Source organism: Exiguobacterium sp. BRG2 (assembly GCF_031844245.1).
In the GTDB taxonomy this organism is placed as follows: Bacteria; Bacillota; Bacilli; order Exiguobacteriales; family Exiguobacteriaceae; genus Exiguobacterium_A.
The window spans coordinates 1-230,686 of sequence record NZ_JAUZUW010000004.1 but is presented as its reverse complement, the minus strand read 5'-3'; the positions used below and the strand labels follow the sequence as shown (position 1 = coordinate 230,686).

General features: G+C 46.0%; 210 protein-coding genes, 2 pseudogenes and 6 riboswitches (1 of these 218 cut by a window edge). Of the genes and pseudogenes, 157 read left to right on the top strand and 55 right to left on the bottom strand.

What is annotated here, in order from left to right:
- A protein-coding gene (locus Q9R23_RS07750; protein ID WP_311246771.1) for a DedA family protein crosses the window boundary here: on the bottom strand, nt 1-644 show its 5' portion. The gene continues 7 nt to the left of window position 1, outside the view; 644 of the gene's 651 nt are visible here — the first part of the coding sequence; the start codon lies at nt 642-644; its stop codon lies off the left edge, out of view.
- A 183-nt stretch (nt 645-827) separates the two neighbouring features.
- On the opposite strand from Q9R23_RS07750, the gene Q9R23_RS07745 reads away from it, so the two are divergent.
- A complete protein-coding gene (locus Q9R23_RS07745; protein WP_035410895.1) occupies nt 828-1,442 on the top strand; it encodes a thymidine kinase in 615 nt (204 codons plus the stop codon).
- 80 nt (nt 1,443-1,522) lie between these two features.
- On the opposite strand, the gene Q9R23_RS07740 is transcribed toward Q9R23_RS07745, so the two are convergent.
- Nucleotides 1,523-2,281: an alpha/beta hydrolase gene (locus Q9R23_RS07740; protein WP_251137616.1), complete on the bottom strand. Its 759-nt coding sequence runs from the start codon at nt 2,279-2,281 to the stop codon at nt 1,523-1,525.
- Between the two features lie 67 nt (nt 2,282-2,348).
- Nucleotides 2,349-2,450: riboswitch (SAM riboswitch) on the bottom strand.
- 249 nt (nt 2,451-2,699) lie between these two features.
- Nucleotides 2,700-2,803, top strand: a riboswitch (SAM riboswitch).
- 86 nt (nt 2,804-2,889) lie between these two features.
- Here Q9R23_RS07740 and Q9R23_RS07735 point away from each other — a divergent pair.
- The 10 genes from Q9R23_RS07735 (at nt 2,890) to Q9R23_RS07690 (ending at nt 13,278) form a co-directional block, all read left to right on the top strand.
- Nucleotides 2,890-3,918, top strand: coding sequence for a methionine ABC transporter ATP-binding protein (locus Q9R23_RS07735; protein ID WP_214728401.1), 1,029 nt, complete (start codon nt 2,890-2,892; stop codon nt 3,916-3,918).
- On the top strand, nt 3,908-4,558 hold the full coding sequence (locus Q9R23_RS07730; RefSeq protein ID WP_023469541.1) for a methionine ABC transporter permease: 651 nt from the start codon (nt 3,908-3,910) through the stop codon (nt 4,556-4,558). Before Q9R23_RS07735 ends, Q9R23_RS07730 begins: the two co-directional genes overlap by 11 nt.
- A gap of 19 nt (nt 4,559-4,577) precedes the next feature.
- On the top strand, nt 4,578-5,396 hold the full coding sequence (locus Q9R23_RS07725) for a MetQ/NlpA family ABC transporter substrate-binding protein (protein ID WP_029342773.1): 819 nt from the start codon (nt 4,578-4,580) through the stop codon (nt 5,394-5,396).
- A gap of 22 nt (nt 5,397-5,418) precedes the next feature.
- Nucleotides 5,419-6,624 carry a M20 family metallopeptidase gene (locus tag Q9R23_RS07720; protein ID WP_311246770.1) on the top strand — a complete coding sequence of 402 codons (1,206 nt, stop codon included), beginning with the start codon at nt 5,419-5,421 and terminating at the stop codon, nt 6,622-6,624.
- Between the two features lie 183 nt (nt 6,625-6,807).
- A riboswitch (FMN riboswitch) is annotated at nt 6,808-6,952 on the top strand.
- 158 nt (nt 6,953-7,110) lie between these two features.
- Nucleotides 7,111-8,151, top strand: a complete 1,041-nt coding sequence (gene ribD, locus Q9R23_RS07715; protein ID WP_311246769.1) for a bifunctional diaminohydroxyphosphoribosylaminopyrimidine deaminase/5-amino-6-(5-phosphoribosylamino)uracil reductase RibD — start codon at nt 7,111-7,113, stop codon at nt 8,149-8,151.
- Nucleotides 8,136-8,762, top strand: coding sequence for a riboflavin synthase (gene ribE / locus Q9R23_RS07710; RefSeq protein ID WP_056064153.1), 627 nt, complete (start codon nt 8,136-8,138; stop codon nt 8,760-8,762). Before ribD ends, ribE begins: the two co-directional genes overlap by 16 nt.
- Nucleotides 8,762-9,952 (top strand): GTP cyclohydrolase II, encoded by a 1,191-nt coding sequence (gene ribA, locus Q9R23_RS07705; protein WP_311246768.1) that lies wholly within the window; start codon nt 8,762-8,764, stop codon nt 9,950-9,952. Before ribE ends, ribA begins: the two co-directional genes overlap by 1 nt.
- Complete coding sequence (gene ribH / locus Q9R23_RS07700) at nt 9,949-10,407, top strand: 6,7-dimethyl-8-ribityllumazine synthase (protein WP_035395821.1); 459 nt, start codon at nt 9,949-9,951, stop codon at nt 10,405-10,407. Before ribA ends, ribH begins: the two co-directional genes overlap by 4 nt.
- 212 nt (nt 10,408-10,619) lie before the next feature.
- Complete coding sequence (locus Q9R23_RS07695; protein WP_311246767.1) at nt 10,620-11,441, top strand: DUF6612 family protein; 822 nt, start codon at nt 10,620-10,622, stop codon at nt 11,439-11,441.
- Nucleotides 11,442-11,919: 478 nt separating this feature from the next.
- On the top strand, nt 11,920-13,278 hold the full coding sequence (locus Q9R23_RS07690) for an alanine/glycine:cation symporter family protein (protein ID WP_311246766.1): 1,359 nt from the start codon (nt 11,920-11,922) through the stop codon (nt 13,276-13,278).
- A gap of 299 nt (nt 13,279-13,577) precedes the next feature.
- Here Q9R23_RS07690 and Q9R23_RS07685 read toward each other — a convergent pair whose 3' ends face one another.
- From Q9R23_RS07685 to Q9R23_RS07655, 7 genes are all read right to left on the bottom strand, one after another.
- Nucleotides 13,578-14,627, bottom strand: coding sequence for an alpha-amylase family glycosyl hydrolase (locus tag Q9R23_RS07685; protein WP_311246765.1), 1,050 nt, complete (start codon nt 14,625-14,627; stop codon nt 13,578-13,580).
- The gene (locus Q9R23_RS07680; protein WP_311246764.1) at nt 14,596-15,201 is read right to left on the bottom strand and encodes a UTRA domain-containing protein; all 606 of its coding nucleotides are present in this window, start codon (nt 15,199-15,201) and stop codon (nt 14,596-14,598) included. Before Q9R23_RS07680 ends, Q9R23_RS07685 begins: the two co-directional genes overlap by 32 nt.
- 128 nt (nt 15,202-15,329) lie before the next feature.
- Complete coding sequence (locus Q9R23_RS07675; protein WP_311246763.1) at nt 15,330-15,977, bottom strand: DUF4352 domain-containing protein; 648 nt, start codon at nt 15,975-15,977, stop codon at nt 15,330-15,332.
- 11 nt (nt 15,978-15,988) lie between these two features.
- On the bottom strand, nt 15,989-17,347 hold the full coding sequence (locus tag Q9R23_RS07670; RefSeq protein WP_311246761.1) for an alkaline phosphatase: 1,359 nt from the start codon (nt 17,345-17,347) through the stop codon (nt 15,989-15,991).
- Nucleotides 17,348-17,516: 169 nt separating this feature from the next.
- Nucleotides 17,517-18,494: a hypothetical protein gene (locus Q9R23_RS07665; protein ID WP_214852092.1), complete on the bottom strand. Its 978-nt coding sequence runs from the start codon at nt 18,492-18,494 to the stop codon at nt 17,517-17,519.
- Nucleotides 18,487-19,353 carry an ABC transporter ATP-binding protein gene (locus Q9R23_RS07660; RefSeq protein WP_035410673.1) on the bottom strand — a complete coding sequence of 289 codons (867 nt, stop codon included), beginning with the start codon at nt 19,351-19,353 and terminating at the stop codon, nt 18,487-18,489. Before Q9R23_RS07660 ends, Q9R23_RS07665 begins: the two co-directional genes overlap by 8 nt.
- Nucleotides 19,347-19,715 (bottom strand): GntR family transcriptional regulator, encoded by a 369-nt coding sequence (locus tag Q9R23_RS07655; protein WP_035410669.1) that lies wholly within the window; start codon nt 19,713-19,715, stop codon nt 19,347-19,349. The genes Q9R23_RS07660 and Q9R23_RS07655 overlap by 7 nt, the downstream gene beginning before the upstream one ends.
- Nucleotides 19,716-19,871: 156 nt before the next feature.
- Here Q9R23_RS07655 and prfA point away from each other — a divergent pair, with 156 nt between their 5' ends.
- From prfA to mreB, 27 genes are all read left to right on the top strand, one after another.
- Nucleotides 19,872-20,930: a peptide chain release factor 1 gene (gene prfA / locus Q9R23_RS07650; RefSeq protein WP_056064179.1), complete on the top strand. Its 1,059-nt coding sequence runs from the start codon at nt 19,872-19,874 to the stop codon at nt 20,928-20,930.
- Entirely contained in the window at nt 20,930-21,778 is an 849-nt protein-coding gene (gene prmC, locus Q9R23_RS07645) for a peptide chain release factor N(5)-glutamine methyltransferase (RefSeq protein ID WP_311246760.1), read from the top strand. Before prfA ends, prmC begins: the two co-directional genes overlap by 1 nt.
- A complete protein-coding gene (locus tag Q9R23_RS07640; protein WP_035410658.1) occupies nt 21,775-22,773 on the top strand; it encodes an L-threonylcarbamoyladenylate synthase in 999 nt (332 codons plus the stop codon). Before prmC ends, Q9R23_RS07640 begins: the two co-directional genes overlap by 4 nt.
- Nucleotides 22,774-22,790: 17 nt before the next feature.
- Nucleotides 22,791-23,306 (top strand): low molecular weight protein arginine phosphatase, encoded by a 516-nt coding sequence (locus Q9R23_RS07635; RefSeq protein ID WP_311246759.1) that lies wholly within the window; start codon nt 22,791-22,793, stop codon nt 23,304-23,306.
- A gap of 5 nt (nt 23,307-23,311) precedes the next feature.
- The gene (gene rpiB / locus Q9R23_RS07630) at nt 23,312-23,752 is read left to right on the top strand and encodes a ribose 5-phosphate isomerase B (protein WP_214728375.1); all 441 of its coding nucleotides are present in this window, start codon (nt 23,312-23,314) and stop codon (nt 23,750-23,752) included.
- Complete coding sequence (locus Q9R23_RS07625) at nt 23,752-24,291, top strand: TIGR01440 family protein (RefSeq protein WP_035410650.1); 540 nt, start codon at nt 23,752-23,754, stop codon at nt 24,289-24,291. Before rpiB ends, Q9R23_RS07625 begins: the two co-directional genes overlap by 1 nt.
- 111 nt (nt 24,292-24,402) lie before the next feature.
- The gene (glyA, locus tag Q9R23_RS07620) at nt 24,403-25,662 is read left to right on the top strand and encodes a serine hydroxymethyltransferase (RefSeq protein WP_311246758.1); all 1,260 of its coding nucleotides are present in this window, start codon (nt 24,403-24,405) and stop codon (nt 25,660-25,662) included.
- A gap of 74 nt (nt 25,663-25,736) precedes the next feature.
- Entirely contained in the window at nt 25,737-26,405 is a 669-nt protein-coding gene (locus tag Q9R23_RS07615; protein ID WP_311246757.1) for a response regulator transcription factor, read from the top strand.
- A complete protein-coding gene (locus tag Q9R23_RS07610; RefSeq protein WP_311246756.1) occupies nt 26,402-27,757 on the top strand; it encodes a sensor histidine kinase in 1,356 nt (451 codons plus the stop codon). Before Q9R23_RS07615 ends, Q9R23_RS07610 begins: the two co-directional genes overlap by 4 nt.
- Before the next feature lie 75 nt (nt 27,758-27,832).
- The gene (locus Q9R23_RS07605; protein ID WP_311246755.1) at nt 27,833-28,861 is read left to right on the top strand and encodes an ABC transporter permease; all 1,029 of its coding nucleotides are present in this window, start codon (nt 27,833-27,835) and stop codon (nt 28,859-28,861) included.
- Complete coding sequence (locus Q9R23_RS07600) at nt 28,858-29,526, top strand: ABC transporter ATP-binding protein (RefSeq protein WP_311246754.1); 669 nt, start codon at nt 28,858-28,860, stop codon at nt 29,524-29,526. Before Q9R23_RS07605 ends, Q9R23_RS07600 begins: the two co-directional genes overlap by 4 nt.
- Nucleotides 29,527-29,679: 153 nt before the next feature.
- Nucleotides 29,680-30,636, top strand: coding sequence for a hypothetical protein (locus Q9R23_RS07595; protein WP_311246753.1), 957 nt, complete (start codon nt 29,680-29,682; stop codon nt 30,634-30,636).
- A gap of 72 nt (nt 30,637-30,708) precedes the next feature.
- Entirely contained in the window at nt 30,709-31,338 is a 630-nt protein-coding gene (gene upp, locus Q9R23_RS07590; protein WP_023469504.1) for a uracil phosphoribosyltransferase, read from the top strand.
- A 126-nt stretch (nt 31,339-31,464) separates the two neighbouring features.
- Nucleotides 31,465-32,598: a non-hydrolyzing UDP-N-acetylglucosamine 2-epimerase gene (wecB, locus tag Q9R23_RS07585; RefSeq protein ID WP_214852105.1), complete on the top strand. Its 1,134-nt coding sequence runs from the start codon at nt 31,465-31,467 to the stop codon at nt 32,596-32,598.
- 764 nt (nt 32,599-33,362) lie between these two features.
- Entirely contained in the window at nt 33,363-33,581 is a 219-nt protein-coding gene (locus Q9R23_RS07580) for an AtpZ/AtpI family protein (protein ID WP_023469502.1), read from the top strand.
- Complete coding sequence (locus Q9R23_RS07575; protein WP_311246752.1) at nt 33,536-33,964, top strand: ATP synthase subunit I; 429 nt, start codon at nt 33,536-33,538, stop codon at nt 33,962-33,964. The genes Q9R23_RS07580 and Q9R23_RS07575 overlap by 46 nt, the downstream gene beginning before the upstream one ends.
- A gap of 8 nt (nt 33,965-33,972) precedes the next feature.
- Nucleotides 33,973-34,716: a F0F1 ATP synthase subunit A gene (gene atpB, locus Q9R23_RS07570; protein ID WP_290756405.1), complete on the top strand. Its 744-nt coding sequence runs from the start codon at nt 33,973-33,975 to the stop codon at nt 34,714-34,716.
- Between the two features lie 75 nt (nt 34,717-34,791).
- A complete protein-coding gene (gene atpE / locus Q9R23_RS07565; protein WP_023469499.1) occupies nt 34,792-35,004 on the top strand; it encodes a F0F1 ATP synthase subunit C in 213 nt (70 codons plus the stop codon).
- A 127-nt stretch (nt 35,005-35,131) separates the two neighbouring features.
- A complete protein-coding gene (atpF, locus tag Q9R23_RS07560) occupies nt 35,132-35,665 on the top strand; it encodes a F0F1 ATP synthase subunit B (RefSeq protein ID WP_023469498.1) in 534 nt (177 codons plus the stop codon).
- Nucleotides 35,665-36,198 carry a F0F1 ATP synthase subunit delta gene (locus tag Q9R23_RS07555; RefSeq protein WP_023469497.1) on the top strand — a complete coding sequence of 178 codons (534 nt, stop codon included), beginning with the start codon at nt 35,665-35,667 and terminating at the stop codon, nt 36,196-36,198. The genes atpF and Q9R23_RS07555 overlap by 1 nt, the downstream gene beginning before the upstream one ends.
- A gap of 19 nt (nt 36,199-36,217) precedes the next feature.
- On the top strand, nt 36,218-37,726 hold the full coding sequence (gene atpA / locus Q9R23_RS07550; RefSeq protein ID WP_035395863.1) for a F0F1 ATP synthase subunit alpha: 1,509 nt from the start codon (nt 36,218-36,220) through the stop codon (nt 37,724-37,726).
- A 42-nt stretch (nt 37,727-37,768) separates the two neighbouring features.
- Nucleotides 37,769-38,620: an ATP synthase F1 subunit gamma gene (gene atpG / locus Q9R23_RS07545; protein ID WP_058704130.1), complete on the top strand. Its 852-nt coding sequence runs from the start codon at nt 37,769-37,771 to the stop codon at nt 38,618-38,620.
- 36 nt (nt 38,621-38,656) lie between these two features.
- The gene (gene atpD / locus Q9R23_RS07540; RefSeq protein ID WP_058704129.1) at nt 38,657-40,075 is read left to right on the top strand and encodes a F0F1 ATP synthase subunit beta; all 1,419 of its coding nucleotides are present in this window, start codon (nt 38,657-38,659) and stop codon (nt 40,073-40,075) included.
- A gap of 26 nt (nt 40,076-40,101) precedes the next feature.
- Entirely contained in the window at nt 40,102-40,515 is a 414-nt protein-coding gene (locus Q9R23_RS07535; RefSeq protein WP_023469493.1) for a F0F1 ATP synthase subunit epsilon, read from the top strand.
- Nucleotides 40,516-40,832: 317 nt separating this feature from the next.
- Nucleotides 40,833-41,066, top strand: a complete 234-nt coding sequence (locus Q9R23_RS07530; protein ID WP_215147020.1) for a DUF1146 domain-containing protein — start codon at nt 40,833-40,835, stop codon at nt 41,064-41,066.
- Nucleotides 41,067-41,317: 251 nt separating this feature from the next.
- Nucleotides 41,318-42,622: a UDP-N-acetylglucosamine 1-carboxyvinyltransferase gene (gene murA, locus Q9R23_RS07525; RefSeq protein WP_311246751.1), complete on the top strand. Its 1,305-nt coding sequence runs from the start codon at nt 41,318-41,320 to the stop codon at nt 42,620-42,622.
- Between the two features lie 217 nt (nt 42,623-42,839).
- Nucleotides 42,840-43,820, top strand: coding sequence for a rod shape-determining protein MreB (mreB, locus tag Q9R23_RS07520; protein ID WP_050676945.1), 981 nt, complete (start codon nt 42,840-42,842; stop codon nt 43,818-43,820).
- Nucleotides 43,821-44,294: 474 nt separating this feature from the next.
- Here the strand turns inward: mreB and Q9R23_RS07515 are convergent, their stop codons facing one another.
- A complete protein-coding gene (locus Q9R23_RS07515; protein WP_311246750.1) occupies nt 44,295-45,164 on the bottom strand; it encodes a hypothetical protein in 870 nt (289 codons plus the stop codon).
- A 234-nt stretch (nt 45,165-45,398) separates the two neighbouring features.
- Nucleotides 45,399-46,571, bottom strand: coding sequence for an IS200/IS605 family element RNA-guided endonuclease TnpB (gene tnpB / locus Q9R23_RS07510; protein WP_311246749.1), 1,173 nt, complete (start codon nt 46,569-46,571; stop codon nt 45,399-45,401).
- 138 nt (nt 46,572-46,709) lie between these two features.
- Here tnpB and Q9R23_RS07505 point away from each other — a divergent pair, with 138 nt between their 5' ends.
- The 3 genes from Q9R23_RS07505 to Q9R23_RS07495 all read left to right on the top strand — a co-directional run bounded on the left by Q9R23_RS07505 (nt 46,710) and on the right by Q9R23_RS07495 (nt 49,771).
- The gene (locus Q9R23_RS07505) at nt 46,710-47,909 is read left to right on the top strand and encodes a multidrug efflux MFS transporter (RefSeq protein WP_311246748.1); all 1,200 of its coding nucleotides are present in this window, start codon (nt 46,710-46,712) and stop codon (nt 47,907-47,909) included.
- A gap of 277 nt (nt 47,910-48,186) precedes the next feature.
- On the top strand, nt 48,187-48,975 hold the full coding sequence (locus Q9R23_RS07500; protein WP_214852125.1) for a flagellar hook-basal body protein: 789 nt from the start codon (nt 48,187-48,189) through the stop codon (nt 48,973-48,975).
- 13 nt (nt 48,976-48,988) lie between these two features.
- A complete protein-coding gene (locus Q9R23_RS07495) occupies nt 48,989-49,771 on the top strand; it encodes a flagellar hook-basal body protein (protein WP_290756433.1) in 783 nt (260 codons plus the stop codon).
- Nucleotides 49,772-49,822: 51 nt separating this feature from the next.
- On the opposite strand, the gene Q9R23_RS07490 is transcribed toward Q9R23_RS07495, so the two are convergent.
- Nucleotides 49,823-50,671 (bottom strand): NAD(P)-dependent oxidoreductase, encoded by an 849-nt coding sequence (locus Q9R23_RS07490; protein ID WP_311246747.1) that lies wholly within the window; start codon nt 50,669-50,671, stop codon nt 49,823-49,825.
- 100 nt (nt 50,672-50,771) lie between these two features.
- Nucleotides 50,772-53,312 carry an ATP-binding protein gene (locus tag Q9R23_RS07485; RefSeq protein ID WP_311246746.1) on the bottom strand — a complete coding sequence of 847 codons (2,541 nt, stop codon included), beginning with the start codon at nt 53,310-53,312 and terminating at the stop codon, nt 50,772-50,774.
- 250 nt (nt 53,313-53,562) lie between these two features.
- Here Q9R23_RS07485 and Q9R23_RS07480 point away from each other — a divergent pair, with 250 nt between their 5' ends.
- Both Q9R23_RS07480 and Q9R23_RS07475 read left to right on the top strand, forming a co-directional pair.
- Nucleotides 53,563-54,720, top strand: a complete 1,158-nt coding sequence (locus tag Q9R23_RS07480; protein WP_290756442.1) for an AI-2E family transporter — start codon at nt 53,563-53,565, stop codon at nt 54,718-54,720.
- 66 nt (nt 54,721-54,786) lie between these two features.
- Nucleotides 54,787-55,110: a winged helix-turn-helix transcriptional regulator gene (locus tag Q9R23_RS07475; protein WP_035410591.1), complete on the top strand. Its 324-nt coding sequence runs from the start codon at nt 54,787-54,789 to the stop codon at nt 55,108-55,110.
- Nucleotides 55,111-55,323: 213 nt separating this feature from the next.
- Here Q9R23_RS07475 and Q9R23_RS07470 read toward each other — a convergent pair whose 3' ends face one another.
- Both Q9R23_RS07470 and Q9R23_RS07465 read right to left on the bottom strand, forming a co-directional pair.
- On the bottom strand, nt 55,324-56,256 hold the full coding sequence (locus tag Q9R23_RS07470) for a class F sortase (protein WP_311246745.1): 933 nt from the start codon (nt 56,254-56,256) through the stop codon (nt 55,324-55,326).
- A 93-nt stretch (nt 56,257-56,349) separates the two neighbouring features.
- Complete coding sequence (locus Q9R23_RS07465) at nt 56,350-57,720, bottom strand: copper amine oxidase (RefSeq protein WP_311246744.1); 1,371 nt, start codon at nt 57,718-57,720, stop codon at nt 56,350-56,352.
- 405 nt (nt 57,721-58,125) lie between these two features.
- Between Q9R23_RS07465 and Q9R23_RS07460 the strand changes: the two genes are divergently transcribed.
- The 6 genes from Q9R23_RS07460 (at nt 58,126) to Q9R23_RS07435 (ending at nt 62,195) form a co-directional block, all read left to right on the top strand.
- On the top strand, nt 58,126-58,422 hold the full coding sequence (locus Q9R23_RS07460) for a DNA-directed RNA polymerase subunit beta (RefSeq protein ID WP_214852135.1): 297 nt from the start codon (nt 58,126-58,128) through the stop codon (nt 58,420-58,422).
- Between the two features lie 28 nt (nt 58,423-58,450).
- A complete protein-coding gene (gene fabZ / locus Q9R23_RS07455) occupies nt 58,451-58,873 on the top strand; it encodes a 3-hydroxyacyl-ACP dehydratase FabZ (protein ID WP_029342716.1) in 423 nt (140 codons plus the stop codon).
- A gap of 7 nt (nt 58,874-58,880) precedes the next feature.
- On the top strand, nt 58,881-59,303 hold the full coding sequence (locus Q9R23_RS07450) for a hypothetical protein (protein ID WP_035410579.1): 423 nt from the start codon (nt 58,881-58,883) through the stop codon (nt 59,301-59,303).
- A 96-nt stretch (nt 59,304-59,399) separates the two neighbouring features.
- Nucleotides 59,400-59,714: a four-helix bundle copper-binding protein gene (locus Q9R23_RS07445; RefSeq protein WP_311246743.1), complete on the top strand. Its 315-nt coding sequence runs from the start codon at nt 59,400-59,402 to the stop codon at nt 59,712-59,714.
- Between the two features lie 354 nt (nt 59,715-60,068).
- Nucleotides 60,069-61,655, top strand: coding sequence for an SdrD B-like domain-containing protein (locus Q9R23_RS07440; protein ID WP_311246742.1), 1,587 nt, complete (start codon nt 60,069-60,071; stop codon nt 61,653-61,655).
- Between the two features lie 114 nt (nt 61,656-61,769).
- Nucleotides 61,770-62,195 carry a helix-turn-helix domain-containing protein gene (locus Q9R23_RS07435; protein WP_311246741.1) on the top strand — a complete coding sequence of 142 codons (426 nt, stop codon included), beginning with the start codon at nt 61,770-61,772 and terminating at the stop codon, nt 62,193-62,195.
- Nucleotides 62,196-62,262: 67 nt separating this feature from the next.
- Here Q9R23_RS07435 and Q9R23_RS07430 read toward each other — a convergent pair whose 3' ends face one another.
- Nucleotides 62,263-62,514: a hypothetical protein gene (locus tag Q9R23_RS07430; protein WP_251137776.1), complete on the bottom strand. Its 252-nt coding sequence runs from the start codon at nt 62,512-62,514 to the stop codon at nt 62,263-62,265.
- A 111-nt stretch (nt 62,515-62,625) separates the two neighbouring features.
- On the opposite strand from Q9R23_RS07430, the gene Q9R23_RS07425 reads away from it, so the two are divergent.
- The 12 genes from Q9R23_RS07425 to Q9R23_RS07370 all read left to right on the top strand — a co-directional run bounded on the left by Q9R23_RS07425 (nt 62,626) and on the right by Q9R23_RS07370 (nt 79,141).
- Entirely contained in the window at nt 62,626-63,867 is a 1,242-nt protein-coding gene (locus tag Q9R23_RS07425; protein WP_311246740.1) for a UDP-glucose dehydrogenase family protein, read from the top strand.
- Between the two features lie 63 nt (nt 63,868-63,930).
- The gene (locus Q9R23_RS07420) at nt 63,931-64,341 is read left to right on the top strand and encodes a hypothetical protein (protein WP_056064263.1); all 411 of its coding nucleotides are present in this window, start codon (nt 63,931-63,933) and stop codon (nt 64,339-64,341) included.
- Nucleotides 64,342-64,838: 497 nt separating this feature from the next.
- Nucleotides 64,839-68,183 carry a hypothetical protein gene (locus tag Q9R23_RS07415; RefSeq protein ID WP_311246739.1) on the top strand — a complete coding sequence of 1,115 codons (3,345 nt, stop codon included), beginning with the start codon at nt 64,839-64,841 and terminating at the stop codon, nt 68,181-68,183.
- A gap of 202 nt (nt 68,184-68,385) precedes the next feature.
- Nucleotides 68,386-71,064: a glycoside hydrolase family 70 protein gene (locus tag Q9R23_RS07410; RefSeq protein WP_311246738.1), complete on the top strand. Its 2,679-nt coding sequence runs from the start codon at nt 68,386-68,388 to the stop codon at nt 71,062-71,064.
- 126 nt (nt 71,065-71,190) lie between these two features.
- A complete protein-coding gene (locus Q9R23_RS07405; protein WP_311246737.1) occupies nt 71,191-72,765 on the top strand; it encodes a S8 family peptidase in 1,575 nt (524 codons plus the stop codon).
- Between the two features lie 136 nt (nt 72,766-72,901).
- Complete coding sequence (locus Q9R23_RS07400; protein WP_311246736.1) at nt 72,902-74,461, top strand: S8 family peptidase; 1,560 nt, start codon at nt 72,902-72,904, stop codon at nt 74,459-74,461.
- 17 nt (nt 74,462-74,478) lie between these two features.
- Nucleotides 74,479-75,162 carry a hypothetical protein gene (locus tag Q9R23_RS07395; RefSeq protein ID WP_311246735.1) on the top strand — a complete coding sequence of 228 codons (684 nt, stop codon included), beginning with the start codon at nt 74,479-74,481 and terminating at the stop codon, nt 75,160-75,162.
- 44 nt (nt 75,163-75,206) lie between these two features.
- Nucleotides 75,207-75,905 (top strand): hypothetical protein, encoded by a 699-nt coding sequence (locus Q9R23_RS07390; RefSeq protein WP_311246734.1) that lies wholly within the window; start codon nt 75,207-75,209, stop codon nt 75,903-75,905.
- Between the two features lie 30 nt (nt 75,906-75,935).
- Nucleotides 75,936-76,634, top strand: a complete 699-nt coding sequence (locus Q9R23_RS07385; RefSeq protein WP_311246733.1) for a hypothetical protein — start codon at nt 75,936-75,938, stop codon at nt 76,632-76,634.
- 30 nt (nt 76,635-76,664) lie between these two features.
- Complete coding sequence (locus Q9R23_RS07380) at nt 76,665-77,357, top strand: hypothetical protein (RefSeq protein ID WP_311246732.1); 693 nt, start codon at nt 76,665-76,667, stop codon at nt 77,355-77,357.
- 16 nt (nt 77,358-77,373) lie between these two features.
- Nucleotides 77,374-78,060 (top strand): hypothetical protein, encoded by a 687-nt coding sequence (locus Q9R23_RS07375; protein ID WP_311246731.1) that lies wholly within the window; start codon nt 77,374-77,376, stop codon nt 78,058-78,060.
- 154 nt (nt 78,061-78,214) lie between these two features.
- Entirely contained in the window at nt 78,215-79,141 is a 927-nt protein-coding gene (locus tag Q9R23_RS07370) for an LCP family glycopolymer transferase (RefSeq protein ID WP_311246730.1), read from the top strand.
- Between the two features lie 39 nt (nt 79,142-79,180).
- Here Q9R23_RS07370 and Q9R23_RS07365 read toward each other — a convergent pair whose 3' ends face one another.
- A complete protein-coding gene (locus Q9R23_RS07365) occupies nt 79,181-80,332 on the bottom strand; it encodes a hypothetical protein (RefSeq protein WP_311246729.1) in 1,152 nt (383 codons plus the stop codon).
- Nucleotides 80,333-80,528: 196 nt separating this feature from the next.
- Between Q9R23_RS07365 and Q9R23_RS07360 the strand changes: the two genes are divergently transcribed.
- The 27 genes and pseudogenes from Q9R23_RS07360 to Q9R23_RS07230 all read left to right on the top strand — a co-directional run bounded on the left by Q9R23_RS07360 (nt 80,529) and on the right by Q9R23_RS07230 (nt 115,006).
- Nucleotides 80,529-81,260: a YveK family protein gene (locus Q9R23_RS07360; protein WP_311246728.1), complete on the top strand. Its 732-nt coding sequence runs from the start codon at nt 80,529-80,531 to the stop codon at nt 81,258-81,260.
- Nucleotides 81,253-81,948: a CpsD/CapB family tyrosine-protein kinase gene (locus Q9R23_RS07355; protein WP_174316649.1), complete on the top strand. Its 696-nt coding sequence runs from the start codon at nt 81,253-81,255 to the stop codon at nt 81,946-81,948. The genes Q9R23_RS07360 and Q9R23_RS07355 overlap by 8 nt, the downstream gene beginning before the upstream one ends.
- A gap of 11 nt (nt 81,949-81,959) precedes the next feature.
- Nucleotides 81,960-82,724, top strand: a complete 765-nt coding sequence (locus Q9R23_RS07350; protein ID WP_311246727.1) for a tyrosine-protein phosphatase — start codon at nt 81,960-81,962, stop codon at nt 82,722-82,724.
- Nucleotides 82,725-82,912: 188 nt separating this feature from the next.
- Entirely contained in the window at nt 82,913-83,806 is an 894-nt protein-coding gene (gene galU / locus Q9R23_RS07345) for a UTP--glucose-1-phosphate uridylyltransferase GalU (RefSeq protein WP_311246792.1), read from the top strand.
- 85 nt (nt 83,807-83,891) lie between these two features.
- A complete protein-coding gene (locus Q9R23_RS07340; protein ID WP_396136361.1) occupies nt 83,892-84,575 on the top strand; it encodes a sugar transferase in 684 nt (227 codons plus the stop codon).
- Nucleotides 84,576-84,577: 2 nt separating this feature from the next.
- On the top strand, nt 84,578-85,522 hold the full coding sequence (gene fcl, locus Q9R23_RS07335; protein WP_311246725.1) for a GDP-L-fucose synthase: 945 nt from the start codon (nt 84,578-84,580) through the stop codon (nt 85,520-85,522).
- Between the two features lie 17 nt (nt 85,523-85,539).
- On the top strand, nt 85,540-86,619 hold the full coding sequence (gene gmd, locus Q9R23_RS07330) for a GDP-mannose 4,6-dehydratase (protein WP_311246724.1): 1,080 nt from the start codon (nt 85,540-85,542) through the stop codon (nt 86,617-86,619).
- A 90-nt stretch (nt 86,620-86,709) separates the two neighbouring features.
- On the top strand, nt 86,710-87,927 hold the full coding sequence (locus tag Q9R23_RS07325; protein WP_311246791.1) for an oligosaccharide flippase family protein: 1,218 nt from the start codon (nt 86,710-86,712) through the stop codon (nt 87,925-87,927).
- Nucleotides 87,920-89,104, top strand: a complete 1,185-nt coding sequence (locus tag Q9R23_RS07320; protein ID WP_311246723.1) for an O-antigen ligase family protein — start codon at nt 87,920-87,922, stop codon at nt 89,102-89,104. Before Q9R23_RS07325 ends, Q9R23_RS07320 begins: the two co-directional genes overlap by 8 nt.
- Before the next feature lie 44 nt (nt 89,105-89,148).
- Nucleotides 89,149-90,273: a glycosyltransferase gene (locus tag Q9R23_RS07315; protein WP_311246722.1), complete on the top strand. Its 1,125-nt coding sequence runs from the start codon at nt 89,149-89,151 to the stop codon at nt 90,271-90,273.
- A 19-nt stretch (nt 90,274-90,292) separates the two neighbouring features.
- Nucleotides 90,293-90,841, top strand: a complete 549-nt coding sequence (locus tag Q9R23_RS07310) for a WcaF family extracellular polysaccharide biosynthesis acetyltransferase (protein WP_311246721.1) — start codon at nt 90,293-90,295, stop codon at nt 90,839-90,841.
- A gap of 4 nt (nt 90,842-90,845) precedes the next feature.
- Nucleotides 90,846-92,093: a glycosyltransferase family 4 protein gene (locus Q9R23_RS07305; RefSeq protein WP_311246720.1), complete on the top strand. Its 1,248-nt coding sequence runs from the start codon at nt 90,846-90,848 to the stop codon at nt 92,091-92,093.
- A gap of 22 nt (nt 92,094-92,115) precedes the next feature.
- Nucleotides 92,116-93,507, top strand: coding sequence for a sugar phosphate nucleotidyltransferase (locus Q9R23_RS07300; protein WP_311246719.1), 1,392 nt, complete (start codon nt 92,116-92,118; stop codon nt 93,505-93,507).
- Nucleotides 93,508-93,564: 57 nt separating this feature from the next.
- Nucleotides 93,565-94,635: a hypothetical protein gene (locus tag Q9R23_RS07295; protein WP_311246718.1), complete on the top strand. Its 1,071-nt coding sequence runs from the start codon at nt 93,565-93,567 to the stop codon at nt 94,633-94,635.
- Nucleotides 94,635-95,606 carry a UDP-glucose 4-epimerase GalE gene (gene galE, locus Q9R23_RS07290; RefSeq protein ID WP_311246717.1) on the top strand — a complete coding sequence of 324 codons (972 nt, stop codon included), beginning with the start codon at nt 94,635-94,637 and terminating at the stop codon, nt 95,604-95,606. The genes Q9R23_RS07295 and galE (Q9R23_RS07290) overlap by 1 nt, the downstream gene beginning before the upstream one ends.
- A gap of 23 nt (nt 95,607-95,629) precedes the next feature.
- Nucleotides 95,630-96,589 (top strand): type I phosphomannose isomerase catalytic subunit, encoded by a 960-nt coding sequence (locus Q9R23_RS07285; RefSeq protein ID WP_311246716.1) that lies wholly within the window; start codon nt 95,630-95,632, stop codon nt 96,587-96,589.
- Between the two features lie 21 nt (nt 96,590-96,610).
- Nucleotides 96,611-98,338, top strand: a complete 1,728-nt coding sequence (locus tag Q9R23_RS07280; RefSeq protein ID WP_311246715.1) for a phospho-sugar mutase — start codon at nt 96,611-96,613, stop codon at nt 98,336-98,338.
- Nucleotides 98,339-98,357: 19 nt separating this feature from the next.
- Nucleotides 98,358-99,525 (top strand): annotated as a pseudogene (locus Q9R23_RS07275) (nucleotide sugar dehydrogenase).
- A gap of 491 nt (nt 99,526-100,016) precedes the next feature.
- Nucleotides 100,017-102,101 carry a dynamin family protein gene (locus Q9R23_RS07270; protein WP_311246714.1) on the top strand — a complete coding sequence of 695 codons (2,085 nt, stop codon included), beginning with the start codon at nt 100,017-100,019 and terminating at the stop codon, nt 102,099-102,101.
- Between the two features lie 11 nt (nt 102,102-102,112).
- On the top strand, nt 102,113-104,350 hold the full coding sequence (locus Q9R23_RS07265) for a dynamin family protein (protein WP_311246713.1): 2,238 nt from the start codon (nt 102,113-102,115) through the stop codon (nt 104,348-104,350).
- Nucleotides 104,351-104,361: 11 nt separating this feature from the next.
- Entirely contained in the window at nt 104,362-106,698 is a 2,337-nt protein-coding gene (locus Q9R23_RS07260; protein WP_311246712.1) for a dynamin family protein, read from the top strand.
- Nucleotides 106,682-107,479, top strand: a complete 798-nt coding sequence (locus Q9R23_RS07255) for a hypothetical protein (protein WP_311246711.1) — start codon at nt 106,682-106,684, stop codon at nt 107,477-107,479. The genes Q9R23_RS07260 and Q9R23_RS07255 overlap by 17 nt, the downstream gene beginning before the upstream one ends.
- On the top strand, nt 107,460-107,753 hold the full coding sequence (locus Q9R23_RS07250; protein ID WP_311246710.1) for a hypothetical protein: 294 nt from the start codon (nt 107,460-107,462) through the stop codon (nt 107,751-107,753). The genes Q9R23_RS07255 and Q9R23_RS07250 overlap by 20 nt, the downstream gene beginning before the upstream one ends.
- A 14-nt stretch (nt 107,754-107,767) precedes the next feature.
- Nucleotides 107,768-108,745 carry a hypothetical protein gene (locus tag Q9R23_RS07245; RefSeq protein WP_311246709.1) on the top strand — a complete coding sequence of 326 codons (978 nt, stop codon included), beginning with the start codon at nt 107,768-107,770 and terminating at the stop codon, nt 108,743-108,745.
- A 387-nt stretch (nt 108,746-109,132) separates the two neighbouring features.
- The gene (locus tag Q9R23_RS07240) at nt 109,133-111,127 is read left to right on the top strand and encodes a dynamin family protein (protein WP_311246708.1); all 1,995 of its coding nucleotides are present in this window, start codon (nt 109,133-109,135) and stop codon (nt 111,125-111,127) included.
- Nucleotides 111,127-112,833: a dynamin family protein gene (locus Q9R23_RS07235; RefSeq protein WP_311246707.1), complete on the top strand. Its 1,707-nt coding sequence runs from the start codon at nt 111,127-111,129 to the stop codon at nt 112,831-112,833. The genes Q9R23_RS07240 and Q9R23_RS07235 overlap by 1 nt, the downstream gene beginning before the upstream one ends.
- Nucleotides 112,814-115,006: a dynamin family protein gene (locus tag Q9R23_RS07230; protein ID WP_311246706.1), complete on the top strand. Its 2,193-nt coding sequence runs from the start codon at nt 112,814-112,816 to the stop codon at nt 115,004-115,006. The genes Q9R23_RS07235 and Q9R23_RS07230 overlap by 20 nt, the downstream gene beginning before the upstream one ends.
- A gap of 127 nt (nt 115,007-115,133) precedes the next feature.
- On the opposite strand, the gene Q9R23_RS07225 is transcribed toward Q9R23_RS07230, so the two are convergent.
- The 4 genes and pseudogenes from Q9R23_RS07225 to Q9R23_RS07210 form a co-directional block, all read right to left on the bottom strand.
- Nucleotides 115,134-115,439 carry a hypothetical protein gene (locus Q9R23_RS07225; RefSeq protein ID WP_311246705.1) on the bottom strand — a complete coding sequence of 102 codons (306 nt, stop codon included), beginning with the start codon at nt 115,437-115,439 and terminating at the stop codon, nt 115,134-115,136.
- A gap of 123 nt (nt 115,440-115,562) precedes the next feature.
- On the bottom strand, nt 115,563-115,835 hold the full coding sequence (locus tag Q9R23_RS07220; RefSeq protein WP_311246704.1) for a hypothetical protein: 273 nt from the start codon (nt 115,833-115,835) through the stop codon (nt 115,563-115,565).
- A gap of 358 nt (nt 115,836-116,193) precedes the next feature.
- Nucleotides 116,194-118,322: pseudogene (locus Q9R23_RS07215) on the bottom strand (putative bifunctional diguanylate cyclase/phosphodiesterase).
- 335 nt (nt 118,323-118,657) lie between these two features.
- Nucleotides 118,658-119,101: a hypothetical protein gene (locus Q9R23_RS07210; protein WP_311246703.1), complete on the bottom strand. Its 444-nt coding sequence runs from the start codon at nt 119,099-119,101 to the stop codon at nt 118,658-118,660.
- 239 nt (nt 119,102-119,340) lie between these two features.
- Between Q9R23_RS07210 and Q9R23_RS07205 the strand changes: the two genes are divergently transcribed.
- Nucleotides 119,341-120,159, top strand: coding sequence for a tyrosine-type recombinase/integrase (locus tag Q9R23_RS07205; protein ID WP_311246702.1), 819 nt, complete (start codon nt 119,341-119,343; stop codon nt 120,157-120,159).
- Here the strand turns inward: Q9R23_RS07205 and Q9R23_RS07200 are convergent.
- Nucleotides 120,140-120,970 carry a tyrosine-type recombinase/integrase gene (locus Q9R23_RS07200; protein WP_311246701.1) on the bottom strand — a complete coding sequence of 277 codons (831 nt, stop codon included), beginning with the start codon at nt 120,968-120,970 and terminating at the stop codon, nt 120,140-120,142. The two genes, Q9R23_RS07205 and Q9R23_RS07200, sit on opposite strands and share 20 nt — an antisense overlap.
- The gene (locus Q9R23_RS07195; protein ID WP_311246700.1) at nt 120,970-121,404 is read right to left on the bottom strand and encodes a sigma factor; all 435 of its coding nucleotides are present in this window, start codon (nt 121,402-121,404) and stop codon (nt 120,970-120,972) included. Before Q9R23_RS07195 ends, Q9R23_RS07200 begins: the two co-directional genes overlap by 1 nt.
- 514 nt (nt 121,405-121,918) lie before the next feature.
- On the opposite strand from Q9R23_RS07195, the gene Q9R23_RS07190 reads away from it, so the two are divergent.
- The gene (locus Q9R23_RS07190) at nt 121,919-122,326 is read left to right on the top strand and encodes a hypothetical protein (RefSeq protein WP_311246699.1); all 408 of its coding nucleotides are present in this window, start codon (nt 121,919-121,921) and stop codon (nt 122,324-122,326) included.
- An 11-nt stretch (nt 122,327-122,337) separates the two neighbouring features.
- Nucleotides 122,338-124,470 (top strand): ATP-binding cassette domain-containing protein, encoded by a 2,133-nt coding sequence (locus Q9R23_RS07185; protein ID WP_311246698.1) that lies wholly within the window; start codon nt 122,338-122,340, stop codon nt 124,468-124,470.
- A 230-nt stretch (nt 124,471-124,700) separates the two neighbouring features.
- Here Q9R23_RS07185 and Q9R23_RS07180 read toward each other — a convergent pair whose 3' ends face one another.
- Entirely contained in the window at nt 124,701-125,726 is a 1,026-nt protein-coding gene (locus tag Q9R23_RS07180) for a GGDEF domain-containing protein (protein WP_311246697.1), read from the bottom strand.
- A 233-nt stretch (nt 125,727-125,959) separates the two neighbouring features.
- The gene (locus Q9R23_RS07175; protein WP_311246696.1) at nt 125,960-126,751 is read right to left on the bottom strand and encodes a glycoside hydrolase family 191 protein; all 792 of its coding nucleotides are present in this window, start codon (nt 126,749-126,751) and stop codon (nt 125,960-125,962) included.
- A 106-nt stretch (nt 126,752-126,857) separates the two neighbouring features.
- Nucleotides 126,858-126,942, bottom strand: a riboswitch (cyclic di-GMP riboswitch).
- 72 nt (nt 126,943-127,014) lie between these two features.
- On the opposite strand from Q9R23_RS07175, the gene Q9R23_RS07170 reads away from it, so the two are divergent.
- From Q9R23_RS07170 to pelG, 5 genes are read left to right on the top strand one after another with little or no spacing between them, the layout of a single operon-like run.
- Complete coding sequence (locus Q9R23_RS07170; RefSeq protein ID WP_311246695.1) at nt 127,015-128,241, top strand: GAF domain-containing protein; 1,227 nt, start codon at nt 127,015-127,017, stop codon at nt 128,239-128,241.
- Nucleotides 128,238-129,146, top strand: a complete 909-nt coding sequence (locus Q9R23_RS07165; RefSeq protein ID WP_311246694.1) for a hypothetical protein — start codon at nt 128,238-128,240, stop codon at nt 129,144-129,146. The genes Q9R23_RS07170 and Q9R23_RS07165 overlap by 4 nt, the downstream gene beginning before the upstream one ends.
- Entirely contained in the window at nt 129,143-130,978 is a 1,836-nt protein-coding gene (locus Q9R23_RS07160; RefSeq protein ID WP_311246693.1) for a DUF2194 domain-containing protein, read from the top strand. The genes Q9R23_RS07165 and Q9R23_RS07160 overlap by 4 nt, the downstream gene beginning before the upstream one ends.
- On the top strand, nt 130,975-132,393 hold the full coding sequence (gene pelF, locus Q9R23_RS07155) for a GT4 family glycosyltransferase PelF (RefSeq protein ID WP_311246692.1): 1,419 nt from the start codon (nt 130,975-130,977) through the stop codon (nt 132,391-132,393). Before Q9R23_RS07160 ends, pelF begins: the two co-directional genes overlap by 4 nt.
- Nucleotides 132,374-133,834, top strand: coding sequence for an exopolysaccharide Pel transporter PelG (gene pelG, locus Q9R23_RS07150; protein WP_311246691.1), 1,461 nt, complete (start codon nt 132,374-132,376; stop codon nt 133,832-133,834). Before pelF ends, pelG begins: the two co-directional genes overlap by 20 nt.
- Before the next feature lie 121 nt (nt 133,835-133,955).
- On the opposite strand, the gene galE (Q9R23_RS07145) is transcribed toward pelG, so the two are convergent.
- Nucleotides 133,956-134,963 (bottom strand): UDP-glucose 4-epimerase GalE, encoded by a 1,008-nt coding sequence (gene galE, locus Q9R23_RS07145; protein ID WP_214807837.1) that lies wholly within the window; start codon nt 134,961-134,963, stop codon nt 133,956-133,958.
- A 444-nt stretch (nt 134,964-135,407) separates the two neighbouring features.
- On the opposite strand from galE (Q9R23_RS07145), the gene Q9R23_RS07140 reads away from it, so the two are divergent.
- Genes Q9R23_RS07140 through Q9R23_RS07130 form a run of 3 tightly spaced genes read left to right on the top strand, consistent with a single transcriptional unit; the run spans nt 135,408 to nt 138,969 of the window.
- Nucleotides 135,408-136,799 carry a TcaA 3rd/4th domain-containing protein gene (locus Q9R23_RS07140; RefSeq protein WP_311246690.1) on the top strand — a complete coding sequence of 464 codons (1,392 nt, stop codon included), beginning with the start codon at nt 135,408-135,410 and terminating at the stop codon, nt 136,797-136,799.
- A gap of 20 nt (nt 136,800-136,819) precedes the next feature.
- Nucleotides 136,820-137,242 carry a zinc ribbon domain-containing protein gene (locus Q9R23_RS07135; RefSeq protein WP_214807832.1) on the top strand — a complete coding sequence of 141 codons (423 nt, stop codon included), beginning with the start codon at nt 136,820-136,822 and terminating at the stop codon, nt 137,240-137,242.
- Entirely contained in the window at nt 137,239-138,969 is a 1,731-nt protein-coding gene (locus tag Q9R23_RS07130; RefSeq protein WP_311246689.1) for a zinc ribbon domain-containing protein, read from the top strand. The genes Q9R23_RS07135 and Q9R23_RS07130 overlap by 4 nt, the downstream gene beginning before the upstream one ends.
- A gap of 44 nt (nt 138,970-139,013) precedes the next feature.
- Here the strand turns inward: Q9R23_RS07130 and Q9R23_RS07125 are convergent, their stop codons facing one another.
- Nucleotides 139,014-139,697, bottom strand: a complete 684-nt coding sequence (locus Q9R23_RS07125) for a hypothetical protein (RefSeq protein WP_311246688.1) — start codon at nt 139,695-139,697, stop codon at nt 139,014-139,016.
- A complete protein-coding gene (locus Q9R23_RS07120; RefSeq protein WP_311246687.1) occupies nt 139,694-140,449 on the bottom strand; it encodes a hypothetical protein in 756 nt (251 codons plus the stop codon). Before Q9R23_RS07120 ends, Q9R23_RS07125 begins: the two co-directional genes overlap by 4 nt.
- A gap of 87 nt (nt 140,450-140,536) precedes the next feature.
- Between Q9R23_RS07120 and Q9R23_RS07115 the strand changes: the two genes are divergently transcribed.
- From Q9R23_RS07115 to uhpT, 7 genes are all read left to right on the top strand, one after another.
- Nucleotides 140,537-141,760: a hypothetical protein gene (locus Q9R23_RS07115; RefSeq protein WP_311246686.1), complete on the top strand. Its 1,224-nt coding sequence runs from the start codon at nt 140,537-140,539 to the stop codon at nt 141,758-141,760.
- Nucleotides 141,761-141,778: 18 nt separating this feature from the next.
- Complete coding sequence (locus tag Q9R23_RS07110) at nt 141,779-142,684, top strand: hypothetical protein (RefSeq protein ID WP_215147103.1); 906 nt, start codon at nt 141,779-141,781, stop codon at nt 142,682-142,684.
- A gap of 122 nt (nt 142,685-142,806) precedes the next feature.
- Nucleotides 142,807-143,478, top strand: a complete 672-nt coding sequence (locus Q9R23_RS07105; RefSeq protein ID WP_311246685.1) for a response regulator transcription factor — start codon at nt 142,807-142,809, stop codon at nt 143,476-143,478.
- Nucleotides 143,475-144,860, top strand: coding sequence for a sensor histidine kinase (locus Q9R23_RS07100; protein WP_311246684.1), 1,386 nt, complete (start codon nt 143,475-143,477; stop codon nt 144,858-144,860). Before Q9R23_RS07105 ends, Q9R23_RS07100 begins: the two co-directional genes overlap by 4 nt.
- A gap of 95 nt (nt 144,861-144,955) precedes the next feature.
- Nucleotides 144,956-145,732, top strand: coding sequence for a DUF3919 family protein (locus Q9R23_RS07095; protein ID WP_311246683.1), 777 nt, complete (start codon nt 144,956-144,958; stop codon nt 145,730-145,732).
- Nucleotides 145,729-146,718: an ABC transporter substrate-binding protein gene (locus Q9R23_RS07090; RefSeq protein ID WP_311246682.1), complete on the top strand. Its 990-nt coding sequence runs from the start codon at nt 145,729-145,731 to the stop codon at nt 146,716-146,718. Before Q9R23_RS07095 ends, Q9R23_RS07090 begins: the two co-directional genes overlap by 4 nt.
- Nucleotides 146,719-146,753: 35 nt before the next feature.
- Entirely contained in the window at nt 146,754-148,163 is a 1,410-nt protein-coding gene (uhpT, locus tag Q9R23_RS07085) for a hexose-6-phosphate:phosphate antiporter (protein ID WP_223040859.1), read from the top strand.
- A 44-nt stretch (nt 148,164-148,207) separates the two neighbouring features.
- Here uhpT and Q9R23_RS07080 read toward each other — a convergent pair whose 3' ends face one another.
- Entirely contained in the window at nt 148,208-148,654 is a 447-nt protein-coding gene (locus Q9R23_RS07080) for a hypothetical protein (RefSeq protein WP_311246681.1), read from the bottom strand.
- A gap of 180 nt (nt 148,655-148,834) precedes the next feature.
- Here Q9R23_RS07080 and Q9R23_RS07075 point away from each other — a divergent pair, with 180 nt between their 5' ends.
- The 3 genes from Q9R23_RS07075 (at nt 148,835) to Q9R23_RS07065 (ending at nt 152,283) form a co-directional block, all read left to right on the top strand.
- Nucleotides 148,835-150,361, top strand: coding sequence for an FAD-dependent oxidoreductase (locus Q9R23_RS07075; RefSeq protein ID WP_311246680.1), 1,527 nt, complete (start codon nt 148,835-148,837; stop codon nt 150,359-150,361).
- Nucleotides 150,362-150,595: 234 nt separating this feature from the next.
- Nucleotides 150,596-151,615 (top strand): Delta(5) desaturase DesA, encoded by a 1,020-nt coding sequence (desA, locus tag Q9R23_RS07070; RefSeq protein ID WP_311246679.1) that lies wholly within the window; start codon nt 150,596-150,598, stop codon nt 151,613-151,615.
- A 155-nt stretch (nt 151,616-151,770) separates the two neighbouring features.
- Complete coding sequence (locus tag Q9R23_RS07065) at nt 151,771-152,283, top strand: VanZ family protein (RefSeq protein ID WP_311246678.1); 513 nt, start codon at nt 151,771-151,773, stop codon at nt 152,281-152,283.
- A gap of 52 nt (nt 152,284-152,335) precedes the next feature.
- Here the strand turns inward: Q9R23_RS07065 and Q9R23_RS07060 are convergent, their stop codons facing one another.
- Nucleotides 152,336-152,545, bottom strand: a complete 210-nt coding sequence (locus Q9R23_RS07060) for a hypothetical protein (RefSeq protein WP_311246677.1) — start codon at nt 152,543-152,545, stop codon at nt 152,336-152,338.
- A 371-nt stretch (nt 152,546-152,916) separates the two neighbouring features.
- Between Q9R23_RS07060 and Q9R23_RS07055 the strand changes: the two genes are divergently transcribed.
- Nucleotides 152,917-154,350 (top strand): ankyrin repeat domain-containing protein, encoded by a 1,434-nt coding sequence (locus Q9R23_RS07055; RefSeq protein ID WP_311246676.1) that lies wholly within the window; start codon nt 152,917-152,919, stop codon nt 154,348-154,350.
- Between the two features lie 61 nt (nt 154,351-154,411).
- On the opposite strand, the gene Q9R23_RS07050 is transcribed toward Q9R23_RS07055, so the two are convergent.
- Nucleotides 154,412-156,508 carry a 5'-nucleotidase C-terminal domain-containing protein gene (locus Q9R23_RS07050; RefSeq protein ID WP_311246675.1) on the bottom strand — a complete coding sequence of 699 codons (2,097 nt, stop codon included), beginning with the start codon at nt 156,506-156,508 and terminating at the stop codon, nt 154,412-154,414.
- A 371-nt stretch (nt 156,509-156,879) separates the two neighbouring features.
- Between Q9R23_RS07050 and Q9R23_RS07045 the strand changes: the two genes are divergently transcribed.
- The 3 genes from Q9R23_RS07045 (at nt 156,880) to Q9R23_RS07035 (ending at nt 159,103) form a co-directional block, all read left to right on the top strand.
- The gene (locus tag Q9R23_RS07045; RefSeq protein ID WP_255359374.1) at nt 156,880-157,002 is read left to right on the top strand and encodes a hypothetical protein; all 123 of its coding nucleotides are present in this window, start codon (nt 156,880-156,882) and stop codon (nt 157,000-157,002) included.
- A gap of 322 nt (nt 157,003-157,324) precedes the next feature.
- The gene (locus Q9R23_RS07040; protein WP_214730036.1) at nt 157,325-158,134 is read left to right on the top strand and encodes an ABC transporter permease; all 810 of its coding nucleotides are present in this window, start codon (nt 157,325-157,327) and stop codon (nt 158,132-158,134) included.
- Nucleotides 158,135-158,149: 15 nt separating this feature from the next.
- Complete coding sequence (locus Q9R23_RS07035; protein ID WP_311246674.1) at nt 158,150-159,103, top strand: ABC transporter ATP-binding protein; 954 nt, start codon at nt 158,150-158,152, stop codon at nt 159,101-159,103.
- A gap of 153 nt (nt 159,104-159,256) precedes the next feature.
- Here the strand turns inward: Q9R23_RS07035 and Q9R23_RS07030 are convergent, their stop codons facing one another.
- Nucleotides 159,257-159,838 (bottom strand): LOG family protein, encoded by a 582-nt coding sequence (locus Q9R23_RS07030; RefSeq protein ID WP_311246673.1) that lies wholly within the window; start codon nt 159,836-159,838, stop codon nt 159,257-159,259.
- A gap of 78 nt (nt 159,839-159,916) precedes the next feature.
- Between Q9R23_RS07030 and Q9R23_RS07025 the strand changes: the two genes are divergently transcribed.
- Together Q9R23_RS07025 and Q9R23_RS07020 are read left to right on the top strand one after the other, a co-directional pair.
- On the top strand, nt 159,917-160,090 hold the full coding sequence (locus Q9R23_RS07025; protein WP_155960186.1) for an LPXTG cell wall anchor domain-containing protein: 174 nt from the start codon (nt 159,917-159,919) through the stop codon (nt 160,088-160,090).
- A gap of 292 nt (nt 160,091-160,382) precedes the next feature.
- Nucleotides 160,383-160,748 (top strand): hypothetical protein, encoded by a 366-nt coding sequence (locus Q9R23_RS07020; RefSeq protein WP_214852246.1) that lies wholly within the window; start codon nt 160,383-160,385, stop codon nt 160,746-160,748.
- 23 nt (nt 160,749-160,771) lie between these two features.
- Here the strand turns inward: Q9R23_RS07020 and Q9R23_RS07015 are convergent, their stop codons facing one another.
- Nucleotides 160,772-161,647 (bottom strand): helix-turn-helix domain-containing protein, encoded by an 876-nt coding sequence (locus Q9R23_RS07015; protein WP_056063302.1) that lies wholly within the window; start codon nt 161,645-161,647, stop codon nt 160,772-160,774.
- 147 nt (nt 161,648-161,794) lie between these two features.
- On the opposite strand from Q9R23_RS07015, the gene Q9R23_RS07010 reads away from it, so the two are divergent.
- The 4 genes from Q9R23_RS07010 to Q9R23_RS06995 all read left to right on the top strand — a co-directional run bounded on the left by Q9R23_RS07010 (nt 161,795) and on the right by Q9R23_RS06995 (nt 164,409).
- The gene (locus Q9R23_RS07010) at nt 161,795-161,941 is read left to right on the top strand and encodes a hypothetical protein (protein ID WP_214729303.1); all 147 of its coding nucleotides are present in this window, start codon (nt 161,795-161,797) and stop codon (nt 161,939-161,941) included.
- A gap of 79 nt (nt 161,942-162,020) precedes the next feature.
- Nucleotides 162,021-163,226: a hypothetical protein gene (locus tag Q9R23_RS07005; RefSeq protein WP_311246672.1), complete on the top strand. Its 1,206-nt coding sequence runs from the start codon at nt 162,021-162,023 to the stop codon at nt 163,224-163,226.
- Entirely contained in the window at nt 163,219-163,956 is a 738-nt protein-coding gene (locus Q9R23_RS07000; RefSeq protein ID WP_311246671.1) for a hypothetical protein, read from the top strand. Before Q9R23_RS07005 ends, Q9R23_RS07000 begins: the two co-directional genes overlap by 8 nt.
- 141 nt (nt 163,957-164,097) lie before the next feature.
- Nucleotides 164,098-164,409, top strand: a complete 312-nt coding sequence (locus Q9R23_RS06995; RefSeq protein WP_311246670.1) for a hypothetical protein — start codon at nt 164,098-164,100, stop codon at nt 164,407-164,409.
- A 39-nt stretch (nt 164,410-164,448) separates the two neighbouring features.
- On the opposite strand, the gene Q9R23_RS06990 is transcribed toward Q9R23_RS06995, so the two are convergent.
- Nucleotides 164,449-164,868, bottom strand: coding sequence for a helix-turn-helix domain-containing protein (locus Q9R23_RS06990; RefSeq protein ID WP_311246669.1), 420 nt, complete (start codon nt 164,866-164,868; stop codon nt 164,449-164,451).
- A 206-nt stretch (nt 164,869-165,074) separates the two neighbouring features.
- Here Q9R23_RS06990 and Q9R23_RS06985 point away from each other — a divergent pair, with 206 nt between their 5' ends.
- The gene (locus Q9R23_RS06985) at nt 165,075-165,599 is read left to right on the top strand and encodes a VanZ family protein (protein ID WP_290756613.1); all 525 of its coding nucleotides are present in this window, start codon (nt 165,075-165,077) and stop codon (nt 165,597-165,599) included.
- Nucleotides 165,600-165,616: 17 nt separating this feature from the next.
- Entirely contained in the window at nt 165,617-166,612 is a 996-nt protein-coding gene (locus Q9R23_RS06980) for an ATP-grasp domain-containing protein (protein WP_311246668.1), read from the top strand.
- 65 nt (nt 166,613-166,677) lie between these two features.
- Here Q9R23_RS06980 and Q9R23_RS06975 read toward each other — a convergent pair whose 3' ends face one another.
- On the bottom strand, nt 166,678-167,436 hold the full coding sequence (locus Q9R23_RS06975; RefSeq protein WP_311246667.1) for a homing endonuclease associated repeat-containing protein: 759 nt from the start codon (nt 167,434-167,436) through the stop codon (nt 166,678-166,680).
- Between the two features lie 4 nt (nt 167,437-167,440).
- Nucleotides 167,441-168,745, bottom strand: coding sequence for an O-antigen ligase family protein (locus Q9R23_RS06970; protein ID WP_311246666.1), 1,305 nt, complete (start codon nt 168,743-168,745; stop codon nt 167,441-167,443).
- Between the two features lie 338 nt (nt 168,746-169,083).
- Here Q9R23_RS06970 and Q9R23_RS06965 point away from each other — a divergent pair, with 338 nt between their 5' ends.
- The 13 genes from Q9R23_RS06965 to Q9R23_RS06905 are packed head-to-tail and all read left to right on the top strand — an operon-like array spanning nt 169,084 to nt 183,517.
- Nucleotides 169,084-169,719 (top strand): YveK family protein, encoded by a 636-nt coding sequence (locus tag Q9R23_RS06965; RefSeq protein WP_311246665.1) that lies wholly within the window; start codon nt 169,084-169,086, stop codon nt 169,717-169,719.
- 21 nt (nt 169,720-169,740) lie between these two features.
- Nucleotides 169,741-171,606 carry a polysaccharide biosynthesis protein gene (locus tag Q9R23_RS06960; RefSeq protein WP_311246664.1) on the top strand — a complete coding sequence of 622 codons (1,866 nt, stop codon included), beginning with the start codon at nt 169,741-169,743 and terminating at the stop codon, nt 171,604-171,606.
- 14 nt (nt 171,607-171,620) lie between these two features.
- A complete protein-coding gene (locus tag Q9R23_RS06955) occupies nt 171,621-172,880 on the top strand; it encodes an oligosaccharide flippase family protein (protein ID WP_311246663.1) in 1,260 nt (419 codons plus the stop codon).
- A 12-nt stretch (nt 172,881-172,892) separates the two neighbouring features.
- Nucleotides 172,893-174,179, top strand: a complete 1,287-nt coding sequence (locus Q9R23_RS06950) for a glycosyltransferase family protein (RefSeq protein ID WP_311246662.1) — start codon at nt 172,893-172,895, stop codon at nt 174,177-174,179.
- Complete coding sequence (locus tag Q9R23_RS06945) at nt 174,169-175,203, top strand: NAD-dependent epimerase (RefSeq protein ID WP_311246661.1); 1,035 nt, start codon at nt 174,169-174,171, stop codon at nt 175,201-175,203. Before Q9R23_RS06950 ends, Q9R23_RS06945 begins: the two co-directional genes overlap by 11 nt.
- Nucleotides 175,193-176,542 (top strand): phenylacetate--CoA ligase family protein, encoded by a 1,350-nt coding sequence (locus tag Q9R23_RS06940; RefSeq protein WP_311246660.1) that lies wholly within the window; start codon nt 175,193-175,195, stop codon nt 176,540-176,542. The genes Q9R23_RS06945 and Q9R23_RS06940 overlap by 11 nt, the downstream gene beginning before the upstream one ends.
- 12 nt (nt 176,543-176,554) lie before the next feature.
- Entirely contained in the window at nt 176,555-177,898 is a 1,344-nt protein-coding gene (locus Q9R23_RS06935; RefSeq protein ID WP_311246659.1) for a nucleotide sugar dehydrogenase, read from the top strand.
- Nucleotides 177,886-178,995: a glycosyltransferase family 4 protein gene (locus Q9R23_RS06930; protein ID WP_311246658.1), complete on the top strand. Its 1,110-nt coding sequence runs from the start codon at nt 177,886-177,888 to the stop codon at nt 178,993-178,995. Before Q9R23_RS06935 ends, Q9R23_RS06930 begins: the two co-directional genes overlap by 13 nt.
- Nucleotides 178,996-179,010: 15 nt before the next feature.
- Complete coding sequence (locus tag Q9R23_RS06925; protein ID WP_290756640.1) at nt 179,011-179,631, top strand: sugar transferase; 621 nt, start codon at nt 179,011-179,013, stop codon at nt 179,629-179,631.
- Complete coding sequence (locus Q9R23_RS06920; protein ID WP_311246657.1) at nt 179,612-180,682, top strand: lipid II:glycine glycyltransferase FemX; 1,071 nt, start codon at nt 179,612-179,614, stop codon at nt 180,680-180,682. The genes Q9R23_RS06925 and Q9R23_RS06920 overlap by 20 nt, the downstream gene beginning before the upstream one ends.
- Nucleotides 180,679-181,830, top strand: coding sequence for an aminotransferase class I/II-fold pyridoxal phosphate-dependent enzyme (locus Q9R23_RS06915; RefSeq protein ID WP_311246656.1), 1,152 nt, complete (start codon nt 180,679-180,681; stop codon nt 181,828-181,830). The genes Q9R23_RS06920 and Q9R23_RS06915 overlap by 4 nt, the downstream gene beginning before the upstream one ends.
- A gap of 23 nt (nt 181,831-181,853) precedes the next feature.
- Nucleotides 181,854-182,597, top strand: a complete 744-nt coding sequence (locus Q9R23_RS06910; RefSeq protein WP_290784508.1) for a hypothetical protein — start codon at nt 181,854-181,856, stop codon at nt 182,595-182,597.
- Between the two features lie 29 nt (nt 182,598-182,626).
- Complete coding sequence (locus Q9R23_RS06905; protein ID WP_290784506.1) at nt 182,627-183,517, top strand: LCP family glycopolymer transferase; 891 nt, start codon at nt 182,627-182,629, stop codon at nt 183,515-183,517.
- Between the two features lie 276 nt (nt 183,518-183,793).
- On the opposite strand, the gene Q9R23_RS06900 is transcribed toward Q9R23_RS06905, so the two are convergent.
- On the bottom strand, nt 183,794-184,399 hold the full coding sequence (locus Q9R23_RS06900) for an AmiS/UreI family transporter (RefSeq protein ID WP_290756657.1): 606 nt from the start codon (nt 184,397-184,399) through the stop codon (nt 183,794-183,796).
- A 144-nt stretch (nt 184,400-184,543) separates the two neighbouring features.
- A complete protein-coding gene (locus Q9R23_RS06895) occupies nt 184,544-185,797 on the bottom strand; it encodes an SH3 domain-containing protein (RefSeq protein WP_311246655.1) in 1,254 nt (417 codons plus the stop codon).
- A gap of 172 nt (nt 185,798-185,969) precedes the next feature.
- Here Q9R23_RS06895 and Q9R23_RS06890 point away from each other — a divergent pair, with 172 nt between their 5' ends.
- Nucleotides 185,970-186,881: a Gfo/Idh/MocA family protein gene (locus Q9R23_RS06890; RefSeq protein WP_311246654.1), complete on the top strand. Its 912-nt coding sequence runs from the start codon at nt 185,970-185,972 to the stop codon at nt 186,879-186,881.
- A 65-nt stretch (nt 186,882-186,946) separates the two neighbouring features.
- On the opposite strand, the gene Q9R23_RS06885 is transcribed toward Q9R23_RS06890, so the two are convergent.
- Nucleotides 186,947-187,567, bottom strand: a complete 621-nt coding sequence (locus tag Q9R23_RS06885) for a hypothetical protein (protein WP_290756666.1) — start codon at nt 187,565-187,567, stop codon at nt 186,947-186,949.
- Nucleotides 187,564-188,253, bottom strand: a complete 690-nt coding sequence (locus Q9R23_RS06880; protein WP_290756669.1) for a hypothetical protein — start codon at nt 188,251-188,253, stop codon at nt 187,564-187,566. The genes Q9R23_RS06885 and Q9R23_RS06880 overlap by 4 nt, the downstream gene beginning before the upstream one ends.
- A gap of 133 nt (nt 188,254-188,386) precedes the next feature.
- Between Q9R23_RS06880 and Q9R23_RS06875 the strand changes: the two genes are divergently transcribed.
- Both Q9R23_RS06875 and Q9R23_RS06870 read left to right on the top strand, forming a co-directional pair.
- The gene (locus tag Q9R23_RS06875) at nt 188,387-189,460 is read left to right on the top strand and encodes a glycerate kinase (protein ID WP_290756672.1); all 1,074 of its coding nucleotides are present in this window, start codon (nt 188,387-188,389) and stop codon (nt 189,458-189,460) included.
- A 63-nt stretch (nt 189,461-189,523) separates the two neighbouring features.
- Nucleotides 189,524-190,093 carry a hypothetical protein gene (locus Q9R23_RS06870; protein WP_290784492.1) on the top strand — a complete coding sequence of 190 codons (570 nt, stop codon included), beginning with the start codon at nt 189,524-189,526 and terminating at the stop codon, nt 190,091-190,093.
- A 46-nt stretch (nt 190,094-190,139) separates the two neighbouring features.
- On the opposite strand, the gene Q9R23_RS06865 is transcribed toward Q9R23_RS06870, so the two are convergent.
- Nucleotides 190,140-190,619 (bottom strand): glutathione peroxidase, encoded by a 480-nt coding sequence (locus tag Q9R23_RS06865; protein WP_290756679.1) that lies wholly within the window; start codon nt 190,617-190,619, stop codon nt 190,140-190,142.
- Nucleotides 190,620-190,789: 170 nt separating this feature from the next.
- Between Q9R23_RS06865 and Q9R23_RS06860 the strand changes: the two genes are divergently transcribed.
- The 5 genes from Q9R23_RS06860 (at nt 190,790) to Q9R23_RS06840 (ending at nt 197,052) form a co-directional block, all read left to right on the top strand.
- Nucleotides 190,790-190,984, top strand: coding sequence for a hypothetical protein (locus Q9R23_RS06860; protein WP_023469379.1), 195 nt, complete (start codon nt 190,790-190,792; stop codon nt 190,982-190,984).
- 240 nt (nt 190,985-191,224) lie between these two features.
- A riboswitch (cyclic di-AMP (ydaO/yuaA leader) is annotated at nt 191,225-191,378 on the top strand.
- Between the two features lie 325 nt (nt 191,379-191,703).
- Entirely contained in the window at nt 191,704-193,344 is a 1,641-nt protein-coding gene (gene kdpA, locus Q9R23_RS06855; protein WP_290756681.1) for a potassium-transporting ATPase subunit KdpA, read from the top strand.
- Nucleotides 193,345-193,361: 17 nt separating this feature from the next.
- The gene (kdpB, locus tag Q9R23_RS06850; RefSeq protein ID WP_396136360.1) at nt 193,362-195,431 is read left to right on the top strand and encodes a potassium-transporting ATPase subunit KdpB; all 2,070 of its coding nucleotides are present in this window, start codon (nt 193,362-193,364) and stop codon (nt 195,429-195,431) included.
- A gap of 14 nt (nt 195,432-195,445) precedes the next feature.
- Entirely contained in the window at nt 195,446-195,967 is a 522-nt protein-coding gene (gene kdpC, locus Q9R23_RS06845; protein ID WP_290784486.1) for a K(+)-transporting ATPase subunit C, read from the top strand.
- Nucleotides 195,964-197,052: a universal stress protein gene (locus Q9R23_RS06840; protein WP_311246653.1), complete on the top strand. Its 1,089-nt coding sequence runs from the start codon at nt 195,964-195,966 to the stop codon at nt 197,050-197,052. Before kdpC ends, Q9R23_RS06840 begins: the two co-directional genes overlap by 4 nt.
- 330 nt (nt 197,053-197,382) lie before the next feature.
- On the opposite strand, the gene Q9R23_RS06835 is transcribed toward Q9R23_RS06840, so the two are convergent.
- On the bottom strand, nt 197,383-200,970 hold the full coding sequence (locus tag Q9R23_RS06835; protein ID WP_311246652.1) for an SH3 domain-containing protein: 3,588 nt from the start codon (nt 200,968-200,970) through the stop codon (nt 197,383-197,385).
- 200 nt (nt 200,971-201,170) lie between these two features.
- Nucleotides 201,171-203,201 carry a thioredoxin domain-containing protein gene (locus Q9R23_RS06830; RefSeq protein ID WP_311246651.1) on the bottom strand — a complete coding sequence of 677 codons (2,031 nt, stop codon included), beginning with the start codon at nt 203,199-203,201 and terminating at the stop codon, nt 201,171-201,173.
- A 600-nt stretch (nt 203,202-203,801) separates the two neighbouring features.
- On the opposite strand from Q9R23_RS06830, the gene Q9R23_RS06825 reads away from it, so the two are divergent.
- A complete protein-coding gene (locus Q9R23_RS06825; protein WP_311246650.1) occupies nt 203,802-203,981 on the top strand; it encodes a DUF2188 domain-containing protein in 180 nt (59 codons plus the stop codon).
- Nucleotides 203,982-204,109: 128 nt separating this feature from the next.
- Nucleotides 204,110-206,860: an FN3 associated domain-containing protein gene (locus Q9R23_RS06820; RefSeq protein WP_311246649.1), complete on the top strand. Its 2,751-nt coding sequence runs from the start codon at nt 204,110-204,112 to the stop codon at nt 206,858-206,860.
- Between the two features lie 17 nt (nt 206,861-206,877).
- Here the strand turns inward: Q9R23_RS06820 and Q9R23_RS06815 are convergent, their stop codons facing one another.
- Nucleotides 206,878-207,234: a hypothetical protein gene (locus Q9R23_RS06815; RefSeq protein ID WP_035410328.1), complete on the bottom strand. Its 357-nt coding sequence runs from the start codon at nt 207,232-207,234 to the stop codon at nt 206,878-206,880.
- Between the two features lie 350 nt (nt 207,235-207,584).
- Here Q9R23_RS06815 and Q9R23_RS06810 point away from each other — a divergent pair, with 350 nt between their 5' ends.
- Entirely contained in the window at nt 207,585-208,463 is an 879-nt protein-coding gene (locus tag Q9R23_RS06810) for a CAP domain-containing protein (RefSeq protein ID WP_214852329.1), read from the top strand.
- A gap of 87 nt (nt 208,464-208,550) precedes the next feature.
- Nucleotides 208,551-209,048, top strand: a complete 498-nt coding sequence (locus Q9R23_RS06805) for a GNAT family N-acetyltransferase (RefSeq protein WP_290756702.1) — start codon at nt 208,551-208,553, stop codon at nt 209,046-209,048.
- A 55-nt stretch (nt 209,049-209,103) separates the two neighbouring features.
- Here Q9R23_RS06805 and Q9R23_RS06800 read toward each other — a convergent pair whose 3' ends face one another.
- The 4 genes from Q9R23_RS06800 to Q9R23_RS06785 form a co-directional block, all read right to left on the bottom strand.
- Complete coding sequence (locus tag Q9R23_RS06800; RefSeq protein ID WP_311246648.1) at nt 209,104-209,919, bottom strand: MetQ/NlpA family ABC transporter substrate-binding protein; 816 nt, start codon at nt 209,917-209,919, stop codon at nt 209,104-209,106.
- Between the two features lie 27 nt (nt 209,920-209,946).
- Nucleotides 209,947-210,612 carry a methionine ABC transporter permease gene (locus tag Q9R23_RS06795; RefSeq protein ID WP_035410311.1) on the bottom strand — a complete coding sequence of 222 codons (666 nt, stop codon included), beginning with the start codon at nt 210,610-210,612 and terminating at the stop codon, nt 209,947-209,949.
- A complete protein-coding gene (locus tag Q9R23_RS06790; RefSeq protein ID WP_035410309.1) occupies nt 210,602-211,615 on the bottom strand; it encodes a methionine ABC transporter ATP-binding protein in 1,014 nt (337 codons plus the stop codon). The genes Q9R23_RS06795 and Q9R23_RS06790 overlap by 11 nt, the downstream gene beginning before the upstream one ends.
- Before the next feature lie 83 nt (nt 211,616-211,698).
- Nucleotides 211,699-211,803: riboswitch (SAM riboswitch) on the bottom strand.
- 62 nt (nt 211,804-211,865) lie between these two features.
- Nucleotides 211,866-213,053 carry an aminotransferase class I/II-fold pyridoxal phosphate-dependent enzyme gene (locus tag Q9R23_RS06785; RefSeq protein ID WP_311246647.1) on the bottom strand — a complete coding sequence of 396 codons (1,188 nt, stop codon included), beginning with the start codon at nt 213,051-213,053 and terminating at the stop codon, nt 211,866-211,868.
- Between the two features lie 148 nt (nt 213,054-213,201).
- Here Q9R23_RS06785 and Q9R23_RS06780 point away from each other — a divergent pair, with 148 nt between their 5' ends.
- Nucleotides 213,202-214,812: an alpha-glucosidase gene (locus Q9R23_RS06780; protein WP_311246646.1), complete on the top strand. Its 1,611-nt coding sequence runs from the start codon at nt 213,202-213,204 to the stop codon at nt 214,810-214,812.
- 61 nt (nt 214,813-214,873) lie between these two features.
- Here the strand turns inward: Q9R23_RS06780 and Q9R23_RS06775 are convergent, their stop codons facing one another.
- The 3 genes from Q9R23_RS06775 to Q9R23_RS06765 form a co-directional block, all read right to left on the bottom strand.
- A complete protein-coding gene (locus Q9R23_RS06775) occupies nt 214,874-215,602 on the bottom strand; it encodes an MBL fold metallo-hydrolase (RefSeq protein ID WP_214852343.1) in 729 nt (242 codons plus the stop codon).
- Between the two features lie 126 nt (nt 215,603-215,728).
- Nucleotides 215,729-216,535, bottom strand: a complete 807-nt coding sequence (locus tag Q9R23_RS06770) for an SMP-30/gluconolactonase/LRE family protein (protein ID WP_056063188.1) — start codon at nt 216,533-216,535, stop codon at nt 215,729-215,731.
- A 178-nt stretch (nt 216,536-216,713) separates the two neighbouring features.
- Nucleotides 216,714-216,977 carry a metal-sensitive transcriptional regulator gene (locus Q9R23_RS06765; RefSeq protein WP_035410294.1) on the bottom strand — a complete coding sequence of 88 codons (264 nt, stop codon included), beginning with the start codon at nt 216,975-216,977 and terminating at the stop codon, nt 216,714-216,716.
- A 226-nt stretch (nt 216,978-217,203) separates the two neighbouring features.
- Between Q9R23_RS06765 and Q9R23_RS06760 the strand changes: the two genes are divergently transcribed.
- From Q9R23_RS06760 to Q9R23_RS06750, 3 genes are all read left to right on the top strand, one after another.
- On the top strand, nt 217,204-217,767 hold the full coding sequence (locus tag Q9R23_RS06760; protein ID WP_311246645.1) for an RNA polymerase sigma factor: 564 nt from the start codon (nt 217,204-217,206) through the stop codon (nt 217,765-217,767).
- The gene (locus Q9R23_RS06755) at nt 217,748-218,485 is read left to right on the top strand and encodes an anti-sigma factor (protein ID WP_311246644.1); all 738 of its coding nucleotides are present in this window, start codon (nt 217,748-217,750) and stop codon (nt 218,483-218,485) included. The genes Q9R23_RS06760 and Q9R23_RS06755 overlap by 20 nt, the downstream gene beginning before the upstream one ends.
- A 180-nt stretch (nt 218,486-218,665) precedes the next feature.
- Nucleotides 218,666-220,708 (top strand): bifunctional diguanylate cyclase/phosphodiesterase, encoded by a 2,043-nt coding sequence (locus Q9R23_RS06750; protein ID WP_214852352.1) that lies wholly within the window; start codon nt 218,666-218,668, stop codon nt 220,706-220,708.
- Nucleotides 220,709-220,941: 233 nt separating this feature from the next.
- Here Q9R23_RS06750 and Q9R23_RS06745 read toward each other — a convergent pair whose 3' ends face one another.
- Genes Q9R23_RS06745 through Q9R23_RS06735 form a run of 3 tightly spaced genes read right to left on the bottom strand, consistent with a single transcriptional unit; the run spans nt 220,942 to nt 222,974 of the window.
- Nucleotides 220,942-221,289: an iron-sulfur cluster biosynthesis family protein gene (locus Q9R23_RS06745; protein ID WP_290756725.1), complete on the bottom strand. Its 348-nt coding sequence runs from the start codon at nt 221,287-221,289 to the stop codon at nt 220,942-220,944.
- A 51-nt stretch (nt 221,290-221,340) separates the two neighbouring features.
- Nucleotides 221,341-222,069 carry a tryptophan-rich sensory protein gene (locus Q9R23_RS06740; protein ID WP_214852355.1) on the bottom strand — a complete coding sequence of 243 codons (729 nt, stop codon included), beginning with the start codon at nt 222,067-222,069 and terminating at the stop codon, nt 221,341-221,343.
- Between the two features lie 59 nt (nt 222,070-222,128).
- Entirely contained in the window at nt 222,129-222,974 is an 846-nt protein-coding gene (locus Q9R23_RS06735; RefSeq protein ID WP_290756728.1) for a DegV family protein, read from the bottom strand.
- Nucleotides 222,975-223,161: 187 nt separating this feature from the next.
- On the opposite strand from Q9R23_RS06735, the gene Q9R23_RS06730 reads away from it, so the two are divergent.
- From Q9R23_RS06730 to Q9R23_RS06705, 6 genes are all read left to right on the top strand, one after another.
- Complete coding sequence (locus tag Q9R23_RS06730; RefSeq protein WP_290784461.1) at nt 223,162-223,707, top strand: helix-turn-helix domain-containing protein; 546 nt, start codon at nt 223,162-223,164, stop codon at nt 223,705-223,707.
- 13 nt (nt 223,708-223,720) lie between these two features.
- Complete coding sequence (locus Q9R23_RS06725; RefSeq protein WP_035410273.1) at nt 223,721-224,815, top strand: ABC transporter ATP-binding protein; 1,095 nt, start codon at nt 223,721-223,723, stop codon at nt 224,813-224,815.
- Entirely contained in the window at nt 224,815-225,621 is an 807-nt protein-coding gene (locus Q9R23_RS06720) for an ABC transporter permease (RefSeq protein ID WP_081780411.1), read from the top strand. The genes Q9R23_RS06725 and Q9R23_RS06720 overlap by 1 nt, the downstream gene beginning before the upstream one ends.
- Nucleotides 225,621-226,421 (top strand): ABC transporter permease, encoded by an 801-nt coding sequence (locus tag Q9R23_RS06715; protein ID WP_035410268.1) that lies wholly within the window; start codon nt 225,621-225,623, stop codon nt 226,419-226,421. The genes Q9R23_RS06720 and Q9R23_RS06715 overlap by 1 nt, the downstream gene beginning before the upstream one ends.
- Nucleotides 226,422-226,424: 3 nt before the next feature.
- Nucleotides 226,425-227,495 (top strand): ABC transporter substrate-binding protein, encoded by a 1,071-nt coding sequence (locus Q9R23_RS06710; protein WP_311246643.1) that lies wholly within the window; start codon nt 226,425-226,427, stop codon nt 227,493-227,495.
- A 162-nt stretch (nt 227,496-227,657) separates the two neighbouring features.
- Nucleotides 227,658-228,170: a hypothetical protein gene (locus Q9R23_RS06705; RefSeq protein WP_035410262.1), complete on the top strand. Its 513-nt coding sequence runs from the start codon at nt 227,658-227,660 to the stop codon at nt 228,168-228,170.
- Between the two features lie 31 nt (nt 228,171-228,201).
- Here the strand turns inward: Q9R23_RS06705 and Q9R23_RS06700 are convergent, their stop codons facing one another.
- Entirely contained in the window at nt 228,202-228,810 is a 609-nt protein-coding gene (locus Q9R23_RS06700; RefSeq protein WP_214852363.1) for a YktB family protein, read from the bottom strand.
- 134 nt (nt 228,811-228,944) lie between these two features.
- Between Q9R23_RS06700 and Q9R23_RS06695 the strand changes: the two genes are divergently transcribed.
- Complete coding sequence (locus Q9R23_RS06695) at nt 228,945-230,642, top strand: GGDEF domain-containing protein (RefSeq protein WP_214852365.1); 1,698 nt, start codon at nt 228,945-228,947, stop codon at nt 230,640-230,642.
- The last annotated feature ends 44 nt before the right edge of the window (nt 230,643-230,686 follow it).

Below are 230,686 nucleotides of genomic sequence, written 5' to 3'. Positions count from 1 at the left end.
AGCAGGCTGTTTTTGTATAGGCTGAATTGCGAACGGTACGTAAGGTACGTCTTTAAGACGAACGAGAAAGCAATCCCGCCGACAATCCCGATCAAGTACGGCATGGCTTCTGGATGTGCCAAGATGTAGTCGACGACTTTGTGGAACGAGATATGACGACCAACAAAGTAGCCGGCGCCCAAGAACACACTGACCCAAATCAAAGCACCTGTATACGCGTAACTCGCAAAAATGCGAAACGGCATTTTTGAAACACCTGCAAAAAAGGCAGAGAGTTGGCGAAGACCAGGTATGTAGTAACCGATGATCAAGACCGATTTGCCGTAACGACGAAATCCGGCTTCAGCGGAGAGAATGTGTTTTTCTGAGATGCGCATCTTTGGTCCGACGCGATGCAACAGGGGCATGCCGAGTTTTAAGCCCAGCACGTAGCTAATCGTCATTCCGATGCAACTGCCAGCGTAAGCGGCAAGAATCGTACCGAACAGCGGTAGATTGCCTTGATGCATCCAAAAACCGGACAGGACGAGCAAGGTCTCATCAGGAACCGGCAATCCCACGATACCACCTGCGAGAAGGACGGAAAGACCAAGGGCGCCATATTGGTGCAGAATGTCATGTAAGAGATGATGAATCGGGGACACCTTCTTTCGCGAGAATCTTCTTCTTTAGTGTACAGGAAATGGATGAAGGTTGGAATGAAAGGACAAAAATTCTAGGTAAAGAAAAAATGAATTTTGATTTCCGGAAGTCAACCCTTTTTCTCAATACCGTTTCGAGCTATACTCGTTAAAGTGACTATTTTTAGAGGACGGTGTCGGACGATGATGCATGTAATAAATCAGTACGGCTGGATCGAAGTAATTTGTGGTAGTATGTTTTCCGGGAAATCGGAAGAGTTGATTCGTCGTGTCAGACGGGCACAGTACGGCAAACTGCCCGTTCAAGTATTCAAGCCGGCAATCGACGACCGGTACCATGAAGAGCATGTCGTCTCTCACATCGGAAATTCCGTCGTGGCGATTCCAATGGCGACGAGTCGTGATCTCTATGCAGCAGTAGCGGAAGAAACACAAATTGTCGGAATTGATGAAGTTCAATTCTTTGATGATGAGATCGTTCAAGTCATCGAAGCACTTGCGCAAGACGGAAAACGCGTCATTTGTGCAGGACTCGATCAGGATTTCCGGGCAGAGCCATTTGGCAAGATGCCGGAATTACTGGCGCGCGCAGAATTTGTGACGAAACTTCAGGCGATCTGTCTCTCATGTGGCGATCCGGCTTCCCGGACACAACGTTTGATTGATGGAAAACCAGCGAACTATGATGATCCGATCATTTTAGTCGGCGCTTCAGAATCGTATGAGCCACGGTGCCGCCACTGCCATGAAGTGCCAGGAAAGCCGAAGCCGCTCCAAACGATGCAACACCAAAAAGGATAAACAAAAAAGACGAACCGATGATGGTCGTCCTTTGATGTAACAGCTGTTCGCTTCTAAGTGAAGACGAATAGCTGTTTTTTTTATCCCGTTTCCTGTGAGAAACGACTCGAGCGTTCGATGAAACGAATCGTCTCACGCACGATCAAATCCTGATCATGATCGAGGGTCGCGACGTGGTACGAGTTGAGGAGACAGTAGATTCGTTTATCATTCGTCCCGATGTGCTGGTGCAGATAATCCGAGCTCGACGGCGGAACGACGTGATCGGTCGCCGAGTAGAGAATCAATGTCGGCAGGAGAATGGATCCGAGGCGTCCTTTTGTCTCATCCATCAAGCGGACGAGTTCGAACGCACAACGGCTCGGAACGAGGTCATAAATGATTTCGAAGGCTGCTCGCTTAATGTCCGGTGCCCCTTCCGGTAAGTACTGTGGACCGTCCTCGAACGAAAGTGCTTCATAGGATGGAACGGAGAGTGCGGCATTGATCGTAATGATGCCGGCAAACGGAATGCCGTCAGCAGCGAGCGACAACGCAAGCGTCGCACCCATCGATTGACCGATGACGAAGACTTGATCGCATGTTTCTTGTAAACGTTCATAGCCGTCTTGCAGGCTTTGCTTCCAACATCGAGCAGTCGATTGTTCAAACTCGCGGACGTTCGTTCCATGTCCACGTAAGCGCGGGGCATAGACGGTAAAACCTTCGGCAGCAAATGCCTCACCGACGTCCCGGACACTCTGCGGAGTGGCGTTAAAACCATGACAGATTAGAATGCCGATCGGTCCACCTTGAAGATAAAATGCTTCAGCACCAGTCAATACAGGATAGTTCATCATTACTATTTTTCCTCCATTCATGAAAAAAACTCGTCGACGTCACTGCTTGGACGCCCACGAGTTTTTCACCGTATCATCCAAAGCCGCGCTTTGCTGGTCGGAGCACCTTACAGATTGCAGGTTGCCGTGAAGTCATAGAGCCAGGTCTCTCGTTCACTCTTGATAAATATCATATTGGAATTGTCGGATTAATCATTGAAACGATGGTAGCACGACCGAAAATGACTTGTCAAATCGTTCTTGACGAATCATGATCCGTTCAGTAAGCTAACTCATAACTTGTTCATCCATCGATATGCGCCAAATGGATTATTTTTGAAAAGTTGGTTGACTTTTAAAGGTTCGACCCGTAATGTAAAAATTAGTTTTACGACATAAGCAACAACACAACAACACACATACGAATTTCATACCGCAATACTTATCCAGAGAGGTGGAGGGACTGGCCCTACGAAACCTCGGCAACAGACTCATTATGAGCACTGTGCCAATTCCATCAGACAGATGTCTGAGAGATGAGTGGAGTGGATTCTGCCACTGTGCGGATCCAGGTCTCTTCTTGTTTCTCAAGAAGGGGCCTTTTTTGTTGAATGAAGGGGGAAAACGGAATGATTGCATTTCATCAAGTCAAAAAAACGTACGTCACGAAAGATCAGACGATTGCAGCGCTCGACGGTGTCGACCTGACGATCGAAAAAGGTGAAATCTTTGGGGTCATCGGTTTTAGCGGTGCCGGAAAAAGTTCACTGCTCCGCTGCGTCAATCTGTTAGAACGACCGACGTCAGGAACGGTGACGGTCGATGGGGAAGATTTAACGCAACTGTCTCCGAAAAAGTTACGCCAAGCAAAACAACGGATCGGGATGATCTTTCAGCACTTCAATCTGTTGAATGCGAACACGGTCTTTACGAATGTCGCGAAACCACTCGTTCTCGCAGGCGTCAAGAAAGACGAAATTCGCCGCCGGGTGACGGAGTTACTCGAATTCGTCGATCTCGCGGACAAAGCAGATCATTATCCGGATCAATTGTCGGGTGGGCAGAAACAGCGCGTTGGTATCGCCCGGGCACTAGCGACGCAACCTTCCGTCCTTTTATGTGACGAAGCGACGTCAGCACTTGATCCCCAAACGACACATCATATTCTTCAGTTATTAAAACGGATCAATGCCGAGTACGGGATCACGATTCTCTTGATCACCCACGAGATGGGCGTCATCCGGGAGATTTGCGACCGGGTCGCCGTCATTGAAGCTGGAAAGTTGATCGAGTCAGGAACGGTCTTTGATGTCTTTTCAAACCCGCAGACTGAGACAGCGAAAAATTTCGTTCGCTCCGTCATGCATGACGAGATTCCAGCGTCGATTCGTCAGTTGATCGAGTCCCGGAATGCGAATCCAATCTATAAGATTCACTTCCTTGGACATCACACCGGACAACCACTCTTATCGCAAGTCGCAAAACGCTTCGACGTCGATGTCAATATCCTGCACGGTAGCATCACGGAGTTGCAGGATACGCCGTTCGGCACATTACTCGTTGAACTGATCGGTGAGACGACAGAAGTGAAACGAGCGTTACACTACATCGATCAGGCGCAGGTAACCGTTGAGGAGGTGCTCGCTGATGCTAGTTAACTACAGTGATATCTGGACAGCATTCTTGCAGACGATGACGATGGTATCCGTTTCGCTCTTGTTCTCGACCTTGATCGGCTTACCACTCGGTATCCTGCTTGTCGTCACGCGAAAAGGAGCGTTACTTGAAAATGTTCCGTTGTTCACGTTCTTCAACAGTATCGTCAATATTTTCCGCTCGATTCCGTTCATCATCTTACTTGTTGCGATCATCCCGTTGACGCGCTTGATCGTTCAGACATCGATCGGAACAGAAGCCGCCATCGTTCCGCTCGTCTTTTATGCCGCCCCGTATATGGCACGGCTGATCGAGAGTTCCTTACTTGAAGTCGACAAAGGTGTCCTTGAGGCAGCAGAAGCGATGGGCGCGACACCGTTCCAAACGATTTTCCGCTTCCTTCTGCCGGAAGCACTCGGTTCACTAATCCTTAACTTAACGATCGCGACGGTCGGCTTGATCGGGGCGTCGGCGATGGCAGGTGCCATTGGTGGTGGTGGACTGGGTGACTTAGCAATTACGTACGGCTATCAACGGTTCGACACGAAAGTCATGATCATCACGGTCGGGATTCTCGTCATCTTAGTCCAAGGCTTACAGACGACAGGCAACATCGTCGCACGAAAAATCAGAAGACATTAATCAAGGGAGCGATTCAGCCATGAAAAAAGCAGTAGCAATTGGAGCAACACTCACGACGATTTTATTTGCCGGGTGCGCAGCATCAGGAGAAGACGAAAAGACGATCAAGCTCGGTGTCAGCGGTTCAGACACACAAGTTTGGGATTATGTCGCGAAAAAAGCAGAGAAGGAAGGCATCAAAATCGAACTCGTCAAGTTCTCCGATTATGTCCAGCCGAACATGGCACTGGCTGAGGGTGAGATCGACGCCAATGCCTTCCAGACGATTTCCTACTTCAACGCTTTCAAGAAAGAACATAACTTGAAGCTGTCGCCGATTGCGACGACTGTCATCGCACCGATGGGGATTTACTCGGATAAATACAAGGACGTCAAAGACATTCCAACTGGCGGAAAAATCGCTGTTCCGAACGAAGCGACGAACATGGGACGCGCCCTCTTGTTACTGCAAGAAGCCGGTCTGATCAAGTTACCGGACGACTTTGATGGTAACGGTTCAGTCGATAAGATCGTCGAGAATCCGAAGAAGCTGAAAATCGTTCCGATCGTCGCCGGGCAAACGCCACGCGTCTTACCGGACGTCGCGGCGTCAATCATCAACAATGGCATCGCCGTTGACGCTGGCTTCAACCCGATCAAGGACTCAATCGTTCATGAGAACGAGACAGCAAAACCATACATCAACATCATCGCAACACGAACAGAAGACAAGAACAAAAAAGAACTGAAAAAAATCGCATCGCTGTATCAACAAAAAGATGTCGCGGCCTTCATCAAAAAAGAATACAAAGGCAGTACGATCCCGACGTTCGTTCCACTGAGCGATATCGGCGAATAATTTCAAAAGGAGAGTGGACAGTATGACGACACCAGTACGCACGACATGGGTAGAGACGATTGAACAGGACATCGAACAAAAACGAGAATCGTATCTTGAGACAAGTCACCGAATTCATGCAACGCCGGAAATCGGTAACGAGGAATTCTTTGCTTCGCGACTACATGCAGAGCGTCTAACGGCGGAAGGTTTTACGGTAGAACTCGGTGTCGCGGGGCACGATACCGCGTTCTTCGCGAAGAAGTCGAGCGACCGACCAGGCGCGACGATTGCCTTTCTTGCTGAGTATGATGCGTTGCCAGGCATCGGTCACGCGTGCGGTCATAATATCATCGGCACGACGAGCGTCGCAGCGGCGATCGCGCTCAGTAAAGTGCTCGATGAAGTCGGCGGGAGTGTCGTTGTCCTTGGAACACCAGCCGAGGAAGGTGGACCGAACGGTAGTGCGAAAGGCAGTTTCGTCAAACATCAGTTACTGGAAGGGATCGATGCGGCCTTGATGGTCCATCCGTCGGGACAAACGCGGATCACGGGATCCTCGCTTGCGGTTGATCCGCTCGATTTTGCCTTTACGGGTCGTCCGGCGCACGCAGCGGCGTCACCGGAAGAAGGCATCAACGCCCTCGACGCTGTCATTCAACTCTTCAACGGAATCAATGCTTTACGTCAGCAGTTACCAGACGATGTCCGGATCCACGGGATCATCACGCATGGTGGCGATGCGCCGAACATCATTCCGGAATACGCAAAAGCACGTTTCTTCATCCGGGCGACGACACGGGAACGACTGAATGCCGTCACGGAAAAAGTCAAAGCCGTTGCCCAAGGCGCGGCACTCGCGACCGGGGCGACGCTTGACGTCATCGCGTTCCAAAATGAAGTCGACAATCTCGTCTTCAACCGGACGTTTGATCGTCTCTTCCAAGAAGAAGCAGAGGCGCTTGGGCAAATCGTGCACCTCGACGAACGACCGGGGCTTGGATCGACGGACGCGGGTAACATCAGTCAAGTCATCCCGACAATCCATCCGTATATCAAGATTGGTCCGGACGATCTCGTCGCCCATACAGAAGCATTCAAAGAAGCAGCCCGTTCGGAAGAGGGGGATGAAGCGTTGATCGCAGGCGCTAAAATCCTCGCACGGACAGCGCTTCGCGTCCTCGCTGATGAACGGACGCGCGGGGCGATCGCTCAAGAATTCCACGACCGGAAGAACGGGTATTTGTAACCGGAACACAATGACTGGACGCACTGATATCAGGTGCTCCAGTCGTTTTTAGTATCCAGTCGATCACGAATTGGGGAGGGGTAACAGAAGTGGAACGAAATCATAAAAGAGCCAAGACCGAAACATTTGCGCTTTGTTTTCTTGAAAAAGATATGCTAGGCTAAAATTGTATAACTCAATAATCCAGTTCTTCGGGGTAGGGTGAAAATCCCAACCGGCGGTGATGCGATCAATCGATTGACGAGCCCGCGACCCGTGATGTACGCATCATGGCTGACTTGGTGAGATTCCAGGGCCGACGGTAAAGTCCGGATGGGAGAAGAACGAAACGACGCGATTCAAGCTGTTTTCTGAAAAAATGTTTTCAGGAGATGGTCTCTTTCTGCATGCGAAAAAGCAGAAGGCGAACCGTGTATTTCGTGAACCCTTCTATACAGACGCCCCTTTTTCAAGGGGCGTCTTTTTTATTTGAAAGGAGTGAACGCGATGTCACAGATGATGAGTTATGCCATGCAATTAGCACAAATGTTACACGGACAAACAAGTCCGAATCCAAGTGTCGGCTGTGTCATCGTCAAACAAGGACGCATCATCGGTTTTGGTGCGCACCGGTTTGCCGGTGGGCCGCACGCAGAAGTCGAAGCCTTACGGATGGCAGGAGAAGCCGCCCATGGTGCCGATCTCTACGTGACGCTCGAGCCATGCAATCATCACGGCAAGACGCCACCATGCACGGAAGCGATTCTACAAGCAGGAATCAAACGAGTTTTCGTCGCAACAGAAGACAAACATGTAATCGTCGCTGGTTCCGGAATTAAACGGCTACAGGACGCGGGAATCGAAGTCGAGGTCGGCTTGTTACGGCATGAGGCAGAAGCCCTTTACACGGCATTCTGGAAGACGATCGAACGAAAACGCCCGACCGTGACCGTCAAAATCGCTCAGACGATGAACGGGATCGCGGCGACAGGTGAACAGCGCTGGATCACGTCAGAAGAAGCACGCGCGAACGGTCGCGCCCTGCGTGGTCGCCACGATGCCATCCTCGTCGGAAGTGAGACGGTGCTCGTCGATGATCCGGCACTGACGTTATGCGCGTCGTCAGGCATCGAGCCGATTCGAGTAATCGTCGATCGCCGTGGTCGGGTGCCAGAGACCGCGCAAGTCTTTTGCGATGGAAAAAATCCAACGTACTGGCTGACGAGTGTTCCTCGGATAAGTCATGATCAGGTGACGGTCCTCGTTGGTGAATATGAGACGCCGGAAGCGATTTTGAAACGCTTATACGAACAAGACATCCGTAGTGTCTTGATTGAAGGTGGACCGACGATTCAAGCCGCTTTTCTTGAGGCAGATCTCGTCGATCGGATTGAAGTCTACCAAGCCCCGTCGATTTTTGAAGGGACTGCCTGGAACGGACGACATGATATCGAAGAACGTTTTCAAATCGATCAGATTGAAATGGTCGGACCGGATCTCCATCTGACGTACATCCGAAAGGAGGAGACGATATGTTCACCGGATTGATTGAAGAAGTCGGGACCTTAAAACGAAAGATTCCGCGACCGAATGGATTAGCACTTGAAATCGAAGCGCACCGGGTGCTCGAAGGAACAAAGATTGGTGACAGCATCGCCGTCGACGGGATTTGTTTGACGGTCACGTCAATGAGCCCAACCGGTTTTACGGCGGATGCCGTCCATGACACGATCCGTTCGACAGCACTCGGCACGTACCGGGTCGGAAACCCGCTGCAACTCGAACGGGCGATGCCGGCAGATGGTCGGTTCGGCGGACATTTCGTCAGTGGGCACATCGACGGGACGGCACGACTAATCAGTCGGCGACCGGACGGAGAAGCGATGGTGTACACGTTTGATGTCGGATCGTGGCAAAAGTATTGCATTCCAAAAGGATCAATCGCGATCAACGGCACGAGCCTGACCTTGCAACGCGTCACCTCGGAAACGATCTCGATTTCATTGATTCCGCATTCCCGTCAAGTGACGACGTTTGATCGATTGGCAAGCGGCGCAGTCGTCAACATCGAGTGTGACATGATGGCGAAACATCTCTATCATTTCACGCAACATGAGAAACAGACGGACTGGGCAGCATTCTTAGGAGGCGACATGTAATGAACGGATTCGACTTGATTGAAGACGCGATAGAAGATTTAAAGAACGGACGACCGATCATCGTCTGTGATGATGAGGATCGTGAGAATGAGGGCGATCTCGTCATGCTCGCAGAACACGCGACACCGGAAAATATCAACTTCATGATTACGTATGGAAAAGGGCTCGTCTGTGTTCCGGTTAGTCCACATGTGGCAGAACGATTACATCTTTCGCCGATGACGGACAATAATACGGACCCGCACGGTACGGCGTTCACGCTCAGCATCGATCATGAAGAGGCAAAGACCGGCATCAGTGCCGAAGAGCGTTCACTGACGATCCAGCGGATGCGGACGGATGGACCGGAGCGCTTCAAACGACCGGGTCACATCTTCCCGTTGATCGCAAAAGAGGGCGGTGTTCGGGAACGACGCGGACATACGGAAGCAGGTGTTGACCTTGCGCGTCTTGCCGGTAGCGATGAGATTGCCGTCATTTGTGAAATCATCAAGGAAGATGGCACGATGGCACGGGTGGATGATTTGCTTCTCTATAAGGAAGAACACGACTTAAAACTGATCACGATCGAGGCACTCGTCGCGTATCTCGAGCGTCCATTGACGCGGGAAGCGGAAGTGTTGCTTCCGACGACATTCGGAGCTTTCCGGATGGTCGGCTATACGACGCAAGATAAGAAAGAACATGTCGCCGTCTTATCCGGTGAAGCGCACGATGGGATGCTCGTCCGTCTGCACTCGGAATGTCTGACGGGCGACGTCTTTGGTTCGAAACGTTGCGATTGTGGTCCACAACTCGATGCGGCACTTGAGCGGATCGAACGAGAAGGTGGAGCCGTCTTGTATCTACGTCAGGAAGGACGCGGCATCGGTCTGATGGCGAAGTTGAAAGCGTACGAGTTGCAGGAACAAGGACTCGATACAGTCGAAGCGAACCATGCACTCGGTTATCCGACAGACATGCGTGATTATACGGTCGCGGCCAACATGTTGCGTGATCTTGGCGTGACGAAGATTCGCTTGATGACGAACAATCCAGACAAACAACGGGTGCTCGAGCAAGAGGGGATTGAAGTCATCGAACGTGTTCCCCATCAAGTACCCATTGAACCGGAAAATCAGCGTTATCTGAAAACAAAACAAACGAAACTCGGGCACTGGCTCGATATCCAAGGAGGACACACATCATGATTTACGAAGGTTTCTTAACAGGAGAAGGACTACGCGTCGCAATCGTCGCAGCACGTTTTAATGAATTGATCACATCAAAACTCGTCGGAGGAGCAAACGACGCGTTCCGTCGTCACGGTGTTGCGGCGGATGCTGTGGATACAGCATGGGTTCCTGGAGCATTTGAAATTCCACTCGTTGCGGAAAAGTTAGCGAAAAGCGGTAAGTATGATGCGGTCATCACACTGGGAGCCGTCATCCGCGGAGCAACATCACATTATGACTATGTCTGTAACGAAGTCGCGAAAGGCGTCGCGAGTGCGTCGCGTGATACAGGCGTACCCATCATCTTCGGTGTCCTGACGACGGATTCGATCGAGCAAGCGGTCGAACGTGCCGGTACGAAAGCTGGAAATAAAGGCTACGAAGCTGCCGTTTCCGCGATTGAGATGGCGAATCTTTTACGCACGATCTAACGAAATAAGGATAGGGTGACGGAAGTTTCCGTCATCCTATTTTTTTGTGGACATTTTGCAGGTGATAAATCAAATTTCAAAAAAAGAATAGTAGATTTGAAATATGAGGATTTGTTTTGAAGAAGAACGGTAATGAGGTAATAAAGAAACTTTGAAACATTTTCCAATGTTTTTCGTAAATCAGGGTAACGCGTATAAAGGAGGAAATGAATATGAAGAAAACAAGGTGGGTAGCAGCTGGGATCGTCGCAGCATCGATTGGATTAGCTGGATGTCAAGATGGGCAGACAGATTCGGGTAGTGGCAGTGGGTCTGGTTCGACGAAGTCGGGGGAACTCTCGAATACGGAATTACTGAATAAAGCGACAGCCGCTCAAAAAGATATTAAATCGTTCCACATGGAAGGGACGGTCAATTCAAAAGCAGGTGAGATGGCAGTAGATCAGAAGGTATCAGCCGATATCATCCAGAAGCCGCTTACGATGCACCAGACGATGACGATGAAAAATCCACAAAACGGTAAGGACATGTCGATCGAGAGCTATATCGTCGACGATAAGATGTATCTATCGCAAAACGGACAATGGCTCGTTCAAGATGTCTCGGAGCTAGGTGATATGGTCGAGGCGATGGAGTCATCGGCATCGACGGATCAAAATCTCAAGCTATTGAAAAAGTACAAAGACAACTGGACCGCCAAAAAAGAGGGTGACGTTTATCAAATCGACGTCAAACTAAAAGGGGACGACCTCAAAGCATTCATGAAGGATTCGCTCGAACAGACAGGACAGATGGCACAGATGAAAGATGCGATGGACAGCATCGATTACAAGAAAATGAATTACACGATGACGTATGATGCGAAAACATTCTATCCGAAATCACTCGATATGGACATGGTGTTTGCGATTGAAAAAGATACCGAGTTCAATATGAAGAACGAGTCGACGTTCTCAAAATTCAATGAGATCAGCGAAATCAAATTACCTGTGGAAGCAAAAGATGCACAACCGCTCACAGGTGCAGCACAATAAACATCGAAGTCCCCTCTCTTCCATGAAGATGAGGGGACTTTTTTGAGACTTGGAACTGACGAAGAACTTCTTTTAGTGCTTCCGTCTGTTTTTGACTGACGAAAATCTGTTCGTGCATATCGCGGAATGCTTGAGCGTCATCCTAGTATTGAATCGAGATAGCTTCGAATAAATCATTGTCATTGACGACTTTCGTATCGATGAAGGACAGCACCCCACCGGACGCGGCATTCAAATGTTCGATCGTCTTGAGTGGCAAGTTCGTAGGTTTTGCCTGCAGTTGGCGAAGAGGACCGAAGATCGATTATAAAATCAAAATAATAAAGATTACACTGAACACTCCGATGACAACGATCGTAGTGAATTATTGAAATGAAGAAGTATCAAAATAGTTTCATAAAAAAATAGTTTGACAATTATCAGTAAATTCTGAAAAAATGGTAAAGAACTACATATTTCATAATGGGAGGTAACACGAATGGGAAATTCATTTAGTGACTGGATCAGTACGGTGTCCAATCTTGTTTGGGGACCACCGTTACTTATTCTGTTGGTCGGTACGGGGATTTATTTGACGATTCGCTTAGGATTCATTCAAATTACCAAACTACCGTATGCGCTGAAGCTCGCGTTTTCAAAGCATCAGGACGATAAGTCGGAAGGCGACATCAGTCACTTTCAAGCATTGATGACGGCACTGGCTGCGACCGTCGGTACGGGGAATATCGTTGGTGTCGCAACCGCCGTCGTCCTCGGAGGACCGGGTGCGATCGTTTGGATGTGGTTGTCCGGTCTATTCGGGATGGCGACGAAGTATGCGGAAGCAATCCTTGCCGTCAAGTACCGTGTCGTTGATGAAAATGGACAGATGGCAGGGGGGCCAATGTATTATCTCGAGCGTGGGCTGAAGCAGAAATGGCTGGGTGTCTTGTTTGCCGCATTCGCTTCAATCGCTGCGTTCGGGATCGGGAACGGGGTCCAGACGAACTCGGTCGCCCTCGCGATGAAATCAACGTTCGATGTGCCACTTTATGTGACGGGGATCGTATTGATGGTACTGACAGGCGTCGTCATTCTTGGTGGGGTCAAATCAATCGGAAAAATTGTTAGTTTGTTTGTTCCGTTTATGATTTTCTTCTATGTTGGAAGTGGATTACTGATTCTCGTCATGAACTATGACTTGATTCCAGGTGCGATTTCGACGATCTTCAGCAGCACGTTCTCAAGCGAAGCAATTACGGGTGGCGCGATCGGGGCGGCGATTCGTTATGGTGTCGCGCGTGGTGTCTTCTCAAATGAAGCGGGTCTTGGTTCAGCACCGATTGCAGCCGCTGCAGCGAAAACGGACTTCCCAGGACGTCAAGCGCTCGTTTCGATGACGCAGGTGTTTTTAGATACATTGGTCGTCTGTTCGATCACAGGTTTGACGCTCGTCATGGGAGGACAACTTGATACGAAGTTACAAGGCGTTGAATTGACGACAGCAAGCTTCGAGGTCTTCCTCGGTCCTGCCGGAAAATACATCGTCACGATTGGACTCGTCATGTTTGCTTATTCGACTGTTCTTGGCTGGTCGTATTATGGCGAAAAATCAATCTATTATCTATTCGGTCAAAAATCGATTCTCCCATACCGTATCCTGTTCGTCTTAGTCGCCGGAGCGGGTGCGATGACGACGAACTTGAACATGGTCTGGGCGATTTCCGATGTCTTCAATGGATTGATGGCGATTCCGAACTTAATCGGTTTGATTGGATTGTCCGGCGTCGTCATTGCTGAGACACGACTGTTCCGCGAACAGTTGAGACGAGAAGAAGCGAATCGGAAAGTTTCGTAGAACATGTGAAAATGAAAGACTCGAAAGGAACTAGTTCTTAAAAATCATTTTTGAAAACGAATGATTCTGCCATCCTCGCTTTCCACAGAAGGGAGGTAAGCCACGGCAATCTGTATTCCATGCGGTTCGCCGGGTCTTTCCTTTCCCTGACGAAAGCGTGTACCCTGCTTTCTTTTCCTGTAGGAGTCGAGGAATAGGCATTCACATTCTATATCTATTCAACAAAAGAGAAGATTGGTTTCTAGGGTATCCCTTGGAAACCAACCTTCTCTTTTTTGCGTGTGCTCCGTCTCATTCAATCACTTTTTACGATAAAGCATCAGTGATTCATAAGGTCGTAACGTTAAAGTGTACCCTTCTGTCTGCATCTGCTGATAATTATGAAGCAACACCGTATAGTCCGATCCGTCATGAGGTAACGTGAACGTCGTGTCCGTTCCGTAGAAATTCGAGACGACGAGTAATTCTTCTTCATTCGTTGCGCGTTCGTACGCCCAAAGTGATGGATCGTCCGGTGTCAACAGCCGGTATGAACCGTCCGTGAGCACGTCATACTGTTTGCGGAGTTGAATCAACCGATTGTAATGATGATAGACTGAATCAGGGTCTGCGACAGCAGCCTCGACATTGATTTGATCGTACGTCGGCGAGATCGGGATCCATGGCTCACTTGTACTAAAGCCACCGTTGACGGCGTCCGACCAAGGCATCGGTGTCCGCGCGTTATCGCGTGATTTTTGACGGATCGCAGCGAGAATTGCTTCTTCCGATACGCCGTTGGTCCGTGCTTCTTGATAGGCATTCAATGTCTCGACATCACGGTAGTCGGACAGATTCGTGAAGTCCGGATTCGGCATTCCGATCTCTTCTCCTTGGTAAATATACGGTGTACCTTGCAAGCCATGAAGCGTTGTCGCGAGCATCTTTGCACTCTCAACACGATACGCGACGTCGTCACCAAACCGGCTGACGACGCGGGGTTGGTCATGGTTACACCAAAAAATCGCGTTCCATGCTTGTCCGTTCATGCCAGTTTGCCAGTCGGAGAAAATTTGTTTCAACTGCTTGAAGTCAAACGGTGCAGCCGTCCATTTCTCACCGTTCGGATAATCGACCTTCAAGTGATGGAAGTTGAACGTCATCTTCAGTTCTTGATTTTCGAGCGAAGAATATTGAAGGCAATGTTCAAGCGACGTCGACGACATCTCACCGACCGTCAAGAGATCGTGTCCGGCAAAAACGGCTGCGTTCATCTCTTGCAAGTAGTCATGAACGTTTGGTCCGTCCGTATAGTACGCACGTCCGTCTCCCTCGGGATCATTGGGAAGCCCTGGCGTCTTCGAGATCAAGTCGTTCTTGGTCTTCCCGTGTCGCAGGGCGCGCTTCAATCTTTCGTTTCGCATAGCTGATCTGCCGTCCGAGTGTCTCTTCGATGTAATGATAGATCGAACCTTGAGCGATGTCAGCGGTTAGGTCGGGCACAAGTGCGGTTACGAAATGATTAATGTCACGGATGACGCGTTCGCCATCAATCTGACGAATCCGCTCAATACGGGTCACGTCTGTTCCTTGTGCCACATGCAATAACGAAGCGAGCTCAGGAGAGGCGGGGAGCACTTCGCATGATAGCACATCCGTCTCGACAGCATGTCGACCCATCCGGCGATGCGCCTCCGAAAAGCTGACGATTCCGTTGAATTGGAACTCGATCGCTTCTTGCGACAGAACGAAGACACCCTTTCCTTGGTGTTTGCGGACAAAGCCTTTCTCTTGCAGCGCATCGATCGCTTTTCGGACCGTTCCACGACTCGCCTCGAATTCATGCATCAATTCTGTCTCAGAAGGTAATTTCATGTCAGCTGGAAGCGTTCCTTCTTGAATCCGTTGTGCGAGTTGATGATAAATGGTTAAGTATTTCGGCATACAATCCGTCCTTTGCACTCAAATAGTACTTTTAGTGTAGCATGGAACGAATACAGGCATCAAAATAGCTCCACCTATGGTCCGGGTACAACCGGAAAACAGATGGAGCGCAAAAGTGTGAAGGGTATTTAACGAAGGGATGTCGAATACGTCGTACCCTTTTTGAGGACCGCTTGTTTTTCATCGAGTACGTCACTCGTCAAGAGTTCGATTGATGTGACCGGGCGTTCCAAGATGAATCCGAAATTACCACTATGCGTTTCGGATGGAGCATATGTCTTTGCCAGGGATTCGAGATAGACATCGTCTTCAAGTGTCTTTTCCGCTTCGTCATTCAGTTTGAAATGAGCAACGGGATTAAAGGTGACGGGTGCGTCACTCGTGTTTGTGATCGTAACACGTGTCTTAATCAGATCAAAGGACTCATCGTGCGTATAACCATGGAAGAAATCGATCATGCCGTAGCTTGGACGTGCGTGAAAGACTTTGATTTCTTCGATCGTCATCTTGATTGGACCAATCTTCCGCGTTTCATTCACTGGTTTGAACTTTTTTAACGTCAGGTCGCCTTTGTCGTCCGTCACGGTTTGATCGATTTTCGTCAGCTGACGATCATCTGGAATTTGCGGGTTCGGGACATAGGCGCTTGTTTTTTCAAGCGATACCGGCTGCTCCTGTTTCGCAGACGCTGGTTCTTTTGGTGTGTCTTGTGATGCTGAAGTGCCACAACCAGCGAGTACCGTCCCGAGCATCAAAGTAGCAAGTATCTGTCTCATGAACATTCTCCTTATTTCTTCGATTTCAAGAGATCGAAGATGATTTTCGCGTGATCCGTGTTGTCGACTTGTCCCGCGAATCGGTCTTTAGCAGGACCGAACGCATAGACGGGTACGTCTTCACCTGTATGTCCACCTGTCGTCCAGCCTGTATGCGAGCGTTCGTTGAAGATTTCTTCAATCGCATTATCGATCTCGAGTAATTTCTTCGATTCAGCAGCGCGGGAGACGCTGTCGATTTCTTTGTCCGTCAAGGCGAGTTTGTCTTGGTCGATGTACTTCATTAACGTTTTCCGTACGTCCGCGCCTTCGACGATTTGCTGCGCCATGAAGTCAGGTGTCTTCTTCGCTGCTTTGATTGGCTCAGCGAACCAGTTGTAAATGCCATCCGCACCAATCGAGTAACCGCCAGTCGAGTGGTCGGCTGTTGCGACGACGAGTGTATGCTTATCCTTCTTCGCGAAAGCGATCGCGGCTTTAAAAGCACGTTCGAAATCTTCCATCTCACTCATCGCACCGACGATATCATTGTCGTGTCCTGCCCAGTCAATTTGACTGCCTTCGACCATCAGGAAGAAGCCTTTTTTATTCGAATCAAGTCGCTTGATTGCGGCGTTCGTCATTTGAGCAAGTGACGGGACTGAGTTTTCGCGATCGATTCGTTTAGGTAATCCACCGTCTGCGAACAATCCGAGCACTTGTTTATTTTTATCCGCTTGCAATTGATCCAGATCCGTGACGTAACTGTAACCGTCTTTTTTGAATGCTTTCGTCAAATCAACATCCGGACGGACGAAGTTCGACTTACCGCCACCGAGCATGACGTCAATTTTATGTTTGCCGTTCACACGTTCTTTGAAATAGTCATCTGCAATCGCATTCATGTTTTTACGACTTTCGTCATGCGCACCGAATGAGGCAGGTGTTGCATGCGTGATTTCCGATGTCGCGACGAGTCCCGTTGACTTGCCACGTTCTTTGGCCGCTTCTAGGACGGTCTTGACTTCCGATTTATCATTATCGACCGCAATCGCTGCATTGTACGTCTTCACACCAGAGGACATCGCTGTCGCGGCAGAGGCGGAATCGGTGATATTCTCCTTCGCATCTTCCGGATACGTCATCTGTTGACCGACGAGATAGGGATCAAAGGCTGTTTTTTCAGCCGTCGTCGTCGAAGGATCGTTCTTTAAGTAACGGTGTGCAGACGTGTATGAGACACCCATGCCGTCACCAATCAGGAAGATGACGTTCCGGATTTCGGGTGAGTGAGTATGTTTGGCTTTCGCTTCGGCTTCCGGCATCGAAATCATCGTACTCAGGGAAAGGGTCGATAAGGCAAAAATCGGGATCAGACGTTTTAGTTTCATAGGGATTCCTCCTCAAAAGGTAATGGGTTATGGCGCTACGACCTACAAACACAACTTTACGCAGAAAATATGAAATCCATATGGACCGTCTGTAAAGGTTTGTGAAGAAACGATGACAAACGAATAGCCCTTCTGAAAAATCATCTCAGAAGGGCTACTTGTGTATAGATTAGCGACTCCATCCGATCATCCGACGGTAGGAACTGAACGTCGGCCATGCGAGAATGACGATCGCGAGCCAGTACAGGAACTGGTTCTCGGACGAAATCAGACCAATGATTCCTGCGAGCAGGATCGTCGTGTAGATCGAGAACGTGATGATCAGTACTGGATGTAGTTTCGGGAAAATAGTGAACCGACCGAGTCGTTCGTTCGCTCCGCGGATATATAGGCGGCTACCAAAGAAGAGTAAGGCAATCGTCAAAGCGAAACAGAACAAGACGGGATACGTTAGATTCAGATCGACATTACTTTCAAAAAAGAGTGCGAAGGGTGTCGTGATCGTCATCAGGAAATTTGTTGGCTTGTCTAACTCCTCGTAGGTCACACCAAAACCGAGCAGGGCGACGGCGTAGATGCTGAAATACGTGAAGTAGTTCAAGAACAAGAAGAACGTACCAAGCAACAGTTGTCCGATGATATCACCAGCAATTGTTCCGGCGAATAAGAAGATCGTCAAAATCGTCACATCAAATAGAAGGAAAAGACCAAAATCTTGGAAGAGTGACGACCACGTGACGTAATCAAACGGATTGATACCGCCGAACGCCTGTAGCAACAACCAGCTGACGAAGAAGCCGATGATCGGAAACACGATCAGTGTTACGACGCCAATCGACCATTTGATCCAGAACAACCAGACCTTCGGAAACGGTAACGCGTGCAAAATCAGGCTGCGACCACTCCCGCGCTCGGAACCGAGCATCAGGATCGCGAAGACAGCAATGAGAATCGCTGCGAATCCGGCGAAAAAGGGACTGACGAGTACGGTGTTGAGTAGAGCAGGTTGCTGAGAGGCCTCGTAATTCTCGAACTCATTGATGACGGTATAACTGCCGAACCCATAGCTGAAGATCGCAAGCAGAATGAAACAAGCGAGCGGCCAGATGCCTTGTTTGATATGATAACGGATCAATTGCTTAACCATGTCGTTTCCCTCCAAATGTCCCTAAGAAGTAATCTTCCATCTGCACTGGCAAAGCATCTTTTAACAAGGGGTTCGTCGTTTCAAGATACTGCGCGCCTGCATCGGATAAGACGAGCAATGTCACGACCCGACCTGTTTGGGATAAGACGTGAAGATCAGCGTGTGACAATTCCGGAACGTCCTCATAGACGACTTGCCATTTCTGCATGCTGGCTTTGGCGTCGTCGAGTGCCTTTGGTTCGCGGACGAGATGTTTTTCAATCGTCATGACACGGTCAGCGAGTGAATCGAGCTCTTCGAGTTGGTGTGAGGCGATCAAGACGGCAGTTTGGCGCTCCGCAAGCAATGAGACGAGCTGTTTCAGATAATCTCGTTTGTTGATTCGATCGAGTCCGTCTGTTGGTTCATCCAGTAAGAGGACCGGAGCATTCGTCGCGAACGCAAGTTGAAGAAGGAATAACTGAGCTTGTCCTTTGGATAATGACGTCACGCGACGTCCGCGATCGAGGTTTGACGAACGACAATAGTTTTCGATGTATGTTTTCTCGAAGTTCGGATAGAACGCATTGTAGAAGTTGATCAGTTCGCCGAGTGTCATTTGGCGATAGACGGAAACAGAATCCGGAACGAGGAAAAGGTGCTCGCGTGTCTTCGGAACGTGGTGGATCGACTCGCCATTCCATTCAACTTTTCCGCGCGTTGGCTCAAGAGCACCGACAAGCGTTTTCAGTAATGTCGTTTTTCCGGCACCATTACGCCCGATCAACGCAGTAATCGTTCCTGCTGGTAGAGTAAAGGATGCATTTTCATAAATCATGGTACGGTCAATTTGTTTCGTTAGATGAGAAACGGTCAACATGAGGAATCCTCCCTAATGTGTAAGATGAGTTGATAGAGTTCTTCGTTTGAAATGGAGAGTTCGTCGGCGACGGAACAAAGGCGGATGAGTGGATCTTGAATGGCGGCTTTCTTGACTTCATGAAGTGGAATATCTGAGATGAAGGATCCTTTGCCGCGCATCGTGACGATGAAGTTGCGGCTCTCGAGTTCCTGATAGGCGCGGGAGACAGTGTTCGGATTGACAAGGAGTGTACCAGCAAGTTCACGGACGGATGGCATCTGTTCGCCAGAGCGGAGTAGACCACGGGCAATCGAGCGGATGATTTGAGCGACCAGTTGTTCATAGATCGGTAACGGACTTTTTGGATCGACGGTGAACATTTCTTCACCTCCTTAAGTGTACTAGTTCAATTAATACACCAATTATAGGAATTCAAAACCTGTCTGTCAATGCCTCTTTTCAAGAAGACGATGACGCCATCGATCGCAATATTTGCTATACTGACGACAGAAGAATCGCAGGAAGGATGACCCGAGATGTTGGATCGATTGAGTGCCTTAGAGGACCGTTATGAAAAACTGAATGATATGTTGGCTGATCCAGCCATCATTAATGATACGAATCAATTGCGTGAGGTCTCAAAAGAGCAGTCGCAACTTGCACCGACCGTCGAGACCTATCGCGTCTATCGCGAGAAGATGGAAGCCTATCAAGAGGCACGCCAAATGTTGACGGATCCGGAGATGCGCGACCTTGCGAAGGAAGAAGTCGCGATGCTTGAGCCGGAGATCAAAGAGCTCGAAGCGAAACTGAAAGCCTTACTGCTACCGAAGGACCCGAATGACGACAAGAACGTCATCGTCGAGATTCGCGGCGCAGCGGGAGGAGACGAGGCAGCTTTATTTGCTGGTGATCTCTTTAAGATGTACTCGAAGTTTGCTGAGAAACAGAACTGGAAGATCGAAATCATCGACGCGAGCTATACGGAACTCGGTGGCTACAAAGAGATCATCTTCATCGTCAAGGGGACGGGAGCCTACTCGAAACTGAAATATGAGAATGGGGCACACCGTGTCCAACGCGTTCCGTCAACGGAATCCGGCGGACGGATCCACACATCGACGGCAACGGTCGCCGTGTTGCCGGAAGCAGAAGACGTTGAAGTCGAAATCCACGATAAGGATGTCCGGGTTGATACATTCACATCGAGTGGACCGGGCGGACAGTCCGTCAATACGACACAGTCGGCTGTCCGTGTGACGCACGTGCCGACCGGAATCGTCGCCAGCTGTCAGGATGAGAAATCGCAGATCAAGAACAAGGAAAAAGCGATGAAGGTTCTGCGCGCGCGTGTCTACGATAAGATTCAACGCGAGCAGCAGGCGGAGTATGATGAAAAACGGAAGTCGGCTGTCGGTACAGGTGACCGTTCAGAACGGATCCGGACATATAATTTCGCGCAAAACCGAGTGACGGACCACCGAATCGGTTTGACGATTCAGAAGCTTGACCGAATCCTGCAGGGAGAGATGGATGAGGTCATCGATACGCTCGTCATGGAGTATCAAGCACGGGCATCGGAGGCGGCAAACTGATGCGGATCGCAAAACGTCTAAATGAAGCAAAAACGATGATGGAACAAGCAGGACGCGAGGGTTCGAGTGCCGAATGGTTACTCATACACGTCTTAGATGTCGACCGGACAGGACTTCTCGTTCGCTTGTCCGATGAATTGACGCCGGAGCAGGATTTACGATTCAGTGAATACTTGCTCGCCCATGTTCACGGCGTACCCGTGCAACATTTAATCGGCTATCAGCCGTTTTACGGACGGGACTTCAGCGTCACACCGGATGTCTTGATTCCACGACCGGAAACGGAAGAGCTGATCGTCTTCGTGACGGAGCGCCTCGAACGTGAGTCGTTCACCGCGGGACAGATCGTCGACATCGGAACTGGTAGTGGGGCGATCGGAATCACACTCGCGCTCGAACTCGAGCAACCGGTCACGACCGTCGATATTTCACCAGCCGCGATCGCGGTCGCGAAGCGAAATCAAGCGACGCTTGGTGGAGACGTGACGTTCCTCGAAGGAGATTTACTGGCACCACTCGCGGACGATTCCGTGCGGGTGCTCGTCTCGAACCCGCCTTATATCGAGGAAGAAGAATTACTCAGTGAGGTCGTATTCGACCATGAACCGCATCTCGCCCTGTTCGGCGGAAAAGACGGTCTCGTCTTTTACCGACGACTCGTCGAGGAGAGCGGACGGGTCCTACGCGACGATTTCCGACTGATTGCGTTTGAAATTGGACACAATCAAGGACCGGAAGTGCAAATGATGTTAAAAGAACGTTATCCAAATGCGGAAACGGGTATTTTAAAAGATATAAACGGTAAAGACCGTATCGTGTATGCGGAACGAAAGGATTGTACAGCGTGAAGACGGAAATGATTGACTTACAGACGATGGATGAAGCAGTTCGGTTATTGCAGGAAGGAGAGGTCGTGGCGATGCCGACCGAGACTGTTTATGGTCTCGCGGGGGACGCGACGAACGAAGCGGCTGTTCGGCGAATTTTCGCCGCGAAGGGTCGACCTTCCGACAATCCACTGATTGTCCATGTCGCATCCGTAGAACAGGCACATCAGTTCGTCACGCACATTCCAGATGTTGCAACACGTTTGATGGAGGCGTTTTGGCCAGGAGCCTTGACGATCATCCTCGAATCGAACGGCACCGCATCCACACTCGTCACAGCAGGACTAGATACGATCGGATTACGGATGCCAGACCATCCGCTTGCGCTTCAATTGATTGAAGCGACAGGGCTGGGTCTCGCAGCACCGAGTGCCAACCGTTCCGGAAAACCTTCACCGACGTCATCTGCGCACGTCGCACATGACCTCTCGGGACGCATCGCTGCGATCGTCGATGGAGGGGAGACGGGCATCGGGGTCGAATCGACTGTCATCGATTGTACGATGACGCCACCGGCGATTTTACGACCGGGCGGCGTGACACGCGAACAAGTCGAGGCAATCATCGGTCCTGTCACACTCGATCCTGCCTTATCGATGAAAGATGTTACACCGAAGGCACCCGGAATGAAATATACCCATTATGCGCCGGAAGCAACACTGTCCGTAGTCGAGGGAGATCTTTCATTCTTACAGCAACTCATCGATGATGCACGACAAACCGGACACAAGACGGGCGTTCTCCTGTTCGACGGGGAGGATGTCGACGCAGATGTTCGCTGCTCCCTTGGTAATTCGATGGAGACAGCGGCACAACGTCTTTACGATTGTTTACGGCGATTTGATCAGACGACGGTGGATCAGATTTTTGTACGAGACCTATCAGAAGAAGGGGTGGGGCTTGCGGTCCGCAACCGCCTCCATAAAGCAGCAGGTGGTCGGGTCATTCGCCCTTGAAGAAGGAGGATACGGAGATGAGCACACGTCGCGTTTTATTCATCTGTACAGGAAATACATGCCGTAGCCCGATGGCGATGGCGTTACTACGCTCGAAAGTCGCTGATCAGGAATTTGACGTCCGTTCAGCAGGACTACGTTCGATGCAAGGATTCGATGCGTCAGAGAACGCACTACAAGTGTTACGCGAACGCGGCATCGAACTCGAACACTATACGCAAGTCTTCGATGATGTACTCGGACGCTGGTCTGACATCATCTTGACGATGACGCGTCAGCACAAGCAGGAAGTCGGTGAACGCTACCCGGAACTGAAGGACCGGACGTTCACTCTATATGAATATGTGACAGGGCTTGAACGGGATATCAACGATCCGTACGGCGGATCGATGAACGTCTATCGTCAAGTACGCAATGAACTCGAACCCCTCGTCAACCGGCTTGTGTTAAAATTGACGCAGAACGGAAACGGAAGAAAAGCTCCGGACACACGGAAACTTCCGAAAAAACAACCTAAACAAACGGGGGAATAGTAAAGATGAAAGTAGCAATCGGCGCGGATCATGGCGGTTTTAAGTTAAAGGCAGAAATCAACGATCTCTTACAAGAGCTCGGCATCGACTATACGGACTTCGGTACGCATTCGTCCGACTCGATCGATTATCCGGATGTCGCGATTCCGGTCGCGGAGGCCGTCGCGAACGGAGAATTTGACCGTGGCATCTTGATTTGTGGCACAGGCATCGGGATCGGTATCGCAGCGAACAAGGTCAAGGGCATCCGAGCAGCGCTCGTCCATGATACGTTCAGCGCGAAAGCGACGCGGCAGCACAACGATTCGAACATCTTGACGATGGGCGAACGCGTCATCGGTCCAGGACTGGCTCGTGAGATCGCACAGCTTTGGCTTGAGACGGAATTCGAAGGTGGACGTCATGAGAACCGCGTTTGCAAAATCTCGGATTATGAGGTGAAGTAATGGACGTGACACGCATCCAGCACGATTTAGAAGAAACACTGAACGCTCTGGATGAACGATTTTCCTTAAAAGGAAAATTGCTCGTGATCGGCTGTTCGACGAGTGAAGTGATTGGCAAACAAATCGGCAAGGCAGGTTCACCGGAAGTAGCGGACGCCTTGTTCGATGTCTTCGATGCCTTTCGTCGATCGCATCAAGTCGATCTTGCCTTCCAAGGCTGTGAGCATATCAACCGGGCGCTGACACTTGAGCGGCAAACGGCCGAACGTCTCGGGCTTGATCCGGTGACGGTCGTTCCCGTTCCGGAAGCCGGTGGATCGATGGCGAGTGCTGCGTACCAGCGCTTCTCGGCACCTGTCGTCGTCGAAGCGATTCAGGCTGATGCCGGAATCGATATCGGTGATACATTCATCGGCATGCACTTGAAAGCTGTCGCGATTCCAGTGCGCTTGCCGCATAAGGAAATTGGTGAGGCACACGTGACGGCAGCCGTGACACGACCAAAATTAATCGGTGGAGCACGTGCTAAATACGAATGATTGATGCAAGGGGTTGCGCACCCCTTGCTTTTTTGATGTTGTTTTTAGGGATGCCGGGAAGGAAACATTCGTGTTAAGATAGGTTTATCGAAATGAAATGGGGGAATTCAGATGGAACAAACACCGCTTACGTATCTGAAACAACAAGATGAGGCACTCTTTTCGGCAATGCGCCAGGAACTAGGTCGTCAACGCGATAACATCGAATTGATCGCATCCGAGAACTTCGTCTCGCAAGCTGTCATGGAAGCACAAGGCAGCGTCTTGACGAACAAGTACGCAGAAGGTTACCCAGGTCGTCGTTATTATGGTGGCTGTGAGTATGTCGATCTCGCTGAGAATTTAGCACGCGACCGCGCGAAGGAAATCTTCGGAGCGGAGCATGCGAACGTGCAACCACACTCAGGTGCACAAGCGAACATGGCGGTCTACTTCACGATTCTCGAACAGGGCGATACGGTCCTCGGGATGAACCTATCGCACGGTGGCCATCTGACGCACGGTAGCCCCGTCAATTTCTCCGGTGTCCAGTACAACTTCGTGGAATACGGTGTCGATCAAGAGACAGAGATGATTGATTACGACGTCGTCGCACAATTAGCTGAAGAGCATAAACCAAAATTGATCGTAGCGGGCGCATCGGCGTATCCGCGCGTCATCGACTTCAAACGTTTCCGTGAAATCGCAGACAGCGTCGGTGCTTACTTGATGGTCGACATGGCACACATCGCTGGACTCGTCGCAGCAGGTCAACATCCAAACCCAGTCGAGCATGCACACTTCGTCACGACGACGACGCATAAGACGTTGCGTGGTCCACGTGGTGGGATGATCCTCTGTAAAGAAGAGCATGCGAAAGCGATCGATAAAGCGATCTTCCCAGGGATCCAAGGTGGTCCACTCATGCACGTCATCGCCGCGAAAGCTGTTGCATTTGGTGAAGCCCTTGCACCAGAGTTCAAGGACTACATCGGTCAAGTCGTCACGAACGCGAAAGTACTCGGTAAGGAATTGACGAAGCGTGGACTCCGGATCGTTTCAGGCGGAACAGACAATCACTTGCTCCTCGTTGACTTGCAACCACTCGGGATCACGGGGAAACTCGCCGAGCATGCGCTTGACGAAGCTGGCATTACGGTCAACAAGAACACGATTCCGTTCGACCCAGCGAGCCCGTTCGTCACGAGCGGTATCCGGATCGGAACGGCAGCGATGACATCTCGCGGATTCAAGGAAGCTGAGATGAAAGAAATTGCCGAATTGATCGAACTCGTCTTGAACCACCCAGAAGAAGCAGACGTTCTCGCACAAGCACGTGAGCGTGTCGTTGCGTTGACAGGTCGTTTCCCACTCTACCCAGAGCGCGGATGACTGTCATCCCCTTCGTCCTTTTCATTATGAGAAGGGGAAGGGGATTTTTGTTTGTCTAACAAAGGAGGAGTACGATGTATATTCTAGTCGCAGAAGATGACCCTCATATCCAAGCCCTTGTCGTGTCAACGTTACAAGCCGACGGGCATTCCATCCGAGCGACAGCAGACGGAAACGAAGCGCTCGCTTGGATCGAGGAGGTGACGTTCGAAGCAGCCGTACTTGATGTCCTGCTCCCCGGACAGACCGGTCTCGTCTTATGCGAGCGATTACGGCAACACGGGGACATCCCGATCTTGATGCTGACGGCACTCGGGGAGCTGACAGATAAACGGGACGGTTTCGCAGCAGGTGCCGATGATTACATCACAAAACCGTTTGATCCGGAAGAATTAGTATTTCGCCTCCACGCTGTGGCTCGGCGCTATCAAAAAGCGGCGCAACCTGTTTTGCATCTTGGAGATGTCACGATCGATAAACGCAGTCAGCTCGTGACGATTCAGTCGACCGAGTGGACACTCCCACGCCGTGAATTCGAATTGTTGCATCAGTTGGCGAGTTTCCCGGGACGGGTCTTCAGCCGCGAGGAGTTGATCGAACACGTTTGGGGACTCGATTTCATGGGGGATGACCGGACGATTGACGTCCACATCAAACGACTCCGTGGACGCCTGAAGGAGACGAATCAGGTGAAGATCGAGACGGTCCGCGGTCTCGGTTACCGGTTGGAGGTCGACGCATGAGATCGCTCTATACGAAAATCGTCGGACTCGTCTGCGTTGTCTTACTCGTGTCGGCACTACTGGCGCTCTTGATTAGTAATATTGCCTATTATTCCTTTTGGCAGGATAGCTACAGCCAAAAAGTCGAGGAAGCGGTCGAGACAGCGATTGATTATTATGAAACGCACGGGGACGGAAAGACGGAGTCGTTTTACCGGATGTTACAAGCGACCGGCTTTCAACTGTATGTGCGCTCGGACGACGGAATCGAGCGTTACGGAAACCCGTTTCGCAATGAAGCGCTCTCGAATCGGGTCGTCGAGCAAGTGAAGAAGGGACAATCGTACTACGGAATGCGTGAATATCCGTTCCATCTCTTCTTGCTCGGTCTGTTCGATAACGAAGTCATCAATACGTACGGCACGTCGGTCAAGACGGCGCAAGGCACGGACGCGATCTTCGTCCGACCGGACTTGAGTCGTCAGATCCGTGAGTTGCATCTGTTCGTCGGTCTGTTCCTTGGACTGCTTGTCGTGATCAGTTTCCTTTTGCTTGTCTTTTCCATCCGCTATCTCGTTCGTCCGATCCAGCGCCTGACAAAAGCGACGGAACAGATGGCAGACGGTGACTACGGAATCCGCGTCGGAACGAAGGCACGCGATGAAATTGGTGAGCTGTCGCGGCGGTTTGACGAAATGGCGACGGCAGTCGAAGCGTCTGATACGGAACGGCGCCGATTCGTTGCGAACGTCTCGCATGAATTCCAGTCGCCGCTGACGACGATTGCTGGTTACGCGGGACAACTCGATGTGACGGGAGAAGACGTCAGGAAACGGACGGCCATCCGCCAAGAGGCGGAGCGAATGTCGGAGCTGACGCGTCAACTGTTGATTTTAGCGAAGCTCGATGAAGGACGACGCTTCAAACGACAAGCACTTAATCTGCGGACGAATCTTGAGACGACACTCGCGACTCTGGCCTTCCAGCTGGATGAGCAAGGAATCGCTGTCGCGCTCGATGTTCCGACGGTGATACAAATACAAGCGGATGTCAGTGCGTTGGAACATGTCTTCCAAAATGTCATCCGAAACGCTGTCTCGGTCTCAAAAGACGGAGCGACGATCCAGATTCAAGCAGAGGAACAAGCGAATCAGGTCATCGTCCGGATCAAGGATGAAGGACCAGGTATGACGGATGAACAAATGGAACATGCCTTCGAACGCTTTTATCAAGGCGATGCGTCTCGGACGTCGCGCGGAACGGGACTTGGGCTTGCGATCGTCAAAGAGACGATGCGTCAACTCGGTGGGGATGCGAGCTTGTCGTCCGCTTCATCGGGTTTGACCGTGACATTAACTTTTTTACGCGTATGACGCGTGCGTTCATGTTCCGTTCATATTGCGGCTGTATCATCAATCCTGTAGCGAACATACAGGAGGGATCACACAATGAAACTAGGATGGAAAGAACTCGTCCGGATGAAAGGGCGATTCAGTTGGATGACGATTGTGACGATGTTGATCGTCTTATTGATCTTGATGATCACCGGTCTTGCAGATGGACTAGCTTATGACAATGGGGCAGCCGTCCGTAATCTGCCGGTCGAACAGTTTGCGCTAAGTAAAGATGCAGAAGGGCAGCTGACCCGTTCATTCTTACAGGCGGATGAGACACCAAAGGGCGCGGAAGCACTCGGTGTCCAGAACATGGTGCTTGAGAAGAAGAATAAAACGAAGGACGACGTGACGGTCTTTGCGTTACCACAGACTACGAAATATGGTCCAAAACAATTACGATCGTTGCAAAAAGGGGAGGTACTTGTTGATGCTGCGTATGCGGAGCAACGCGGAACGCGCGTCGGCGATAGGATCACGGATTTTCGAACGAAGGAGACGTTCCAGATTGCCGGTACAGTGACGGACGGTCGTTATAGTCATGCACCCGTTCTCTGGATGACGGATCAGTCCTGGCAAGCGTGGCAATCGAAAATGGGCACGTCATACGTATCAGCGTACATCGGTCAGTCGTTGCAAACGGATCACTCGGTCTTTTCAAAACAAGAGATTGTTCAAAACGTACCGGGTTATGCGGCAGAACAAAACTCCTTTCAGATGATGCGGGTCGCGCTCGTCGTCATCGGAGCATTGATTCTGACAGCCTTCTTCTATATCTTGACGATGCAGAAGATGAAACAGCTGGGTGTCTTAAAGGCCATCGGCATCCGGACAAGGACGATGGGAGCGAGTCTGCTCGTTCAAGTCGTCATACTGACGAGTCTTGCCTTTGGTGTCAGCGTCGCCATCACCTATCTGACGAGTCGTTTCCTGCCGCCGGATCTTCCCTTCCGATTTGAATGGTCGACGAGTCTGATGTACGGCGGCATTCTACTCGTAACGGCGATCCTCGGTGCGCTTGTTCCGCTACGGATGGTCAAGAAACTCGAGGCGGCAGATGCGATGGGAGGAATGAACGGATGATTCGATTAGAACAGATTGAACAAAGTTATGGTGAGATGACGGTGCTGCATGACATTAACTTACAAGCAGAAGCGGGTGAGTTGATTGCTCTCGTCGGACCGAGCGGTAGTGGGAAAAGTACACTGCTCCAGTTGCTTGGATTGTTACAGACCCCAACGAATGGTGCCGTCTACTTTGATCATACGTGCGTCAGTGAAGCAGCGGACGAAGAACGTCGTCGTTTGCGTCTCGAGGAAGTCGGGTTCATCTTTCAAGAATCGCATCTCGTACCGTTTTTGACAGCAGGAGAGCAACTCGAGCTAGTTGCAAAAGAAGCGGGGCGAACCGTTGACGTGACATCGGCTCTCGCCGTGTTCGGACTCGAGCACCGGAAAGACCATTTGCCGCACGCCTTATCCGGTGGGGAACGTCAACGTGTCGCAATTGCCCGGGCTTTCGTTAATGAACCACGACTTGTACTCGCGGATGAACCGACGGCGAGTCTGGATTACCCAAATGGACGCCGGGTGATGGAGTTGTTGCAACAGCAAGCGCATGATGCGAACAAGACCGTCATCGTCATCACCCATGACGAACGGATGCTAGATGTCTGTGACCGGATTTGGCGAATCGAAGACGGACGGATTACGGAAGCGACAGCATCCCGGTCCTATTCTCATAGTTGAACGAGTTTTTCTTTTGTTTTCGTGCCTCAGTGCATGTGAAACAAAAGGGTTTTTTGTTGATTCATCACGAAGATAGGGGAAACGGACCATTTGCGGAAGCGTTATCTTTGTTATACTTAACCGTAGTAAAAAAAGATAAGGGTGGAAATAAATGTGAATTTAACAACCTTGATTCAAAGCGAATTACAAGCCATTCAGACCGAACGACTAACGGAATGGTTTACACATAAAAGCCACGAACGCCGGGAATATCAACGGATGCTCGAAGATTTCAAAGCAATCGTCATCATGCAACAGGCAGGATTTTATGAGCAAGCGGATGCTCGTTTCGAGCAGTGGAAGACATTGCCGATGCCGGCAGAGGTTTATCGTTACCGCCTAGCGATCGCAGGAAAAGCAGGCGGGAAACGTCTTGCCCAGAAACGATTGGCATCGTTTCCTATGACCGTTCAGAATCATCCACAACTGAAAAACTGGAAGCGACTCGGAAAACTAAACCCGTGGTGGCTCGGTGGAGCTGTAGCTGTCGTTTGTCTCGGTCTAATCTGGACACAGTTGGATAGCGAACCCGCAACACCAGTCACAACGAAACAGACAGAGGTCGAGCAACAACTCGCAGCGCTACAAACAGAAGTCGAACAGTTAAAAGAAAAAAACGAACAATTGGCAAGGGAGCAAGAGAGGGCGAAAGCGATCAAGCCAGAGAAGAAGGAAACAAAAACGGAAACACAGGAGCCGAAAGTGTCTGCGAAAGAAGCGCTCGAGCAAGGGGTCGCTGCCGTTCAGGCGAAGGACTACAAACGAGCAGACAGTGTCTTGAACGGATCCGTCTTGACGAACAAAGAGACAGCAGGCATGGCACGCTTTTATAAGTTGATTGCGGCCGGAAAGTTGAAGAACACGACACAAGCAGATTACATCGCCTATCGGGAAGATTTTCCGAAGTCCGGTTACATAAGTGATGTCCTCTGGATGCAAGCCGTTTATGAACAAAAATATAAAAAAGGCGACTACCGAGCGACCTTACAAGAACTCGCGAAACAACCGGAAAATGAATGGTCTTATGCGGCAAAAGCGATTCTATCGGGTAAGAGTACGCTCGGGAACTGACGAAAAAACAGTTCCCAAGCAGTACGCTTATAGAGTACAATGCGAAAAGAGAATGGAGAGGAGATGCAAACAATGAGTAAAGTACATGTATTTGATCACCCATTGATTCAGCACAAGATGACGATCATGCGTAAAGTCGAAACAGGAACGAAACAATTCCGGGAACTTGTCGACGAGGTGGCTTCATTGATGGCATATGAAATCACACGTGACCTTCCACTCACAGATGTCGCGATCGAGACACCGGTCACGAAGACGACGCAGAAGATGATCGAAGGCAAGAAACTCGGGATCGTCCCGATTCTCCGCGCCGGTCTCGGTATGGTCGACGGCATGCTCCGCATGATGCCGAACGTCAAAGTCGGTCACATCGGTTTGTACCGTGATCCGGAGACACTCGAGCCAACGGAATACTACCTCAAGCTCCCAACAGACGTCGCAGAACGTGATTTCGTCGTCGTTGACCCGATGCTTGCGACAGGTGGTTCAGCGGCAGACGCCATCTCCTCCTTAAAGAAACAAGGGGCGAAGAGCATCAAGCTCGCATGTCTCTGTGCAGCACCTGAAGGCGTTAAACGCGTTCAAGAAGAACACCCAGACGTCGACATCTATCTCGCGGCACTCGACGAGAAGTTGAACGACCACGGATACATCGTCCCAGGGCTCGGTGATGCAGGAGACCGTCTCTTCGGAACGAAGTAAAAAGACAGCAAGATATACGAAAAGACCGCAGACGATGATCTGCGGTCTTTTCGTTGCTATTTCGTAAACTGCGCAAGATTGCTGAAATATGCTTTAATGAAAAAAGGAAAAAAGGAGGAAGTCACCATGCCGATTACAGTCATGCCGATTTTCGGGACACGACCGGAAGCTATCAAGATGGCACCGCTCGTCAACGCCCTGAAGCAACACCCTGCTTTTGATGTTCATGTTACGATCACTGCCCAACACCGCGAGATGCTCGATCAAGTGCTCGATCTGTTTGAGATCGAACCGGATCATGATTTAAATATCATGAAACAACGTCAAACACTCATCGACATCACGACGCGGGGTCTTGAAGGACTTGATGCCATCATGAAGGACATCAAACCGGATCTCGTCCTCGTCCATGGGGATACGACGACGACGTTCGTCGGAAGCCTTGCTGCTTATTACAATCAGATCGCGGTCGGTCACGTCGAGGCGGGATTGCGGACCTATAATAAGTACTCTCCGTTCCCGGAAGAGGTCAATCGTCAGTTGACGTCGACGCTCGCGGACTTACATTTCGCTCCGACAGCGCAAGCGGCAGCGAATCTCGCATCCGAAAATCGTCACGCCGGTGTCTACATCACAGGAAACACGGCGATCGATGCTCTGCAAACGACCGTCCAATCGGATTACGTCCATCCGATGCTCGAGACGGTCGGGGACCGGAAGTTGATCTTGATGACAGCGCACCGTCGTGAGAACCAAGGCGAGAAGATGCACCAAATGTTCCGGGCGATTCGTCGCCTCGTCGATGCGTTCCCGGAGACGCACGTCGTCTATCCGGTCCACCTCAATCCAGTCGTTCAAGAAGCGGCGAAGAAGGTTTTTGAAGGGCATGATCGGATTTCGTTGATCGCTCCACTCGACGTCTTCGATTTCCATAACTTCGCGAGCCGTGCCCATTTGATCTTAACTGACTCGGGTGGCGTACAAGAAGAAGCACCATCACTCGGTGTTCCTGTTCTTGTCTTACGCGATACGACGGAACGTCCGGAAGGGATTACTGCCGGAACGTTGAAGCTTGCCGGAACGGAAGAAGAGACGATCTATCAGATGGCAACAGAACTCTTGACGAACAAAACACTTTATCAGGAGATGGCGCATGCTTCAAACCCGTATGGAGACGGTCACGCCTCAGAACGCATCGTCCAAGCGATTCTGCATCACTTCGGTCAAGGAGAAGCACCGGCACCGTTACTCACACAATGAAGTAGGACAGCACGCGTCATCACCCGACTCCTACAGGAAAAAGCGCGACAAGTCGCGCTGTCAGAGACGAACAAGACCCGAATTCACGGACCGGAAGGAACGTGAATCCTGGCTTGTGTCTCGCCTGAGGAAAGCGGGTGAAGGAAGCGTGGAGAATTCAAAGCGAGATAAAATACTAGTATATGTAGCTTCCTACATGAAGGAGCTATATTATTTTTGTCATTTCCGCTAAATTCAGCCCATTTGTTTAGAAAATGTAAAACCAGATGACCTTGAAACTGGAAAGGAAACGATGACGATTCAAGCTGTGACTTAGCGCACGATTAAAAAATGGAAATCGCTGAAATGTATTGTTACAAACAGATGTCAGAGCTGTTTTTATGTCCTGATTAGGAAGCGTTTTCAATTGTGAACAAAAAATGTTTTTTCACAAAATCGACACAAATCAATTTTAGAGGTCTTGTTTCGGTTTAACGGGCACGATATAACGTTACTGTTCAACGGTTTTGTTCACCATATGAACAATCTCTTTAACCGTTGATAGCACTACATATTTTCTTCACATCTTCGTGAAATGACTTGCATGTAAGACATCTGTGAAAACCTTATCAATCGTTGATATGTATAGGTTTTTCGGCTCTGTTTTTATTGTGAATTCATTTGACTATGAAAGCTGCTTCATTGTATTCTTGACTAGTATGAAAATCCGCAAATTGTGGGAAAGAAAAAGAACTCACAATTGGGAAAAAAGGGGGTCGTCTCTAGTGCGCCAAAGTGGGCTCGCGAAGAGTATGGTCATGGCCTCGCAAATTTCGACGGCACTGGCTGCACCGATCGTCATTGGCTTTTTGGTTGGGAACTATGGGGAACAACAACAATGGTGGGAAAAAATGGGTGCGACGTTCGCCGTGTTCATCGGGATTTTCATCGGCATTCTTTGCATGATCGCCATGATCAGGCACTTGTTAGGGGAGAAGACATGAACATCATCCTTCAAGATGCGTTGTATCGTGCGTACTTACGATGGTTTGGACTCTTTTACGGGATCCTTGCTGTCCTGCTGCTCATCGGACGCCCGAGTGAACCGGTCATCTATGGACTGGCGCTTGGTGGAACTGGCAGCTTTCTGATCTTGACGCTTCAACGACTCAGCGTCGATCGGATGTATCGTGTAATCGAGACGGGGCGTAAGCCGATGTCTCGTGGGACCGTTTCACGCATGGCGGTCGCGGTACTTTGTGTGATGATCGGTTTGAAATATCAAACTGAATTGTCATTAACTGCGGTGGTAATAGGCCTTCTCGCCGGCCACGTCATACAATTTTGTGAGTTCTTGACTCACGAACTCAAGCGGGAAAAGAGGTGAATAGTCAAATGAACCACGAAATGCCACTTTACGAAATCCCACTCTGGGGTGACTTCGTTCTGTACGGTAGCTGGACGAACTTGATCACAGTATTGATTGCTGCTGCTCTCGTCTTCTTGATTGCCGTGGCCGGTACGCGACGTCTTGTGATGAAGCCAACCGGTGCTCAAAACGTGATGGAGATGTTCCTCGAATTCGTTCGCGGTATCATCAGCAGCACGATGGACTGGAAAACAGGGGGTCGCTTCCTTACGTTCGGAATGACATTATTCCTGTTCATCCTTGTATCCAACATCATGGGTCTCCCATTCAACGTCGTGACGGGACACTACATTTGGTTCAACTCACCAACTGCAGATCCTTACGTGACACTGGCACTTTCATCTCTCGTAGTGGTCATGAGCCATTACTACGGTGTGAAGATGCGCGGCTTCGGCGCTTATGCGAAAACATTCATGACGCCGATGTTTATCATTACCATCATCGAGGAGTTTGCAAACACGTTGACGCTCGGTCTTCGTCTTTACGGAAACATCTTCGCTGGTGAGATCATGATCGGAATCATTCTTTCGATCGGTATCGTCTCTGGTACGAACGATTTCCAATTCCTCGGACCAGTCGGCGCGATCATCTCGGGTATCCCGATGTTGATCTGGCAAGGATTCTCACTCTTCATCGGTGGTATCCAAGCGTACATCTTCCTTATCCTGACGATGGTTTACATCGGACATAAGGCAGCGCACGACCATTAATTCGAAGGTAAAGCATCCGCTTTTCCGATAACAGCACGACAAATCAATGAACATACTCTAGGGAGGCAATTTATCATGAATCTTATTGCAACAGCGATCATCATCGGACTCGGCGCACTCGGCGCAGGTATCGGTAACGGTCTTATCGTAAACGGTACAGTATTAGGTCAAGCACGTCAGCCAGAACTCAAAAACGAACTTCGTCAAACAATGTTCATCGGTATCGGTCTCGTCGAGGCACTTCCAATCATCGGTGTAGCGGTCGGTTTCCTTCTTCTCAACTCTTAATCCACGATTAACGAGAACGGACTACATAGGGCGCTATTCGTTCAACGTTTGAGTGAACCGTCACGGGAGCTTAGGCTCCCTTATGTAGATATTGAAGTTGAACCAACCACGAGGGGAGTGTAATCGAATGAATCTAACGTATCTTGCGGCAGAGGCTGGTGGCGAAGGCAACCAACTCTTATTAGCCAACATGATCGTCACGATCGTCGTTTTCCTCTTGCTCCTCATCCTCTTGAAGAAATTCGCATGGGGCCCGCTCGTCAACATGATGAAAGCGCGGGAAGAGCATGTGGCTAGCGAGATCAACTCGGCTGAAAAGAGCCGTAAAGACGCTGAAGTCTACGTAGAACAACAACGCGAAGAATTAAACAAGGCGCGTACGGAAGCACGCGATCTTTTAGAAGCATCACGCCGTCAGGCAGAAGCAGAGCAAGCACGTGCGATGGAGCAGGCACGTCTTGAATCCGAAATGAGTAAGGAAGAAGCTCGCCGTGCGATCGAACGTGAACGCGCTGAAGCACAAGCTGCTTTGAAGAACGATGTCGCTCTTCAAGCAATCGCTGCAGCACGCCACGTCATGAAAACACAGCTTGCGACGGACGAAGCCGCTCAAAAAGCACTCGTCGATCAATTCCTTGCTGATACTAAGGGCACGAACTAATGCGTGATCACGTAGCGGGACGCTACGCAAAAGCGCTCTTCGATCTTGCGCTTGAGCACCATGTGCTCGAGCAAGCAGAAGCTGATGTGCGGACGCTCGGCGAAGTGCTCCACGCAACACCAGAGCTCGCTTCGGTTTTAGATAACCCATCGATTTCTGCTGAAGAGCTCAAGCAAGTTCTTCAAACAAGCTTCACTGGCTTCAACTCGATCGTCTTGAACACGTTGCTCGTCATGGTCGAAAACGACCGGGCGGCAGAAATCGTCACGTTACCGGAACACTTCATTGCATTGTTGAATGAACACCGCAATGTCGCGACGGCAATCGTCACGAGTGCATACAAATTGTCAGACGAGGAACTCACGAAAGTGAAAGAGACGTTTGGCCAAAAATCAGGTAAAACGCTTGAAGTCGAGAACGTCGTCGACACGAGTGTCATCGGAGGACTTCGCGTTCAAATCGGTTACACGACATATGACGGTACGATCGAAACTAAACTAACGCGCCTTGAGCGTGAGCTGTTAAAAGCGTAAGAAAATAGGGGTGAAACGCATGAGCATTAGAGCTGAAGAAATCAGCGCCCTGCTTAAAGCGCGTATCGCGCAGTACGGTTCTACGATGGAAGTGAACGAGACAGGTACGGTCATCCAAATCGGTGATGGTATCGCTCGTGCACACGGACTCGACAACGTCATGTCGGGAGAGCTCGTAGAATTCGCTAACGGCACAATGGGCTTGGCGCAAAACTTAGAAGAAGGCAACGTCGGTATCATCATCCTCGGTGACTACCTTGAAATCAAAGAAGGCGACTCTGTTCGCCGTACGGGCCGCATCATGGAAGTACCAACTGGAGACGCACTCCTCGGACGTGTCGTCAACCCACTCGGTATGCCAATCGATGGTCTTGGTCCAATCGAAACAGAACACTACAACCCGATCGAGCGTAAGGCGTCTGGCGTCATGGCGCGTAAATCGGTACACGAACCACTTCAGACAGGAATCAAGGCGATCGATGCCCTCGTTCCAATCGGTCGTGGACAGCGTGAGTTGATCATCGGTGACCGTCAGACGGGTAAGACGTCGATCGCGATCGATACGATCATCAATCAAAAAGAAGAAAACATGATCTGTATCTACGTCGCAATCGGACAAAAAGAATCAACAGTCCGTGGCGTCGTCGAGACGCTCCGTAAAAACGGTGCCCTCGATTACACGATCGTCGTTTCGGCAGCGGCTTCACAGCCGGCTCCACTTCTTTACCTCGCACCATTCGCAGGTGTCGCGATGGGTGAACACTTCATGGACCAAGGCAAACACGTTCTTGTCATCTATGATGATCTTTCAAAACAAGCAGCTGCTTACCGTGAGCTTTCACTTCTCTTGAAACGCCCACCAGGCCGCGAAGCTTACCCAGGGGATGTCTTCTACCTCCACTCACGCCTTCTTGAGCGTGCGGCGAAGTTGAACGACGAGCTTGGCGCAGGTAGCTTGACTGCCCTTCCGTTCATCGAGACGCAAGCGTCGGATATCTCAGCTTATATCCCGACGAACGTTATCTCGATCACGGATGGTCAAATTTTCCTTCAATCGGATCTCTTCTTCTCAGGTGTCCGTCCCGCGATCAACCCGGGTCTCTCGGTATCGCGTGTAGGTGGTTCGGCTCAAGTAAAAGCGATGAAGAAGGTAGCGGGTACGCTCCGTCTTGACCTCGCATCTTACCGTGAGCTTGAAGCATTCGCTCAGTTCGGATCTGACCTTGATAAAGCGACTCAATCGAAGCTTAACCGTGGTGAGCGGACAGTTGAAGTCTTGAAACAGGACTTGAACCAACCACTTACTGTCGATAAGCAAGTCATCATCATCTATGCCTTGACTCGTGGTCACCTTGATGATGTTGCTGTAACGGATATTCGTCGTTTTGAAAAGGAACTCAACCTCTGGCTCGATCAAAACCGCAAACAACTTTGCGATGAGATCCGTAAGACAGGTAACCTTCCAGCAGACGAAGAGCTCGTAGCAGCAATCTCAGAATTTAAGAAAACGTTCCAAGCGACGGTCTAATCCGGCGGAACGCTCTTGAAACTAACAAGGTGGTGAATCGAAATGGCATCGTTGCGCGAGATACAAACGCGGATCAACTCGACGAAAAGTACGAAACAGATCACGAAAGCGATGAACATGGTTTCGGCGTCGAAACTGAACCGCGCTCAAGCACATAGCGCGAAGTTCCAACCTTACATGCTGAAAATGCAAGAGGTACTCGGAACCATTGCGAATGGCACGACAGGTGCGAGCCATCCGATGCTCGAGAAACGTCCCGTCAAAAAGACAGGATATATCGTCATCACATCGGATCGCGGCTTAGCTGGTGCATATAACGCCAACGTGCTGCGTGAAGTCTACCGGGAAATCAAAGAAAAGCATACTACGGACAGTTACGTTCTCTTCGTGGTCGGTAAAGTCGGTGTCCAGTTCTTCCGTTCACGCGGAATCACGGTCACGGATGCGATCACAGGCTTGAACGATTCTCCTTCGTATGTCGACGTCGCTGAGATCGTGAAGCGCACAGTGAGTGCGTTCACGATCGGCGAAATCGACGAGCTCAAGCTGTGCTACAACCACTTCTTATCTGTCATCAGCCAGGAAGTGAAAGTCGAAACCCTTCTCCCACTCGGAGAAATCGAAGCTTCGTCTTCGACGACTTATGAGTACGAGCCAAGCGAGGAACAAATCCTTGCAGAACTCCTCCCGCGTTATGCGGAGAGCTTGATCTTCGGTGCGCTTCTTGACGCGAAAGTAGCAGAACATGCGTCACGTATGACAGCAATGCAAAGTGCGACAGATAACGCAGATGACTTGATCGGTCGATTGACTCTCGTCTACAACCGAGCTCGACAAGCTGCGATCACGCAAGAAATCACAGAGATCGTCAGTGGGGCTGCTGCGCAGCAGTAATCCCGACTGGCGTAACGATAGGTAGGAGGAAACACGATGAACGAACTCGGTTTAAAAGGCCGCGTCGTCGCGGTCATGGGACCTGTCATCGACGTTAAGTTCGAAGGACACTTACCGAACATCTACAACGCGCTCCGTATTCAATATACGCCGCAAACTGTAGAAGAAGTGGCTATCGACTTGACGCTTGAGGTCGCCCTGCACCTTGGTGACGACGTCGTCCGTACCATTGCGATGGACTCTACGGATGGAGTACGCCGTGGAATGGAAGTACTCGATACGAATGCTCCAATCTCGGTACCCGTCGGAGAAGCGACACTTGGTCGCGTCTTCAACGTACTCGGTAACCCAATTGATGAAAAAGAAATCGCTGCTGACGTGGAACGTCTTCCAATCCACAAAAAAGCACCGACTTTCGATAACCTTTCAACGAAAGTTGAAATCCTCGAGACTGGAATTAAAGTCGTCGACTTGCTCGCTCCTTACATCAAGGGTGGTAAGATCGGTCTCTTCGGTGGTGCCGGTGTAGGTAAGACCGTCCTCATCCAGGAATTGATCAACAACATCGCCCAAGAGCACAGCGGTATCTCGGTATTCGCAGGTGTTGGTGAGCGGACGCGTGAAGGAAATGACTTGTTCCACGAGATGACGGATTCAGGCGTTATCAAACAAACAGCGATGGTCTTCGGTCAGATGAACGAACCACCGGGTGCACGTCTTCGTGTTGCCTTGACTGGTTTGACGATGGCGGAATACTTCCGTGATGAGCAAGGACAAGACGTTCTTCTCTTCGTTGATAACATCTTCCGTTACACACAAGCGGGTTCTGAGGTATCGGCCCTTCTCGGTCGTATGCCATCTGCCGTTGGTTACCAACCGACACTCGCAACAGAGATGGGTATGCTCCAAGAGCGAATCACATCAACAAACAAAGGTTCGGTTACATCGATCCAAGCGGTTTATGTACCAGCCGATGACTATACTGACCCGGCTCCTGCAACGACGTTTGCTCACTTAGATGCAACGACGAACCTTGAGCGCCGTCTCTCTGAGATGGGGATCTATCCTGCCGTGGATCCACTTGCTTCGACATCACGTGCCCTTTCACCGGAAATCGTCGGCGAAGAGCACTACAGTGTCGCTCGTCAAGTTCAGGAAACACTTCAGCGTTATAAAGAACTTCAAGATATCATCGCGATCCTCGGTATGGACGAGTTGTCAGAAGACGACAAATTAACTGTACACCGTGCGCGTCGTATCCAGTTCTTCTTGTCGCAGAACTTCCACGTAGCTGAGCAGTTCACAGGACAAAAAGGATCGTACGTCCCAGTTAAGGATACGATCCGCGGCTTCAAAGAAATCCTCGAAGGTAAACACGATGACTTAACGGAAGAAGCATTCCGTCTCGTCGGTCCGATCGAAGATGCGATTGAAAAAGCGAAGGCGCTTGTCTAAGTGACAAAGCATAAGGGGGACTTGAGATGAACACACTTCATGTCAATATCGTCACCCCGGATGGCGAAGTGTATGATGGCGATATCCGTATGGTCGTTGCGAAGACGATTTCTGGTGAGATCGGGGTTCTCCCGCACCACGTCCCACTCGTGACACCACTCGATATCAGCATCTTGAAGTTGCGCCACGAAGATGGCGGACGCACGTTGATCGCTATCAGCGGTGGCTTTATGGAAGTGCGCCAGGATACTGTAACGGTTCTTGCGGAAACTGCGGAGCAAGCAGACAAGGTCGATTACGACCGGGCTGCAGCTGCGAAGGTTCGCGCAGAACGTCGTCTCCAGGACACGAAATTATCAGAACTCGAATTCAAGCGTGCTGAACTTTCACTGAAACGAGCAGTTAACCGTCTCAGCTTGAAAGACTACGGTCGCGATTGATTCGACCAAAGACCCGAATTCCTTTGCGGAATCGGGTCTTTTTTTGTACGATACGTCAGTGGTTTTTCTAAAGACAAACGTTTTCCCAAGAGGGAGAACGATACAGGTTTAAAACGCCGTAAAAATGTAAAAGTACATTATATGCCTCGTCTTCACAATTTCTTCAACATTTTTTCTTTGGAAGACTAAATTTATCTTCAATAAATATATTTTATACGCTAAAATTAATTCAGCGTGTTCTTTTTTGTTTGCGCAATCATTCATTTTATGAAATCATAGTAAAGTTGGAGAATCTATGAAGAAGAGGTGCAACGAAAGTGACATCTATTGGTATGAGTGCGTTAGTTAGTATGCTGGTCTACATCGTAGCGATTCTACTCGCTTGGTGGTCCTTATTACCAGTCAAATGGGAGAAAATCCTGCAACATCCTAAAGGACCGCATGCGGTAGCCTTGCGAACGATTCTAGCCATTGCACTCGGATCGATCGTCGCTCGCTTTTTATTGGATTATGCCGGTTTTGCACAGCGTCTTCAGTTTTTAATTGGGTGAACTTGTAACTGCATTGTAAACCCTGAAATGGTAATTTGTTTTAACATGGAACAGGACACTGCTCTTTCAATGAAGGAACACAGTCATTTAGCAATCATCTAACACTATAATCGAAACGTCGTATTGGCTTTGGAGTAAGAGATCAACTATAGGGAAGTTTCTTTTCTAACATTCGTTGAATTCCAACTATGATCCTCACCAATCACGAATTGAACATACTAGAACAGAAACGAAGCAGAGGAGTAGGGAGAATGGAAAAAATCGTTGTCCGTGGCGGACGTAAATTAGCTGGAACAGTCAAAGTAGAAGGTGCAAAGAACGCGGTCTTAAAAACACTCGTCGCGACATTGCTTGCATCAGAGGGCCAATCGGTTCTTCAAAACGTACCACGTCTAGCAGACGTCTATACAATCAATAACGTCTTACGCAACTTGAATGCGGAAGTCGAGTTCGACGCTGAAGCAAACACGGTGACAGTCAATGCCGAACCGAATCTTAAAGATGAAGCGCCACTCGAATACGTCCGTAAGATGCGGGCTTCGATCCTCGTCATGGGTCCATTACTTGCACGTCTCGGTCGCGCACGTGTCGCGATGCCAGGTGGCTGTGCGATTGGTTCACGTCCAATCGATCTTCACCTAAAAGGCTTCGAAGCGATGGGCGCGAAGACGATCATCGGAAACGGATTCGTCGAAGCACATGTCGACGGTCGTCTCAAAGGTGCGAAAATTTACCTCGACTTCCCATCAGTCGGTGCGACAGAAAACATCATGATGGCTGCGACACTCGCAGAAGGAACGACAATCATTGAAAACGTCGCAAAAGAACCAGAAATCGTTGATCTTGCGAACTTCTTGAACGCAATGGGCGCAAAAGTCCGCGGTGCAGGTACAGAAACGATCCGCATCGAAGGCGTCGAGAAATTATATGGTGCGACACACTACGTCATTCCGGACCGGATCGAAGCAGGTACGTTCATGATCGCAGCAGCAATCACAGAAGGTGACGTCGAAGTCATCGGTGCTGAGCGCGAACACCTTCGTCCACTCATCTCGAAGATGGAAGAGATGGGCGTTAAGATCACGGATACAGAAGAAGGTCTCCGTGTCGTCGGTCCAGCGAAACTCGAAGCAGTCGACGTCAAGACGATGCCACACCCAGGTTTCCCGACAGACGTTCAGGCACAAATGATGGCACTTGTTCTCAAGGCAGGCGGCACATCGGTCATCACGGAAACAGTCTTCGAGAACCGCTTCATGCACGTCGAAGAATTCCGTCGCATGAACGCGGATATCAAAATCGAAGGTCGTTCATCGATCATCAATGGCGGCGTGCAATTACAAGGCGCAGAAGTGCTTTCAACAGACCTTCGCTCAGGTGCGGCACTCGTCACAGCAGGATTGATCGCTGAAGGCGAAACGCGCGTTGGCGCACTTCACCACATCGACCGTGGATACGTCGACTTCCACTTGAAGTTACAAGCACTTGGTGCAGACGTAGAACGTGTGACAGAAGAAGCGGCAGTCGTTGAAGAAACAGCTGCAACAAAACTTTAAGCACTCATTCAAGAGCATTCTCTCGTTTCCGGGAGGATGCTTTTTTTGTCGTCTTTTCAAAAAGATGACAATGAAATCAGAAAAGCCGAAAAAGAAAGTCGTTTCACGATGGGGCATATGCTAGAATTGAAAGGTATGTATACATAAATGGGTTAGACGTCCAAACGACGTTCTATATTTTGGAAGAATAGCCAGTGGGTAAAGGAGAGCACACGAGATGTTTTCAAGAGATATCGGAATCGACTTAGGGACGGCGAATGTCGTCATTCATGTAAAAGGTAGAGGTATTGTCCTCGATGAGCCATCGGTCGTCGCGATCGATAAGGCGACAGGCAAGATTCACGCGGTAGGGACAGAAGCACACTTGATGGTGGGCCGGACACCGGGAAACATCGTGGCCATTCGACCGCTTCAAGACGGCGTCATTGCTGATTTCGAAATGACAGAAGCGATGCTACGCCATTTCATCGATAAGATTGAGGTCCGTAAGATGTTCGGTGGAGTCCGCATGTTGATTTGTACACCAGCAAGCATCACAACGGTTGAAGCGAAAGCAATTCGTCAAGCCGGTGAAAAGTCAGGCGCGAAGACGGTCTTCCTTGAAGTCGAGCCGAAGGTCGCAGCAGTTGGGGCCGGTATGGACATTTGGATGCCAGCAGGGCACATGGTCATTGATATCGGTGGTGGAACGACGGATGTTGCCGTCCTTTCAATGGGTGATATCGTTTGCGGTGAAACGATCAAAGTCGCAGGTGACCGGTTTGATCACGACATCATCCGCTCGATCAAGGATACGCATAAGTTGATCATCGGGGAACGAACAGCACAAGCCGTCAAGACGACGGTCGCGACGGTCTCAGAAGACGGACGTCGTGAACAGATGGATATTCGCGGACGTAATCTCGTGACGGGCTTACCGCACAACATCACGGTGACATCAGAAGAGATGCATGATGCACTTGCAGAAGCAGCAATGGAGATCGTCGAAGCAACGAAGCGTGTGCTCGAGAAGACACCACCAGAGCTTGCTGCGGACATCATCGACCGTGGCATCATCCTGACGGGTGGGGGCGCACTTCTTGACGGAATCGACCAGTTACTTGCAAAAGAACTCGGCCTACCGGTTCTGATCGCAGAAGATCCGATGTTATGTGTCGCACGCGGTACAGGGATCATGCTCGACAATCTTGGGAAGTAAGAGCGTGTCAGCGTAAAGGATATGATTTTTCGTAAAAATTCATTCCTATAACGACCGTCTTGTCCTTCTCGCTTTCCACAGGCGGGAGGTAAGCCCCGACAGCGCGCATTTCATGCGAGTTGTCGGGGCTTACCTATCCCTGACGAAAGTGCTGCTTGCACTTTCTTTTCCTGCAGGAGTCGAGAATGGACAAGTTCGTTCGATACGAATCAAACCAATAGGGAGTCCGGTTTCCGAAGTACGTATCGGAAACTGGACTCCCCTTGTTTTAAACATAATGCTTAGTCCATAATGTCATGGTACTAAATGATTATGTGCCTCCTTGTGCTTCATCCGACTCCTACAGGAAAAAGCGCAAATTTTTGCGCTGTCAGAGACAAACAAGACCTGGGTTCACTGTTATACGAACAGTGAAGACTGGCTTGTGTCTCGCTTGAGGAAAGCGGATGAAAAGTAAAGGGGCATAAAGATGACTTACTGCGTACTACGCATGAAAGCCTGGTACGCTTCAAAATCATGATAGACGATGGCACTTGGTGGCAACGAACTTGCCATCGTCTGATTGACGAGCTGATTCAGCTGCGTCCGTGTTTTGCCGTAGAACGTAATGTCTGGTGTTTCCGGAAGCTCCGTGAATTCGATCGCATACGATAAACGATATCCGTTACTCGCCGCATACAGTGCATCCGACATCGTGATGGCGCCAAGTCCGTTACTACCACCATAAACGGTCCGGTAACTCATCAACGTGACTTCGTCAGCGAGGTCCATCGCCCACTCGCTAAGGGAACGCCCACCTGCATCCTGTACGGTATGGAACCAGAACGGGAGGAACAGTTGTAGCGGTAATCCTTCAGCAGATGATTTCTCACGGAAGGCGAGTAAGATCCGTTCATAAGAGGCGATGACTCCTGGCTGGTCCGTCTCCCATTCCGGTAAGGCGTACGGTTCGAGATCGACACTGATACCGTCCGGATGACTGATCGTCTCCTGCTGATAGGTCGAGATCCAGGCTAGCGGATCCTCGACGTTCGGTCGAGCTGTCGTTCCTTCGTTTGTAATCCAGCGTGGCTGTCCGAACAGAAAGTAGACTTCGATTCCGACAGCATGCGCTTTTTCAACGAACGTTCGGTAGAGAGTACGGTCACCCTCGACAGCGACATGCAGATAGACACGTTTCATCTGTCTGTTTGCCAGCTGATTGATCTTCGTTGAAATGGATTTGGCCTCTGGGATGGACCAGATGACCGTGTGACGAGTGACGGAAACGGCAGCTGAACTCTTGAGTGGTAGTCCGAATTGAAGCAACGACAGGCAGACTACGCCAATCAAAAAGCGTTTCATTTCAATTTCACTCCTTCGTGTGGATTACCTTACTATCGGTCGTTACGCATTGACTTATATGCATCAAAGGTCCTGTTCTACACTTTGACAGTTCAAATCCTAGACATTTCATAATGTGAAGTGTATATTAAAAGTTGTTGTTTTGAAATGAATTGTCAATTGAACTACCTCCACTTACGCTTTGCTTAGAGGCGGAGGATTCCTGAGTTATCCGACCTAACGGTCGAAACGTTATCAGGCTAACCCCGTCGTCCCGACGGTTGAAGAGGCCAAGATTCGTTCGGCTTCTTGTTTGAGGTTCAGTCCTGCGTTCACATCTCGGTCGTGATGGACCCAGCAACTCGGGCATGTCCATTCACGTAGGGCAAGATGTTTCACGTCTTTGTGTTGATGGCCGCAACTCGAACAGAGCTGGCTCGAGGCAAAGGTCTTCCCGACCTTCACGACGGTCTTGCCGTACCAGTCGGCTTTATACTCGAGCATGCGGAAGAACTCCGACCAGCTGACCTCGGAGATGGACTTGCTCAACTTGCGGTTCTTCTGCATGTTCTTTACTTGCAAGGTCTCGATTCCGATGACGTCGTGGTTTTTGACGATCTCGGTCGATACCTTGTGCAGGAAGTCAGTCCGCTTGTTGGCGATCTTTTCATGGATGTAGGCGACCTTCCGCTTCTGCTTCTGGTAGTTCTTCGCCTCGGAGAGTTTGATCTTTTTGTTCAGGGCGATGAGCTGACGTCGGGACAGCTTCCGTTGTTCGCGCGCCAGCTTCTTCTCTAGCATGCGGAAGTAGCGGTCGTTTTTGTACACCGTGCCGTCCGACAGGATGGCAAAGTGCTTCAGCCCGACGTCGACGCCGACGGACGAGCCGGTCTTGGGTAGTTCGTTGACCTCCTGCTCGACGAGCAGGGAGACGAAGTATTTGCCAGAAACCGTTCGTCGGATCGTGGCGTTCAAGATGCGACCCTCGACCTGTTTCGACTTGGCGAAACGAACCCACTTCATCTTCGGGAGTTTGAGGTTATTCCCGACAATCGAGACTTCAGGTAGTTGGGACCTTCCCTGGATATTTGTCTTATAGGATTGGACAGGGTTTCGCTTCGATTTGAAGCGAGGTCGTTCGTTCTGCTTTTTGAAAAAGCGGTCGTAGGCATCGGCTAGATGCCTGACACTGGTCTGTACAGACGTGCTATCAACTTCTTTTAACCAGTCGAACTCCTGCTTCAACAAAGGGAGTTCTTTCGAACAAGAGCCGTAGGATAGTCCTTTTCCTGTCGCCTTAAAGGTTTCATTCCACTTCGCCAAGAAGTGGTTGAAGACGAATCGTGAACAACCGATCGTCTTGGCGATCAGGATTTCTTGCTCTTTTGTCGGATAGATTCTGAATTTGTAAGCCTTATGTTTCAACATGATTTTTCACCTCCTTGAAGGTGGTATACCCTAAAGGATAGTTGGCGATTCATCTCCCACTTTCACTAGGGCTTCGCCTTCAACGTTTAGAAGTGGGGGTATTCTCGCCTAATTTTGATAAAAGGAAGTGATGCCACAATGCCATTGTGGAAAAGAAATTTAGTAGTCGTCTGGTTCGGTAGTTTTTTGACCGCTGCCGCCCTCAGTCTTGTATTACCGTTTTTGCCTTTATTCATTGAAGAACTCGGTGTCGACAGCCGACAAGATATTACGACGTGGTCCGGGATTGCCTTTGGTGCCACCTTCCTCGTCGCTGCGATCGTCTCACCGATTTGGGGACGTCTTGCCGATCGAAAAGGGCGTAAGCTCATGCTACTCCGAGCAAGTCTTGGTATGTCGATCGTCATGTTCTTAATCAGTTTCGTTCAAGACGTGTATCAACTCGTATTCTTACGTCTTGTCATGGGAGCCGTATCCGGATTCATCTCAGCCGGGATTACAATGGTTGCTTCCCAAACCCCAAAAGAGAAAAGTGGCTGGGCGCTCGGCACCCTGTCGACCGGTGGGATTGCCGGTGGATTGCTAGGACCTCTCATTGGAGGATTCCTCGCCGACGTTGTTGGGCTTCGACCCGTTTTTCTCTTTACGAGCGTTCCGCTCTTCATTACCTTCCTCGTGACCTACTTCTTCGTCAAAGAAGAATTCGTCCCACTGGAAGTCAAAAAGATGGCGTCTGGGAAAGAAATCATCCAGTCACTTCGCCATCCGGAACTCATTTTAAGCCTTTTCTTGACGACGTTCCTGATTCAGTTCGCGGCACAATCGATTAGTCCGATTCTGTCGCTGTATGTCCGGGAACTCAGTCCAGGTACCGAACGACTCGCCTTGTTATCTGGGATTGTTGCCTCGGCACCAGGGATTGCGGCACTGATCGCTGCACAACGGCTGGGTCGTCTATCTGATAAGATTGGCGCTGAGCGTGTCTTATTCTTTGCATTACTCGTCTTTGCAGCTTTCTTGATTCCGCAAGCATTCGTCACGGATACAAGTCAATTGATCGTCTTACGGATGGGAATCGGTTTTGCGACAGCAGCACTGCTGCCATCTGTTCAAACCTTGTTACGGAAGAATACGCCAGCGCATGCATCGGGACGGATCTTTGGATACAACCAGTCTGCGCAGTTCATGGGGAACTTCATGGGACCACTCGCAGGTGGACAGATTGCCGGTCACTTTGGTTTTGAAGCGCTGTTCCTCTTTACTGGCTTGATCGTCATCACGAATGCGGTGCTAGAACGATCACAAACGGCTGTCTTAAAGAAAAATCCGAATAACTAATGAGAAGCTTCCATTTCCTAGACTGTGTTTGGGGAACGGAAGCTTTTTTCATAGGATTCACCTTAAGTATCTTTAAATTAGTATCTAAAGTATAACAATATTTGTAAATTTTTAATATACAAGCTATGGAAAAGCGGATTATGGAATTGAAGTAGGTCTTTCGATGCATCTCTAATGGATATTACCGTTTTGTTCAAAAAAGCTCATAATTCCTCTTCGGTCGACCGATATACTGAAAGGAAAGAATTGAACATGAAGTCAATGAGGAGATGAATGCATGCTACGAGGAATGTATACGGCGTCAAATGCGATGCAGGCATTACAACGTCAACAGGAAATGCTCAGTAACAACTTGGCGAATGCGCGGACGCCGGGCTTCCGCGCTGATCAAGCGTCACTCCGGACGTTTCCGGAGATGCTGATCCAGCAGACAGCAAACAATGAACGGACGGGGGTGCGGGGAGTCGCGACGGTCGGGAAACTCGCGACCGGTGTCTTCATGCAGGCAGCGACCCCGAACTTCACGCAAGGTTCGATCACGGAGACAGGCAATGCGACCGATCTGCAAATCAGTTCACTTGAAGGAGCACCGCTTTTCACGATTCGTCACCGGGATCCGTTGACAGGAGAGGAAGAGACGCTTTATACGACGAACGGACAGTTTGCCGTCGGACAAGACGGTCTACTCCGGACGACAGAGAATGATCTCGTTCTTGATACGAACGGGCAACCACTCGACGTCGTCAATGAGGACTTCAAAGTTGACGCGGACGGAGCCGTCACGGATGGAAATGGTCAAGCGATCGGCAATCTCGGTCTCGTCGTAACGGATCAACCGGAGACGCTCGAACGGACCGGAAATGGTCTATTCCGGTCAACCAATCCATTGAATGCCGGAAACGTTCGAGTCGATCAAGGTGTACTCGAACTCGGAAATGTCGAGATTGAACAGACGATGGCGGAGATGAATGCTGGTCTGCGTCAGTTCGAAGCCAATCAAAAAGTCATTCAAGCGTACGACCGGACAGCAGAAAAAGCTGTTTCCGAAATCGGACGCGTTCGCTAAATAGGAGGATATGATGCAATCAATCTATACATCCGCAAGTACGATGGGACAACTGCAAAAACAGCTTGATACGACCGGGCAAAACCTTGCCAATGTTGATACGAACGGCTATAAACGGCGGGATGCTCAGTTCAATGAACTACTCGTCCGTAACATCAATAACCAAGCGACAGGCTTCACACCAGGTCCCTTGACGACGCCAGAAGGTCTTCGACTCGGCGTCGGTGGTTATGTCGCGAACGAAGCGACACGTTTTGGCGTCGGAACATTCCGGACGACGGATCGAAAACTCGATGCGGCACTCGGAAACCCGCACCATTTCTTCGGTGTCATCGATACGGATGGCGTGACGAAGTTTACGCGGGACGGAAACTTCCAGTTGTCGCCGCAAGCGAACGGACAAGTCCTGTTGACGGACGATGCCGGGCGCTCCGTCATCAACCAGGCGAATGATCCAATCGTCTTACCGGCGAACGCGACCGAGATTGAACTGAACAAGGACGGCAACATCACCGGCATCTTAAACGGGGATCGTCGTGTCCTCGCTCGAGTGGGTGTCGCGAACATCCCGAACTACGGAGAGCTGACGGAAGTCGGGGGTGGCTTGTTCACAGCAACCGGACAATACCAGAATGCGACGGGTAATCCGTTGACGGTCGGTCGGCTTGAGACATCGAACGTCGATATGGCGCTTGAGATGACGAACTTGACGCAGCTCCAGCGAGCGTATCAGTTTAACTCGAAAGCGTTGATGACGAGTGATCAGATGATGGGGATCGTCACGTCACTGAAATAAAACATCACAAAAGGGTGATGCTTCTCACAAGAGAGGTATCACCCCTTTTCATTATTTTTCCTGTAACGCAAGATAGATCGCGGCCATGTCCGCGTCGCCGTAAGCGGGTTTCGCATCAGTGTAGCTAGCGTCCGTTGCTTGCGCAAGGGGTAGCTCAAGCTGTTGTCGTCTCGCTTCTGCCGTGATGAGTCCAAGATCCTTTGCCATCAGACGGAGCGAGAAAGCAGACGGGAAGTCGTTCTTCCGGTACATGTCACGTTTACCGCTGAAGAGGGGAGTGTTCATCCCGGAAGCACTGATCATCTGGATCAGCTTCTCTTTCTCGAGCCCGGCGCCTTCTCCAAGCAGTAATGTTTCCGCGACCCCTTGGCCGACGACTGCGAGCAATAAATTGATGGCGAGCTTCGCCGCACTGCCTGAGCCATGTGGTCCAAAATGAATCGTTTCCTTGCCAAGTAGGTCAAAATACGGCTGACAAGTCGCGACGACGTTCCCGTCACCTCCGGCAAGCAGGACGAGCTGACCGTTTTCTGCGACCGGAACGGAGCCCGAGACAGGCGATTCCAGATACGTCCCGTCATTCTTTTCGACGAGATGAGCCATCTCCTTCGTTTCTTCTGGTGATATTGTACTTAAGTTAACGATCGTCTTACCGGTGAGGTTCTCTTGGATACTTTCGAGAACGGACGCGACGGCAGGTCCGTCCGCTAACATGACGAAGAGAATGTCGCTCTGACGTACCACGTCCTGTACTTCTTTGACAGCTGTTGCTCCTAATTCTGTCAACGGAGCAGTCTTTTCATACGTCCGGTTATAGACGATCAGATCATGACCGCCGTCGAGTAGCCGTTTTGCCATCGGTACACCCATATGTCCTAAACCGATCCATCCGAGTTTCATGTCGATTCCTCCTTAAAATAATGCGCTTTTGACTATACCCCTCGCTTCGCCGAATCTAACGACAAAACAGACCGTCCACATGATGTGAACGGTCGTGTGATTAATCTTCATAGGTGAGGATGGTCGAAATAACGGCGATAGGGAAACGAATCGTAAAGGTTGATCCGACACCGACGACGGATTCGACATCAATCGTTCCGTTGTGGTGCTTGACGATCTCCTTACAAATCGACAGACCAAGACCGGTTCCGCCAATTTTGCGTGTCTCGGAGTTATCGACACGATAGAACTTATCGAACAATTTCGGAAGGGCGTCTTGCGGAATCCCGATGCCTTCATCTTGGATACGGATTTGAGCGAAACCAAGTTCATTTGTAATCCGTATCAAGACTGTACCACCGTTTGGCGAATACTTGACTGCGTTGCTGAGCAGGTTGTTCAGCAACTGTTTCATCTTTTCCGCATCCCCGTCGATCATGATTGGTCCACGAGCCTCGAAATCAATTATATGCGTCTCATGGGAGACATCATAAAACTCAATCAAGTCCTGGGCAAGTTCAACGACATCGAACGTCGTCATCTCATAACGGTGTTCACTCGACTCCATACGCTGGACATCGAGGAAGTCGTTGACGAGTGTCGTCAGGCGACCGGTCTCGGAGTGGATCGTCTGGAGGTACTTCCGTTGCCGTTCCTCCTCGAACCGTTTGTTGAGCATCAGCTCCGTGAAGCCATAGATCGAAGAGAGCGGTGTCCGTAACTCATGCGAGACGGTCGAGACGAACTCCTCTTTCATCCGCTCGGCTTCCGTTTCTTTCGTCACGTCGCGGAGAACGAGCATCGTACCGACCCACAGGCCATCGACCTCGATCTTCTCAGCGTAGATCTGGATGTAAGTACTATGCTTGCGGATCGAGACGATCAAGCTGTCTTTCGGTAAATCGAGTTCGACGATCTGTTCGATGTAACGTTCGAATGCTGCCGGTTCGTCAATGATGTCAGCGAGTGCTTGCATCGCTTGCTCGAAGGCAGAACGTTCTTCGTCTTCGAACGTTGTCGGGACTTCCGGAAACAACGTCATGAGGGGTTCGTTGACGAGCAACTCATCCGTCTCATGTTCGATGTAGACGACAGCTTCGCGAATCGAGTTCAACAGTTGCGTCGTCTTGTTCTTCTCGCGGATCATTTCCTCATAGATCCCCATCCGTAGGAGAGAGAGCGACAATTGATGCGAGAACGACAAGATGTCGCTCATCTGCTCCGTCGTGAAGGCATCACGATAACGAACGAGATAGATGCAGGCGATCATATGCTCTTTTGACGGATCAAGGACCGGAACCGCGACTTCATACATATAGTACGGGTACGGAAGCGGGCTTTCGTGCGCTACCTGTTTCGATGAGTGCACAGGACGCTTCAAGAGACGTGCCCGGTGCAGGAGCGACTGATCGTCAGAGGCGAGACGACCGACCATCTCTTCTGTCATTCCGTAATCGATCGTCGAGCGGACTTCCTGTTGATCGAGGAACAAGAGGGCACCGATTTCAGAATGCGTGATCGAGACGAGTTTCTCGATGATTTCCGGATAAGCCGTCAACGTCTCACGAGAAGCAAGCGTCTCAGTCAGTTCATTGCGATACTTGAGGTGTTGTTCACTCCGAAGTGTGATATCAAGCGCTTCCTCGAGTTCTTCCTGCTGCGCTTGCAATTCTTCTTGCTGCGCGACGAGTTCTTCCTGTTGCGCTTGGAGTTCTTCGTTCTTCGCGAGCATATGGACTTTATTGTCCGCGATCGAAGCCGCCATCTGATTGAACGATGCCGTTAGCGTATGCAGTTCATCCTTACATTTCGGTAACGGAATCGCTTGGATGTCTTCCCCTGATGCAAGTAGAGCACTGTCGTGGGATAGCGTATTGATCTGTTTCGTGACGCGGCTGATGAATGGGCGAACGAGAGATAAGAGGACGAGAATCAAGACGACGAGATTCGACAGCCAGATGAACTGCGCGACACGCATCTCACTTAAAAGATCGTTTTTCGCGTCCATTTCCTTCTTTTCGATCAACGTCAGATAATCTGAAAGCAACGTATCAATCCGTGTCATGTCGACGTCTGCTTCTGATAAGCTGACCGACCCGCGTAACGTCCCATTTTTGGTGAACAAGTCTTTCCCGTTGGAAAGAGCAGCGAGCGTGTCAGGAGTCACAAAGTCTTCATTGATCTTCCCGTCCTTTTTTCCTTCGACGTATTCGTTGAGAAGTGGAAGAGATGTACCGAAATAATCGTTATAAATGCGACGAGTCGCTGTCGCATATTCTTTCCCTTGCTCATAAATTGCATACTTTTCGAACCACGTCGTCAGACGATTGATTTCCTGCTGATTCGTCTTCACCTGATCAAGTGTTTCCTGTGAACCAGTCAATAAGTAAGATTTGACGTTACTTTGCGCGACGGTCCATTCGTTAGCGAGTGCATTCGCATTCGTCCGCCGTTCACGTAAATCATCAAATGTTGCATTGGCTTGATCGATCTTCTGTTCCGTATAGAAATAGACGATCGCAGACGTGATGCTAAGCGCGACGAACACCATATAGAAGGCGAACATCAATTGACGACCGATGGTACGATTAATCCATTTCACTGGGGTATCCTCCGTATTCTGTTTTACATGTATGAAAAAGATTGCTTAAATGCCGAATATATTCATCTTACGTAGTTTTTAAGGTCTCGGCAAATTTGAATCTGCAAAAACCACTAAAACAAATATATCATATATTTGTTAATTAATATTAAATGATACATTTTTTAAGAATAAGGATTAAGAAGCAATGTTTTAAGGAAAAACCATAGAAGATATTGAACTTCATCATTTTAAGTAGGGAAGTGGTCAGATGCAAAAAATGTTTGAAAACAAATGGTATCGATTCGCATGGTGGGTCATGACATTGCTCATCATCGTCTGGATTGGCGATCATGTTACGTTCTTGTTCCGACCGATCGCAATTCTGCTTCAAATGGTCGTACCACCCCTTGCAATCGCTGGGATTCTCTACTATGTCCTGTTGCCAATCGTCGAGTTGCTCGAGAAAAAGATGAAGCGGCGACCTGCTGTCTTAATCGTGCTCGTCGGTTTAATCGGTATTTTAACGACACTCGGCTTCATCTTTGGTCCGATGTTGTCGGAGCAGATCACACAGTTCGTCAATTCGATACCGACGCTTGCGACACAGTTCCAGCGCCAATTGATTGACGTTCGAGACCAACTCGAAAACAGTGCAGCTTTTTCACGTTTCCTATCAGGACCGGATAACTTGTTCAATAAGTTCTCAGGGAATATCTCGGAATACGCATCGACGTTCCTGAAGAACATCGGTACGGGTGTCGGTGGATTCGTCAGCGTCCTGACGACAGCGGTCGTGACGATCATCATCATTCCGATCATGTTGATCTATATGTTACTTGACGGCGATAAGCTTAAAGGTAATCTCGTTAAGCTGATGCCGTATGAGTACCATAAGGAAACGCAAAAAATCCTCGGGGACGTCCACGTGACGATCATGAGCTACATCCGCGGGCAAGTCATCGTCAGTATCGGTGTCGGGATCATCGCCTATATCGGATATCTCATCATCGGGATCGATTATGCGTTGTTACTGGCCTTGTTTGCGACACTGACGAACATCATTCCGTTTCTCGGTCCGGTTCTCGGTGTCATTCCAGCATTGATCGTCGGGTTCATCCAGGATCCAATCCTTGCGATTTATGCGATCATCGTCATGACGGTCGCGCAACAGATCGATTCGCACATCATGTCACCACTCGTACAAGGGAAGACACTCGATGTCCATCCGTTGACGATCATCATCGTCTTGCTCGTCGCGGGGAACATCGCCGGTTTCTTCGGAGTCTTGCTAGGTGTACCGTTCTACGCTGTCATGAAGGTCGTCATCTTAAACATCCGTCGTCTCTATCACCTCCGATCGCAAAAGAAGATGGTCATCACGGAGGAAGAAAAGACGTTCGATACGATCATCACCGAGCGCGATTGAGTTTTGAAATTCATGTAAAAGTGCGTCATACTGAAAAGGTAGCTAAGAGAAGGGGGCAAGAATCAGATGGATTCACGTCATACCGAAGAACAAGCCGATCTACTGGCGTTGCAAAAATTTCAACACAACTTCGAGAACAGTCTCAAATCGAGTATCATTTATCTCTTACGTGATGGAGCGTTGACGATCGGGGAACTCGAGCAACGGATTGATCAGTCACACGGGCAAATCCTCGAGCAACTGCAGGAGCTGATTGAAGACGGACTCGTCATCCAGCAGATGTCTGAGAAAGTGCATGGACTGGCCTATTATTTGACGGCACCGGCAGAAGACCTCGTTCGACAATTCACGGAATCGATCCGGTGGAGTAAACAGCACATCCGATATTAAACAGCAGGATTCTAGACCTCTGAGCAGCTGCTCGGAGGTCTTTTTTACGTTTTTTAAAGCGATACTCCTATAAAAAGGGCATGCGAGGAAAGAACCAGATCAAAACAAGGCGATACATTTTTTTTCAATACTTCTGAACGAGCGAACGAGCTTGAAGAGTAGTAGATAAAAGCAGAGCAGGAACCAAATCATCCGTTGGTTCCTGCTCTGCTATCATTTTTGGACGGCGCTGAATGCGTCTTCGGATTCGATTCCGGCTTTACTGACTGCTGTGACGACGAAACGACCGGTTGCATCTTCAGGGAGCGGGAATGCTTTACGCTCGATCGATTCCGTTGTACCGAGTTTTTTACGTTTTCCGTCCTTCTCTTGATAGATGTTGTATTTGACGACATCCTCATCTGTTGAGGCATACCAGTTGATGAATCCACCACTGACACGGATGTTCGTCGCTGGTTTTGGTGGTGTCTTGACGGGATCCGATGCCTTTTCGTCTAGTTCCGTGAAGACGACGAGGCGGTTATCATACGTTCCTTGATTCTGATCGTACGTTCCGATACATGTAATCAAATTCAAGTTCCGGGTGTCGGCAGGACCGAAGATTTTCTTCAGTGGTGCCTTTAGGTGATTGTACTGGACGAGCTCTTTGACACGAAAGACGAGCTTACGTCCGGAAGCGTCCGTCACTTCGACCGGATCGCCCTTTTTCAGTTCATGCAGTTTATAGAAGATGGCTGGACCAGTCTTCGTATCGGTATGCCCGTCAATGACGGCGTTCCCGACATCACCCGGACGCGGACCGAACTTATACCAACCGGCTTGTTGTTCATTTTTAGGCGTTGCCATCGCGCCGTCTTGGTCGAGTCCGACTTGTTCGACCTTCGTCTTGATGTCGTGTTTCGGGATGAAGAGTTGTTTTGGGAGCTCGACCTCCGTGGTCGAGAGATCCTTGAACTCCTTCTTAAAGATTTCTGACGGCTTGAGCGGATCTTCCTTCGTCTCGGAAGAGGCCACGGATTCTGTTTTAGCATCACCTTGCGTGATGTTCGATGTGTCCGGTTTTGGTTGACCGAACAAGAGGAACAGCAATGTTCCGACCGATGCGACCATCAAAAGAATGCTCGCTGGTAATAGCCATCGTTTCATGTGCGCGTAGCTCCTTTCCGAGAGAAGGGGTTCCCCCTATGTAAAAAAACAGGATAGCGGATCGCTATCCTGTTATGGAGTATACCCAATTTCTTAGGCGTTTTGACGTTTGCGTGCGAGGACAAGACCAACTGCTCCGAGTGCAAGACCGAATACTGCGATCGCACCAGTTGTTGCAGCTGTATTGTTGTTGTCGCTCATACCACCGTTACCTGTGTTCGGCATTGATCCTGGAGTACCATCCATGAATTTCTCTGGTGATTGTTTGACGATGGCATCACCGAGGTTAGCCCCTACGCCGTACATGTAAGCGTAAGACTCACGGAATGTGTCGACAGAACCTTTGTAGTCGCCTTCAACATACTGCATGAATGTGTCTTGGACGTACGTCTCGTGACCTGATACGGCTTCTTGTGCTGCTTTTGTTGGAAGGTTTTCTTCTGTAACTGCACCAAGGAATGCGCCGAAGTCGTTCGAGAACATTTTGAGCATATCTTGCGCGTCACCCATCAATTTCTTGTCGTCGTTGACGGCTGCTGTGACAAGGTTCGCTTGGGCTTCGATGTGATTTTTCGTCCAAACTTGTTCGAATTGATCGGCACCGGCTTGACCGTAGATCGATTTGATGGCTGCTTTGAAGTCAGCTGTGTGCATATCTTCAGCCCAGTTTGCTGCATCGTAATCTTTCGCTTGGTCAACACCAGCTGTCATGCTGAGGTTTGCAAGAGCAACGTGTTCAGCTGCGAGGCTGTTGAGTGTTGAACGAAGATCTGCTGCTTTTGAGTCAGCTTTCGTGTTGTCGAATTTCTCAGGCATCTGTGTTGTGATTGCGACAGAGAGTGCTTTAGAGATATCATACATGCGGCTGTATCCTTCACGGAACGTGTTGTACGATCCTTCGTAGTCACCCGCTGCGTATTGTTGGAAAGTCTTGTAGACGTCTGCTTCGTGAGCACGGAGAACTTCTTCAGCTGCTGCTTTCGGGAGTTTACCTTCCGTTGCTGTATCGAGGAAGCTTGAGAGGTCTTGTACGAACTCTTCTGTTTCTTTCTTCGAAGCGTTGATACCGTCTTGGTCATCCGCTTTTACGGCTTTGACGAGGTCTGTCGTATATTTGTTGTGAGCAACGAAGATCTTCTCGAATTGTTTCGCGCCTTCGTCACCGTAGACAGAAGCGATCGCTGGCGTCATGTCGAGTGCGTTTTGTTTGAGTGCTGCTTCGTAATACTGTGCGTCTTTTGAACCGTCATATTGTTTCTTCATGTCCATGACAGCAAGAACGAAGTGCTCAGAGAGTAATTGATCGAGTGTGGCACGAAGGTCAGCGGCTTTCGTTTTGACCGTGACGTTTTTCGGTGCATCTTGTTTCATGTCTTCTCCGCCACCGGAAGCGACTGCTGCCGTTCCTGGTAGTACGAGTGCTGCTGCCATTGCTGATGCTGCGAATTTTTTCGTGTGTTTCATCTGAAATCATTCCTCTCATTTTTTGGTTTATTTGGTAGGTGTTTCTTGCCTGTTCTGAATAGCTTACGCATCACTGGTCGATTTGGATTGCATGAAGTTTTATTTTTTTGAATAGACTGTTGAAGTGATGTTTCATGCCATCCGGTGGCCCGTTGCTGCGTCGTTCTGGAAAGCTTACGCCGAGCCGTTCATTTTGGATTTAAAAAAATCGCCAAAAACCGCAGATCGTGGGAAACTGTTTTTCTGCTTCCTTATATACACAAACTAAAATTTTTTAGAGAAATTGCCTGTCTGGTCGTGTTACACTAGTTGCGGAACACGTTTTGTAGCGAATTTGGAACTATTTAATACCAGGTACTAATATGCTATACTGTTCTCAGACTGAATCAATGAAAGGTGATCAAGATGGTACAAAACCAAACAGGCACGGATCAGCCAACGCGTGAACGCCTGAAGAAGAAGCAACAGCCTTCGAACCAGGAAACCGGCAATCCGGAGCACAAATCAGAGCGACGTCTTCGTGCGTACTCGACACGCCGAGTTCCGATCGTCGTACGTGTACTGATCGTTCTCGTTCTCATCGTCGTAGCACTGATCGTCGGCGCAATGGTGGGTTATGCGACGTTTGGTGGTGGCGAGGCAATGGATGTGTTAAAGCTCGACACATGGACCCGCATCACCGATTTTTGGATGAAATCTTAATTTTAATCAGTGATGGGAGCTGTCGAATATGTATACAATCGAACAAATCAAGGAAGTCATTCCGCACCGGTATCCGTTTTTACTCGTTGACCGCATTTTAGAAGTCGAAGAGGGCAAACGTGCCGTTGGAATCAAGAACGTGACGGCGAACGAAGAATTCTTCAATGGTCATTTTCCGGAATACAATGTCATGCCTGGCGTCTTGATCGTCGAAGCACTCGCACAAGTCGGTGCCTTCGCTGTGCTGAAGATGGAAGAAAACCAAGGGAAGCTCGCCTTCTTCGCAGGAATTGAAGGATGCCGCTTCAAACGTCAAGTCGTTCCCGGGGATCAGCTCCGCCTCGAAGTCGAATTGACGAAGGTCCGTGGACCAATCGGTAAAGGTCGTGCCACAGCCACAGTCGATGGGGAAGTCGCCTGTGTCGCTGAACTGACGTTTGCTATGAAGTGAAGCCAACATGAAACGCTGGCTGATCCCTCTCGCGATTTCCTTACTTGTCATTCCGGGTTGTCAGCGCGCGGAACAAGCGAAGACCGCTTCCCCGACGGTCATCGTGGATCCCGTCAAGCGTGCCGGGCAGACCGAGAACATTTCCGCACAGGTCACGCTGACGGAAAATGACCGGATGCGTCTCGTCATCCGGACAGCGAATGATATTCGGCTCGATGACCAACAGGTCGATATCCGCCTCGATGTCGCCAATCAATCAATTCCGTTTCCGTTCGTCTCCTTCCAAGCGAAGAAGATGGGGGAAATCCGGACCTATACGTCCGATACGACGATTGAAAAAGAAGTCTTCGATGACCAGCGTCTTCCGGTCCTCATCATTGATGCAGGAGCAGGGCGTGGGATCGAGATTCCGCTTGAGATCGTTAAATAAGACAGCAGGGTGAGCATTTTGCTCCAAATGCTGTCTTATTTTTGTTTTGTTTCAAGTCATCAGGGTAATCAAAACCTATACAAAGGAGGAATCAATATGGATCACGCAATACAGCAACGACTGACGGATTGTATTCTCGCCTGTAATCATTGTTTTGATGCCTGCTTGAACGAGGAACATGTCGGACATATGTCAGATTGTATTCGACTCGACCGAGATTGTGCCGATATTTGCAACTTATTACTACAAGCGATCGCTCGAAACAGCGCAAATGTCGCGGTCCTTGCGAAGGCATGCGAAGAAATCTGTGAGGCATGTGCGACTGAATGTAGCAAACATGATCATGACCATTGCCAAGCTTGTGCGAAAGCATGTACAGAATGCGCGCAAGCATGTAGTCAGCTTGTGTAAAGAGACCGACTCAAAAAAGAATGACGCGTCTTTTCACGCCCTTTCCTCAGGAGAGACACAAGCCCGTTTTCCTGCTTCATTCAAGCAGGAAAGCGGGTCTTATTTGCCTCTGACAGCGCATAATGCGCTTTTTCCTGTAGAGCAGCGTGTGACGCGTCATTCTTTTTTTACGTGATAAGGGTGGCGGATCATCATTCTGCCACCCTTATCTTTGTAGAGGACGACATATGAGTCAGCCCTTTTTTTAATATAAAAAAATAGAATAAATTCAAGATTTTTTCTGGTTATTTTTGGCTGATTTGTTTACTATTTAGGGAGGTAATATTAAAACACGATAGGAGCATACATACCCTTATGAAAAAATTAAGCTTACTTTTGATGGCACTCGTCGTTGCATTTGGTCTGAAGTTACCGGTCTACGCGGAAACTGTCGAGTGGGATGTCACAGGAACGGGCACGGGTCCGTATACGTTAACGTTTAAGGGCGCAGGAATCGTCGATATCACGTCGGAGACAGCACTTGTCTTTGAAGAGGGCGTGACAGGAAAAGACGTCAACATCCAAGAAACACCGGTCGTGACGTTCACGGCGGAGACGGCACCTGTCGTCAAAGTCGTCTCAGCAGATGGCCAGCGGACGGTTCTCGTCCAGTTCGGTAAAGTCGTTACACCAGATGAGCCGACGACAGACGAACCGACGACAGAGACACCAAAGACGGATGAGCCAGTCACAGAAGACCCAGCGACTGACGAACCAGTCAAGGAAGAACCAACACCGGAAGAGCCTGTGAAGGAAGATCCAGTCAAAGAAGAGCCGACATCGGAAGAACCAGCGACTGAAAAACCGGAGACTGGTGATGACGCGACACCGACACCAGTCGAAACACCGACGACGGCAACGATCGAAGGAACGATCTGGTACGATGAGAACGAGGACGGGATCCGTCAAGAGAAGGAAACACGTCTCGATGATATCCGCGTCTCTTTGATGAATCGGAACGAAGATGTCATTGATGAAGCCTACACGAAGAACGGCGCATACAGCTTCAAGAATTTGAAGCCAGGAACGTATGAAGTGAAAGTCGACGGATATGATATGGGTTACTACTTCTATTCCGAGCAAAACGTCGGTGACGACCGGGCGATCGATTCCGATGTCGACGAAGACATGGGAACGAAAAAAGTCCGTCTCGTCGCAGGACAAACGGAAGTGATCGACGCTGGTCTCTACGGCGACGAAGAGCTTGACGGTATGTTCGAGCATTGGTTAGCTGTCGTCAACTTCTTGGATGCGAACGGGAACCAAAAACCGGATTACGATGAAGAAACGGTTCCTGCAACGTATACGGTGACCGATGCCATCACAGGCAAAGATGTCTATCAAGAGAAGATTTCAAAAGATGACTTGATGATGATCCAACTCGATCCAGGTACGTACACAGTCAAGACGGAAGTCGCAGAAGGCTATACGATCAAAGCGATGCATCATCTGGACATGGATGCTTTGATGGAAGATATGGATGAAGAGATGTATGAAGACTATGAGTCATTCGCCCAGCAAGCAAAAAAGATGAAATTGATGGCGCACGATGAAGAAGCCTTGACGCCAGAAGAACAAGAAATGGTGGATGAGTTGTTGAAGTACTTTGAGCGGAAATCACCGGAAGCGGGTGTGACGATCGAAGAAGGTAGCTTCGGTACGATCTTGCTCGCAGAAATTGCGAAAGTAGAACCGGTCGCGAAGCCGACGCCAAAACCAACACCAAGACCAACGTCAACAAAAACGCCAGTCAAAGCAGTCGATGCTGCGGCAAAACAGTCGACGACAACAGCAACGGGAACATTACCACAAGCTGGGGAAGACAAGCCATTCCCATACGCAGCAACAGGAGCAGGTCTTGCTGTCGTAGGTCTTTGGTTACTCGTTCGTCGTGGAGCTTAATCATTACAGGGGGACCTTCTACAAGGAGGTCTTTTTTTTGATGTGTGTATTCTTTGACACACACGCACACATGTGTGTATAGTAAAGGTACTACTAAAGGAAAGAGGGATGACGATGTTAACGACAAGACAGATTAGTGAATTGTTGCGCGTCTCAGAAGAAACGGTCCGTCGCTGGATCCGGACAGGTGAATTACATGCCGAACAGGACGGAAAAGGGTATCTCGTCGATGAGTTGGCACTGAAACGTCTCGTTGATCAGAAGTCACAAATTCCAGGTACGGCGATGAATAAGATTCTCCCACTCATCCAAGACATGTTCGGACCGGAAGCAGCGCAGTTCGCAAAATCGAACCTGTTCGATCCACTCCGTCAATCGATGGAACAGGCACCATCGAAACCGGAAGCGTCGACAGAGTCACTCGCAGAAGAACTCGATCGCCTGAAACGGAAAAAACGTCGTCTTGAACTCGAGCATGAACTGAAGTTACTAGAGATTGAAGAAAAAATCGCAGCGATTGAACGGAAAGCCCAGTCGTAAAGACAAAAGTGATGTCCCCGATATAGGAGACATCGCTTTTTTCGTTTTGCTACAAGAAAAACCCACTTCACGAGGCGGAAGGGGTTTTGTCGTTTGCGTGTTTCTTTTTACGTTTCCAGTACCAGTAGGCAAGTCCCAGTCCAATCGGGATTGCGACCAGGTACGGATTGGCTTCGATGAAGCCGATCATCTCAAAGAGCGCGAACCATCCACTGAGTAAACCGAGGATGAGTAAAATCGTCCGTAGTGCTTCGGGAAGCTTGCGGATCCGATACGCAATGAGACAGACGAGGCAAAAGATAATGATAGCCACGAGCATTCCTCCCATTCCCGTAATCCAGTATAGCGTATTCGGAAAGCTTTTTCGATGCACAAATCTTCTGCTCTCCCGTATAGTGGAGACAGAGAAACTATCGAAGGACGTGATGGAATGCAACTGACAGTGATTGGAACAGGATATGTCGGTCTTGTGACGGCCATTGGACTGGCTGAAAATGGACATAACGTGACATGTGTCGACTTGAACGCTGATCGGATGGCCCAACTAACACGAGGAATCCCACCGATTAAGGAAGAGGGAATCGAAGAAGCGTTAATCGCAAATCAACAACGAATGACGTTCACGACGGAATATCCAGTCGCAAAGACATATCTTGTCGCTGTCGGAACACCAGAGAAAGCGGACGGCAGTTGCGACTTATCGGCGGTAGAAGCTGTTGCCGCCCATATTGAACGAATCGCGCCAAGTGCGGCTGTCGTCATTAAATCGACAGTGCCACCTGGTACGACGATGCAACTGGCGATGCAGTATCCAACGTTACGCTTTGCAATGGTGCCTGAATTTTTACGGGAGGGTACAGCACTCGCTGATATGCGACATCCTCACCGTGTGGTCATTGGAACGAATGATGAAGACTTATCAAACGAGCTTGCGACACTATTTGCGACGACCGCTCCTCTTGTCGCAGTCGATCCGACGACGGCAGAGTTGACGAAGTATGCAGCGAATAGTTTTTTAGCAGTGAAAATCAGTTTTATCAATGAAATCGCGCGACTAGCAGATGCAGTTGGTGCTGATGTCTCTGATGTCGCAAAAGGCATCGGTCTTGATCCGCGGATTGGCTCCTCGTTCTTACGAGCTGGAGCTGGATATGGCGGCTCCTGTTTCCCGAAAGACATCGCAGCACTCACGACGCTCGCTCGTCAGCATGATCAGCAACTTCACGTCATCGAAGCAGCTGATAAGACGAATGAAGCACAACTGGACTATGTGTTACAAAAAATCCAACCGCGGACAGGAATGCGCGTGGCGCTACTCGGTCTCGCCTTTAAACCAGGAACGGATGACTTACGTGATGCGCCGGCATTACGACTAGCGACACGTCTTGAGCAATTCGGCGTCATCGTAACCGGATATGACCCTGTTGCGCGGACGCTACTCGATCAAAAGCAAACGGTCGAAGAGGCGTTACAGGACGCAGATGTTGCCGTCATCATGACGGAGTGGGAAGAACTCCGTCTTATCACACCAGAGCAGTTCATTCGTCAGATGCGTCAGCCACGTGTCGTCGATGGACGTAACTGTTGGTCGTTTATGGATCATCCGGGTGGTGTTCAATACGAAAGTATTGGACGCCCTTCTAAATCATTTTCGAACAATCGTACCATTTGACCTGTCATGATAGGTGAGACCCACGCGGACTCACCTATTTTTTTGATGAAAAGGAGCAGACGAATGGTCATTGATTATTTCGCAGTCTTACCGAGTGGTAAAAAAGGAGCGCTAGAGCCGCACTGTCTGACGCAAGGCACCTGGTATCAGCGTATCAATGAGGAGTTGTTCCGGGCAATTCATTACGGGGCGGGCATCATCCGGATACGAGACAAGGGAGCGGAGCTGCGGATTCCGATTGAGTTTGGGTTCGGTTATGTCCTCCAGTACTTGCGCCAGTTTACGGAAGCCGAGCGACAGGACGGACGAAAGCGTCATGTCTTGCAACGTCAACTTGATTGGATTGGTCGTGGATTACCGATTGAACTCAAACGACGTGGATCAAAAATCGAGATGTGGGCCGATGATGTACATCGTCTACATCGTGAATCATTTCTTCGAGCGATCGAAAAAGCGGATCATTTCATTTCATGAAACCAAACTTTATTTTAATAAAACGAAAACAAGACAAAAATTTAATGTAATGTAAGCGTTTTCTTTAAGGAGGTAAATCCAAAAATTAATTTCCATGTACAGCCTATATAAATATATTTTACCTTACTACTATTCACCTATTTTTTACAAAAAATCTATTGTGGCGTCTTTCCTAGTTTTGTATATTTGACGTGTAGCATTCTTACCGATTCTCAAAAACGAAATGGTGGAATGCACGAATCTACAATAAAAATGGCTTTTTGAAGCGATTTTGGCAGTGTCTTTAGTTCATCCCAATCGGATACATATGAATCACGGATAGATCGTCTTGATGATAGACGAATGATCGCACGTGAAACAGAACGTACTCCTCCTAAGACGACTAAAGAATTTTTTGACTGCTCTAAAGTAAAATATTTCTATATTTTACTTATATTGTAGATTTAAAATTGGGATTTTCGCTTTTGATTTGTTAGAAAAGAGGAGGAATAGTAAACATGGGTTATTCGAAGAAAACGAACAAATTGTACGCTGCTGCAGCTGCGCTTGCAGTCACGGCGTCTGTCGTAGCTCCGGTTGCTGCTGATGCAGCATCGAAGGTCTCGGTTAAATACATCTCTCCAATCTTGATGAAACATGCAGGTGGTTCGAAATACGCAGTCAAGAAATTGACGCTTCCGACGAAAGTCAAAGTCAAACTTTCAAACGGTAAGTATGAGATGCGCTCAGTCAAGTGGAGCGGTTCTGTCAAATTCGAAAAGAAATACATCAACAAATACCAAGTTCTCTACGGTAAGGTAGCCGGTACGACGAAAAAAGCAGTTCTTAAAGTCGAACTTCAAAACTACGTCGTAGATATCATCGAACCAGTCCTAGAACCAGTTGCTGTTGGCGGAAAAGTTCAATTGCCAAGCACAATCAACGTTCAATACAAATCAGGTATCATCGTCAAGCGCCTAATTAGCAAGTTCAACCTCAAAACTCCATCGACTTCAAAAGCAGGCAAATATAAATTAGCTTACACGTATAAAGGTGCTAACTCTGTCGTAACAGGTTACATCAACTACGAAGTTAAGGCAGCAAACATCTCGAACGTCATGGGAAGCGTTGATGATCAGAAGCTTTCAGTCAAAGCAGACGTTATGTACCCAGCAGTGGGCGCGAAGGCAGAACTCTTGATCTACCCAGGCAAAAACATGTCATCTACACCAATCGTAGCAAAAGGAACGCTCTCGAAAGGGAAGTTCATGGCATCGCAAGGTGGTATTCCAGAAGGAACACACAGCTATGTCGTCAAAGTCGGCGCTGTCAAATCAGCTGCGATGGACTTCACGATTGCAAGCACAGTCCTCGCTTCAGCAAAAGCAATCGGCAAAGAGAGAGTCGAAGTTTCATTCTCGCGTGCCGTTGACTCTGTCACAGCAGACAACTTCAAAATCGCAGGTGCGACAGTTAAATCCGCGACACTTAGCCCAGACAAGAAGTCAGCAGTTCTTGAAGTGGAAGGACTCGAGTATGGCAAAGACTACTCAGTTGACGCGAAAGGGATCATGGTCGGTGGCGTTGCGAAAGACCTCGGTTCACTCAGCTTCATGACGCAAAGCGTCGAAAACATCTGGATGCTTGAAGTGACTCCAAAAGCTTTTTCGATCCTCGCGAACGGATCAGACAACACGGAAGTCACATTCCAGTTGAAAAACAAAGCGACAGGTGAAGTCGACACGAAAGCGGACGATATCGTCTTAAAATTGTCGACATCGTTCGGTTCACTCGCGAAAGAACGCGTCACGATTCAAGACGGTAAAGCGACTGTTCTTTTGACGTCTGAGTTCAGCAACACAGACATCGAAGCAACAATCGACGCGCAAATCATCGAGACGGTCAATGGCGAGTACAAAGACCTGATCGGTAAAATCGATGGACAAGCGAAAGTCAAATTCAGCACGGTCATGGTTACGCCAGCACCAGTTGAATTGATCAACGTTCTTGCAGCAGAATCGAATCAAGCAGATCGTGTGACGATCTTCCTCGATAAAGCTGTCTCACGTGATCTTCTCTTGAAATCGTTCGGTCTCGATAAGAAGTTACCGACTGTTGACGAGAGCGAATACCTCGCAAACGACAACATCCAAATCGAGCAGTTCGATGGTTCGAAACGCGTCATCGGTATCAAATCGATTCCTTCGAATCCAAAGGCATTCGAATTGATTCTTGATAAAGAAACACCACTCCAAGACAACGCGACTGTTAAAGTGCTTGCGAAAATCACAAGCAGCACGGATACAGAAGTGAAGTCAAAAGCAAGCTTCAAGTTGACGGATGCACGTCAGCCGGAAGTCACTTCGGTCAAACCAGTCGGTCTGAACCAACTTGAAGTGAAATTCTCTGAAGCAATTGCGGACGCGAAGTTCAAAATCGATGGTCAATACGGCGAGAAGTACTTCAAAGTCGAATACCTCGGATTTGATAACAAAACTGGCGTTGATCGCCGCGACACAGTCATCATCACATTGAACGATGAGCAGATGTTGATGGGTGCGAAAGCAAAAGAAGCTTACCCAGGACCGAAGAAAGGCTACTTCACGCCTGGTAAACACTCACTCCAGATCTGGAATGCGATGGACTTCGCAGCACTTTCGGATGAGTCGAACATCGGAACAACACAAAACCTCGACTTCACAGTCGCTGCTGACACAGTGAAACCGACTGCAGCAGTTGTTGTTGAGTCACCAGAGCAATTCCGTATCATGTTCAGCAAACAGCTGAAAGGTCTTGACCTTGACGCAGTCAAAGCATTGTTGGCTTCAGGCAAGCTCAAGTTCGAAAGCTATAACGCTGGAACGAAAATGTACGAAGATTACAGCCAGTATGTTGATGTGACATACTACAACGATGAAACAGGCGAAGTTCTCGTCGAACTCAAAAAAGACTGGACGGATATCTACGATACAGTCAACACGAAAGAGAACTACTACAACGGTAAGTTCAAAATCACGCTCGCGAAAGATGCTGTCAAAGCAGAAGCGAACGGCGAGAAGAACGATGCGTTGACACTTGACCTCAACTACTCTGGTTCACCGCTTAACTCTCCAGATCTGAAGAGTGCGGAAATCACTGCGATCGACCGTGTCCTCCTCTCGAATGACTTTAACGTCATGATGAGCGAACCGGTCAAATTGAAAGGTCTTGACCAGTACGATACGCCGTTGAAAGGTAAAGATGGATTGGTTGATCTTCCTGAAACGACTGTTGAATTCATCGGTAAAGACAAAAACGGTAAGACGGTTACAATCGACGGATCAGTCGTTGGTTACACGAACAGTTCGGATTCGAACTTCCGCGTTAAAGCGAACGATAGCCTTCAGTACCTCGTCGACAAAGAAGGATACGGCGAAGAATGGAAAGTCGTCGTCAAGTCACTCTCTGACGATGTCGGTAACACAGTCGCTACAGCGACACATGACTTCAAAGTTTCGAAAACGCCAGTCGTTCCAGTGGCTTCGCCATTCGAAATCGTTAAAGTCACGGCAAACGCAAAAGATGAAAAAGACGTTATCCGTATTAAGTTCACAGAAGGTGTTCAATACACTGGAATGTACGATGCGACGAACACTGCTCAGTACACGTTGAACGGAAAAAATCTCCCGGTCGGCACAAGCATCTCGCTTGCTGATTCGGATGATGATATCACGAACGGTCTCGACATCGTTAAGATCAAAGTTCCAGCTGGAACGCTCAAAACATTGTCGAACGTCATCACGGTCAACAAAGAGCTTCAGTCTTATGACAACTCTGTCTTGACTGGTGGTTACGAGAAAGCAGTTCTTCTTGGACTGAACTAAGTAATGCGAACCTCTTCCTACTTCGGTAGGAGGAGGTTTTTTCGAAGTGAAAGCGCAATCGATTGCATTTTAAAAAATCTATTTACTTATTTTGAAAAAACGGGCGTATATTCATCATCATAAAATGTTAAATTATGTGATGTTATTTGGAAATTCAGGTGTAAATATTTAAAAACATACAGAGTTAAGGGAGATTTAATCCATGAGCAAAACAAAAAAAGTATCTGCTGGATTGTTAGCAGCCGTCGTTGCAACAAGTGGGCTCACGTATGCACCAGAACGTGCGCAAGCATTCACAGCAGGTGAAAAACTCGACAACCGTGTCATTTTCCAAAGCTTTAGCCTTTTCCAACCGTATGAAAGTAACATGTACCGGACGCTTGCGAAAAAAGGAGATTTACTGAACGCGTGGGGCGTGACAGATGTCTGGCTTCCACCAGCGTATCGTTCATTTGATATGGCTCGTTATTTAGAAGGATATGCGATTGCCGATCGATATGATCTCGGTGAATTCCCGCAAGGACCGGGTGGTACGATTCCGACGAAGTACGGAAAAGCCTCACAACTCGAGATGATGGTCGATATGTTGCATGACGATCACATCAAAGTCCAAATGGATCTCGTACCGAACCAAATGCTTGGTCTAAGTCAACGGGAAGCAGTTTACGTTCGTCGTGCGACGGGTTCAGGTAAACCGTTCGCGAATCCATTCACAGGTGGCGAAACGACGAAAACCCTTGCGAGTCCTTACCTCGCTTATACAAAAGGTGGCGGTATGGGACAAGCGAAATACGGCTACATCAAAGAATGGAACAAATCATATCTCAACGGAACCTCTCTTCAAGGGCAGGGACTTGGACGGATCATGACGGACCAAGACGGGAAAGCATACCGTTTCTTTGGTGTCGATCACGCAGATAACTACTTGCCAGAATGGTTGCTTGAAGCGGCAAAAACGGGAAACATCAACACGGTCGATTCGTATCTCGCGACAGATGGCTGGTATGAAGTATCAGAGGGCAACTGGAAACCGATGTTGACGCAATATACAAAAGACGCAGGCTATCTGCCGTTCATGCTGAAGAATGGCTTTGCATCAAAAGAAGATTTGTTGACGTCTAGTGAAGATAAGAAAATTGCGGAATTAACAAAACAATACATGAGTACAAAAGCGGAGTACGGGTATGGTTCAGAAGAACGTTCGTTCCAAAACGATAACTCTGGAATCGATACAGAAGATCAGTTCCTCTTCGTCGACGAAAAGGGCATGCCGACGCAGACGATCAACAACACGATGGCAAGAAATGGTGAATTTCTAGTGGGTGTTGACCTCGCGAACTCGAACCCGGAAGTCATCAAGGAACAGAAAAACTGGATGAAGTGGATGCTTGAAACGTATAAGTTCGACGGATTCCGAATCGATGCGGCGTCGCACTATGATAAAGCGATTCTAAAAGCAGAAGCAGAGATCTCGAAAGCGCATTTCGGAAAACAAGATTACTTGAGCTATATCGAAAGCTATAAAGCGTCTCAACGTTCGTACATGAAGGCAAACAATAACGAACAACTCGTCATGGACTCTGATTTGTACTTCACATTACGTTCAGCGCTAAAAGCTTCGCAAAAACGTCCACTTCGTGATCTTGCGAAACTCTCAGTCGTAGACCGTGAAGGGTATGGAGCGACAGACGTTCAACCGAACTGGTCGTTCGTCAATAACCATGACCAAGAGAAAAACCGTGTCAACCAAATCATGCTCGATATGTTCGGCATCAAGGCTGGTGCTCAGTACAGTAAAACGGATCAGCCGAAGTCGTTTGAGAAGCTGTACACGAAAGAAAAAGAGGCAGAAGCACTGGCAATCTACAACAAAGAGCTTGCTAGTCCGACGAAGAAATACTCGACGGAAAACATCGTTGCGCAATATGCATACCTCTTATCGAACAAAAACACGGTTCCGACGGTCTATTACGGTGATCTCTACCAGACCGATGCATCGTACATGTCAAAAACGACACCGTACTATGATGAGATCACGAATCTCTTAAAAGTACGTAAAAAATACGCGTACGGTAAACAGCACGTCGCGTACCACACATCGAACACGTCAAAAGAAGCGGGTAAAGACTTGATCTCAAGCGTCCGTTTCGGAAAAGACCGTAACACAGGTGTCGCGACCGTCATCGGGAAAAATGCAGGTCTAAATACGACGATTCCAGTCAACATGGGTAAAACACACGCGAACCAAGTCTTCGTCGATGCTAGTGGCGTTACGAAAACGAAACTCGTCACAGATAAGAACGGTATCTTGACGGTTCCAGTCAAAGGGATCAAAACAGCTGAAGTCAACGGTTACGTCGGCGTCTTCGTCCCACAAACAACAAAAGCACCAGTCGCAACGATCAAAGCCGGTGCAGTCTATCAAGGGAAAGCGTTGAACTTGAAAACGACGATCGCAAACTCAAAATCAGCAATCGCTTCGACTCGCTACCGTGTCCTCGATACGAAAAAAGCGACAGTTGATTCAAAAGGTCGCCTGACAGGTAAAGCAACAGGTAAGACGACGGTTGAAGCAACGGTTACGTTGAAAGACGGTTTTGTCTTGAAAACAGTCTTACCGATCGAAACAAAAGCGAACAGTGTCACGCTGAAAGCAACAAAAGCAACACTGAAGAAGAACCAGACGACACGTATCTCTTATACGTCAGCAACGGATAAAATCAAAGCCGTTCAGTATACGTCAGCAAACAAAAAAGTCGCACAAGTCTCGTCACGCGGTAACGTCAGAGGCATTAAAGCAGGCAAAACGACGATTCGTGTCACGTACACGACAGCGGGTAACTACAAAGTCGTTAAAACATTCACAGTTACAGTCAAGTAACATCAAGCGCCACTCTCAACACGAGAGTGGTGTTTTTTTTATGATTTGCGTCAATGTTTCACTATATTCCACATAATTCCATCTAATCAGGGTATTGGTAAGAAAGACCTAGAGGGAGGAACGATGATGCGCACATGGATAGCAGGGAGTCTAGCACTTGGTTTGATTTTTAGTACGGTACCGGTCAATGCGATCGAGAAAAAAGAGACGATTCGTCCTGCGACATTGGCGAAAGCGAAAGAAGTACCAGCCTTCTCGAAACAAGCGGGGAGTGCCTTAACAGGACGATTCGATTCAAAAGGATTAGCAGTCTGGTATTTTGACGCGAAGGATTTTGTCGCGAAAGGTACACACTTCGAGTTCGAGCTTGATTACAACACGTACGGGACGATGTTCGCGAGCAAAGCGGACGCTGAAGCGGGACGGGTCTACAATCGCTATTACCAAGTCACGGATGATACGCTCTACTTCCCGCTCAGTTGGAGTGGACGACAGTACTTAGTGCTCGAAGGGTACCCGGGCGACCGCTACTCCGTTCCTGCCTATATCTCACGTTACGAACCCATCGAGGAATCGATGACGGCAGCCGTTCAATCGGTCAAACCGGCACTGCTCGTGCAGACGCGCCCTGGTGCGATGCGAGCGCAAGCCTTCGGCGCCTTAAAAGTAGAGTCGGTCGCGTCAGAGCTTCGAATCGAGCGACTCGTCTATGCTTCCTATGCGGAAGCGAAAGCAGCGCAACAGAAATTCGAACGCTCATCAGCTGTCGCGTTCGCGGAGTTCGATGCACCAATTCAAGCATTCGGAGTCGATGCCTATCAGAAATATCAATGGTCGCTGCAGAATACGGGGCAAAAGAAAGGTCTCAAAGGGGCGGATATCGGTTTCGTCGCCATGCAAAAACGGATCAAAGGTAAAAAGTTATCTGCAACCAAAGTCGCAGTCCTTGATTCTGGTATCAATCCGAGTTACGCCGACTTCGCAGGGAAAGTCCGCATGGATCTTGGCTATGATTTCATCAATGGCGATAAGAGCGCCTGGGATGATAACGGACATGGTTCACATGTGGCGGGAATCATTGCGGCGGGTGGAAATAACACATATGGGATGACTGGCATCAATCCGATGGCGACGTTGATTCCGATTAAGGTCCTCGATGACTCAGGCGCTGGTTCAGTGTCAGGACTCGTCAAAGGCATTCAGCATGCGACGAAACAAGGTGCCCGAGTCATCAACATGAGTCTCGGCGGTAGTTCTTCTTCGAAATCGATCGAGTCGGCATTAGCAGCGGCGGTCAAGAAGAATATCCTGATCGTTGCAGCTTCCGGGAACGAAGGACGTGGAACGATTGCTTATCCGGCTCGTTCGAAATATGTCTTGTCGGTCGGGGCGACAGGACGAAAAGATACGAAAGCCTCGTTCTCGAACTACGGGACGGGACTCGACCTTGTCGCACCGGGTGTCTCGATTCCAAGCTACCTCGCAGATGGGGAGTTGCTGTACGGTAGCGGAACCTCGATGGCGACGCCACACGTCGCTGGTGTCGCGAGTCTCTTGATCAGTTTAAAGCCGTCTTTGAAGGCAAGCAGTGTCGAAAGCATCCTCAAGAAATCGGCAAAAGATCTTGGGAAAAAAGGCTATGATACGAGCTATGGTGCTGGTCGGTTGAACGCCGATAGCGCCGTCAAACTGATTCCTTAAATCATTAAAGAGGTCCTGTGCTGACAGGGCTTCTTTTTTCGGTCCATTCATTGATTGATGGAGGTGAAAAGAACTAGAAAAATCAATTTTTTCCATTATAATGAAAAAGGATACATGAATGAAGGAGTGAAATCATATGAAAAAGATCATCGTCAGCGCTCTTCTCGTGAGTGCGTTTAGTACATATACGTTGGATACGACAGAAGCGGCGACAACGGCTAAAAAAGTGCCAGCCATCGAAGCAAAAACGAAAAAAGGCTATATCAAAGGAAAGTTCGATGCAAGTGGGAAAGCGTTGTTCTATTTCGATACCAAAACCTATCTTGCCGGTGGAACACACTTGAAGTTCGCCTTCGATGCTTCAAAGAAAGCGACCGTCTATACGTCGCAGACGGAGTACAAACAAAAAGACCCGTATGCGCGGTATGCGAACAGTAAAAAGACACTCTTTTTCCCACTGACGTGGAGTGGGCGACAATACATCGAAGTGACGGGAGCGAAGAATAAGGCGTTCACGATTCCCTATAAACTCGAACGGCTCGAACCAATCCGGGAATACGCAACCAAATCAACGGCAACCGGACAAGCGACGAGTCTCGTCGTCCGTCTAAACGGCGCGACGAAAGCGAGTACGTTATCACAGACGTCGCGCGCCGCTCATCATGAAACGATCGACAGTACGCTACGACTCGAGAAGTTCTCCTACAACAGCTTCATTCAAGCCGTAGCAGCCAAACGCCAACTTGAACAAACGAAGGGCGTTCGGTACGTCGAACTCGATCAACCGATGAGGTTACTCAGTACCGATCCCTTCCAGTCCGTCCAGTGGGCATTAAAAAACACCGGACAGCGTGGAGGCGTTAAGGGAGCGGACATCGGTTATCACGCGATGGTCAAGCGGATCGCCAACAAATCACGTTCGACCGTTCGCGTGGCGGTCGTCGACACGGGCATCAATCCGACCTATGCGGATTTCGCTGGACGCGTCCGGATGGATCTCGGCTACGATTTTGTTCATAAACGTCAGCTCGCTTATGACGATCACGGTCACGGGACACATGTTGCCGGTGTGATTGCCGCAGCATCAAACAATGGTTACGGGATGACGGGGATCAACGACCGGGCGAGCATCATTCCGATTAAAGTCATCTCGCGCAATAACTATGCGTCGAACTCGAATATCGCCAAAGGCATCCTGTTCGCTGTGAAACAAAAGGCGAAAGTCATCAACTTGAGTCTTGGTGGTGGCGGTGTTTCCCTCGCGATTGAAGATGCCTTGGCGGAAGCGCGCAAGAAAGGGATCTTCGTCGCGGCGGCGACCGGAAACGAAGGGGCGTCGAAACTGTCCTATCCGGCACGATCGAAATATGCCTTTTCGGTCGGGGCGACAAACCGATCGGATAAACGGGCTTCGTTCTCGAACTATGGTGAGGGGCTTGATCTCGTCGCACCGGGGCAAGACATCGCGAGTTACCTACAAGACGGCGAGTCGATCTTCTGGAGTGGCACGTCGATGGCGACACCGCATGTCGCAGGCGTCGCGAGTGTCCTCTATAGCTTGAAGCCGAGCATCAAGGTGACGGACGTCGAATCGATCCTCCGCAAGTCAGCGAAGGACCTCGGCAAAAAAGGTCGTGACACGACGTACGGATACGGTCGCTTGAATGCCGATCGTGCCGTTCAGCTCGTGAAATAAGGAAAGTAGGTGAAACGATGAAACGTATTCTATGTGTCTTCCTCATCGGTGTCCTCTGTTTCAGTGGGACACTCGAAGGACAAGCAGCGTCAAAAGAAGCACTGCAAATCAAGCAAGCGTACAAAACACTCAAATTCGGCATGACGCTGACGGAAGTCGCGAAGACGATGTACGGAAAAGAGTACCGAAAGTACATCAAGAAAAAAGATGGGAGAGTCGTCTTTACGAAAAAACCGGGCACGACCGGTAACGAACAAGGTTATCGGTCCCTCGGATACGTACTGGATCGTCCCTCTAAAAACCTTCCAACCACAACACTTCTTGAATTTAGTACGAAACAGTATCAGAAGACATATTACCTGACACAAAAAGCGCTGTACTACCAAGGTGATACGGAGAATGGGTTGTATGAAAATAGCCGGACACTCATGAAGCCGGCGTCATTACGCCACGGGATGACGGAGAAACAACTCGACCAACTGGTGTCCGGCAAAAAGCTTGGACAGGTGTCAATGTATTGGAGTTGGAACGTTTCGTACGTCATCAAAAAAAGTCCGATGAAAACGGGACGCTATAAGATTTATCAATTCCATCGATCGCATTCGAAAAAGATGCAGGTCGTCGCCTTGTGCTATAACAAGCAGAAAAAGCGATATGAGGTTGATACAGAAATCGGGATTTCATTGAAATACGAAAAATGAATAAGGATGATTCATGGAGTCATCGAGGAGAGTAGGAAACAGATATGAAACGCATTATGATATTGTCACTTTGTTTGGTATTACTGCTTGGTTTGTTTGTTCCAGGAACAGTATTCGCAGCAACGAAAACAGAAGCCCTTGCAACGAAACGATATAAAGGCTTAAAGACAGGGATGACAGTCGAACAAGTAGCAAAAATACTTTACGGTAAATCGTACAAGCAACAACTCAAGACAAGAAAAGGCTCGACCGTCTTGAAACTGCCGATCAACGTCGAAGATAACAGTGACGGGCACAAGCAATTGATCCAAACGATGGAAGACGAAACCAAACAATCTTCGCCGGTCCGATTGATGTTGCAGTTCATGACGAAGCAAAAGAGTACAAGTTATCGATTAACGACGAAAGTATTGTTCATCGAGCGAAAAACTCAGACGACTTACCGAGAGAGTACACGGACGCTCGTCAAAGGTGCGACACTCAAGAAGGGGATGACCGAAAAACAGCTGGATGCGAAATTGACGGGAAAAGGTCTTGGTAACTGGACGATGCTCGGTCGATTCGATACGACGAGCGCGTATACGAAAGCAGAGCAAAAAAATGGCTATTCTGTAGACTTTCAAGTGAAACAGTACGTCTTTAAAGTGATGAATAACAAATGGAAATATGTCGAGTTGATGTATGACGAACAAGCGAAAATTTACAAGATTAGTGATATGCGGACGATTAAGACAAAAGACTAAAGCAAGTACAACAGAAAGTGAGTGAAATGGATGCAGAAGTGGATCAAGTCGAGTCTCATTTGTCTGATGGCAATCGTATTGCTTGGCAGTGGAACGGTCTCGGCAGCAACGAAAGCAGAAACGCTTGCGACGTCACAGTACAAGGGCTTGAAAAATGGAATGACGATGCAACAAGTGGCGCAAGTTCTGTATGGCAAGTCGTATCAGAAACACTTTAAGAAAAGAAACGGATCGACTGTTCTTAAACTTCCAATCAACTTCGAAGGGGATGAAGAAGGACATAAGCAATTAATCCACGTCCTCTCCGATTCGACAACAACACATCCCCCGACTGAACTAGTCTTACAATTCATGACGAAACAGAAGAGTACGAAGTATCGCTTGGTGACGAAAGGCTTGTTCATCGAACGGAAGACGAAGACAGGGTATCGCGAAAGTACACGATTGCTCGTCAAAGGTGCCACGCTTCAGAACGGGATGACGGAAAAAGAGATGGATGCGAAATTGACGGGTAAGGGTCTTGGCAACTGGACGATGCTCGGTCATATGGATACAGCGTCTGCTTATACGCTAGATGAACAAAAACGAGGATTTGCTGAAGTGTCTCGGATCAAGGAATACGTCTTTAAATCGACGACGAACAAGTGGAAACATGTCAAGTTGACGTATAACGAACAAGCGAAAACCTACGAAATCAGTGACATGCGGACGATTAAGACGAAGAACTAAAGCACGTGCAACAGAAAGTGAGTGAAATGGATGCAGAAGTGGAACGTCAAACGATGGCTTCTCATAGTACTGATCGCAATAGTTTGCCTCAATCCAGTAACGGCGGGTGCGGCAACGAAAGCTGAGACGATCGCGACAAAACAATATCGTGCTTTAAAACCGGGGATGACAGTGGAACAAGTCGCCAAAATCCTCTATGGCAAGGCGTACAAAAAGCAGTTGAAGGTGAAAAACGGTTCACAAGTCTTACGATTGAACACAGAAATCGAGATGGAGGAATGGGATCGGAACGTCCTTCTCTATGATCTTGTGAATCGAAAAGTGGAATTCCCGTCAGCAATCGGTGTCCTGATGTTCATGACAGAGACAGGTGGGACAAAGTATCGGCTGACGATGAAACAAATGGAGTTCAAGCGTGACACGGCAGCCGGATTCCGGACGAGTGATCACAAACTGATCAAGGGCGCGAAGATCAAAAACGGAATGACGGAACAACAAGTCGATCGAATATTGACAGGGAAAGGGCTCGGGGCATTTGGAACACTTGGTCACGTCGATACGACATCCGTCCTTCGAAAAAAAGAAGTCAAAGCAGGAAAAGCAACGATCATTCATACGAAATCATACGTTTTTCCGACAGCGACAAACAAATGGCAATACATCTTTTTCATCTATGACACGAAAAAGAAAACCTACGTTATTGAAAATCACGAGACATTCTAAAAAAGGGGATAGGAAGATGAAAATGACATTTACGAAAGTTACAGTAGCAACAGTAATCGCAGGAACGACTTTATTTGGAGGAGCAGCCTCTGCAGCGACGAAAGACGAAACGAAAGTCACTGACCGTTACACAGCATTAAAAGCGGGGATGACAATCGAGCAAGCAGCAAAAGTCATCTATGGAAAAGACTATAAGAAACAACTGACGAAAAAAAGTGGTTCGACGGTACTAAAGAAAAAAGCAGAGTATACAACCGTTTCACAAGGTCGAAAAACAACGGCATACACGTTCTCTGATGAAAAGAACTTCACGAATATGTCTATTTTCCAGTTCATGACGAAAAAGAACAGTTCGGTTTATCGTCTGACAGGAAAGTCGTTAGATCTGTTTCGTGTTGACAGTTACTCAGGTGCGCGTGAAAGTAAGATGAAACTGCTAAAAGGAAAGAAAATCAAGACGGGAATGACGGAGAAACAATTGGATGCAGTATTATCTGGAACTGGTCTTGGTGAGTGGACAGGAGTGGACTCTATTGACTGGACATCGATTCAATCGAAACAAGAACTGGATTATGGACTCGGAATCAAAGCGCTCTCGAAAACGTACGTATTTCCGACTTCGACAACACAACGTAAACTCGTCATTCTGAACTATGATTATGAGAAGAAAACCTATAAAGTAGCTAGTCAAACGTCACTCTAATGAACGAGAGAGCTTATCTGAACGATAGGCTCTTTTTTTCATCTTTTCCCGTTATTGACAAATCACTCTCGAATTTCGTTATACTCGGACTATAAGTTTTTTCATGCATAACCGATACTAATGAGAAGCAAAACACAGAAGGGAATGGACGCAGTTGGAACGAGTAAAGAAAAAACGTAAGGTGAAAAAACGCTGGACGCCACTGAAGATCATGCTATTGATTGCACTTGTCCTCGTCGTCGGTGTCGGTGGATTCATCGGCTATACATACTATCAAGTCGACCAGACGGTCAAAAAAATTCAGTCGCCAGTCAAGAACACGGGAGATAAAGTCGTCGAAGATCAAAAGCCGGTCTCGGTTCTATTACTCGGTGTCGATCAACGACCAGGAGAACGAGGACGCAGTGACTCAATCATGGTCATGACACTGAATCCGACACGAAATGAAAGTCGTTTGATCAGTATTCCTCGGGATACGAAGGTTGATATCGTTGGTAAGGGAACAAACGATAAGATCAATCATGCCTATTCATTCGGCGGACCAGAGATGGCAATCAAGACAGTCGAGAAATTCCTCGATATCCCGATTAACTATTACGCAGAAATCAACATGGAAGGATTCACGTCGCTAGTTGACGCAGTCGGCGGTGTAACGGTTTATAATGATTTAGACTTTACGAGTGCTGGTACACATTTTTCTGTTGGGAAAATCAATTTAACAGGAGCAGATGCTCTTAAATACACGCGGATGCGTTACGAAGATCCACGTGGTGACTTCGGTCGTCAAATGCGTCAACGTCAAGTCATCGAGCAAGTAGTAGGTAAATTATCTTCAGATGTGTCGATTAGTAACTTCAATGCGATCATGGACGTCGTCGGGAAGAACGCACAAACGAACGTTTCGTTCAAACCGATGCGGACGCTTGCCTTTGATTATATGGATGCCTTCCGTAACCAAAAGAATTTGAAGCTTGAGGGAACGGGTGGAAAAGAGAGTGATGGAATTTATTACTGGCATCCCACAGACGATTCACTAAAAGAAACACAGACAGCATTGCGCTATTCACTTGATATGGAATGATAAAAAGCACCGAATCCACGAGGATTTGGTGCTTTTCGTTTAGAACGATTGTTCAGCTAAACGAATGCGACTAACCGTACCTTCTTTTTCAAAGCGTTGCAGTCGATACGAGTTACTCGTGATGAGTCCCGTTGTTTCCGTTTCGAGTTGAAGCGGAGCAAGCGAAGCGAGTTGAGCGTTTGTGATATCTGTGTTCGTCCAATCAATTGCAACGACGCGGTCATCTTTTAAAACGAAGAAATGATCACCATAAAATACATAATCGTGTAATTCATCTTCGAATGTCCGATCAGCTGGTCCATAAAGATTATTCAACTCTGTACTTGTTTTACCGATAAGGTCAATGAGTGTACCTGTAACGAAGCTTGTATCGAGTTGATCGTTCACCCAAGTTAGGAGTGTTTCGTCAGCGAGTGGTTCACCTTCCAAACGTTTCGTTGTATCAGATGTTTTAATGAATCCTGTTAAGTCATCGGATAGTTCCACTTCTGTGATTCCGTCTTTCTTCTCAACAATTCGGTATCCGTCTCCAAAGTCAGCTTCGTAGAGTAACGTCGTCATCGATTCTTCTTGATAGATATTGCTCGAACGTGTTTTGACATACAGTACATCATCGACAGGAGAAGCAGTTTCTGTTGCTTTGAGTTTTTGTTCCTTTGCTTTCTCGACGGTAACCGGTTTTTCGACTGTTGCTTTAGGTGTCGTATCTGCCGAATGAGCGAAGTATGTCGAGTAGACGTATGTTCCACCGGCACCAAGTAAGAAGCAAAGAATCAATAGTACAATCCAGCCCCATGGAACTGGTTTTTTAGCACCAGCATGTGGAATATCCTTCTCTTTTTTACGACGTTTTGATTCGGGCTCCCGATGACTTCGTGAGAGTGTCGGAATTACTTCTTCCTCTTCATCTGGAAGCGGACCATCTTCGTCCAGCAGCGGACGGGCAACGAGCGTGCCGTAAAAATCAGCGAGAACGGGATGATGTTTTCCACTGAGAAATGCTTCCCATTCCGCCGCAGTCACCGTATCTTCTTCATAGGGAATGAGTGGCGGTTGACCTGTGATGCGAATCATCGTATCGGTCAGGGATTCCGTCGAAGCGAGACTTGAACGGATCCGTTCGTGCAGCCGAGAAATATCCTCAGCAGAGTGAGAGGTATAAAATTGTAAGGCCTGAAGCGAGCGGTGCATAAAAAATCCTCCTATGTCTGATTGCAGGAATGAATGTAAAATTGGAACAATTCATATTTTATTATACGCAATGTTTTTCAAAAAACGTATGACATTTCCTAAAAAAACATCAACCATTTCCCAAAAATTTGTTATACTAACTTTTAGTTGTGTTAGAAAACGTTGAATTAGACAAATAAAGGAGAATAATTAAACTATGAATGAAACGATTAGCTTGCAGGAATTATTTTCAATTTTACGTAAATCGTTTTGGCGTATCTTGGCATTGACGATTGTAGCAGCCTTAATTTCGTTTGCCGTCAGTAGTTTCGTAATTAAACCGACTTACCAGGCTGATACGCAAATATTAGTTACACCGAAGAAACAAGAAAACAACATCATTGATGCACAACAAGTCCAGTCATCGGTGACGCTCGTAAATACATATCGTGTCATCATTAAAAGTCCAGCGATCTTAGAAAAGGTTCAAAAAGAAGTCTCGAATGCTCCGTCAAGTGTATCTGCACTTAATAATATGATCACGGTCGAAAGTGAACAGAACTCGCAGGTCATTAACGTGTCTGTTCAAAGTAAAGATGCAGCACTCGCTTCAGACATTGCAAACTCTGTTGCAAACGTATTTAGTGAAGATATTCCGAAGTTGATGAACGTCGATAACGTCAAAGTGTTATCGGTTTCGGGTATTCCAACATCACCGGTAAGTCCGAACATCATCTTAAATACAGCGATTGCTGCAGTGGTAGGTTTCTTATTAGGTGTCGGTCTCGCCTTCTTACGTGAGGTACTCGATCGCCGAATTCGCACAGAAGAACAAGTCCAACAAATCCTTGACCTACCGGTTCTTGGTAGCATTCCAGATATCGATAGTAAAGTATTCAAATCTTCATCAAAAGCAGCCAAACGAGAGGCGGTCAAACAATATGGCTAAGAAAAGTAAAATGAATAAAGACGCACGGAAGTTGATTACGGTAACACAACCGAAATCGCCTGTAGCTGAACAATATCGGACGATTCGAACGAATATTGAATTCATGGCTGTCGATCGTGAGATTCAGGCAATTCTTGTTACATCTGCTACGCAAGGTGAGGGAAAGTCAACGACTTCATCGAATCTTGCAGTTGCTTACGCGCAACAAGGAAAAAAAGTCTTGATTATCGATACGGATATGCGTCGCCCAACGGTACACTATACGTTTAAAGTTGCGAATGGTTTAGGTCTATCGAGTCTTTTGACACGTCAAGCAGAAAAAGAAAAAGCCATTTTACCGACAAAAGTCGATAACTTATCGATTTTAACAGCAGGTCCAATTCCACCGAATCCAGCAGAGTTATTATCGTCACGCGCGATGGAGCACCTTGTATCACAACTACGAGCAGACTTTGATGTGATTATCTTTGATGCACCACCATTGCTGCAAGTGGCAGATAGTCGGATTACATCTAAGCTCACAGATGGTGTCGTACTCGTCGTCGGCTGTACGACGTCCGATCGTCAACGTGTCTTAAAAGCGAAAGAACAACTCGATCTCGCTGAGGCAAAAATCCTTGGCGTCGTCTTGAACCGTCGTGAACTGACAGATGATTCAGCATATCAATACTACTATTCTTATGAGTGAGGGACATTCACATGGTTGATATTCATTGTCATATTTTGCCGCTCGTCGATGACGGTCCGTCTAGTGTCGAGCACGCGTTACAGTTAGCAGAACAAGCTGCTGCCGAGGGGGTGTCACGGATCATCGCGACACCACATCTCTATCATCCGCAATTCGAGACAGAAGACGTCGACGTACAATTGACAGTGAATGAATTCAACGTGTTATTGAAACAACGTGATATTCCAATCACTGTCTATCCAGGACATGAGATTCGTTTGATTGGTGAGTTGATGGAAGCTATAGAAGCAGGGCAAGCGTTAACGTTGAATGAGTCGCGCTACATCTTGATTGAGTTTCCGTCGAGTGGGATTCCATCATACGCGCGCCAAGTATTCGCTGAATTGATTTCAGATGGCTACATTCCGATTGTTGCGCATCCAGAAAAGAACAAGGCAATTATTCAAAATCCGTCCCTATTATTTGAATTGATTTCGAATGGTGCGATCAGTCAAGTCACATGTGCTAGTTTAGTTGGAAAGTACGGTAAGGATGTACAGCGCTTCGCCATTGCGTTACTAGAAAATGCACAAGCACATCTCATCGCTAGTGATGCACACCATATAGAAAAGCGTCCTTTTTATTGGAAGCAATGTGAACGAGTGTTGGAAAAGAAATTAGAAGACTGGTTGATTGATGAAATTTATGAAAACAATGAAGCAGTTTTATTGAATCAGCTAATTACGATTAACCCTCCAAACCCAATTGAAAAGAATTGGAAAGGTCAATGGGTATAACATTTTTTGTTAAGGTAAGGGAAAGAGAGTGAAATAGCACTCTCTTTTTTCTGTGGTAACGCTTACATTATGAAATTATGGAAAACAATATAGAAAAACCCATCTTTTATGTGTTATCTTAATTTACATAAAGAATGGAACTTTAGTTATATATTTCATTAAAAATTATTGAATGGAGAATGATGATGATAAAAGTAAAAAAAGCTGTTATCCCGGCAGCGGGACTTGGAACACGATTTTTACCAGCTACTAAAGCGATGCCTAAAGAAATGTTACCAATAGTTGATAAACCGACTATTCAATACATTATTGAAGAAGCAATTGAGTCTGGAATTGAAGATATCTTGATTATTACAGGTAAAGGAAAACGTGCAATTGAAGATCATTTTGATTCAGTACCTGAACTTGAAGCAAATTTAATTTCAAAAAACAAATCAGAATTGCTCTATTTAGTCGAAGAAACCACAAAAATTAATATCCATTTTATTCGTCAATCAAAACCTAAAGGGTTAGGTGATGCGATTTTACAAGCAAAAGCCTTTATTGGTAACGAACCATTCGTTGTTATGTTAGGAGATGATATCGTTCAAGCTGATATCCCATGTACACGACAATTGATTGAGCAATATGAAATTACAAATAGTTCAATTATAGGTGTACAACCAGTACCTGAAAAAGATACTAATCGTTATGGCATCGTTGATCCAAGCACAAGCATTTCACCACAGTTACATAAAGTAAAATCGTTCGTTGAAAAGCCCGCTTCAGGAACTGCGCCTTCTAACTTAGCGATTTTAGGAAGATATCTTCTTACTCCAGAAATTTTTAAGTATTTAGAAACACAGAATGTTGGATCTGGTGGAGAAATTCAATTAACTGATGCTATTACGAGACTAAATGAGATGCAACGTGTATTTGCTTATGAATTCGATGGCAAAAGATATGACGTTGGAGAAAAGCTAGGATTTATTCGTACAACTCTTGAATTTGCATTAAATAGAGACGACTTAAAAGATGAAGTATACGAAATTTTATTAGATGTTATTAAAGAGTTTGAATCGGAAAGTATGACAATAAAATAAAGTAAAGTAAGGAGGAAGCTCTTTGAATAATGAAAAATTGAATAGTAGTGAAGAAGAGGTTGGGGTAACTTTACTAGCTTCTGAAATAAATGATGCTGCTGTGATTAATCAAGTCACGATTGAGAAGCCGGATGTTTCCTCGACGAAAAGTATTTTATATAGAGTTGCAAAAAGAACATTGGATATCATATTATCATTAATATTTTTAGTATTATGTTCTCCTATATTTTTAGTGTTATTCGTATTAATAAAAACGAAAGAACCTAATCATAATGTATTTTTTGGTCAGTATAGATATGGGTTTAAAGGAAGAAGATTTAAAATGTATAAATTTAGATCTATGGTTGCAAATGCAGAACAAAAATTAAAAGATAATGAAGTTCTTTACAAAAAATACGTAGATAATAATTACAAACTAGAGTCTCATGAAGATCCCAGAATTACTAAGCTTGGTGCATTAATAAGAAAATACAGTATTGATGAAATTCCGCAGTTTTATAATGTTTTAAAAGGTGACATGTCAATAGTAGGTCCAAGACCTATAGTTGACGAAGAGCTAGAAATTGAGTATGGATTAGATAAAATTAAATTTTTATCTACAAAGCCTGGTATAACAGGATATTGGCAAGCAAACGGAAGAAGTAATGTGGGTTACCCAGAAAGAAAGAGTATGGAACTTTACTATATAGATAATTGTTCATTTTTATTAGATGTAAAAATTATATTATTGACGATAAAAAGTGTGATTTTTAAGACGGGAGCATATTAACTGTGGATTTAAAATCAAAAATTTATATAGCAGGACATCGTGGTTTAGTTGGTTCTGCTATTCACCGGAAATTGATAAAAGATGGTTATACGAACTTAGTCGTACGGACTAGCAAAGAGCTTGATTTACGCGATAAAGAACAAGTGGACCGTTTCTTTAAAGAAGAAAAACCTGAATTTGTCTTCGTTGCAGCTGCTAAAGTAGGAGGAATCGTTGCAAATAATGAATTCCCAGCGGACTTCATCCGCGACAATTTAATGATTCAAACGAACGTGATTGACGCTTCGTATCGAAATCAGGTTGAAAAACTATTGTTCCTAGGTAGTACTTGTATCTATCCTAAATTAGCACCGCAACCATTAAAAGAAGAGTATTTATTGACTGGTCCACTTGAACCGACAAATGATGCTTACGCATTAGCGAAGATTGCTGGAATCAAAATGTGTCAATCCTACAATAAACAGTATGGAACAAATTACATTTCAGCGATGCCGACAAACCTGTACGGTGAAAACGATAATTTTGATCTTCAATCTTCTCACGTTATGCCAGCTTTGATTCGGAAGTTCCATGAAGCAAAATTATCGAACCAATCGTCAGTTGAAGTATGGGGAACAGGTACGCCTAAGCGTGAATTCCTCTATTCAGATGACTTAGCAGATGCCTGCGTATATTTAATGAACCAATATAATGAAGATGAAATCATAAACATTGGAGTAGGACAAGACGTATCAATTAAAGAACTTGCTGAAACGGTGCAACGTGTGGTTGGCTTCGAAGGTGAGTTGAAATTTGATGCGACAAAGCCAGATGGAACACCTCGTAAATTAGTTGATACGACGAAAATTAATCAACTGGGCTGGAAAGCAAAGGTAGAGTTAGAAGATGGAATTCGCAAAGCATATGATTGGTTCTTAAATAACACAGATAAACTAGAAAAAGTTTAATTCGAGGAGCGAGAAACATGAAAAAAGCATTAATTACAGGTGTTACAGGTCAAGACGGATCGTACTTAGCAGAATTTTTACTCGGAATGGACTATGAAGTGCACGGTGTTATTCGTCGTAGCTCGTCTTATAACCAAGAACGATTGGAAGACGTCATGAGCGAGAATGAGGCGGAATCAATGTATAACAATGAGAACTTCCACCTTCATTATGGAGATATTACAGATACATCGAACGTCATACGATTGATCAGTGAAATTAAACCAGATGAAATTTACAACCTAGCAGCACAATCGCATGTCCGTGTATCATTTGATGTACCAGAATATACAGCTGACGTTGATGCTGTGGGAACATTACGGATTTTAGAAGCTGTTAAAATCCTTGGTCTCACTGAAAAGACACGAATCTATCAAGCATCAACTTCAGAACTTTACGGAAAAGTTCAAGAAGTTCCACAATCGGAGACAACACCATTCTATCCACGTTCGCCATACGGTGTCGCTAAGATGTATGGTTTCTGGATCACAAAAAACTACCGTGAATCGTATAACATGTTTGCTGTAAACGGTATTCTCTTCAATCACGAATCAGAACGCCGTGGTGAAACATTTGTTACTCGTAAAATTTCACTAGCAGCCGCACGCATTGCGCAAGGGAAACAAAAAGAGTTGAAACTGGGTAACCTCGATTCATTACGTGACTGGGGATATGCGAAAGACTACGTTGAATGTATGTGGTTAATGTTACAACATGATAAACCAGAAGACTTCGTTATTGCGACCGGTGAAATGCATACGGTTCGCGAGTTTGTTGAGCTTGCATTTAAGCATACAGGTATTGACGTAGAGTGGGCTGGAACGGGCGTAGAGGAAAAAGGATATAATAAAGCAACGAAAGAATTAATCGTATCTGTAGATCCTAAGTTCTTCCGTCCTGCAGAAGTAGAACAACTTTTAGGTACACCAGAAAAAGCAAAGCGTGTTTTAGGATGGAATCCAACTAAAACATCTTTTGAGCAATTAGTAAAAATTATGGTAGATTATGATACAGAAAAAGTTAAAAATGAGCAACATAAAGTTAAGATGTTCGATTAAATAAATGAGAGTATTTGAAAAATCAAATACTCTCATTCTAACCAATATTTTCTACGTATATAGAAGGAGAGTTAGACTCTAGTGAAAAAAATGCTCACTTGGTCATTTATGGGTAACATAATATATACAATGTCACAATTTGTTATTTTAATGTTGCTAAGTTATGGTGGAGATTATGACGATGTAGGAAAATATGGATTTGCGCTTGCCGTAACTGCACCTATAATTAAAATTACAAATATGCAACTAAATTTAATAATTTCAAGTGATCAAAAACACGAACTAAACTTTTCTTCATTATTTAAAATAAGGATTGTTTTTTTGGTAGGATCATTATTATTTTTAATAATATCACTTTTCTTATTAAATTTTAACAGAGAAACATATTTGATTATAGTTTTGATATTTTTCTCTAAAATAATTGAGAGCTTAAACGATTTAATTTATGGTTACTTTCAAAGAGATCATAATATTAATTTAGTTGGTAAGTCAAAAATACTAAAAGGTATTTTTTCGTCGATTACTTTTGCTATATCTTATATCATTTCTAATAGTGTTATTATTGCTCTATTTGTTTTAAATATCACTTGGTTGACTATATTAGCAATCGATTTAAATAAAACAGTGTTATATAAAAGTGATATCAAAAAAAATATTGATAAGTACAAAAAGATTATTATAATTAGTTTTCCTCTAGGTATTGCTGGAACTTTCGATTTAATAAATGTAAACATTCCAAGATATTTATCACAATATTTTTTAACCAATACTGAATTAGGTTTTTACACTATAATTTCTTATCTAATGATTGCAGGAGGAGTATTAATTGATTCTATATGTATAACTTTTTTACCAAGATTAAGTAGATATATAGAAAGTAAAGAATTTGATAATTTTTATAAAATGATCAAAAAAATTAATATTTTTGCAAGCATTTTAAGTATTTTGGGAATAATAATTTCATACTTCTTTGGATCATTTGTATTATCAATATTGTTCAATATTTCGAATTTAAAAGTTGAAAAATTATTGGTAATAATTATGTTTGGATGTTCATTTTGGTATTTTTCTAGTTTTTACAATACATATCTATACGCTATGAAAATATATAAAAATCAATTAAAGATAATGATTGTATGTTTTGCTGTCACAGTTTTATCTGGTTTTTATCTTGTTGAAAATGCAGGATTGTTAGGCGCTGGATGGGTTTTTGTTATTTATATGTTTACCAGATTCTCTTTAACATTTGCTCAGTTCTACCTTAATAAGATTAATGTTTATAAAATTATGGGAGAATATTATGAATAAAATGACTTATAAAATTGTATTGTTTTTATTCTATTTTTTATTTGTAATTTCTTATTACGAATTAGAGTGGATTAATAAAATTCGATATCTAGGAATAGCGTTAATTGTAATAATTGGGATAATTTCATATCTAATTGATAAAAAAAACATGAAAGAGAAGAATACTTCTTTCAATAAAGTAAGTGTTATATTGTACTATTTAATGTTTATAACTTTAACAGTCACTACACTGTTCTCGAACTATCAAATCAACTCATTATTTAAAATTATCTCATTGTTTGTATTATTTATAATTGTTTTTTTTATATTACCTCATATCATAAACAAGATAGGATTAATTACTCACAATTTTTTGTTAATATACTCAATATTGTTAGGAATTGGTATTGCTTTTCTTATAAGTCCAGATGGACATATTGTTAGCTACGGAGCAAGAGTAACTACCTTTGAAACGAGATTAAAATTATTTTTTTATCATCCTAATATTTTAGGTAGCATGTGTTTTATTGCAATTGCGTTTTTTCAACTAAATTATGTTTTAAGAACAAAGAAAATATCAATTACAAATAAATTATTACATTTATTTATAATTGTAATATTAATCTACATATTGTATTTAACAAACTCTAGAACACCACTTTACAGTCTAATTATTTTACAAGTAATAATTTTTTATAGAAAGTATCTAAATACCTTTTATAAAAAATTAACTATATATGCTCTTTGTATTGCTGCTATTCCTCTCTATATAAATCAAGTACTAAATATGTCCTATGAAGAATTAAACATACTATTAAGTGATAGACTTTATCTCTGGAATCAAGCTCTAAATCAGCTACTATTTGAAAATAAAATATTAACTGGTGTGGGATCATATTTAAATTCGCAACTAGATTCACTGGATCTTGTTTTAATTGATAATGGATATATTTACATTATGTATCAAAATGGAGTAGTAGCTCTAATTATTTTATTAATATTGAGTGTAAATACTTTATGGTCAACTTTTCGAATTAAAGTAGCTGATAAAATAAAAAATTATTTTTTATCACTATTTACTGTGTATTTATTTATAGGTTTTTTTGAAAATTCCTTGTTTAATATTAGTAATTTAGTTTGTATTACAATTTTATCGACAACATATTATGTTAATAAATATCATGCAATTAATATTTGATTTAAAATCATATAATATTTTATTAAAAGTAAAGGAAGATAAAATTGAAAAAAATTTTTGTTAATGCCACTTCATGTACCGTTGGAGGAAGTAAAACAATATTATTACAATTTATAAATAACATGAAAAAAAGTAATGTTAATAATATTTGTTATTATTTATTTGTTGCTGATAAAAAGGAAATTCAAGATATCAACGATATTAATGATGAAAATTTAGTAGTAATAGAAGTTAAAGCAAAAAAGTGGAAAGATAGATTATACTGGGATTTTTTCGGTATGAAATCATGGTCTGAAAAAAATAAAATTAATCCAGATAAAATTATATCGTTACAAAATACCGGTGTTAACTATAACAAAGAAGTTAAGCAAATTATATATTTGCACACGCCGATTCCATTTGTCACTTATAAATGGAATATAATTAATAAGGAAGAGCGAAAGTTATGGTTTTATAAATATGTTTATCCATTTTTTATTAAAAAATGGATAAACAGTAATACAGAATTTGTTGTTCAAAGTGAATGGCTAAAAAAGTCTGTTTCAAAAAAACTAAAAGTTAATAAAAACAAAATTCATGTTTTTTTCCCGGATCTTCCTCAAGTAAAATTGAATTCCATTGAAGTAGAAAAAAATGATCATGAAACTAGTAATTTTTTATTCTATCCAGCAATGAACTATGTATATAAAAATCACAATGTAATTATACAAGCTTTAAAAAAAATAAAAGTAACAAATTATTCGATATATAAACGAATTAAAATTGTATTTACTTTGGATGACAATTCAAATGTGGCGAAAAAATCAAAAGAATCAGGAGTACAATCTAGAATTAAATTTACAGGAATGCTAAATAAAGAAGAAGTTGATTATTATTATAATAATTCAAAAGCAGTATTATTTCCAAGTTATATAGAAACATTTGGTTTGCCACTTCTAGAAGCAAAAATGTACAAGAAACAAATTTTAGCTTCAAATGAGTTGTTCTCTCAGGAAATTCTCAATGATTATGAAGGAGTAAAATTCATTGACAAATTCTCATCAGAAGACTGGGCAAATCATATAATAGAAATATATTCAAAAAAAATAGTTAATAAGAATATTGATAAAAAAGAGAACGTTAACATTAAAACATGGTCAGATTTTTTTATATATGTAAACAATTTCTAAAAATAGAAGGGGAGATTTTATGAATTTAGAACAGTATAATCAAGAAAATTATCAAATCGGAAGGGCGAAAATAATTGTATTGATTTGGTGGTTAATACAATCAACATTGTTTAGATTATCTATTCATAATATGTATAGATATAGAAGAATGATTCTTATTCTTTTTGGTGCAAAAATAGGAAAGAATGTAAAAATAAGATCTTCAGCGAGATTTCATTATCCTTGGAAAGTGGAAATTGATGATAATTCATGGGTAGGAGATGACACTTATTTTTACAGCTTAGATAATATTTATATTGGGAAAAATTCAGTGATTTCACAAAAAACTTATCTTTGTACAGGTAGTCATGATATTAGAAAACAAAGTTTTGATTTAATTACTAAACCAATTGTTATAAAAGATAATGTATGGATTGCAGCTGATTGTTTTATTCATCCCGGTACTATTATTGAAAATAACGTAATTGTAAGTGCTAGAAGTAATGTTGTTGATAGTTTGAAATCTGATTATATCTATGCCGGCAATCCAGCCGAAGTAATTAAATCTATTCCTGAAAAGAGAAGATAATAGTATGAAGAAAAATTTGGTTTTTGTCATTAATTATTTTTATCCCGATTACGCATCAACAGGGCAGCTTATGACTGAACTTTGTATGCATTTAAAAAATGATTTTAATATTACAGTTATCGCAGCACAGCCTGGATATAGTAATGAAACTTACAAGGGAAGATCAAAAAATATATTCGAAGAAGAGCAATGGAATGGGTTAAAAATTATTCGAATTCGTTTGCCCAAAGTTAATAAGAACTCTAAAATCAGTAGAGCAAAGTATATTATAAATTATTTTATTTTAGCTAACTTTGTTCTTTTAAAAGAAAAAAATGTTGATTTAATTTATACGATTTCACAGCCTCCAATAATAGGTGGTTTGATAGGAACAATTGGAAAAAAAATAAAATCTTCTAAACATGTTTATAATATTCAAGATTTCAATCCAGAACAAGCAGCTGCTGTTAATTACACAGATGGAATTTCACATAATATTGCGAAAATATTAGATAAAATAAATTGTTCTTACTCAGACCATGTGATAATTGTAGGCAACGACATGAAGAAAACATTAGAAAAGCGCTTTGGAGTTAACCATAAAATTAGTCATAGCGTAATTAATAACTGGACAGATGAAAATCAAATAATACCATTATCAAAAGAGAATATAGAAGTAAGTAAATTTTTAAGAAAATATAATTTGGAAAATAAATTTATTATTATGTATTCAGGTAATTTAGGTTTGTTTTATGATTTAGAAAATTTAATCAAAATTGCGACAAAGATGAAATCTATTCCTGATATTCATTTTTTATATATCGGTGAAGGTGCTTCTAAAATGAAGATGCAAGAGTATGTATCTAAGCAAGAATTAAAAAATGTTACTTTTTTACCATATCAACCAAAAGATTTTATAAAATACTCACTAAATGTAGCAGATGCACATCTCGTCGTGAATCAAAAAGGAATCAAAGGTGTATCTGTTCCTAGTAAAATTTATGGTGTTATGGCGGCTGGAAAACCTATATTAGGTGTGCTCGAGCAAGGTAGTGAAGCTGAACTTTTAATTTCAAACAGTAATGCTGGTTTTGTATCTGAACCGCAAGACTATGATCATTTTATTGAAAATATAATGTTGATGTATAATTTGACAGATCAAGAGCGCATTGAAATGGGAATGCGTGGACGCTCTTATCTTGATAAAAATCTAAAAAAAGAAATCTCACTCAATAAATATAAAGATACACTCAATATGATTTTGAATAAATAATTTTGAAAGTAGGAAACACTAAATGAAACTTGTTCTACTGTCGGGAGGGTCTGGTAAACGACTGTGGCCTCTTTCGAACGATACTCGATCAAAACAATTTTTGAAAGTACTTGGAAGCCAAAAATTACAGGAACAGTCAATGGTTCAGCGTGTCTGGGGACAACTTGAATCTACAGGCTTATCAAATGATGTGATGGTTGCGACTTCTAAAATGCAACGGGATATGATTCATGCTCAAATTGGTGAGAATGTTCCATTAATCATTGAACCCGAGCGTCGTGATACATATCCTGCAATCGCCCTTGCCGCAAGTTATTTATACTCTGTACAAAATGTAGATAAAAATGAAGTAGTAGTTGTTTTACCAGTCGATCCTTATGTAGATGATCAATTTTTTGAAAAGGTTAAAGTATTAGAGAAGATGTTAATTGCAACTGATGCTGATTTAGCATTGATGGGTGTAAAACCAACTTATCCTTCTTCAAAATACGGTTATATGGTGCCTATGAAGGGTTCAACTATATCTAATAATCATATCCAAGTTCAAAAGTTCACAGAAAAACCTTCTGAAGAAGAGGCAGCTGAGTTGATTGAATCTGGAGCTCTTTGGAATTGTGGCGTATTTGCTTTTCGTTTAGGCTATTTACTGAAAACACTTGAAGAAAATAACCTACCTTTAAGTTATCAAGAACTACTAGACATGTATGTAACACTACCTAAAATTAGTTTTGATTACGCTGTAGTCGAAAAAACTACTAATATTATCGCAGTTCCTTACGATGGCTACTGGAAAGATCTTGGGACTTGGAATACGCTAACGGAAGAGATGGCAACATCTCAAATCGGTAAAGGTATTATTTCAGAAGATAGTACAAATACTCACCTTATAAATGAACTAGATATTCCTGTAACCGTGATTGGAGTAAAAAATCTAGTTATTGCAGCTAGCCCGGATGGGATTTTAGTGTCTGAAAAAGAAGCTAGTCCGAAAATCAAAGATTACATCGGACAATATGATCACCCACCAATGTATGAAGAGCGTATGTGGGGGTGGACGCGCACTCTAGATTATGCAAAATACGATGAACAAAAGGAAATGGTCACGAAACGTATTTGTATCTATGCTGGACGTAATTCTTCGTATCATCGACATATCTTGAGAGATGAAGTATGGACGATTGTACGAGGCGAAGGAGATTTAGCAGTAGACGGGCGTATTACTCGAGTTAAGGCAGGAGATATCGTTCACTTACCAGCCGGTAAAGAGCACGGTATTTATGCACTTTCTGAATTAGAGTTTATTGAGGTGCAGACAGGTCTTGAGATTACAGAAGAGGACTTTGTACGTATCCATTATAAATGGTCAGATGTTCTTTCTTGCTTCAATCAATCCGAGTCTCGCGTTATTTATTAACCGCTTGTTTGTGGAGAGAATATACACTTCTCTCCTGTTTTTATTTGGAGGAAATAAATGAAGATTGCCTATTATATTTCAGATTATGGATACGGGCATGCTACACGTAGCATTGCAATCATTCGAGAATTATTGAAAAGGAATTCGGAGATAATGATTACCATCTGCCATAGCTTTGCTACTGAGTTATTAATAAATTCCTTCGATGACAATCGGGTGACTCTCCGCGTTATACCGACAGATGTTGGATACATCTTGAATTTAGATACTCTAGAATTAGATTCTGAAAAAATGAAGAAAATGTATGAAGAATATTTATATTTTCGCCCTCAAAAAATAAAAAAAGAAATAAATTTTTTAAAACATAATCAAATTTCATGTGTTATAACAGATATCTATTCAATTGCCATCGAAGCTGCTAATGAATTAAATATTGTAAGCATAGGAATATCAAACTTCTTATGGAGTGAAGTCTATGGAAATATAATTGAAGAATCAAAACTTGAAGTAATGAAAGATGCGTATAAGAAAATGACGTATTACTTCCAACTAGAAGGTAGCGTTAACGCAAGTAAAACATATAATTTTTTCTCACGAAAAATTAATGTGAGAGAAGTAGAAAGAATTAGAGCAGATCTAAACATATCGTCTAAAGATACCGTTATTTTCTACGGGCTTGGTATGAGAGTAGATCACAGTCATCAATTAAGTAATAAATCACCTTTATGGTCTACCGAAAATTGTAAATTTATTGTATCTTCGCACGTAGATATCAGTCATCCAAACGTACATAAAATACCAAAAGACTATATTGAAACACAAAATTATGTGGCAGTTTCTGATTTTACTATTACTAAACCGGGGTGGAGTACAGTTGGTGAAGCCTTATGTGGGGAAAGTAGAATAATTCTAGTAAATAGAGCATCTTTTAATGAGGATCAAGCTACTATCAATAAACTAAAAAAATCAAATCATTGCAAAGTGTTAACAATAAATGAACTTTTATTATTAAATATTAGTAAAGAGACTATAAATCAATTGAATGAATTAATTCAACTTAGGTCCATTGGTAATGAAATTGATAGTTTAATGAATGATTTACAAAAAAAACTTGATGAGGTGAAATGATGATACTTGTAGTTGGTGGTGCAGGTTATATTGGAAGTCATGTAGTAAAGGAACTTTTAAACAAAAATAAAAAAGTAATCGTGTTAGATAATTTATCAACAGGATTTCGTTTTGCTGTGGATTCACGGGCAATTTTTATTAAAGGTGAACTAGGAGATACAAATACTTTAAAAGAAATTTTTAATGAGTATACTGTTTCGGCAGTCATGCATTTTGCAGCAAATAGTCTCGTCGGAGAATCAGTTGTTAATCCAATCAAATACTATTTAAATAACGTGAGCGCTACCTTGAATTTATTATCTACAATGGATGCTTATCAAATTAAAAAATTCGTGTTTTCCTCTACAGCAGCGACGTACGGACTAGTCGAAGAATCAATTATTACGGAAAGCACATCTGTTCAACCCATTAACCCTTACGGTCATTCAAAATTGATGGTTGAGCAAATACTAGCTGATTTACATAAAGCAAATGGATTGAACTATGTAACCTTAAGGTATTTCAATGCCGCAGGATCTCATCCCGATCAGACAATTGGAGAAAATCATAATCCTGAAACACATCTTATTCCAATCGTATTACAACATTTGAATGGAAGAAGAGATCAAATAACTGTCTATGGTCAAGATTATGATACACCTGACGGAACCTGTATTCGAGACTATATTCACGTTTGTGATTTGACTGATGCTCATATTTTAGCGTTAGAAGCGCTTTTAGATACTACAGTCACAAATGAAACGTATAACTTAGGCAACGGTCAAGGTTATTCCGTCAAAGAAATCATTCAAACTGCTGAAAAAATAACGGGCAACCTAGCTCACGTTGAAATAGGTCTTCGACGTGAAGGTGATCCGGCGAGATTAATAGCTAGCTCTAAAAAGATACAAGAGGCGCTAGGCTGGACCCCTAAATATTCATTAGATGATATTATACAGCACGCTTGGAACTACGAAGTAAAAACTCACTAATTTATTGCACATAAGGAGAAGTCATGATATTAAAATTAGAACCCATTTTTCAAGAACGTATTTGGGGAAGTCAACGACTTAAAGAAGAGTTTGATTATGAAATTCCTCACGGTACGATTGGTGAATGCTGGGGAATTTCGGCGCATCAAAATGGCGAAAATACAATTAACAATGGTCCCTATTCGGGTCATACCTTATCTGAACTTTGGGCAAACCATCGTCAAGAACTGTTTGGTGATTTTAATCATGAAACATTCCCTCTACTCGTTAAAATACTGGATGCTACAGATGATTTGTCTGTACAAGTTCATCCGAATGACGAACAGGCGTACAGTTTAGAAGGAGAACGATTTGGTAAGACGGAGTGCTGGTATGTACTTGATGCCACTCCAGGATCTGAACTCATTCTTGGACACACTGCTCAGACTAAAGCAGAACTAGAAGTTGCCGTTGCCAACGAAAAATGGTCTGATTTGCTAAAAAGACAACCTGTTAAGAAAGGTGATTTTGTTTTTGTTGAAAGTGGAACGATTCACGCAATTGGCAAAGGAATCATGATTCTTGAGACGCAACAATCTTGTGACACTACGTATCGTGTATACGACTTTGATCGAACAGATGATAAGGGGAACAAGCGAGAACTTCATTTAGAGAAAGCACTTGCTGTTACAACGGTTCCTGATGTTCCTGTACTTGCACAGCCATCTGAACAGTTAGTTCATGCGGGAATGATTCGTACGCTTGTTCAATCACCCGAGTTTGATGTTTATCATCATCGCGTAAATCCAGGATATGTGTACCCAAAAAGAGCTCACTTTTCATTAATGACGATTATCGAAGGGGGAGGAATTCTTCAAACTGATGATGAGTCACTAGAAGTAACTAAAGGTGATCATTTAATCATTACTAAAGAGACGAGTAACATCGTTGTTGCTTCAGGGCAAATGGAATGGATTACAAGTGAAATCGGTCATGAAAAGTGATCAAATGTCGTGGAGGACAATATGAATTATCTTGAAAAGGCACAACAATGGAATACATATGACCATCTTGATTCTGAATTGAAAGTAGAATTGGAATCTATTTTAAATCAGACATCAGAATTAGAAGAGCGCTTTTATAAATCGTTAGAGTTCGGAACAGGTGGGATGCGTGGTGAGCTAGGAGTCGGTACAAATCGCTTGAACATCTACACTGTTCGTAAAGCAATCGACGGACTTGCCCGTTATATTGTTGAACAAGGCGAAGAAGCAATGAAACGTGGAGTGGTCGTTGCGTATGATTCGCGTTACAAATCAGCAGAGTTTGCGATGGAAATTGCTCAAGTGCTAGGACATTACAACGTTAAATCGTATGTCTTCGACGCGCTACGTCCGACGCCAGAGTTATCCTTCTCAATTCGCTATCTGAATACATTTGCAGGGATCGTTATCACGGCAAGTCATAATCCGCCTGAATACAATGGAATTAAGATTTATGCAGAAGATGGTGGTCAAATGCCGCTTGAGATGGCGGATGTTATTACTTCGTACATCAACCAAGTTGAAAACGAATTAACGATTCCGTTTGTGGAATACGAAACGCTTTTGAAAACCGGTTTGTTGCAAATGATTGGTGAAGAGTTTGATCGAGCATATCTAGCTGCACTGGACACACTTCAATTGCGAAAAGTTACAAAGGCAGATATGAAAATCGTATTTACGCCACTTCATGGGACGGCGCATCATCTTGTTCCAGAAGGTCTAAAACGATTTGGTTTTGAGAATGTCATTCTGGTAACAGAGCAAATGACTCCGGATCCAGAATTCTCTACTGTCGATTCGCCGAATCCAGAAGAACATGCGGCTTTTGAGTATGCGATTCGTTATGGAAAAGAGCACGACGCGGATTTATTACTCGCAACTGATCCAGATGCAGATCGACTTGGTGTTGCTGTTAAGAATGCTAAAGGACAATATGAAGTCTTAACAGGAAATCAAACGGGCGCATTGATGTTACATTATATATTGGAACAGAAAAAGCGAGCAGGAAGTCTTCCTGTGGATGGTGCGGTCTTAAAAACAATCGTTACTTCTGAGATTGGTCGTACGATTGCTACCGATTATGGTATGGAGACAATTGATACATTAACTGGATTCAAATTCATCGGAGAACAGATTAAACAATTTGAAGAGCACTCTTCAAATACGTTCTTGTTTGGTTATGAAGAAAGCTATGGCTATCTGATTAAAGAGTTTGTTCGTGATAAAGATGCTGTTCAAGCAGCTGTATTTATTGCAGAAGTCGCATCATATTATCATGAACAAGGAATGACATTGTACGATGCCTTACTTAACTTAATGGAGCAATATGGGTACTATCAAGAAGATCTTATCTCATTGACGTTAAAAGGTAAAGATGGTGCAACGCAAATTCAAGAAATGATGGAACAAGTCCGACAAGCACCTATGAACGAAATTGCAGGTAAACGAGTCGTGATGATCGAGGACTATCTATTAAGTCAAAGCATTAATCTTAAAGCGAACGAAATCACTCGTATCAACTTGCCGACATCAAACGTATTGAAGATACATCTAGAAGGTGAGTCATGGATTACACTTCGTCCATCCGGTACAGAGCCTAAAATTAAGTTCTATTTTAGCGTAAAAGAACAGGACCTTGTATCAAGTGTCGAGACACTTGATACACTAAAAAAAGAATTCATGAGTATCGTGAATGGTGTGACGATATAAATAAAGGAGTGCTAAGTACATGAAAATCACGGTAGCAGGAACAGGATACGTTGGTCTATCGATGGCCGTATTACTCGCCCAGCATAATGAAGTCACATCGATTGATATCGTTAAAGAACGGGTCGAAATGGTTAACAACCGTAAGTCACCAATTGTTGACGCAGAAATCGAAAACTTCCTTCAACATAAGGAATTAAATTTACACGCGACAACAGATAACTTCGAAGCCTACAAAGAAGCAGAGTTTGTCGTCATCGCGACACCGACAGATTTATGATCCAGTACGCAATTATTTCAATACACGGACAGTCGAAAGCGTCGTCGCAACGGTACTTGCGATTAATCCGGATGCGACGATGGTCATCAAGTCGACGGTACCAGTAGGTTATACAGAAGAATTAAAAGAAAAATTTGATACACCGAACATCGTCTTCTCACCAGAGTTCTTACGTGAAGGACAGGCGTTACATGACAACCTCTATCCATCGCGTATCGTCGTTGGTGAACGGTCAGAGCGTGCGCAACAGTTCGCTGATTTATTACTGCAAGGGGCAGTGAAGAAAGACGTTCCTGTCTTATTGACAGACTCGACGGAAGCAGAAGCAATTAAACTCTTCTCGAACACCTATCTTGCGATGCGTGTCGCGTTCTTCAATGAACTTGATACGTATGCGGAAGTACGGAACTTAGATACGAAACAAATCATCGAAGGTGTTGGTCTCGATAGCCGGATTGGGAACCACTATAACAACCCGTCATTCGGCTATGGTGGGTACTGTTTACCGAAAGATACAAAGCAGCTACTGGCAAACTATGAAGATGTTCCGAACAACATTATCGGTGCAATCGTGGAAGCGAACCGGACACGGAAAGACTACATCGCAGATACGATCATCAAACAAAATCCAAAAGTCGTAGGTGTCTATCGCTTAACGATGAAGACGGATTCGGATAACTTCCGTGCCTCATCGATCCAAGGTATCATGAAACGAATCAAGGCAAAAGGAATTGAAGTGACAGTCTTCGAACCAGTCTTGACGGAAGATACGTTCTACAACTCACGTGTCATTCGTGATCTTGAAGCGTTCAAGCAAGAATCGGATATCATTATTTCGAATCGGATGCATCCAGAGTTGAGTGATGTGGAAGAGAAGGTTTATACGCGGGATTTGTATAGTAGAGACTAACTAGTTTTAACATGTATAGAATTCAAAAAACAGGAGTACAGAATAACGTGCGTTTTTAACGTATGATTCTGCACTCCTGTTTTTTATGATGCAGATTAACAAAGCGAATCACCTAATGATTGTAAGAGTACAAATGCAATGCAAAGTTGCTCAAAACTAATTTTTTGAAGTGACAAATAAACAAAAAATCTGCTGAGAATAAAATAACCTATACAAAAAAGTAAAGGGGTGACGTAAAAAACCTAAAAATCTTCTAAAAATATAAAATAACTATTTATTTCTGTAAAATCTATAACCCTTTTGTATATGAACATAGAAAAAAATATTTTTTTGTGGATTATAATGAAAAAAATGGATTTAATAATTTCCAATCTTTTTATATAAGGATATGTATATTCTGATAAATTGAATTACTATTTTTAAATCAATTTCAAATACGATATGAATTGTAAAAGAGTAGAAATTGCAAGAAATAAAAAGGATGCGATGATATGAAACAGAAACAATCTCTTTTTGAAAAAAATCAGTTACTTCTTGAAGTGAATCAATCTCTTTCTCATTATGGTGAAGATCCTTTTTGGGGTGAAGAATTAGTATTGATTCAAAAACGCCTAATGGAAATTGAGAGCAGCATCGCCGTTGTTGGTCAATTCTCAGTCGGGAAGTCGGCGTTGTTGAATGCTTTACTCGGAGAAGAGATTTTATCGAATCGTGTCGTTGAATCGACTAAAGTTCTGACCCGGATTCGTTATTGTGCAACTCAGACAGAAACAAGAGTTATCTTAACCAAACGAGATGGATCACAACAAGTCATAAAGATGTCCCACATCGATGATTTACAAAAGTATACGACATTCCAAGGGGAAAATATCACAAACGAACTCCAATACGTTGATCTCTACTGGCCAGTACAATTTCTAAATCAAGATCTTGTGTTGATTGATACTCCGGGTGCAAATTCGTTAACGGCAAGTGCGTTTCAGACGACGCGGAAGCAATTAAAAACCTCTTCTGCCATCATGTATCTATTTTTAGGAACAAAGGGACTGGACGCTGCTGATTATCCACTCATTGAAGAATTTATCAATCAGAAGAAAAAGGTATTTTTGGTCGGAACACATATCGATCAATTGACGTCGGAACAGTGGCAAGAAGTTATCAGCGACGTGCATGAAAAGTTAAATCCCCTTCTTTTAGGAGAAAAAATTAATATCGTAGGTGTGTCTTCTAAAGAGGCTTTATGCGGAAAGCAGACGAATGATATAAATCTTATTACAGCTTCGAATATTTTAAGTCTTGAAAAGACATTACAGGATTACATGAAAAATAAGGAGTACGAGCAAGCGGAACTTCGATCAGTAGCATATGACTATAAACAGATCGTAGAAGAAATCGAAGCACAAAAAAAAGAAGAGGAAGCGGATGAATCAGCAAATCTGCAGGAACGGAAGAGACGATTAGAACGTTTAATCCTTCTGACTGAACTTGATTATGACAAAGTGAAAGAAGAAGGACTGTCGCTAATTAAAGAACGTAAGAGTCATTTAAAATCGCTCAATCTGATGTATGAAAAAGAGTGGAAACAAGAAGGTAAAGTTGTTTTTGACATTGTAAAGAAAAAGTATGCAGTGTATGCAAAAACGCTAAAAGATAACATTGCAACTACTAGTTACATACAAATGGACGGCTTAAAAGAACGATATATTCAACATCTAAACGATATTGAACAATCTTATTATCTTTGGCATCAAGAAATGGAAAGGTTTGCTGATCGGTTTGTTGTATCTTTTGAAAAAAGTATTCAGCAGGATGACCAATCCTTCTTTGAAGCGCTTCAACAACTGGGAACAAATATTGATATCCGCTGGGATGATTTTGAGAGCATCATTAAAGAAATAAAACTGACACCTTACCGAATAGATGATACATTCGAAGTTTTTGAAGAGTATAACAGTGAAAATGCTGACTATGTTTCATTTGAAGAAAAAGTACAGCAAAAAAATAATAATCTTCACCGTATGGAACAAGAGCTACAGATTCAACAAAATGCAGCCAAACAAGAAGTTGATAGCCAAAAGAAAGAAGAAGAGCGGGATCTAGGGGTAAAACCAGAGCCGAGGGAACGTTATCGAACAAAAGGTATCCTATTTTGGAAACGACAAGAATTCATCGGATATGATTATTCAAACCAAGAACGCTGGGACGAAAAATTTCAAGCGATTCATAATACCTACCAAAAGAAGAAACGTCTCATCGAACAGGAATTTAAAGAGAAATTTAATGAAGTCGAGCGCGATAAAGAGATGCTTGAAAAAGAATATGAAGTGCTAGAAGACATGAAGCAAGCGCACGCACAAGAATTAATGATGGCGTTGTATACAACTGTACTAAATAAATCAAAAATTGTTAAACAGGGACATGCTTCCAAAATTGATGAGATGCAAAAAGAATGGAATGAACTTTTAGAGCTACAGTACGAACGATACGATGAGCACACTCAACGAATCGAAAAAGCGTTTAAAAAATTCATACAGATATCTAAAGAAACAGCTATTCAAAAAATCAAAGTACTTTGAGGAGTGAGTTTATGATTCGGCAACAATTCATGGAAAAAAAGCGTGAACTGCAAGGTCGTTTTACGGATGCTTATGAAATTGGGAAAAAAATTGAAGAAACCTATCAGAATGTCTTGCCAGTTGGACAATTGATGGAAAACCTGCAGACACTTCAAAAAAACTGGGAAGGAGAAAGATTTGAAATCGTAGTAGTTGGAGAGTTTTCTACAGGAAAGTCTACTTTCATTAATGCGTTGCTACAACGAGAAATCCTTCCATCCAAAGTTACACCGACGACAGCGACGGTCAACTTCATTCGTCACTTAAATGAATTACCAAATCACACAGGAGAACCAGTTGCGAAAGTTGTTTTTAAGGATGGCAATGAAATGGACGTACCTTACTTGGAGCTGACGGAATATGTTACCGAGATGAGTGAAAAGCTTAATGTTAGTGAACAAATTCATCATGTTGATTTGTATGTTGAATCTCCTTATCTCGAAAATGGAGTCGTTCTCGTCGATACTCCAGGACTGCAAGCCTTGAATCCAGAGCACGAAAAAATTACGAAAACACAAATAAAAAAATCAAATGCCAGTATTCTGTTGTTTAATATGGAACAACCCGGAAAATTGACTGAAATAAAATTTTTGCGTGATTTGTCAGATTCGATTGATCGGATTTTCTTTGTTGCCAATCGATTAGATGGTGTACCAGTAGATCAAGTTCAAGAAGTAAAAGATCAGTTAGAAAATGCTCTACGTTCAAATGATTATCAAAAAATTGATGCGTCCAAAGCAGTCATATATCCTGTTAGTGCTTTGCAAGCTTTAAAATCGCGCGATACATCCGTTAAGACGAAACATTGGGAAACCACTTCAGCTAATCAGTTATTAAACGACTCAAGGTTCTTAGAATTTGAACAGAGACTTGAAACATACTTATTCGATGGTGAAAAAACAAAAGATTTCTTAGATGTTCCATATGCGGCGATTGAACATTTTTATGATTATCTAGTTGAGGAACTTGAACAGTATCAGGCTACGCTTGAAAGTGAGGAAGATCTGGATAGCCTGGAAAAAATGCATCAGTTGGCACGTGAGGAAGCACAACTGAGGAACTTACAATTGAAAAAAGAAGTGATTCGTCTAAAGAATGTATTTATGTCTACGATTCGAGAAAATGAAAAACAATTTTCTGTTGAATTCGAAGACTTGGTTAACGAAGTTAAAGAGGCAATTGAAGAAATTGAAGAACTAGAGGGGTTATCAGACGAAGTAAATGAGGAACTCGGACGTTTCAATAAAGGCTACCAGGGATTATTTGAAACTCAAGTTAAACAATTGGCGAGTGATCTTAATCTAGCCATGCGTAAAGAATTAAATGATTTCGAAGTAAAAATGGACACGACATCTGAAGCAAAAGGTATTCAACTTGAAGTACGAAAGAAGCATCTGAAACAAAAAACGTACCAAGAAATATATGAAGAAGTATCACGTCAATTCATGGAAAAGGAAACAGAATTAAAGGAGGAGAGCGAAGCACTGCGCAAAAAAATTCAGATTGAGACGGAACTACGTCTAAAACGTGAAGATAAAGAACAACAAGAACGAATGTTCCAAGAAGAACGACGTTTCCAAGAGCAACTGATTCAAGGAACACCTCAAACCATTGAAAAGTATGGAACGATAAAAGAACGGCGGTTTTGGTTTGATAAAAAAGGTGTTGTTGAAAAAGACAATGCAAAATATGAGCAGTTGGTCAATCAAAAAAAAGAATTACTAAAAGAACAAAATCGTTTGAGTGAAGAACAGAAACAACAACAACATGCACTCGAAATCGAATTATCTAAGCAAGAAACGGCTTATACGAATATGGAGGATATTCGAGACGAAAAACGCGAATTGCGTGAACAGAGAAATCTCATGCTTATGGATCAAATGAAATCACAATTTAAAGACGCGGAACGCCAATTAAAAAAAGAAAAACGAAATGTCATCCGGAGTTTCGAATCATTGATCAGACAGACTCGTCGTGAATACAAAGATTTCTTAAGAACACTTGATGCCTTGAAAATCGCTGAGTCTCAAATCGAAACGTATATCAATTCCCAAGATGAGCTACTTGCTTCTGCCACGCAACGCGAAGCGCAGTTGTCCGAGCAACTATCAAATTCGCAGGAAAAACGCCAGCGTCTTGCTAAGGAAATCAGTACATTAAAAGACAAAGTGGAAGAAGAAAAAATGTCACTTATGATGACACGAATCTAGGAGGGAAATGCATGTTAACTCAAATCAAACAACTCCCGCTACGCGAGGAAGATCAACGTTTTTTACAGCTGATTGAACAACAAGCCAAAGAAAAAGCAATGACATTGGGTATTTTTGGATCATTTAGTGTAGGGAAATCAGCATTGATCAATGCTTTGTTTGAACAACCGGACTTTCTACCAACTCACACGAACGAAACGACGGCTCTACCGACACATATTCTTTATGGGGAGGCAGATAGTATCGAAGTTCTAAAAATCGATGGAACATACGAATCTGTTGATGCAGCACAGATGCAAAGCCTAAAGGCGGGCGGAGACGTTGAAGAAATCGAACGTGTAGTCATTCGAAAGTCGCAACCGGACTGGTTGAAAGAGATCACGCTCATCGACACACCAGGACGCAATACAAAGTTTCAAGCCCACGTTGAAGCATCAGAAGAAGCGCTGATTACTTCAGATGCTGTTTTATATGTTATGTCGTGGCAGGGATTGACGTTGGAAGATGTCGTGTATATCAAACATATTTTACGTTATCAGCCGAACTTGTACTTCGTCGTCAATAAGGTTGATCATATTGATGAATCGCAAGGTGTGACGATTGAAGAGATGAAACAGCGTGTGCAAAAAGAATTGGAAGAACAACTGGGAAAAGTGTACCCAGTGTATGCCGTCAGTGCACTTACGGGATATCAGATTGAGCATCTGAAAAGTGAGTTTTTACAATCACTCAAACAAAAGATTAAGCAGGTGAAGACCACTCGTTTTCAGCATGCGCTTGAACAATTTTTAAATCGTGAGCAAGAACGAATTATCCAACAGATTCGTTTGTTCGAACAGGCGACGAGTGATGACATGACAGAAGTCGATGTTCAAAAACGAGACATTCAACTTCAGTTCGAACAAGCTCAACTCCAGGTCGAACAAAAATTAGAAAGTTTACACGATAAGATAAATAATCTTGAGGCTGTATTAAGTGAGTACGTAAGAACGCAGTATCGAACATTAGAAGTGCAACTTAAAAAGTTAGCATCAACTGGTCAGTCTCTTGAAGTACTGACACTACAGGTAGAATCAGTAATCATTTCAACACGAAATGAAGTTTTTGAACATATCGAACGACAAGTGAGAGAAGTCATGGGTCAAGAGATTGAAATTACCATCCAACCAATCGAGCAGACAGGTGTTCAGTTACAAATTAAACAACCGGATTTGTCACAATTACAACTTCAATATGATGAAGAACGGCAAAAACAACTTGCTAAAATTGAGACAGCAACAAAGAAACTAGAAGAATTACCAGAAGATGAAGAGAATGAGTTCGAACGGGTACGCCTGAAGGAAGAGATCGAATCCTTGACGGAGCGTACTATCGAACAATTTGTACCGCGATACATCCTTGATGAATCATTTGATGCGAATCAAGCGACCAAAATTGCCTCAGCCATTGGATTCGTTGGTGACATGGCTTTAACAGTCGGTCTTGCGGTTGCGACGGCAGGCGGATCCGCAGCAGTTCAAGTAGGGGGAAAGGTTGCAGCACAGACGGCCGCTAAAACAGCAGCTAAAACGGCAGCGAAAGAAGCAACAAAAGAAGCGATGAAAATTGCTGCCAAGAAAGCAGCATTTGAAGCTGCAGAGAAGGCAGTCGTGACGGGTCTTAAAACAATTGCCGAGACAAATGAAAACATCGTACGAAAGGGACCAGGTGAGAATGAGAACGGCTTATTGAAAGCTGCAAAAGCACTTGATCAATTTACAAGTCCGGTGCAATCGATTGCTAAAAAAATCGGAGAAAATATTGATAGTACCCGTCAACAACCGAAGCGAGAAGATTTAAATCATCGCCAAGCGTTTTACGCTCAAAAATATGTTTTAGAATCAGAGCGTGATGAGAAAATGAGACAGTTGCAGTCGATGGAAGAGAAAGCGAAATCTAATATGCGTCTTCGTCAAGAGTTGGAGCAACGCCGGATGCAAGTCGAAAAAATGACGGAGCAGAAATTAGGACAACTTGAAACAGATTATGAGAACAAAAAACAGCAAGCAGCGCAGGAACATTTTGAATCAGAAATTGATTTACAGTTAAAGCAGCTGCTACAGGAAGAAGAACGTCAATTGACAGAATGGTTCAAGACAGAATTTGGACACGTTTTACATGTGCTTGATCATATGCTTCCACAACAATTACACCAAGAAATTGCACATTGGGAAGAAAAATTTCAGCAAGTGGAAGCACTAAAACAAGAAGGGACGGATAAGCTGAATCAAGAAATATCAATGTTGAAACAGCATTTAAATGTAATTGATTCAATGCTTTCTGGTGGAGCTTATGTTGTACCGGTCTGAATTAGTGTGGCTCGCACATCAACTCGATCAACAAGAACATTCTCCTGATATTCCGTCCGTGTGGAAAGCGATTCGAGAAACAGACTTAGTAAAGTCAGTACCGCTTGCTGCTGAAAAACGACAAGTATATCTTACTGGTGAACCGGAAGTCGTTTATTCGATGACTGATTTGTTTGATTCATTACCTGACGAGAAACAGATTCATATTGTAACGGAAGAACAGCATACTCATCCAGCATTAAACTGGATGAGTATTACTTATTATCCTCCTCATGAACTGAAGCAGTTACCAGACGGAGAAAATGTTACTTTGTTTACGACAGTGAAACTTCCGCTATGGTCGCGAACTTATTTCTCTAAGAATCGAATCAGCCAAGTCGTAAGCGCAGAAGAGATTATGACACTACACCGTTTCTCTGGTGTTCGTCAAACGAACATCGTCGAATTTTCCTATGCTGATTTACTGGATGATACAAGAGTTATATTAGACGAAAGAAGTAAGAGACCGGACCATCAGTTATTCCCAGAAATCCCTAAACAATTTTCATTTAAATTATCTCAACTGCACGAGGAGTTGAACTGGGATCAAGAACTGGATGAAGTAGCAGCTCATATGTTAAATACGTATTGGCTTCAAAATCGCCCGCCTTTTCCGGATTGGATGCCGATTTTATTAAGAGAGATTCAACAGTTCTTACGACTAAAGCAGAACCAACATGGTAGAACGAATATACTAGAACAATTGGAAGAGTGGGGATTGCGTGACAAACGAATTGATTGAAGTTGAAAATCATTATCTTATGCTGAGTCACTTACTGCTTCGTCACATGGCAAGTGAGCACCCTGAACTTGTCGAAGAACTGAAACAAGTACTACAACAAATCGAATTGCTTTCAGTATTTGAAAAGACAGCGTTCATTGGTAGCTTTTTGATGGCACTGGAAAATCAAGATGGCATTAAACGGAGGCATCAAATAGAACTGATATTGAAAGAGGAAAATATCAGTGAGAATACGTTTGGCGTACTCAAAAAATACAATCAGTGGATTAAATAAGGCGGGACTCATTCATGAAAAACATACATATCTATATTTTGCCGATTGCAATCGGTCTACTAGGATTACTTGCTTCACCTATAGCTGACGTAACTGGTATAGCTTACGGTTTAGTCGTCGTGAGCATGGTTTTGGGTATCGTGGGGCTTCGTTCCATTGCTCAATCGAATATGACGCAAACACAGCTATCTCAAAAATCAAATGAAATTCTTCATCAGAAATTAGAGACATTAATAATCACTAATCAACAAATCATAGAAGAAGAAAAAAAATCAAGAATAGCATTAGAAGAGACAATAACGCGAAGTCAAGGTATTTTAGGGGAAATGCATGACACAGCAAAAAACGGACAGCTTACACTTTCTAAGCAATTACTTGAGATTGAAGAAAAATTAGAAGATAGTCGTGTCGTCATGACCAGTCTCGGAAAATTAATGATTCAGGAAATAACTGAAGCAATCAAGACAGCATCATCAGAGTTGGCAGAAGAGATTGATAAAGTATTACAGGAGCAAGATAGCTTATCAAAAGAATTGATGGAACAACAGAATGATCTGTCTGATGTAATAGAAGAACGTTTTGGAGAAATGAATAACGAACTAGAGACTCAGAAAAAGCATGCGGAAGATACAACGGAGAAAATCAATCAAACTATTGCAACTGGGATAGAAAGTTCGACACAAGTCATTGATGATAAGACTAATGAGTTCATGATGAGAACAAATCAATTTGAAGAGTTCACAAAAGAACAATACTTTAAAATTGAACAGATTTTTAAAGAGGTAGAGCAATTAAGTCAAAGTGTTAAAATTCAAAACGAGCAACAAAACCGGATTGTTGAGGAACAACTTAAACAGCTTTCTGAAATCAGTCCTGCTCTTGTAGAGGGAGTCGCTCAATTAACAGACTCAAAAAGTCCAGAGCGTAAGCATCTATTGAAAATCCAAAAAAATATGATTGCTAAATTTGCAGATTTAACTTCGTCTTCATGACTTAATCTACAAAACTTGTTCTGATACTTAGGGCGTTTGGACAGTATCATAGGTTAGATTTACTTAGATATGAAATCATTCGGACGGTAAATATCTATAAGACTATCTATCACTCCTTAAAATAATTCATTCGTCAGTGGATGTATCGTTTCTTCTTTGAATTTATCGACCGTATCTTCGCTTCATAAAGATATTTTTTCAGTCGATTAGTCGATTAAAGGTAAATTAGTAGGTCGAAATGCTCTTTAAAAAAGGGATTTTTCGACTTTTTTAGATTTTAAAAAGAAAAAGATGAATAAAATGGAATAAATTATCTGGAAGTTGTTTCGAAATAAGAAGTAATTGATTATTATTAATTTAATAATAACGAGTTAATGGGGGAAAATAATGAAAGATTTAAAAGAATATAAAGTGAAATTAGATAAACTGCACCGATTAGGAAGTGAATTACGACAAGTTGCATTAGTTGAAGAAGATGATTCTATTGATCGACACATCCAAAAAATACAATACTGGATAAAGGAACATGACTTATTAATTGCTACAGTCGGAGAAGTATCGGTGGGTAAATCGACTTTCATGAATTCTATTTTAAGAGAAGATGTTCTGCCAACGGCTGTAAAAGAATCAACAGCACTTGTAACGTACGTTAAGCGTGGTGAGAAAAAAAGAGCAACATTTTATTTAGATGGTAAGAAAATGCATGAAAGTGACGACATAGCATCATTTAATGAACATTACATCGTAAAGCCCAAAGCAAAAAAAGAATCTACTTTCAGTCTGTTAATACCAAAAGAGTTTAAAAAATTGAAAGATGGTAGTTCGGAAAAAGAAGCACGAATTGTCATTGAAATCGATAATCCTCTCTTACAAAATCAAGTACAAATTATTGATACTCCAGGATTAAATGATGCACAAGGAATCCGTTCTCTAATTACAAAACGATTCATTACTAAGGCGGATGCAGTTATTGTGTTACTACGAGCCGATAAACTGTTATCTCAATCAGAAATCGAGTTTTTTACTAGCCATATTTTAAAAAAACATCTACACCATATATTTGTACTGATCAATCGAATCGATCACTTAAAAACATCAGAAGAAGCTATAAAAGTTAAAAAGGAAGCAGTCAAAAAATTAACGGGATTTGGAATATTGGAACAGAATATCCATTTTATTTCGGCAAAGCAAGCTGTTCTAGCTGAAAGACTAGATTACTACTTATCGCATCCGAGTGAAGATTTTCTTCAGGATATCCCTTCAATTAGTATCAGAAAAATGATTGAACCATATCAAGATAACTTATCAGTGATGGTTGAAAAAACACAAAAACATGCTAAAGAACTTAAGCAAATAAGTGGTATTCCAGCTTTTTTTGAAGAATTAGAGTCTTATCTAGTAAATCAAAAAGGTGAAGCAAGAATCTATAAAATTAAACACGAGTTTCAAAAAATCTCTCAAGAACTAAATGATTTGCTTCAGGAAGAGTTAATTAATCTCTCTTTAAATGAAATAGAAATCACTCAAAAGCATGAACAACTCGTAAGTGAAGTAGAACATGTTGAGACAGCGATGCATAAATCTCGAGAGACCTTAAAAGATATCCTTTTAGTAAATACACGATTAATTCTTGAGAAATTTGATGAAGAATTCAATAAAAATCAAGCTTTCTATATTAATGAAATTAATACCACTTCGTCATTTACCAGTGAAGGACAAGCTGAACGGATGCTGAAGCGGATTACAGGCGAACTAGGTTTGATGATGGAAGAATGGACAAGAGAAGCGTTTCCTGCATTCGAAGAACAGACCAAAAAAAAATATATTGAAGAGTTACAAGGATATGTCAGTAAATCCTTCGATGAGAAAAAGTTGATTCATATGGACTCTGTCTTCGGTAATGTGGAGAAAAGCTTTGAACATGTAAAAGAAAGTGGAATATCGTCTGAAGTGGCTGCAATAGGTGGTGGATTAACCGGAATAGGTTTGGCTGCTACTATCGGTGCAGGTGTCATAGGGGCAGCGATATTGGCACCTTTAGCTGCAATTAGTGCAGTCTTTCTTTTGGGGGGCAGGAGGGAAAGTTCTTCCGGTCAATTAAAATCAGTTGTACGAGATGAATTCCAAAAAGCTAGTTTGAAAATTTCGAGTTTAATGAAAAGAGAAATTAGTAAGGCATTAGAAGCTTCATTTAATCAATTAGGAACTTCCGTTCAAAGAAAAATGCGACGTAAAATAACAGTTCTAAAAAAACAAATAGATGTTTCTGTGCTTCAAACTGTCGAAGTGAAAGAAGTCAGTCTAGAGAAAAAGATTTTGATAGAAGAACGAATGAAGGTATTAGAACGAATAAAGCACTCGTTACATGAAGAGGTGGACTGATGTTAAAAGAAGCTCAAAAAATGATTCAGGAACTACAAAATACTATCGAACGAGAAGAGTGTTTCATTGTTGTATTAGGAGAATTCAATCATGGGAAATCCACCTTCATTAACAGTCTGATGGGGAAAGATATCCTTCCTTCGGATATTTTACCAACAACTGCAACGATTAATTTAGTTGGACAAGGTGAGAATAAAGCAGAAATTCATTATATAGATGGACGTATTGAGAGTATCAATCCTAAGGAATTGAATCGATATGTAGGAAATAAAGACGTCCAGTCGATTGACTTCCTTGCACTGAACGATGTAGATTTTCCGATCAAACCTCCTTACTATGTCGTGGATACACCAGGACTTAATGATGCCAATCTTAATCGTAATAAAGTGGCTTATCATTTTATTCCAAATGCAGATATCATTTTCTTTATATTGAAAGCGAGTCAGCCAATCAGTGGAACAGAAATGATATTTTTAAAAGAGACTCTTTTAAAAGAAGGGTTAAAGCAAATTATATTTATCTTAAACTTTGCAGATGAATTTGAAGATGATGAAGAGGAACTTGAGGAAGTTATCGAGGATCTTAAAGAAAAACTGGAATCGATTGATGGAATTGTAGATCCTGTAATTCTTCCATACGACGCATTGCGCATCTTACGATATGGAGGTGATGAGCGCAAAAATGTTCAAGTGGCTATCGAGCAATACCTTGTGAAAGGTACAATTGCGTTGCGAAGAGGACGCCAACATGTCATTATCAAGCAAATTAAAGAAGCTCTTGGTCAGGAAGAAGCTCAGTTCATGATATTCCTAGAAGGAAAGCGTGAAGAAAAAGAGCACCTCCTCGAACTGTTTAAATACTTGGAGGAAGATACAGTACGAATAAATAAAGATGTTCATCTGTACTATGAGGCTAGAAGAACGGAATTGTCGTTAATGATTGAAAAATCAATTCAATACGCGATAGACGATTGGACGAAAGAAGCCGAGTACATGATACGACGTTATCAAGGATCAGTTACACACTTTGCTGAAGTATTTGAATCGGACGTCAGTCGAATGCTCGAACGAGAGCGAAAGAAATGGATAGAACAATACATTCCCCAAATTGATCATTTTTTAGTATCCGTTAAACAAGAAACATTACGATCGTTACGTGAACTAACAAAACAACAAAAATTGGAAATTCAAGAGCATCTACCAGTATTGTTTCAGCAACAAAAAGATATCGTGTTCCGTTTACCGTTTGAGACATATGATCCGACTATCAAAGCTGGTATATTTGCTGGTGGTGCGGCTGCCGTCATGCTTGGAGTTGGTGGGAGCATTTTGATGCCGTTTATCGGACTAGCGGCTTACCCTTTGATTCGTAAAAGATTGGAAGAAAATGCGCTAGATGAGGTAAAAACAATTATAGCAGGTGAACTAAAAATTGTTCTTGACGAATTACAAGAAGCACTTCGTACTTCGATTCAAGAGTATGCAAGTTTACAAATACAAAACCATCAAAGAATACTGTCGAATTATTTACGTGCGTATTATACAACCCAAAAACAGAATCTTCAAAAGACATTAGAAGTATCTGAGGAAGAAAAAGAACAGATGAGTGAAAAATTCGTGACTGTCAAAAATAGATTACTGGAGCAGTTAGAACAATTGACTACGTTACTGAATAGGAGACAATCGATTGAACACAAACGAACTTAAGGATATACTGGGACGTCTTGAATTGGATAGTCTTAAGAACACGATAGATTTTATAGACTTATACGAGGAAGCAAGTCGACGTCCCAGCTTTACATTTACAGGAGAATTCAGTTCAGGAAAAACGAGTCTGATTGAAGAATTACTAGGAGAAGCAGTTGGGAAAGTGGATATCTTAGAAGCAACACGTCGTCCAATCTTGTTTGTATATGGCATGGAAAAGAAAATGTATGGTTTTAAAAATACAAATCAAGTAGAAATGATTAGTTTCAACGAGCTTGATGTGGTTTCAAGTCAATTGACTTCGCCATATGAATGGCTGTTTGTATGCTTGCCAAATGAAACATTAAAAAATTTTAATATCGTTGACACACCAGGGACTAATGCTTCATCAACACATCAAGTTTTATTTATTCCCAACCTTCAATATGTTTTTTGTTCTCCATATGGAGAAGTAATGACTGAAACTAAAAAACACACACTTGAGAAACTAAAAAATCACGATATTTACTTTGTGGCGACGAAAGCAGATTTAGTTGATCTTGATGAAGAAGAAGAGATCGAAGAAGTACATGAAGAAATATTGGAAGACTATTCTTTTCGAGATCAAGTTATTTATTCAATTTTAGATGCAGAGATTATTGAAGAACAAAGAGATTTAAAAATGTATTTGAATGAATGGTCTAATGCTATACAAGTACAATATGATAAAACAATTACCTTTACACAAATTGCCGATACTTTGAATGGTGAGTTAGTAAGCAGGGTGATTGAATTAATAGAAATAGATAACAAACTGATGAGTCCTTCTGTAAATCTATCAGAAAAACAACATAAAAATGAATTTGAACTACTAGAACGTCATGATTCATTTCAATCTAATTTGTTAGACGAGTGGCGCTTCTTTGAAAAATTGGAATATGATATTAGTGAAACAATGAGTAAAATCAGAAATTTTTTTGATTTTTATGAAAACCAGCAGTATAAACCATGGGTTTTAAGTATGAATGAGGAAGAAGTTCTTGAATCATCTGAAAAAAATATAATTCGATTAAAATCAGATATAGTCAAACTCGTATCAAAGGGTATGAATATGAAAGAATCTTGGATGTATAATCGAGATCGAACAGAAGAAATGGAAGGATATCAAGTAAGAATTGATGATAAATACAATTTTATTCAAAAGCTAAGAGCACATTCCTCATATTCAAAGAATCAACTTCAATTAATGAAGTTTGAAGAAAAAGAAGTCGAACGGTTTATGACAATTTTTCTAACTAAAAAATGGTATGAAAATTTAAAAAGCGTAGGAAATCTTACCTACAATTCAAATTCTCAAGAACAGTATCAAATTTCCCCGAAAATAAATGTTCAAGATGCTAAATCTCTAAATACGTATATAGTAAATATAGTAGAAGTAGAACAGTACTCTAAAAATATTAAGCGTTCTCGTATGTTAACTACATTAGGAAATGGGATTTATAATAGTGAGAAATCTAACTTGCGAAGATTTGGATTTAATACTTTCGTAGGCGAACAAGATACCTCTCCATGGCGAGCAAATCGTTTAGTATTAAAGCAATTGAGGGACGAAAAACGAAAATATTTAAATTCAGAAACTGAATGGTTTTTGACTCAAGATAATCACAAACAGATAATCTATAAAAGTTATGAGGAAATTAAACATGTTACGTCGATGTTGCAAAAAATACTGAATAAGCATATTCAATCTGACGTTTATACAGAAACATTAAATAAAATATTAAATGAAATGAATGTATTATCTGATTGTGTAAAAGCATCATTATATATGGAAGAGTATACGTACAAAACTACTTCAAAAGATATGCATAGCTCTCCCAACATAACAAGATTAGACTATTTTATACATCAAACTATGTATCCGACATTTTTTGCTCAGTCTATTTGGTTTTTCACGCTTTTCTATGTAATTTTTTTGTCGGATTTAATATCAAATAAATTTAATATATCTTTCCCGACTTATGTAAAAGAGTCTTGGTTTTGGATTCCGTTGCTTGGAGCCTCTCTTATCATCACATTTGTTCAGCATCGCTTAGAAGATCGAAAGCATACTGTAATACCAGTTACAGTGAATACGTTATGTGGAATTGCAACTCTATTTGTTATCCTGATTTTGTTATCTGAAAACTTTTAGGCTAAAGAACTTTTTTCACGTTTCATTTATAGAAGTTTCACTTAATAGTGTCACTAATAAATTAAATATATTTAATACCATAATCAAAAAGACAGTTCGAACAATTTATTCAAACTGTCTTTTTACTTTATTTGTTTCTAAAATAGCCATCTCCGTCAAATTTAGTTGTATCACCATCACCATCTCGGTAGTATCCTTGAACGTGTGTACCATCTGATCGAACATATCCATCTACCCAGTGTGGTTTAACGTATTCAAGATGCAAAGGAGCCACTTTGATTTTGTGTATATGAGCAAGTGGATCGTCTGTTAATAAACAATGGTTAATTGAAAAATGATGAGAATCTGAAACTATAAAATGTTCATTAGTGTCAAATGAATTTGTTGTATTCAAGTCATTAGAATTTAAAGCATTTAAGAAATGATTATCCATTCAATTCACTCCAATCCTTTATCTTCGTCGTTTAGGCTTCTTCTTTGAGGTTTTTGTTGGTATTTTTTTCGGAAGTTCAAAAGAGTCAAACCATTCACGATAGCCGAATAATGAATCATGTGTCTACCAAATCGTACAATCGGGAATCATCTGTAAAGCATAGGTGTAATACGTGTGTGCCCAATCCATATCTTGACGATCCAATAATACGGCTAAATAATCGATGCCGCCAAAGTCTTCTTTTCGATGAGTTAACCACAATTGAGCAAGTTCGTGAGCTAATCGTAAATCTCCACCAGCGAGTACGGTTTGATGAAGTTGATCGGATAAACGTTTTCGTTCTTCAAATGCACTGTCCAAGAGTATCAATTCTTTCGTCCAATTCAATATACGCATTCGATTGAACTCAAGTGGAGAAGTCTCCTCTTGTTTGTTTGAAGGTAGTAAATCCGGAAAATCATGTTTTAGTGCTATTAGGAATTTAGACTCGATGTGTTCAATCGTTTCAGAGATAACCGGCTGATCTGGCGTTACGATTACAGATTCATTTCGCTCCAAGGTTTATAGTGATTTTTAGGTTGCAAGGTCATCGCTACTTTCTAAAGAAGTGCACTTATTGATTCAGTATAATTCTTTCAAAAGAAGCTTTCTACAAAATGATGTATTTATTTTCATTTATTGACTATAAATGTAAATAAAAGACGTGAAGAATGAATACAAGTTTAACGAAATCAATCGAGGAAAGATAATGAATTTAAGCACTGTCAATCGATAAAGGTGTATTTAGATAGAGAAACAGATCCTCTTCTTTCAACGGTCGGCTGAAATAATAGCCCTGGAAATAATCACAGCCTTCTTGCGCGAGCCAGTCTGCTTGCTCGGATGTCTCCACTCCTTCAATCAAGACTTCCATCTCTAAATTATGACCGAGCTGAATCATCGATTGGACGATGGCCTGTTGATTCTTACCGTCGAATAACGAACTAATGAACGAGCGATCAATCTTTAACAACTGAATTGGTAATGAACGAAGCAGCTTGAAGGACGAGTAACCGGTACCGAAGTCGTCGAGTGAGACACGAATACCGAGTTCCTGCAGTCGTGCTAATTTTTCATAGGCCGCTGTCTCATAGGATAAAGCGGCGGACTCCGTGATTTCGAGCTCGAGGTATGCCGGATTCATGCCTGTCTCCTCGAGAATTGTTTCGACGCGACGTAAGAACTTTTGACTTGCGAACTGAAGCGGCGAGACGTTAACGGCAATCGAAAACGGTTCCGGTGTCAGGTCTTGCCACGCGACCCAGCGTAGGCAGGCAGTACGAAGCACCCACCTAAGGCATGAATTGCTCCCGTATTTTCAGCGACGGGAATGAACTCTGCTGGTGAGACGAAGCCAAGCTCATCGTGCGTCCAGCGCGTTAAGACTTCAACACCGGTCATTCGTTCTGAGAGTACTGCAATCTTTGGTTGATAGATGAGTTCAAACGCTTCTGCTTCGAGCGCCTCCGTCATGAATTTTTCGATCTGGACGGTCCGTAAAATATCGTTTCGATTCTCGACCTTGAATTCTTTGATTGTATTTTGTGCTTCCGTAAACGAAGCGTGTAGTGCCAGTTTCGCATACTCGATCAGTTCTTCTGCTGTTTCTGCGTCTTCCGGGTAATGACTAATCCCTGCTCGCATCGCCAGCGTAATGACCGTTCCATCGATATCGAATGGTTGCGATAAAGCAGCGTAACACTTCTCGGCTTTTTGTTTCGCCAGCTGACTCCGTTCATCACTAAGAAGGACGAGGAACTCAGACGAATCAAGGCGTGATAGGACATCACGCGCGTGAATCGTTACTTGGAGACGTTCTGCAATTTGCAGCAACAGACTCTCGACGCCTTTATGTCCGAGCATATCACTCAGAGAACGCCAACGGTCCATACTGAGCGAAAGGCAGGATACCGGAATTCCTTGTCTAATCTGATCCTCGATATACAGCGTGATTTTGTCTCGATTCGGTAAATCCGTTAACCGGTCATGAAAGGCAAGGTGTTCAAGTTGCTGCTGGGACGAGACTTGATCGGTGACGTTGCGGAAGAACCACAGTGTTTGATTCAAGTTTTCACCTTTTAGCGGATGATTGACGACTTCAAGGATGCGTTCGTCAACGTGTAGCATCTGTTTCGTATGGTCTGGAACATCGAGACGTAACGTCGCGTCATGTTCCGTTAAGTAGTGTTGACGTTCCGGGAAAAAATCATGGAACAGCGAGTTTGCATATTGGATCAAACCATCAGGATTCGTCGTGACGACACCATCTTCGGTTGACTCAAGAATCGTCGCTTGGATGAAGTCACGTTTACGTAACTGGAGGTCAAACAAGACGGAAGCGAAGAAGACGATGAATAAAAAGAGCGTGACGATCGAGACAAGCGTCAACAGCATTGCTGGTTCGATGACTTGATCACTCGTAAACGATGGAATCATCTGAAACTCTAAACCGAGCATACCGACGTGATGCATCCCTGAGATCGCAATGCCCATGATGAGAGCAAAGAAGACTTTCGTTTGCACTAGCATCTGTTGCTTTGCGTAACGCGAAAAGAAGCCGATCCAGAGTGCGGTCCAAGAAGCAGCAATCGCAATCAAGATCGAGAGTAAGACGTACCCAGCATGATACTGCAGGGTCATCCCCTGTAAAGCGGCGATTCCAACATAATGCATGCCGGCAATCGCACTTCTCATCAAGAAACCGCCGAGAACGAACGATTCACGGGACATCTGGCGGGCGACGAGATAAAAGCTAAGGATACATCCCGTCATCGCGATGATGACCGACAGAAAGACGAGCGGGAACGAGTAGGTCGCATCCTTCAAGGTACCGTGACCAAGCATCGCGACGAAATGCATCGACCAGATGCCAAGACCTAAAATCGATCCACCGGCAATCAACCAAAGATGTTTCGAACGATCGGTCGCCGTCTTGAGGCGTCCCGCGAGTTCGATTGCGATATAGGCGGATGTTGCGGCAATCAGATAGGAGAGCGTGACGAGTAAAAAGTCAGTATGAGCATGCATCGTATGGGTTGGCATAATGGAAGAAGTCACCTCGGCAGATTGGAATGTTTAATCGAATGGTAAAGGTGTAATCTAGATACCCTTTTTCATTCAATCATATACATTTTTTTCAAATAACGTCTGACGGGTGAGGAAAAATCAAAGCGTATCGACTAGAGGTGGAGACCGACGAGGATTTTATGATTCATTAATTTCGTATACTGGAGCGTATGAAAAAATGGATTTCCGAAGTCGCATGGTTGGAGATGGACATGAATCATGTGATAGCTGTATGACAAGTTCGGGCTTGCCTTTAGCAGGTTCAAAATCGTCTGTTCTTGGGATGCTGGGCTGATGTCATAGATGTGAAACGAGATGATGTTATGACGGATGCGAAACGGGGCAATCGTGAGGGTGAACGGTTTATGATGGGCGAAACGATGTTCTGTTGAGACGGTCGATCCGGTAATCACGAGCTCGTGTGGCGTGATGCGAAGTTTCGGGTGCCAGAAGTCTTTGAATTCGATAGCGATGACGTCACGTAAGTCTTCTTCCGTCACATACGTAGTGACGAGAATATCTGATGGATTGCCAAGATAGTCGTTATCCGTATTCATATGTAAGCTCCTTTACCGATTAGTGGAGGGAATCAATGCGCTGTCGTTCAGGGTAAAGAAAGATATGCTTTCTCTTCTGGTCTAAAGAACATAGATTCAATATGATTGTAACTTTTTTCCTTATTTTTGTTTTTCGTTCATTGATTGTTTAGGGAAAGCGATTCTTGATATTTCATCGAAAATCAATCATGTACTCCATCGGCTGTCAAGTCAGTCCCTATAAGAAGGAGGAACCAGCTATGACCCACTATGACTATCTCGATCAGTATTTATTGAACGATTTCTCGCGGTCAGCCCATACGATCAAGGCATACCGGAGTGATCTTCGGCAAATGCGTTTGCATCAAATCGATTGGTCAGTCGCGTCCTTACGACGCTACTTTCACTGGATGAAAGCACATTATAAGCCGTCGACGATCCTGCGACGGTATCACGTCTTACACCGGCTCGGAAATGTCCTCGTCGAGCGACGACGGATCAAGAAGAATCCGATGGTCGAAATCCGTCCGATCGTCCATCAACGTCTCCAAGATGAGACGTATCATGATAGTGAAGAGTTGATCCCCGTGATTCGACAGATTCAAGATCCAACCTATCGCCTCTTCTTCGAGGTGCTCAGCCAAACGGGCCTCCGCTTCATGGAGGCCCGTTTGTTGACGGTACAGGATTTTGATTTAGCGAAGAATGAACTGTATGTTCGTCACGGCAAAGGTGGGCGGACACGGACCGTTCCAATCGGGGAAGCTCTTCGCGAAAAGATCGTTCTGTTTCTTACAGGTCGCACGACCGGCTATTTGTTTCAATCCGTCACGGGACGGATGATCAATGAACATGCGGCAAGGAAGGCGCTTCGCGAGGTCGGATTTACGTCCTTGAAGCGTCACATCCGTCCGCATATGTTACGGATCGCCTATGCGACCTATCTCTATCAGCAGGCAGGGTTGAAGTTGCTCGATATAAAGCGTCTGCTTGGTCACGCCAGCATCTCGACGACGGAAGGATACATCCGTAGCCAGACGAATCACGTCCGGGACGTTCTTAATCGTCTGTCCGCTTGAGGCGATTGACTGATGTATGGGCAATGTCGTGCAACGGTAGGACGTAGTGCTGAGTCGTCCGAACATCGCTGTGACCGAGTAAGCGCATGATCGTTAGAATGTCCGTCTGATACACGTGATAGAGCGTCGTCGCGAACGTGACTCGGATGTCATGGGGTCGCAGAATCCGTCCGAGACATCGTTCACTTGCTTCTCTTAAGACACGGCGAAACTTTGCCGGGTTGACCGGTCGTCCGCTGTCTTCGCAAAACAGCGGCAGGACATCAGGACGAATCGTCTCGATATAACGCGTCAGTACATCACGTAATGTATGATGCAGCGGAACTTGACGTGATTGATCGCCTTTACCACTCCGGACGAATAACTGATCGCGTGTAAAATCGACATCTGCGAGCTGTAAGTCACGGGCTTCCGAAAACCGCAGACCCGTATGCAAGAGAAGGAAGCTAAAGGCATAGACAGTCTCGTCGCAAATCGTCTCAAGGACACGATGGACGTCGTCGTACGTGAAGGCAAGTCGTCGGTAGGGTGCGGGAACCGGTTTTTTGACGCGTGCCAACGGATTCGTCTGGAGCGAACGCTCAGCGACGAGTTGATTGAATAAAATGGAGAGAGCATGTAGTCGCCGAGCCGCAGTTGCTGGGGCGTAAGTATCGCGTAGGAACTTACCATAGCGTTGGAGCGACGGAACGTCGATCCGTTCGACATGACGACAGAGATGCCGTACGTCCGAGCGATAGGCTTTTTTCGTCAAGGGACGATAGTCCGCCTGTTCGATGATCGCGAGTAAGCGTTCTTGATAATAGGTCATCATCCGAGGAGGAATTGGACTTTCTGCCGGAGTTCCGACTTCAATGAGCGGAGTCGCGCCGGGGAGTAACCGAGCGTCTCTTCCGTGCCGTGCATCAAGGCTTCGAGAAACGTGTACTCTTTATTCGACAGATCCCGTTTGAGTTCACTGAGGAGATAATGAAAGGAGATGTTCGGTGTCCGAGGAAGCTCCGGCATCGTCTCGACCGCGACTTCAGTCGCAAGCGTCCGGTTACGGGTCGCTAAGTAGTCGAGCATCGCTCCTTTTGCCCGGATTCGAGCGAAGGTGACGGTCATGACCTTTCCTTCTTCGATTGATTTCCAAAGTCGGAGGAGGGCTGCTTGCCGGCATTCATCATGTTCATTCGGGTGGATCGAGAGGCGGGACAGGAGGGAGTTGACGAGGGGAATCCAGTTACGTAGTAAGTCGTTCATGAGTATCCGTTTCTTCAGATATGCATATCTGTTATGTATTCCGCGGTAGTTTTAGTATAAGTAGAGTTATCCTGAAAGCGATCGCGCTAGAATGCGGGTTTATCTGAAGCGAATGGACGGAAGAATGGAAAATCACACGGCTTACGCTCATCGAAAGTTAAAGAAACCGTTGGCATGATTGAAGAAATGGAACGTTGCGCTCGGCGGATAACTCTACTTATCCGCTGGGGTGTTCGGAAAAAAAGAAATCAGTATCGTTCTACCAATCGAAAGATAGGGAGTAAGTCATGGGAAAAAAGAAAATTAAAGAAGCGATCTTCCTAATTCGCTTATAGTTCTTAGATTCCTAGTCGCAAAAGAGAAGCGAAGCTGCTGATTTTAAGGAAGAGATAGCTATTGTTTTTAAAAGACGTGTTTTGTCGGATTGATTGATAAAATTACATCTTTTGGTTATTCATGTTTCAAGGTAATCTGAACGTATTACTAAAAGATGGGAGGAAACCGGATAAAGCGCTTGAAATTGATGATCCTGACTGTGATGGTGTTTACGAGTTTGTTCATCATCGGAGAAAGTCGGATGCTGACACTTGAAGGATTCGCAGAACCATTCGTGTCGACGACGATCTATCCGAATCCGAAGATTTCGGACCAACAGATGCTAGCAGATATCGAGCGAGCCGCGACGAAACATCAGGTCGATGTCTTCACTTATGAAGAGACGCCTAATCGGACGCTCTCCAGTATGAAGACGATTTACGGGACAGCTGGTACTAAAGCAATGTTTGCTACTCGCTCGATTGAAGAACAGGTCTATCAAAGTGTCTTTCTCGGTGATATCACGTTCCAGTTCAAGCCGTTATCCGAACATCCTGCCGTTTCCTATACGCCGAACTTCTACGGAATCGGTTCAGCCGCGCCATAAAAGCGTTTAAGATGGAATTGATTGATACATACGCGGGGAATCATCCGCAACCTGGTTATAATGAGTCAGCAGAACTATACCGTATCTTAGGCGTATTCGCACTTGTTGCGATCAGCACCGTGTTACTGACCTTCTATGAGCTGGCTGTCGTCAGAAAGGAATTGCTCGTTCGTCTATCGATGGGCGAATCGTTAGCCCGATGGATAGCGCCTTCGATTCTGATGGACTCCGGCATTTTATTGCTTGCGTTCATCGTCAGCTTTTTGACACTCCGTTTGTTCACACCAATTGATCCGTACTTGATGCTGTTCAGTGGCTTGATGGTTGGATTGATTGTCGTAAACGGACTGGTCTATCTCCGCTTACGACGTTTGACGATTAAAGAAGCATTTTCGAACGGTCAGCGGTCGAATAAGTTACTTGTCTTTACATATGGCATGAAATTCGCAACAGCGTTCTTGACGATTTTGATGCTCTCGAGCAGTATCACGGTCATCGCCGAAGCGGTGACGATCTATAAACAACGCCCGTTCTTTGAAGCGAAGAAAAATTATTCGTACACTTACATCGGTCATAAAGTAACGTCTCCGCACTTTTCGGATGAAAAAAGTTCCGACATCTCGGAACGAATCCAGACGGAACTGTACACACGCTTTTACGATGACTTTAAAGTGACATTGAGTACCCCGGTTAATAGCTTCACGGTAGATCAACCGACCGTCTTGATGAACCGGACGGCATTTAATGAAGTTGCCGGGCAATTTGCGAATAGTTCGTCCGTTTTAGAGCATGAGCTGACGTTCTTTGCGCCAAAGGGGGTTGCGATTCCAGCGAAGTCGACCATTGATAGTGGTCTTCGTGAACTCGGACTCGTAGCGTATCTTGCAGACTCCTATCCAGTCGTCCGTTATCAGGAAGATTTCGAGACCGTCGCGATTGATCAAAATCTTACTAGCGGCAGTACACTCATCGATGATCCGTTACTCATCGTCGTCAATGAAGCAAAGCAACCGAAAGCACCGAAACAACTGTCCAATGTCTTACTGGCTGACGTCATGTATGACCTGGATCAAGGAGCCTTTCAAGACTATGTAGCGGAGAAACAGATGACGAACGAACTCATCTTACAGACGAATGCGTGGGAGAAGTATCTTGGCATCTGGGAAGCAGCGAAACGATTGATGAACATGAACCTGATTTTTGTCGTACTGATTCTTAGTCTCGAGTTACTCGTCATCTGGACGGTGCTACGACTCGAGTATCAAGTGAATGCGATCGAGTTATCGGTTCAAAAGGTGATGGGGTACAACATCTGGCAGCAAAACCGACGCCTGGTTGTGTCGACGATGGGGATTACGCTTGTCAGTACACTGGCTGTAGCGCTTACTGCCTATATCCTTGAGTTTTCTTCACCTGGGCTACTATTAGCTGGCGGAGGACTCTTACTAGTGGCAGAAGGCGTCTTGCTAATTTGGCTGATTCGAAAGATTGAACGGGCAAATGTCCAACGCATTTTAAAGGGGGGGGGATCTATGATTAAAATCCGACAACTAACTAAGTCGTTTCAAGGAAAAACCTTATTCGAAAGCCTATTGTTAACGATTTCTCAGGGCGACTTCGTCATCTTTTCTGGTCCGAGTGGGTGCGGGAAGACGACGCTACTCAATATGATTGGGGCGCTAGAGCCAATTGATACCGGAACGATCATCGTCGATGGAAAGGATATCACGAACAAGCCTAATCAACTGGTCTACTTTCGGACGAAGCTGGGTTTCTTATTTCAGAACTTCGCACTCGTCGATCAAAAAACGGTCCGGCAGAATCTCGAAATCGTTCAAAAACGCTATCGCTCGGGCAAGACGATCGAAGAAGTGCTGATTTCTGTTGGATTGAGCGACAAAATCAATCAAAAAATCTTCATGTTGTCAGGTGGGGAACAGCAACGGGTCGCATTAGCCCGATTGATGCTGAAGCAATGTGACATCATCTTAGCGGATGAACCGACGGGCTCGCTTGATCAAGCGAACGCGGAGCGCGTGATGGCGCTCTTACAAGAGTTGAACGATCAAGGAAAGACGATTATTCTCGTCACGCATGATGAAGCGATTAAACAACAACGAAAAAGGCTGGTGGAGATTGGGTGACGAAACGAACGATTCGTTGTTGTTTTCGAGATAATTCTTCATCATGTTAATAAGAAACTTGGTTGTGCTTAGATAATGATTGAATATCGATGAAGAACACTGAAATACGTATGTGTATCAAAAAGAGAGTCCCCATTTTTTCGTAAATCGTAAATCACAACAAAAACTCCATCTTACACGCTAGACGAATTTCTCAACGTAAGATGGAGTTCGTATATGAGTCGAAGTCTTCATGACAGCTGATTAGCATTTTGAACGATATTTCGTCCCGATCGTTTCGCTTGATAGAGAGCTTGATCGGATAGTTCTAGCGACTGCTGAACAGGAATGTCTCGCTTTCCAGAAGAAAGACCGATTGATGTCGTGACATGAATCGAGGAGCCGTCGAGTAAATGAAAGGTATTTCGCTCGACTTCCTGGCGGATTCGTTCGGCGATGGTGGTTGCTTGTTCGACTGTCAGGTTGATTAGGAGAACAAGGAATTCTTCGCCACCCATCCGAACGACTAAATCTTCCGGACGTGTATTGCGCTTCAGTATTTTCGCGAACTGCTCCAACACAGCATCGCCGTTGGAGTGACCATATTGGTCGTTCACTTGTTTGAACTGATCTAAATCAAGCGTGATCAAATGATAGGTCGAAGATTGACCAGCAAGTATTTTGGCGCGTAATTCCCACACTCGTCGATTGGCGAGACCCGTCAGCGCATCATATTCCGCTAACTGTTGATAGGTCTCAAGTTGCTTTCGATAGCGATACTGTAGCGGCAATAGATAAAGAAATATACTGTACATCAATAACGTGAGACTTCCGTTAAAAATAATCGTGGATAGCGTGTGATCCGATTGAAAGAATATTATGACGCTTCCGATGAGAAGGTGAAGCACGGCAAAGCGCAAAGCGAGATGTGTCTTCTTTTGTAAGAGAAACGAGAGAAAAGCAATACCCTCTACCGAGAGGAGTATTTGTTCAGTATCTGCTGTCACCGACGTATTGATGAGAGCGATAAGTGCTACACTGATGAATGCTCTTTTTTCTCGATGGTAGGCTAGTAAAACAAAAGGGATGACCTGCCAGATTAATTCATATGATAAAAATAAGACATCGATGATCAACAGGTAGCTACCAAACCATAGGATGATGATGAAAGTACCTACAATTTTACTATTTTTGCTACGAATTAATTGGTATGTGGCTAAAAGGAGATACGTCAACCCAAACATCATCGACCCTTGAAGTATCCAAATTTGAATCATATTTAAGACGTCCAATCTATACAAATAGTTTTCTAAAATATATAATTAAAAACAATCAGTGTCAAATACTGTATATTAGCATTTGAGATGATGGTTTTTTGTGGAGATAAAAAGGACCAATTTCCTCGTGCTGTAGAGGAAATTGGTCCTTCATTTTCGAAATAAGATATATGCCATGTGCTTGACAGGTAGTGGGATTTGCTGTCACTTTATAAAGTGGTATATGAAAATGTTTAGAATTTATTGTAATTTAAATCAATGTTTGACTTCATATGAAGGAATCCGTTCTTTTGAGCAAGTGTTTCACTTTTTGTGCCTTGTACGGAAGAAATCGTCAGTGTTTTGATGTCTTGAGATTGATTTAATTTTTGGAGGTCTGTCATCCGATCCTTTGACCACTGATCATTGGCGACTGTTGAATAATTGAAGTTCTCCCACATGATACCGTCGACATAAGGATACGTGTGGTACTTCAACGTTCCAAATCCCCAGTTTTGGATCAGTGATAAAGAGGCGTGTTTTGTTTTCAGTGACTTTAGGAAGTTCGTCATTCCTACTCGTTGTTGTTCGAGAACGACAGGTTGGTCGGCATGCTCGTTATCGATGTTACCGACTGTATCGAGGAAAACACCATCTAGTCCTTTTTGGACGATTTGTTTTTCAACTTCTTTCATTAAAACAGCTTGATAGTGTTTCGATGTGATATCCGTTAAGTACGAATCCCATTCAGCGTAATGAATACGTTGACCGTTCCGGTGGAAAAAGTCAGATTCCACGAGTTGCCCCATCAAATCTGTATTCCAATTATCTGCTTCCATCGTATTGATGTAGCCGTATACTTTTGTTCCATTTTGTTGAATCTGTTTGATTTGTGCAGCTGAATAAAAGACGGGTTCGATGATCATGACATCATACTGTTGCATCTTCTTGATTTTCGCTGCTGACGGTGCGTCGTAGTAAACTTTATACGACTTCGCATTGTCTAGTGGATTTGACTTTTCTGCTTTCGCGTCTAGTGACGACATGAAGAACACTCCCAGTAAAAGAATGCACAAAATAGACGTCATGCGCTTGAGTGAGATAATACCCATGTTGATAGCCTCCTGATTGATTATCAGAGAGCGGCCGCGGCATTGCAGACTGGCGATCGGTATCCGAAGATCGACGACCCATGTCTTTGCGCCCTTACTTTTCAGTAAGTTTGCCCTTCTCGATATGAAATTGTAGTGATTTAACGATACATTTCTTCCGTTATCATACCGATAAAAAATAAAAGGAGTGAATAGAAATGATATATACTCAGAACCGACAAGGCATTAAATGGATTGAAATGATCGTTAGTATCCTTATTATCGGCATTTTGGACTATATGTTTAATCTTTCGATCTTAAAATGGACGATTGATCCACTTATTTTTTATATTTTACTTTTTTCGCTTCGTTACGGACTACTAGGAGCCTTCGCGAGCTTCCTGTTTACGATGATCTACCATCTGAGTTCGCTCGCATGGGGGGGAGAAGACGTCTTACTCTTTGTCTATGATCGGGGTGAGATGTCATGGATTATCCTGCATTTTCTAGTCGCGATCTCTTGCGGCATATTCAGTACGTCGTTTCAAGAGCGCTATCTATCTTTGCGTCTGCGTCAAGAAGAAGTTGTGGTGGAGAACGAACAGTTGCGTGATACGCTCGAAAAGTTACGTGTCGCTCAAGAAGCAATGCGAAATAAGGTACTTGAATCCAATCATACGTTGACGAACATTTACCGGATCGGTACAGAACTCGATCAATCTGTCACGGACATCGTACGCGATAAACTCGTACAGATCTTACAAGCCTCTTTTGATGCGAAGGAGATTGCGATTTATCACGTCGATACGTCACGACGTACATTACGATTACACATTCGTTTCGGTGATAAAGAACAGTTACCACAAACGATGTTCATTGATCCAGAACAAGGAATCTATCAACAGATGTTCCAAAAGCAAGCAATCGCCATCCGGACGATCGATGAGACGGATGTGCCGTTACTGATTGCACCGATTCGTTATGATGGTCGTATCCAAGAAGTCGTCGTCATTCAATCGATCGCCTTCGAGCGATTGACAAACTATGAGATGCACGTCATGCAACTGATCGTCGATTGGACAGGATCACGAATTGAAAAAGCGATGTTGATGGAATGGATCGAGACGCGTCATGAATTGATTGAAGGCACGCGCATCTGTAAACGAGAGCACTTTGAGGAAAAAGTGAAATATCAAGAATATAGACGCGAGCATTACGGTCAACCATACAGTCTCGTTCAGCTTGATATTCGTGATACGCCGTTCTCGCTGATCGAACTAGAACTGATCTTACGGCAATCGATGCGTGAAATTGACTTGATCGGTTTTGACGAAAGTACGGAACAACTACAATTTTTACTACCGGGAACACCTCAAGAACATGCGAACCGATTCCTCGAACGAATAAAAGCTGTGTATGTACAAAAGGGAGGACGTGTCCAATGATGACACTTCTATCCGTTCTATATGTACTCCATCTTCTGCTCGTCGTGTTTACCTATCGTTTACTCGTCTTGCGGTTGCCAGAGCATGAGCGGGGAATCTTGACGTTCATCTGCCTGTTCAGTGCTCTCCTGCCACTTTTTGGTGAAGTGCTTGGGGGTATCGCTTACTTGATTTCGAGACGATTTGCGTCATCAGATACGTTACTGGATTACGATGAATATGTGCAATTTGATGTCATGAATCTTGAAGGACTGCAGCAACAGGCAGCCGATAACATGGAAATGGTTCCAATCAAGGAGGCGTTGAATATGGATGCGAAGCGCCGGAAACAGTCAATGATCCACTTAACGACATCGTCTCTGAAAAATAGTGGAAAATATCTGCAATACGGACTCGATCATGATGATTCAGAAACCGTCCATTATGCAGCGACAGTCCGAAATTCCTTGTTTGATCGATATGAAGCCAATCTTCGTTTACGGGAACAACAACTCAATCCCGTCGACGTGACGACGTATCATCTGTTCATTCAAGAATGTAAAACTTTTCTTGAGAGTGGTCTATTAGATGAAGGTGGCATTGGCCGACTCGATGAACGACTTCACCGAGTACTTGAGCAAATGCGCGTCCTCTATCCGACGGATCTCACACGGATCGAAGCGGAAGCAGAAATGGCGATACGTCAAGATAATGATGAGAAAGCGATTGCGTCGTATGAAGAGATGATTCAGATTCACCCGACTTTACCAGACGGGTACCTCGCTTTGGTTCGCTATTACTTTCAACGAAATAACTGGTCTTCGATTGGACCGGTGCTTCATCAGTTAAGAACAGCGGTGGTAGAGGAAGACATACCAGAAGAACATCGCTTTATTTTGAAACGTTTGGAAGGAGGAGACCGATGAATAAGAAAACTTACGGCTATCTCATTGGGGTGTTTGCCGTTCTATTCGTAGCAATGGGCATCGTGCAACTGTTTCGTCTCGATTATCCACATCGACTGATTCCTTCTGAAAAAACGAAGGTTCGTTCATTCGAGACGACAAATACGAAAACAACCGAAGCTAAAGGAGAGGCACTGCGCGTCTACCTGCTCCAAAATGATAGTGATCTGTCAAAAGGCGTCATTCAAAACTTTTCGTATGCGCTGAAATACGCGAAAATCGATTATCAGCGTATTCGTACATCTGACATCAAGACACTTGATCCAAGCGAGCGAACAGTCCTTGTTTTATCGGGTGAACATACGAAGGAATGGCCGTACAAAACCATTCGAAAGTTCGTCCGAAAAGGAGGGAAACTCTATGTTGCGGGTCGATTCATCGATCCGAAGTGGGGGGACTTGGTTGGTGTGAAACGTTTTGGTGACTTCAAGGAAAATGTCAAAGGTATGACGTTTAAAAAAGATTTATTTCCCGGGTACATCGATTTATCGAAGGCGTCTACACTGTTCGTTCACAGTATTGCGGATGTGACATTGCAGAATGCTGATGTCAAAATCGAAGCAGAAGGAAACCCGATTCTATGGACACATGAGTATGGAAAAGGAGAGGTCTTGTTTTGGAATACTTCTTCGTTGCTTGAAAAAAACTCACGCGGCTTACTCGTCCAGTCACTTTCTTTACTGTTTCCGACGTTCGTTAGCCAACAAGTCGCTGTTAAGTTAGCGCACTTCGATGATTTCCCGGCGCCTGTACCAGATGCCTCCAATCCATCAATTCAAAAGAACTATGATTTGACGGTTAAAGATTTCTTTGCGGATGTTTGGTGGAGAGACATGCAACGAATCGCAAAAGAACAAGACGTTATCTATTCCGGATTCATCATCGGAAGTTACAGAAATGCAATCGATGACACGGAAGAGCAGTTGATTGAAAATATTCGTTTTCCAATGTTGAACTTTGGACGTAGATTATTAAAAATGGGCGGAGAACTAGGACTGCATGGATATAACCACCAACCGCTCGTCATTAACGGGGAAACAATGGATCCAAGTCTCGGCTATACCACATGGGACGATCGTTCTCAAATGATGAAAGGGATTGAAGAAGTCAAAGTGGCACATCAGTATTTCTTCCCGAAAGAACAAATACGTAGTTATGTCCCACCTTCGAACATCATCGGACCGACCGGTTTATCCGTTTTGAATGAAGCTTTCCCGGATGGTCTAATCATCGCATCACTCTATAACGGGGATGCTTCAAAAGGAAGCTACATTCAAGAATTCGAGCCAGACGCGACCTATAAGAATTTATACAACTTCCCACGGATCACAAGCGGATATAATGAATCGCCTGAAGACATGTTCGTCTTAGCTGACGCTGTAGCCAACTTCGGACTAGTCTCGCATTTCATCCACCCAGATGACGTCCTTGACGAACAACGTTCGAAAGGACAAGGATGGCCGAAGATGGAACGTTCGATTGAAAAGATGTTCCAAACGATCCATACGGATTATCCGTATCTCGAGAGCATGACACAGTATGATGGCTACAAAAAAATGAAGCTATACCAAGAATCGAAGATCGATGTCCGGTATTCTAAAACGGCGATTGAGATTTCAGGAAGTCAGATGCTTCTTCCTTCTAAAATGATGGTTCGTGTCAATGATGGGAAAATTGCGACGGGCTCCTTTGCGTATGGTGAGGTACGAAAATTGGGAAATGCGGACGATTTATACGAAGTAGAACTCAAGAAGAATTTCGCACGCATACCGGTACTGGAGGTGTCTCAATGAAGATTGGCTTAGTGTTAGAAGGAAGTTATCCTTATGTTAGTGGTGGAGTCGCCAGTTGGGCACACATGCTGATTCAACAAATGCCAGAGCATGAGTTCGAGCTGATCACGATTACACCTACACGGATGACAGAAGCAGAATTTCGGTATACCCTTCCGGTGAACGTCGTTGGTGTGACGAACCTTCCACTCGATCAAACCCATGAGATGCGTCCGTTGAAACAGACATTGACACCGGAGCAGGAAGAGGATATCAAACGTTGGATGCGATTTCAAGCGACGAACACATCGATTTTCCCACTCTTCGGTCAAGCCATCGGAACATCGACACAATTTTTTACGAGCCGGCTCTTTTTTGATCTCGTCAAGACGAGCTATCGGGAAGAACAACAAGCTGGCTCCTTCATCGACTACCTCTGGATGTGGCGTAGCATGTATGCGCCTGTTCTGGAACTACTTCAAGCAGAATTGCCGACCGTCGACCTGATCCATTCTGCGTCGACGGGATATGCGGGACTTGTCGCGGCAGCGATTAAACAGCGCCAACAAGTTCCGTTCGTCCTAACGGAACACGGGATCTACTCCCGTGAACGAGAGGAAGAACTCGTTCAAGCGATGTGGATTCCGCAAGAATACCGCATGCATTGGGTTCAGTTCTTCCATCACTTATCACGCGAAGCCTACGAAGGGGCAGACAATATCATCACGCTCTTTGACCGAAATGGTGAATTGCAGCGTGAACTCGGTGCACCTGCCGAAAAAATTCGTGTCATCCCGAACGGAATTGATGCGACGGGACTTGCTGCGTTAGGTCATCTTCCAAAGCAAGATGTTCTCCGGATTGGTGCCATCGTCCGGATTGTTCCGATTAAAGATATCAAGACAATGATTCATGCTGCGAAGGTCTTACAGGAAATGCATGTTCCATTCGAAATGACGATCATGGGTCCGCTCGAAGAAGATCCGGAATACGCCCGTGAATGTCAGGAACAAATCGATCTGTTTGAATTATCCGCGAGTGTGAAACTCGTCGGAAAGGTTGATATTCGGAGCTATCTGCCATCATTTGATGTTTGTTTATTGACGAGTATTTCAGAAGGTCAACCGCTTGCTGTCCTAGAAGGGATGGCTGCAGGCATTCCGTGGGTCGTCACTGATGTCGGTGCATGCTCCGAACTGATCAACGGACGTGAGGATGATCCATACGGACCGGCGGGATTCGTCGTACCTCCAGTCAATCCGCGACGAATTGCGGAGCGTTGTGCCTGGTTCCAGTCATATCCAGAAGAAGCGATTCGTTTTGGACAAAATGGGAAAGAACGTGCACTTGCGTATTATCAGACACGACGTTTCATCTCGGAATATCAGACATTGTATCAAGAGAGGGGGGTGACATATGGCGGGCATCGGGTTTAAACTTCAAAAGTTATTTCAAGAAGATTATTTTTCATCACGACTAAAAGCATATGCCTTTGCCGGACTTGTCACGTCCGGTCCCTGGTTGATCGTTATCTTAACGATCGCCGTGACCCAGTGGTTGACGACGTTCCTGTCAATTGCTTCTTTTGAAGAACGGACGACGTTCAATCTGGTTGTCTCGTACAGTTTCATTTTTTCACAAGTACTGCTTGGCATTCAGCAGCTCGTCGTCACCCGGTATTTGGCGGATTGTTTCTACGAGAAACGATATGAAGACTTGTTTCCTGCCTTTCTAGGCATGACGAAGATGACGATGGCGTTAGGTAGTATTGTCTTTCTCATCTTTCTCAGTTTTTCGAAGCTCCCGTTCTTATTGAATGGACTGATCTTCATTCTATTCATGACGATCAATTTGATTTGGGTGCATTTCTTATTCTTAAGTGCCGCGAAGTTCTATCAGTCCGTCGCATATAGCTTTTTGATTGGTGGCACCGTAGCCGTCGGATCGGTTTTATTGATTGATCGGTATCTGATGAACTATCTGACTGGTCTCTTCACACCAAGCGTTGCGTTGACGGCAGGCTTCACATTCGGCATGATTATCACGTTGTTCGGTCTATTTACCTCGATGTTGCTGACGTTTCCGCATCGCGGAACGAAAAACCAATTTACCTATTTGAGTTACTTTGATCGTCACCCGGCACTCTTTTGGACGAGTTTTCTCTACAATATTGGTGTTTGGGTCGGGAACTGGATCATCTGGTTCGCGGACGGAGGTGCCGTGCATCTCGGAACATTCCGCTATCATCCGTTGTATGATACGGCAATCTTTTTGTCGTATTTGACGGTCATCCCGACGATGACGATCTTCGTCGTTTCCGTCGAGACACGTTTCTATGAACGGTATCGTATTTTTTATGGATACGCGAATGAAGGCGGAACGCTAGATCAGGTCGAAAAAGCGCGAGATGCGATGTTACTCGTCTTACGTCAGGAATTACAACGACTGTTTCGGAATCAAGGATTGTTCACGTTGTTCATCTTGTTGTTCGCCTCGACGTTACTCGGTTATCTCGCATTACCTGAAGCAACAATCAGTATCTTCCAGATGACGACAATTGGTGCTTTTTCGAACGCGATGGTCCTTGTCATAACCTTACTGTTACTATATTTTGAAGACCAAAAAGGAGCGGCGTGGAGTTCGTTCATCTTTTTCTTTGCTAACGGAATCTTAGCCTTATTGATTGCACCGTTCGGCGCTTCTGGATACGGTCTTAGCTTTGCGATCGGATCGACCTTGACGTTCGCGTTTGCATTGATACGACTCATCCAGTATGTCTCGGATATTGATTATCATACGTTTTGTCGAATGACGTTACCGTCACGATCGATGCGCTTCACCCGCTGGAGTGAACGATTGAACCGCTCTTGGATGTGAAGTTAGTCTAAAAAAAGTTTTCTAACATTTGTTTTATTTATTTAAAAAGGAGATCAATTTCCGACATGGATTCGGAAATTGATCTCCTTTTATGTTTGTAGAGCAAAATCTTTTGTCGTATTTATTTTTGATAACCGTCTGGATTATTTGACTGCCAGCGCCAAGCGTCCTCACACATCTCAAATAAGTTTTTCTCCGCTTTCCATCCAAGTAAGCGTTCTGCTTTTGAAGCATCCGCATAACATGAACTAACATCTCCCGGTCGTCTGGTCGTAATCTTTCGATCGATTTGCAGGGAAGTCGCGTCTTCGAACGTCGCAACAAGTTCAAGGACACTTGTGCCTTGACCCGTTCCTAAATTGAATGCCTCAATACCAGAATGATCATGATATAGTGCCTTGATATGCCCTTTTGCCAAATCGACGACATGAATATAATCTCGGACACCTGTGCCATCTTCCGTATCGTAATCATTTCCAAATATTTGAAGGGTATCTAATTTACCTGCAGCGACTTGCGTCACGTAAGGCATTAGATTGTTCGGAATACCATTTGGATCTTCACCAATGAGACCACTCACATCCGCACCAATTGGATTGAAATAGCGGAGTAACGTAATGTCCCACGTTGGATCAGCCTGAGCGATATCTTCAAGAATCTGCTCAATCATGAGTTTTGTCGCACCATAAGGATTTGTTGCAGATCGCGGAGCAGATTCTGTAATCGGTGTCGTCTCAGGCACACCATAGACTGTTGCAGACGAACTGAAGACGAGCTTCTTAACGTCGTGACGACTCATCACTTCTAGTAAGACAAGTGAACTGATCAGATTATTTTGATAGTAGAATAACGGCTGTGATACGGACTCACCAACTGCTTTTAAACCAGCAAAATGAATGACGGCATCAATCGAATGCTTTTGGAAGATGTTTTCTAATGATGATTCATCGCGAACGTCTATCTCATAAAATGTGACAGATCGTTCCGCAAGCTGTTCGACACGTTCAAGGGCATTCCGATGACTGTTACTTAGATTGTCAGCGACAATGACTTCATGACCCTCTCGTAAAAGTTCGAGACATGTATGGCTGCCGATATAACCAGCGCCTCCAGTTACTAAAATATTCATATTTTGTCCTCCGTTTAATTCCATAATTTCTATAATAATAACATAGAAGTAAGAATTTTTTTATTGATTTTTCTCTTTATCCGTTTTGTTGAATGAGTCATTTGTAAGTAAGACCGCCAATCTAATACCTGTAAAAAGGATATTTAATAGTCATTTAGATGCATTTATTCACTAAGAAGCTATACTCCTTGAAGTTTCGAGTAGAGGTTCACATCACTGAATCCATTGAATTAAAGAACTTTAATGAAAGTTTTTTAATGATGAATCCATTTTTGGCTTCAGAATAAAACGAGAAATATTCTAGTGAATACTAATTATGGTCAACAAGCATTCAGAAAACACAATTATTTTTACATAAATAGTAAATTGTAGAATATTATGTTATCTTTTTAATGGATATTTTTCGCTTAAATGAAATTAAAAAACAAAAGGAGAGTAGAAGAGATGGCATGTATGAATTGTTCGGATGCTGCAAAGCGTGGATTGAAATTCTGTCCGAGTTGCGGTGATGCCTTAGAACAGCATGTAGAACATGCAGAACCTGTAGAGAGAGAACGCGACGTCAGATCAATTCGTCCTAAGAAAATGAGTAAATCTGCAAAAGCGATTCTGTTGACCGTCGGATTATTGGTCGTAGCTGGTGGTGCCTATTATGGACTCGCGACACAATGGTTCACGGTCGAAGCGACGACGAATCAGGTCCGCGATGCGATTCGATCTGGTGACGCTACACTACTCGCTGAGCATACAGAGTTCAACGGAAAACCGATTGATCAGAAGATGGCGCAACGCTTTTTAGATGCCTTGAAAGAGACACCGGAGCAAAAGGAATCATTCATGGATTATTTATTGATGGCCGGTGCATCGATTCAAGCAGAAAACGATAGTGATGTTCCTGGTCAAATCGTAGCAAGTGGTCGTCAACTCGGAATCTTCAAAGATTATCGTTTACGCCTCGATAGCGTCAAAACGGAAGTCATCAGTAATTTTAAAGGAACGAAGGTCACGCTCGTGAATCCGGTCGGAACGGAGAGTAGTAAGGCATCGGCGGAAGGTATCATGATGGACGGTGTCTATCCGGGATTAACGGATGCGAAGATTGCCTACGATGGCGAATACGGTAAAGAGTCGAGTGATGTCACGATCAATCCGTTGACGCTCGACGCTGCGGACCGAAAATTCGAAATCACGTTAAAAGGAAATGCGATCGAGCTCGATCAAACGTATCCGGATGCCTTTTTAATCGTCGACGGAAAATCGACCTCGAAACAAGTATCCGATTTGAAGAACTACGGACCAATTCCGAAGAACGGCATCAAACTGTCGATTGAGAATTCATTCCCATGGGGAGAGGAAACGTCGGATGAGATCGTCGTCAAACCAGATACGGAAAAAGCGACATTCACGTTTGAACCGTCTGAAGCTGTTTTGAATCAACTTCAAGGAGTCGTTGAACAGCATGCTGCTCAGTGGGTAGAGGCCGCAAAATTCCAAGATACTTCTAACTTCTATTTGATTGATGATGCTTCATATATTGCGAAGCAACAAAAAAACTATGACGATTGGAGCCGAAAGGACTTGGAGTGGGATGGAGAGTTCATGAATGCGTCGATTGATCGTTCTTCAGCGAAATTCGTCGAGTATGGGGATACGATCGGTATTGAAGTCATGGCGACGACCTATATTCGTGGAGAACTCTACACCTATGGAAGTGAGTATCCAGGTAAAACAACCTCCAAATCACTTTTCCGTTATCTCTTCACATATGGTAGTACACCAGATTCTGATAGCTACGAGGAAAGTTTCCGGATTCAACAGGCAACGAGTATTAAATAAGAACAAGGGAGGCTACACAGATGATGGATTGGCAATCAGTCAAATCACGTTTTCAAGGGATGACAGCAAAAGAATTACAGGAGCAGGCGGAGCAAGCACGACGTGAAAAAGGACGCTTGCTGTACGAAATCGGAGAGCGTCATTACATGAAGCTGCGGAGCGAAGGGCGTCGTCAAGAAATCGAGGATATTCTTGCACAAGAAGTACTCGTATTCGGTGCCTTGTCACGGATTGATGAGATGGAAGTCGAAGCTGCGCAAAAGCAATGTAAGTCATGCCGGACGCCACTTGAGCCAGGCGCGAAGTTTTGTGGGAAATGTGGCACGTCCGTTCCACGCGAGAACGAACAAGCAAAAGTCGCCTGTACGACATGCCATACGCCACAACGTAATGATCAGCATTTTTGTACATGCTGTGGATCAGAAATGGGGCAACGCGTATGAAGTATTGTTCGACCTGTGGTCAAGTACATGCTCCGCACGCCCAGTATTGCGAAGTAGACGGAACGTCACTCGATAAGCAAGCCCGTCCGATCCGCTTCGAACAAGCTGCGCATTTTTGTGTCGGGTGTGGTACACAGATGGATGGTCGTGCGTCGTACTGTCCGAATTGTGGACATTCGCGCCTCGTCGCAGCGACGTCAGAAGGCTCACTTGTAGACCGTCTTCCGGGTATGGACGACATTCGTAAGAAGTGGAAGTCACAGGATTGGAACGTGAATCTCCCGTTGAAAGAGCGTGGACGCGCATTTATATCACGATTCGATTTCTCGCTTGGGAATCCGAGCCTTGCGATCGGTAGTATTGCTGCCGTCATCTGTTTTGCTGCAATTATCGTTTTATTGTTCGTCATGCTTGGTCTACTCAGTGATAACCCGGCATTAGAAGGAATCAAAACTGTTCAACAAAACATGGGGGATGATTTTAGTACGTTCGGTATGTTCTTCTTCCTTGCTTTCGTCGCTCTTGCTGGTCTAAATCTCACATCCAGTGAAGACTTGAAATCACGTTTCCTGACCGAAGTGGTAGGCAACGATGCGGAACAGTTCTCTGATATTCAAAAAGCAATCGATCAACTTGATTTTCATATTTTCTCAGGACACTTCTTGCTGTCTTTACCAGGGTTAATTCTATTAATCGGTAGTGCCTGGTTACTGGAACGAGGTGGTGTCATCGGAATCAAGGCGATATCGTGGAATGAACGGATCGAACGTGCTGTTGTCTTTGCCCTGACGTTATCGGTGATCACACTGGTCGTCGGATTGTTTGCGACGGATTTTGGCATTTTCAATCTACATCTGATCACGGGGATGCTTCGAATTTTCCTTCTAGCGCTCGCTGGTGTTCTGTTATTCCAATTCATCGGTCAAACGAATCTAAGCGGTTCTTGGCAAGTCGGACGGGTCGCTGCGACAACATTGATGAGCGTTTATTTGTTCGGCGTCCTACTGACGTCATTTGGACAAGTGTATTATCTAAACGAGCTCGATGAAATGGACGAAGTCGAATTTGGTGAATCGGCCAGTCTCGTTCTCTTAAGCGGTGCATCTCCGCTTTACGCGATGTCACAAGCAGGACAAGTCGATTTCAAGATGACCGTTTTGACGGAAGACTTCCGTTTAGGTGCGGCTTTATATGGTGAAGATCGTTTGAATGATCTACAACGACCAGTCGAAGAAGCGGGAGAAGCTTCGAATCTGAGTCGGATTCAAGGAATCATCGGGAACCAGATTGAAAACGGAGAAGATCCAATACTTGATCCGAAAGTAACGCGTTTTGATGAGACGGTGGATATTGGACTCTTGACACGCTTCGCGCAAATCGCGAATGCCTCCACTTCATTTGAAGAAGAACAATTGCTTAGTTCAAGTGTTGCTCCGTACGGCTTGATTGCTCTTATTTTGATGTTCGTCATCCATGTCGGAATCGGATTCCGCTGGATTCGGACGTTACCGAATGTCGCGATCTATGCTGGAGTCTTCATGATTGGTGGACTCATTTTAGCGTACTTCACACAAACGCGGTTTGAACTGCAATGGGATAACGATGTCCTAGCCGGTGTCGTCGTTTCTACTTTGACATGGTGGAATGCGTTCATGCTGTTCCTCTTCCCGTTCCTCGGTGGATTAGTGGGATACGGATTGAACCGCTTTAAAGATACAAAAGGATGATTCCGAAAAAACGCTTGTCTCCGGTTTCGAAGACAAGCGTTTTATCATAAGGACTGTTTGGTCGTCTGTTCAAAGTCGACCGTCGAATCTTTTTCAACGCCGGAATTGCGGAATGTCAGACCGCCGTCGTCATTAAATTGGATTTCTAAAGAAGACTCATAAAAGTAAAGCATCAAGCTATTGTCGGAATTAAAGCGTCCACTATACGTAAAGTCATCAAGTGGTTGTCCTTCATAATCTCGAGCATCATGGATTGTCAGTGTCGCCTCACGATTCGGATGCGTCACGACATCAATCGTCGCATCGCTATAATCTTGCTCGTACTCGCCTTGATCACTCGTCGAGTATGTATAGGTACCCGCCACGTCACGAAATGCTTTTTCGACCTTACCAAGGGTGCGGTGGTAACGAGCCGCTTCGTTCGCGAGCGCTTTGTCACCGAACGTTTGATTCATAACTCGTTCCGCATGACGAAGGGCGTCCGTCGTCTGATTCATGAACAAGGCAGCTTTCAAATCGTGAAACGCCTCTTGTTGTTGCGCCAGCGCGATCAGGCGTTTGTCTGTCGCACCTTCTGTCCGAGCTTTTTCGCGCCATTGTTGTTCTTCGAACAGGTCTCCAGCGAGCGAGCTTTGAGCACTTTGCTTCAAGTAGAGATCCGCTGAGTCGTTACTACAGCCACCTAGTATGAGAGCTGTCAAAAGAAAAGGCAATATGCGTCGCATCATGATGTCATCTCCTTCTTGAAGGTTCGTTTCACAGAGGTGATGCTGTATCGGTCGTCATCGAACGTCACCTCATATTCGACGATGGCGCGATAAAGTCGTTTCTTTTCTTCATCATTACTGAAATGAACGCGAGCGTATGTCTCGGTCGTTTCGACTCTGAATTCACTTTCGCTGATAGCTTCCATACGATCGAAGGTCATATCCTTTAATGTGAGGTAACTATATGGATATTCTTCAGACACCTTCAGTCGATCACCGAAACGATCTCGCTCATCTTCAGATAAATCGTCTTCACCGTAGAATAGATCAGCATAGGAACTATAATCCTCAATCGTGGAGTCATAATAATCCCAACCATTATCTTCTCCATTGTTGAGCAAGGGGAGGCGCTGGGCATAACTATTTAGGAATTCGTACAAGGAATCGGGTGAGGCAGCATCAAAAATGAGGTAATCCTCAAGGTCCTCATCAGCTAGTTGATTAAGTTGTGTCGCTGAAGCACCTTCTGGCAAGACTTGATCGATGTCAGCCGCTGCATGCGTCAGTTGACTCGTCTTAAATAATGGTTGTGCCGCTTGATATTTGAGATAACCGAACGTACCTCCACCAATGCAAAGCATCACGATCACCAATCCGATGAACCAGGATTTTTTGACGGAACGGGATTGCGATGAACGATTTTTTTGACCGCAGACCGGACAATAAATCATCTGGTCATTCATCGGGGTTCGACAATTCGAACAATGTGACATTAAAAAGCACTCCTTTCTTAACTTCGCTATTATAATGTAAAATAAAGATAAAAAATAACAAATTTTTGAACAAAAGGAGAGGGAATCATGGATCCATATGAACGATTAGGGATATCGCGGACCTCATCGATGAAAGAGCTCGAGCGAGCGTATGCTGAGAAGCTAGAAGCACATCCGGAGGAATCCGAGGAGCGGACAGAAATCGAACGAGCATACGTCGTCATCAAGTACGAAAAGAAACAAAAGAACAAACGCAATAAGCGAACGGTCGGGATTAGCGCAATTGTTCTCTTACTCGCTGCTGGCGGTGGAACGTATTTCTTTTTGAATCAGGAAGAGACGCCTCAAGCGGTCGAACAAAAGAAGCAGAATGCTTCATTCGTCATTGGTGAAGAAGAGAAGACGAGTCAGGACAAATCGGAATCGAAACCAACGGAAGCGACGAAAAAGTCAGATTCAAAGGAAGTGTCCCATCAGGATTATAAGAATATCCAGGATATTTCGACGCTCTTTTTCCGAGAACTCGAAGATGCTCTGACGGAGCGGAGCGTCAAAGGGCTGTCTGTCAGTACGAACACTTATAATCAAAACTTCCAAAGCAGTTTGAACGATCTTGTCACAGGGGGTTATATCTTTGACGGTGAGCTGACGGTCAACGATATTCCTCAAAACGATATTACGATTAAAGGAGATAAGGCGACGGTCAAAGTAAAGGTCGACTACTCCTCACGGTCTTATCAGCCGTATCTACACGAACGTCCGGATGGCAGCACGATTGTCTGGGAACTAAATCTTGTGAAATCGGGACAAGACTGGCTCGTCGATCAACGGAAGTCGCTCTCAGATTCAGCGACAGGCAGAGGCATGGAAGTCCGAGAATCGGTTAAAGAAGATATCGTTAATACCGTATATCAACATGCAAAAGAATGGGAGCAAGCATATATCGATAAGGATACATCTGCTTTCACGTTGTTCACATCTTCTGCTTATTTAAGTAAGCAACAAAGTTATTACGCAAGCATGGACAAGAAAGGTGTTTATTGGGAAGGATACTTGGATGATGTCGAATATTCACCTTCATCAATTAATGTCAGTGAAATAGCAACTGATTTGACGGCGACCGTAGAAGCCATTTGCTACTATGAAGGTGACTATTACAAAGAAGATGACGGTTCACTCGATGAGCGTGATCCTGGAGATGACGTTCCCTTCAAATATTACCTGAAGTACAACTTAGATGATGAACGATGGTACATCGTTGATTCTGAACAACTGAAAAGCTTTAGTCATAACGATACGACGATGTATTAATCATAAGGAGGAATTCAAATGAAAAAAGTAGTTGTAGCAACAGCACTCGGTCTCATCATCAGCACACTACCAGTAGCTAGTGACTCGGTAGCAGCACTCAGTAAAACAGAGAAATCAATCGTTGATCGCCAAATCGCTGCGTTAAAGAAAAGTAAACTATCTGGTGGTTATAAACCAATCGATGTTCGGTCCGTCTATCTACTTGGTGGCAAGTACCCTGAGACGTTTACGCTGTATGAACGATTCAACACGAAGACATATATGAACGATGTCATCGGTAAAGCGCAGAAGTATGATGCGAAGAAGAAAAAATGGACGACGATCTATACGTATACGGATCGAGATACGGACTACTATGATGTTCGGGCGAAAGGAAAACTCCTTGATACGAAAAAAGAACAACTCGTCATCGGACCCGCTGGTGGGAGTGGTGGTTATGTAACTCCGATTCTTATCGGATCAACGGATGGTAAGGTAATCAAAAAAATGTTTGAAGCAAAAGAAGCGTATCCGTTCGGTCGCGCGTTGATTAAAGACAAAAAACTCTATCTTGGTTCGATGACAATTGTCCATGATGTTTACTCCTACAAAGGGAAGACATTAAAGTATCGTGTCGGTACGGGAGCGGATGATCGGACGGTCGCTGGGAAAGTATCGAAATACATGACGCTCGATTATTATGGTGGCCGTACACATCTGACGAGCAGCAAGTCGATGACACTCAAAAAAGGACAACGTTTTGGAATCGTTCGTAAGTCGACGAAGGATACGAATCCATATGTCTACCGTGCACTCTCATCAGGAGAAGGGAAGTTACAACTTGATGGGTACGGATTTAAAGCGGTGAAGACAGGTGTCGAAAAATGGATGTTCGAACCAGACGCTTATGACAACTCTGTCACGGTGAAATTTACGGTGAAATAATTAAAAGCCAGTTCCTGATTATTTTAGGAACTGGCTTTTTCATTTGTCCTGATGGTGTGATTGCAAACGATTTCATGATACGCTAGAGGACAGAAAAACCTGCCTAGAAAGAAGGAATTCCTATGCATATTCTTGTCATCGATGATGAGGCGAGCATCCGGCATCTCGTCAAACTGCAACTCGAACTCGATGGTCAGACGGTCGAGACTGCAGCCGATGGAGCAGCAGCACTCGCCTTGCAGGCAAGACAGACCTTTGATTTGATCGTCCTCGATTTGATGCTACCGGATACGACCGGTTTCGATTTGATTCCAAAACTGAGACAGACGACGCCTGACTTACCAATCTTGATGCTGACAGCACGTGATCAGATGAACGATAAAATCATCGGTCTGCAGCTCGGAGCAGATGACTATATGACGAAGCCGTTCAATGGAACGGAGCTTGTCTTGCGTGTCAAAAATCTATTGAAACGCACGAAGACGGTTGCGCCACCCGTACCTGTCGCGGCTGATCCATTCTTATCTGTTGATCCCGAAGAACGGGTCATTCGACTCAACGGTCAACCATTGCCACTGACGTACCGGGAATATGCATTGCTCGCACTTTTCCTAACGCATCCGAAACGGGTCTTTGAGCGAGATGAACTGCTCGAACAAGTCTGGGGCTTTGACTTCTCCGGTCAGACCCGCGCCGTCGATATCATGGTCCAGCGCTTACGGAAGAAACTCGGAGCACAAGGCGAACGGATCAAGACGATTTACGGTGTTGGCTACAAGTGGGTCGACGCATGAAGCTACGCCAGGTCATCACGGAAAACTTCGTCTTGCTCCTCGCTCCGGCATTGCTCGTCCTCTTCTTGATTCTCTATGCCTTCATCCAATCGAACCTATACGAGAACGCCGTCGAGTCCGTCCAAAAATTGAGTCGGGAAGCGGAGCTCTACACGATGAACTACCTCGCAAGTGAAGAGACGGACTCGCTCGCCGATACGGCAGTCCCGATCGCTTCCTATCTCGCGGACCGCTTCGATGCGCGCGTCCAGCTGTTTGGACCAAATGCAGAACTACTCGCTGATTCGGAACGGGATCAATTGCCGCTCCTCGCGGGAGACATCGATCAAGCGTTAAAAGGGAAGTCGAGTTATCTCTTTCTGAAAGAAACCGATGTTCCCGTGCTGTTCTTCTCGAGTCCGCTGTATGGCAAAACGGACGTCATCGGCTCGGTCCGTTTTCTTGTTGATCTGCGGACGGAAGCCGAACTGCTGCGGCAATTTACCTATGTCTTCACGGGCGTCTTTCTGATCTTGATTGTAATTGCCGTTTGGACAGCGCGTCGGATGGCAAAGACGTTAATTGGACCGATCGATGATTTACGGAGTGTCTCGCACGCCTTGACGAAAGGACACTATGCGCATGTGCTACCGGCATATCCGTATGAGGAATTGAACCGACTGGCAGCGGACTTCTCGACGCTTGCTGACGCGATCCAGCACAACATCGGACAGCTCGAACAACAACGAAGCGACCAACAAACGTTCATCGATCACATCACCCATGAACTCCGAACACCGATGACGGCGATCATGGGCTATGTCGAGTTGATTCCGAAGCTGCCGCCAGACGAAGCGGCACATTGTTACCACTACATCGAGGTCGAGAGCCAGCGCTTATTGCGACTCGTCTCACATAATCTCGAACAGGCGAAACAACAACGGAACGAACGCCACGTGACGTCGACGATGTTCGCGCTCGATGCCCTGCTCGAAGATACCTTATTCATCATGCAGTTGCGCCTCGATGGACAAGGGATTCGAGTCGAACAAGACGTTCCGCCGATCTACGTGCTCGGGCAACCGGACCAGACGAAACAAGTCTTGTTGAATCTTCTCGAGAATGCCGTCAAATACAGTGACGCGATGACGGTGACGTTTTCGACCGTCAGTACGGACACGACCCTCCGACTCCTCATGACGGATGACGGGATTGGTCTTGATCCAGCAGTGCTTGACGAATGGACTAAGGAGCAACATAGTCTGACAACGGCAAGTGGAAATGGATTCGGTCTACCGCTCTGTCGACGTTTGATGCAGGAACAGGGAGGCGATTTCGCGCTCGAGAGCGATGCGAGTGGCACGCGTATCACATTGACCTTCCGATTAGCGAACCAGACTTAATGTAATCGCTTACAAATGATACATTTACGAAACAATTCGACCGGATTTACGAAACAATTGCTCCGTAATCTAAGAATCAAGCAAGGAGAGGAATCATGAAAGCATCGACTATCGCTTATCTCTTCCTGATGGGTATCTTGTTTGCCCTCGGTCTTCTTTTGCTTCAGCAGACGGTCTTCGGACGCTTGCACGTCCTCGATGGACCGAAACGGCTGAATGCTTCCGATGACTCACTTCCGACCGAGTTGACGTTACGTCACCGGGCATGGGGTGAGCAGACGGTAGAAGATGGAACGGAAGTCCAGCGCATCACGACGCTATTGAAGCAAATGAAGACAGTGACAAACGGGACCTGTCCGGTGGGAACGGCGACATTTAACGGGACGCTCCGTTTCTTAAACGGAACGACATGGACGTTCTCGCTCGGGGAAAGCATGACGCTAAATGGAAAATGTGTCGCGCAACGTCCTAGCACTCAGACGACGACATTAAAAGCACGCTTCTTGAACGCCTATCACGAACCAGAACAGCTCGCGCGTCAGTTCGCTGAGGCGGAAGTCGTGACCGTGTATGCAGCAGGACGATCTCGTTCTTTGACTACACGTGAGCGAGAAGACGTCAAGCGTCGCCTGGCGCAGGCAGAGCCGATGACGGACTATGAAGAAGTCGGTCAAGCACTCGATGCCAGTCAGGGACAGCCGCGCATTCTCAAGCTTCAGCGGTTCAAGAATGAGCAGAATACGCGTGCCAACTTAATGAATATTACTGTGTATGAGACATTGTTCAGCGTCCAGTACATGGATGATGACAATGGAAACACCTTCTATTTAAAAGGACAACTCCTGCCGACCGGGAAGGAGGCAGATCGATGAGAAAAGGAATGCTCTTCTTGCTGAGTATCATTTGTCTCATGAGCATTTGGATCGTCCGCAACAATGAACAGACGAAGCAGGGAACAGCTGCGCGGGAAACCGTTCCGCATTTGACGGCGTATGTCTCTGCGAAAGAGGATATCGGTCGCGCCTTGCTGTCATCATATTGTGAACAAGCAGGCTGTACGTATGAGTTCGTCCGCCTGTCGACGGAAGAACTCGTCCGGCGTGTGACGAAGGAAGCGGATCATCCGCGCGCTGACGTCATCATCGGGGGGACGTGGGACGCCCACCAGACGCTCAAGCAACGCGGGTTGTCGACACCGTTCCCGAGCGACATGGATCAAGCGGAACTACAGGATCCGGATCGCTACTGGATCGGCTACGAAGTCGAACGCCTCGCAATCGTCATCAATACGGACGTCTGGAACAACCGATTCGGGGCGGCACCGTATCCGAAGACGCTCGCTGACTTGACAGCGAAACGGTATCAGGACGAGTTAATTTTGCCGGATCCGAACCATTCCGGTACCGGTGCGACGATCCTGCAAGCGATCTTTGACGGATACGGAGCGAAGTCGGAAGGTGTCTTACGCGAGCTAATCGAGCGAACGCGACTATTCACGGCGAACGGTTTTGCACCGACGTCGTACGTCGCCAGTGGGGAAGCGATGCTTGGGGTCAATTTCATCGGGGATCAACAATCGCTACACGAAAAGTATTATCCGGTCAAAAGCATCCCACTCGATACGTACTCGATCAACGCGATCTCAAAGTTGAAAGGACGGACGCAACAAAAGCAGGCGAATGCCTTCATGCGTTTCGTGCTCTCGGCGGACGGTCAGGCGATCCTGCGGAAAGTCTCGTTCGGCACGCCGACCTATGCGATCGCGAAGACACAACCGATCCAGCAGAACGTCGGGCAGGACATCGTCGCCGATTACCGGGACTACCTCCGTCGATTCAATCAGCTCCAGGACAAATGATGCGAAGACTCTGATTCAGATAGGGGAAATGGAAGATGGGCTTCTTCAGCATCAAAAAATTGCCGAATGCCGGCATACCAATCGAAGTACAACGGAAACAATGGTTACAGCAATTCTTAAAGGCATTTTTAGTCGTCTTCTTCTCATATATGGCAATGTATCTCATCCGAAACAACTTCAAGGCAGCGCAACCGCTCTTGAAAGAGGAACTAGGTTTTACGACGACGGAACTCGGTTATATCGGCTTCGCCTTCTCGATTACATACGGAATCGGGAAAACATTGCTCGGCTACTTCGTTGACGGGAAAAATACGAAACGCGTCATCTCGTTCTTATTGATTCTCTCGTCCTTAATCGTCACCGCGATGGGGCTATTGATGAGTGCCGGCGGAAGTCCGGTCGGTTTATTGATGGTTTTATGGGGACTCAGTGGGTTCTTCCAATCGGTCGGGGGACCGTCGTCGTATTCGACGATCGCCCGCTGGACACCGTTTGAAAAACGTGGACGCTACCTCGGCTTCTGGAATGTTTCGCATAACATCGGTGGAGCAATTGCCGGTGGTCTCGCACTTTGGGGAGCGAACGTCTTCTTCAACGGAAGTGTCGTCGGGATGTTCATCTTCCCAGCTGCGATCGCGCTCGTTATCGGAATCGTCGGTCTGTTCATCGGGAAGGATGATCCGGAGGAACTCGGGTGGAATCGGAGTGAAGAAATCTTCGAGGAACCGATCGAACCGGAAAACATCGCTGCTGAAAGTATGACAAAATGGCAAATCTTCAAAACGTACGTCATCTCGAACCCATGGATCTGGACGCTCTGTATCGCGAACGTCTTCGTTTACATCGTCCGGATCGGGATTGATAACTGGGCGCCGCTCTACGTCACGGAACACTTACACTTCAGCACGGAGAGCGCCGTCAATACGATTTTCTTCTTTGAGATTGGTGCGTTGTGCGGCAGTATGATCTGGGGGTATGTATCCGACTTGCTCAAAGGACGCCGGGCGCTCGTCGCAGCGATCTGTCTCTTACTAACGGCCGTCGCGGTCCTCGGTTATCGTTACGGGACGAGTGAACTTATGATTTACGCGTCACTATTTGCACTCGGTGCGCTCATCTACGGACCGCAGCTCTTGATCGGTGTCTCGGTCATCAGCTTCGCACCGAAACAAGCGACAACGGTCACGAACGGGATGGTCGGGACATTCGGTTACTTGTTCGGTGATTCGATCGCAAAAGTCGGTCTAGCAAAAATCGCTGACCCGGAAACGAACGGTCTAACGATTGGTTCGGTTACGTTACATGGCTGGAGCGATACGTTCATCATCTTTAATGCCGCGTTATTGTTCGGGTTGATTGCTCTTGCGATCGTCGCTGTCGTCGAGGAGAAAAAGATTCGTCGCCTCGGACTGCTAGAGCGTCAAGCGGATAAGTTAAGTTCGTAACAGACACGAGCACCCTCGCCTTATTTAGGAGAGGGTGCCCTTTTTTAATGAGACAAATAAGCAAGCAGAAAACCTTCTTCCAGTTTAACGTGACGAATCGAACGGTAACGGGCATGACGGAAAGGAAAATAGAAGGAAAGATCGACGGTCAGAAGTCGATTTGCATAACGCAGATAAGGTGGACGAATAAGGTAGGTTTCATTAAAGGATTCGGTGTCATGAGGACAGACGTCAAAGACTTCGAACGTGATGGTGCGTTTATCGACTGCTCGCAATTGGAGCGTTAATTTGACCGGTAAGTCACGCTCTAGACCATAACGTGTCAACGGTACAGCGGCTTGAAGGTGAAGGTGCGTCGGTCGAATCGTGATGCAGATATCTGTCAGTTCTGGAATTTCCTTTGTTAGAACGCTTGCAAAGTCATACTCATCCATACTTGCTGCAAGGGTAAAACGACGAAAGGTTTCGATGATATGGCGGCTCAGTTTCATAAAATGGACTCCTCTCTTAGGATTATCAACCTAATTATCCTCTTTTATTTTTCACTAAAGTAATTTAATTCCTTTAAATTAGAGCTTCTTTTTAAAACGATACGATTCACGCATGTTTTCGTATCGTTCAGGGAACTTTTAACATGTCGACCTATCGTGTTTTCCGAAAGGAGTTTTATGATGTCTTACTTATCCGGATTTCCGTCATCTTATTGGAAGGAAAGTACACCTGCCACTTCTTATCCCCCTTTGGATCAAGATGCGAAGCATGATGTCGTCATCATCGGGGCTGGTATTGCTGGGCTCGTCACGGCCATGCAACTGACTGAACGGGGATATGATGTCGCTGTGATCGAAGCCGGTGACGTCGCTGCTGGTACGACGGGTTATACGACGGCAAAAGTTTCCTCACAGCACGGTTTGATTTACGATACGTTAATCAAAACGGTCGGTGAAGAATCGGCGCGACTATATTATGAAGCAAATGAAGAAGCCATCACGTTTTTACGTCATCAGGTGGAACGACTCGACATAGCTTGTGAACTTGAAACGCAGGACGCGTATCTCTACGCTGCGACATCAAAAGAGCAAGCGATGGAACGAGAAGTAAAAGCCTATGAACGTTTGGGATTGAACGGTGGAGAAGCGACGCAAGAAGTTCGGAGTAAGTTGCCGTACGATGTAAAAAAAGCTGTCGTCTTGCGCGATCAAGCACAGTTCCACCCAGTCAAATATCTTCAAGGACTCGCCCGACAAATCGTCCACCAAGGGGGGGCCTTATACGAACAGACCCGTGCTGTATCGCTCGAATCGAACCGGACGCCGACAGTCATCCTTGAGAACGGTCACCGGATTGAGGCGAAGAAGGTCGTCATCGCGACCCATTTTCCGTTCCATGATTTTAAAGGGTTGTATTTTTCAAAGCTTGAAGTCCATCGCTCGTATATCGTATCGGGTCAGGTCGATGAGACGTTTCCGGACGGGATGTTCATGAGTGCCGATCAACCGAGTCGTTCTCTGCGTCACACGCGGACAGAAGACGGTCGTCTGCTTGGTCTGTTTGGGGGGGAGAATCATCTATCTGGTCACGAGACAGAGACGATGCAGCGGTATCAGCACCTTGCAGATTTTGCAAAGCATGAATTCCATGTCGAGTCGTTCGGACAGTTCTGGTCAGCGCAAGATTTAATCACGCTCGACAAGATCCCGTACATCGGACAGATGACGCCAAATGATCCGAACGTGTTCGTCGCGACCGGTTTTGCGAAGTGGGGGATGACGAACGGTATCGCAGCAGGGCTGTTACTTAGTGATTTGTTGACGGGAACACCAAACCGTTTTCGGCATCTGTTTGACCCGAACCGTTCAAAGCTAAAAACGAAGGATGCGACGCAGTTCGTCAAGAACAATGCGGATGTTGCAATCGAACTGGTTAAAGGAAAGCTGACGAAAGCGCGTCGCAGTGCCGACGAGTTACAACCGGACGAAGGTGGACTCGTGACGCATCACGGAAAAACGGTCGGTGGTTACCGGGATCCGGAAGGGAAGCTTCATCTCGTCTCGACGACCTGTACCCATATGGGATGCGATACGAAATGGAATGAGGCGGAACGGTCGTGGGATTGTCCGTGTCATGGTTCACGATTCGGTCCGACAGGAGAGGTGCTAGAAGGCCCAGCCGTCAACCCACTCAAATCGATCGAGTAAGCAGAGACGCCTGTCTCTGCTTTTTTAATTTTAAAAATAAACCGTGGACGAATTATGATATGTGATATAATTACCTGGTAATAAAAATATTTTAGCGCTAAACAATTAGAGTGCCGCTTTTGAATCGTGTTGTAGAGGCACCGTCACGACCACCGCTCACTGGTTTCATATTTTAGTTTCACTATTTTACTTAGCGTCGTGAACGCTGAAACAACCCGAGGAGGAAGCACCACTATGAGTAAAGAAAAGATTGCCCAGCTGCGCAAACATGTGTCGCCGTTTGAGAAGGCAGACATCAAAGCCAGCGTCCGGCAGATGATCAACACGATCCTGCCATTTCTCGTCCTATGGTTTCTGGCATATGAGGCCCTGAAGCTATCTGTGTTTCTCGCGATCCCGTTGGCGATCCTCGCTGCAGGATTCGTCGTTCGGATGTTCATCATCTTCCATGATTGTACCCATGGTTCATTCTTCAAAAATAAGAAGGCGAACGCCATCGTCGGGACGATCACGGGGATTTTGACGTTATTCCCGTATGAGAAATGGAAACGGGAGCACTCGATCCACCATGCATCAAGTGGGAATCTCGACAAACGCGGTGTCGGCGACATCTGGGTCATGACGATTGAGGAGTATATCGAAGCATCACGCTTCACACGTCTCAAGTATCGTCTGTACCGGAATCCACTCGTCATGTTTGGTCTTGGACCACTCTTGTTGATTCTTGTCTCGAGCCGCTTCAACCGGAAGGATGCTCGGAAAAAAGAACGCATCAACACACATGTCATCAATGCGTCGCTCGTCGTCTTGTACGGAATCCTGATCTACTTCATCGGCTGGCAAGCCTTCCTGATCATCCAAGGCACGACGATGTTTACAGCAGGTGTCCTCGGAATCTGGTTATTTTACGTCCAGCATACGTTCGAAGATTCGTACTTTGAAGATGAGAGCGAATGGGATTACGTCAAGGCAGCAATCGAAGGTAGTTCGTATTACGAATTACCGAAGGTCTTACAATGGGTAACAGGAAACATTGGATTCCATCATGTTCACCATCTCAGTCCACGTGTTCCGAACTATCATCTCGAAAAAGCACATGTCTCGACGCCACCGCTTCAGAAGGCGACGAAGATCGGTCTCTTCTCAAGTTTGAAATCGCTTCGGTATAAGCTATACGATGCGAAAAACAGAACGTTCGTGACGTTCCAAGATATCAAACACCTCTTACGCGATCCGAAACCGTCATCGTTGTAAGCTTTTCACCTCATCCATCTGGATGGGGTGTTTTTGTTGTACGAGTTGTAAAAGAGGGAAAGCACATTATATGAGAGCATTGCATGTCCGTCTTTTGGCGTATGTTCACGATAAGCATCCATGGTAGGATGTACAAAGAGAAAGGAGCGTGCATGATGCGCCGTATACCCATTGCTGCTTACGTAGGAGGAGCCACCTTACTTTCCTTATTCGTTTTCAGTTCGATGACCTATCAGCAACAATCCCTGATTCCATTTTTGACGCAACATATGCCGCTCGACTGGGTCTATGCGTTTTCCTTCGTGTCGTTCCATTATGAAGTCCCGATCAGCGTCGCGTCTCTTGGACCTGCTGCCTTCCTTGAATTCTTCATTCGGAAAGGCATGCATGCCAGTCTGTTCTTCGTTCTTGGGATTAGTCTCGTTCATTTTTTGCGCGGTCGAGGATACGCAGCGTTCCCAGCTGCCTTCTTTGCTTTCACGACGGCGATGACGATCGGTGTGTTGGATGAGTTTCACCAATTGTTGACGGGCGGACGTACACCACTCGTTGGAGACGTACTAATCGATGGTAGTGGTGCACTCGTCGGCATCGTCTTATACACTGTCATCCGTCTCTATTTAAAAGCCGATCGGATCGTTCGCGAACAAGAACAACAGCACGCATGAAAATAACCCATCGTCCCAATCCTAGGATTGAGGCGATGGGTTATTTTAGCGATTAGAACCGTTGTACCCACTCGATTTTGTACTGAGTGCGTCCGTATTCTCTTCTTAACATGTTGTCGGCTTTTTTTCGTGCTGTCGTGTGATCGCCTGCTCGAACATTCAATCGATCCGTATCGATGATCTCATCTCCGCGTAATACGTGATACTGGACGGTGTAGTCCTTTTTCATTAAATTAAATAGTCCCAAATTCATCACTCCCATATTCTTCTTCCTGTTAGTTATTATATGGGATTCCAAATTTTTCTGCAATATAAAAGAGTGACTATTGTCCCACCTGCTAATAAAAAGTTAGTGGTTCGAATGGCAGGTTGCTTTATTGTGAGAATTGCGTATAAATGCTGAAAAATCAACAAAAAACGTTCTAAAATAGAATTTTAGAAATTTTATTACATATATAATGAATATTCAGGAAAAAAAGTTACGTTATCAAAATGTGTTTGAAAATATAATTTGTCTGAATATTCTTTTGGTATGTCAGGAAAGGATTCCCTTGGAACTTTGATGGAATAACCGTTAAGATAAGAAGGGATGAGAAAGACAATGAACTAAGCGATAGATGAAGGAGATGGCGTATGGAGCAGGAGACGAATGAACGAATCGATCCCGCACAACGGATCAGGCAAGCAGTGACACGAAAAGAGACCGCTTATTTTAGTTTGTTATTAGGCGTTGCCATTTTGACAGTGGGTGGCATCATCGGATTAGTATTTGAAACAGGCGAGAGCGGTATTTATGCGATGTTCGCGCTAGTGATCCTGCTGTTATTACTTTGGTTACGTCAATGGCGACGAGTATCGCGGATTCGAAGTGAAGGGGTTCGCTTGAGTGCGGAGCAGTTCCCAGCGTTATTCGAGCAAATCGGCATATATACAGAACAATTGCAGCTGTGGCGGATTCCGGAAATCTACTTCCAGAACGATGTGAAACGACCACATGTCATCGGATTATTTCAAAAGTATTTGATCGTCCTTCCGACGTCATATTTGGAATTGACAGAGGTACGACGGTTCCAGTTACTGCTTGAACTTGCACGCATTAAACGAAATCATCAAGAAAAGCAGGTGTTGCTTTGGATCGGAAGCTGGGTTCCATTTTTACGTCCGGCATACACGCGAGCATGCGAACGGACTCGTTATCAGATGGTTCTACCGCTTGTATCCAACGAGTGTGCTCGGCAAGCGATCTTTGAGGATATTCTCGGGCCAACACTTCTTGCGACGACGGATATCGTTTCCTATACAGCGGAGAAGCGTCAGCAACGGACGTTTTCTGTCTTATTGTATGAGAAGCTACAGACCAATCTCTCCATGCTGGAACGGCTTCGCTTGACGGGTGAACCGCTCCATCAACCCCGTCCTTTCCTACGTTATAGTCAAGGAATCATCATCACGCTTAGTGTTCTGACGGTCATGTTCTTCGTCAGTGCAGGGGCAGGGATCTTGCTGAACGAAGCGGGAACGCAAACGGCAGCTAGTAACGACACGGCGACGGCAAAAACGAACGATCAGGATTTAAATGAGACGGAATTAATGGCAGCGATTCAAAAAGGAAAGCTTGAAGATATCCATCGCTTGATCCCGGAAAGTGATATGAAAGCAGTCGATGCAGATGGGGATACGGCGTTGCATTACCTCGGATATCGTAAATCCAGCACGGGACTCGAATCGGTCTTTAAGGAATTACTTGCAGCAGGCAGTGATGTCGATGCTGTCAATGAGTTCGGCGAGCGACCGTTCATTACGGCAGTCTTCAGTAACAACGATGAACTCGTCGACCTATACTTGAAGCGAGGCGAGAAAATCAACCAACAAGATGCCGATCAGTTCACGCCTCTTCATCATGCTGTTGAGGGTGAGGGGAAACAGACAGTCAAGCTATTGCTCGAGCGCGGTGCCGACCCGTCGATCAAAAATGCGGATGGCTTCACGCCGCTGATGATGGCACAGGAGTATGAACTCGATGAAATCATTGATCTGTTGAAACAGCACTCCGCGCAAACGTTATAAAACAACAACCGCAGGCTCTCTCGAATGGATCGAGAAGACCTGCGGTTGTTTTTTGTTCGTATTAGTTTGGAAGTTTTGATGTATCGACGATGCGACCTTCAATCTTGTAGTCGACTTGACCGAGTGATTTCGTGAAATCACGTAGGTTTTCCCAGTCAGAGAGACCGAGGTCCGTGACGCGACCAGCTTTGTAAGCCGTCTCGAATGGTGTGAGACCATCGCCACCTTTAGCTGTGAAGGCATTCGTTGCGATGACATATGTCTTCGCTGGATCGATGACTTCGAATGTACCGTTATTGTTCACTTCCATCTTCGTGACGCGTTCACCGGCCGCTTTTGTGCTATCGTATTCGAATTTCATACCAGAGACATGGAGGAAACCACCGTTTTCTTTCGGCGCAATACCTACGCTGATTTCAAGTAGTTCTTTAATTTCTGCACCTGATAGCTTGACAGTCGCAAGTGTATTACCAAATGGAAGCGTCGTTAAGACTTCACCGACAGTGAGTGGACCAGCATCAATGGCAGCACGGATCCCTCCACCGTTTTGCATCGCGATGACTGTATCCTTATTGTATTCTTTCGCTTTTTTGAGCATACCATCCGTGATCAAGTTTCCGAGAGCCGTTTCACTGTTGCGGACACTGATTTCGCCGCGTGGGTTTGGAAGGGCATTAACGATATTCGCACCGACTTCTTCGTTTTTCAACTCAGCGATTTGATCTGCATATGGCTTAAGGATTTCAGCCGCACGCACATCTTCTTTTGCTGTAGAAACATCAATCAATGAACCGTTATACTCAGTCAATTTTCCTTTGTAGTCGAACGTCAAATCAAGATTTCCGAGGAAATCACCGTATTGGTAGGCTTGAGCGATGATTGTCGGTTCTGCTTTGCCTGGAACGACCGTCTCATCAACGACGACCGGTTTTTCAAGTTTCGTGTGCGAGTGACCGCCGACGATGACATCAATCCCGTCGACATTACGTGCAAGCAATTGATCGTTATCGATTGCTTCGTTGTCATCAAAACCGATGTGTGTCAACGCTACGATTTTATTGACGCCACGATCTTCAAGCTTTTTGACAGCAGCTTTAGCGCTAGCAATATAGTTTGCAAACGCAACCGTACCTGGGCTTGCGATATCTTTCGTCTCTTCTGTCGTCAGACCGAAGAAACCGATTTTTTGACCTTTGTATTCCTTGATGATGCCTTGATAGATCTTGCCGCGCTCCGGCCCTGCAGTGATTGTTTTCTTTTGTAGACCCTTGAACGACTTATTTTTGCTGAAATCGACGTTCGCCGTGATGAACGGGAATTTCGCCTTAGTGACGAAGTTCTTCAAGGCGATGTTATTGTCTGTATCCCCAAGATCGAACTCGTGGTTACCGAATGTCATCATGTCGTATTTCATGTAGTTCATCAGTTCAAGATCTGCTTGACCGAGGAACTTGTTGAAGTAGAGTGTTCCAGAGAAGACGTCACCTGCATCTAAGAGAAGCGATGGTTTACCTTCTGCACGGTAAGCTGCGCGAAGTTCTTTGATGACTGTCGCACGTTTTGGTGTCTTATCGAGGTTCGCGTGCGTATCGTTAGTGTGCATCAAACCGATCGAGAAGTCATCCGTGTTGACGTCGAGAACTGTGATTTTTGCTTTTAATGTAATTGTCTTTCCGAGGCGTGTATAACTTGCGACCGCGTATTTCACACCTGCTTCGCTCGTATCGACCTTCGACCAGCGGACTGGCTTGTCATAGATGCGACCTGTCGCATAAAGAACAGCTAGTGTTTTCGGCAATTCTGGTTTTTGATCGACATAGATTGTCTGATCCGCGACCTTCTCGACGAACTTCACTGCGTAGTTCTGAATGTAGATTTTGACTTCAATCGGATTTTTTTTCTTACCGTATGTGCCTTTGACCGTTTGATAACGGTTGAACACATGGCGATCGTAAGATTTCCATGTGATCTTCTCACCTTTATATGTAGCAGGGAGTTTGACCGGAGCACCTTTCGTGAAGACGAGTGACTTGAGTTTGACCGTTTTGACTTTGACATGTGTTGCAGCCGAAACTGTCGTTTGGGCAACCGGCACGATTGCCGATGTCGTCAGGGCGACAGCCACAGCTGCTGCGTAAAGCGGTTTTGATTTGTACATACGTAAAAATCCTCCTTCAAGAGTGGGGTATGAATGCAAGGTCGAGCTGCGATCGTTGACCTCTTCTTCTACTATAAAGGGTTTGGAAAGCTTCGTGGGATGAACCTTTTGTAAATAACGTAAATTCTTAGGTCCGACAACATGACAACCCACGGGAGTCGTTCGTTCGATGTAATTTAAATCCGAACGTTCGCTTTCTTGTTTGAATGATAGCGCTTTCATTATATCTTGTCTTGGATAAAAATGAAACGAAAGAATATGAACAATCGTTAAACATTTCCATTAAATGTCGATTTTTTAGTGGTCGAAAATTGCTAAATATTGTATGATGTCAGTATACAAGCAGTTCAGATGAAAAGGGGCAACGCTGGATGAATGATACGATTCGAGGAGGCGTTCTTGTCGGCATTATTTGTGTGATTACGGTCCTCCTCGTATGGGGGCTTGCTTCGCCACCGACGACGATCGAATTTCCACATTTTAATCACGCATGAAGGAAGCAAACTAGGAGATGACCGGTGGTTACCCGCCGGTTTTTTCGTGCCTGAAAAACTACAGTTTGGTGTCGGTTCGTCCAATACATTGACACGCTTTTTCCCGATGGCTAGAATTGATTAAGTGTATATAGGAAGTATTGCTTCTATCATGCACGAGTAAACGAAGAAGGAGGCGAGTCAGAATCGACCGGGCATGGTCCCGTTCACGCGGAGGGAGCGTTCGTTTGAGCAATCGCGGACGGCATCCGTCTTTTTTGAGTGGAATCAACGAATATGAAAATAAAATACATGTATCATGAATCGGAAGGAACTTACACTTATGCTGAAAGAAATGAGAAGTATCATCCGGGAACAGGTCGATAATTTCCCCCTGATTCGCCGGTTGGCGCGATATGAAATCAAATCAGCGCATGCAGAGCAGCGCCTTGGCCTTTTATGGGAGCTCCTCAATCCGGGTCTCCAAATCTTCATCTACTGGTTCGTCTTCGGAGTCGGTCTGCGCGGAAATAAAGACGTCGATGGAAACATTCCATTCATCGTCTGGCTCCTTTGCGGGATCGTCGTCTGGTTCTTCATCAACGATGCCTTGCTTCGTGGCTCGAATTCGATTAACAGCCGTCTCGCGATGGTAACGAAGATGCGTTTCCCGATGAGTGCGATTCCATCGTATGTCATCTTGTCACGGATGTATCAGCATTTTGCGATGCTTGCCATCGTCATCGTCGTCATCATTGCGAACGGTATTCCGATCACGTGGAAACTGCTTCAATTGCCGTACTATATGATTGCCACCTACATTTTCGTCTATGCCTTTTCGCTTTGTTTTTCAACGCTTGTCACACTCGTCAAGGACATCCAGCTCTTCTTACAATCAATGATGCGGATGCTCTTTTATATGACACCGATCCTGTGGAACATCGAGCGGTTCCCGGACGTCTTGCATGGTGTCCTACGCTTGAATCCGGTCTACTATCTCGTCGAGGGATACCGGGCGAGCTTGCTCGGCGGACATTGGGTCTGGCAAGAATGGCCAACGGGTCTGTACTTCTGGAGTGTCACGCTCCTCTTATTCTCAGCCGGAACGTTCTTGCACATCAAGTTCCGTAAATCATTCACTGAGCTCGTTTAAGGGAAGGAAATCGCCATGTCTATGATTAAACTCGACCATGTCACGAAACGCTTCGACATGGTCACGACTACGAAAGAAAAATTCAAGCTCTTGTTCAAAAATCAAAGCAAGAGCGTTAAAACATTTACAGCTTTACGCGATATCTCACTTGAGATCGGAAAAGGAGAAGTCGTCGGTCTCGTCGGGATCAACGGTTCGGGTAAATCGACGCTCTCGAATCTGATTTCAGGGATCATCTACGCGAACGAAGGAAACGTCGCGATCAACGGAGAAGTCGCGATCATCGCCGTGTCCCAAGGATTGAAGAACGTGCTGACAGGACGCGAGAACATTCGCTTGAAATGTCTCCTGCTTGGGATGGACGATGCGGAAATCGAACGTCGGATGCCTGGAATCATCGATTTCGCGGATATCGGTGACTTCATTGATCAGCCAATCAAGAAATACTCGAGTGGGATGAAGTCACGACTTGGCTTCGCAATCGCCGTCAATGTCGATGCCGACATCTTGATCGTCGATGAAGCATTATCGGTCGGTGACCAAACCTTCTATAATCGTTGTATCGATAAGATGAACGAATTCAAGGACGAAGGCAAGACCATCATCTTCGTCAGTCACTCGCTCTCGCAAATCAAGAGTTTCTGTGAGCGTGTCGTCTGGCTCGAATACGGTCAAGTTCGACTCGACGGGACGACGAAGGATGTCTTACCGGAATATAAGAAGTTCCTCGCAGAATATAAGAAATGGTCAAAAGAGGAACAACATCAGTACCGTCGCGATCGCTTGAAGGAACAAGCAGCGAATGCGCGGTCCGGAAAAGAAAACGTTGATGCTGACGTCAACGTAAAACATCCTGGCTGGATTTTATCGGGTCTCGGATTACTCGCGATTGCGACAGGTAGTTTGATGGTCATTGACGAGACACCGTCTTTGACGAATCTTAGTGACGCAATCATGAAGTTCTTCTAACGTTTTACCAGATGCCTCTGCGCATCTGGTTTTTTTTGTGCCTAAAGAGTAGGAATCCTGAAACGAAATGGAGAAAACTAGTAAATGAGAGAAGAAATATCGGAAGAGGATGCGAATTCATCAAAAAAAACGGAGTCGAGGACTCCGTTTTCATCAGGTTTGTGAGCGATCCATATACGTTTTGACGCGTGGCGCTTCATATGTGGCGAAGCGTTCTAAGAGACGATCCGGATCCGATTCGACGATCAGCATCGCTCGGTGTTCGGGAATCAAGAATCCTTGACGTTCCATCGTGTCGAACAGGGTAATTAAGGAGTCATAATACCCGTCAATGTTAAGTACACCACACGGTTTTTCATGCAGACCGAGTTGAGCCCATGTGAAGACTTCGAAAAACTCTTCCATCGTTCCGGGTCCGCCAGGAAGAATAATGAAGCCATCGGCAAGCTCTGACATCTTCGCTTTCCGCTCGTGCATTGAGTAGACGAGATGCAATTCAGTCAGTCCCGGGTGTGCTAACTCCTTCTCTTGTAGAAAGTGGGGGAGGACACCGATCGCTTGACCTTGAGCCGCAAGCGTAGCGTCCGCGATAGCTCCCATCGTTCCAACGCGGGAACCGCCGTATACGAGTCCGATGTCGCGTGCGGCGAGCGCTTGACCAAGCGTACCTGCTGCCTCGCGAAAGACAGGATGCGCGCCATCTTTAGAACCACAAAATACTGCAAGTCTATTCATGAACAGAACCTCCTTTGTTATTGTCACCATAGCACATTCGGTGAGCGGACGGCAGAGGAGACCAGGAAGGAGATCGGTATGCGACCACGTACGATCGTTTGGCTCGTCCTAATTATCGCAGCAATCAATTTGGGACTTGGGATATGGATGCCGGATACATCGACTCGGACAACAATTAGTTCGATACTACTAGGTGTGATTCTCATACTCGGTATATTTTATGTCATCGCGTTACGACGATCATCAAAATAAAGAGAGCTGGTTCGACTCGTGTGAGTTGGACTAGCTCTCTTTTTGTCTGTTACGAAATTTCATCATGATGGAATATTCAAAAAAATCTATTTTCATACACAAGTTCGACATATTGATGGATGATTTGTAAAAAAAATGCAGTATTCGGGACATATGACCCGATCCAAAAGTAATAGAAAATGAAAAAAATGTGTAAAATACCATAATTATTCGTATTCGAATATTCAGAGGGGGTCTAAGGTTATATGATGTTGTTACGAAGCCATACGAAAAATAATAGGAGGTTATTTAAATGAACTTGAAAAAGAAATTAGGTTTAGCGATTGCAGCTTTATCATTGTCTGTTACTGTTGGTGCTGGCGTTGCTAGTCAGCTTGAAACTAATGTAGCGATCAAAGGATTGCCACTCGAGTACTCAGAAAGAACAGACCTAGCGATCAAAGGATTGCCACTCGAGTACTCAGAAAGAACAGACTTAGCGATCAAAGGATTACCACTTGAGTATTCAGAAAGAACAGACTTAGCGATCAAAGGATTACCACTTGAGTATGCTCCAGCTTTCGATGTAGCGATCAAAGGATTGCCTTTAGAGTATTCACAAAAAACAGATGTGGCTATTGATGGAATTCCACTTGAGTACGCAGTAAAACGAGCTTAATTGAGATTCGTACATTGATACAGCTATTTGGCTAGATATTCTTCTTTCATCGTTTTAATAATTTTTTGATACTCTTTCATTCCTAATAATTCAAACAAAAAATATGATTTATCAAAAGTTCTAATAATTTCTTGTGATGGAGCACCTAATTTATCTAAACAAGCAGCTCTTTGAGAGTACAATTGTCCGAGTAACGACATATCTTTAAATTTTAAGCTTGTTTCAATTGCTTCATCAATTATAGTAAGTGCTCGATTATGTTTTTGAAATTCTAAAAGAATCTTTGAAAAATTATACGAAATTCTAATTCGATCGACGATTAAATCATCATTGTCAAAGTTGAGATTTAATATTTCTTCATAAACATTGATACTGTATTGAAAACTTCTATTTTCAGAATACAGATTCGCAATCGCAGATTTAATTCGAATTAGCATATTTGGTGAATAATATGAAGTGGAGTATTCATTAGATAGATTTTGGAGCTCTACTATACATGTACGGTAATCGATTTTTCCTAGTCGATACGAGCAAATGAAGAAATAATATTTATATAATAATGAATGTTCAAATGAAGTATTAGCGTTAGATAGTGCGACTTTACTTTGTTTATAAATGCCTTCAAAGTCCTGATTTCTAAATTTATAAAGTAATTCTTCGTCAATCGTTCGTAAATTCGTTTGTTGATTTGTAGGGTCTAAGAACGCTGACAATGGAACTTGTAATCGCTTTGATAAAGCGTATAATAATTCGACTGTCGGTGAATGGGTACCACTCTCGATCTTGCTGATCTCTGCTTGACTGCAAATTCCGTTTGCTAAATCTTTTTGTGTCAGATTATGTTTCTTTCGCAGTCGGCGTAATGCTAAGCCGATTTGCGGTGACATGAATTGATCCATCGGCTCCTCGTCCTTTCGTGAAGATTGAACTGGTACAGGGTACCAATTTCTATTATAGAAGCGAATGGAATGGGATACCACTGATTTACTTGATTTCGTATCAATGTTTCAACGACCATCTCACTTGATTCAGAAAGGGGTACAACCATGACACTCATCTTAAAAGAAACGCGGCGTAACATGACTTCATGCGCTTGGTGTCTTAATCCTGCTACCGTCTCCGTCGCCCCCCTCGCTCATCGGGAAATGGACCGGACTAATACGAAACCAAAAGCAAATGTTAAATCGGCTTAATACACACAAAAAGGACTTCATTCGGATCGTAGAGAATGAAGCCCTTTTTTCAATCACTTGACGAGAAAGGAGAGAGGACATGATCGGATTATCACTTTTATCGGAACAAGACGGCTGGTTACAACGTTCCTTGCCATCTACCGCGATGCAGACTTTTTGTGAGAGACATCGTATTTCAATCGATGCCTTTGATTATGATACGCATACGTTTCATGATTTACTCGATTACATGGATTTTCAGGAATATGAGCACTACGTCTTCGTCCTCCAAGGAGAAGGGGAGCGTACGTTGCGTCTCGTTGCCTATTTGCAACACGAGATGCTACACGTCCAGTTTCATTTGATCCGGCAGAACGGGGAGGTTCTGTTCGGTCAACCGGATTTCCTGAACGGTGTCTTCTTACCGCAGGAAGAGATACCGGTTTCGGCATCCGTTCCGGCTGTTCATCATGCTCTCCTTTCGTTGATGACGGGTGTCTATCCCGCATCCGTGCCGCACCATCCACAACCGCTGCGTCATGTCTATATCGAGGACAGCTCATTGTTGGACCGGATTCCAGTAGACAGTTTTCAATTGATGACGATCAATAGTGTCATCTATTTTGACCATCCGATGCGGCACGATCTGCCGATCATCGAACTGATGAGCAGGACCCCGATTTTGTTGACGTTCTCAGATCGTTTATCTCCGTCACTTGCGTCACAGCTGACGGTGTTATCTCGCGACGCACTTGCCGAGCGGTTACAAGACTGGCAGCAAACGGGGTGCATTCAAAACGATCAATCGATGGGGATTCTCGATTATGCGACAGTAAGCGGATTACGCGTCTCACACCGCCTGTTCTTTTTTGCGGATGGGATTTACGCTGATCGACAAAAAACGATTCAGTTGAGTGCGGATATTTCAAGCGATATTGAATGTCTTCGAGAACAGCAACCGCAACCAGAGGCGCTCGCGTCGCAAACGGAACTGGAGTTGTTTCCGTTGTTGTATCAACTGGCAGGGTCGTTTCAAGGGACGAGCCGTTTCATCACCCCTTACTCGGATCTTGAATTACCCCGGACGTCTGGACGGATTGGACCGTTAACATTGATCGGCATTCAAAATGAGGAAGGGTGTTTTGCGTTCGATCGAACGACGTTACGCCTGTTCGAGACGAACGAAGCATTCCTCTGGATTTTAGAAGCGGATCAAAAGGAACAATTCGACGTGTTGCCAGAGCGACTCGGCGCAGACTATGCGGAAGCGATTCAGCATTACAAGGAGTTGATGTATCATGGGTGAGGTCTTATTTGGTCCGTTTTTGCGTAAAGGTAGCTACTCCCGCGTCCAAGTGCTCGATCATGTCCAGGGAGATGATCGATTTGGTCGATTGTACCAAGAAGCACAACAGTTAAATGAAGTCGATGAGTTGATGCTCTATCGACGTTATATACAAAAAGGAGAGCGGATCCTGTTTCATGGAACGTTTGATCCATCCCTGTTTAATCTTTTATCGGACGAGGGGTATGACCTTTATCTGATCGAACCGGAAGCTTCGCGGACGAAGCAAATCGCGGAGGCGTATCAGCATAAGGTTTATGGATGGAGTCATGACGTGACGGACGTCGTCGGACCTGAGTATTTCGATCGAATCATCTTACCGGGAACGACGATTTTACGTTATACGCGCGGGGAATTACTGTTGTTCTTCCGAAACATCCGTCAGTTGCTACGACAGGGTGGACGCTTGCTCGTGTCCTTGCATCACATCGACCACCTAAAATCAATTGTCCATCCGATTGCGACACGACGCTTTCAAAAGACATTACTTTTCTATGGCTATCATATCGATGGGGAACGTCTCTTGTTCAACGCTTATCTCAAATCCGGACAAGAGGAAAAAGTCAGTTATGCGGTCGAATATCTATACGAACCAAAAACGCTGTTTGAATTTGCAACATTATCGCGTTATCATGGACAATTTCTATATGAAGGAAAGACAATGATGGTATTAGAGTTTGAAAAACAATAAATGCAAAATATAATGTAATAATAAAATAAAAAATATATGTAATATATTGGTTTGAATAGGTCTAAAGACCGGGTAATGAGATACAATAGTTTCCTTTGCATGATTCAAAGTACATCATAAGAAAGAGGAGCCGGATGTATCATGGAAAATCAGAGCGGAAGTACCTTTCAACAAAGTTGTCTATCGTTCATTGAGACCTTATTTCCAGACGAACCTTTTCATTTCTTAGAAGAATCGAAAGCGATGGACGCCTTTGGTTATCCCGGTCGTCAATTGTTTTTCGCTTCATCTGCCCGTACTTTGAAATTCACTGTACTCGAGCAGGCGCATAAGCATTACACACGTGTATTCGTATCCGAGAAAACAAGCGAAAATACATTTTTTCGTCAGTTATTAGAAGCAACATATGACGACAATCAATTATACATCGATCATATCGTCCAAACAGAATAAAAAAAAGAGATCAAAATCAACTGATTTTGATCTCTTTTTTTACGCTTCGATAGAAGAAAGACCCCGCTTTAATGCTTGATCAATGGACGTTGCCATCTCATCCCGGACAGGTGATGAGAGGAGTCGACCATCAAAATAGATTTCCTTCGATAGGCTGAGATGAACCAGTAAATCTTCAAGAATGAGCTTTAGATCAAGCGGTTGCGATGGTTCAAGCGCTTGTTGCATGAATTCACTCAATGAAGGATGCTGTACATACTTCGGATCGATGAGATCAATGATCGTCGTGTCTAAAGCAAGAGCCAATCGTTCCAAAACTTGAGCAGAGGGAATGCGCTGACCACGTTCGTAAGCGGAAATGTCCGTTGCTGATTCACCACACCGTTCACCTAAAAATTTTTGAGTATACTTGTGTTGTTTGCGCAATTGCATGATTTTTTTACCTAGTGCACGATTCATGGCACTCCACTCCTATTCTTCAGCTCATTCTTTATAGTACTAATTAACCACTTTCATTATAAAAGAAACCTGATAAATGTAAAATATAGTTTTTCAAGGAAACTAAAAAATGAAATGGGTTAAAATAGAAATTGATTTTTGGAGAAAATCGCCTATCGTTTCTGTCCATGCTATTCTAAAGTGATATCAAATAAGGGAGTGTCTTCATGAAAAAAATCACCTGGTCCGGCTATGTCGTCTTTACCGTCCTATTGATTCTCTTCATCTCAAGTTCGATGCCCTATCAGGCACAATCGATCAAACCTGATCTATCTCGCTATATCCCATTAGGATTCGTCGATCATCTACGATTCATCTCCTTCTCGTATCATGGAGAAGTCAGTGTAGCGGCGCTCGGACGCAGTGGATTCATTGAATTTTTCATTCGTAAAGCAGCCCATGTCTCGACGTTTCTCGTATTAGGTATCGGCTTGATTGATTTGACGCGTCGTCGTTTGACACCGGGTCTTGCCGTCTTGTTCGCTTACTCATTAGCAATCACCATCGCTGTGTTTGATGAGTTTCATCAAATTTTAACGGGTGACCGGACTGGTCTTGTCCAAGATGTACTACTCGATGGAACCGGAGCATTGATCGGAATCGGATGTTATCTGCTCGTTCGTAGGAAAAAAGTACAGCGCCAAGCAGGAAGTCTTTCTTTCTGGCACGAAAAGAAAAGGCATCACTTTTAACGAAGGAGATTGCCACTATGAAGACTTCTCATTTGTTGATGACAAGCGTCGGTCGCCGGACGAAACTGGTCGAGTACTTCGTTCGTGAGATGTCGGACGGTCACGTCAGTACTGCGGATTGTAATCCACTCGCACCGGGTCTTTATATGACGGAACGTCATCATCTTGTCCCGCGCATCGACGCACCGGGGTATATCGATCACCTACTAGAGTTGTGTCAGCGGGAAGGCGTAACGGCGCTGTTGTCATTGATCGATCCCGAACTGGAGTTGCTCGCAGCGGCAACGGAACGATTTGAAGCGATCGGTGTCACGGTCCTTGTCTCACCGATGGATGCGTGCCAGTTATGCTTTGATAAATACGCTATGTATACGTATTGTGTTACGGAAGGGATTGCCCATGCACGGACATACACGATGCTCGACGCATTCAAAAATGCGCTTGCGCAAGGGGAAGTCGCATTTCCAGTCTTCGTAAAACCACGTAACGGCAGTGCTAGTCTCCATGTCCAGGTTGTCTCCTCCCTTCAGGTCGTCGAAGGATTGTTCGCTGTCCATCCGAATTTATTGATTCAGGAATACTTAAGAGGACAAGAGCTTGGCGTTGATGTGTATGTCGATTGGCTGACGCATGAAGTGACGGATATCTTCATTAAGGAGAAACTCGTCATGCGCGCAGGAGAAACGGATAAGAGTCGCTCCGTCAAACGCGACGACGTCTTTGAATTGATTGAGCAGATCTTAGCGGGAACTCGTCTCGTCGGGCCACTAGATTTTGATCTGTTTGATGTGGACGGCACGCTCTATTTATCAGAAATCAATCCACGATTTGGTGGGGGGTATCTTCATGCCTATGAGTGTGGTGTCAATTTTCCGAAAGCGATCCGAAACAATCTCCACGGGCAACGCAATCCTCGACGAATCGGGGCGTATACGGAAGACATCTATTTGTTGAAGCACGATACGGTGACACTATTGCCAGCATCTCTACTTGAGCAGATCGAAAAATCATGATACGCACGAAAAGGGAGTGATCCGGTAACGTACCGGGTCACTCCTTTTTAGATGGAAGAGAAGGATTAGGAAAGAGAAACGCGTGCACGCTTGAGGCATTGCACGGCGGAGGTCCAGTTGCCGAAGAGGGCGTTGATCGTCGAGGTGCTCGGAACCGAGCGACCTTCTGCCCATTTCCGATAATGGATGATGCTGAGAGAAGGTAATTCTTCTTGTGCCTGTCGCAGTGCTTCAAGGACGTCTTCTTCGACCCATTTCCGGCGAGGTGGAGCGATGTCAAGGCAAGCGAGAGCATCTGCCCACGAACCATATTTACGGGCAATCGTCGCGACTGTCGGATGTCCATTTTCCTGTGCCCAAATCGCATACGTCTGTGTTGTCAGACGCGGAAGGACATCGGAAGCTTCAAGTAAAGCAGTGATGATCCGTTCTTCCGTCATCGAGATGGAGCGTGTCATTTCGATCTGTGCTTCTTCAAGCGCACGTGACCAAGAACCGAAACGTAAGTTGATCAGCGTCAAGGATGGACCGTGTTTGGCCTTTGCCCACTCCCGGTAGCTATTACTATGGAAAGGATGTAAACGTGTCGATGCTTCCTTGAGGAAAGCAAGAATCTCTTCGTCTGAAAAATATGGACGGATCGATGAGAGACCAGCGGCTTGGAGTGCTTCACGCCAAGAGCCGAATACATTAATGATCGTCGTGATCGATGGAATGTCTTTTCCGACCGACCAGCGCGCATATGTCTTTGCGTCGAGAGAGGGATATTCGATACTAGCTTCGATCAGGCTGTCGATGACTTGTTGTTCTGTCCATTTCTTCATGATGTCATACCCCTTTCGTGTAGGTGCGTCTAGGTGTGGGTACTGTCGTGATACTGTCGTGAGGTGGAAGTCGACGAAGCGACGCATAAGCGAGAAGGCTGAGCCAAATGAAATAAAATCCACTCGGTCTGACGAGAACACTTTCCGTGAATTGGAGTAACCCGAGCCAGCTGGCTAGCAAGAGCGCGAGGAAAGCGAGATCCGTCGTCTGAATGCGAAGCAGTCGATAAAACAGATACAGAAAGACTGCACCATACAGCAGACAGCCGATGAGACCGAATTCGTAGAGAAACGTGATCGGTGTGCTGTGAAATGTATAAAGAATCCGTTCACCGAGTTGTTCCTGCAGTCCGCGCGGGGCACTTCCAATACCGTGACCGAACCAGAGTGCGTCAGCAGAAGCGTGCCATCCTGCTTGCCAAAGCGTAAATCGTCCGTTAAGACTGAGCAAACGGGGAAGCAGACCTTGAAATGCGAAGACGGCACATAAGATCAGGCTTCCTGTCACATAACAGGCAGCGACCTGCATCCGGCGTCTCGTTCCCGGAACCATTCGAATACTCGTCAAGAGTGCCAAGAGGACGAAGGAGTAGATTCCTGTCTGCGAACCGCTCCTTAGCAAGGCAATGACGATCAGCAGTAAGAAAACAGCGTGCAGAAGACTTTGCCCACGTGGAAACTGTCGCAGTAGATAGAACCAAGCAAGCAGTCCTCCCGGAACGAGCCACGCTGCGAACGTATTCGGATTGTTCATCAGTCCAGCGAGGCGAAGGAATGAACCCTGCTCTCCGACATACAGCTGAGGAAACGACAAAGGACCGATCCGAAGCCATTGTAGGTTTTCGACCGGAACATACGTTGTGCCAAACGAGACGATAAGTGCGTAGGAAGCGAGAAAGACAGCTTGTCCGTAAAGGAAGTAATACAGAAGACGATGCCATTGGTCGATCGATGTACGGGAGAGCAAAGAGACGATGCCGACGAAAAGCCAAGTCGAAATGAGGTAAAGCGAAGCAAGGACACGATCCGTATTCGCGTTAAAAAAGAAAAATACGATATGAAATGTCAGGTAAATCAGAAAAATAAATCCGATTTGATGTCCAGTTGTGCGATTGACGCGATAGAACGGTCGTAAGATGAACCAACAGACGCTGAACAGAACGATGTAGGCAGGAAGCAACCAAAGTGACCACTGTTTCGGTAACACTTCGTCCGTAAAGGATAGAGGACGAATCCAAGAATCGAGCATGATCCAAATGACTAGGATGGATAAGGCAAACGATGTGGGTATATTGGCTGATTTTAACATGATTTCTAAAGACTATCCACCCTTCATATAGGACTTATTACCGATTCAAATACTTTTTAATCGTCAAATTTGTATTTACCCTCATCTTTTAAAAAATCATGCAGACCAATGAAAAAATATTAAAAAAAACGCAATCATTTTTTCGTGAATCGCGTTTTTTTTGTGACATGAATTCCTGCTGTGAACTTGCGTCACGCAAGCGAGATAGCTACCGAAAAAAATATAATCATTTTCACCAAGCTCTAATTGTTTTGGAATTCGATTGGAAATAAGGTGTAGACATAACCAATGTCCATCCATTCGGTCAAGCTAGAAAGAGGTGAACAACAGTGAGCTCGATGCATCAAAGAAAAACCTTCGGAGATCATCTGACGACACTCCGACGCGGCTGGTGGCTACTGGCACTCTTCATGATTCTCTTCGCAGGTGCCGGATATGCACTCAGCACGTATGTCATTCCGAAGACATATGAAGCGACGGCCTACATTCTCGTCGTTCCTCAAGCAAACGCAGAGGCGACATCGACGCCGACACTCGTCAGTACCTATCAAGATATCTTGCGAAGCCCAGAGGTCGTCGATCAGGTCGCCCAAAAGATGAACGTCACCGACAAGCGATTATTCGATTTGACGGATCGTCTGACGGTCTCGAGCAATCTCGATTCGCAAGTCATCGCCTTATCCATCACGGATCGTTCAGCGGAGCAGGCAGCCATTCAGGCAAATACGATGACGGAAGTCTTCCAGGATTATCTCCCGCAACTGATTAACACGAGTAAGACGGAAGTCTTCTCCAGTGCACGAATTCCAACGAAGCCCGTATCCCCGAACATTTTGATGAATACGGGAATCGGTGGTGTCCTTGGTTTAATGCTCGGACTCCTGATCGTCTATTCGCGCTCGTTAAGCAAAAAAGAAGTGACACGTGAAGCGACCGACAGTTATCCGAAAGTCATTCCCCGGACGCACTCATGAGAGAGGAGAGGAGACACCATCATGCAGCATTCCCCGCTTACCCCGTATCGTCGGCAGTTGAAGATTGGACTCCTTCGCCTGATCGACGCCGGAGTCATCGCACTCGCAACCGTAGTAACGTTCTACTTCTTTAATCCGCTCCATCTCACCGTCAATTTCGAGTTACAGGATGCGCTCGAAATCGCCCTCATCCAGTGGATTGCCCTCACCTTCGTCGCTCATTGGATGCGTTTCTATCAAATCATCTGGCGCTACGCGAGTTTACGTGATCTCGCCGTTCTCCTCGTCGTCGTCCTTGCCAGCAGTTTCGTTTTACTTGGTCTTGAATATGCGTTGTTCGACTTTGCGGTCGAACGGGCGATCTTCTTGCAGACAGGACTTGTCTTGAACGGTATCTTATTCGTCCGGTTGTTGATTCGTGGCCGTAGTCTCAGACTCGTTCCGGAGCATAAGACGCTCGGCAAACGGACGCTAATCATCGGTGCCGGAGCTTCCGGGCAGATGATCACGAAAGAACTGAAACAAAAGAAATCGCATATCTTAAACGTCGTCGGATTACTCGATGACTCGCTTGAACTACGCGGGATGCGAATTCACGGTGTTCCTGTCATCGGAGCGATCGAGCAACTTGAATGCATCATCGAGGAACAAAAGATTGAAGCGGTCGTCCTCGCAATCCCGTCCTTACCGTATCCGCGACGAATCGAACTGTTGAATCGAATTAAACAGACGCAAGTCGAGGCGCATACGTTACCGATGCTCGTCGAACTCGCTTCCGGTAAGGTCTCGATTCAACAAATCCGTGAAGTCTCAATCGCTGATTTACTCGGACGGGAACCAGTCGAGCTTGATATCACGGAAATCGAACGAAGTGTGCATGGAGCGACGGTCCTCGTCACCGGTGCCGGTGGATCAATCGGTTCCGAGATTTGCCGGCAACTGATTCGTTTTCGTCCTGAACGACTTGTTCTTCTTGGACACGGTGAAAACAGTATCTACCTGATTCGCCGGGAACTCGAGTGTCTCAGCCAGGACATCCAGTTCGAATCTGTCATCGCCGATGTACAGGACAGTGACCGGATGCTTGAAGTCATGCGACGCTTCGAACCGGACCTCGTCTATCATGCGGCAGCCCATAAGCACGTCCCACTGATGGAGGATAATCCGAGCGAAGCCGTCAAGAATAATATCTACGGAACACGTAACGTCGCCCGAGCAGCAGAAGCGGCTGGAGTCAAACGCTTCGTCATGATCTCGACCGATAAGGCAGTCAACCCGACGAGCGTGATGGGCGCGACGAAACGAATCGCTGAAATGGTCATCCAACAGATGGCAAGAAATAGCGAAACGACGTTCGCCGTCGTCCGGTTCGGCAACGTCCTCGGAAGCCGCGGTTCCGTCATCCCACTCTTCAAGGAACAAATCGCGAAAGGTGGACCGATCACGATCACCGATCCCCGGATGACACGTTACTTCATGACGATTCCGGAAGCGAGTCGTCTCGTCATTCAAGCGAGTGTTCTCGCAAAAGGTGGCGAAGTGTTCGTCCTCGATATGGGTGAACCGGTCCACATCACGACACTTGCGAAAAACTTGATTCACTTGAGTGGATTTACGGAAGAACAGATCCCGATCGTCTACAGCGGGATTCGAAAAGGGGAGAAACTCTACGAGGAACTGCTCGCTCGTGATGAGGTGCATGACGAACTCGTCTTCGATAAGATCCTCGTCGGAAAGACACGCCCCTTCGGCTCCGTCGATCCGTACTTGCGTGAGATCGCCCAAACGCTCGATCGGGATGATACACTTCGCCAGTATTTATTAGAAGCGACGAACGAGACCGATGCCGATCCAGTCGCACCAACGATGCGGATCGCTCGTAAATAGAGAGGGGGAGAACGATGAAAACGGTCCGGCTGTCTCGCTTCAATCTCATCTTCATTGCGGATACAGCATATTCGTTGCATCAATGGATGATTTTGACGCTCCTGATCAAATGGAGTACGCCGCTCAATATCGGCTACTTCAATTACGCCCTTGCCATCACCGCACCAATCGTCATGTTCTGTTGGCTGAATGCCAGTACGATCCTGACGGCAGAACGGGCTGGACTGACGAACTTCTGGCTCTTCATCAAGACCCGTTTTTCGCTCCTCTCGGCAGGTGTGTTCGTCCTCCTTGGTGTCTATTATTTCTTCGGTGAAGCGAACATCTTACTACTGACGTTACTCGTCTATCTCAATAAATACATGGAGTCGTTCGCTGATCTCGGATACGGCTTCTTACAGGGACACACTGCCTTCAAGGAAGTCGCCATCTCGAAGATTTTTCGCAGTCTCCTGAATGTCTCAGGCGCAGCACTCGTCCTCTTTACGACCCATTCGATCCAGGGATTCGTCATCGCCTTGATCACTGGTAACTTGATCATGTTACTCGTCTACGATCTCCCGACGATTCGCCGGGTCGGTCGTGGTTTTGACAATCAAGCGCTCGACTTACGATATCGATCCGGTAAGGAGTTGTTCCTTAAAGCGATGCCACTCGGGTTCGTCGCTCTACTGATCGCCTTGAACGCGAACATCCCACGGTTATTCGTTGGACATGCGATCGGAACCGAAGAGCTCGGATATTATGCAAGTATTGCCTATCTACTCGTACTCGGTAGTCTGTTCATCCACTCCTTGATTGCTGTCTTATTGCCGAACTTCTCGTCAGAGACTGGAGAACGCCAAAGTTTACCGGAACTGCGCAAGCTGACACGGTCGATGTTACTGATGACGAACGTCGTCGGGATCCTCCTGATTCTTGGAGCAATCTTCTTCGGAAAGTGGGGTTTGACGATTTTCTACAATGCGTCGTTCGTCAAATATCATCTGATTTTCGTCTTGATGATGGTCGCGTCGTTGTTCTTCTATAATTCGACCGTCATTCAGGCACTACTGACCGGCTTCCAGCAGTTTCGAATCCAGACACTCTCGATCTTCGGCAGTGTCGTCGTCAATCTCGTCGCTTGTAGCCTCTTGATTCCGTTGTACGGACTATACGGGGCGACGATTGCATACACACTTTGCGCAGTCACTCAGATCGTCTTACTGTTACCCGCACTCTATCGCTCCTTGTATCCACGAAATGTCGTCCTCGTCGTCGAACAAAGCAGTTAAGGAGGGAAGAAGATGCGACCAATTCTCTTACTCATCGTCATTGAAGCGCTCGTTTGTCAATTCGCCCGGTCGCTCTTCCCGGACACGTACGTGACCGCTTTGCTGCTCATCAACTCGGTGTTGTTTCTCTATTACCTACTCCGCCAAGCCGAGACGCCGCCGCTCTATCTCATCTTCATCACCGCTTTCTTCGTCCGATTGGTTTTGATGTTCATCGATCTCGAACTGTTCCGCTTACCGCCGCACAGTGGGGACGATACGGAAGCCTTTCATCTCGAGGGTGTCCAAATCTTCACCGACCCGTCGACCTTTAACGATGTCGTCCGCGGCACCTACTCCAAGTTTCTCGGAATCTTCTATCTGATGTTCGGACCGGAACGGATCCTAGCTCAGTTCTTCAACGTCATCCTTGGCGTCGTCGCCGTCGTCATTCTAGCAAAGACATTGCAGCGGTTGCGCTTACCGGAACGATACGTCTTCGGTGCCACACTCATCTTCGCGTTCTTCCCGCAAGGATTGTTGCTCTCACCGATTCTCTTACGGGATCAGATCGTCGCCCTTGGAATCGTCTACACGCTTTATTACATGGTCCGCTGGACGGAAGAGAAGTCCGGCAGGTACATGATTCTCGCGTATCTCGGCTACTTCGTCAGTACGATGTTCCACTCCGGTCTTGCCGTCGGAATCGTCGTCTTACTCGTCTACTTCTCGTTTTATAGCCATGAGACACGACGCATGGACTTTGAACCGACGAAGGTACAGCGACTGATCTTCCAAGTACTCGTCGTCGGCTTCATCGTCTACAGCTTCCAGGACGTCTTGTTCGCGAAGTTCACCCACGTCTCGGAAAACGGACAGCTGTTCAGCGGGATGAGTTACGATCGTGGCGGCTCCGCTTACTTGAACGGATTGACGGTGACAGGTCCAGGCGACATGATTCTCTACTCACCGATCCGGATGATCTACTTCCTGTTCTCACCATTCCCGTGGCAGTGGTCGAGTGTCATGAACATCCTGATTTTCTTCCTCGACGCCGTCTTCTATTTCATCGGTTGTTTTGCCATCATTCGGTCGTTCAAACTGATTCGTCAGCATCCGTTCGGCAGCGTCCTCTTCTTCTTTTTCCTTCTTTTTGCACTCAACGCGTTGATCTTCGGTCTTGGAACCGGCAACGTCGGAACGGCCATTCGACACCGGTATAAGTTGTTCCCGATGTTACTCATCGTCTATACATCCGTTCACTACATGCGCCTGCAAGCGCGCCACTACTTCGAGGAGGTCGAACACCGTGCCGAATAAAACGATCTTAATCACTGGTATCGCTGGCTTCATTGGATTTCATGCCGCACGTCGTTTCATCCGGGAGGGTTACCGGGTCATCGGACTCGATGAAGTGAACGACTATTACGACCCGACGTTAAAGGAAGCCCGGCTCGCTGAACTCGGCACGAACTACACGTTTTACCGGGTCTCACTCGAAGAGACGGGAGCCGTCGCGCGAATCTTTGAACAGGAATCAATTGATCTCGTTCTCCACTTGGCAGCACAGGCAGGCGTACGCTACAGCATCGACCGACCAGACGTCTACATGACATCAAACATCGTCGGTTTTCTCTCGATTCTAGAAGCGTGTCGCCATCATCCCGTCGAGCAGTTGATCTACGCTTCATCGAGTTCCGTCTATGGATCGAATACGAAGATGCCGTTTGCGACGACGGATGCCGTCGATCATCCGCTAAGTCTTTATGCCGCTTCAAAGAAAGCGAACGAACTGATGGCGCATACGTATAGCAGCCTTTACGGCATCAAGACGACAGGGCTTCGCTTCTTCAGCGTCTACGGTCCATGGGGGCGCCCGGATATGGCACTGTTCAAATTCACGGAGGCAATTGCGAAGGGCGAACCAATCGATCTCTACAACTACGGCGAGATGGGACGGGACTTCACCTACGTCGACGATATCATCGAAAGCATCTATCGTCTGTTCCAGACTGAACCGGAAGTCGACGCGACGTTTGACGCGTCAAATCCCTTACCGGATCGTAGTAACGTCCCGTATCGCGTCTACAACATCGGTAGTCATAGCCCGATTCGCTTAAGTGAATTCGTCGCCTTGATTGAACGACGGCTCGGTAAGACGGCGATCAAGAACGGGATGCCGTTACAGCCGGGTGACGTCCCGGAAAGTTTCGCCGATGTCTCCTCACTATTTGAGACAATCGGCTACCGACCACAGACGACGGTCGAAGCTGGTGTCAATGCATTCATCGACTGGTACGAGAGCCATTACTTGATGAAGGAGGAAATCCAAGATGGCGCTTAAAGAGAATATCTACTATCGCTCTCCAATTTTCATCCAAAATTGGCTGACCTCGTTATACGGTCGGAAGTTGATGCAAGAACGCTACGGTCACTTCTATGAGCAAAAGATGAAGGAGCTCCGGATGAAGGACCGGACGCGGGATTACCAAGCGGAACAACTCGAACGTCTGAATGCCTTTCTCGCGTTTGTTGTGGCGCATACACCGTATTACAGACAACTCTTTCACGAACATGACATGCAGTTACCGTTTACGTCACTCGAGCAGCTGAAGACGATTCCGATCCTTGAAAAAGAGACGCTTCGCCAAAACAATGATGCGTTCATGTCCCGTGTCGATGCGCCGGTCCGCGGACGGACAGGAGGAACGAGCGGAAAGTCGCTCCAAGTCGCGTTCATGCGCGAGGATGTCCAGGAACGGATGGCCCATCTTGATTACTTCAAGGAACTCCACGGTTTCAAGGCCGGAATGCGCCGGGCAAGCTTCACCGGTCGGACGCTGACAGCCGTCGATCAAACGAAACCGATCTTCTGGCGGATGAACCGGCCACTCAATCAGTTGCTCGTCTCGATCTTTCACATGAAGGAAGAGAACTTCCCAGCTTATATCGAGGAGCTGAATCGTTTTCAACCACGCGCACTCGACGGAACACCGACGGCGATGGTCGAAATCGCCCGTTATATGCTGAAACACCACATTAAACTGGATATCCCGCTGATTGCCATCTTCCCGACATCAGAAACGGTGACGGAGGAGATGCGCTCCATCCTTGAGGAAGCGTTCGGCGTCCCGGTCTTTGATCAATACGGTTCCTCGGAAGGGGCACCAATCATCTCAGAGTGTCGCCATCATAAACTGCATCTGCACCACGAAACTGGCATCATCGAACCGTATGGAGAGGACGGAGAAGTCGTCGTCACCTGTTTTACGACACGCGGCACACCGCTGATTCGTTACCGGATCGGTGACCGGATGACACTTAGTGACGAGACATGCAATTGCGGTTTGAATGGTCCTGTCATCGCCTCGATCGATGGTCGGGGAACGAGCTACATCGTCAGTGAGAAGCGCGGCAAAGTCTTCGAAGGAGACATCACGACGATTGCCCGGGAACTGCCGAACTCAGTCTTACGGCTCCAAGTCGAGCAGCATGCGCTCAATCACGTGACACTCCGCTATATTCCGGATGCGAAACGTTTCCAACCGAAGCACGAACAGATTCTCTTGAACGAGATGCGCAAGTTACTCGGCTCCGAGATGAAAATCGTCCTCGAACCCGTCGAACACGTCAAACAAGAACCGAACGGAAAAACATTGATCGTCAAACAGTCGATGAAATAGGAGGAACCCAACATGAACAAGGCAGTCAAACACATCGTAGATACGACAGCAGCCCATACGGGTGCACTTCCCATTGCCAACCGTTCGATTGCCGTCGTCGGACTCGGCTACGTCGGACTTCCCGTCGCCGTCGCCTTTGGCGAAAAAACAGACGTCGTCGGCTTTGACATCAAGGAACAACGCGTTCAAGAACTCCAAGAAGGGATTGACGCGACACTCGAACTGAGTCCCTTCACGTTGAAGAACGCGACCGTTGATTATGTCTCAGAGCCATCGGCACTGCAGGAGAGCGACTTCATCATCATCGCCGTTCCGACACCAATCAATGCACAGAACCAGCCGGACCTGACACCACTCTTACGGGCGTCGCACCTCGTGGGTCGCCAGCTCAATAAAGGCGACATCGTCGTCTACGAGTCGACCGTCTACCCTGGAGCTACGGAAGAAGATTGTATCCCGGTCCTTGAAGAAGCGTCCGGCTTATGCGCTGGTGTCGACTTCTTCGTCGGCTACTCACCGGAGCGGATCAACCCGGGTGACCATGAGCATACGTTCAAGACGATTAAAAAAATCGTCTCCGCCCAAGATGAACAGACACTGGATATCGTCGCGGAAGTTTATGAAGCCGTCGTCGAAGCCGGTGTCCACCGTGCCTCATCGATCAAGGTCGCGGAAGCAGCAAAAATCATCGAAAACACACAACGCGACCTCAACATCGCCTTGATGAACGAACTCGCAATCATCTTCGACCGAATGAACATCGATACGCTCGAAGTCCTCGAAGCAGCCGGTACGAAATGGAACTTCCTCCCGTTCCGTCCGGGTCTCGTCGGCGGTCACTGTATCGGTGTCGATCCGTTCTATCTGACGATGAAGGCGGAGTCACTTGGCTACCATCCGGAAGTCATCCTTGCCGGTCGCCGGATCAACGATACGATGGGGCGTTTCATCGCAACAGCGCTCGTTAAGAACTTGATCAAACAGAACATGCCGGTGCTCGGCGCCCGGGTCACCATTCTTGGATTATCGTTCAAAGAAAACGTCAGCGACATCCGCAACTCGAAAGTTGCGAACCTCGTTCATGAAATCGAAGAGTTCGGAATCGACGTCCAAGTGACGGACCGACTCGTCGAAAAGAGTGAGGCAAAACGTGAGTACGGGATCGACTTACTCGAGATGAGTGAACTCAAACCAGCCGACGTCGTCATCTTTGCCGTCTCACACGAAGAATACGTTGAAGGTGGTTGGAATTTGGCACAACACTTACTGAAGGTCGGTCGCGGCATCGTCGTCGACATCAAAGGCATGTTGCCACGAGCAGAACAACCGGAGGGGGTCCACGTATGGCGCCTCTAAAAATCCTTCAAGTCTGTGCTCTCGATACGACGGCAGAGACGATGTTGCAGCCGCTCTTACTCGCTTTGCAAAATGCGGGGCACGACGTCGGCATCGCCTGTGCCGACACGGGTGCCTCGGTGAAACTGGCAGCAAAGGGATTCCGGATGCATGACATTCCGATCGAGCGGCGAATCGACTGGACGAGTAACTGGCGGACGATCCGTGAAATCACACGAATCTTGAAAGAGGATGGTTACAACGCCGTCCATGTCCACACACCAGTCGCCGCTGCCCTTGGGCGGGTCGCCGCCAAACGTGCCGGGACGAAGCATATCGTCTATACGGCACACGGTTTTTACTTCCACGAGAAGATGGGGCGGATGACGTATCAGCTAACGTATTCAGTCGAAAAGTGGTTGGCACGTCTCGCGACCGATTATCTGCTCCTTCAAAGCGAGGAAGATTATCAACTCGCCCAGCGCAAACGCTTTAAAGCGAATACCCGGCTGATGCATCTCGGAAATGGCATCGACTTGACCCGCTTCTACCCACGACCACGTGAAGCCGGAGCGCCGTTTACGTTCTTATTCATCGGTCGGATCGTCGAAGAGAAAGGAATTCTCGAACTGCTCGATGCATTCGAGGATGTCGTCTATCGTCACCCGGAAGCCCGTCTCGTCATTGCCGGTGAGATGATGGCAAGCGAGCGCGATCAGAAGACGAAACACTTATTCTTACGGCGGATCCGCGAGATTCCAAACGTCGACTACCTTGGATTCGTCGAAGACGTACCGGGTTTGTTCCAACAAGTCGATGCCTTCGTCTTACCGTCACATCGCGAAGGCGTACCGCGATCAATCATCGAAGCGATGGCGAGCGCAAAACCAGTCATCGCGACAAACATCCGCGGCTGTCGTGAGGAAGTCGTCGAGGGGAAGACAGGCTATCTCATCGAAGTCCGCGATATCACGAAGCTTGCCAAACGGATGAACACACTCGTCGAACATCCTGACCGTGCCAACGAGATGGGACGGAACGGATTTGACCGTGCCATGAAACATTTCAACGAAGCCGACGTCATCAAACGACAACTTGATCTCTTTTCAGCCATGTAAAAGGAGGACGTCATCATGAAACGCACATTCGACTTCACGGTTAGTCTTATCGCTATCTTGATCCTGATTCCCGTCTACGCCCTCGTCGCCTTAGTCATCTATACGAAGCTCGGTCGTCCGATTTTCTTCAATCAAGTCCGCCCGGGTTACAAGGGGGAGTTGTTCAAAATCTACAAATTCCGCACGATGACGAACGAAACGGATGCTGAGGGAAAACTTCTCCCGGATGCAGACCGGATTCCCGCATCACTCGAGTGGATTCGTCGCTTAAGCCTTGATGAGATTCCGCAGTTCTTTAACATTCTTCGCGGACAGATGAGCTTCGTCGGGCCGCGTCCGTTACTCGTCAGTTATTTGAACCACTATACGAAGGAGCAGATGACACGGCATGATGTCCTTCCTGGTCTGACGGGCTGGGCGCAGATTCATGGACGAAACGCGACGACGTGGCAACAACGCCTCGAGCAAGATCAATGGTACGCAGCACACCAGACGTTCCGACTCGATCTCTATATCCTGTTCAAGACGTTCAAGATGGTCATCTCGTCAGAAGGGAACTCGACAGCTCATCAGACTGGGATGGGTGAGTTCAAGGGTCTCGACGGAGGTGTTCCCCATGATGTCGTTAAGCGATGAACGGTTGATCCGGGATCCGCGCGAATGGGATGCACTCGTCGCGACCTATCAGCTCGATTGTTATTACGAACATGCTTACTTCGAACTCGCGAAGGAACACGACGAGATTCCTGAGTTATTTTATTATCCGACGGAGTTTGGGACGTTGATCTATCCGTACTTGCGGCGACGGATTCCAGGCACACTCTTTGAGGACATCACGACACCTTACGGCTATGGGGGTCCTTCCTTCAAAGGCATCTGGTCACTCGATCAGATTCGCGAAGCGCGCGAGCGATTCGAACGCTATTGCAATGAGACGGGAATCGTCACAGAGACGGTTCGCTTCCATCCACTCTTGCACAATCAAGAACTGGGTCAATACTGGTGCCATCAAACGGAGATCCTGCAGCCGACCGTGACACTCGAACTAACGGACCCGTTCGAGATGATCGAAAGCGACTTTTCGCAAATGACGCGACGCAACATCCGGAAGGCACGTCGAGAAGGCGTGACGATTCGTCTGGGACGCCCGGAAGAATACCGGGACTTCGCGCATCTCTATCAGATGACGATGGACAAACATCAAGCGGATGCCCGGTATTACTTTGATCAGACCTACTTCGATCACTTCGCGGACGGACGGATTAACAACGTGCTGTTGCTAGCTGAACATGACGGGCGCATCATCGCCGGGTGCATCGTCTTGACCGGTCGCCAGTTCGCGCATTATCATCTCGGTGCGTCTGATCCCGTGTCGTTAGTCCTTCGACCCAATCATCTGTTATTCGCTGAGATGATTCGTTGGGCAAAACAAGCCGGTTTTCAAGCGCTTCATCTCGGTGGAGGCACGACACGATCGAATACGGATAGCTTGCTTGCCTACAAACGATCCTTTAGTGCGAATCAAACGTTTTTTGGACTCGGTACGTCGATTCTGGATGCCACGATCTATGAGCGTCTAACGCGACAATTCGAACGACAACATCCGGAAACTCAAATGGGTCACTGGTTCCCGCTCTACCGGACACCGATTCGTCATCTGTCACCTCGAAGGGAGGAAACATCATGAAACACATCCCACTCTCCATCCCGCATTTAAGTGGTCAAGAAGCCCGTTATGTCACCGAGGCACTCGAGACGAACTGGGTCGCCCCTCTTGGACCAAATGTCGATGCCTTTGAACGAGATATGCAAGCGTACACAGGAGCTGGTGCAACGCTTGCGACGAGCAGTGGGACAGCAGCGATCCATCTGGCGCTCGCGACAATCGGTGTCACGACGGGGGATGATGTCTTCTGTCAGTCCTTGACGTTCATTGCCTCGACGAATCCGATTCGGTATGTCGGAGCGCGACCTGTATTGATCGACTCGGAAGAAGAGACCTGGAACATGTCGCCTGTCGCACTCCGGCGGGCGTTGATCCAGGCGGCAACACGTGGTCGACTTCCGAAGGCTGTCATCGTCGTTCATCTGTACGGTGTCGCCGCGCAAATCGAGGAGATTGCTGCGATCTGTGAAGAGTACGATGTTCCGTTGATCGAGGATGCTGCAGAATCACTCGGGACTCGTGTCAACGGGCGGATGACCGGAACGTTCGGAACGTTCGGAATCTATTCATTCAATGGCAACAAAATCATCACGACGTCAGGCGGCGGGATGCTTGTCGCCAATGATCCGGCTCTGATCGAGCGTGCCTTTTATCTTGGAACACAAGCGCGACAGCAGGTCTTGCATTATGAGCATACGGAAGTCGGCTACAATTACCGAATGAGTAATGTCGCTGCCGGGATCGGACGGGGACAGCTCGAAGTCCTCGATCAACGCGTCGACGCACGGCGGAAAATCTTTGATCGCTACGACCGTGCCTTTGCCCCGGACGGCGTCACGTCGCAAGCCGAGCAGCCTGGAACATTCGCCAACCGCTGGCTCAGTGCCTTTCTTTTACCGGGTGGTCAAGCGCAACGCGATGCGATGATTCAGACACTGCAACAAGCGAATGCCGAGTCTCGCCCGGTCTGGAAACCGATGCACTTACAACCCGTCTATCGCGACGTACCATTCGTCACAGCAGAAGGGGTTGACGTCAGCCGTCGTTTGTTTGAAGACGGTATCTGCCTTCCGTCTGCTTCACAAATGACGTTCACTGAACAAGCCGTCGTCATCCGAAACGTTCGTCATGCTTTGCAGACGACCGTACGCCGGAACGTCCAGTCATGAATATATGGGAAGGGGACATCGTCATGCGCGATATGGAGGAAGCGATCCACGCACTCCGTCTCGCTGCGGACGGGAAGAATGAATTGACGGCCAATACCTATTTCCGCTGGCAACTCCACACTACTCATCCAAGCGTCGCGGAAATCCTGATGCTGTTTGGATCGTGGCAAATCGCTTTGGAACGAGCAGGCATCGGGCATGCCCGCTTGACGTTCACGAAATCGGAAATCATTGACGCCTTGCGTCAGGCACGTGAGGAACTCCATCCTTTCACGAGTGCGACGTACCGCGAATGGGCACAACAGAAACAAGCACCAAGCCTGACGGATATCGTCCATCAATTCAACTCGTGGCAGCAGGCATTGTCAGAAGCGGATATCTTAAAGGAACGCGTCCAGGAAATGGAACAACGGATCATCGAGTCATTACTGGAAGCGCAAGGGGTCTTGCCGGTCTTGACGAGTCAGACCTACACGAAGTGGGCGGCTGGTCAAAATCGTCCGACCGTCGCAACGATTGCCCGCCGGTACGGCTCTTGGTCAAACGCACTTGAAATCATTGGGATCGAATTCCCGCGCAAACGCTGGCGGGAAGAAGAAGTGCTCGACGTACTTGCTGAAGCCGCTCGGGAAACGGAGCATCTGACGATCGCAAGTTATCAACGGTTCAGTATCGGACGTGATGCGCCAAGCATCGGAGTCATCACTGCCTTGTTCGGTAGCTGGCGCAATGCTTTGCTGGTACTCGAAGCACAACGACCGTCTTGAATTCAAATTGAAGAAAAGGAGAATGGGTGATGAAGAAATGGAAATGGATCGTACTGACACTTACGGGGATTTGCCTGCTCCTTCTCTTTCGTTCAGGCGGATATGTGTATCATAAAGCGAGTCAGACGCTCAAAGAAGTCCAGGTACCGGTCAAAGCAAGCGTTGAGACGGAAAAAACCGTCGAGCAGAAAAAAGGATTCTCGTTTCTCTTACTCGGCGTCGATCAACGAAAAAATGAGACAGGACGGAGTGATACGATCATCGTCGTGACGATTGATCCGAAAACGAATACCAGTCAGATGATCAGCATCCCGCGCGACTTAAAGACAGACATCATCGGCAATGGTTCAAATGATAAGATCAACCATGCCTATGCCTTCGGTGGTCCACAGATGGCGCTTGATACGGTCAGTCATCTGTTAAAGATTCGAATCGACTATTTCGCTGAGATCAATCTAGCGGGCTTTACGGATCTCGTCAATGCGGTGGATGGGGTCAGAGTCAAGAACGATATCAATTTTTCGTACTATGAGATGCAGTTCCCAAAAGGAGAACTATTACTGAACGGGAAGGAAGCACTCGCCTATGCTCGTATGCGGCACGATGATCCACGTGGGGACTTCGGACGACAAATCCGCCAACGGCAAGTCGTTCAGGCAGTCGCCGATAAAATGACAGAGGACTTCTCGATTCGTCGCTTCAATGCTGTCCTCGACGCCCTCGGGAAAAACGTCAAGACGAACGTACCATTTTCCGTTGCCCGGACGGTCGTGACGGACTACCGGGATGCCTTACGAAATGTCGAGACCTTATCACTCGACGGAAAAGGTGGCATCGAATCGGACGGCATCTATTACTGGCATCCGACGAACAAGTCGTTGAAAGAGGTTCAAGCACAGCTGCAGAATGCATTGAAGTGATTGGCATGGAGAGAAAAAATGCGCTAGCAGGACTGATTGATAACGAAACGAACGCTCCTCTCATCCGCGCTTTCCTCAGGCGGGAAATCAGCCGCGGCAACCAACATTTCATGCAGTTTGCCGGGTCTGATTCATCCCTGACGAAAGTACCTATGGCACTTTCTTTTCCTGTAGGAGTCGCGGATGAACAATAGCGTTTTCTATCAAGTAAAAAGATGTCCATCTCCGATTCATGACCGGAAATAGACATCTTTTTTTGATGAATCGATTAGCATGTCACGACGAGCGGATCGTCCGAAGCATCGAGAATTTCATCATCGTATAGAGGAAATAGACGACAGTCAGAATGGCAGCACCGCTCCATAACCATTGGTATGCCGTACTGAAGTAGCCAAACCGAAGACCGATCAGTGCCGGGACGATCAACGTCAACCAGCTTAATACGAGGGCGACGCGGGCAGTGATCGCGTCAATCGGACGATTCATTCCCATCCCAAGGAAAAACAGGCTCCAGAGCAATACCCAGAACAACCATGTCATCCCACCGATGATGTCTGCTGTCGTGAAGCTGACAAATGCATAAAACAAAGCGGCGATCGCAACGAACAAGGAAAACCAACCGACACCGCTTCCGTCAAGATTGAACAGAAATGTGATGCCGACATACACATACGTAAAGGCAAACAAGTAAATGCTCGCGTAACCGAACGTTAACGCCGGATCACCGACAGCACCGATGACAAGATACGTTGCGATGAACGTTTGCAGTAGACCCGTGATGAGACTGAAGACACCAGCACTACGGAGATCGACTTTTCCAAACAAGGTCAAACTATTTAAAAAGAGCGCAACGCCCCCAAATAACAAACTGACATTTCCCACGTAAAAACTCTCCTTCATTAAGACGTCAGACGTCTGATTCTAAAGTAACTCTAAGATGAATTCGCTTTCAGCGCAAGTATAATTTGAAGGAAAAAGAAAACAGTCTGGATCCCGACACGGCAAACCAGACTGTTGATGAGTCGATTATTGATTTAAGACGGAGCGAAGTGTCGTCTCGGTTTGGGACAACGTTCCTTTCAGTGTGACGAGACCATATCGTGTCGATCCTTTTTTGATGAAGAAGACGCGTGTGTAGCCAGATTCCGGTGTGTAACCAGTCTTGCTCGCATAAACACGTGTATCTCCTGGAAGCGACGTATTCGTATGATACCACGTCAATGTCCGTGCATACGGTCCTTTAACGGTCGTCTGATACGACTTGCGTCCACTGATCGTCATGAGCGTGCTGTACTTCGCATATGTATTCGCGAGTTTTTGCATATCAGCAGCTGTCGTGTAATGACTTGGATGATAGAAACCGTGTGGGTTCATGAAATGACTCGCACTCATTCCGATTGAACGGGCGCGGTTATTCATGTACGAGACGAACTTCGATTCAGAACCAGCTGTCCGGACAGCGATCGCTTTTGCTGCATCATTACCAGAGCGGATCAGCATCCCGTTCAAGAGTTGACGCATCGTGACTTTATCGCCAGCACGGAAGCCAGCGACACTGCTACCTGCAGGAACGGATAACATCGAAGACGTCAGGGTGAACGTTTGATCAAGCGTGCCTTTACGTGCTGCTTCGTCATACGCGACGATTCCCGTCAACAGTTTCGTCGTACTCGCTGGATAACGGCGGACGAAGCTTTCTTTCGTCAATTGATAACTTGACGATCCAAGCTTAAAATACCGCATCGATGCAACCGGATAACTGCCACTCGATGGTTTAGGGCTGCTCGTCGTCACTTTTCGGGCAACTTGGCTAGAGACGTAATAATAATTGACTTTCCCTTTGACCTTATACCAACCGTTCGAGTACGAGACTGCATTGAACTTCGAGTTGTAGGATGCGAGTCGTTTGATGTTCTTTGATGAGGCCGTGCTTGGTGATGTCCGGACGTTCGCTCCAGCTTTCGAGTAGACGACGATTTTGTACGTCTTTACGGAGCTACTCGACACTTTTTGAGCGACTTGGTTCGATAGATAACGATATGTACCTCCGTCCTTGATCTTATACCAGCCATTCGTATACGAAACGGCTGTGAATTTTGCCTTGTACGCGGCACGTCGGACGATCGTCGCAGACGAGGCTGTACTCGGCTTCGAGCGGATGTTCGCTCCAATCGTCGAAGTGACGACGACTTGGTAACTAGCTGCCTGAGCCGGAATGGCGGGAAGACACAAAGCGAACAATAATAAGAGCGTAAGACTAGTACGGAGCAAGCGCTTCATAAAAACTCATTCCCTCCTTGTTCAAATATGGTTTTATCATAAAACAAAAAAAGGAAATTCACTTCTTTTCAAAAAAAGGAATTTGATGCCTGTAAAGGGCTGTTTCTCATCTTTTCGTGTCAATTAACGTATCATAGGGAATGTAAGCAACAGTGGAAAAGGAGGAGTTCATATGAAATTAGCCGTCATTGGTCTAGGTGATATCGCTCAAAAAGCCTATTTACCGGTCTATGCTGAACGATCTGATATCGAGGTGTATCTGATCTCGCGAGATGAAGAGAAAGCAAAACGATTGCGAGCAAACTATCGCTTTGCAGGAACATACGCGACGTTTGCTGACGCCGTAAAGGAGGGGATCGATGCGGTCATGATCCATTCAGCGACTGTCGTCCATGCCGAGCAGGCACGGCAAGCGCTTGAAGCAGGAATCGCCGTCTACGTTGATAAGCCGGTCTCGATGGAAATCGAAGAGATTCGTGAACTGACACGTCTGTCAGAGGAGAAACAGTTACCGTTCATCACCGGATTCAACCGTCGCTTCGCTTCAGCGCATCAGCGCTTGCTTGAGGTCAACGATCCGAATCTCGTCCTCATGCAAAAGAATCGGACGTCGTTCATCGAGGACGCTAAGCCGTTTCTGTTCGACGACTTCATTCATGTCGCGGATACGCTGCGTTTCTTGACAGGACGCGGTGAGATTGAAGACTTACACGTCAAGAGTAAGCAGGACGCAAGCGGGCTGCATCACGTGACGATTCAGTTCGTCTCAAACGGCATCACGGCAATCGGTGTCATGAACCGCAATAACGGCATCACGGAAGAACGCGTCGAAGTGATGGGACCGGAAGAAAAACGAATCGCAACGGACGTGACGACACTCGATCAATTGACGAAACAAGGCACGCTTCGGTATCCGCTCGATAACTGGGAAGCGACGCTAAAGCGCCGTGGATTCGTCGATATGCTGGATGCGTTCCTTCGGACGGTCAAAGGGGAACCGTCCGAGTCAGTCGTAGCTTCTGATAGCCTGGCGACACATGAATTATGTCAGCAGGTGTATGAGAACGTTCAAGCAACACGTTAAATTAAAATCATAAAAAAACGCCGCTTCACTCGGGAATCGTCTCAAGTAAAGCGGCGTTTTACTGGTTATTTATCTGACAGTTGTTTAAGTTGATAGATTCGCTTACCGCCTGGTCCTTCGAACGTCACGCGGAGCGTCGAACGGACGAAACGGTAGCTGACTTGTCCTCCGGATAAACTGACACGAGCGGAGAAATCGGGTTCGAAACGGACGATCTCTTCATCGTTTCGGAGCGCGTCCGGGAGACCGAACTGATCAAAGCGAAGCGTCGCGATGAACGTATCTTGCTCGTCAAAAGAGACATGGATGCGTCCGGTTCCGTCGAACGGCTCATCTTCAAGTGTGCTTCGTTCGACTTCGTATGTTCCTTCAAACTGTTTGACTTGTTGCAACGTCTCTCTTGCACTGAAGGCAATGGCTTCTGCTCGTTTTCGGACAGGATGATCCGTTGCGAGTTGAAGACGTTCGATCGCCTCCGCCGTTTTTAAGACGTCACGCAGTTGATAACCGGCAAGCTGTCGCTCAAGCTGAACCATCAGCCGAGCAGCCGGTTCGTCAATGTCTTGTTTCGATTGTTCGACAGCGCGGGTGTAGGTCTGTTGCTCGAGTTGTTCTTGAATCTTGGATGTTTCGGGCGAACACGCCATCAGGAGACAAAGGGGCAGACAGAGGAGCACTCGTTTCATGAGATCACCTCCGTTCGATTGACATCAATGATTTGCAGATGATCCGTATGCACTTTCAAACGATAATGGACACGGTAGGTCACAGGCTCTGAACCGTTTGCTGTCGCGATTTGGTACGTTTCCTGTGTACGCAAGTGATATGTGGTACCTTTTGACGTGAATTTTTGGAATGTCACGGCAAGAACACTTGGAGCGACAGGAGCATCAACGGCATTCGTCAACTGCTCGAGATGGTCGAACTCGGATTCGAACACCTTCAAGGTCGTAAACTGGATGGCGGAAAACGTTTCGATGGAATCGTATTTCTTTGAATACGTCGCAAGCTCTGGAATCGTCCGAGTGTATTGGCGGACGAAACGAAGGACATCATAGGACGTTGGAGGACGGTCTTTCGAATACGTTTGATTGTACGCTGTTTGGTCATCGGACCATTCCGAAAGCGCGAGTGCTTCGACACTAGGCGTTTGACCGGCTTCAGGGGAAACGGGATCTTGTAGCGAATACCACAGGAAACCGGCTCCTCCGACGAGAAAAAGCAAAAGACAGGTGCTGATGAGCCAAGTCCGTGAAGAAGACGGAACAGGTGGTTCAGCTGGTTGTTCTTTTTTGATAACAGGATGTTGGCAATGCGAACAAGTCGTATCGAATTGACGAAGTGGTGTTCCACATAACGAACAGCGTTCCATGAAATAAGACCTCCTGTGTATGTAAAATGAAATGTCAGATAAGGTAATGGTAATTTGAAATTAGTATCATCGTAACATTAATTGGAAACGCAATCAAAACTTGATATGAGATTTTTGAAGGGGGAACTTACAGATGGCACGTCACTTGATTTTAATGGATGCGTTCAAAGGTAGTATTTCTTCGAAGGAGGCAGCAGAAGCCGTCGCCTCCGGGGTTCGAGCGTATGATCCGACAGCGATCATCGATTCCTCACCTGTCGCGGACGGTGGGGAAGGAACGCTTGAAGTCTACCTCGCGCTTGGATATGAGGAAAAGACGGCCGTGACGATTGATCTAGCAGGTCGTCCGTGTGAAGTACAGTATGCCGTAAAAGATTCAGACGCCGTCATCGAAGTCGCGCGTATTTGTGGACTGTCGATGCGTCAAAGCGGAGATGATCCTGTTCGAGTGAATACGCGTGGCGTCGGACGTTTGATGGAACAGTTACGCGATCAAGGAATAACACGTATCCGACTGGCGTTAGGGGGAACAGGTACGACGGATGGGGGACTTGGATTACTCGCGGAAGTCGGTTGTCGTCTTCAAGATGCCTCGGGTAAGCCGATTTTGTTCCATACGAATCCGTTACTTGAGACGCAGACCATTCATTGTTCAACGTATCCGGTTCAGCTGGAAGCCCTCGTAGATGTGACAGCTCCCTATCATGGTCTAGATGGTCCAGCTTATCTGTTTGGTCCACAAAAAGGACTACTATCGGATGCCATCACAAATCTCGATCAACGACTCGAACAGATCGGAAAGTTACTTGGATTAGACAGCGTCAAAGGAGCGGGGGCAGCCGGCGGACTCGGTGGAGCTGTGTATGCGCTTGGTGGACGGATCGTTCCGGGCGCATCGACGATCCTGCAACACCTTCGTGTAGCAAAGCGGATGCAACAAGCGGATTATGTCTGGACAGGGGAAGGACGGGTCGACCGTCAAAGCCAAATCGGTAAATTGCCAGGTGAGGTCACGCGGATGGCGAGAACAGCTGGCGTCCCTTGTCTGATCCTTGCAGGAATCGTCGAAGAAAACATCCCGCAGGCACTTGATTGTCGATCGATTCATGTCGATCAGAAGATCACCCTCGATCCGGAACAGACGAAAACGCGCCTACAGGAGCAAACACGTAAGTGGCTCGAGGAACTTTCGCTGAAACAGGGATGAAGTCGGAAAAGTTTGGGTAAATAACTGTATATTGCCATACTTTTAGAGAAAGTAGGTCATCCTATGATCAATCAATCGATCCAATTATCGTTTCGCCAAGTTCGAGCGCTTGTCGAACATACTTTGCTGTTATTTAAAGAGCTCGATCAACAATTAGCGAATCGTGGATACGAACCGGTCCTACCGGATGTCGTCCAAACGGAACATGGTTTGAGCATCCATCAGACGAAAGAGAGTGCGGAGTCACTCGTTCCACATTTCCTAACGCGGACGTATGTCCGACAACAAGAAAAAACGAATCAACATGGATTATTGATCTCTGTTCAATATACGCATCCTCTCCATGAACGATTCGATCCCGTCGTCCTCGTCGGCGATGTGACGTTCAAGCAGGTGAAGCATGCCCACAAAATCTTGAGTGAGAAACCGTGGCTCCTGAAGTATGCTGCCTTTGAATCGACGATTGCGCAAGAGTTCGTTGCCGATGGTACACGATACACGACGCAACCGATTGAAGAAATCGAAGAGCTGATCGTCTGGGGGCATCCGTTCACGGAAATGCGCGATATCGATGATGTCAAACGATTGGCGGAAGAAATGATCAGTCGTCACCTTGAGCCGGGGACAACATAAAAATAAGCTTCCGTTCCTTCAAGGGAGAAGGAGGGAAGCTTATTTTTTAGACTTGAACGAGCAATCGTTCGATCGCTGCCGTCAAATCCGTTGGATTCGTTTTTGGAGAGAACCGCGTCACTTCTCCATCACGAGTCACGAGGAATTTCGTGAAATTCCACTCGATGTCTGTTATACCGTCCGTCGTTGGTGCTTGTGCTTTCAGTTCTTCGAATAAAGGATGTGCTTGTTCACCGTTGACATCGATTTTTGAGAAGACGGGGAACGTCACGCCGTAGTTGACTTGGCAGAACGACTGAATCTCCTCGTCCGTTCCCGGGTCTTGGTTCGCGAACTGATTACATGGGAAACCAAGTACGGTCAATCCTTGCGAACGATAGTCTTGATGCAATTGCTCGAGTCCTTCGAACTGTGGCGTCAAGCCGCATTTGCTGGCTGTATTGACGATCAGCCATGCTTGAGCTGGGTAGTCACTTAAGGATGCCGACGTTCCGTCGACGCGTTGAAATGAATGATCTTGTAACATATCAATTCCCCCTTTTTAAGTACTTCTCTAGTGTAACAAATCCGTTTTCTCGTCGTCTGCTATCGTTACTTGCGAGATGACAGAAACATCACAATCGGGTGTCAGCGACGTTTTTTCGACGAATTTTTGTTACGATTACAAGGAATATGGAAGGAAAGGAGAGATGCCACATGAGAAAAATGTTGAAACAATCGCGGTTCGTCATGATCGCGACGCTTTGTCTCGTCCTCGTCGGAAGTTGTATTACCTTATTGACGCTTGGATTCGAACGCGATATTGTGATTCTTGTTTCTGGAGTGGTTGCCCTATGGGTGACGATGCTAGCTCCTTTGACGGTCCATGCCAAAATGAATCAGCAATCATAATTCTGATTTGCTTATGAAACCGCAGAGCGATTCGATCTAAAAAGGAGCTCCTCCATTTTAGATGAAAGAATCGATTTCTGCGGTTTTTTTTCTTCTATAGCATAGAGTTAAAAAACACTATTTTTCGAAAGTAAGTCATTAAAAAATCAGACTATTTTTTTTCATTTTTTCTATTTACAACCTTAAAAAAACGGAGTAATATCCATCTCATCAACGAACACTAACATGTTAATGCTTCGATCTCAAAGTACGCCGAATTCATGATTGAAGCGGGGGACCCAATCGTCACGACACGTGACACGGGGTGAATCCTTTCCGAACGGGAAAGGTAGGGCGAAATCCTAGGTATGCCCGAATCCGACAGCTAACCTCGCAGGCGTTTTTAGGAGGGAACGACTCTTTTTCAGTATGCCAAGTTATAAAGGCGATGCTGGGGCCGTTTTTCGCCTCACATCGTCTTTTTGTCGTGCTTAATTGTAAAAATATTGAATAATATGGGGGTAATTTCATAATGGGAGAACTATGGAGTATCGTACTGCTCGTCTTCTTCTTCGGTACGACGTTCGGAATGATTCGACTGATCGAACGTGTCCAGTGGAAAGCGGGTGACCGGAAATGACGTGGTTTTTACTAACGACGGGTTGTCTCGTCTTTTTGTATCTCGGTTATTGTCTGATGTATCCAGAAAAATTCTAATCGCATAGGGAGAAAAGAAAAACATGTGGACTCAATTCCTAATCCAATTTTGGATCCTACTCGTCATTGCACTTTGTGCAGCGGTCTTGCTCGGTCGCTACATCGGGATGTACTTCGCACCGATCGCAGAGCGTCGGGTCGATACAATCGGTAAGGTCGAACGACGCCTTCTATCGTTACTTGGTGTCGATGAAAAGAAACAAGATCAATCCTGGGTCGGCTATTCAAAAAGTCTATTAGTCGTCAATCTACTGTTTTTCATCGGTGGGTATTTGTTGCTTCGCTTTCAAGGAAGTCTACCGCTCAATCCGAACGGCGCCGCTAATCTTGACTGGTCGACAGCGCTTCATACGACGATCAGCTTCATGACGAACACCGATCAACAGCATTATTCGGGTGAAGCGTTATCGTATCTCTCACAAACGTTCGTCCTCGGAACGATGTTATTCGTCGCACCGACGATGGCATTCACGGTCTGTATCGCTGTCATCCGTGGTCTTGCGAATAAACCGCTCGGTAACTTTTATGCCGACTTCGTTCGCTTCATCACACGTATCCTGCTTCCGATCTCATTCTTCTTCGGGATGTTGATGATTTTACTCGGCGTACCACAGACGTTTGGTGGCGCAATCAGCGTCACGACGCTTGAAGGGGCGAAGCAGTTGATTTACCGTGGACCGGTCGCCGCGTTTGAAGTCATCAAACAGCTTGGTAACAACGGCGGTGGTTCCTTCGGAGCAAACGGTGCCCATCCGTTTGAGAATCCGAATCAGTTCGTTAACTTCATCCAGATGTTCTTGATGTTATTGATTCCAATGTCACTTCCTGTCGCGTATGGAAAAATCATCGGTTCTGCGAAACAGGGGCGGCTTTTCCTTGGTGTCATGACGATTTTATTTATCATGATGACGTTCGGCATGGCAGGTAGCCTATTTGCGAACCCGACTGCACACGGTCAGGAATTACGCTTCGGTCAAGTCGGTACAGCGCTCTATAGCTCGATTACGACAGCAGCTGAAACCGGTGCGGTCAATGCGATGCATGACTCACTCCATCCGCTTGCTGGATTGATTCAGCTCGGAAACATGATGCTCAACGTCGTGTACGGCGGTGCCGGAGCTGGATTCTTGAATGTCTTGCTTTATGCTTTCGTCGCAGTTTTCCTGACAGGTCTCTTGATCGGTCGGACACCAACGTTCCTCGGTAAGAAAATCGAGACGTTCGAAGTGAAGATGATCGCGATCGCACTTCTTGTGCCACCATTCTTGATTCTCGTCGGAACGGCAATCTCCATGTACGTCGCACCAGGCGTCGCTGGCATCTCGAATCCAGGCTATCACGGGCTATCACAAGTCTTGTACGAATTCACGTCAGCGACAGCCAATAATGGTTCCGGATTCGAAGGGCTCGGGGACGCGAATGTCTACTGGAACGTCTCGACATCGTTTGCGTTATTTTTCGGACGTTACATCCCATTGATTTTAATGCTTGCGATCGTTGGTTCGCTGAAAGCGAAGCCATCCGTGCCGCAAGATGAGTTTTCATTCAAAACAGACACACCACTCTTCGGAACAGTCTTCCTCGGTACGGTCGTACTCGTCGGTGCATTGACATTCTTGCCAGTGCTCGTACTTGGACCGGTCGCGGACTGGCTGACGATGTGAACAGGAGATAAAAGCATATGATGGAACGTATCATGCATCCGACGTCCGACGAACACCAACCGAATGGGCAGCCGGATCAGCAATCCAAATCAGCAATCAATGGCTCGATTGTCCGCCAGGCGACAATCGACGCCTTTAAAAAAATGAATCCCGTCAACATGATCAAACAACCAATCATGTTCGTCGTCTGGATCGGTTGTTTGCTCGCAATCGGCTATACGATCTTCATTGATCAGATGCGTGGTTTTAACTTGACGGTCAGCATCATCCTCTTCTTGACGGTCTTGTTCGCGAACTTCGCAGAATCAATCGCCGAAGGACGCGGGAAAGCACAAGCAGACTCGCTAAAAGCATCGAAAGCGGACGTCATGGCTCGTAAACGTGTCGGACAATTGATTGAGAGCGTCTCGTCCGCGACACTCCGGAAAGGCGACATCGTCTTCGTCCGGGCCGGTGAATATGTACCAGGTGACGGTGAGATCATCAAAGGTCTTGCTTCAATTGATGAATCGGCGATCACAGGGGAATCGGCACCAGTCATCAAGGAAGCGGGGGGTGATTTCTCGTCGGTCATCGGTGGAACACTCGTCGTTAGTGATGAGATTGAAGTCCGGATCACGAGTAATCCAGGGGAATCGTTCCTCGATCAGATGATTGCGCTTGTCGAAGGCGCAAGCCGTCAAAAGACACCGAACGAGCTCGCTTTATCAACACTGTTGACGAGCTTGACATTGATTTTCTTACTCGTCGTCATGACGTTACCCGTCTTTACGAACTATCTTGGATTCAATCTTTCTGGTCCAATCTTGATCGCTTTGCTCGTCTGTTTGATTCCGACGACGATCGGTGGTTTGCTGTCCGCGATCGGCATCGCCGGGATGGACCGTGTCACCCGTTTTAACGTCATCGCGATGAGCGGGAAGGCGGTCGAAGCAGCAGGGGATATCCAAACAATCATCTTAGATAAAACGGGAACGATCACGTTCGGAAACCGGATGGCGTCAGAGATCACGCCGGTCGGTGGACGCTCTGTCGAGCAAGCATTCGAAGGGGCGATCATCGCTTCTTTAGCCGATGAGACACCGGAAGGACGTTCTGTCCTAGAACTCGCAGAACTACGAGACATGCCAGTCGAACGCGAGTGGTTAGATGGAGCAGAAATCATTCCGTTCCGTGCGGAAACACGGATGTCAGGTCTGGATTTGACGGATGGTCGTCGTGTACGGAAAGGGGCGGGTCAAGCAATTCAAGAATGGGTGACAGAACAAGGCGGAACGATTCCGAATGATTTGCAAGAAACGATCGATTCAGTCTCACGCTTAGGTGGAACCCCACTTGTCGTTGCGATAGATGCGACGATTCTTGGAGTCATTTACTTGAAAGACACCGTCAAACCAGGAATGCGGGAACGGTTTGATCGGTTGCGTGAGATGGGGATCAAAACGATCATGTGTACCGGCGACAACCCGTTGACGGCAGCAACGATCGCTCGCGAAGCAGGCGTTGATGACTTCGTCGCCGAATGTAAACCGGAAGATAAAATCCGTGTCATCCAGCAAGAACAAGCAGCCGGTCACCTCGTCGCGATGACAGGAGACGGTACGAATGATGCACCAGCGCTCGCGCAAGCGGACGTGGGTCTAGCGATGAACAGTGGGACACAAGCCGCGAAAGAAGCAGCGAACATGATCGATCTTGATTCGAACCCAACGAAGATCATCGAAGTCGTCGAAATCGGGAAGCAGCTCTTGATGACACGGGGAGCGTTGACGACATTCTCGATTGCCAACGATGTTGCAAAATATTTTGCGATCATCCCGGCGATGTTCATGGTCGCGATTCCACAAATGGAAGTACTCAACATCATGCGACTCGATTCCCCGACGACAGCAATTTTGTCGGCCCTAATCTTCAACGCGATCATCATTCCGATGCTGATCCCGCTCGCGATGAAAGGTGTCTCGTATAAACCGATGACAGCCGATCAATTGCTCGGGCGTAACTTACTCATCTACGGTCTTGGCGGTGTCATCGTACCGTTCATTGGGATTAAAATCATCGATGTCTTGCTTGCAAGCATCCTTTAAGGAGAAAACGAATCATGAAACAAGCCATTCGTGTGACGATCTTCATCACAGCATTATGCGGGATCGTCTTTCCCGCCTTGCTGACGCTGTTCGGTCAGATTCTCGTGCCGGATAAAGCAGCCGGCTCACTCGTACAGGAAAACGGAAAATTCATTGGATCGGAATTGATCGCGCAACCGTTCACGTCGAAACAGTATTTTCACGGACGCCCCTCAGCGGTCGATCAATTAGCGGGGTCATCTGCTGGGGATAACCTAGCAGCATCGAACCCGGAGCTTGGTACGAAGATAGCGGCATTGCAGAAACAGAACCGAGAGGACGGCGCTTCGCTTCCGGACGATGCCCTCGTGACATCCGGTTCTGGTTTCGATCCGCACATCTCAGTCGCTTATGCTTTGGATCAAGCGAAGCGTATCGCAACCGCACGCGACCTATCGCGTGACGAGGTACGCAAGCTAATCACGAAAGAAGCCGGGACGCATGATTACGTCAATGTCCTCCTTTTGAACCTGGCACTTGATCGGAGCAAATCATGACACGGGGAAAGCTGAAGCTTTATATCGGCTCAGCTCCTGGTGTCGGAAAGACGTATAAGATGCTTGCCGATGCACGAACCTTGACGCTTGAAGGCAAGGATGTCGTCATCGGTCTGATCGAGACGCACGGTCGAAAAGAGACGGCGGAGATGGTCGGACAGCTCGAACAAGTCCCGTTACTTGAAGTCGTCTATAAAGAGAAAGTGTTTCCTGAGGTGAACGTGGACGCGATCATTGCCCGTCACCCGGATATTGTCTTGATCGATGAACTGGCGCATACGAATGCTCCCGGATCAGAACGGAAAAAACGCTATCAAGATGTCGCGGCACTCCTTGACGCCGGGATCAACGTTTACTCGGCCGTCAACATCCAGCACTTCGAAAGCTTACTCTTTAAAGTCAAAGAAGTGACGGGTGTCGAGGTCCGGGAGCGAATCCCGGATCCATTTCTCGGAGAGGCCGATGAGATCTTACTCGTCGACGTGACGCCGCAAACGTTACGGGAGAGACTCGAGCAAGGGAAAATCTACAAGAAAGAAAAGATTGAACAGAGTCTGAATTCGTTCTTCTCGCTTCAGAATCTCGCTAGCTTACGGGAGTTATCGTTACGACAAGTCGCGGACGAAGTCGACGATCAAGTCTATCAATCACGTTTGTTGATTGAAAAAGACCCAGCGACATTACAAGAACGGATTCTCGTCTGCATCCAGCTTAATGATAACGCGCGAAAGTTGATCTATCGCGGATTTCGCATGGCAAGTCGATTAAAGGCGGAACTGTATGTTCTGACGATTTTACCGACAGCGGAAAATCAATTGAATGCGAAACAGAAGGAAGTGCTTGCGATGGTGCGGGAGAGTGGTGCCTTGTTCGGAGCAAAAGTGCTGATCCGGATTCAAGGCGAACGTTCGATTGCTCAAGCGATTACCGCCGCTGCCAAACATCATCGCATCACGCAAATCGTTCTCGGTCAATCCGCGCGGACCCGCTGGCAGGAAATCCGACGTGGATCGATCATTAATGAAATCATGCGTCATGTCCGCGGCATCGATATCCAAATCGTCGCCGATGACTTAGAACGCTAGGGGAGCCCTTCCGCGTAAATGCAGGGGTTTTCTTCACAAGATCATCAGTCTATCGTTTCATAAGACGAACGAGTCAGTTGGTCATCCTCCCTTTCCGCAGGCGGGAGGTAAGCTGCGACATCCTCGCATTTCATACCGTCTACCGGGTCTTACCTATCCCTGTCGAAAGCGTCGAGCGCGCTTTCTTTTCCTGCAGGAGTTGAGGATGATCCTGCTCGTTCGCTACTAATGAAAAAGGAAAGACCGTTCCGGTGGGATCACCAGAACGGTCTTTCCTTTTTTGATGTTGGAACACATTCATTGATTTAAAGACGTTGGTTCATCGTCTCCTTAACGAGCGAAGACTGGAATATCAAAGACAGCTGTGTAGCTATCCATCTGTTGATAGAGTGAATAGATCCGAGACGTTTGCTTAACGGCCCATCCCATGTCTGTTGCGTATTGATGGCTACCAGGACGCATCGGACTCCAACGCATCTTGTAGAGCGTGTTTTGTCCGTATTCATTATGGATGTACTTCGTGCTGATGAATTCAGCACCACCGACGATTGCCGCTTCTGGTGTGAACCAGCCCATTTTATAGGCATAAGCAGCGCCGGTGTTGATCGCATCATAATCATACGCACCGATTCCATACATGTTATAGACTTTACGTCCATTCCATGTCACACCCATTGCCAGTTTTGATTGACCATTACCTGTCTCAAGTAAAGCGTGTGAGATCAAGTAAGCTTCGTTGACGCTGTATTTTTGACCAGCATCGATGAACGCTTGTCCACAACTACCGTTGCTACACTTGTTGAAGATCCCGAGTCCTTTCGTTACGTTCGCTAACATCTTATCAAGTGTCGCAGCCGATGCTCCTGTCGTTTTCGAGAGATCGAGGAACTGATAGAACGCCGAAGAGTTGCGGTCGACTTTCAGTGGATCGGCAACATCACGGACGTCCGTTTCGAGGGCATTCAACCATTGGATCGTTGAGTAACCACTTGTCGCACTCGTGTAGACACGTGGCTTTGTCGTATAGAAGCCACTGACTGATTGATAGACGCGAATCATTCGACCGGGTTGGAACTGACCGTAGACGTGACTCGCCGTCGAAGCACCAGAGCGGATGTTAAGTGGTGTCGTCGCTGTGACAGTCGCAATGGTTCCATTGACTGGATCAAGTGCGCCGCCGAGACGGACGTAACCCGTACTGACATACATCAATTTATCTTTATAGATATCCGTTTGTGGTGGTGGGTTCAGTTTCATCTGGGCGCTGATGAAGGTATCGAACGTATACGGTGTCGCGACAGAATTATAGACGTTTAATTTCGAAGAAGTCGTCACGAACGCCCCCTTATACGCGTACCCACTTTTTCCATCATACGAAATCTTATACCAATCACCGATTTGACCGGAGACAGTAACGACGAGGTTTTTCGGAATCGTCTTGATGACATTATAGGAGCTACCAACGTAAGACCGTAAGGCAGCGTCTGATGTTGCCCGTACATACATTTTGTCCTTTGATTCATATTTGATCGATGACGTATTTTGTCCGGTACGGATATAACCCGTTTTCCCGTCGATCGTTACTTTATGCCACGACGTGTTCGTGTACGACGTGATCAAAGCAGAAGTGTAATAGACATTTCCGAACGCGAGTGTCGTGACATTCGATGCTTGATCGTCCGGTGCTTGTTTGACGACGAGCGATTCATTCGCCAAGAAGCGTGCACCTGTGATCTTTTTCGTTTCGGTATACGGTGTCAGTGTTGATTTTAAGACATAGCCATTTTTCCCAGCGTAGCTGATCTTTAACCACTGATCGAGACTGCCTGTTACTTGAACGACGGCTGCTTTTGGCAGCTTCGTCACTGTCGCATAAGCGGAACCGGCATCCGATTGGAGTGTCGTATCCGTCGTTGCTTGATAGCGGTGATTATTAACGCTCTCATAGGTGACCGGTGAACCTTGATTGATTTGAACGTAGCCGGTCTTCCCATCGACTGTCAGGCGATGCCATTGCTCGGAATGACCATTCGTGACGACTTGATTCGTCGTGTAGACGTCTCCAGAAGAAAGGCGAACGACGGTTTCTGCTGTCGCATGGTGCGATGCTTTCACTTCGACGGTACGTTCAAGGCGATAATAAGAAGAAGGAATCGATTGCGTCATGACTTTTTCCTTGGCGTAACGTGAAGCGATATAACCCGTCTTCCCGCTGTACGTCACGCGATACCAGTCATCGATCATTCCAGTGACGGTAATGCTTGTACCAGAAGGAATCGTTTTAACGGTCGCGTAAGTGTTTCCGGCATACGAGCGAAGTGGAGTCGAAGCCGTCGTCTGCATGACGATCCGGTCCGATTGGTACTGCACACTCTTGCCTTGGTTGACTGGGATGTAGCCCGTCTTTCCATCTTTGCTTACACGATGCCATTGCTGTCCGTTTGACGTGACGAGCTGTGTCGTGTAATAGATGTCACCGCTCTGCAGTGTTGCAAGTGTCGATGCTTGTGCGTCGGGTGAAGATTTGATGGAAACTGCTTTTTCAAGCTCAAAGCGTGCACCTGCAATTTTCTGCTTCGTTGCAAGTGTCGTAAACGTGTTTGATGCGGCATATCCCGTTTTACCGTTATAACTGACCCGGTACCAATTCCCGATTCGTCCAGAAATTTTGATGACGGTATTGCTCGGGATCGTTTGCACTGTTGCATACGATGGACCCGCATAGGAACGAATCGCCGTCGATGCCGTCGTTTTTAAAGAGAGCTTTGATTCAGTTTCGTACGTAATCGGTGTTACTTGATTGGCTGGTACGAATCCGATTTTGCCTTCCTTCGATACTTGATGCCATGTTTCGCCGAGCGGATTCGTCACACGTGTTTTCGTATAATAGACGTTTCCGGCACTCAGTGTCGCAAGTGTTTTTGCATTCGCGGCAGGTGTCGTTTTGATGACGAGTGGTGATGTCAACAAGAAGCGTGAAGACGGAAGCTTTGTTTTTTCTGTGTACTCTGCCAACGTAGCGGATAAGACATACCCTGTCTTTCCGGCATATGTGACTTGATGATAAATTGCCGTCTTAGCATTCGAAGTGACGACCGTACCTTTTGGTAGACTCGCTAGACTTTGTTTTGCCTCGGCTTGACTGTAAAGTGGTGTCACACTTTTCGTCTGATACCGTGTTTGTGGAATCAGTGTCACATTTTGCTTTTCAGAAGAGGCGAACGCATCTTGATGCATGTAGCCTGTCTCCCCGTCGTACTGGATACTGACCCATTTTTCGATCCGGCCGACGACTTTGACGTCTTTTCCAGATGGAATGGTCTGAACTTTGGGATAACCTGTTCCGGCGTACTGACGCAAGATGAAAGCATCGATCGTTTTTAACGTCGTGTTCGTCACCTTTTTATACGCGACCGCTTTTGCGCCAGCAACGACATAGCCTGTCTTGCCGTCATATTTGACGCGGTACCATGTCTCGCCATATGGATTCGTCACACGTTGTGACGTGTAGTACACATCCTCTTCGTTCAACGTGCCGATCGTCGTTGCAGTATCCACTGCTGTCTTTTTGATCGGTGTCTTTTTGAGGACAAGGTAGCGCTGTCCTGAAACGGATTGTTTCTTTTCGTACAGCGTGAGGTATTTCGACGCAACATATCCCGTTTTTCCAGCATATGTGACCCTTCTGAACGAGCCAGAAGCATACGTGGATGAAACGACAGTTCCGGTCTTGATCGTCAACAAGCGTTTCCGAGAAGATGCCGTCTTATCGTACAGATAACTATCGGTAGACAGACGATAGGTCGTCGCTTTCGTCGTTGCTGCTTCAGCCATCGGGAGAGATGTCAATACGATGCTGAAAACGATGAGAAAGCTTGCGAACACCTTCAAGGTCTTCGAGAATGATGTCGTGTTCAAAGTATCTTTCCTCCTAGTAGATATTCGTCTGGATGGACGGAATCGGCTTCTAGGATGTCTAAGTCTAAGTTGTTAAATCTATTGCCTGTCCTTACTATCGACAATATCGGATTTTTATGAATAAGATGTTGGATATTTTTGAAAAAAGGGGACTGGTTTTTTGAAAAACCCTCCTGTTTTTTAAACAAGAGGGAATATGGTCAGATATTGAGACGTGCGAGGATTTCTGTTAAATTCGTCGTCGGGCGTTCACAAGCAAAATCATGACAGAGGTAAGCCATTGGCTCGTCTGGTTCTGGATAATCCGCGAGGAGTGGGACGTGCGGAAGAAGATCGCGCTTCGTACCGATCAACAAAGCAACTTCCGGTAAGCGTAACTGTTGCAGTTGCTTGATTTCGAGCGGGATGTCTACTTCTTCCGGAAGCAAGATAATCAATTCCTTCGGTTCCATCTGCCGGTAGGTGAAGGTACTGACAAGTGAGGCGAATCCGGTCGGTTGTTGCTCGACTTCCTCTATTAAGGTTGCGAGAGCCCGTTCAGCACTCTCTTGATAAACGAGACGACCAGTAAGACGACTGAGCGTGAAAAGGGCGTTCAAGGCAACGCTATTTCCGGCAGGTGTGACGCCATCATACAGATCGAGTGGACGAACAAGTAGTTTGTCGGAGCGTGACGACGTCAGATAAAAATAACCATCTACTGTCTGGAATTGATCCTGCAGCACATCTGCGAAAGCTAAAGCTTCCTTTAGATGGAGAGCATGGTGTGTAGACTGGAATAGTTCAAGATGTGCATCAATCATGTACGCATAGTCATCGAGGAAACCGTGACCGGTCACTTGGCCATCGCGGTAATGGACAGCAAGGTGCTGTTCGGTACGAACGAATCGTTCGAGTGACGTCATGGCACGCGTTGCGACATGCGTATAATGCGGTTCGCCAAACACACGACCGGCTTTAGCGAACGTCGAGATCATCATCGCATTCCACGATGTCAACCGTTTATCATCACGGAACGGTCGCATGCGTTCATTTCGCGCACGAAGAAGAATTTGGCGCTCGTGTTCGAGTTGCGACGCTGTTTCAGCAAGCGACAAGTGAATAAAACGTGCGAATGCCTCGAGTGTTCGTCCTGTCCGGTAAAAGACGTTCCGTCCCTCAAAGTTTCCCGATGATGAAGCATGATAGAAGCGGGGGAACAGCGCGTTTGGTCCGAGTAAATCGGTCAGCTCACGCTCCGTGAACGTATAAAAATGTCCTTCGCCCCCTTCGCTATCTGCATCCAGTGCAGCATAAAAGGTGCCGTCCGGTGCGGTCAGCTCCTGTTCTACAAACGTCAGCACTTCTTCTGCATAGCGACGGAAGCGAATTTGACCCGATGCTTGATACGTTTCGATGCATACTGTCGCAAACCAGGCATTGTCATAGAGCATCTTCTCGAAATGAGGAATTTCCCACTTGGCATCGACCGTGTAGCGGAATAGACCGTAGCCGACTTGATCCGTCATCCCGCCGTCACGCATCGCGATCAGCGATCGCATGACCATATGAAGTGCCGTCTCGTCTTCCGCGAACTGATAATAATCGAGCAAGAAACGGAGCAGGGCAGGCGACGGGAACTTCGGTGCCTCTCCGAATCCGCCATGTTGACGATCAAATCGTCGCATCGCTTGATCGAAAGTGTCATGAATGATCGATTCATTCCAAGTACGGGTAGACGTCGCAGGCTGCAATACGTCGCGAAGCGTCTGCGACATATTCTGACCGACTTGTGCGATTTTCTCTGGTGAACGGCGGAATTGTTCGCTGAGCTGGAGTGTCACTTGACGAAAACTCGGACGATTGAACTGAGGCGTTTTTGGAAAATACGTGCCGATATAAAATGGTTGTTGATCCGCTGTCATGAAGACGCTCAGCGGCCAGCCGCCTTGTCCATTCATGACTTGAGCAGCCGTCATGTACAAATGATCGATGTCGGGACGTTCTTCTCGGTCGACTTTGATCGAGATATAGCGTTCATTTAAGAGTCGTGCCGTTTCTTCATCTTCGAAACTTTCGCGAGACAGCACATGGCACCAGTGGCACGTCGAATACCCGATCGATAAAAAGATTGGCTTACCAGTCTCGCGTGCGGCAGTGAAGGCATCCTCACCCCAGGGATACCAATCGACAGGGTGGTGGGCATGTTGCAATAGATAGGGACTCGTTTCATGGATAAGTCGATTCGACATGATGGATTTCCCTCGTTTCTTCTATAGTAATGAGTCCTCTTCACGATACTCGGCTTTTGTAGCAGGTGCAACTCTGATTCCAAGACGAGGGAAAACGATTTCCCAAAAGAAAGATTGACTTTATAAAAGAAAGTATGATAAATTAATATAAGTCATGAATCGGGGATGATCACTCATGTGAGAATCTTCAATCCATATCATACAATTAAATCGACAGGTCAGGATTTTTAGACCGCTACTGACAAATGAGTCAGACATAAGTCATCGCTTTTATTTTGTCCTTCTTCATACTACGGGAAGAAGTCGACCCAGCAAGATAAACCTTCCAATCGATACTTTTCCGCTCATTCCCGAGCTATTTCTAAAAATCCCAGTATCATGCGTCCGTTGCAGACGCATCACGATTCTTGCTAAAATGCTTGATTCAGCTGGCGCGGCCAAGGAGCCGTAACAACGAAAGAGAGGTAGGGCTTTCGTCGTTTCAGGTGTTTTGATCACCTGTAATCCTCGATTCTCATGACAACCAAAAACAACGACACGCTGATGAGGCGTTTTTTTTATGCCTTTTTTCGGGTAAAGCGGAAAGAAGGGGGTGACGACATGCCATGGAATGAGAACAACTATCCGGATTCATTCAAGAACTTTGATCCACCGCTTCGAAAAAAAGCGATTGAGATCGCGAACACTTTGTTAGAAGAAGGGTATGAAGAGGGACGCGCTATTCCGATTGCGACATCACAAGCTGAAAAATGGTACGAAAGTCACAAAAACGAACAATAAAATATTGTAATCGGTACCATTTCTTTCTTTTACGAAGGATGGTATCTTTTTTACGAAAAATATACACTCTTTTGAATATAATCTGATATTATAAAGAAGTGTCAGAAAATTCAATAGGGGGTCACATCATGAAATACGGCAGTACGTTTGGAAAGTGGGCATTGGCCGGAGTATTGACTGCAGGAATCCTTCCACAAGCGGGTCTTGTCGGGGCAGAAGGCGAAGGCGTCATCTTGTCTGAATACATAGAAGGAACAAGTAACAACAAGGCAATCGAGCTATACAATGGATCGGGGCAAATCATTGATTTAGCAGACTATACACTCGTTCAATACACGAACGGTGGACCATCTGAGTCCAAAATCACATTATCGGGGAAAGTAGATCCAGGTAAAACATTCGTTATCGCGAATGCAAGTGCGAATGCAGACATCAAAGCAAAAGCGCAAATGACGACGGGTTCGTTGAACTTCAACGGAAATGATCCAGTTGCATTAAAAAAGGGCGACGTCGTTCTTGATATCATCGGACCGATCGGTTCATCAGTTGATTTCGCAAAAGACACGACACTTGTTCGGAAATCAGGTGTTACATCAGGTGTTAAGACGTATGAACCATCACAGTGGACGAGCTTTCCTGTCGATACACTGACGAATCTCGGTAGCCATCAGACGGAAGGCGGCGATATTCTCGTTGCACCAACGGCTACTCCAGTTGGTGAGGTCGAGCGTGGGGACCAAGTGACACTGTCAGGTGAAGGAACGATTCATTATACAGTTGATGGTACGACACCGACTGTTGACAGTCCGGTTTACACATCACCGATTACGATCAATGACGAAGTGACGATTCAAGCGGTTGCTGTCAAGGATGGGAAAACGTCAGCTGTCTCGACATTCAAGTACTACATCGCACCACCAATCACTAAAATCAGCAGTATCCAAGGCGTCGCGCACACATCACCATACGCAGATCAACTCGTCCGGACGACGGGCGTCGTCACGTATGTCGTTGATGCGAACAACTTCTATATGCAGGATCCAAATCCGGATAACGACAGCCGGACATCAGAAGGTATTCTCGTCTACGCGAAAAACCACGGTGCTGCCGTTGGACAAAAGGTCGCGACGACAGGTTACGTCAAGGAATGGATCCTTGGCGGATACAGCGATAAATTCGATACGGATCTAGCCGTTACGGAAATCAGTACGGTCAATCTCGTAAAGGGTGCGCTCAACGAAGGGTTACCAGCGAGTATCGTCCTTGGTGATAAAGGCGTCTTGATTCCGACTCAAGTCGTCGATAACGATTCCTTCGCTCAGTTTGACCCGGAAGAAGATGCGATCGATTTATACGAAAGCTTAGAAGGCATGCGTGTTGCTTTACCGAACGCGATCGTCACAGGACCACAAGCGAACCGGACGATCCCAGTTCGTACACAAACAGACGCAAATAAGGTCTATACGAAACGTGGCACACCGATTCTGACGAAGGACAACGTCAATCCGGAGCGCTTGTTCGTCGAGATGGGAAGTTCATCGTATCGTGCGAAAGCCGGAGACACATTCGATGGAACGATTGAGGGTGTCATGAGCTACAACTATTCGGCTTACAAAGTACTCGCAAAAGCAGCAGACCTTCCGAAACTCGTTACGAGCGAAGTGGAACGTCAACCGACGAACATCGAAACGGGTGAATCACGCCTGACTGTCGCTTCATACAATGTCGAGAACTTCGCGTCGACAGCGGATGCTGGAAAAGTTGATCGTGTCTCGGAAGGCATCGCGACATTCCTGAAGACACCAGACATCGTTGGTTTGACAGAGATGCAGGATAACGACGGCGCAACGGATAGCGGCACAGTCGACGCTTCGAAATCATTTGAGACATTGATCGCAGCGATTGAAGCAAAAACAGGTGTCCGGTATGCGTATACGGACATCGCACCAGAAGATAAAAAGGACGGCGGGCAACCAGGCGGAAACATCCGTGTCGGGTTCCTCTACAATCCAGCACGTGTATCACTCGCACCAGGAGAAAAAGGTGGAGCGACGGAAGCCGTGGCAGTTGAAAATGGCAAGCTGACGAAAAACCCGGGTCGCATTCAGCCGACGGATCCGAACTTCGCGAGTTCGCGGAAACCGCTCGTCGCGGAATTCCTCTTCAATGGTGATTCATATCATGTCATCGTCAACCACTTCAACTCAAAAGGTGGCGATGGAGCTGACTTCGGTAAAAACCAACCGGTCGTTCGTAAGAGTGAGGTCCAGCGTCATGCGATTGCGAACATCGTCCAAAACTTCGTCTCTGAATTGAAGACGGAAGTCAAAGATTCGAATGTCGTCGTTCTTGGTGACCTCAACGACTTCCAGTTCTCAGAAACGTTAGACATCCTGAAAGGGAAAAATCTCTGGAATACAGTCGATGATCTTCCGAAATCTGAGCGTTACTCATACGTCTACAACGGAAATGCGCAAGTGCTCGACCATATCTTAATTTCGAATAACTTGAAGTCGTATACATCGTCAGATATCGTCAACATCAACTCGGATTACATGGAAGCAGACGGTAGCGCGAGTGACCACGATCCAGCGATCATCTCGATTCAAGGTGCACAAACGGCAGTACCGGTCAAAGGAAAAGCAGAAATCGGCATCTGGCGTGCTGTTCAAAAAGGGAAGCATATCTTCATTGAACGTAAATTGGGTCGCAACTGGGATAAAGCCAGTGAAACACACGCCGATCAACAAGGTGAATTGCTCGCACTTCGCGTGTCTCAAGGGCGTCCATATATTCAAGTGAAGACAATCAAAGGCAAAACGATCTGGCTTGAATTGTCGAACAAATACAAACTAGCTGAAACAACGAAATACCAATAAAATCAAAAAAAGCGGACTTAACGGTCCGCTTTTTTGCGTGCTGGGATAAAGAGTAAAAGAAGTGAGAGTGTACTGATCGAGAGTGTGGAAATTAAGGCAACGGGTAACGGGATGGCACGGAACATATACGTGAAGTGAATGATGATCAATAATAGAATGATAGCGAGACCAGGAATGAATTGTTTTGAGAGCAACATACCGGAACCTGGAACGAGTATTTCAAATCCAAGTCGTTGATTGAGACGAACATCTTCGTGGGCATTGGCTAAGCTAAAGGATACAGTCAAGGCGACAAGGATCATCCAGCCGGAGAATAAGTATTGTTGAATGGGTAAAAAGGCAATGGATTCATAAATGAAATACAGTAAAACCATAGGTCAGCTCCTTCATATCATTATGTTATTTGGAAAAGCATTGAAAGTTTGGCTTACGAATTTTAATGATACCGAGTCAAGATTAGGAGAGCAACCAAAATTCGCTGAGAATGAAATAAAAGAATGTTCACACATTTTAAGAAAAGGGGAATATACTTTAGTCTCTGTACTAAATGTTTTCAAGAATCGTTTAAAAGAAAGCATTTCACTAAAGGAAGAGCGTTCTCATGAAATGTGTCAGGTTTGTGGACGGAAGATGTGATTTAGACAAATGAGAGCCGATGACTGTTCGGGGGGAACAATTTCTTTTAAAATAAAGGTAATGAGATTAAAGGAGGCGAAACGACGACATGAAAAAATGGTTGATCATCGGAGTAGCAGCGGTAGCCTTTTTCGGCTACGAAAACATTCCAATGGAACAGGCAGAAGCCGATTACCCGAAAAGTGGCGGCAAGCTGATTGATCGATATAGCAGTGAGTATCCCGGATATGACTGGGAAGTCAGACGGACTTCAACGGAAGAATTCGTCGCCTTAACGAAGGATGGTAAGGACTACGGCAAATATCGTTTCAAAAACGGTGTGACGACACAAGGTGCAGTATTGAATAAGGATACGGAATCCTCCTTGAAGAAAAAGGGGTGGTCCGCAGTGAAGTCCTATCGTAAAGGCAACACAAACTACATGTTGAATCTGGACCATGCCGCCGTTTATGAGAAGAAAGGCAACTATGTGACGTACTTTTTCGATCAACATGACGGCAATAAAGTCAAAGCGACACTTGCGATTCCGAAAGACGTCGAAGCGAAGAAAAAAGGCTTCTACGGTACATCGTCAAATGCGCTACGGACGACGGATGAGAAACTGATGCTTCGCTTGATGAACTGGGAACGCGCTGATTATAAGTTGAATCCGTTAGCACCGTACACAGCATTGAAGCCGGTCACCCGTGGTCACAGCGAAAACATGGCGAAACATAATTTCTTCTCGCATACAGATCCACAAGGTCGTGATCCGTTCGACCGGATGAAACGCGGAGGAATCACGTTCAGCTATGCTGGCGAAAACCTCTCGATGGGGTATCCGAACGTCTTTGCGGCGCATTGGGGCCTAATGAATTCACAAGGACACCGAGAAAATATTTTGAAAAAAGAGTACAAACAAGCGGATGTTGGTGTGGCATTTCGTGACAACGCACCGTACTTCACGATTAATTTCCGAACACCCTGAATAGATGAAAAAGAGGACATATCATGCGATATCGTCCTCTTTTTCATGAGATTGTTTGTTCTATACTAAAGGTAGGGGGTGGGGAGTTTGGAAATCCGTCGATTGAATCCAGAAGATGCAGTAATTTATAAAGCGTTACGATTAGAAGCGTTGCAGAATCATCCGGAAGCATTCGGTTCTGATTATGATGCAGAAAAAGATCGGCCGGTCGACCAGTACGCTATGCGTTTTCAAAGTGAACAAGCAGCGACGTTCGGTGCGTTTCATGAAGGAGAGCTCGTCGGTGTCGTCACGATTGTCTGCTCCGATCCGGTCAAGATGCGACATCGAGCGAATTTATTCGCGATGTACGTCACACCACGCGCCCGAAAACAACAGGTCGGACGGCAACTCGTAGAAGAGGCATTACGTACATTAAAGCAGCATCCTGTGATCGAGCAAGTCCATCTCTCGGTCGTCCGGACGAATGAAGCTGCTAAAGCGTTGTATCGATCACTTGGTTTTGAATCATACGCGATCGAACCACGGGCGCTGAAAGTCGATGATACCTATCATGATGAAGAGCTGATGTGGTATCGGTTCTAACACAAAACAACCGGATTTCAAAGAGATTGTCTCTTTGGAATCCGGTTGTTTTTTATCAGTTTGCCCATTCAGGCTTGCTGAAACCTTTGAATGATTTTTCGATGACTGTGTTGAATGCATCGGATTCGACAGCTGTCTTCAGGTCTTTTGCGACTTGTGAGTCTGCATCTTTCGTTTGGACAGCAATGAGGTTCCGGTATTGTTCGTCCATCGTCTCAAGTGCTAACGCATCGAGTAAATCGAATTTCGCAGCCAAAGCGAAGTTCCCTGGAACGGCTGAGATATCGACGCTTTCGACGGCGCGTGGTAGTTGAGCCGCCTCGAGTGGTTTAATGACGAGTTTCTTCGGATTCTTAACGATATCTTTCTCTGAAACAGTCAGTGGATCGACATCTGGCTTCAGTTCGATCCAGCCTTGTTCTGCCAAGAGGTTCAGCGCGCGTGCCTGGTTCGTCGGATCATTCGGCGTCGCGACTTCAGCACCCGTCTTGACGTCGTCAAGTGTCTTCGCCGTCTTACTATATAGTCCCATCGGTGCCGTCGGGACAGTGATGAGTCCTTTAAGGTCGAGCTTCTTTTCTTTAGAGAACGTCTTCAGGTAAATCGAGTGTTGGAATAAGTTAGCATCGATATTGCCGCTACCGAGTGCGATGTTCGGTTGGATATAATCGCTGAATTCGACGATTTCGACTTTATAGCCTTTCTTTTCGAGTTGCGGTTGAATCGCTTGTTTGACCATGTCGCTATAAGGGCCGCTTGTCGCCCCAATCTTGATCGTCTTGTCTTTTTCATCAGCACTGCTGTCTCCGCATCCTGCGAGGATTCCTGCACCAAGTAAGGCTGTCGCTAAAAAGGCATATCGTTTTTTCATGATTCAACTCTCCCTTTATATGTATGATTAGCGCTTGTCTGTTTTTCGCGCCAGTTGATTGCCAAGTGCTTGAATGCTCTGGACGATGACGATGAGGACGACGATCGTCACGATCATGATGAGATTATCATAGCGATAATAGCCGAAGCGGATCGCGAGGTCACCGACACCTCCGCCGCCGACGATCCCAGCCATTGCCGAGAAGCCGATCAAACTGATCGTCGTTAGCGTGATGCCCTGAATGATGCCAGGGAGTGCTTCTGGTAAAAGGATACTGACGATGATCCGTAATGGTTTCGCACCGCACGCTTCCGCTGCTTCGATCAAACCAGGTGGAATCTCACGCAGTGATGTTTCGACGAGTCGTGCGAGAAACGGAATCGCTGCGACACTGAGGCTGACGGATGCTGCTGTCGGACCAATCGTATTATCAAGCAAAAATTTCGTTAATGGAATGAGGGCAACAAGCAAGATGATGAACGGCAAGGACCGGACGATGTTGACGACGAAGTCAAGGACACGTCGGATGGCAATGTTTTGAAAGAATAAACCGCGGTCGGTGACGAACAGGAGAATCCCGAGTGGAATCCCGACGACCAATGCGAAGGCAAGCGAAATGCCAACCATCCACGCCGTCTCACCAAGTGCCTTCAACAACTCTGGTAACATCGTTTGTATACGATCAAGCCACATCCTGAATCACCTCGAGCGTATGAAGTTCCGCCGCAAGCCAGTCGAGAGCAGGTGCGATTTGATCGGAGGATCCCGTCAAGCTGACGATTAGGACACCAAAAGCGACGTCTTGGATGTAATCGACTTTTCCGTGCAGGATGCTGACCGAGATATCGTATCGACGGATGGCTTCCGACAACGTACTTTCACCGGTCTTCTCGCCCGTGAACTGTAGGCGGATGATCTTTCCCGGTGTCGCTTGCAAGATGCGTTCCGGTAGCTCGATCTGGAGTGCCGTGTCGACGTAATGTTGTGTCACCGGATGTTTGGCTTGACTGAACAAATCGTATGTAGAGGCAACTTCGACGACTTCCCCTTGAGACATGACCGCGACACGATGGCAAATCTGTTTGACGACATCGATCTCATGCGTGATGAGGACGATCGTCAATCCGAGTCGTTCATTCAAATCTTTCAACAAATCTAAAATCTGCAGCGTCGTGACCGGATCAAGGGCAGAGGTCGCTTCGTCACATAACAAGACGGTTGGATCATTCGCGAGTGCCCGGGCAATCCCAACGCGCTGTTTCTGTCCGCCGCTCAACTGACTCGGGAAGTTCGTCTCGAATCCTTCGAGTCCGACGAGCGAGACGAGTTCACGGATCCGTTCCGGAAAATCTGCTCGTTTGACGCCGGCAGCCTTCAGTGCAAAAGCAATGTTATCTGCGACATTACGCGACTGGATCAATTGGAAATGCTGAAAGATCATTCCTGTCCGCAAGCGAAGTTGACGCAAATCTGCTTTTGACATCCCGCCGAGCGAGACACCGTCGACCTTTACCGTTCCTTGTGTCGGATGCTCGAGACCGTTGATCAGACGAAGCAACGTACTCTTACCGGCACCGGATTCACCGATGATCCCAAAAATTTCTCCTTTTTGAATCGTCAAATCGACATCTCGTAATGCAAAAATCGGGGTCCGGTCTCGGACGAACCGTTTCGTAATCTGTTTGAATTCAATCATCTGCTCATCTCCTCATACAAAAAAAGTCGCTTTTTCCTAGTAGCAGAGCAACCAGAAAAAGCGACGAAAGTGTAAGATTTCGTAACTTATCTCTCAGAATGAATCCATTCTGTAGGATGTGGCACCGTTCCTGATAGGTGGTTGCCGGACGTCGTTGGGCCTAATCCCTCGGTCGCTCTCGATAAGTAGTTATGCTGTTGGGATTTACTTTAACGGAAATGATTCCCATCTGTCAAATGTTTTTTCAGAATTATTCTGCAACAGGTGTCCGGAACAGGTTGAGCGTTCCGATTCGATCGACGGCTTCTTCTAGACGTTCGACGTCAGCAATCAAGCTGATCCGGACGTAGCCTTCGCCGTATTCGCCGAAGAAGGATCCAGGGGTTACAGCGACGTGTGCTTCGTCAAGCAGGTGATCGGTGAAGCTTTGGGACGTGTAACCTTCAGGAACAGGAAGCCAGACGAAGAAGGAACCGCCCGGACGTGGTCCACTCCAGCCAATCGCATCGAGTTTCGCGAACAACGCATCGCGTCGTGTTTCGTACAGACTACTTAACTCGCGGACACATGTCTGGTCACTCGTCAGAGCGACGGTCGCTGCATGTTGGATCGGTGTGAAGGCACTGACGTAGAGATGTTCCTGATACGTCTCGATGCTTGAGATGACGGACGGATTTCCGATCGCGAAAGCGATTCGGAAGCCAGACATGTTGAAGCGTTTCGAGAGTGAGAACAACTCGATTCCGACCTCCTTCGCCCCTTCCGTCTGCAAGAAGCTTCGTGTGGGACCATCAAAGCTGATGCCACCGTAGGCTAAATCATGGACGACACAAATATCATGGGCATCCGCGAAGGTAACGGTCTGTTCGAAGGCTTCTGCTGTCGCTGTCGCACCTGTCGGATTACTCGGGTAATTGAGGAACAACATCCGGGCGCGCTCGACATCTGTCGTATCAAGTAAATCGTAATCCGGCAGGAAGTTATTTTTCTCAAGCAATGGAAGCGTAATCGGGTAAGCGCCAGCAAGTGCTGCTCCAGACAGGTAATCCGGGTACCCCGGATCCGGGACGATGACACCTTCTCCAGGATTGACGATCGTTTGTGGTAAGGCGACGATTCCGGCTTTACTACCGAGAAGAATTGCGACCTCGGTTGCCGGATCGATCGTGACGCCGAATTCGTTCGCATAAAAGCTCGCGACGGCTTGCTTTAGAAAATCATGTCCACGAAATGGTGGATATTGAAGGTTTGTTGGCTCATCGATCGCCTGTTTCAAGGCGTCGAGAATATGTACGGGCGTCGTTTGATCGGGTGTTCCTTGACCAAGGGTAATGACATCATGCCCGGCAGCTTTCACAGCACCGATCCGGTTCGCAAGTTCAGCGAAAACGGGAGCAGGAAGCCGATCGATGGCGATGGATGGAGCGAAATGTTTCATGGATGTGTGCCTCCTTCGTAGTATTGTCGTCAAGGATAACGAATATTCAGTCAAAAGAAAAGAACTTTTTTGAAATTCAAAAAAATCGTCCAATAAACAGGTACAGATATGTGGAGCGGGAATAGAGAGTAGGGAGAGGAGTGAGGAGATGAAGCGAGCTAGCTGGAAAGAAGCAGTCGTCTATCAAGTCTATTGGCGCAGTTTTAAGGATTCGAATGGGGACGGCATCGGTGATTTGCGAGGTGTCATCGACAAGCTAGATTACATCGCATCGCTTGGTGTCGATATCGTCTGGTTAAATCCATGTTACCGTTCTCCAGACATCGATAATGGCTATGATATTGCCGATTATTACACGATCATGGACAAGGCGGGGACGATGGGCGATCTACAAGAGTTGATCACAGCGGCTCATGCACGCGGCTTAAAGATAATTCTTGATTTGGTCGTCAATCATACGAGTGACCAGCATGACTGGTTCCGTCAGTCGCGGGACCGAATCCACGACAAGGATGATTGGTACATCTGGAAAGATGGAACGAAAGAGACGCCCCCGAACAATTGGCGGTCTTACTTTGCGCCGAGCCCGTGGACGTGGAGTGAAGAGCGCGAACAATATTATTTCCATTCCTTTGCGAAAGAACAACCGGACTTAAACTGGGAACAACCGGCTGTCCGGCAAGCGATCTACGACATGATGAACTGGTGGATCGCTCAAGGGATTGACGGTTTCCGGATGGACGTCATCAACTTGATCAAAAAACGTTCGCTTGAGGATGTCGTCAATCCGTTTAATCTATCGTATCTCGGGAATCAACCAGGTGTGCACGACTTCCTTCAGGAAATGCATGCGAACGTCCTTGCCGGGAAAGATTTGTTCACGGTCGGTGAGATTCCGTTCGTCGGTCCAGAAGACGGTCTGTTATATGTCAGTGAAGAACGTGAAGAACTTCGAACGCTGTTTCACTTCGAAATCGCGGACGACATGGAGGCAATGGACCTTTTACGATTCAAGGAAATTCAGAAACGATGGTATGACGTCTTATACCCATTAGGTGTCAATTCACAGTTTCTCAACAATCACGATCATACGCGACAAGTGACCCGCTTCGGCAGTGAACGATACCGAGTCGAGAGTGCGAAACTACTCGGTTTGATGTTGCATACATTACCTGGCATTCCATACGTGTATCAAGGAGAAGAGATTGGGATGACGGGGATTCGCTTCTCGGATCCGTCGCTCTATCAAGACGTCGCCTTTCGCAATCGATACGCGGAGCGCGTCGCTGGCGGCGAGGATCCGGAGGTCGTACTCTCGTCAATGCAGTTACTCGCACGCGATAACTCCCGCACGCCGATGCAGTGGGACGGTACGCACGCGGCAGGCTTTACGAGTGGGAAACCGTGGTTAGCGGTCAATCCGAATTACACGGACATCAATGTCGCGCAAGCAGAAGCCGATCCATCATCAGTCCTTGCCTTTTACCGAGCATTGATTCAGATGCGAAAGGATCATCCAATCATGGTCTATGGTACGTATCGCGACTTAGCTCTTCATGATCCGTATCTCTACATCTATGAGCGGGAACTAGAGGGAGAAGTGTGGCGGATCGTTCTCAACGTGCATGACGAACCGATGCAAACTGCCTTCGTTTTATCGCAAGATAAGTTGCTTGTGTCGAACTATCCAGATGTCTCGGATGAACTACGTCCTTATGAAGCACGTGTATATCGATATGCTGTTACAGAACAGAATTGAACTACTGGACGAAAAAACATCCGCGACGTGTCAGGAACGCGTACGGATGTTTTTTCGTGTGTTATTTGAAAGGTGACGATTTTTTCGTCTGTAAGACGTGCGTGAATCGATCGACGGCTTGGCGCATCTCGTAACTTGGTCCAAGGATGAGGGGACCATGTCCGACGGCAAGAATATCCGGAGACAGTTCCGTTAATTGATCAGCGGAGCGAAGAGCAACGTCTGGATCCCATGTCGCAAGTGCTGGGAACGGAAATTGCCAACGGACGTCACCGGAGACAGCGAGTCCCCCTTGTGTCTGAAAGGCATCTCCGGCGATCAGCATCCGACTACCTTCATGCCAAAGAGAAATCGAACCAGGTGTATGACCTGGCGAAGCGATGACGCTGAGGCTACCGACTTGTTGACCACTTTCGAGCAATCGATCTGGACGTGTTTTGATGTTTTTCGGAATACCGCCTTTTAAAGGGGTCGTTTCGCCTTCGCGTAGCGTCTCGTCCCCACTGAGCAATGCGGCATCACGGTAACTGATGCAGACTTGAGCGAGAGGAAAGGCATTCGCAAGGAAATCGAGCGAGCCGACATGATCGGCATGTGCGTGTGTCAGGATAATTGCGCCGAGCGGTTTTTCTTGCTTTCGAATATAGTGATAAAGCGCCTTTGCGTTGATTCCGAGTCCGGCGTCAATCAATGTCAAACTGTCTGCTTCTTCAAACAGGTAGCAATTGACCGGGAAAAAGGATGGGGTCGTCTGCAATTGGTGTAAACGTTCGATGATCGTGACACGCATCGGCTTCACTCCTTCAAAAAATAAATAGACTTCTTCTTTAGTATCGTCTGTTTTTGAATAGGCGTCTAGACGGATTATGTGTAAAAAGAGGCACCATCTATTACTAGATGATCCCTCCCTTGCTAATTATTCAAATGTCACCGCGAAGACAGCACCGGCATGTGGTGCATCATCTCCGTTGGCAGCTGTCGTGACGAGTAAGCGATCTTCGTAAAAAATCGGACATGTCGGATTCGAGACAGGGAAGTCGACATGATCCAGTTTTTCGCCCGTCGTGAGATTCCAACGTGTAATACATGATCCGGCGTAATGTGCGATCCAAGCATGACCTTCAGCATCCTTCGTCATACCATCCGGGAATCCTTCTTCCTCTTCGAGATCAACGGCGACGCGTTTATTCGAAAGTGGGGCATCGGGAGCGTAGTCGAAGGCATAGACTTTTTTCGTTGGTGTATCGATATGATAGAGCGTCTTGCCATCTTCTGACCAGACGAGTCCATTGGAGTTCGTCAAGTCTTCGTGTAAAACATCGATGGAACCGTCATGACGCAGACGGAACAGCCCAGCTGTTTTACCGTCTTCTTCATTAATGCTACCAGCGACATATTGTCCGGTCGGATCGAGCTTGCCATCGTTCATCCGATCAGAATCCGGTAATGACAATTGATGTTCGAGAGACAGATGTCCTTCCTTGAGATCGAACGTGCCAAAGCCATGTGCTGATGTGACACGCAATAAGTCCGGAGCGTCCGTCAAGGCAATCGATGTAATAGCGCTTGGCAACGTATATGGTTTAAGTGCTTCTGTAACAAGATCATATGAAAAGAGCAGTTGATTCGGAATATCGACGAAATAAAAGCGTTTTGTTTTTGCGTCGTAAACAGGGGATTCACCTGTCTTGCAGGTGATATCAATGAATAGGGAAACGGTCATGAGTACTCTTCCTCCTAAGCGGACGGCTCTACATGCTGTCCAAGTAATAACAATTTAGTATACCTGTTTTGATACGCAATCAAACCTAAGTCAAGGTGTACACTCGCAACGACTTTGGGAAAAGAAACGTTAAAAAAATAGCCTGCTTCCGAAGCAGACTATCGGTATGAACGTGACGTCAGCGGCTTTTCACCAGCAGGTTGACCGCTTCCTTCACGAGTTCTTCTGTTTGTCCATCGCCGTTTTGTTCTGCTTCCTTGACACACTCGATCAAATTCGAGCTAACGACGACGCCGATCGTCCGGTCAATCGCAGAACGGGCAGCGGAGAGCTGGGTGATGACATCGCGGCAATCTTGCCCTTCTTCCATCATCCGTAAAATACCTCGTAACTGTCCTTCAATCCGACTAACACGGTTTTTCATCTTCCGATCATAATCCATCTTTATTCCTCCGATTCCCGTTGACCTGACGTCATGTAGTATCTTTATGCTATGCCCATTACGGTATTGCTGTCAATTCAGCAGAATTTTAAGCTATACTTTTAATAGAATGAGGGAATATGGACGTGGTGAAGTTTTTTACTTAGAAAATGGGTGAAATCGAAAACGATTTGGTGTCAGCTTGCGTATACTATATGATAGGGCTGACGTCAGAAGGAGGAGAAGGATGCACACTCAATCCGATGAATCGCTTTATCATCTGATGCGTAGCGGTGACGAGCAAGCTCTCGAGACATTATACGATAAGTACGAGAGGTTATTGTTTTCATTCGCCCATCGCTTTACGAATAATGACCGGTTGTCCGAAGAAGTCATACAGGAAGTATGGATGAAGATTTGGAACGGTCGTGTTGATTTTGATACACAAAAAGGAAAGTTTTCATCGTGGATTTTAACGATTACACGTAACGCGGCACTCGATTGTCTCCGTCGTGAAAAACGACAACCGACGATCGAAGTCGAAGAGCGGGATGGTGAATACGACGAGCCGGTCGAGCGGACGGTCATGCAGCGTGAAACGGCTGCTGAAGTACGCGGCGCGGTCAGTGAATTGAAGCCAGAACAGCAAGAGCTGATTGAACTCGTTTACTTCCAGGGGATGACACAACAACAGATTTCAGAGCAGCTCGATTTACCTCTTGGAACGGTCAAGACGCGAATCAGGAGCGCGATTCAAGCATTACGAAAACGAATGGATGGGAGGGAACGAGATGGAAGAACGTTGTCATGACTTAATCGATTATTTTAATGGAACATTATCCGCAGCTGATCGCGACGCGTTCGAAGCGCATCTTTCGACGTGCGAAGAATGTCGTGAAGCGCTTTTAGAAATGGAAGAACTCATGCTTCCCATCGCTGAATCGCTTCCGGAGCGACCCGTTCCTGCAGGTATGAAAGCACGAATTCTTGGAGAAGTCCTTGGTTCATCAGAGGCAGTGTCTCCGAAGGAAGCACCGATGACTACTCCGGTAGACATTAAAAAAGCACGTCAGCAACAAACGAAGAAGAAGAGTGTGCCACTCGGTTGGTTGATGAGTATCGCCGCTGCCTTGATTCTCTCGCTTGGTGCGAATGCCTACTTCCTGTCACAGGAAGAGAGCACAGATACACCAGAGACGTTAGCCATGGATGAGATCAAAGGGATGGGGAACTTTGAAAGTACCGAGTCCATTAAAGGATCGAGCATGATTTTCACGCAAAACGATAAATCGTATATGCTCGTTCAACTGAAAGATTTACCACCGCTTCAAAAAGGTCAGCTCTATCAATTGTGGACGCTCGAAGGAGAGACACCTACTGCGAACGGTGTCATCGAAAAAGATGGAGAGGCAGCAGCTGTCTTCCCGCTTAAAGGAGACGGAAAAGTTGATGCCGTCGCCATCACGGTCGAACCCGAACCGGATTTAGAAAAACCGACGGGTGAAATCGTCGCATCGGTAGCACTCTAAAAATGATGTTTAACGGATCCGTCTCGAGCGGATCCGTTTTTGTGTAAGATGTCGAGTGGATTAGGTAAAAAAGTGATGGAATGATAAGAAATCAAACGAATTTCTAAATTTCACTGAAAAAAAGAGTCAGAGCAGACGATAGTTAGGAGAATGACATTTCATAAGGAGAGACCTCATACAATGAATGAATGGATCATCTTAACGAAACACTACGAAGTGACATTGGTCGTGTTATCGGTGCTCGTTGCCATCCTCGGCTCATATGGTTCACTGGAGTTAAATCGTCGTCTAGCGAAAGCGACTTCCTTAAAGAAGCGTGCCTTGTTCCTCTCGTCGTTGACGATGGGGTTATCGATCTGGGGAATGCATTTCGTCGGGATGGGGGCATTCTCTCTGTCCGTCACGGTTCGCTATGATTGGTTTTTAATGTTCTTATCCGTCATTCCCGCTATTTTGGCTGCTTTCATTGCCTTTCATTTGTTGTACTCGTCGACGATTACGCGAAAGAAGGTCATTTTAGCAGGATCCCTGATGGGGTGCGGAATCGCTACGATGCATTACCTTGGAATGATGGCGATGGAGTTCGGTGGAGCCGTTCGGTATGAGAAGAGTTTATTTTTTTTATCCGTCCTGATTGCAGTCACTGTCGCCTATATCGCCTTGCTACTGCTTCATCGCTTGAGACATGTCGATAAGAAACGAATCTTGATTCCCATCGCAGTCGTGATGGGGTTTGCCATCTCTTCGATGCATTATGTCGGAATGCTCGGCACATCGTTCTGTATTCCAGCCTCAGATGCCGGACTTATCGGTGATGCTCCAATCACGTCGAACATCTTAAACGAAGTCGCGATACCGGTCTTCTTGATTCTCGTGTTGATTGCAGGTCTCTACATTCACCTCGAACGTCGTGCACTGCAGATGATGGCGTATACCGATCATCTGACGGGATTACACAACCGACGATGGCTCGATCATCACATGACAAGAGTCGATGCCCAGTATGGTCGTGCTAAGCAGGAAATGGCGATGGCGTTACTTGATCTTGATGGATACAAATGGGTCAATGACACCTTCGGATTCGATAAGGGAGATGCGGTCATCCGCCAATTCGCAGAACGGATGTTACAGACGTTGAAGGAAGATGAAGCGTGTATTCGTTATAACGGGACGCAGTTCTTCCTCATCAAACGTGTCTCACAAGAAGACATGACGGATGTCTTCGAACAAATTTTAGACGATGTACGTCTTCCGATTGATCTCGAAGATCAACCGGTTCATTTGACAGCAACGATGGGCGTCATCCTCCCGAATGCGAAGGAATCACTTGAGATGCGGATCGGTCAGATGGAGAGTGCGCTTCGGGCTGGCAAAAATGAGGGGCGTGATCGCTTCATCGTGTATGATGACTCACTACACTCGGATCGTAGAGAGCAATTGATTGTCGGATCCTTACGCCGGGCGATGACGGATTTCAAGGAGTTCACCCTCGTCTATCAACCGAAGATCGCCCTTGCGACGGGAAAAGTTGATCAAGCGGAAGTCTTGATCCGCTGGAATCATCCGAAGTTTGGATTCATCTCACCGGCGGAGTTCATCCCGCTTGCAGAAAAATACAGTTTGATTCACCGTTTAACTGAGTGGGTACTCAAAGAAACCGTCGCCCAGATGGAGATTTGGAAGAAGGAAGATTATTTCATTCGCCAAGTCTCGGTGAACTTATCAGCGATGCATTTCCGGTCCGAGTCACACAACTTAATGATTAAGGAAATCGTCCACCATTCATTGAAGAATGGGAGCGAACTACAGCTACAGCTTGAAATCACGGAAACATCCGTCATGGAGAACCTCGACCGGGCAATGATGATGCTCGGTGAACTGAAACAACTCAGTCTGACGATCGCACTTGATGATTTCGGAACGGGTCTATCATCATTGACACACCTGAAGCATCTCCCGATTGATATCCTGAAGATCGATAAATCGTTCATCGATGAAGTCCCGCATGACGAACGCGGAACGGCAATCACGGAAATGATCATCCAGCTTGCGAAGAGTCTCGGGATCGAAGTCGTCGCGGAAGGCGTCGAGACACTCGAACAGCATCTTTTCCTGAAACGTCTCGGTTGTGATTATGGACAAGGTTATTATTACAGTAAGCCGATGCATGTGAAGGATCTGAATCAGCGGATGATTGAAGAGACCGTTCTAAATGTCGGATAAAGCAATCCAAACACGACTTTCGTTCGTATACTAGATAAGCATGCGAGGATGATGCATGCGACGTCTGGGGGGACGCAAAGCGCTGGATTTTCTCACCAGCTTGTGCACGACGCAGACAGACATCTAGTACATTCAATCATACTCAGACCATCCAAGCTTTTAACGTAGCACCTGTCTGTTCGAACACAAACAAAGGCAACTTCCATTGCGGAAGTTGCCTTTTTCGTCTGTGCTTATGAACGAACCGTGAGGACACAGCCTGTCTGATCCGTAACGAGCACGTTCGTATTGAAGTATTGTCCATCGCTTTTAAGGATCAACGCTTTTTTCTCCGCGTTGTAATCGAGCGTCATGTTTTGATCGAGGAAATGACTCGACCATCGTTTGACAAGAACGGGTCCGACATTCGAGTCGATCGTCATGTCTTCCGGGGTCGCTTCATCGACGAGACGAATACTGAAGATACCAGAGTTTCCGCAACCGCAACCTTCTGTATCGTAGTAGAGGTGTAGTTGACCGGATACTTCACCGCGTAATTGATTGATTCGTTCCTGAGCAGATGGTGTAAATGTGATGTTCATGGTCATTCACTCCTTTTCTCTAGTATACGCCGTTCGAATGAGAAAGGAACGTCACTTGCTCACGCTGACTCGACGGCGCATCCGTACAAGAAGGAAGATATACCCGGCTAACAATAAGACGACGCTACCGAGAACCGCCGTATCGACGAGACCGTTATCCGACTCGAAATTGATTGCGATGTACGCCCAGACGAAGACGAGCGGATAAATCGGATCGCGGTTTGCGAACATGAAGAGAAGGGCGACGATGACACCGACGACAAGCATAATCATCGTCCAACCGGCATCTCCGATTCCAAGCCACGATGTCACGCCCTCTGCGTTGATCGTTAGGAAGATGTCGGCGATCGTTGCGACCGATACCCAGCCGAGATAAAGCGAGAAAGGTAGCTTGAAGCGTAAGCCTTTCGTCTCGCGGTCGATTTTCGAGTAGATGACGATCAATGACAGCAAGAGACCAACGATGACGACGACAGATACGACGAACAATTCGAAGGTGAATGAGACAATCCAGCCAGCATTGAATAAACAGCTGATCAGGAACCATGGTCCGATTTTTTTCGCCAGTTCATGTTCCTTGAATTTTGGGATCGTTTGGAGAATCAACCAAATGAGTAAAATCGTATAGATCAATCCCCAAATCGAGAACGCATAACCAGCCGGTTTGAATAACGTAAAGATGGAGTCAGAAATCCGTCCTGTCTTTCCACCATCGAGGGCGTTCACAGCAATCGTAAAGATGAAGCCGACCCAGTTAAGCCAAATCCATTTATTTTTCAAACAAAAAACCTCCTTTATTCTCTAAAGAAGGTTTACCCAAAAATCATTTTCATTAGTCATCATGGTCGACGCGTCGGGTTCAAAAAGGACATGCCGATGGCGGGGTTTCCGGTATGTGAACCGAGAACCGGCGTTAAATCATCGATTCGGACCCGGACGTCGAACTGTGCTTCGAGTCGATTTTTCCAATCGAGCGCCAGTTCATACGCTGTCGCGTGGAACAACGAGATGTCCGTCACTTGACCGCGCTCGAGAATCAAAACAAGGTGATCAAAAATCTTCGAATGGGCTTTTTTGAACGTCCGAACGGTTTGGTATGGAACGATCTTTCCTTCTTCGAAGTGGAACAACGGACGCAGTTGCAACAAGTTACCGACGAATGCCTTCGTCGAGGAGATCCGTCCACCGGCTTGCAATTGATCGAGGTTCGCGACAGTGAATTCGATATGGTGGTCGAAGCGACGCTCCAGAATGATCTGTTCGACGGATTCAATCGAGTGTCCCGCTTCGACGAGCTCCATTGCCTCTGCTAAGAGCTGACCAGCCGGATAAATCCCACAACGAGAATCAATCGCGATCAAGCGGAAGCCGGCAATTTCTGCGCCTTGGACGGAAGCGTTGTACGTTCCACTCAGTTCACTCGACAGGTGGACAGCAAAACCGATGTCGTAATCTTCTTTTAGTCGTTCGTAGTGTTCGGTAAAACTACCGATGGAAGGTTGACTCGTCGTCACTTTATGTTTTGCATCAATCCAGCTATAGACGGTTTCCGCATTTACATCGACCCCATCGATGAAACTTTCGCCATCCTTCATGACGAGTAAAGGGACAACCGAGAGATCGTCGCGCTTTGCGATCGTATCCGGTAAAATCGTCGTACTATCAGTGATCCAAGCAATCCGCATTACAAGTTCCTCCTAAAATTAGTACCTGATAATAATTGTAGGTATAAGCGTTCTCGCTGTCAAATGAACATTAAAAAATATCGAACGTTTTAGTTGATTAAATAATGAAATACGCTATAATCGGTACGTGATTAGTAAACTTTTAGTCATCTTATACTAAACTGAGCCGATGAGAGGAGGACGTCGATTGTACTCAATCGGACAAAAAATCAAGAACCTCCGTCTTCAAAAGGGATTGACGCAAGAGGAACTCGGGGAAAGAACAGACCTGAGTAAAGGGTACATCTCGCAACTCGAACGGGAAATCAGTTCCCCATCGATCGAGACACTGTTTCATCTCCTTGAAGTCCTTGGCATCTCACCGAAGGATTTCTTTGATGAGGACGCACTCAATCAAAAAGTCGTCTATGGAGAAGAAGATGTCACAACATATGCGGACGAAGAACAAGGGTATCATGTCACATGGCTCATTCCGGAATCGAATGAAAAAGAGATGGAACCGGTCCTGCTGACACTTGCGCCAGGGGGAGCCTTCAAGACGTATGAACCGTCGGGGGCGGAAACATTTGTCTATGTGCTCGCGGGGAACGTCACATTGATGCTCGGACGTCAGTCTTTTTTAGCGAAGCAAGGGGAGACACTTTACTATAAGGCTTCAGAAATTCATCAATTACGCAATGAGTCAATGCAAGAGACAAAGGTCCTCGTGACCGCAACCGACTCATACCTATAAAGGAGGAACTAGATTGGCAGATACTACGATCATTCAATTCAAGGACGTAACGAAACGTTATGACGATCAGACCGTTCTTGATCAAGTCAGCTTTGAAATCGAACGCGGAAAGTTTTATACGTTACTCGGACCGTCGGGGTGCGGAAAAACGACGATCTTACGACTTATCGCCGGTTTTTCGGAAGCGACAGAGGGAGACATTATCTTCGACGGGAAACGGATCAATGATGTGCCGGCGAACAAACGTCAAGTTAATACCGTTTTCCAAGATTACGCACTGTTCCCACACTTAAATGTCTTCGAAAACATTGCTTTTGGTCTTCGGATCAAGAAGGTGAAGGAAGCGGAAATCGCACAACGTGTGACCGATGCATTGAAGTTCGTCAACTTGTCCGGTTATGAGAAACGGGAAATCACCGAGATGTCGGGTGGACAACGGCAGCGTGTCGCGATTGCCCGGGCAATCGTCAATGAACCGGAAGTCATCTTGCTTGATGAGCCGCTCTCGGCACTCGACTTGAAATTGCGGACAGAGATGCAATATGAGCTCCGCGACTTACAACGTCGCCTTGGAATCACGTTCATCTTCGTCACACACGACCAAGAAGAGGCACTCGCGATGTCAGATGAAATCTTCGTTCTCAATCACGGCGTCATTCAACAATCGGGAACGCCGACAGATATTTATGATGAACCGATCAACCGCTTCGTCGCGGACTTCATCGGCGAGTCGAATATCATTCCTGGACGTATGATCGAAGATTATCGAGTTTGGTTCGCAGAAAAAGAATTCGAATGTGTTGACCGCGGTCTTGAGCTGAACGAACCGGTCGAAATCGTCATTCGTCCCGAGGATCTTGAAATCACAAACGTGACACAAGGAAAACTAAAGGTTACGGTCGACTCACAGTTGTTCCGTGGGGTGCACTATGAAATCGCCTGTATGGATGAAGTCGGAAACGAATGGCTCGTCCACAGTACGAAAAAAGCAACGGTTGGTGAACAAATCGGTCTGACGTTTGATCCGGAAGCGATCCACGTCATGCGATTGAATGAGACGGAAGAAGAATTTGATAAGCGTCTGGAATCCTACGACGGGGTGTTATGATGCAGAAATCACGTAACTGGTATCTCATCCCGTATCTATTCTGGATCGCCTTATTCGTCATCGCACCAATTGTGCTCGTCGTCTATTATTCATTCCTTGATCTTGATGGCAATTTCTCATTTGAGAACTACCGGAACTTCTTCACATCGACGTATCTAACGATGACGCTTAGTTCGTTCTGGTATGCCTTTTTGATCACCTTGTTTTCACTCTTGATTGGTTATCCGACGGCTTATTTGCTGACGAAGACGAAACATAAACAACTTTGGCTGTTGCTCGTCATCTTGCCGACGTGGATCAACTTATTGTTGAAGACCTACGCCTTCATCGGATTGTTCAGTACGTATGGTCTCGCAAATCAAACGCTTGAAGCGATCGGAATCGGACGGAAGCAAATCCTGTTTACCGATTTCAGTTTTGTCTTCGTCTCGGTTTACATTTTCATTCCGTTCATGATCCTACCGATCTTTAACGCGATAGAAAAACTGAGCCCATCGCTCGTCTTCGCGGCACGTGATCTCGGAGCTTCAAATTTCACGACATTCCGTCGTGTCGTCTTTCCGTTGACACTTGACGGTGTGAAATCAGGCTGTCAGCTTGTCTTCATTCCGGCATTGTCACTGTTCATGATCACGCGTTTGATTGCCGGGAACCGCGTCATTACGCTCGGTACGGCGATTGAACAGCAATTTCTCGTGACACAGAACTGGGGCATGGGCGCTACGATTGCCGTCTTCCTCATCATCGCGATGGCAATCATCCTTGCCTTGACAAGTACGAAACGGAAGAAAGGAGCGACGACTTGATGAAACGTCTGAAACTAGCAAATCTTTATTTGATCGGTGTCTTCATCATTTTGTATGCTCCGATTTTCTATCTCGCATTCTATTCGTTCAACAGCGCTGATAACATGACGAACTTCGATTCGTTCACGTGGGATTGGTACAAGGAAGTCTTCCAAGATTCACGCTTGTTGATCATCGTCTTGAACACACTCGTCATCGCGTTGTTGTCAGCTGCAATCTCGACGATTCTCGGAGTATTCGGAGCGATCGGGATCCAGGCGGTCCGCAAGAAACGTGTCGAGACGTCGTTGTTGACACTCAACAGTATCTTGATCGTCAGCCCTGATGTCATCATCGGAGCATCGTTTTTGATCTTCTTTACGATGCTTGGAATCCAGCTTGGCTTTACGTCAGTCTTACTCTCTCATATCGCATTTTCGGTACCGATCGTCGTCATTCTCGTCTTGCCGAAATTACAGGAGATGAGTCCAACGCTCGTCGATGCGGCGCGTGACTTAGGCGCGAGTCGCTGGGATGTCTTAACGAAGGTCGTCCTGCCGTACATCACACCCGGTATCTTTGCTGGATTCTTTACGGCATTGACGTATTCACTTGACGATTTTGCGGTGACATTCTTCGTGACAGGAAACGGCTTTACGACGTTATCTGTCGAAATCTACTCACTTGCCCGCCAAGGGATTTCGATGAAGATCAATGCGTTGTCGACCGTCATCTTCTTGTTTACATTCCTGCTCGTCATCGGCTACTACTTCTTGAACCAACGAGCTGCTACGAAGCTTTCGCGACCGGAGGTGAAATGACCGTTGAAAAAATTGATTCAATTATTCGTCGCGATTTTCTTGATCTCGGGTGTCATCCTATTCACCTTGAATCAGTTAAACGAGACACAAGGGTATTCAGGTAAGAATGTCCTGAACATTTATAACTGGGGCGATTATATCGATCCGGCACTGATCAAACAGTTCGAAAAAGAGAGCGGCATCAAGGTCGTCTATCAGACATTCGACTCGAACGAAGCGATGTTGACGAAAATCGAACAGGGAGGAACGACGTATGATATCGCCGTTCCATCCGACTATGCGATCGCAAAGATGATCGATGAGAAGCTCGTCCTGCCGATTGATCATCAAAAAATCCCGAATCTCAAAAATATCGATTCACGTTTCTTGAATCTATCCTTTGATCCGAAAAATAAGTATTCGATTCCGTATTTCTGGGGAACGGTCGGTATCGTCTACAACAAAGACTTGATCGGAAAAAAACCGACGAGCTGGAAAGATCTATGGGATCCGAAGCTGAAGAACCAGATTCTACTTGCCGATGGTGCGCGTGAAGTGATAGGTATGAGTTTGAACAGTCTCGGTTATTCCTTGAATGAGACGAATGAGTCGAAGCTACAGGAAGCAAAAGCGAACCTGATGCGTTTGACGCCAAATGTCAAAGCGATCGTCGGGGACGAAATCAAGTTATTGCTTGCAAACGAAGAAGCAGGACTTGGTGTCGTCTGGTCTGGAGATGCGAACGAGATCATGAGTGAGAACGACAAACTTGACTACGTCATTCCAAAAGAAGGCTCAAACGTGTGGTTCGATAATATCGTCATTCCAAAGACAGCTAAAAACGTCAAGGGAGCACATCAGTTCATCAACTTCATGTTACGCCCAGATATTTCAGCGAAAAATGCGGACTACGTCGGTTATTCGACACCGAACAAAGAAGGCTTAAAGTTACTCGACAAGTCGGTTCGGACGGATAAACGATTCTATCCTGATAAACAAGTCACTGATACGCTTGAAGTCTATGAGAACCTCGGGAAGAAGATGCTCGCGCATTACAATGAGTTGTTCTTAGAGTTTAAGATGCATAAGAAATGAGGAAAGACCTAGTGCTAGGGGCACTAGGTTCTTTTTTTATTTCTCTTCATAAAAATAAATATAAGTTCCCAAAAAAAAACTGTAAAAACTGAATAATTTTTTGAAATAGGGGAATGAATTTATTATCAACGCCTTTTTACAGGCACCGGGGAGGACATCATCATGAAACAAGTTTTAGGAATCATCTTAACTGCCGCTCTCACTGTCAGCATCGTGTCAGGAACTTCATATAAACAGCAACCGGTCGAGGCATCAAAGCAATCAGACGTCAAATGGCTTCAAGAAATTCAAACACAAGCGAAACAAGCGCGCTCACTCGATGGAAAAGTCGTACTTGAAAAAACGACACTTGCACAAGTACATAAAGCGTACAAAGGGGAAAAGAACTCCAATTGGTGTCAAAGTGGAAATGGTCTTGCTTCAGCAGATCGCTCCCTACATTACTGTTCAACGTATGGTGTGAAGGACACAAAAGCTAAAGTTAGCGCCATCGTCTATGATCCAAAGCAAATCAAACGGACGGTGACGGTCAAAGAAGCTAAAAAAGCATATCCGACAGCGAAACTCGATAAAACATTCAACGTCATGACTGTTTCCTCGAAACAGGTCAACATTTATCTAAATTTAAATTCCGACCGTACACAAGTCATGTCAATTCTAGTAAAATATAACTAACGAAAAAGGATGACCGATTCGGCCATCCTTTTTATTTAATCGTTTTATAGAGTGGTACGAGATGTGAATAGGTATTTCGAATCATTGCGAGTAATTCTTCGCGTGACAGTTGATGAACTTGTTCTGCCGGAATATGGCGACCAACAAGGAACTCTGCTTTTTTGACGTCGTGGAAACGTTGTAAACCTTTTTGAAGATCCGTCGCGTGAACAGGAACCGCGTCTTTTTTCATATGGTCATAAGAAACGACGAAATCATCCGGAAGAGTCGTCAGCAGTTCCGTATGCTGTAACAGTTTTGATGCATATTGTTGTTTGTTCGGTAACTCATAAATATAAGCGAGCCAAATGAACAAGTGATCATCAAATAGACCGACTTGAAAGTGCGGATGTTTTTTATATCCACGTTTATCGGGTGAGAATGCCATCCATGTATCTTTCGGAGGATTGACCTTCCGCCGAGCATGTTGCGCGATGTGGACATGGACATCTTCTGCTGTTGCGACCGTCAAGTCAGGTGCGACTTCTTGACCGATGTCGCGGAAGACAGGCTGAATCCGTTCACGAATCGCCTTCATCCGGGGTTCTAATCCATCAATCTGAAATGTATCAAATGCATGTTGCGTGAATGTGTTTGTCATGAAAAATATCACCTCACATCAATTGTATCAAAGGATACTATCGAAGTTCGACATTTTGCTTGAAAAGTAGAATAATGGACATATCGATTTCCATTAATGTACAAATATATACTTAAGAGGAAGGGGAATGTTTTGTGCGTCGTTTTCAACAATATCTCCTCCGAAGCTGGGTCGTTTTTTTCGTAATCGTCATTGGCATCGATCTTTTTGCGAAGTCAAAGGATTATAATCTCAGCATCGATTTGTTTACGTTCTTATTGATTACCGCCTTGTCGACGATTTTCGTCATCGATCCTGTCCGCCGTCGTCATATGAGTTTTACCTTTCATTTTGGATTTGTTCTCTTTACGTTCTTATCATATGGTTTGTTATCAGCGATTTTCGTCGGTCAACTGACGATGCTCATCTATCAGTTGCGGACGATCCATACGCCGATCGGACGTCGTCGGATGTTGCACAACTATCCGTTCAATGTCGCGCTCGAGTTGTTTCTGATCGTGCCAGCAGGTCTTGCCTATAATGCCCTAGGTGGAACACACGGAGACGCATTCCTGTTGACAGAAAACATCGTTCCGTTACTAGCGATGGTCGCGATCCTTTGGATCGTACTCTTGTTACAATACCAGTTATCTCGATTTCTTCTCGGAGAAAACATTCCGAGTGACGTCATGTTCCAGCTCTTACGCTTTGAAGCAGTCGTCATCACGGCAGAACTGTTATATGGGATCTTCAGTACACTCGTCGTCCAAGGGAATGGGAATAGTGGACTCGTCATGGCAGCATTTGCATTGTTCATCATCAAACGAGCACTCGGGAGTTCGGTCGAAGCGTCTGATCGTATCGAACATTGGGAGCAAATCGAGCGATTGAAAGAAGCAGCTTGGAAGGACGGCGATGCACAGTTCATCATCGAGCGATATCTGCGACAGCTCAACCAATTCGTCAAACCGGATATCGCTTGGATTAAGTTTGATTTTGAAGAAGGCAAGCAGACTGTCTACTATTCGTTGAAGGATGGACGAAAGTTAAAAGCGGATCATGTCGAAGGACGAATCATTGAAGATATCATCGAAAAAGAAGAAGTCCTTCTTTACGGCATGCAACAGGAATGGGATATTCGTCTGTACGATTGTCTGCCAGAAGAAACACAGTCTGTCCTCTTCATCCAACCGGAGGCGACGGAGACGATTAACTGCTCCTTATTCCTTGCGTCCCATGCGAGTGGAGAGTTCACGAAGGACTTCGGATACGAGTTATACCGTGCTTTACGTGTTCTATCGTGGGCCGTTGAACGAGCGCACGAGCGAGAACGGTTACTGACGGATAGTCGAACAGATGCGATGACAAAATTGCCAAACTATCGTGCGCTACAAGAGTGGGGCGATCGTCGTATTAAACAACGCGATCTGTATCCGTTCTCTGCATTGATGATTGATTTGGATCACTTTAAACAAATCAATGATACGTATGGTCATGAAGTCGGAGATGTCGTTTTATTTGAAGTCGCGAAGTTATTGATGCAAGCAACACGAATCACGGATCTCGTTGCGCGTTACGGGGGAGAGGAATTCGTCATCTTGCTACCAAATACGGATCTTGATTCCGCACAAATCGTTGCAGAACGGATTCGTGAGACGTTACATGCGCATCCTATTTTAGTTGAAGGTCACACCCTTCAAATCACAGCAAGTATCGGAATCGATACGTTAAAGGAACTTGGGGATCTTGCGAGTCTGATTCGAAATGCGGACCGGGCGATGTACGTCGGTGCCAAGTTCCAAGGACGCGATCGTGTCGCATCGTATCAGGAGTGGAAAGAGAAGGTCATTTAAAGAAGCGAATAGAAGGTGGCGGATGCGTCACCTTCTTTTTTGAT

What these genes read in the sequence shown, in the direction of transcription:
- Q9R23_RS07430 (WP_251137776.1), bottom strand. Translation starts at nt 62,514, where the DNA reads ATGCTCGTGGCTATCATTATCTTTTGCCTCGTCTGTCTCATTGCGTAT.
- Q9R23_RS06830 (WP_311246651.1), bottom strand. Translation starts at nt 203,201, where the DNA reads ATGTCGAATCGACTTATCCATGAAACGAGTCCCTATCTATTGCAACAT.
- Q9R23_RS07350 (WP_311246727.1), top strand. Translation starts at nt 81,960, where the DNA reads ATGGTTGATATTCATTGTCATATTTTGCCGCTCGTCGATGACGGTCCG.
- Q9R23_RS06985 (WP_290756613.1), top strand. Translation starts at nt 165,075, where the DNA reads ATGAAAAAAATCACCTGGTCCGGCTATGTCGTCTTTACCGTCCTATTG.
- Q9R23_RS07680 (WP_311246764.1), bottom strand. Translation starts at nt 15,201, where the DNA reads ATGCCGAAATACTTAACCATTTATCATCAACTCGCACAACGGATTCAA.
- Q9R23_RS07395 (WP_311246735.1), top strand. Translation starts at nt 74,479, where the DNA reads ATGAAACGTATTCTATGTGTCTTCCTCATCGGTGTCCTCTGTTTCAGT.
- Q9R23_RS06775 (WP_214852343.1), bottom strand. Translation starts at nt 215,602, where the DNA reads ATGCGTGTCACGATCATCGAACGTTTACACCAATTGCAGACGACCCCA.
- kdpC (WP_290784486.1), top strand. Translation starts at nt 195,446, where the DNA reads ATGAAACAAGCCATTCGTGTGACGATCTTCATCACAGCATTATGCGGG.
- rpiB (WP_214728375.1), top strand. Translation starts at nt 23,312, where the DNA reads ATGAAAGTAGCAATCGGCGCGGATCATGGCGGTTTTAAGTTAAAGGCA.
- Q9R23_RS07260 (WP_311246712.1), top strand. Translation starts at nt 104,362, where the DNA reads ATGTTAACTCAAATCAAACAACTCCCGCTACGCGAGGAAGATCAACGT.
- ribD (WP_311246769.1), top strand. Translation starts at nt 7,111, where the DNA reads ATGTCACAGATGATGAGTTATGCCATGCAATTAGCACAAATGTTACAC.
- Q9R23_RS06755 (WP_311246644.1), top strand. Translation starts at nt 217,748, where the DNA reads ATGGAAGAACGTTGTCATGACTTAATCGATTATTTTAATGGAACATTA.
- Q9R23_RS07675 (WP_311246763.1), bottom strand. Translation starts at nt 15,977, where the DNA reads ATGAGACAGATACTTGCTACTTTGATGCTCGGGACGGTACTCGCTGGT.
- Q9R23_RS06975 (WP_311246667.1), bottom strand. Translation starts at nt 167,436, where the DNA reads ATGAAGAAATGGACAGAACAACAAGTCATCGACAGCCTGATCGAAGCT.
- Q9R23_RS06870 (WP_290784492.1), top strand. Translation starts at nt 189,524, where the DNA reads ATGATCAATCAATCGATCCAATTATCGTTTCGCCAAGTTCGAGCGCTT.
- Q9R23_RS07495 (WP_290756433.1), top strand. Translation starts at nt 48,989, where the DNA reads ATGCAATCAATCTATACATCCGCAAGTACGATGGGACAACTGCAAAAA.
- Q9R23_RS07015 (WP_056063302.1), bottom strand. Translation starts at nt 161,647, where the DNA reads ATGGATCAATTCATGTCACCGCAAATCGGCTTAGCATTACGCCGACTG.
- Q9R23_RS07065 (WP_311246678.1), top strand. Translation starts at nt 151,771, where the DNA reads ATGCGCCGTATACCCATTGCTGCTTACGTAGGAGGAGCCACCTTACTT.
- Q9R23_RS06930 (WP_311246658.1), top strand. Translation starts at nt 177,886, where the DNA reads ATGGCGCCTCTAAAAATCCTTCAAGTCTGTGCTCTCGATACGACGGCA.
- atpE (WP_023469499.1), top strand. Translation starts at nt 34,792, where the DNA reads ATGAATCTTATTGCAACAGCGATCATCATCGGACTCGGCGCACTCGGC.
- Q9R23_RS07555 (WP_023469497.1), top strand. Translation starts at nt 35,665, where the DNA reads ATGCGTGATCACGTAGCGGGACGCTACGCAAAAGCGCTCTTCGATCTT.
- Q9R23_RS06880 (WP_290756669.1), bottom strand. Translation starts at nt 188,253, where the DNA reads ATGGAACGCTGTTCGTTATGTGGAACACCACTTCGTCAATTCGATACG.
- Q9R23_RS07515 (WP_311246750.1), bottom strand. Translation starts at nt 45,164, where the DNA reads ATGAAACGCTTTTTGATTGGCGTAGTCTGCCTGTCGTTGCTTCAATTC.
- Q9R23_RS07390 (WP_311246734.1), top strand. Translation starts at nt 75,207, where the DNA reads ATGAAACGCATTATGATATTGTCACTTTGTTTGGTATTACTGCTTGGT.
- Q9R23_RS07210 (WP_311246703.1), bottom strand. Translation starts at nt 119,101, where the DNA reads ATGAATACGGATAACGACTATCTTGGCAATCCATCAGATATTCTCGTC.
- Q9R23_RS06890 (WP_311246654.1), top strand. Translation starts at nt 185,970, where the DNA reads ATGAAATTAGCCGTCATTGGTCTAGGTGATATCGCTCAAAAAGCCTAT.
- Q9R23_RS07445 (WP_311246743.1), top strand. Translation starts at nt 59,400, where the DNA reads ATGGATCACGCAATACAGCAACGACTGACGGATTGTATTCTCGCCTGT.
- Q9R23_RS06990 (WP_311246669.1), bottom strand. Translation starts at nt 164,868, where the DNA reads ATGAATCGTGCACTAGGTAAAAAAATCATGCAATTGCGCAAACAACAC.
- desA (WP_311246679.1), top strand. Translation starts at nt 150,596, where the DNA reads ATGAGTAAAGAAAAGATTGCCCAGCTGCGCAAACATGTGTCGCCGTTT.
- Q9R23_RS06915 (WP_311246656.1), top strand. Translation starts at nt 180,679, where the DNA reads ATGAAACACATCCCACTCTCCATCCCGCATTTAAGTGGTCAAGAAGCC.
- Q9R23_RS07020 (WP_214852246.1), top strand. Translation starts at nt 160,383, where the DNA reads ATGAACTTGAAAAAGAAATTAGGTTTAGCGATTGCAGCTTTATCATTG.
- glyA (WP_311246758.1), top strand. Translation starts at nt 24,403, where the DNA reads ATGGAACAAACACCGCTTACGTATCTGAAACAACAAGATGAGGCACTC.
- Q9R23_RS07655 (WP_035410669.1), bottom strand. Translation starts at nt 19,715, where the DNA reads ATGTTCACCGTCGATCCAAAAAGTCCGTTACCGATCTATGAACAACTG.
- upp (WP_023469504.1), top strand. Translation starts at nt 30,709, where the DNA reads ATGAGTAAAGTACATGTATTTGATCACCCATTGATTCAGCACAAGATG.
- Q9R23_RS07295 (WP_311246718.1), top strand. Translation starts at nt 93,565, where the DNA reads ATGAAGATTGCCTATTATATTTCAGATTATGGATACGGGCATGCTACA.
- Q9R23_RS07740 (WP_251137616.1), bottom strand. Translation starts at nt 2,281, where the DNA reads ATGATGAACTATCCTGTATTGACTGGTGCTGAAGCATTTTATCTTCAA.
- Q9R23_RS07285 (WP_311246716.1), top strand. Translation starts at nt 95,630, where the DNA reads ATGATATTAAAATTAGAACCCATTTTTCAAGAACGTATTTGGGGAAGT.
- Q9R23_RS07660 (WP_035410673.1), bottom strand. Translation starts at nt 19,353, where the DNA reads ATGTTGACCGTTTCTCATCTAACGAAACAAATTGACCGTACCATGATT.
- Q9R23_RS07475 (WP_035410591.1), top strand. Translation starts at nt 54,787, where the DNA reads ATGGATTCACGTCATACCGAAGAACAAGCCGATCTACTGGCGTTGCAA.
- Q9R23_RS06750 (WP_214852352.1), top strand. Translation starts at nt 218,666, where the DNA reads ATGAATGAATGGATCATCTTAACGAAACACTACGAAGTGACATTGGTC.
- Q9R23_RS06815 (WP_035410328.1), bottom strand. Translation starts at nt 207,234, where the DNA reads ATGGTTTTACTGTATTTCATTTATGAATCCATTGCCTTTTTACCCATT.
- prfA (WP_056064179.1), top strand. Translation starts at nt 19,872, where the DNA reads ATGTTGGATCGATTGAGTGCCTTAGAGGACCGTTATGAAAAACTGAAT.
- Q9R23_RS07205 (WP_311246702.1), top strand. Translation starts at nt 119,341, where the DNA reads ATGACCCACTATGACTATCTCGATCAGTATTTATTGAACGATTTCTCG.
- Q9R23_RS07125 (WP_311246688.1), bottom strand. Translation starts at nt 139,697, where the DNA reads ATGATGCGACGCATATTGCCTTTTCTTTTGACAGCTCTCATACTAGGT.
- Q9R23_RS07425 (WP_311246740.1), top strand. Translation starts at nt 62,626, where the DNA reads ATGCAACTGACAGTGATTGGAACAGGATATGTCGGTCTTGTGACGGCC.
- pelG (WP_311246691.1), top strand. Translation starts at nt 132,374, where the DNA reads ATGGCGGGCATCGGGTTTAAACTTCAAAAGTTATTTCAAGAAGATTAT.
- Q9R23_RS06760 (WP_311246645.1), top strand. Translation starts at nt 217,204, where the DNA reads ATGCACACTCAATCCGATGAATCGCTTTATCATCTGATGCGTAGCGGT.
- Q9R23_RS07600 (WP_311246754.1), top strand. Translation starts at nt 28,858, where the DNA reads ATGATTCGATTAGAACAGATTGAACAAAGTTATGGTGAGATGACGGTG.
- Q9R23_RS07355 (WP_174316649.1), top strand. Translation starts at nt 81,253, where the DNA reads ATGGCTAAGAAAAGTAAAATGAATAAAGACGCACGGAAGTTGATTACG.
- Q9R23_RS06745 (WP_290756725.1), bottom strand. Translation starts at nt 221,289, where the DNA reads ATGAACATCACATTTACACCATCTGCTCAGGAACGAATCAATCAATTA.
- Q9R23_RS06940 (WP_311246660.1), top strand. Translation starts at nt 175,193, where the DNA reads ATGGCGCTTAAAGAGAATATCTACTATCGCTCTCCAATTTTCATCCAA.
- Q9R23_RS06895 (WP_311246655.1), bottom strand. Translation starts at nt 185,797, where the DNA reads ATGAAGCGCTTGCTCCGTACTAGTCTTACGCTCTTATTATTGTTCGCT.
- Q9R23_RS07605 (WP_311246755.1), top strand. Translation starts at nt 27,833, where the DNA reads ATGAAACTAGGATGGAAAGAACTCGTCCGGATGAAAGGGCGATTCAGT.
- Q9R23_RS07130 (WP_311246689.1), top strand. Translation starts at nt 137,239, where the DNA reads ATGAAGTATTGTTCGACCTGTGGTCAAGTACATGCTCCGCACGCCCAG.
- galE (WP_311246717.1), top strand. Translation starts at nt 94,635, where the DNA reads ATGATACTTGTAGTTGGTGGTGCAGGTTATATTGGAAGTCATGTAGTA.
- Q9R23_RS07035 (WP_311246674.1), top strand. Translation starts at nt 158,150, where the DNA reads ATGTCTATGATTAAACTCGACCATGTCACGAAACGCTTCGACATGGTC.
- Q9R23_RS07180 (WP_311246697.1), bottom strand. Translation starts at nt 125,726, where the DNA reads ATGATTCAAATTTGGATACTTCAAGGGTCGATGATGTTTGGGTTGACG.
- atpB (WP_290756405.1), top strand. Translation starts at nt 33,973, where the DNA reads ATGAACCACGAAATGCCACTTTACGAAATCCCACTCTGGGGTGACTTC.
- Q9R23_RS07420 (WP_056064263.1), top strand. Translation starts at nt 63,931, where the DNA reads ATGGTCATTGATTATTTCGCAGTCTTACCGAGTGGTAAAAAAGGAGCG.
- Q9R23_RS07610 (WP_311246756.1), top strand. Translation starts at nt 26,402, where the DNA reads ATGAGATCGCTCTATACGAAAATCGTCGGACTCGTCTGCGTTGTCTTA.
- Q9R23_RS07225 (WP_311246705.1), bottom strand. Translation starts at nt 115,439, where the DNA reads ATGGATAATCATTTCTTAAATGCTTTAAATTCTAATGACTTGAATACA.
- atpD (WP_058704129.1), top strand. Translation starts at nt 38,657, where the DNA reads ATGAACGAACTCGGTTTAAAAGGCCGCGTCGTCGCGGTCATGGGACCT.
- ribE (WP_056064153.1), top strand. Translation starts at nt 8,136, where the DNA reads ATGTTCACCGGATTGATTGAAGAAGTCGGGACCTTAAAACGAAAGATT.
- ribH (WP_035395821.1), top strand. Translation starts at nt 9,949, where the DNA reads ATGATTTACGAAGGTTTCTTAACAGGAGAAGGACTACGCGTCGCAATC.
- Q9R23_RS07435 (WP_311246741.1), top strand. Translation starts at nt 61,770, where the DNA reads ATGTTAACGACAAGACAGATTAGTGAATTGTTGCGCGTCTCAGAAGAA.
- Q9R23_RS06705 (WP_035410262.1), top strand. Translation starts at nt 227,658, where the DNA reads ATGAAACAAGTTTTAGGAATCATCTTAACTGCCGCTCTCACTGTCAGC.
- Q9R23_RS06905 (WP_290784506.1), top strand. Translation starts at nt 182,627, where the DNA reads ATGAAGAAATGGAAATGGATCGTACTGACACTTACGGGGATTTGCCTG.
- Q9R23_RS06875 (WP_290756672.1), top strand. Translation starts at nt 188,387, where the DNA reads ATGGCACGTCACTTGATTTTAATGGATGCGTTCAAAGGTAGTATTTCT.
- Q9R23_RS07005 (WP_311246672.1), top strand. Translation starts at nt 162,021, where the DNA reads ATGATCGGATTATCACTTTTATCGGAACAAGACGGCTGGTTACAACGT.
- Q9R23_RS07075 (WP_311246680.1), top strand. Translation starts at nt 148,835, where the DNA reads ATGTCTTACTTATCCGGATTTCCGTCATCTTATTGGAAGGAAAGTACA.
- Q9R23_RS07240 (WP_311246708.1), top strand. Translation starts at nt 109,133, where the DNA reads ATGAAAGATTTAAAAGAATATAAAGTGAAATTAGATAAACTGCACCGA.
- Q9R23_RS07010 (WP_214729303.1), top strand. Translation starts at nt 161,795, where the DNA reads ATGACACTCATCTTAAAAGAAACGCGGCGTAACATGACTTCATGCGCT.
- Q9R23_RS07440 (WP_311246742.1), top strand. Translation starts at nt 60,069, where the DNA reads ATGAAAAAATTAAGCTTACTTTTGATGGCACTCGTCGTTGCATTTGGT.
- mreB (WP_050676945.1), top strand. Translation starts at nt 42,840, where the DNA reads ATGTTTTCAAGAGATATCGGAATCGACTTAGGGACGGCGAATGTCGTC.
- Q9R23_RS07460 (WP_214852135.1), top strand. Translation starts at nt 58,126, where the DNA reads ATGGTACAAAACCAAACAGGCACGGATCAGCCAACGCGTGAACGCCTG.
- Q9R23_RS06865 (WP_290756679.1), bottom strand. Translation starts at nt 190,619, where the DNA reads ATGTTACAAGATCATTCATTTCAACGCGTCGACGGAACGTCGGCATCC.
- Q9R23_RS07450 (WP_035410579.1), top strand. Translation starts at nt 58,881, where the DNA reads ATGAAACGCTGGCTGATCCCTCTCGCGATTTCCTTACTTGTCATTCCG.
- Q9R23_RS06980 (WP_311246668.1), top strand. Translation starts at nt 165,617, where the DNA reads ATGAAGACTTCTCATTTGTTGATGACAAGCGTCGGTCGCCGGACGAAA.
- Q9R23_RS07375 (WP_311246731.1), top strand. Translation starts at nt 77,374, where the DNA reads ATGAAAATGACATTTACGAAAGTTACAGTAGCAACAGTAATCGCAGGA.
- Q9R23_RS07400 (WP_311246736.1), top strand. Translation starts at nt 72,902, where the DNA reads ATGAAAAAGATCATCGTCAGCGCTCTTCTCGTGAGTGCGTTTAGTACA.
- Q9R23_RS06970 (WP_311246666.1), bottom strand. Translation starts at nt 168,745, where the DNA reads ATGTTAAAATCAGCCAATATACCCACATCGTTTGCCTTATCCATCCTA.
- Q9R23_RS07665 (WP_214852092.1), bottom strand. Translation starts at nt 18,494, where the DNA reads ATGGTTAAGCAATTGATCCGTTATCATATCAAACAAGGCATCTGGCCG.
- Q9R23_RS07170 (WP_311246695.1), top strand. Translation starts at nt 127,015, where the DNA reads ATGATATATACTCAGAACCGACAAGGCATTAAATGGATTGAAATGATC.
- Q9R23_RS07730 (WP_023469541.1), top strand. Translation starts at nt 3,908, where the DNA reads ATGCTAGTTAACTACAGTGATATCTGGACAGCATTCTTGCAGACGATG.
- Q9R23_RS07060 (WP_311246677.1), bottom strand. Translation starts at nt 152,545, where the DNA reads ATGGGAGTGATGAATTTGGGACTATTTAATTTAATGAAAAAGGACTAC.
- Q9R23_RS07470 (WP_311246745.1), bottom strand. Translation starts at nt 56,256, where the DNA reads ATGAAACGATGGCTATTACCAGCGAGCATTCTTTTGATGGTCGCATCG.
- fabZ (WP_029342716.1), top strand. Translation starts at nt 58,451, where the DNA reads ATGTATACAATCGAACAAATCAAGGAAGTCATTCCGCACCGGTATCCG.
- Q9R23_RS07025 (WP_155960186.1), top strand. Translation starts at nt 159,917, where the DNA reads ATGCGACCACGTACGATCGTTTGGCTCGTCCTAATTATCGCAGCAATC.
- Q9R23_RS07505 (WP_311246748.1), top strand. Translation starts at nt 46,710, where the DNA reads ATGCCATTGTGGAAAAGAAATTTAGTAGTCGTCTGGTTCGGTAGTTTT.
- Q9R23_RS06795 (WP_035410311.1), bottom strand. Translation starts at nt 210,612, where the DNA reads ATGTGGCTTGATCGTATACAAACGATGTTACCAGAGTTGTTGAAGGCA.
- Q9R23_RS07115 (WP_311246686.1), top strand. Translation starts at nt 140,537, where the DNA reads ATGGATCCATATGAACGATTAGGGATATCGCGGACCTCATCGATGAAA.
- Q9R23_RS06925 (WP_290756640.1), top strand. Translation starts at nt 179,011, where the DNA reads ATGAAACGCACATTCGACTTCACGGTTAGTCTTATCGCTATCTTGATC.
- Q9R23_RS07500 (WP_214852125.1), top strand. Translation starts at nt 48,187, where the DNA reads ATGCTACGAGGAATGTATACGGCGTCAAATGCGATGCAGGCATTACAA.
- Q9R23_RS07080 (WP_311246681.1), bottom strand. Translation starts at nt 148,654, where the DNA reads ATGAAACTGAGCCGCCATATCATCGAAACCTTTCGTCGTTTTACCCTT.
- Q9R23_RS07745 (WP_035410895.1), top strand. Translation starts at nt 828, where the DNA reads ATGCATGTAATAAATCAGTACGGCTGGATCGAAGTAATTTGTGGTAGT.
- Q9R23_RS07490 (WP_311246747.1), bottom strand. Translation starts at nt 50,671, where the DNA reads ATGAAACTCGGATGGATCGGTTTAGGACATATGGGTGTACCGATGGCA.
- tnpB (WP_311246749.1), bottom strand. Translation starts at nt 46,571, where the DNA reads ATGTTGAAACATAAGGCTTACAAATTCAGAATCTATCCGACAAAAGAG.
- Q9R23_RS07120 (WP_311246687.1), bottom strand. Translation starts at nt 140,449, where the DNA reads ATGTCACATTGTTCGAATTGTCGAACCCCGATGAATGACCAGATGATT.
- Q9R23_RS07310 (WP_311246721.1), top strand. Translation starts at nt 90,293, where the DNA reads ATGAATTTAGAACAGTATAATCAAGAAAATTATCAAATCGGAAGGGCG.
- Q9R23_RS07320 (WP_311246723.1), top strand. Translation starts at nt 87,920, where the DNA reads ATGAATAAAATGACTTATAAAATTGTATTGTTTTTATTCTATTTTTTA.
- Q9R23_RS07415 (WP_311246739.1), top strand. Translation starts at nt 64,839, where the DNA reads ATGGGTTATTCGAAGAAAACGAACAAATTGTACGCTGCTGCAGCTGCG.
- Q9R23_RS07110 (WP_215147103.1), top strand. Translation starts at nt 141,779, where the DNA reads ATGAAAAAAGTAGTTGTAGCAACAGCACTCGGTCTCATCATCAGCACA.
- Q9R23_RS07385 (WP_311246733.1), top strand. Translation starts at nt 75,936, where the DNA reads ATGCAGAAGTGGATCAAGTCGAGTCTCATTTGTCTGATGGCAATCGTA.
- Q9R23_RS07040 (WP_214730036.1), top strand. Translation starts at nt 157,325, where the DNA reads ATGCTGAAAGAAATGAGAAGTATCATCCGGGAACAGGTCGATAATTTC.
- Q9R23_RS06720 (WP_081780411.1), top strand. Translation starts at nt 224,815, where the DNA reads ATGCAGAAATCACGTAACTGGTATCTCATCCCGTATCTATTCTGGATC.
- Q9R23_RS07140 (WP_311246690.1), top strand. Translation starts at nt 135,408, where the DNA reads ATGGCATGTATGAATTGTTCGGATGCTGCAAAGCGTGGATTGAAATTC.
- Q9R23_RS07405 (WP_311246737.1), top strand. Translation starts at nt 71,191, where the DNA reads ATGCGCACATGGATAGCAGGGAGTCTAGCACTTGGTTTGATTTTTAGT.
- Q9R23_RS07325 (WP_311246791.1), top strand. Translation starts at nt 86,710, where the DNA reads ATGCTCACTTGGTCATTTATGGGTAACATAATATATACAATGTCACAA.
- Q9R23_RS07100 (WP_311246684.1), top strand. Translation starts at nt 143,475, where the DNA reads ATGAAGCTACGCCAGGTCATCACGGAAAACTTCGTCTTGCTCCTCGCT.
- Q9R23_RS06920 (WP_311246657.1), top strand. Translation starts at nt 179,612, where the DNA reads ATGATGTCGTTAAGCGATGAACGGTTGATCCGGGATCCGCGCGAATGG.
- gmd (WP_311246724.1), top strand. Translation starts at nt 85,540, where the DNA reads ATGAAAAAAGCATTAATTACAGGTGTTACAGGTCAAGACGGATCGTAC.
- Q9R23_RS07535 (WP_023469493.1), top strand. Translation starts at nt 40,102, where the DNA reads ATGAACACACTTCATGTCAATATCGTCACCCCGGATGGCGAAGTGTAT.
- Q9R23_RS07615 (WP_311246757.1), top strand. Translation starts at nt 25,737, where the DNA reads ATGTATATTCTAGTCGCAGAAGATGACCCTCATATCCAAGCCCTTGTC.
- Q9R23_RS06885 (WP_290756666.1), bottom strand. Translation starts at nt 187,567, where the DNA reads ATGAAACGAGTGCTCCTCTGTCTGCCCCTTTGTCTCCTGATGGCGTGT.
- Q9R23_RS06790 (WP_035410309.1), bottom strand. Translation starts at nt 211,615, where the DNA reads ATGATTGAATTCAAACAGATTACGAAACGGTTCGTCCGAGACCGGACC.
- Q9R23_RS06955 (WP_311246663.1), top strand. Translation starts at nt 171,621, where the DNA reads ATGAAAACGGTCCGGCTGTCTCGCTTCAATCTCATCTTCATTGCGGAT.
- wecB (WP_214852105.1), top strand. Translation starts at nt 31,465, where the DNA reads ATGCCGATTACAGTCATGCCGATTTTCGGGACACGACCGGAAGCTATC.
- Q9R23_RS06840 (WP_311246653.1), top strand. Translation starts at nt 195,964, where the DNA reads ATGACACGGGGAAAGCTGAAGCTTTATATCGGCTCAGCTCCTGGTGTC.
- Q9R23_RS07380 (WP_311246732.1), top strand. Translation starts at nt 76,665, where the DNA reads ATGCAGAAGTGGAACGTCAAACGATGGCTTCTCATAGTACTGATCGCA.
- Q9R23_RS07090 (WP_311246682.1), top strand. Translation starts at nt 145,729, where the DNA reads ATGAGAAAAGGAATGCTCTTCTTGCTGAGTATCATTTGTCTCATGAGC.
- atpA (WP_035395863.1), top strand. Translation starts at nt 36,218, where the DNA reads ATGAGCATTAGAGCTGAAGAAATCAGCGCCCTGCTTAAAGCGCGTATC.
- Q9R23_RS07160 (WP_311246693.1), top strand. Translation starts at nt 129,143, where the DNA reads ATGAATAAGAAAACTTACGGCTATCTCATTGGGGTGTTTGCCGTTCTA.
- murA (WP_311246751.1), top strand. Translation starts at nt 41,318, where the DNA reads ATGGAAAAAATCGTTGTCCGTGGCGGACGTAAATTAGCTGGAACAGTC.
- Q9R23_RS07305 (WP_311246720.1), top strand. Translation starts at nt 90,846, where the DNA reads ATGAAGAAAAATTTGGTTTTTGTCATTAATTATTTTTATCCCGATTAC.
- Q9R23_RS07095 (WP_311246683.1), top strand. Translation starts at nt 144,956, where the DNA reads ATGAAAGCATCGACTATCGCTTATCTCTTCCTGATGGGTATCTTGTTT.
- Q9R23_RS07135 (WP_214807832.1), top strand. Translation starts at nt 136,820, where the DNA reads ATGATGGATTGGCAATCAGTCAAATCACGTTTTCAAGGGATGACAGCA.
- Q9R23_RS07050 (WP_311246675.1), bottom strand. Translation starts at nt 156,508, where the DNA reads ATGTACAAATCAAAACCGCTTTACGCAGCAGCTGTGGCTGTCGCCCTG.
- Q9R23_RS07635 (WP_311246759.1), top strand. Translation starts at nt 22,791, where the DNA reads ATGAGCACACGTCGCGTTTTATTCATCTGTACAGGAAATACATGCCGT.
- Q9R23_RS07625 (WP_035410650.1), top strand. Translation starts at nt 23,752, where the DNA reads ATGGACGTGACACGCATCCAGCACGATTTAGAAGAAACACTGAACGCT.
- pelF (WP_311246692.1), top strand. Translation starts at nt 130,975, where the DNA reads ATGAAGATTGGCTTAGTGTTAGAAGGAAGTTATCCTTATGTTAGTGGT.
- Q9R23_RS07000 (WP_311246671.1), top strand. Translation starts at nt 163,219, where the DNA reads ATGGGTGAGGTCTTATTTGGTCCGTTTTTGCGTAAAGGTAGCTACTCC.
- atpF (WP_023469498.1), top strand. Translation starts at nt 35,132, where the DNA reads ATGAATCTAACGTATCTTGCGGCAGAGGCTGGTGGCGAAGGCAACCAA.
- Q9R23_RS06785 (WP_311246647.1), bottom strand. Translation starts at nt 213,053, where the DNA reads ATGAAACATTTCGCTCCATCCATCGCCATCGATCGGCTTCCTGCTCCC.
- Q9R23_RS06700 (WP_214852363.1), bottom strand. Translation starts at nt 228,810, where the DNA reads ATGACAAACACATTCACGCAACATGCATTTGATACATTTCAGATTGAT.
- kdpB (WP_396136360.1), top strand. Translation starts at nt 193,362, where the DNA reads ATGATGGAACGTATCATGCATCCGACGTCCGACGAACACCAACCGAAT.
- uhpT (WP_223040859.1), top strand. Translation starts at nt 146,754, where the DNA reads ATGGGCTTCTTCAGCATCAAAAAATTGCCGAATGCCGGCATACCAATC.
- Q9R23_RS07220 (WP_311246704.1), bottom strand. Translation starts at nt 115,835, where the DNA reads ATGCGTATATTGAATTGGACGAAAGAATTGATACTCTTGGACAGTGCA.
- Q9R23_RS06860 (WP_023469379.1), top strand. Translation starts at nt 190,790, where the DNA reads ATGAGAAAAATGTTGAAACAATCGCGGTTCGTCATGATCGCGACGCTT.
- galE (WP_214807837.1), bottom strand. Translation starts at nt 134,963, where the DNA reads ATGAATATTTTAGTAACTGGAGGCGCTGGTTATATCGGCAGCCATACA.
- Q9R23_RS07720 (WP_311246770.1), top strand. Translation starts at nt 5,419, where the DNA reads ATGACGACACCAGTACGCACGACATGGGTAGAGACGATTGAACAGGAC.
- Q9R23_RS06960 (WP_311246664.1), top strand. Translation starts at nt 169,741, where the DNA reads ATGCAGCATTCCCCGCTTACCCCGTATCGTCGGCAGTTGAAGATTGGA.
- prmC (WP_311246760.1), top strand. Translation starts at nt 20,930, where the DNA reads ATGCGGATCGCAAAACGTCTAAATGAAGCAAAAACGATGATGGAACAA.
- Q9R23_RS06735 (WP_290756728.1), bottom strand. Translation starts at nt 222,974, where the DNA reads ATGCGGATTGCTTGGATCACTGATAGTACGACGATTTTACCGGATACG.
- Q9R23_RS06810 (WP_214852329.1), top strand. Translation starts at nt 207,585, where the DNA reads ATGAAAAAATGGTTGATCATCGGAGTAGCAGCGGTAGCCTTTTTCGGC.
- Q9R23_RS07465 (WP_311246744.1), bottom strand. Translation starts at nt 57,720, where the DNA reads ATGAAACACACGAAAAAATTCGCAGCATCAGCAATGGCAGCAGCACTC.
- Q9R23_RS07480 (WP_290756442.1), top strand. Translation starts at nt 53,563, where the DNA reads ATGCAAAAAATGTTTGAAAACAAATGGTATCGATTCGCATGGTGGGTC.
- Q9R23_RS07055 (WP_311246676.1), top strand. Translation starts at nt 152,917, where the DNA reads ATGGAGCAGGAGACGAATGAACGAATCGATCCCGCACAACGGATCAGG.
- Q9R23_RS07270 (WP_311246714.1), top strand. Translation starts at nt 100,017, where the DNA reads ATGAAACAGAAACAATCTCTTTTTGAAAAAAATCAGTTACTTCTTGAA.
- Q9R23_RS07175 (WP_311246696.1), bottom strand. Translation starts at nt 126,751, where the DNA reads ATGTCGTCACTAGACGCGAAAGCAGAAAAGTCAAATCCACTAGACAAT.
- Q9R23_RS07695 (WP_311246767.1), top strand. Translation starts at nt 10,620, where the DNA reads ATGAAGAAAACAAGGTGGGTAGCAGCTGGGATCGTCGCAGCATCGATT.
- Q9R23_RS07280 (WP_311246715.1), top strand. Translation starts at nt 96,611, where the DNA reads ATGAATTATCTTGAAAAGGCACAACAATGGAATACATATGACCATCTT.
- Q9R23_RS06715 (WP_035410268.1), top strand. Translation starts at nt 225,621, where the DNA reads ATGAAACGTCTGAAACTAGCAAATCTTTATTTGATCGGTGTCTTCATC.
- Q9R23_RS06820 (WP_311246649.1), top strand. Translation starts at nt 204,110, where the DNA reads ATGAAATACGGCAGTACGTTTGGAAAGTGGGCATTGGCCGGAGTATTG.
- kdpA (WP_290756681.1), top strand. Translation starts at nt 191,704, where the DNA reads ATGTGGACTCAATTCCTAATCCAATTTTGGATCCTACTCGTCATTGCA.
- Q9R23_RS07245 (WP_311246709.1), top strand. Translation starts at nt 107,768, where the DNA reads ATGAAAAACATACATATCTATATTTTGCCGATTGCAATCGGTCTACTA.
- Q9R23_RS06910 (WP_290784508.1), top strand. Translation starts at nt 181,854, where the DNA reads ATGCGCGATATGGAGGAAGCGATCCACGCACTCCGTCTCGCTGCGGAC.
- Q9R23_RS07360 (WP_311246728.1), top strand. Translation starts at nt 80,529, where the DNA reads ATGAATGAAACGATTAGCTTGCAGGAATTATTTTCAATTTTACGTAAA.
- Q9R23_RS06965 (WP_311246665.1), top strand. Translation starts at nt 169,084, where the DNA reads ATGCATCAAAGAAAAACCTTCGGAGATCATCTGACGACACTCCGACGC.
- Q9R23_RS06825 (WP_311246650.1), top strand. Translation starts at nt 203,802, where the DNA reads ATGCCATGGAATGAGAACAACTATCCGGATTCATTCAAGAACTTTGAT.
- Q9R23_RS07195 (WP_311246700.1), bottom strand. Translation starts at nt 121,404, where the DNA reads ATGAACGACTTACTACGTAACTGGATTCCCCTCGTCAACTCCCTCCTG.
- Q9R23_RS06800 (WP_311246648.1), bottom strand. Translation starts at nt 209,919, where the DNA reads ATGAAAAAACGATATGCCTTTTTAGCGACAGCCTTACTTGGTGCAGGA.
- Q9R23_RS07185 (WP_311246698.1), top strand. Translation starts at nt 122,338, where the DNA reads ATGGAATTGATTGATACATACGCGGGGAATCATCCGCAACCTGGTTAT.
- Q9R23_RS07690 (WP_311246766.1), top strand. Translation starts at nt 11,920, where the DNA reads ATGGGAAATTCATTTAGTGACTGGATCAGTACGGTGTCCAATCTTGTT.
- Q9R23_RS06935 (WP_311246659.1), top strand. Translation starts at nt 176,555, where the DNA reads ATGAACAAGGCAGTCAAACACATCGTAGATACGACAGCAGCCCATACG.
- Q9R23_RS07735 (WP_214728401.1), top strand. Translation starts at nt 2,890, where the DNA reads ATGATTGCATTTCATCAAGTCAAAAAAACGTACGTCACGAAAGATCAG.
- Q9R23_RS07410 (WP_311246738.1), top strand. Translation starts at nt 68,386, where the DNA reads ATGAGCAAAACAAAAAAAGTATCTGCTGGATTGTTAGCAGCCGTCGTT.
- Q9R23_RS06780 (WP_311246646.1), top strand. Translation starts at nt 213,202, where the DNA reads ATGAAGCGAGCTAGCTGGAAAGAAGCAGTCGTCTATCAAGTCTATTGG.
- Q9R23_RS07235 (WP_311246707.1), top strand. Translation starts at nt 111,127, where the DNA reads ATGTTAAAAGAAGCTCAAAAAATGATTCAGGAACTACAAAATACTATC.
- Q9R23_RS07165 (WP_311246694.1), top strand. Translation starts at nt 128,238, where the DNA reads ATGATGACACTTCTATCCGTTCTATATGTACTCCATCTTCTGCTCGTC.
- Q9R23_RS06770 (WP_056063188.1), bottom strand. Translation starts at nt 216,535, where the DNA reads ATGACCGTTTCCCTATTCATTGATATCACCTGCAAGACAGGTGAATCC.
- Q9R23_RS06950 (WP_311246662.1), top strand. Translation starts at nt 172,893, where the DNA reads ATGCGACCAATTCTCTTACTCATCGTCATTGAAGCGCTCGTTTGTCAA.
- atpG (WP_058704130.1), top strand. Translation starts at nt 37,769, where the DNA reads ATGGCATCGTTGCGCGAGATACAAACGCGGATCAACTCGACGAAAAGT.
- Q9R23_RS07045 (WP_255359374.1), top strand. Translation starts at nt 156,880, where the DNA reads ATGAATGATACGATTCGAGGAGGCGTTCTTGTCGGCATTATTTGTGTG.
- Q9R23_RS07365 (WP_311246729.1), bottom strand. Translation starts at nt 80,332, where the DNA reads ATGCACCGCTCGCTTCAGGCCTTACAATTTTATACCTCTCACTCTGCT.
- Q9R23_RS07670 (WP_311246761.1), bottom strand. Translation starts at nt 17,347, where the DNA reads ATGAAACTAAAACGTCTGATCCCGATTTTTGCCTTATCGACCCTTTCC.
- Q9R23_RS07265 (WP_311246713.1), top strand. Translation starts at nt 102,113, where the DNA reads ATGATTCGGCAACAATTCATGGAAAAAAAGCGTGAACTGCAAGGTCGT.
- Q9R23_RS07725 (WP_029342773.1), top strand. Translation starts at nt 4,578, where the DNA reads ATGAAAAAAGCAGTAGCAATTGGAGCAACACTCACGACGATTTTATTT.
- Q9R23_RS06765 (WP_035410294.1), bottom strand. Translation starts at nt 216,977, where the DNA reads ATGGATTATGATCGGAAGATGAAAAACCGTGTTAGTCGGATTGAAGGA.
- Q9R23_RS06995 (WP_311246670.1), top strand. Translation starts at nt 164,098, where the DNA reads ATGGAAAATCAGAGCGGAAGTACCTTTCAACAAAGTTGTCTATCGTTC.
- Q9R23_RS07255 (WP_311246711.1), top strand. Translation starts at nt 106,682, where the DNA reads ATGTTGTACCGGTCTGAATTAGTGTGGCTCGCACATCAACTCGATCAA.
- Q9R23_RS07105 (WP_311246685.1), top strand. Translation starts at nt 142,807, where the DNA reads ATGCATATTCTTGTCATCGATGATGAGGCGAGCATCCGGCATCTCGTC.
- Q9R23_RS07030 (WP_311246673.1), bottom strand. Translation starts at nt 159,838, where the DNA reads ATGAATAGACTTGCAGTATTTTGTGGTTCTAAAGATGGCGCGCATCCT.
- ribA (WP_311246768.1), top strand. Translation starts at nt 8,762, where the DNA reads ATGAACGGATTCGACTTGATTGAAGACGCGATAGAAGATTTAAAGAAC.
- Q9R23_RS07300 (WP_311246719.1), top strand. Translation starts at nt 92,116, where the DNA reads ATGAAACTTGTTCTACTGTCGGGAGGGTCTGGTAAACGACTGTGGCCT.
- Q9R23_RS07200 (WP_311246701.1), bottom strand. Translation starts at nt 120,970, where the DNA reads ATGACCTATTATCAAGAACGCTTACTCGCGATCATCGAACAGGCGGAC.